The organism is Streptomyces cyaneofuscatus, assembly GCF_000718135.1.
GTDB classification, from domain to species: domain Bacteria; phylum Actinomycetota; class Actinomycetes; order Streptomycetales; family Streptomycetaceae; genus Streptomyces; species Streptomyces cyaneofuscatus.
The window spans coordinates 164,538-362,823 of sequence record NZ_JOEM01000009.1 but is presented as its reverse complement, the minus strand read 5'-3'; the positions used below and the strand labels follow the sequence as shown (position 1 = coordinate 362,823).

197 protein-coding genes and 4 pseudogenes are annotated in these 198,286 nt (G+C 72.0%); 94 read left to right on the top strand and 107 right to left on the bottom strand.

Annotation, left to right across the window (positions count from 1 at the left end):
* Positions 1–585: 585 nt before the first annotated feature.
* The gene (locus tag IF17_RS0118205) at positions 586–909 is read left to right on the top strand and encodes a hypothetical protein (protein WP_030567206.1); all 324 of its coding nucleotides are present in this window, start codon (positions 586–588) and stop codon (positions 907–909) included.
* Here the strand turns inward: IF17_RS0118205 and IF17_RS0118200 are convergent.
* Entirely contained in the window at positions 904–1,380 is a 477-nt protein-coding gene (locus tag IF17_RS0118200; RefSeq protein ID WP_030567203.1) for an NUDIX hydrolase, read from the bottom strand. The genes IF17_RS0118205 and IF17_RS0118200 overlap by 6 nt on opposite strands.
* A gap of 260 nt (positions 1,381–1,640) precedes the next feature.
* Positions 1,641–2,021, bottom strand: a complete 381-nt coding sequence (locus IF17_RS0118195; protein ID WP_030567201.1) for a hypothetical protein — start codon at positions 2,019–2,021, stop codon at positions 1,641–1,643.
* A gap of 687 nt (positions 2,022–2,708) precedes the next feature.
* On the opposite strand from IF17_RS0118195, the gene IF17_RS1000000138975 reads away from it, so the two are divergent.
* Positions 2,709–3,074, top strand: coding sequence for a hypothetical protein (locus tag IF17_RS1000000138975; protein WP_157851155.1), 366 nt, complete (start codon positions 2,709–2,711; stop codon positions 3,072–3,074).
* A 16-nt stretch (positions 3,075–3,090) separates the two neighbouring features.
* Here IF17_RS1000000138975 and IF17_RS0118185 read toward each other — a convergent pair whose 3' ends face one another.
* The 10 genes from IF17_RS0118185 to IF17_RS0118140 all read right to left on the bottom strand — a co-directional run bounded on the left by IF17_RS0118185 (position 3,091) and on the right by IF17_RS0118140 (position 19,526).
* Positions 3,091–8,136 (bottom strand): hypothetical protein, encoded by a 5,046-nt coding sequence (locus IF17_RS0118185; protein WP_244890511.1) that lies wholly within the window; start codon positions 8,134–8,136, stop codon positions 3,091–3,093.
* 215 nt (positions 8,137–8,351) lie between these two features.
* Complete coding sequence (locus IF17_RS0118180; protein WP_030567196.1) at positions 8,352–8,933, bottom strand: TetR/AcrR family transcriptional regulator; 582 nt, start codon at positions 8,931–8,933, stop codon at positions 8,352–8,354.
* 22 nt (positions 8,934–8,955) lie between these two features.
* Positions 8,956–9,690 (bottom strand): enoyl-CoA hydratase family protein, encoded by a 735-nt coding sequence (locus IF17_RS0118175; protein WP_030567194.1) that lies wholly within the window; start codon positions 9,688–9,690, stop codon positions 8,956–8,958.
* On the bottom strand, positions 9,687–11,279 hold the full coding sequence (locus IF17_RS0118170; RefSeq protein ID WP_030567192.1) for a 4-coumarate--CoA ligase family protein: 1,593 nt from the start codon (positions 11,277–11,279) through the stop codon (positions 9,687–9,689). The genes IF17_RS0118175 and IF17_RS0118170 overlap by 4 nt, the downstream gene beginning before the upstream one ends.
* 141 nt (positions 11,280–11,420) lie before the next feature.
* Positions 11,421–12,605 carry an acyl-CoA dehydrogenase family protein gene (locus IF17_RS0118165; RefSeq protein WP_030567190.1) on the bottom strand — a complete coding sequence of 395 codons (1,185 nt, stop codon included), beginning with the start codon at positions 12,603–12,605 and terminating at the stop codon, positions 11,421–11,423.
* Positions 12,602–14,614: an ATP-binding protein gene (locus tag IF17_RS0118160; protein WP_030567188.1), complete on the bottom strand. Its 2,013-nt coding sequence runs from the start codon at positions 14,612–14,614 to the stop codon at positions 12,602–12,604. Before IF17_RS0118160 ends, IF17_RS0118165 begins: the two co-directional genes overlap by 4 nt.
* Before the next feature lie 7 nt (positions 14,615–14,621).
* On the bottom strand, positions 14,622–16,220 hold the full coding sequence (locus tag IF17_RS0118155) for an acyl-CoA carboxylase subunit beta (protein WP_030567186.1): 1,599 nt from the start codon (positions 16,218–16,220) through the stop codon (positions 14,622–14,624).
* Positions 16,217–17,947 (bottom strand): acyclic terpene utilization AtuA family protein, encoded by a 1,731-nt coding sequence (locus tag IF17_RS0118150; RefSeq protein WP_030567185.1) that lies wholly within the window; start codon positions 17,945–17,947, stop codon positions 16,217–16,219. Before IF17_RS0118150 ends, IF17_RS0118155 begins: the two co-directional genes overlap by 4 nt.
* Positions 17,944–18,750, bottom strand: coding sequence for a TIGR03084 family metal-binding protein (locus IF17_RS0118145; protein WP_030567183.1), 807 nt, complete (start codon positions 18,748–18,750; stop codon positions 17,944–17,946). The genes IF17_RS0118150 and IF17_RS0118145 overlap by 4 nt, the downstream gene beginning before the upstream one ends.
* Before the next feature lie 143 nt (positions 18,751–18,893).
* Positions 18,894–19,526 carry a TetR/AcrR family transcriptional regulator gene (locus tag IF17_RS0118140; RefSeq protein WP_030567181.1) on the bottom strand — a complete coding sequence of 211 codons (633 nt, stop codon included), beginning with the start codon at positions 19,524–19,526 and terminating at the stop codon, positions 18,894–18,896.
* 137 nt (positions 19,527–19,663) lie between these two features.
* Here IF17_RS0118140 and IF17_RS0118135 point away from each other — a divergent pair, with 137 nt between their 5' ends.
* The gene (locus tag IF17_RS0118135) at positions 19,664–20,494 is read left to right on the top strand and encodes an alpha/beta fold hydrolase (protein WP_030567179.1); all 831 of its coding nucleotides are present in this window, start codon (positions 19,664–19,666) and stop codon (positions 20,492–20,494) included.
* Between the two features lie 57 nt (positions 20,495–20,551).
* On the opposite strand, the gene IF17_RS0118130 is transcribed toward IF17_RS0118135, so the two are convergent.
* Positions 20,552–21,223 carry an acyl-CoA-like ligand-binding transcription factor gene (locus IF17_RS0118130; protein WP_030567174.1) on the bottom strand — a complete coding sequence of 224 codons (672 nt, stop codon included), beginning with the start codon at positions 21,221–21,223 and terminating at the stop codon, positions 20,552–20,554.
* Positions 21,224–21,313: 90 nt separating this feature from the next.
* Between IF17_RS0118130 and IF17_RS0118125 the strand changes: the two genes are divergently transcribed.
* The 3 genes from IF17_RS0118125 to IF17_RS1000000138575 all read left to right on the top strand — a co-directional run bounded on the left by IF17_RS0118125 (position 21,314) and on the right by IF17_RS1000000138575 (position 23,317).
* Positions 21,314–22,261, top strand: coding sequence for an oxidoreductase (locus tag IF17_RS0118125; RefSeq protein ID WP_030567167.1), 948 nt, complete (start codon positions 21,314–21,316; stop codon positions 22,259–22,261).
* A gap of 107 nt (positions 22,262–22,368) precedes the next feature.
* Entirely contained in the window at positions 22,369–23,091 is a 723-nt protein-coding gene (locus IF17_RS0118120) for an NUDIX domain-containing protein (protein WP_030567165.1), read from the top strand.
* 55 nt (positions 23,092–23,146) lie between these two features.
* Positions 23,147–23,317, top strand: coding sequence for a CopG family transcriptional regulator (locus IF17_RS1000000138575; protein ID WP_106980204.1), 171 nt, complete (start codon positions 23,147–23,149; stop codon positions 23,315–23,317).
* A gap of 32 nt (positions 23,318–23,349) precedes the next feature.
* On the opposite strand, the gene IF17_RS0118115 is transcribed toward IF17_RS1000000138575, so the two are convergent.
* Entirely contained in the window at positions 23,350–24,330 is a 981-nt protein-coding gene (locus tag IF17_RS0118115; protein ID WP_030567164.1) for an EamA family transporter, read from the bottom strand.
* Positions 24,331–24,446: 116 nt separating this feature from the next.
* Here IF17_RS0118115 and IF17_RS0118110 point away from each other — a divergent pair, with 116 nt between their 5' ends.
* Positions 24,447–25,433, top strand: a complete 987-nt coding sequence (locus tag IF17_RS0118110) for a LysR family transcriptional regulator (RefSeq protein WP_030567163.1) — start codon at positions 24,447–24,449, stop codon at positions 25,431–25,433.
* Positions 25,434–25,541: 108 nt separating this feature from the next.
* Here the strand turns inward: IF17_RS0118110 and IF17_RS0118105 are convergent, their stop codons facing one another.
* The 3 genes from IF17_RS0118105 to IF17_RS0118095 form a co-directional block, all read right to left on the bottom strand.
* On the bottom strand, positions 25,542–26,306 hold the full coding sequence (locus IF17_RS0118105) for a TIGR03943 family putative permease subunit (RefSeq protein WP_030567162.1): 765 nt from the start codon (positions 26,304–26,306) through the stop codon (positions 25,542–25,544).
* Entirely contained in the window at positions 26,303–27,352 is a 1,050-nt protein-coding gene (locus IF17_RS0118100) for a permease (protein ID WP_030567161.1), read from the bottom strand. The genes IF17_RS0118105 and IF17_RS0118100 overlap by 4 nt, the downstream gene beginning before the upstream one ends.
* 105 nt (positions 27,353–27,457) lie before the next feature.
* Positions 27,458–30,307 (bottom strand): FAD-binding and (Fe-S)-binding domain-containing protein, encoded by a 2,850-nt coding sequence (locus IF17_RS0118095; RefSeq protein ID WP_030567160.1) that lies wholly within the window; start codon positions 30,305–30,307, stop codon positions 27,458–27,460.
* Positions 30,308–30,549: 242 nt separating this feature from the next.
* Between IF17_RS0118095 and IF17_RS0118090 the strand changes: the two genes are divergently transcribed.
* The 9 genes from IF17_RS0118090 (at position 30,550) to IF17_RS0118050 (ending at position 38,673) form a co-directional block, all read left to right on the top strand.
* On the top strand, positions 30,550–32,148 hold the full coding sequence (locus IF17_RS0118090; RefSeq protein ID WP_030567159.1) for a sensor histidine kinase: 1,599 nt from the start codon (positions 30,550–30,552) through the stop codon (positions 32,146–32,148).
* Positions 32,145–32,585 (top strand): roadblock/LC7 domain-containing protein, encoded by a 441-nt coding sequence (locus IF17_RS0118085; protein ID WP_030567158.1) that lies wholly within the window; start codon positions 32,145–32,147, stop codon positions 32,583–32,585. The genes IF17_RS0118090 and IF17_RS0118085 overlap by 4 nt, the downstream gene beginning before the upstream one ends.
* Positions 32,582–32,953, top strand: coding sequence for a DUF742 domain-containing protein (locus tag IF17_RS0118080; RefSeq protein ID WP_007449967.1), 372 nt, complete (start codon positions 32,582–32,584; stop codon positions 32,951–32,953). Before IF17_RS0118085 ends, IF17_RS0118080 begins: the two co-directional genes overlap by 4 nt.
* Positions 32,934–33,593 carry a GTP-binding protein gene (locus IF17_RS0118075; RefSeq protein ID WP_030567157.1) on the top strand — a complete coding sequence of 220 codons (660 nt, stop codon included), beginning with the start codon at positions 32,934–32,936 and terminating at the stop codon, positions 33,591–33,593. Before IF17_RS0118080 ends, IF17_RS0118075 begins: the two co-directional genes overlap by 20 nt.
* A complete protein-coding gene (locus IF17_RS0118070) occupies positions 33,590–34,873 on the top strand; it encodes a cytochrome P450 (RefSeq protein WP_030567156.1) in 1,284 nt (427 codons plus the stop codon). Before IF17_RS0118075 ends, IF17_RS0118070 begins: the two co-directional genes overlap by 4 nt.
* Positions 34,870–36,099 (top strand): cytochrome P450 family protein, encoded by a 1,230-nt coding sequence (locus tag IF17_RS0118065; RefSeq protein WP_030567155.1) that lies wholly within the window; start codon positions 34,870–34,872, stop codon positions 36,097–36,099. Before IF17_RS0118070 ends, IF17_RS0118065 begins: the two co-directional genes overlap by 4 nt.
* A 93-nt stretch (positions 36,100–36,192) precedes the next feature.
* On the top strand, positions 36,193–37,311 hold the full coding sequence (gene serC / locus IF17_RS0118060; RefSeq protein WP_030567154.1) for a phosphoserine transaminase: 1,119 nt from the start codon (positions 36,193–36,195) through the stop codon (positions 37,309–37,311).
* Positions 37,312–37,483: 172 nt separating this feature from the next.
* The gene (locus IF17_RS0118055; protein WP_030567153.1) at positions 37,484–38,095 is read left to right on the top strand and encodes a Uma2 family endonuclease; all 612 of its coding nucleotides are present in this window, start codon (positions 37,484–37,486) and stop codon (positions 38,093–38,095) included.
* Between the two features lie 50 nt (positions 38,096–38,145).
* Positions 38,146–38,673, top strand: coding sequence for a DinB family protein (locus IF17_RS0118050; protein WP_051884046.1), 528 nt, complete (start codon positions 38,146–38,148; stop codon positions 38,671–38,673).
* 32 nt (positions 38,674–38,705) lie between these two features.
* On the opposite strand, the gene IF17_RS0118045 is transcribed toward IF17_RS0118050, so the two are convergent.
* The 17 genes from IF17_RS0118045 to IF17_RS0117965 form a co-directional block, all read right to left on the bottom strand.
* Positions 38,706–39,119, bottom strand: a complete 414-nt coding sequence (locus IF17_RS0118045; RefSeq protein ID WP_030567150.1) for a DUF4259 domain-containing protein — start codon at positions 39,117–39,119, stop codon at positions 38,706–38,708.
* Between the two features lie 114 nt (positions 39,120–39,233).
* The gene (locus tag IF17_RS0118040) at positions 39,234–39,710 is read right to left on the bottom strand and encodes an Asp23/Gls24 family envelope stress response protein (RefSeq protein WP_030567148.1); all 477 of its coding nucleotides are present in this window, start codon (positions 39,708–39,710) and stop codon (positions 39,234–39,236) included.
* Between the two features lie 111 nt (positions 39,711–39,821).
* The gene (locus IF17_RS0118035; RefSeq protein WP_280518071.1) at positions 39,822–40,133 is read right to left on the bottom strand and encodes a gas vesicle protein K; all 312 of its coding nucleotides are present in this window, start codon (positions 40,131–40,133) and stop codon (positions 39,822–39,824) included.
* Complete coding sequence (locus tag IF17_RS0118030; protein ID WP_030567144.1) at positions 40,130–40,363, bottom strand: gas vesicle protein; 234 nt, start codon at positions 40,361–40,363, stop codon at positions 40,130–40,132. The genes IF17_RS0118035 and IF17_RS0118030 overlap by 4 nt, the downstream gene beginning before the upstream one ends.
* Before the next feature lie 3 nt (positions 40,364–40,366).
* Positions 40,367–41,197 (bottom strand): GvpL/GvpF family gas vesicle protein, encoded by an 831-nt coding sequence (locus IF17_RS0118025; protein ID WP_030567142.1) that lies wholly within the window; start codon positions 41,195–41,197, stop codon positions 40,367–40,369.
* Entirely contained in the window at positions 41,194–41,571 is a 378-nt protein-coding gene (locus IF17_RS0118020) for a gas vesicle protein (protein ID WP_030567140.1), read from the bottom strand. The genes IF17_RS0118025 and IF17_RS0118020 overlap by 4 nt, the downstream gene beginning before the upstream one ends.
* Entirely contained in the window at positions 41,568–42,758 is a 1,191-nt protein-coding gene (locus IF17_RS0118015) for an SRPBCC family protein (protein ID WP_030567139.1), read from the bottom strand. The genes IF17_RS0118020 and IF17_RS0118015 overlap by 4 nt, the downstream gene beginning before the upstream one ends.
* Before the next feature lie 6 nt (positions 42,759–42,764).
* Positions 42,765–43,700 carry a hypothetical protein gene (locus tag IF17_RS0118010; RefSeq protein ID WP_030567137.1) on the bottom strand — a complete coding sequence of 312 codons (936 nt, stop codon included), beginning with the start codon at positions 43,698–43,700 and terminating at the stop codon, positions 42,765–42,767.
* Complete coding sequence (locus tag IF17_RS0118005) at positions 43,693–43,959, bottom strand: gas vesicle protein GvpG (protein ID WP_030567135.1); 267 nt, start codon at positions 43,957–43,959, stop codon at positions 43,693–43,695. The genes IF17_RS0118010 and IF17_RS0118005 overlap by 8 nt, the downstream gene beginning before the upstream one ends.
* Before the next feature lie 2 nt (positions 43,960–43,961).
* On the bottom strand, positions 43,962–44,771 hold the full coding sequence (locus IF17_RS0118000; protein WP_030567133.1) for a GvpL/GvpF family gas vesicle protein: 810 nt from the start codon (positions 44,769–44,771) through the stop codon (positions 43,962–43,964).
* 1 nt (position 44,772) lies between these two features.
* Positions 44,773–45,270 (bottom strand): gas vesicle protein GvpJ, encoded by a 498-nt coding sequence (gene gvpJ / locus IF17_RS0117995; RefSeq protein ID WP_030567131.1) that lies wholly within the window; start codon positions 45,268–45,270, stop codon positions 44,773–44,775.
* A gap of 38 nt (positions 45,271–45,308) precedes the next feature.
* A complete protein-coding gene (locus IF17_RS0117990; protein WP_030567129.1) occupies positions 45,309–45,629 on the bottom strand; it encodes a gas vesicle protein GvpO in 321 nt (106 codons plus the stop codon).
* 176 nt (positions 45,630–45,805) lie between these two features.
* On the bottom strand, positions 45,806–46,492 hold the full coding sequence (locus tag IF17_RS0117985; RefSeq protein WP_030567127.1) for a class I SAM-dependent methyltransferase: 687 nt from the start codon (positions 46,490–46,492) through the stop codon (positions 45,806–45,808).
* Positions 46,493–46,566: 74 nt separating this feature from the next.
* Positions 46,567–46,962 (bottom strand): nuclear transport factor 2 family protein, encoded by a 396-nt coding sequence (locus tag IF17_RS0117980; protein WP_030567125.1) that lies wholly within the window; start codon positions 46,960–46,962, stop codon positions 46,567–46,569.
* Positions 46,963–47,021: 59 nt separating this feature from the next.
* Positions 47,022–47,276: a (4Fe-4S)-binding protein gene (locus IF17_RS0117975; protein ID WP_030567123.1), complete on the bottom strand. Its 255-nt coding sequence runs from the start codon at positions 47,274–47,276 to the stop codon at positions 47,022–47,024.
* A gap of 13 nt (positions 47,277–47,289) precedes the next feature.
* Positions 47,290–47,598 (bottom strand): GNAT family N-acetyltransferase, encoded by a 309-nt coding sequence (locus IF17_RS0117970; RefSeq protein WP_030567121.1) that lies wholly within the window; start codon positions 47,596–47,598, stop codon positions 47,290–47,292.
* A 74-nt stretch (positions 47,599–47,672) separates the two neighbouring features.
* Complete coding sequence (locus IF17_RS0117965) at positions 47,673–48,350, bottom strand: hydrolase (RefSeq protein ID WP_030567119.1); 678 nt, start codon at positions 48,348–48,350, stop codon at positions 47,673–47,675.
* Between the two features lie 109 nt (positions 48,351–48,459).
* On the opposite strand from IF17_RS0117965, the gene IF17_RS0117960 reads away from it, so the two are divergent.
* Positions 48,460–48,924, top strand: a complete 465-nt coding sequence (locus IF17_RS0117960) for a MarR family winged helix-turn-helix transcriptional regulator (protein ID WP_030567117.1) — start codon at positions 48,460–48,462, stop codon at positions 48,922–48,924.
* A gap of 79 nt (positions 48,925–49,003) precedes the next feature.
* Here the strand turns inward: IF17_RS0117960 and IF17_RS0117955 are convergent, their stop codons facing one another.
* Both IF17_RS0117955 and IF17_RS0117950 read right to left on the bottom strand, forming a co-directional pair.
* Positions 49,004–49,843 (bottom strand): ABC transporter permease, encoded by an 840-nt coding sequence (locus IF17_RS0117955; RefSeq protein WP_030567115.1) that lies wholly within the window; start codon positions 49,841–49,843, stop codon positions 49,004–49,006.
* The gene (locus IF17_RS0117950; protein WP_167344521.1) at positions 49,840–50,904 is read right to left on the bottom strand and encodes an ATP-binding cassette domain-containing protein; all 1,065 of its coding nucleotides are present in this window, start codon (positions 50,902–50,904) and stop codon (positions 49,840–49,842) included. The genes IF17_RS0117955 and IF17_RS0117950 overlap by 4 nt, the downstream gene beginning before the upstream one ends.
* A 147-nt stretch (positions 50,905–51,051) precedes the next feature.
* Between IF17_RS0117950 and IF17_RS0117945 the strand changes: the two genes are divergently transcribed.
* Positions 51,052–51,885, top strand: a complete 834-nt coding sequence (locus IF17_RS0117945) for a TetR/AcrR family transcriptional regulator (protein WP_030567110.1) — start codon at positions 51,052–51,054, stop codon at positions 51,883–51,885.
* Positions 51,886–51,916: 31 nt separating this feature from the next.
* Complete coding sequence (locus IF17_RS0117940) at positions 51,917–52,318, top strand: PPOX class F420-dependent oxidoreductase (RefSeq protein ID WP_018510858.1); 402 nt, start codon at positions 51,917–51,919, stop codon at positions 52,316–52,318.
* A 49-nt stretch (positions 52,319–52,367) separates the two neighbouring features.
* Here IF17_RS0117940 and IF17_RS0117935 read toward each other — a convergent pair whose 3' ends face one another.
* On the bottom strand, positions 52,368–53,399 hold the full coding sequence (locus tag IF17_RS0117935; RefSeq protein WP_030567107.1) for an esterase-like activity of phytase family protein: 1,032 nt from the start codon (positions 53,397–53,399) through the stop codon (positions 52,368–52,370).
* Positions 53,400–53,547: 148 nt separating this feature from the next.
* On the opposite strand from IF17_RS0117935, the gene IF17_RS0117930 reads away from it, so the two are divergent.
* Positions 53,548–54,270, top strand: coding sequence for a GDSL-type esterase/lipase family protein (locus tag IF17_RS0117930; protein WP_030567105.1), 723 nt, complete (start codon positions 53,548–53,550; stop codon positions 54,268–54,270).
* 44 nt (positions 54,271–54,314) lie between these two features.
* Complete coding sequence (locus tag IF17_RS0117925; protein ID WP_030567102.1) at positions 54,315–54,587, top strand: hypothetical protein; 273 nt, start codon at positions 54,315–54,317, stop codon at positions 54,585–54,587.
* On the opposite strand, the gene IF17_RS0117920 is transcribed toward IF17_RS0117925, so the two are convergent.
* A complete protein-coding gene (locus tag IF17_RS0117920; protein ID WP_030567100.1) occupies positions 54,565–55,221 on the bottom strand; it encodes a TetR/AcrR family transcriptional regulator in 657 nt (218 codons plus the stop codon). The genes IF17_RS0117925 and IF17_RS0117920 overlap by 23 nt on opposite strands.
* Positions 55,222–55,433: 212 nt before the next feature.
* A complete protein-coding gene (locus tag IF17_RS0117915; protein WP_030567098.1) occupies positions 55,434–56,219 on the bottom strand; it encodes a hypothetical protein in 786 nt (261 codons plus the stop codon).
* Between the two features lie 189 nt (positions 56,220–56,408).
* On the opposite strand from IF17_RS0117915, the gene IF17_RS0117910 reads away from it, so the two are divergent.
* Entirely contained in the window at positions 56,409–57,461 is a 1,053-nt protein-coding gene (locus IF17_RS0117910; RefSeq protein WP_030567096.1) for an MDR family NADP-dependent oxidoreductase, read from the top strand.
* A gap of 34 nt (positions 57,462–57,495) precedes the next feature.
* A complete protein-coding gene (locus IF17_RS0117905) occupies positions 57,496–57,870 on the top strand; it encodes a MerR family transcriptional regulator (protein ID WP_030567094.1) in 375 nt (124 codons plus the stop codon).
* On the opposite strand, the gene IF17_RS0117900 is transcribed toward IF17_RS0117905, so the two are convergent.
* Positions 57,821–58,357, bottom strand: coding sequence for a MarR family winged helix-turn-helix transcriptional regulator (locus IF17_RS0117900; protein ID WP_209437771.1), 537 nt, complete (start codon positions 58,355–58,357; stop codon positions 57,821–57,823). The two genes, IF17_RS0117905 and IF17_RS0117900, sit on opposite strands and share 50 nt — an antisense overlap.
* Positions 58,358–58,448: 91 nt before the next feature.
* Between IF17_RS0117900 and IF17_RS0117895 the strand changes: the two genes are divergently transcribed.
* Entirely contained in the window at positions 58,449–59,399 is a 951-nt protein-coding gene (locus IF17_RS0117895; protein WP_030567090.1) for a DMT family transporter, read from the top strand.
* Positions 59,400–59,411: 12 nt separating this feature from the next.
* Here IF17_RS0117895 and IF17_RS0117890 read toward each other — a convergent pair whose 3' ends face one another.
* Positions 59,412–61,694: an exo-beta-d-1,3/1,6-glucosidase gene (locus tag IF17_RS0117890; protein ID WP_030567088.1), complete on the bottom strand. Its 2,283-nt coding sequence runs from the start codon at positions 61,692–61,694 to the stop codon at positions 59,412–59,414.
* Between the two features lie 137 nt (positions 61,695–61,831).
* On the opposite strand from IF17_RS0117890, the gene IF17_RS0117885 reads away from it, so the two are divergent.
* Positions 61,832–62,431: a TetR/AcrR family transcriptional regulator gene (locus IF17_RS0117885; RefSeq protein ID WP_030567086.1), complete on the top strand. Its 600-nt coding sequence runs from the start codon at positions 61,832–61,834 to the stop codon at positions 62,429–62,431.
* A gap of 24 nt (positions 62,432–62,455) precedes the next feature.
* On the opposite strand, the gene IF17_RS0117880 is transcribed toward IF17_RS0117885, so the two are convergent.
* The 10 genes from IF17_RS0117880 to IF17_RS0117835 form a co-directional block, all read right to left on the bottom strand.
* Positions 62,456–62,917, bottom strand: coding sequence for a hypothetical protein (locus tag IF17_RS0117880; RefSeq protein ID WP_030567084.1), 462 nt, complete (start codon positions 62,915–62,917; stop codon positions 62,456–62,458).
* A gap of 140 nt (positions 62,918–63,057) precedes the next feature.
* Positions 63,058–63,960 carry a CPBP family intramembrane glutamic endopeptidase gene (locus tag IF17_RS0117875; RefSeq protein ID WP_030567082.1) on the bottom strand — a complete coding sequence of 301 codons (903 nt, stop codon included), beginning with the start codon at positions 63,958–63,960 and terminating at the stop codon, positions 63,058–63,060.
* Positions 63,961–64,399: 439 nt separating this feature from the next.
* The gene (locus IF17_RS0117870) at positions 64,400–65,089 is read right to left on the bottom strand and encodes a contact-dependent growth inhibition system immunity protein (protein ID WP_030567080.1); all 690 of its coding nucleotides are present in this window, start codon (positions 65,087–65,089) and stop codon (positions 64,400–64,402) included.
* 12 nt (positions 65,090–65,101) lie between these two features.
* Entirely contained in the window at positions 65,102–65,407 is a 306-nt protein-coding gene (locus IF17_RS0117865) for an RNase A-like domain-containing protein (protein ID WP_030567078.1), read from the bottom strand.
* 11 nt (positions 65,408–65,418) lie between these two features.
* The gene (locus tag IF17_RS0117860; RefSeq protein WP_030567076.1) at positions 65,419–66,030 is read right to left on the bottom strand and encodes a hypothetical protein; all 612 of its coding nucleotides are present in this window, start codon (positions 66,028–66,030) and stop codon (positions 65,419–65,421) included.
* A gap of 11 nt (positions 66,031–66,041) precedes the next feature.
* Complete coding sequence (locus IF17_RS1000000137155; protein WP_030567074.1) at positions 66,042–67,790, bottom strand: RNase A-like domain-containing protein; 1,749 nt, start codon at positions 67,788–67,790, stop codon at positions 66,042–66,044.
* On the bottom strand, positions 67,790–68,092 hold the full coding sequence (locus tag IF17_RS0117850; RefSeq protein WP_030567072.1) for a WXG100 family type VII secretion target: 303 nt from the start codon (positions 68,090–68,092) through the stop codon (positions 67,790–67,792). The genes IF17_RS1000000137155 and IF17_RS0117850 overlap by 1 nt, the downstream gene beginning before the upstream one ends.
* Positions 68,093–68,132: 40 nt before the next feature.
* Positions 68,133–68,537 carry a WXG100 family type VII secretion target gene (locus IF17_RS0117845; RefSeq protein WP_030567070.1) on the bottom strand — a complete coding sequence of 135 codons (405 nt, stop codon included), beginning with the start codon at positions 68,535–68,537 and terminating at the stop codon, positions 68,133–68,135.
* A gap of 478 nt (positions 68,538–69,015) precedes the next feature.
* A complete protein-coding gene (locus tag IF17_RS0117840) occupies positions 69,016–69,660 on the bottom strand; it encodes a dihydrofolate reductase family protein (protein ID WP_030567068.1) in 645 nt (214 codons plus the stop codon).
* A gap of 198 nt (positions 69,661–69,858) precedes the next feature.
* Positions 69,859–70,296 carry a MerR family transcriptional regulator gene (locus IF17_RS0117835; protein WP_051884044.1) on the bottom strand — a complete coding sequence of 146 codons (438 nt, stop codon included), beginning with the start codon at positions 70,294–70,296 and terminating at the stop codon, positions 69,859–69,861.
* Between the two features lie 409 nt (positions 70,297–70,705).
* Between IF17_RS0117835 and IF17_RS0117830 the strand changes: the two genes are divergently transcribed.
* Positions 70,706–72,208 (top strand): SulP family inorganic anion transporter, encoded by a 1,503-nt coding sequence (locus IF17_RS0117830; RefSeq protein WP_030567064.1) that lies wholly within the window; start codon positions 70,706–70,708, stop codon positions 72,206–72,208.
* Positions 72,209–72,415: 207 nt separating this feature from the next.
* Here the strand turns inward: IF17_RS0117830 and IF17_RS0117825 are convergent, their stop codons facing one another.
* Positions 72,416–72,964, bottom strand: a complete 549-nt coding sequence (locus tag IF17_RS0117825; protein ID WP_078615932.1) for a hypothetical protein — start codon at positions 72,962–72,964, stop codon at positions 72,416–72,418.
* Positions 72,965–73,107: 143 nt separating this feature from the next.
* Here IF17_RS0117825 and IF17_RS0117820 point away from each other — a divergent pair, with 143 nt between their 5' ends.
* Positions 73,108–73,728 (top strand): DUF1707 SHOCT-like domain-containing protein, encoded by a 621-nt coding sequence (locus tag IF17_RS0117820; RefSeq protein WP_030567061.1) that lies wholly within the window; start codon positions 73,108–73,110, stop codon positions 73,726–73,728.
* Positions 73,729–73,876: 148 nt separating this feature from the next.
* Positions 73,877–74,038, top strand: a pseudogene (locus IF17_RS1000000139815) (IS5 family transposase); the annotation flags it as partial.
* A 30-nt stretch (positions 74,039–74,068) separates the two neighbouring features.
* On the opposite strand, the gene IF17_RS0117815 reads toward IF17_RS1000000139815, so the two are convergent.
* The 4 genes from IF17_RS0117815 to IF17_RS0117800 all read right to left on the bottom strand — a co-directional run bounded on the left by IF17_RS0117815 (position 74,069) and on the right by IF17_RS0117800 (position 77,068).
* Positions 74,069–74,512: a hypothetical protein gene (locus IF17_RS0117815; protein ID WP_030567059.1), complete on the bottom strand. Its 444-nt coding sequence runs from the start codon at positions 74,510–74,512 to the stop codon at positions 74,069–74,071.
* Entirely contained in the window at positions 74,509–75,018 is a 510-nt protein-coding gene (locus IF17_RS0117810) for an NUDIX hydrolase (RefSeq protein WP_030567057.1), read from the bottom strand. The genes IF17_RS0117815 and IF17_RS0117810 overlap by 4 nt, the downstream gene beginning before the upstream one ends.
* 79 nt (positions 75,019–75,097) lie before the next feature.
* Positions 75,098–76,216, bottom strand: a complete 1,119-nt coding sequence (locus IF17_RS0117805) for a hypothetical protein (protein WP_030567055.1) — start codon at positions 76,214–76,216, stop codon at positions 75,098–75,100.
* A 426-nt stretch (positions 76,217–76,642) separates the two neighbouring features.
* Complete coding sequence (locus tag IF17_RS0117800) at positions 76,643–77,068, bottom strand: hypothetical protein (protein WP_030567053.1); 426 nt, start codon at positions 77,066–77,068, stop codon at positions 76,643–76,645.
* A gap of 81 nt (positions 77,069–77,149) precedes the next feature.
* On the opposite strand from IF17_RS0117800, the gene IF17_RS0117795 reads away from it, so the two are divergent.
* Positions 77,150–77,977 carry a helix-turn-helix domain-containing protein gene (locus IF17_RS0117795; RefSeq protein ID WP_078615930.1) on the top strand — a complete coding sequence of 276 codons (828 nt, stop codon included), beginning with the start codon at positions 77,150–77,152 and terminating at the stop codon, positions 77,975–77,977.
* A complete protein-coding gene (locus IF17_RS0117790) occupies positions 77,974–78,213 on the top strand; it encodes a DUF397 domain-containing protein (RefSeq protein WP_030567049.1) in 240 nt (79 codons plus the stop codon). The genes IF17_RS0117795 and IF17_RS0117790 overlap by 4 nt, the downstream gene beginning before the upstream one ends.
* A gap of 13 nt (positions 78,214–78,226) precedes the next feature.
* Here IF17_RS0117790 and IF17_RS0117785 read toward each other — a convergent pair whose 3' ends face one another.
* Entirely contained in the window at positions 78,227–78,751 is a 525-nt protein-coding gene (locus IF17_RS0117785) for a P-loop nucleotide/nucleoside kinase family protein (protein WP_030567047.1), read from the bottom strand.
* Positions 78,752–78,916: 165 nt separating this feature from the next.
* Between IF17_RS0117785 and IF17_RS0117780 the strand changes: the two genes are divergently transcribed.
* Positions 78,917–79,399: a GNAT family N-acetyltransferase gene (locus IF17_RS0117780; protein WP_030567045.1), complete on the top strand. Its 483-nt coding sequence runs from the start codon at positions 78,917–78,919 to the stop codon at positions 79,397–79,399.
* Positions 79,400–79,584: 185 nt separating this feature from the next.
* On the opposite strand, the gene IF17_RS0117775 is transcribed toward IF17_RS0117780, so the two are convergent.
* Both IF17_RS0117775 and IF17_RS0117770 read right to left on the bottom strand, forming a co-directional pair.
* On the bottom strand, positions 79,585–80,340 hold the full coding sequence (locus IF17_RS0117775) for a dienelactone hydrolase family protein (protein ID WP_244890509.1): 756 nt from the start codon (positions 80,338–80,340) through the stop codon (positions 79,585–79,587).
* Between the two features lie 177 nt (positions 80,341–80,517).
* Positions 80,518–80,988 carry an ATP-binding protein gene (locus IF17_RS0117770; protein ID WP_237667158.1) on the bottom strand — a complete coding sequence of 157 codons (471 nt, stop codon included), beginning with the start codon at positions 80,986–80,988 and terminating at the stop codon, positions 80,518–80,520.
* Between the two features lie 428 nt (positions 80,989–81,416).
* On the opposite strand from IF17_RS0117770, the gene IF17_RS0117765 reads away from it, so the two are divergent.
* Together IF17_RS0117765 and IF17_RS0117760 are read left to right on the top strand one after the other, a co-directional pair.
* Positions 81,417–81,752, top strand: coding sequence for an STAS domain-containing protein (locus IF17_RS0117765; protein ID WP_051884043.1), 336 nt, complete (start codon positions 81,417–81,419; stop codon positions 81,750–81,752).
* A gap of 111 nt (positions 81,753–81,863) precedes the next feature.
* Entirely contained in the window at positions 81,864–82,244 is a 381-nt protein-coding gene (locus IF17_RS0117760) for an STAS domain-containing protein (RefSeq protein ID WP_030567038.1), read from the top strand.
* 196 nt (positions 82,245–82,440) lie between these two features.
* Here IF17_RS0117760 and IF17_RS0117755 read toward each other — a convergent pair whose 3' ends face one another.
* Positions 82,441–83,301: a DUF5707 domain-containing protein gene (locus IF17_RS0117755; RefSeq protein WP_030567036.1), complete on the bottom strand. Its 861-nt coding sequence runs from the start codon at positions 83,299–83,301 to the stop codon at positions 82,441–82,443.
* 268 nt (positions 83,302–83,569) lie between these two features.
* On the bottom strand, positions 83,570–84,046 hold the full coding sequence (locus IF17_RS0117750) for an NUDIX hydrolase (protein WP_030567034.1): 477 nt from the start codon (positions 84,044–84,046) through the stop codon (positions 83,570–83,572).
* Positions 84,047–84,252: 206 nt separating this feature from the next.
* Between IF17_RS0117750 and IF17_RS0117745 the strand changes: the two genes are divergently transcribed.
* Both IF17_RS0117745 and IF17_RS0117740 read left to right on the top strand, forming a co-directional pair.
* A complete protein-coding gene (locus IF17_RS0117745; RefSeq protein ID WP_030567032.1) occupies positions 84,253–85,047 on the top strand; it encodes an alpha/beta fold hydrolase in 795 nt (264 codons plus the stop codon).
* Between the two features lie 119 nt (positions 85,048–85,166).
* Complete coding sequence (locus tag IF17_RS0117740) at positions 85,167–85,700, top strand: GNAT family N-acetyltransferase (RefSeq protein WP_030567030.1); 534 nt, start codon at positions 85,167–85,169, stop codon at positions 85,698–85,700.
* Here the strand turns inward: IF17_RS0117740 and IF17_RS0117735 are convergent.
* Complete coding sequence (locus tag IF17_RS0117735) at positions 85,679–86,113, bottom strand: hypothetical protein (protein WP_030567027.1); 435 nt, start codon at positions 86,111–86,113, stop codon at positions 85,679–85,681. The genes IF17_RS0117740 and IF17_RS0117735 overlap by 22 nt on opposite strands.
* A 116-nt stretch (positions 86,114–86,229) precedes the next feature.
* Here IF17_RS0117735 and sigJ point away from each other — a divergent pair, with 116 nt between their 5' ends.
* Entirely contained in the window at positions 86,230–87,141 is a 912-nt protein-coding gene (sigJ, locus tag IF17_RS0117730; protein WP_030567025.1) for an RNA polymerase sigma factor SigJ, read from the top strand.
* Positions 87,142–87,163: 22 nt separating this feature from the next.
* Here sigJ and IF17_RS0117725 read toward each other — a convergent pair whose 3' ends face one another.
* Together IF17_RS0117725 and IF17_RS1000000140250 are read right to left on the bottom strand one after the other, a co-directional pair.
* Entirely contained in the window at positions 87,164–87,490 is a 327-nt protein-coding gene (locus tag IF17_RS0117725) for a nuclear transport factor 2-like protein (protein WP_030567023.1), read from the bottom strand.
* 405 nt (positions 87,491–87,895) lie between these two features.
* Positions 87,896–88,381 (bottom strand): annotated as a pseudogene (locus IF17_RS1000000140250) (alpha/beta fold hydrolase); the annotation flags it as partial.
* A 62-nt stretch (positions 88,382–88,443) separates the two neighbouring features.
* Here IF17_RS1000000140250 and IF17_RS1000000140130 point away from each other — a divergent pair.
* Both IF17_RS1000000140130 and IF17_RS0117715 read left to right on the top strand, forming a co-directional pair.
* Positions 88,444–88,548: pseudogene (locus tag IF17_RS1000000140130) on the top strand (TetR/AcrR family transcriptional regulator); the annotation flags it as partial.
* A gap of 12 nt (positions 88,549–88,560) precedes the next feature.
* A complete protein-coding gene (locus tag IF17_RS0117715) occupies positions 88,561–89,043 on the top strand; it encodes a TetR/AcrR family transcriptional regulator (RefSeq protein WP_237667156.1) in 483 nt (160 codons plus the stop codon).
* Here IF17_RS0117715 and IF17_RS0117710 read toward each other — a convergent pair.
* Together IF17_RS0117710 and IF17_RS0117705 are read right to left on the bottom strand one after the other, a co-directional pair.
* On the bottom strand, positions 89,012–89,899 hold the full coding sequence (locus IF17_RS0117710) for a LysR family transcriptional regulator (protein ID WP_030567019.1): 888 nt from the start codon (positions 89,897–89,899) through the stop codon (positions 89,012–89,014). The genes IF17_RS0117715 and IF17_RS0117710 overlap by 32 nt on opposite strands.
* A 55-nt stretch (positions 89,900–89,954) precedes the next feature.
* Complete coding sequence (locus IF17_RS0117705) at positions 89,955–90,713, bottom strand: SDR family oxidoreductase (protein ID WP_030567016.1); 759 nt, start codon at positions 90,711–90,713, stop codon at positions 89,955–89,957.
* A 229-nt stretch (positions 90,714–90,942) separates the two neighbouring features.
* Between IF17_RS0117705 and IF17_RS0117700 the strand changes: the two genes are divergently transcribed.
* The gene (locus IF17_RS0117700; RefSeq protein ID WP_030567014.1) at positions 90,943–91,779 is read left to right on the top strand and encodes an SDR family oxidoreductase; all 837 of its coding nucleotides are present in this window, start codon (positions 90,943–90,945) and stop codon (positions 91,777–91,779) included.
* A 101-nt stretch (positions 91,780–91,880) separates the two neighbouring features.
* Positions 91,881–93,866: a serine/threonine-protein kinase gene (locus tag IF17_RS0117695; protein ID WP_030567012.1), complete on the top strand. Its 1,986-nt coding sequence runs from the start codon at positions 91,881–91,883 to the stop codon at positions 93,864–93,866.
* A 21-nt stretch (positions 93,867–93,887) separates the two neighbouring features.
* Here the strand turns inward: IF17_RS0117695 and IF17_RS0117690 are convergent, their stop codons facing one another.
* Positions 93,888–94,379, bottom strand: coding sequence for a hypothetical protein (locus IF17_RS0117690; RefSeq protein WP_030567010.1), 492 nt, complete (start codon positions 94,377–94,379; stop codon positions 93,888–93,890).
* Between the two features lie 58 nt (positions 94,380–94,437).
* Between IF17_RS0117690 and pip the strand changes: the two genes are divergently transcribed.
* Positions 94,438–95,406, top strand: a complete 969-nt coding sequence (gene pip / locus IF17_RS0117685) for a prolyl aminopeptidase (RefSeq protein WP_030567008.1) — start codon at positions 94,438–94,440, stop codon at positions 95,404–95,406.
* 81 nt (positions 95,407–95,487) lie between these two features.
* Here pip and IF17_RS0117680 read toward each other — a convergent pair whose 3' ends face one another.
* Together IF17_RS0117680 and IF17_RS0117675 are read right to left on the bottom strand one after the other, a co-directional pair.
* The gene (locus tag IF17_RS0117680) at positions 95,488–96,477 is read right to left on the bottom strand and encodes an aldo/keto reductase (protein ID WP_030567006.1); all 990 of its coding nucleotides are present in this window, start codon (positions 96,475–96,477) and stop codon (positions 95,488–95,490) included.
* Positions 96,478–96,562: 85 nt separating this feature from the next.
* Positions 96,563–97,051, bottom strand: a complete 489-nt coding sequence (locus IF17_RS0117675) for a MarR family winged helix-turn-helix transcriptional regulator (protein WP_030567004.1) — start codon at positions 97,049–97,051, stop codon at positions 96,563–96,565.
* 162 nt (positions 97,052–97,213) lie between these two features.
* Between IF17_RS0117675 and IF17_RS0117670 the strand changes: the two genes are divergently transcribed.
* Together IF17_RS0117670 and IF17_RS0117665 are read left to right on the top strand one after the other, a co-directional pair.
* Positions 97,214–98,248, top strand: a complete 1,035-nt coding sequence (locus tag IF17_RS0117670; RefSeq protein WP_030567002.1) for an EamA family transporter — start codon at positions 97,214–97,216, stop codon at positions 98,246–98,248.
* Positions 98,249–98,337: 89 nt separating this feature from the next.
* Positions 98,338–98,919 carry a Uma2 family endonuclease gene (locus tag IF17_RS0117665; RefSeq protein WP_030567000.1) on the top strand — a complete coding sequence of 194 codons (582 nt, stop codon included), beginning with the start codon at positions 98,338–98,340 and terminating at the stop codon, positions 98,917–98,919.
* A 63-nt stretch (positions 98,920–98,982) separates the two neighbouring features.
* Here the strand turns inward: IF17_RS0117665 and IF17_RS0117660 are convergent, their stop codons facing one another.
* Both IF17_RS0117660 and IF17_RS0117655 read right to left on the bottom strand, forming a co-directional pair.
* Positions 98,983–100,317 (bottom strand): MFS transporter, encoded by a 1,335-nt coding sequence (locus IF17_RS0117660; RefSeq protein WP_030566998.1) that lies wholly within the window; start codon positions 100,315–100,317, stop codon positions 98,983–98,985.
* 176 nt (positions 100,318–100,493) lie between these two features.
* A complete protein-coding gene (locus tag IF17_RS0117655; protein ID WP_030566996.1) occupies positions 100,494–100,934 on the bottom strand; it encodes a MarR family winged helix-turn-helix transcriptional regulator in 441 nt (146 codons plus the stop codon).
* A 134-nt stretch (positions 100,935–101,068) separates the two neighbouring features.
* Between IF17_RS0117655 and IF17_RS0117650 the strand changes: the two genes are divergently transcribed.
* Complete coding sequence (locus IF17_RS0117650) at positions 101,069–101,281, top strand: ribbon-helix-helix protein, CopG family (protein WP_076965498.1); 213 nt, start codon at positions 101,069–101,071, stop codon at positions 101,279–101,281.
* Here the strand turns inward: IF17_RS0117650 and IF17_RS0117645 are convergent.
* On the bottom strand, positions 101,274–102,728 hold the full coding sequence (locus IF17_RS0117645; protein ID WP_018510925.1) for an NCS2 family permease: 1,455 nt from the start codon (positions 102,726–102,728) through the stop codon (positions 101,274–101,276). The genes IF17_RS0117650 and IF17_RS0117645 overlap by 8 nt on opposite strands.
* Positions 102,729–102,937: 209 nt before the next feature.
* On the opposite strand from IF17_RS0117645, the gene IF17_RS0117640 reads away from it, so the two are divergent.
* Together IF17_RS0117640 and IF17_RS0117635 are read left to right on the top strand one after the other, a co-directional pair.
* Positions 102,938–103,264, top strand: coding sequence for a hypothetical protein (locus IF17_RS0117640; protein ID WP_030566992.1), 327 nt, complete (start codon positions 102,938–102,940; stop codon positions 103,262–103,264).
* 143 nt (positions 103,265–103,407) lie between these two features.
* Entirely contained in the window at positions 103,408–105,885 is a 2,478-nt protein-coding gene (locus IF17_RS0117635; protein ID WP_030566990.1) for an HAD-IC family P-type ATPase, read from the top strand.
* A gap of 75 nt (positions 105,886–105,960) precedes the next feature.
* Here IF17_RS0117635 and IF17_RS0117630 read toward each other — a convergent pair whose 3' ends face one another.
* From IF17_RS0117630 to IF17_RS0117620, 3 genes are all read right to left on the bottom strand, one after another.
* Positions 105,961–106,710 carry a hypothetical protein gene (locus IF17_RS0117630; RefSeq protein ID WP_030566988.1) on the bottom strand — a complete coding sequence of 250 codons (750 nt, stop codon included), beginning with the start codon at positions 106,708–106,710 and terminating at the stop codon, positions 105,961–105,963.
* Between the two features lie 167 nt (positions 106,711–106,877).
* Positions 106,878–110,084, bottom strand: a complete 3,207-nt coding sequence (locus tag IF17_RS0117625; protein WP_030566986.1) for a sacsin N-terminal ATP-binding-like domain-containing protein — start codon at positions 110,082–110,084, stop codon at positions 106,878–106,880.
* 313 nt (positions 110,085–110,397) lie between these two features.
* Complete coding sequence (locus IF17_RS0117620) at positions 110,398–111,333, bottom strand: DUF3027 domain-containing protein (protein WP_030566984.1); 936 nt, start codon at positions 111,331–111,333, stop codon at positions 110,398–110,400.
* 429 nt (positions 111,334–111,762) lie between these two features.
* On the opposite strand from IF17_RS0117620, the gene IF17_RS0117615 reads away from it, so the two are divergent.
* The 4 genes from IF17_RS0117615 to IF17_RS0117600 are packed head-to-tail and all read left to right on the top strand — an operon-like array spanning position 111,763 to position 115,348.
* The gene (locus IF17_RS0117615; RefSeq protein ID WP_030566982.1) at positions 111,763–113,217 is read left to right on the top strand and encodes an MFS transporter; all 1,455 of its coding nucleotides are present in this window, start codon (positions 111,763–111,765) and stop codon (positions 113,215–113,217) included.
* Positions 113,218–113,244: 27 nt separating this feature from the next.
* Positions 113,245–113,724 (top strand): hypothetical protein, encoded by a 480-nt coding sequence (locus tag IF17_RS0117610; RefSeq protein WP_030566981.1) that lies wholly within the window; start codon positions 113,245–113,247, stop codon positions 113,722–113,724.
* Positions 113,725–113,784: 60 nt separating this feature from the next.
* The gene (locus IF17_RS0117605; RefSeq protein ID WP_030566979.1) at positions 113,785–114,489 is read left to right on the top strand and encodes a futalosine hydrolase; all 705 of its coding nucleotides are present in this window, start codon (positions 113,785–113,787) and stop codon (positions 114,487–114,489) included.
* Positions 114,479–115,348, top strand: coding sequence for a 1,4-dihydroxy-6-naphtoate synthase (locus tag IF17_RS0117600; RefSeq protein WP_030566977.1), 870 nt, complete (start codon positions 114,479–114,481; stop codon positions 115,346–115,348). Before IF17_RS0117605 ends, IF17_RS0117600 begins: the two co-directional genes overlap by 11 nt.
* Before the next feature lie 38 nt (positions 115,349–115,386).
* Here IF17_RS0117600 and IF17_RS1000000140125 read toward each other — a convergent pair whose 3' ends face one another.
* The gene (locus tag IF17_RS1000000140125) at positions 115,387–115,770 is read right to left on the bottom strand and encodes a cold-shock protein (protein WP_006126557.1); all 384 of its coding nucleotides are present in this window, start codon (positions 115,768–115,770) and stop codon (positions 115,387–115,389) included.
* Positions 115,771–115,949: 179 nt separating this feature from the next.
* Here IF17_RS1000000140125 and IF17_RS0117590 point away from each other — a divergent pair, with 179 nt between their 5' ends.
* Together IF17_RS0117590 and IF17_RS0117580 are read left to right on the top strand one after the other, a co-directional pair.
* Positions 115,950–116,189 carry a hypothetical protein gene (locus IF17_RS0117590; protein ID WP_018510935.1) on the top strand — a complete coding sequence of 80 codons (240 nt, stop codon included), beginning with the start codon at positions 115,950–115,952 and terminating at the stop codon, positions 116,187–116,189.
* Positions 116,190–116,339: 150 nt separating this feature from the next.
* Positions 116,340–116,645 (top strand): hypothetical protein, encoded by a 306-nt coding sequence (locus IF17_RS0117580; protein WP_030566973.1) that lies wholly within the window; start codon positions 116,340–116,342, stop codon positions 116,643–116,645.
* A 52-nt stretch (positions 116,646–116,697) separates the two neighbouring features.
* Here the strand turns inward: IF17_RS0117580 and IF17_RS0117575 are convergent, their stop codons facing one another.
* Entirely contained in the window at positions 116,698–117,360 is a 663-nt protein-coding gene (locus tag IF17_RS0117575) for an HAD family hydrolase (protein ID WP_030566971.1), read from the bottom strand.
* Between the two features lie 179 nt (positions 117,361–117,539).
* Between IF17_RS0117575 and IF17_RS0117570 the strand changes: the two genes are divergently transcribed.
* The 4 genes from IF17_RS0117570 to IF17_RS0117555 are packed head-to-tail and all read left to right on the top strand — an operon-like array spanning position 117,540 to position 121,584.
* The gene (locus tag IF17_RS0117570; RefSeq protein ID WP_051884041.1) at positions 117,540–118,592 is read left to right on the top strand and encodes a FecCD family ABC transporter permease; all 1,053 of its coding nucleotides are present in this window, start codon (positions 117,540–117,542) and stop codon (positions 118,590–118,592) included.
* Positions 118,589–119,659, top strand: coding sequence for a FecCD family ABC transporter permease (locus IF17_RS0117565; protein ID WP_030566968.1), 1,071 nt, complete (start codon positions 118,589–118,591; stop codon positions 119,657–119,659). The genes IF17_RS0117570 and IF17_RS0117565 overlap by 4 nt, the downstream gene beginning before the upstream one ends.
* On the top strand, positions 119,656–120,540 hold the full coding sequence (locus tag IF17_RS0117560; protein WP_030566966.1) for an ABC transporter ATP-binding protein: 885 nt from the start codon (positions 119,656–119,658) through the stop codon (positions 120,538–120,540). The genes IF17_RS0117565 and IF17_RS0117560 overlap by 4 nt, the downstream gene beginning before the upstream one ends.
* A gap of 3 nt (positions 120,541–120,543) precedes the next feature.
* The gene (locus tag IF17_RS0117555; RefSeq protein ID WP_030566964.1) at positions 120,544–121,584 is read left to right on the top strand and encodes an ABC transporter substrate-binding protein; all 1,041 of its coding nucleotides are present in this window, start codon (positions 120,544–120,546) and stop codon (positions 121,582–121,584) included.
* A 4-nt stretch (positions 121,585–121,588) separates the two neighbouring features.
* Here IF17_RS0117555 and IF17_RS0117550 read toward each other — a convergent pair whose 3' ends face one another.
* Positions 121,589–122,770 (bottom strand): hypothetical protein, encoded by a 1,182-nt coding sequence (locus IF17_RS0117550; protein WP_030566962.1) that lies wholly within the window; start codon positions 122,768–122,770, stop codon positions 121,589–121,591.
* Positions 122,771–122,824: 54 nt separating this feature from the next.
* On the opposite strand from IF17_RS0117550, the gene IF17_RS0117545 reads away from it, so the two are divergent.
* The 4 genes from IF17_RS0117545 (at position 122,825) to IF17_RS0117530 (ending at position 127,132) form a co-directional block, all read left to right on the top strand.
* Positions 122,825–125,287 (top strand): helicase C-terminal domain-containing protein, encoded by a 2,463-nt coding sequence (locus IF17_RS0117545; protein WP_030566960.1) that lies wholly within the window; start codon positions 122,825–122,827, stop codon positions 125,285–125,287.
* A 168-nt stretch (positions 125,288–125,455) separates the two neighbouring features.
* Positions 125,456–125,581 carry a hypothetical protein gene (locus IF17_RS1000000140120; RefSeq protein ID WP_272932856.1) on the top strand — a complete coding sequence of 42 codons (126 nt, stop codon included), beginning with the start codon at positions 125,456–125,458 and terminating at the stop codon, positions 125,579–125,581.
* Positions 125,582–125,683: 102 nt separating this feature from the next.
* Positions 125,684–126,400: a YqjF family protein gene (locus tag IF17_RS0117535; RefSeq protein WP_244890513.1), complete on the top strand. Its 717-nt coding sequence runs from the start codon at positions 125,684–125,686 to the stop codon at positions 126,398–126,400.
* A gap of 36 nt (positions 126,401–126,436) precedes the next feature.
* Positions 126,437–127,132: a TetR/AcrR family transcriptional regulator gene (locus IF17_RS0117530; protein WP_063830233.1), complete on the top strand. Its 696-nt coding sequence runs from the start codon at positions 126,437–126,439 to the stop codon at positions 127,130–127,132.
* Between the two features lie 12 nt (positions 127,133–127,144).
* Here IF17_RS0117530 and IF17_RS0117525 read toward each other — a convergent pair whose 3' ends face one another.
* Positions 127,145–128,017: an NAD(P)-dependent oxidoreductase gene (locus tag IF17_RS0117525; protein WP_051884039.1), complete on the bottom strand. Its 873-nt coding sequence runs from the start codon at positions 128,015–128,017 to the stop codon at positions 127,145–127,147.
* 182 nt (positions 128,018–128,199) lie between these two features.
* Between IF17_RS0117525 and IF17_RS0117520 the strand changes: the two genes are divergently transcribed.
* The 6 genes from IF17_RS0117520 to IF17_RS0117495 all read left to right on the top strand — a co-directional run bounded on the left by IF17_RS0117520 (position 128,200) and on the right by IF17_RS0117495 (position 136,164).
* Positions 128,200–129,843: a DNA repair helicase XPB gene (locus tag IF17_RS0117520; protein WP_030566956.1), complete on the top strand. Its 1,644-nt coding sequence runs from the start codon at positions 128,200–128,202 to the stop codon at positions 129,841–129,843.
* A gap of 70 nt (positions 129,844–129,913) precedes the next feature.
* Complete coding sequence (locus tag IF17_RS0117515; RefSeq protein WP_051884038.1) at positions 129,914–130,786, top strand: helix-turn-helix domain-containing protein; 873 nt, start codon at positions 129,914–129,916, stop codon at positions 130,784–130,786.
* A gap of 218 nt (positions 130,787–131,004) precedes the next feature.
* On the top strand, positions 131,005–131,910 hold the full coding sequence (locus IF17_RS0117510) for an ABC transporter ATP-binding protein (protein ID WP_051884052.1): 906 nt from the start codon (positions 131,005–131,007) through the stop codon (positions 131,908–131,910).
* Complete coding sequence (locus IF17_RS0117505) at positions 131,907–132,971, top strand: ABC transporter substrate-binding protein (RefSeq protein WP_030566953.1); 1,065 nt, start codon at positions 131,907–131,909, stop codon at positions 132,969–132,971. The genes IF17_RS0117510 and IF17_RS0117505 overlap by 4 nt, the downstream gene beginning before the upstream one ends.
* Positions 132,972–133,006: 35 nt before the next feature.
* Positions 133,007–135,061 (top strand): iron ABC transporter permease, encoded by a 2,055-nt coding sequence (locus IF17_RS0117500; RefSeq protein ID WP_030566951.1) that lies wholly within the window; start codon positions 133,007–133,009, stop codon positions 135,059–135,061.
* The gene (locus tag IF17_RS0117495; protein ID WP_030566949.1) at positions 135,058–136,164 is read left to right on the top strand and encodes a peptidase C39 family protein; all 1,107 of its coding nucleotides are present in this window, start codon (positions 135,058–135,060) and stop codon (positions 136,162–136,164) included. The genes IF17_RS0117500 and IF17_RS0117495 overlap by 4 nt, the downstream gene beginning before the upstream one ends.
* A gap of 11 nt (positions 136,165–136,175) precedes the next feature.
* On the opposite strand, the gene IF17_RS0117490 is transcribed toward IF17_RS0117495, so the two are convergent.
* Positions 136,176–136,364 (bottom strand): hypothetical protein, encoded by a 189-nt coding sequence (locus IF17_RS0117490; RefSeq protein WP_030566947.1) that lies wholly within the window; start codon positions 136,362–136,364, stop codon positions 136,176–136,178.
* Positions 136,365–136,772: 408 nt separating this feature from the next.
* Between IF17_RS0117490 and IF17_RS0117485 the strand changes: the two genes are divergently transcribed.
* Positions 136,773–138,854 carry a HelD family protein gene (locus tag IF17_RS0117485; RefSeq protein WP_030566946.1) on the top strand — a complete coding sequence of 694 codons (2,082 nt, stop codon included), beginning with the start codon at positions 136,773–136,775 and terminating at the stop codon, positions 138,852–138,854.
* 103 nt (positions 138,855–138,957) lie between these two features.
* On the opposite strand, the gene IF17_RS0117480 is transcribed toward IF17_RS0117485, so the two are convergent.
* The gene (locus tag IF17_RS0117480; protein ID WP_030566944.1) at positions 138,958–139,647 is read right to left on the bottom strand and encodes a copper homeostasis protein CutC; all 690 of its coding nucleotides are present in this window, start codon (positions 139,645–139,647) and stop codon (positions 138,958–138,960) included.
* A gap of 290 nt (positions 139,648–139,937) precedes the next feature.
* Between IF17_RS0117480 and IF17_RS0117475 the strand changes: the two genes are divergently transcribed.
* The gene (locus tag IF17_RS0117475; RefSeq protein ID WP_030566942.1) at positions 139,938–141,830 is read left to right on the top strand and encodes a heavy metal translocating P-type ATPase; all 1,893 of its coding nucleotides are present in this window, start codon (positions 139,938–139,940) and stop codon (positions 141,828–141,830) included.
* Between the two features lie 4 nt (positions 141,831–141,834).
* Here IF17_RS0117475 and IF17_RS0117470 read toward each other — a convergent pair whose 3' ends face one another.
* The 4 genes from IF17_RS0117470 to IF17_RS0117455 form a co-directional block, all read right to left on the bottom strand.
* The gene (locus IF17_RS0117470; RefSeq protein WP_030566941.1) at positions 141,835–142,704 is read right to left on the bottom strand and encodes a 5-oxoprolinase subunit C family protein; all 870 of its coding nucleotides are present in this window, start codon (positions 142,702–142,704) and stop codon (positions 141,835–141,837) included.
* The gene (locus tag IF17_RS0117465; protein ID WP_051884037.1) at positions 142,701–143,447 is read right to left on the bottom strand and encodes a 5-oxoprolinase subunit B family protein; all 747 of its coding nucleotides are present in this window, start codon (positions 143,445–143,447) and stop codon (positions 142,701–142,703) included. Before IF17_RS0117465 ends, IF17_RS0117470 begins: the two co-directional genes overlap by 4 nt.
* Complete coding sequence (locus tag IF17_RS0117460) at positions 143,444–144,193, bottom strand: LamB/YcsF family protein (RefSeq protein WP_030566937.1); 750 nt, start codon at positions 144,191–144,193, stop codon at positions 143,444–143,446. Before IF17_RS0117460 ends, IF17_RS0117465 begins: the two co-directional genes overlap by 4 nt.
* 108 nt (positions 144,194–144,301) lie before the next feature.
* On the bottom strand, positions 144,302–144,766 hold the full coding sequence (locus IF17_RS0117455) for a hypothetical protein (RefSeq protein WP_063830232.1): 465 nt from the start codon (positions 144,764–144,766) through the stop codon (positions 144,302–144,304).
* 119 nt (positions 144,767–144,885) lie between these two features.
* Between IF17_RS0117455 and IF17_RS0117450 the strand changes: the two genes are divergently transcribed.
* On the top strand, positions 144,886–148,740 hold the full coding sequence (locus IF17_RS0117450) for a HEAT repeat domain-containing protein (RefSeq protein WP_030566933.1): 3,855 nt from the start codon (positions 144,886–144,888) through the stop codon (positions 148,738–148,740).
* A gap of 50 nt (positions 148,741–148,790) precedes the next feature.
* On the opposite strand, the gene IF17_RS0117445 is transcribed toward IF17_RS0117450, so the two are convergent.
* The gene (locus IF17_RS0117445) at positions 148,791–149,495 is read right to left on the bottom strand and encodes a maleylpyruvate isomerase family mycothiol-dependent enzyme (protein WP_030566932.1); all 705 of its coding nucleotides are present in this window, start codon (positions 149,493–149,495) and stop codon (positions 148,791–148,793) included.
* Positions 149,496–149,652: 157 nt separating this feature from the next.
* On the opposite strand from IF17_RS0117445, the gene IF17_RS0117440 reads away from it, so the two are divergent.
* From IF17_RS0117440 to IF17_RS0117430, 3 genes are all read left to right on the top strand, one after another.
* A complete protein-coding gene (locus tag IF17_RS0117440; protein WP_030566930.1) occupies positions 149,653–150,333 on the top strand; it encodes an HD domain-containing protein in 681 nt (226 codons plus the stop codon).
* 196 nt (positions 150,334–150,529) lie between these two features.
* Positions 150,530–151,780: a PQQ-binding-like beta-propeller repeat protein gene (locus IF17_RS0117435; protein ID WP_030566928.1), complete on the top strand. Its 1,251-nt coding sequence runs from the start codon at positions 150,530–150,532 to the stop codon at positions 151,778–151,780.
* 111 nt (positions 151,781–151,891) lie between these two features.
* A complete protein-coding gene (locus IF17_RS0117430) occupies positions 151,892–153,169 on the top strand; it encodes a Cmx/CmrA family chloramphenicol efflux MFS transporter (protein ID WP_167344524.1) in 1,278 nt (425 codons plus the stop codon).
* A gap of 35 nt (positions 153,170–153,204) precedes the next feature.
* Here IF17_RS0117430 and IF17_RS0117425 read toward each other — a convergent pair whose 3' ends face one another.
* Together IF17_RS0117425 and IF17_RS0117420 are read right to left on the bottom strand one after the other, a co-directional pair.
* Positions 153,205–153,474: a DUF4031 domain-containing protein gene (locus tag IF17_RS0117425; RefSeq protein ID WP_030566925.1), complete on the bottom strand. Its 270-nt coding sequence runs from the start codon at positions 153,472–153,474 to the stop codon at positions 153,205–153,207.
* On the bottom strand, positions 153,471–153,839 hold the full coding sequence (locus IF17_RS0117420; RefSeq protein WP_018510974.1) for a hypothetical protein: 369 nt from the start codon (positions 153,837–153,839) through the stop codon (positions 153,471–153,473). The genes IF17_RS0117425 and IF17_RS0117420 overlap by 4 nt, the downstream gene beginning before the upstream one ends.
* A 105-nt stretch (positions 153,840–153,944) precedes the next feature.
* On the opposite strand from IF17_RS0117420, the gene IF17_RS0117415 reads away from it, so the two are divergent.
* The 5 genes from IF17_RS0117415 (at position 153,945) to IF17_RS0117395 (ending at position 158,714) form a co-directional block, all read left to right on the top strand.
* A complete protein-coding gene (locus IF17_RS0117415) occupies positions 153,945–154,865 on the top strand; it encodes a MurR/RpiR family transcriptional regulator (protein WP_030566924.1) in 921 nt (306 codons plus the stop codon).
* Positions 154,866–154,939: 74 nt separating this feature from the next.
* Positions 154,940–155,923: an N-acetylmuramic acid 6-phosphate etherase gene (gene murQ, locus IF17_RS0117410; RefSeq protein ID WP_051884051.1), complete on the top strand. Its 984-nt coding sequence runs from the start codon at positions 154,940–154,942 to the stop codon at positions 155,921–155,923.
* A 48-nt stretch (positions 155,924–155,971) separates the two neighbouring features.
* Entirely contained in the window at positions 155,972–157,534 is a 1,563-nt protein-coding gene (locus IF17_RS0117405; protein WP_030566919.1) for a PTS transporter subunit EIIC, read from the top strand.
* Positions 157,535–157,613: 79 nt separating this feature from the next.
* Positions 157,614–157,982: a helix-turn-helix domain-containing protein gene (locus tag IF17_RS0117400; RefSeq protein WP_051848766.1), complete on the top strand. Its 369-nt coding sequence runs from the start codon at positions 157,614–157,616 to the stop codon at positions 157,980–157,982.
* 99 nt (positions 157,983–158,081) lie between these two features.
* The gene (locus tag IF17_RS0117395) at positions 158,082–158,714 is read left to right on the top strand and encodes an NADPH-dependent F420 reductase (protein WP_030566915.1); all 633 of its coding nucleotides are present in this window, start codon (positions 158,082–158,084) and stop codon (positions 158,712–158,714) included.
* A gap of 26 nt (positions 158,715–158,740) precedes the next feature.
* On the opposite strand, the gene IF17_RS0117390 is transcribed toward IF17_RS0117395, so the two are convergent.
* Positions 158,741–160,381, bottom strand: a complete 1,641-nt coding sequence (locus IF17_RS0117390) for a DHA2 family efflux MFS transporter permease subunit (protein ID WP_032772122.1) — start codon at positions 160,379–160,381, stop codon at positions 158,741–158,743.
* Between the two features lie 123 nt (positions 160,382–160,504).
* Here IF17_RS0117390 and IF17_RS0117385 point away from each other — a divergent pair, with 123 nt between their 5' ends.
* A complete protein-coding gene (locus IF17_RS0117385; protein ID WP_051884035.1) occupies positions 160,505–161,026 on the top strand; it encodes a MarR family winged helix-turn-helix transcriptional regulator in 522 nt (173 codons plus the stop codon).
* 46 nt (positions 161,027–161,072) lie between these two features.
* Here the strand turns inward: IF17_RS0117385 and IF17_RS0117380 are convergent, their stop codons facing one another.
* Positions 161,073–161,690, bottom strand: a complete 618-nt coding sequence (locus IF17_RS0117380) for a Uma2 family endonuclease (protein ID WP_030566909.1) — start codon at positions 161,688–161,690, stop codon at positions 161,073–161,075.
* 210 nt (positions 161,691–161,900) lie between these two features.
* Here IF17_RS0117380 and IF17_RS0117375 point away from each other — a divergent pair, with 210 nt between their 5' ends.
* A complete protein-coding gene (locus IF17_RS0117375) occupies positions 161,901–163,766 on the top strand; it encodes a PP2C family protein-serine/threonine phosphatase (protein ID WP_030566908.1) in 1,866 nt (621 codons plus the stop codon).
* 34 nt (positions 163,767–163,800) lie between these two features.
* Positions 163,801–164,208 carry a response regulator gene (locus IF17_RS0117370; RefSeq protein WP_030566906.1) on the top strand — a complete coding sequence of 136 codons (408 nt, stop codon included), beginning with the start codon at positions 163,801–163,803 and terminating at the stop codon, positions 164,206–164,208.
* Between the two features lie 34 nt (positions 164,209–164,242).
* Here the strand turns inward: IF17_RS0117370 and IF17_RS0117365 are convergent, their stop codons facing one another.
* Positions 164,243–166,630 (bottom strand): ATP-binding protein, encoded by a 2,388-nt coding sequence (locus IF17_RS0117365; RefSeq protein ID WP_051884050.1) that lies wholly within the window; start codon positions 166,628–166,630, stop codon positions 164,243–164,245.
* Between the two features lie 89 nt (positions 166,631–166,719).
* Positions 166,720–167,172, bottom strand: a complete 453-nt coding sequence (locus IF17_RS0117360) for an SRPBCC family protein (protein ID WP_030566902.1) — start codon at positions 167,170–167,172, stop codon at positions 166,720–166,722.
* A 243-nt stretch (positions 167,173–167,415) separates the two neighbouring features.
* On the opposite strand from IF17_RS0117360, the gene IF17_RS0117355 reads away from it, so the two are divergent.
* Positions 167,416–167,769, top strand: coding sequence for a PRC-barrel domain-containing protein (locus IF17_RS0117355; RefSeq protein WP_030566900.1), 354 nt, complete (start codon positions 167,416–167,418; stop codon positions 167,767–167,769).
* 110 nt (positions 167,770–167,879) lie between these two features.
* Here the strand turns inward: IF17_RS0117355 and IF17_RS0117350 are convergent, their stop codons facing one another.
* Together IF17_RS0117350 and IF17_RS0117345 are read right to left on the bottom strand one after the other, a co-directional pair.
* The gene (locus IF17_RS0117350; protein WP_030566898.1) at positions 167,880–168,116 is read right to left on the bottom strand and encodes a hypothetical protein; all 237 of its coding nucleotides are present in this window, start codon (positions 168,114–168,116) and stop codon (positions 167,880–167,882) included.
* 94 nt (positions 168,117–168,210) lie between these two features.
* Positions 168,211–168,453, bottom strand: a complete 243-nt coding sequence (locus IF17_RS0117345) for a hypothetical protein (protein WP_030566896.1) — start codon at positions 168,451–168,453, stop codon at positions 168,211–168,213.
* A gap of 247 nt (positions 168,454–168,700) precedes the next feature.
* On the opposite strand from IF17_RS0117345, the gene IF17_RS0117340 reads away from it, so the two are divergent.
* On the top strand, positions 168,701–169,744 hold the full coding sequence (locus IF17_RS0117340) for a LacI family DNA-binding transcriptional regulator (RefSeq protein WP_018510991.1): 1,044 nt from the start codon (positions 168,701–168,703) through the stop codon (positions 169,742–169,744).
* Between the two features lie 134 nt (positions 169,745–169,878).
* On the opposite strand, the gene IF17_RS0117335 is transcribed toward IF17_RS0117340, so the two are convergent.
* Positions 169,879–172,707, bottom strand: a complete 2,829-nt coding sequence (locus IF17_RS0117335; protein ID WP_030566894.1) for a glycosyl hydrolase — start codon at positions 172,705–172,707, stop codon at positions 169,879–169,881.
* A 243-nt stretch (positions 172,708–172,950) separates the two neighbouring features.
* On the opposite strand from IF17_RS0117335, the gene IF17_RS0117330 reads away from it, so the two are divergent.
* The 5 genes from IF17_RS0117330 (at position 172,951) to IF17_RS0117310 (ending at position 178,968) form a co-directional block, all read left to right on the top strand.
* Positions 172,951–174,261, top strand: coding sequence for an ABC transporter substrate-binding protein (locus IF17_RS0117330; protein ID WP_030566893.1), 1,311 nt, complete (start codon positions 172,951–172,953; stop codon positions 174,259–174,261).
* 142 nt (positions 174,262–174,403) lie between these two features.
* Positions 174,404–175,384 carry a carbohydrate ABC transporter permease gene (locus IF17_RS0117325; protein ID WP_030566890.1) on the top strand — a complete coding sequence of 327 codons (981 nt, stop codon included), beginning with the start codon at positions 174,404–174,406 and terminating at the stop codon, positions 175,382–175,384.
* The gene (locus IF17_RS0117320; protein WP_030566888.1) at positions 175,381–176,292 is read left to right on the top strand and encodes a carbohydrate ABC transporter permease; all 912 of its coding nucleotides are present in this window, start codon (positions 175,381–175,383) and stop codon (positions 176,290–176,292) included. Before IF17_RS0117325 ends, IF17_RS0117320 begins: the two co-directional genes overlap by 4 nt.
* 61 nt (positions 176,293–176,353) lie before the next feature.
* A complete protein-coding gene (locus IF17_RS0117315) occupies positions 176,354–177,802 on the top strand; it encodes a GH1 family beta-glucosidase (RefSeq protein WP_030566886.1) in 1,449 nt (482 codons plus the stop codon).
* Between the two features lie 575 nt (positions 177,803–178,377).
* Positions 178,378–178,968 (top strand): DoxX family protein, encoded by a 591-nt coding sequence (locus IF17_RS0117310; protein WP_030566884.1) that lies wholly within the window; start codon positions 178,378–178,380, stop codon positions 178,966–178,968.
* Positions 178,969–178,980: 12 nt separating this feature from the next.
* Here the strand turns inward: IF17_RS0117310 and IF17_RS0117305 are convergent, their stop codons facing one another.
* Entirely contained in the window at positions 178,981–180,444 is a 1,464-nt protein-coding gene (locus IF17_RS0117305; protein WP_237667153.1) for an MFS transporter, read from the bottom strand.
* Between the two features lie 217 nt (positions 180,445–180,661).
* A complete protein-coding gene (locus IF17_RS1000000139475) occupies positions 180,662–182,650 on the bottom strand; it encodes an eCIS core domain-containing protein (protein ID WP_063830231.1) in 1,989 nt (662 codons plus the stop codon).
* Positions 182,651–183,302: 652 nt separating this feature from the next.
* Between IF17_RS1000000139475 and IF17_RS0117295 the strand changes: the two genes are divergently transcribed.
* Together IF17_RS0117295 and IF17_RS0117290 are read left to right on the top strand one after the other, a co-directional pair.
* Entirely contained in the window at positions 183,303–185,333 is a 2,031-nt protein-coding gene (locus tag IF17_RS0117295) for an ABC transporter ATP-binding protein (RefSeq protein ID WP_051884034.1), read from the top strand.
* Between the two features lie 154 nt (positions 185,334–185,487).
* Complete coding sequence (locus IF17_RS0117290; RefSeq protein WP_030566877.1) at positions 185,488–185,958, top strand: hypothetical protein; 471 nt, start codon at positions 185,488–185,490, stop codon at positions 185,956–185,958.
* Between the two features lie 9 nt (positions 185,959–185,967).
* Here IF17_RS0117290 and IF17_RS0117285 read toward each other — a convergent pair whose 3' ends face one another.
* The gene (locus IF17_RS0117285) at positions 185,968–186,933 is read right to left on the bottom strand and encodes an NAD(P)-dependent alcohol dehydrogenase (RefSeq protein ID WP_030566875.1); all 966 of its coding nucleotides are present in this window, start codon (positions 186,931–186,933) and stop codon (positions 185,968–185,970) included.
* A gap of 100 nt (positions 186,934–187,033) precedes the next feature.
* Here IF17_RS0117285 and IF17_RS0117280 point away from each other — a divergent pair, with 100 nt between their 5' ends.
* On the top strand, positions 187,034–187,693 hold the full coding sequence (locus IF17_RS0117280) for a TetR/AcrR family transcriptional regulator (RefSeq protein WP_030566873.1): 660 nt from the start codon (positions 187,034–187,036) through the stop codon (positions 187,691–187,693).
* A 146-nt stretch (positions 187,694–187,839) separates the two neighbouring features.
* Entirely contained in the window at positions 187,840–188,022 is a 183-nt protein-coding gene (locus IF17_RS1000000139800; protein ID WP_076965944.1) for a DUF397 domain-containing protein, read from the top strand.
* An 11-nt stretch (positions 188,023–188,033) separates the two neighbouring features.
* Here IF17_RS1000000139800 and IF17_RS0117270 read toward each other — a convergent pair whose 3' ends face one another.
* The 4 genes and pseudogenes from IF17_RS0117270 to IF17_RS01000000136510 form a co-directional block, all read right to left on the bottom strand.
* Entirely contained in the window at positions 188,034–189,326 is a 1,293-nt protein-coding gene (locus tag IF17_RS0117270) for a mannosyltransferase family protein (RefSeq protein ID WP_209437768.1), read from the bottom strand.
* A gap of 119 nt (positions 189,327–189,445) precedes the next feature.
* Complete coding sequence (locus IF17_RS1000000138970) at positions 189,446–189,919, bottom strand: hypothetical protein (protein WP_030566869.1); 474 nt, start codon at positions 189,917–189,919, stop codon at positions 189,446–189,448.
* On the bottom strand, positions 189,912–190,412 hold the full coding sequence (locus tag IF17_RS0117260; RefSeq protein WP_030566867.1) for a SigE family RNA polymerase sigma factor: 501 nt from the start codon (positions 190,410–190,412) through the stop codon (positions 189,912–189,914). The genes IF17_RS1000000138970 and IF17_RS0117260 overlap by 8 nt, the downstream gene beginning before the upstream one ends.
* A 146-nt stretch (positions 190,413–190,558) precedes the next feature.
* Positions 190,559–191,298, bottom strand: a pseudogene (locus IF17_RS01000000136510) (sigma factor-like helix-turn-helix DNA-binding protein).
* 86 nt (positions 191,299–191,384) lie between these two features.
* Here IF17_RS01000000136510 and IF17_RS0117250 point away from each other — a divergent pair.
* The gene (locus tag IF17_RS0117250) at positions 191,385–191,843 is read left to right on the top strand and encodes a carboxymuconolactone decarboxylase family protein (RefSeq protein ID WP_032772090.1); all 459 of its coding nucleotides are present in this window, start codon (positions 191,385–191,387) and stop codon (positions 191,841–191,843) included.
* 15 nt (positions 191,844–191,858) lie between these two features.
* Here the strand turns inward: IF17_RS0117250 and IF17_RS0117245 are convergent, their stop codons facing one another.
* A complete protein-coding gene (locus IF17_RS0117245; RefSeq protein ID WP_030566863.1) occupies positions 191,859–192,410 on the bottom strand; it encodes a GNAT family N-acetyltransferase in 552 nt (183 codons plus the stop codon).
* Positions 192,411–192,757: 347 nt separating this feature from the next.
* On the opposite strand from IF17_RS0117245, the gene IF17_RS0117240 reads away from it, so the two are divergent.
* Together IF17_RS0117240 and IF17_RS0117235 are read left to right on the top strand one after the other, a co-directional pair.
* Positions 192,758–193,576 (top strand): hypothetical protein, encoded by an 819-nt coding sequence (locus tag IF17_RS0117240; RefSeq protein ID WP_030566861.1) that lies wholly within the window; start codon positions 192,758–192,760, stop codon positions 193,574–193,576.
* A complete protein-coding gene (locus IF17_RS0117235; protein WP_030566858.1) occupies positions 193,573–193,806 on the top strand; it encodes a hypothetical protein in 234 nt (77 codons plus the stop codon). The genes IF17_RS0117240 and IF17_RS0117235 overlap by 4 nt, the downstream gene beginning before the upstream one ends.
* 4 nt (positions 193,807–193,810) lie before the next feature.
* Here the strand turns inward: IF17_RS0117235 and IF17_RS0117230 are convergent, their stop codons facing one another.
* The 4 genes from IF17_RS0117230 to IF17_RS0117215 are packed head-to-tail and all read right to left on the bottom strand — an operon-like array spanning position 193,811 to position 198,258.
* Complete coding sequence (locus IF17_RS0117230; RefSeq protein ID WP_030566856.1) at positions 193,811–195,664, bottom strand: ABC transporter ATP-binding protein; 1,854 nt, start codon at positions 195,662–195,664, stop codon at positions 193,811–193,813.
* Complete coding sequence (locus tag IF17_RS0117225; RefSeq protein ID WP_030566854.1) at positions 195,618–196,088, bottom strand: lasso peptide biosynthesis B2 protein; 471 nt, start codon at positions 196,086–196,088, stop codon at positions 195,618–195,620. The genes IF17_RS0117230 and IF17_RS0117225 overlap by 47 nt, the downstream gene beginning before the upstream one ends.
* Positions 196,085–196,336 carry a lasso peptide biosynthesis PqqD family chaperone gene (locus IF17_RS0117220; RefSeq protein WP_030566852.1) on the bottom strand — a complete coding sequence of 84 codons (252 nt, stop codon included), beginning with the start codon at positions 196,334–196,336 and terminating at the stop codon, positions 196,085–196,087. Before IF17_RS0117220 ends, IF17_RS0117225 begins: the two co-directional genes overlap by 4 nt.
* The gene (locus tag IF17_RS0117215; protein ID WP_032772086.1) at positions 196,333–198,258 is read right to left on the bottom strand and encodes an asparagine synthase-related protein; all 1,926 of its coding nucleotides are present in this window, start codon (positions 198,256–198,258) and stop codon (positions 196,333–196,335) included. Before IF17_RS0117215 ends, IF17_RS0117220 begins: the two co-directional genes overlap by 4 nt.
* Between the last annotated feature and the right edge of the window lie 28 nt (positions 198,259–198,286).

Genomic DNA, 198,286 nt, shown 5'->3' with positions numbered 1-198,286 from the left:
CCCCTGCCGCACCACCCGCCAACCCGACACCGACCAAGCCCCCATCGACCCCACCGAGGCCGCCGACATCGAGGCCCGCATGGCCAACCTCCGAGACCTTCTCAAAACCGTGTGAGGTCGGCAGTGACAGATCAGCTCACGCCTCTCCACCAGCCGACAGAGCCGCTAGGCGTAGTCCCTGTCGGCCTACCTGCTCCAGCTTCTGGTTGGCGAAGCGGCCTTGCTGCCCCGGAGGAAGCGGCCGAGTACGCACGGGGAATCGCCGCAGGCGGGCAGGTCACCGCCGACGACGTGTGCCGCGTCCTGGCCGAAATGCGTGAGGTGCGTTCGTGAAGGTGCGGGTTCTCGACGCCTCCGCGCTCGTGGCGTTCCTCGTAGGCCGTGCTGCTCAAGGAGGCTGGTGAGCCGGGTGCGTCCCGGACTTCGGCGTCAAGCAGCGTCGTTCCCCGTACGGGCCTCACCTCCCGCCTGCGACAGTGCAGCCGCGTGGTGTCCAGCTCGCTGCGTGGCCCGGTGGCGCGTATGCCAGTCTGTGATCGTTACGCGCACACTGACGGATTACCGTTCGCCCCGGAGGACTGAGCCGTGCCCGACCGGCCTGAGATCGTCTGCATCTGCGGCTCCACCCGGTTCGTGGACGAGATGAGCGCGGCCAATCGTGATCTGACCTTCGGGGGAGTCATCGTCCTCGCGCCAGGTGTCTTCCTGCGTGCCGAGGATCCCGAAGCAGGGGGGTCGATCACCGCCGAGCAGAAGAACGCGCTCGACGCCCTCCACCTGCGCAAGATCGACCTGGCCGACCGGGTTCTGGTCGTCAATCCGGGCGGGTATATCGGCGAGTCCACGAGCAGGGAGATCGCGTACGCCCGCGCCACCGGCACGCCGGTCTCGTTCACCGATCCCTCATGACCGATTCCGCTCACCCCACGGGCCCTCCGGCAGCAGGGCGTCGAGCACGGCCAGCAGCTGGGGAGGCTCAACCGGGTCCGGCAGCGAGGTCAGGTCCGACCACTCGATCCAGGCGTACGTGTCCAGGTTGACCTGTTCATCGGAAAGCAGGCCGGTCCGCACCAGCGATGGTTGCTCGTCGGTGAACCGCGCAACGAAGAGGTGCTCCGTCCCGATGTACCGCTTGCCGTTCCACTGAACATCACGGTCGACCGGCACAGACCGATCAAGCACCGCAGCCGGATCGAGTCCGGTTTCCTCGGCCAGCTCTCGTCGTGCCGTCGCCAGCGGCGTCTCGCCGGGCTCGATACCGCCACCGGGCGGCTCCCAGAGCCGCGTCCCGTCGAACGGGTCACGCCAGCGCAGAAGAAGCAGGCGATGAGCAGCGTCCAGACAGATGACCCGGGCGGCGGGCCGGTGCGTTGTATCCACCGGTCTGACGCTATGCGGTGGCCGAGAAGTCGATCAGGACTGGGGGTGCGTTGACCTACCGCTCAATATGCCTTGACTGACCGTTTCGCAATGAGGCGTCGTAGCCAGACGTTGTCTGCAGGCTCGGACGAGGTCTGCGCCGCTTTCGGTGGAAACGTGTCCGAGCCTGCCGTCTTTGAAGAGTCGGCCAGGAGCGCGTCGTGGAGGTGATGGCCAGAGTACCGCCGCGGTCCAACCCGCGCACCGTCCTGCTGATGAGCTCACATGCCGATCGCCAACGCGGCCCCAACCAGGACGATTCCCAGCCCTCCGTACAAAAGGGCTGCCACCTTGTGTGCGAACAGTGGCATGGTGCCTGGCAGATACATGCGGGCCGGCTCTCGCGGGTCGAGCTCCACCTTCACGGCCTGGCCGACTGAGATCCGCAACTTCTTCCCGTACAGCGAGCCCTTTATCACGTGCCCTTCGTGCACCACCGGCCCCAAGTGGTAACGCGTCTCATCCGAGGAGAACCGGCCCTGCCCATACCCGGAACACGGGACCTCCAGAGAGATCCGCCGCTGCCGACTCCGCACGTCAGACACCAGCAGCGCTACCGCCCACACGACAGCCCCGGCTGCCAGAACAAGAACCACGAGCACGTTCGCCCACCCCAGTCTCAGAAACGAGCAAGTAGCAAGAAGCCGGGCTTCGGATCACAGGGCGCTGCAGAATCCCTGCCGTCCGTTCACACTCATCAAACGAGTTCGCTGTGACAGACACGCCGGTCAAACTTCTTCCGCCACGATCACGACGTGAACAGAGATCTCGTGCCCGACGACCTGTGGGCCCGCATCGCTACAATTCTGCCACCCCCTCCACAGCGGCGGAATCGGCATCCGGGACGACGCCGGACAGACGACCGCACCGCCCTGGCAGGCTGTGGTCCCCGCGCTCGCGGGGTTGCTCCTCCGGCTGCGGAGCCCTCGCCGCAGTCAAGTACAACTAGGGCACGGTCTTCGCCACGAAGCAGGTCCCGGCGACGATCGAAGGTACGCGCGTCAGGGCCCGTGACTCGGGTGGGCCCGTCCGCGCACTTGGGGGGAAGGGCAGGGCGTATGCGGAACGCGGCGTCGATGGCGGTGGGGGAGGCGGAGGAGGGCGCAGGAGCAGAGGGCTCCTTGGGTCCTCGTGCCGCCTCGGGATCAGCGATATCGGGCTTGACCGGTCCGGACTCGCGGGCTCCCTGGCGACGGGTCGGCGTGGGCAAGGTGGTTCTTTGTCTGCTCGTCGTCGCCTCGTTGGGCGGGTGCTCGGGTCAGCAGGACCGCATGTGCACCCTCATCGGCATGGACTCAGGCGTCTCCGTCGTCTGGCGGCCGGCCGACTTCAAGGGGTCCGGCGGAGCGACCATCCGGGTCTGTGTGGACGGATCCTGCGAAGAGCGCGCGTCCGGCGACCCTAGCGATCCGATCGGGATGGCGTCGGTGCGGCTTCCGCAGGACATCGGGGGCAGGAAGCTGCCGGTCGAGCTGACCGTGACCCCGGTGAAGGGCGACAGCGTGGTCACGGACACCGCGCAGGCCCAGTTGACCGAGAAACGGCCCAACGGGCCGAACTGCGAACCCGTGGCCTGGGTGGCCCGCTTCCGTGCCGACCCGGTCAAGGGGCTCGTCTCGGCGGAGGGTTTCTCCCTCCAGGGGGATCAGCCGTAGTCGCACCGCAGCGTGCTCACGGACCCGGCGGTACCGCACCCGTCCGCAGGCCCAGGCGGTCGTGCGGGTCCGCGATCTCCGTCGGGTGGGCGGCCAGCAGGCGGCCCGCCACCGGGAGGGGCATGCGGATCACCACCGGGGTCGGGAGGGTCAGGTCGCGTTCCGCCACCTGGGTGTTGGACGTGCGTACGCGGTCCGTCACGCGGGCCACCACCCGTATGTCCAGGGTGAATTGAATCAGGACCGAGGAGAATTTCGGCTTGTGCAGCGGCATCGAGCCCGCCGCGTTCGTCGCCGCGCCGGTGGCCGAGCCCGAACCGCCCGTGTTGCCCATCAGCTGGTTGAGGCGGAATTCGTCGGCGTTGAGGACTCCGGCGCCCAGGAGGCCTCGGGCCTGTCTGCTCTGTTCGGCCGCGCTCTGGCCGTCCGTCTGGGTGGGGCGAGGGGCGCCCAGGTGGCTCTGGGCCGCCGTCTCGAACGTCATCTTGTCTCCGGTGCCCAGGACCCGGCCCGCTCGTAGCCGCGCGTGCACCGAGGCGTTCAGGTCCTGGCCCTTCGCACCGCTCGCGTGCACCGGGGGCAGCTCCGCGCCGGCGTTGGTGAGCAGGGGCAGGGCCGCGATCAGCCACTCGGTGGAGACCGCCTCGCCCAGCGTGTACGCGGCAGCCTGGCCCTTCTCGCGGAAGCGGTCGTCGCCGCCTGCCGCCCGTACCGTCGCGTTCACCAACTCCCTTACGCGTGGCGCCCCCTGGAAGCCGTTCGCCTGGGCCTCCATCGGGAGCGGGACCCCTGCCGCACGCCAAGTACCCAGCCCCGCCTGGCCGCCGGTCGGGGCGCCCGGGGCGGGGCGTGGGGCGCGGCGTGGGGTGGTCACCCGGCGCAGGGCTGTCAGGTCGCTCTCCAGGATGCGGTGGACGAGTGACGTGCGGCCTGAGCCCGCCATCGCCAAACGGCCCTCCCCCTGGTGGAGTTCGAGGCTCGCCACGATCGGCACCCGCACCTTCGCCGACTTCGCCGTCTTCGCCTCCGCCACCGTCTTCATGCCCAGCTGGCCGCGTGCCGCCCCGCCCCTGCGGCGTCCGGAGCCCGACCCGAGGCCGAGGCCGGCCACCCCGCCGACACTCTTCAACTGGCCCACCCCGCCGTCCGGTTTGCCGGAGCCCGCGAGGACGCCCTCCACTCCGGTGCTCTCGCCCTCGTCGTGCGAGGTGGCCTGCTGGGCGGCCGCCGAGGTGATGTACTCCATGTCCCGGCCGTCGTCCGCCTCGCCCTCCCTCACCCCGTCGCCGCTGCGGACCACCTTGAACACCGCCCAGTACGGCGTCCTCCGGCCGTCCAGCAGCTCCACCGTGACCCCGCCGTCCATGGCGCTCGCCAGCAGGCCGGCCGAGCCGTCCCGGTCCAGGACCCGCAGCAGGCGCTGCACATTGTCGTTACGGTCCCGGAGCTGCTGACGGGGCAGGAGATCGTCGGCCAGGTCCTGGCGGCCGGTGGTCGCGAGATTGCCGCGCAGGCCGTCCAGCAAGGGAACGAAGTCCGGCAGGTCCTCGATCATGCCGAAGCCCAGCGGGAGGTCGCGGGAGAGTCCCGGGCCCGGGCGGGAAGGCCCACCACCGGTAGCGCCTACACCCTCCCTCGCCGGGGTCTGCGTGCCGCCTCCCGAGCCCTCCGCCCGGCTGGTCGTGGGCCTGTTCTCCGGCCGCGGCCTCTCCAGCTTCAGCGCCTTCCGCGCCGACTCCGGCAGGTCCGCCCCCGCCGCCCGCAACTGCTCCGCCGTCAGCCACACCGCCGCCGCGCCCGGCAGGGTCCGGGCCGAGCCCGCCACGTACGGGCCGCCGCCCGTCACCTTGACCTCCGCCACCATCGTGACGAGCAGATCGCACCGGACCAGGTAGAGCGGGGCCTTCTTCGGTGTGTGGGCGTTGCGCTCCACCGATCCCGAGACCGTGGCCGCCTCCGTGTCGCCCGTACTCGTCGACCAGGACGCCGACAGGCCTTCGCCGACCCGCCATTCCGGGCCGTTCTGTACGAGGGTGGCTCCGGCCTGCACTGTGGTGGAGGTGCTCTCCCCCTGCTGTCCGCCCGCCTGGTGGCCGCCCAGGATGAACGTCTCCGTGCCTGGGCCCGCCGCCTCGTGCACCAACTGGGGTGAGGAGAGAGCCAGTCGCGTGCCTACCGCGCCGTTCAGCGCCGCCATACGGCGTGGGTAGCGCAGGTTCCTCACCACCCAGCCCGACGATGCCGCCTGCCGCAGCGACGCCGTGATCGCCCGCGGGCTGAACCGCTCCTCCACCGCCAGCCGGGGCGCCAGACCTTCCGTCCCCAGCGCCTCGTCCCGGCGGCCCGCCTCGCCCCGCGCGGCGGCCCGGGACAGCAGCGCCAGGGCGAGGTCGCGCACCGGCTGCCCGTCGCCGATCGTCTCCACCAGCTGCCAGTCCCGTACCAGCTGCCCGGCCGTCGGCGTCGGGGCCAGGCCCGCCAGGTCGCCGATGCCCGCCGCGCCCGTCACCGGACGCTCCGCGCCGGGGGCCTGGCCAGCGCCCGCGTCCAGCCGCGCCTTCTCGTCCGGGCCGACGGTGAACTCGGACGGTGTCAGCAGCCGTACGTCCTGCTCCTCCATGTGCAGCCCGGACAGCAGCTTGGCCTCCGGCACATCCCGGCCCGGGCCCCCCGGGGTGACCGCACGGGCCAGCTTGCGCTGCCGCGAGGTCATGGTGACGTCCACGTTCAGCCGCAGCGCCGCCCCGAACGCGCTCGCCTTCTCCGAGCCGTTGGTGAGGACGTCGGTACGGGTCGTGGGGCCGGCCTGGTTACGGCGCGTGCCGGAGCTCTGCCGCTCGTAGCGGGCCGAGCCGGTCAGGACTCCGGGGATCAGCCGTGCCTGGGCCAGCACCATGCCGCCGATCGAGCGCGAACTGCTGCGGCCGGTCTGTGCGTTGGCCGCCACCCCCGCGTGAGCGCGTACCAACCAGTCGTCGATCTCGCCGAGGTGGTGCGCCTCGCCCATCGTTCCGTGCACCCGCAGCTGAACGTCGTGCGCGTGCATCGCGGTCTTGCGGCGCAGCCGGACCCGGATGCCCGTGGACAACAACTGGTCTTTGTTCACCCGTAGGTTGGCCTCGGAGAGGGCGGCCATCAGCTCGCGGTCGTTGGCTCGCTGCGCCTCTTCCTCCTCCCGGCTGAGGTCGGCGGGAGGAGGCGTGGCGCCGAAGGCCGGCAGGTAGCCGGTCAGTCGTGGATCCGTGGCAAACAGCTCCCGTACGGCCTTCATCATGGGAGCCGTGTCGAGGCGGCCCAGCGTCACGCTCGAACCCGTCGCGCCGAAGGGCAGGTGGCGTTCCTCCGCCCCGGCCTCGGGCTGCTTGATGAACTCGCCCGCCTCCACGCCCTGCGGCAACGGCAGCCCCAACTCCCTCGCCTCGTCCGCCCGCAGGCTGATCCAGACCCGCAGCGCGTGCGTGGCCACCCGTGCCTCCGGGCGCAGGATCGCCCGGACCGACCGGGGCCCTGTGCCCTCCACGGTGAACTGCACCGTCCCCCGGTACAGCACCTTCTCGCCCCGCACCTCCGCCCCCTGCCGGCTGGAGACGGTCTGCTCGTTCACGCTGAACCGGGCCTTGCGGGCCGCGGCGACCGGCATCGCGGTGGCCCGTACCACTGCCGCGTTGGCGGCGGCCCCGACCCCGATCGCCGGGCCGATCCCGCCCGCGACGGAGCGTCCCTTGCCCGCCGACTCGGTGGCCGTGTGCTGCGCCTGCTGGTGGGTACGCAACTGGGTCTTCCCGGTGCCCCACGCGGGGGTCAGTCCGGTGACCACGGCCCGCATGCGGTAACTGCCCGCGCTGCTGCCGTCCTTGGAGTACAGGTCGTCCCCGGTGACTCCGTCGCCGCCCAGTAGCCGGGGCAGGTCCTCCAGCACGGTCGGGGTGGCCGTCGCCTCGTACAGCCGGGAGCGGCCGGGGGCGCCGGGCGCGGTCACCGAAGGGTGCAGGACGGAGGCGACCGCGTCGAACAGTCCGCCGCCGCCCTGGTGCGGCCCTGCGCTGTCGGAGACGCCGAGCGGGGCCAGCGAGTCCGCCAGTGCGACCCGCCGCGCCAGGTCGGCGTCCACCGGTCTCTCCTGCCCCCCGGCACCGGAGGAGGGCAGGGGTTCGGTGCCCGCCGGGATCAGGTGCTCGGTGGGCACTCGCTGGGTGAGCCCTCCCGTCCCCCGGAAGACCTGCTCGTCCCCGCCCTCCTGGCGCCGTACCCGTACGACGTACACCACCCGGCGCGCCACCTCCACCGAGCCCGAGTCGCTGCGCAGCACCCGCGGTTCGGCCACCCCGCGCTGGGAGCGGGAGTCCCGCGAGGACTGCCAGGGCTGCACGCTCCCCGTCGCCGCGGCGCCCAGCCACAGCCCCGGGGCGACCGGGGCCAGCCCGAACGCCGTGCCGCCCGCGCCCGTGCTGGAGGAGTTGCCGACCGTACTGCTCGCGGTGGTCCCGCTGTTGTGCTGGACGTCGACCTTGGTGTCCTTGCCCTCGGCGTCGTCCACCGCGGCGAGCGGCGCGCCGCCCGGGTCCGGCGGGGCGCTCGCGAGGGTGGCGGCCGGGTGGAAGGTGGGCGGCAGGTCGTCGGGCGCGGGCTCGATGCTCACCGTGACGTCGAACCCGTTGCCGCCCTGCCCGTTCCGTCCGCCCTGCCCTCCCTCCGCGCCCTCCACCGCGAACGCGCGCCCCCGGCCGAAGAACGACTCGGGGCGCCCGGCCAGTTCGGCGGAGATGGCCGCCACCGTGCCGCCGCCGTGCCCCACGACGGCCGCGACCGCGCTGCCCACGAACTCCTGCCCGGTCAGCCCGTACGCCGTGGAGAGCCCGCCCGCCTCCAGCTCCATCAGGTACGGGGGCAGGACGAGCCCCTGTTCGGCGCGCTCGTCGATGGCGGGAGGCCGGTTCGCGGGGCGCTTCCCACGGCGCACCGCCCGCGCCGTGGCCTCGTTGCCCAGCGTCTGCTGCATGGCCCGCAAGCCGCCGGGGCCGTCGCTGAGGACGCCGGGACCGGCCGGGCGGAGTACCGACAAGCGGGCCGCCTCCCCGGCTTCCCGGGACGCCCCCCGCGCACTCGCGCTCGCGCTGTCGCTCCCCGACCCCTGCTGCTGCCTGCGCACAGCGTCAACGTAGCCAGCGGCGGAGCAGCCCACGCCCGATCCGCGAGCCTCACGGCCATTCGCCGCCGACTCCACATCCGTACGTCAACTGCCGTACATCCGAACGTCCGTGCCCAGGCCGGTCGGCCTCACCCCAGCCCCTCCTCCACCAGCGCCGCCCACTGCGCCACCACCCGCGCGCGCCGGGCGGTGTCGTCGGTGAGGAGGTTGGCGAGGCCCAGGCCGCGGGCCATGTCCAGCAGTCCCTGGACCGTCTCGCGGGCGCCGGGGCGGGACTCGTCGGCGCCCAGGAGTCCGACCGCGATGCGGTGGGTCTCGCGGCCCACCCGCGCCTCCAGCTCCGTCACGCGCGGGCGCAGCTGGTCCTCGTTCGACGCGGCGACCCACAGCTGGAGCGCGGCCCGGAACAGCGGCCCCGTGTACAGGTCCACCAGCGCCGCGACCACCTCCGCGCGCCCCTGCACGGGGAGCGCGCGCAGAGCGGCCGAGCGCTCCTCGGCCACGTACTCCACCGCCCCCGTGAACAGGTCCTCGCGGGTCGGGAAGTGGTGCTGGGCCGCGCCCCGCGAGACCCCGGCCCGCTCGGCGACGACCGAGACGGTGGACCCCGCCCAGCCGTGTTCGGCCAGGCAGGCCACCGCCGCCTCCAGGAGCCGCTGCCGGGTCGCCCGGCTGCGGTCCTGCTTGGGGGCGTGAACCGATTTCGCCACGCTGGAAGACGTCACCGCACTGTCACCGCACCCATGCCGGGTCCCGTCGTTCAAGGAAGGCCGTCATCCCCTCCCTGGCCTCCTCGGAGGCGAACAGTTCCGCTGAGCGGGCGATGAGGTCTTCGGCGTACTGGTCGAAGCTCCTCAGCACCGTAGCCGTGACCAGTTCCTTCGATGCGGCCAGCCCCTGCGGTGACGCCCGCCGGAGTCCGTCCAGGACCGGGACGAGGGCCTTGTCCACATCCTCGGCGGCCAGCGTCACCAGGCCGATCCGCGCCGCCTCCGCCCCGTCGAACCGCTCCCCCGTGAGGTAGTAGCGGTTCGCCGCCGTAAGGTCCACGCGCGGCAGCAGCGTCAGGGAGATGACCGCCGGGGCCAGGCCCAGCCGCGATTCCGTGAGCGCGAAGGACGACGCCTCGCCCGCCACCGCGATGTCGCACGCGGCCAGCAGGCCGAGGCCTCCGGCCCGGACATGCCCGTCGACCCGGGCCACCACCGGCTTCGGCAGCGCCACGATGTCCCGCATCAGGCCCACGAACGCCTCCGGGTCCGGCGGCGCCTTCAGGTCCGCCCCCGCGCAGAACGTCGACCCGGTGTGGGCCAGCACCACCGCCCGTACGGTGTCGTCGGCGGCGCAGGCCGTCAAGGCATCCCGCAACTCCGCCACCAGCTGCGCCGAGAGCGCGTTGCGGTTGGCCGGGGAGTCCAGCGTCAGGGTCGCGATGCCCCGCTCCCGGGATGTGGCGATCAGCGTCACTGTTCCTCCGTCTTCTCCCGGTCGCGCAGCTCGCGCCGGAGGATCTTGCCGGACGCCGCCCGGGGGACGGCTCCGATGAACTCGGCCTGCCGCACCTTCTTGTACGGGGAGACCCGCTCGGCGACGTACGTCATGACGTCGTCCTCCGTCAGCCCGTCCGCCCCCGGTCCCCGGACCAGGAACGCCTTCGGGACCTCGTTGCCCTCGGCGTCGTACACCCCGATCACCGCCGCGTCCGCCACCTGCTCATGGGTCAGCAGCAGGGCCTCCAGCTCGGCCGGGGCGACCTGGTACCCCTTGTACTTGATCAGCTCCTTCACCCGGTCGACGACGTACAGCCAGCCGTCCTCGTCGGCCCGGCCGACGTCCCCCGTGTGCACCCAGCCGTCCGCGTCGATCATGTCGGCAGTGGCGTCCGGACGGCCCAGGTACCCCTTCATCACCTGCGGCCCGCGGATCAGGATCTCGCCGTCCGCCCCCGGCTCCGCGTCCCGCGACGGGTCCTCCAGCGACACGATCCGCATCTCGGTGTTCGGCAGCAGCTTGCCCACCGTGCCCGCCGGCGGCTCCGCCACGGAGAGCGGCACCACATGCGTCCCCGGCGACAGCTCCGTCATCCCGTACGCCTGCCGGACCGGCGGGAGCCCCAGCCGGGTCGAACACGCCTCCGCCAGCTCGGCGTCGAGCGGGGCGGCGGCGCTGACGATGTACCGGAGCGAGGTCAGGTCGTACTCCCCCACCAGCGGGTGCTTGGCCAGCGCCAGCACGATCGGCGGGGCCACGTACAGGCCGGTGATGCGGTGGGTCTGGATGGCCTCCAGGAACTGCGCCAGGTCGAAGCGGGGGAGGACGACGACGGTGGAGCCGCAGCGGAGGGGGGCGTTCATGAGGGCGGTGAGCCCGTAGATGTGGAAGAAGGGCAGGACCGCCAGGATCCGGTCGCCCTCCCCCATCGGGATGAACGGTCTCAGCTGCTCCAGGTTCGTCCCGATCGACCGGTGCGTCAGCATCACGCCCTTGGGCGTGCCCGTCGTGCCGGAGCTGTACGGGAGCGCCGCCACGTCCTCGCCGGGGTCGATGGCGACGGACGGTTCGGGGGCGGTGGAGGAGAGCATGTCCAGGATGGAGGTGTGGCCCTCCGAGGCCGGCGCCTGGTCGCAGACGTAGATCTCCTGGACGCCGCCGGTCAGTTCGGCCGCCCGGCGGGCCGTCTCCAGGAGCGGGGAGACGGTCACGATCCACTTCGCCCCGCTGTCGGCCAGCTGCTTGGCGAACTCCTCGGCCGTCGCCAGCGGGTGGACCGTCGTGACGGAGGCGCCGGCGCGCGTCGCGCCGTAGAAGACCGCCGGGTACGCGATGGTGTTCGGGCTGTGCAGGGCGAGCACATCGCCCTTCCTGAGCCCGGCCTCGGCGAGTGCGGCGGCGATCCGCCGGTGGAATCCGTCGAGTTGGGCGTACGTGAGGGACATGCCGTTCGTCCCGTCGATCAGGGCGACCGTGTCACCGAACCCGGCCGCCTCGCCGAGGACCGCTTCGTGGATGGGCACATCGAGGGCCGGAACGTCTGCGTACTCGCTGCGGAACACCATGGCAGTCAACCCCTGTCGTCGCGGTGGCCCGCGCCGCCCGCCAGGGGCGGGCGCGGGACGCCGTGCGGGTGTGGAGAGTCAGAATCGCCCCTGCGGGTGGGAAAGGGGGAGAGGTCGGACGGGCTTCATTCCCAACGGGCTCTAGTACGACTTCGGCAGACCGAGCGACTGGTGCGAGACGTAGTTCAGGATCATCTCCCGGCTGACCGGCGCGATCCGGGCCACCCGGGATGCGGTGATCAGGGAGGCGAGCCCGTATTCGCGTGTCAGGCCGTTGCCGCCGAGCGTGTGCACCGCCTGGTCGACGGCCTTCACGCAGGCCTCGCCGGCCGCGTACTTCGCCATGTTCGCCGCCTCGCCCGCCCCGATGTCGTCGCCGTCGTCGTAGAGCCGGGCGGCCTTCTGCATCATCAGGCGCGACAGCTCCAGGTCGATGTGCGCGGTGGCGAGCGGGTGCGCGATGGCCTGGTGGGCGCCGATCGGGGCCTTCCAGACCTGACGCGTACGGGCGTACTCGACGGCCTTGCCCAGCGCGAACCGGCCCATCCCGATCCCGAACGCGGCCGTCATGATCCGCTCGGGGTTCAGCCCCGCGAAGAGCTGGAGCAGACCTGCGTCCTCGTCGCCGACCAGGGCGTCGGCGGGCAGCCGTACGTCGTCCAGGACCAGCTCGAACTGCTTCTCGGGGGCGTGGAGTTCCATGTCGATCTGGTTCCGGCCGAAGCCCTCCGCGTCGCGCGGCACGATGAAGAGGCAGGGCTTGAGCTTGCCGGACCGGGCGTCCTCGGTGCGACCCACGATCAGGGTCGCGTCGGCTATGTCCACACCCGACACGAAGACCTTGCGGCCGGTGAGGACCCAGTCGGCGTCCGGTCCCGTGCCGTCGCGGCGGGCGGTGGTGGTGATGCGGTGGGAGTTGGACCCGGCGTCCGGTTCGGTGATCCCGAAAGCCATGGTGAGGGTGCCGTCGGCGAGGCCCGGCAGCCACTTCCGCTTCTGTTCGTCGGTGCCGAAACGAGCGATGACTGTGCCGCAGATCGCGGGTGACACGATCATCATGAGGAGCGGCGAACCGGCCGCCCCCAACTCCTCCAGGACGATGGAGAGTTCGGCCATGCCGCCGCCCCCGCCTCCGTACTCCTCGGGAAGGTTCACGCCGAGGTAGCCGAGCTTCGCCGCCTCCGCCCACAGCTCGTGGGTGTGGGAGCCCTCGCGGATGACAGTGGTCATGTAGTCGCGCCCGTAGCGCTTTCCGAGGGCGGCGACGGCGGCGCGGAGCGCCTGGTGCTCTTCGGTTTCGAGGACGGCGGTACGGACGGTGCTCATGCGGTCTCCTCCGGTACGGATGCGGGTACGGGGGTGGCGTCCAGGTCCTCCTGGACCACGGCGAGCAGGGCGCCCACCTCGACCTGGTCGCCGGGGGCGGCGTGCAGGGCGGTGAGGGTGCCGGAGGCGGGGGCGAGGATGCGGTGCTCCATCTTCATCGCCTCCAGCCAGATCAGCGGCTGCCCCGCCTCGACCGCAGCCCCGGCCGCCAGGCCCTCCGCCAGGCGGACGACGGTGCCGGGCATGGGGGCGAGGAGGGAGCCGGGGTCGGTCTGGGTGGCGGGGTCGGTGAAGCGGGGCAGGGCGGTGAAGGTGTACGAGGCTCCGGCGGTGTCCACGTACACCCGGTCGCGGTCCCGCATCAGGCTGAAGTGCCGCGTCACGCCATCGAGTTCGAGCGTGACCCGGTCCGGGGTGGCGGTCAGGACCCGGACGCCGGGGGCGTCGTACGGTTCCGGGGTGCCGGTGCGCGGGGTGCGGTAGGCGATCTCGTGCTCGGTGCCGTCCGGTTCGCTGCGGTAGCGCTTGAGCTGGGGCTGCGAGGGGACGTTGCGCCAGGCGCCGAAGCGGGTGGGAGTGGGGGCGGGGCCTGGGGTGGTCGTGGCGCGTACGGCTTCCGCGAGGGCGGCGGCGAGGGCGGCGGTGGCGGGGTCACCGGCTCCCGGGGCGGTGGCACTGGCTCCGGGGGTGGTCAGGTCGGCCAGGTGCCGGTCGTAGAAGCCGGTGTCGAGCCGGGCCGCCACGAAGTCCGGGTGGCGCAACGACCGTACGAGCAGGGCGCGGTTGGTGACCGGGCCGTGGATACGGGCCCGCTCCAGGGCGCCGGCCAGCAGCCGTACCGCCTCGGTGCGGGTCGGGGCGTGGGCGATGACCTTGGCGAGCATCGGGTCGTAGTGGACGCCGATGGTGTCACCCCCGACGTATCCCGTGTCCAGGCGCAGGCCGGGCCCGTCCGGCACCTCCAGCGTGAGCAGTGCTCCGGTCTGCGGCTGCCAGTCGCGCGCGGGGTCCTCGGCGTAGAGCCGGGCCTCGACGGCATGGCCCGACGCCGACGGAGGCGCCGGGGCGGGCAGCGGCTCCCCCTCCGCCACCCGCAGTTGCAGCGCGACCAGGTCCACCCCGAACACGGCTTCCGTCACCGGGTGTTCGACCTGGAGGCGGGTGTTCATCTCCAGGAAGTACGGCCGGCCCTCCGCCGAGACCAGGAACTCCACGGTCCCCGCGCCCCGATAACCCACCGCCCGCGCCGCCGCCACCGCCGCGTCGTGCAGCCGGGTGCGCAGGCCCTCCTCCAGGCCGGGCGCCGGGGCCTCCTCGATGACCTTCTGGTGGCGGCGCTGGAGCGAGCAGTCCCGGGTCCCGAGCGCCCACACGGTGTCGTACGCGTCCGCCATGACCTGGACCTCGACGTGCCGGCCCCGCTCCACGTACGGCTCGGCGAACACCTCGCCGTCCCCGAAGGCGGACGCGGCTTCGGCGGCGGCCGCCAGCAACTCGCCCGGCAGGGCCGCAAGTTCGCGGACGATGCGCATACCGCGACCGCCCCCGCCCGACGCGGCCTTCAGCAGCAACGGCAGGTCGTCGGCGCCCGCCGTGGCCGGGTCCACCGGGGCCAGCAGCGGCACCCCGGCCCCCGCCATCAGCTCCTTGGCCCGGGTCTTGGACGCCATCAGCTCGATGGCCTTGACCGGCGGACCCACCCACGTCAGCCCCGCGTCCTGCACGGCGGCAGCGAACGCGGCGTTCTCGGAGAGGAAGCCGTAGCCGGGGTGCACGGCGTCCGCCCCGGCGGCCAGCGCGGCGGCCACGACGAGGTCGCCGCGCAGATAGGTGTCGGCGGGGGCGGAGCCCGGCAGGCGCACGGCGAGGTCGGCCTCCCGTACGTGAAGGGCGTCGGCGTCCGCGTCGGAGTACACGGCGACCGTGGTGATGCCCAGGTCACGGCAGGTGCGGAAGATCCGGCAGGCGATCTCGCCCCGGTTGGCGACGAGCAGAGTGGCAATGGTCATCTGGGCCTCACATCCGGAAGACGCCGAAGCCGCCGCGGGCGCCCTCGACCGGTGCGGTGTGGATCGCGGACAGGCACATCCCGAGCACGGTCCGGGTGTCGCGCGGGTCGATCACCCCGTCGTCGTACAGCCGCCCGGACAGGAACATCGGCAGCGACTCCGCCTCGATCTGCTGCTCCACCATGGCGCGCAGCCCGGCGTCCGCCTCGTCGTCGTACGGCATCCCCTTCGCGGCGGCCGACGCGCGGGCCACGATCGACAGCACACCCGCGAGCTGCTGCGGCCCCATCACGGCGGACTTGCTGCTCGGCCAGGCGAAGAGGAAGCGCGGGTCGTAGGCGCGCCCGCACATCCCGTAGTGCCCCGCCCCGTACGAGGCGCCCATGAGGACCGACAGATGCGGGACCTTGGAGTTGGCGACAGCGTTGATCATCATCGCGCCGTGCTTGATGATGCCGCCCTGCTCGTACTCCTTGCCGACCATGTAGCCGGTGGTGTTGTGGAGGAAGAGCAGCGGAATGTCGCGCTGATTGGCGAGCTGGATGAACTGGGCGGCCTTCTGCGACTCCTCGCTGAACAGCACCCCCTGCGCGTTGGCGAGGATCCCCACCGGATACCCGTGCAGCCGCGCCCACCCCGTGACCAGGCTCGTCCCGTACAGCGGCTTGAACGCGTCGAAGTCCGAGCCGTCGACCAGCCGGGCGATCACCTCTCGCGGGTCGAAGGGCACCTTCAGGTCGCCCGGCACGATCCCGAGCAGCTCGTCCTCGTCGTACTTCGGCGGCTCGGCGGGCCCCGGATCGGCGTGCGCCTTGCGCCAGTTGAAGCGGGACACGATGCGCCGGGCCTGCCGGATCGCGTCCTGCTCGTCGACGGCGAAGTGGTCGGCGAGCCCCGACGTACGGGCGTGCATCTCGGCCCCGCCGAGGGACTCGTCGTCGCTTTCCTCGCCGGTCGCCATCTTCACCAGCGGTGGTCCGCCGAGGAAGACCTTGGACCGTTCCCGGATCATCACGGCGTGGTCGGACATGCCGGGGACGTACGCGCCTCCGGCGGTCGAGTTGCCGAACACCACGGCCACGGTGGGGATTCCGGCCGCCGAGAGCCGGGTGATGTCCCGGAACAGCGCCCCGCCCGGGATGAATATCTCCTTCTGGGAGGGCAGATCGGCGCCGCCCGACTCGACCAGGCTGATGCAAGGGAGCCGGTTGGCGAAGGCGATCTCGTTGGCGCGCAGGGCCTTCTTCAGGGTCCACGGGTTCGAGGCCCCGCCGCGTACGGTCGGGTCGTTGGCGGTGATCAGGCACTCCACGCCCTCCACCACCCCGATACCCGTGATCAGCGAGGCGCCGACCGCGTAATCGCTCCCCCAGGCGGCCAGCGGCGACAGCTCCAGGAACGGGGTGTCGGGATCGACCAGCAGCTCGATCCGCTCGCGCGCCGGGAGTTTGCCGCGCTTGCGGTGGCGGGTCACATACTTCTCACCGCCGCCCGCGAGCGCCTTGGCGTGCTCGGCCTCCAGCTCGGTGAGCTTGGCCAGCATGGTGGCCCGATGTGCTTGGTATTCAGGGCTGTTGGTGTCGAGCCCGGTGGGCAGGACGGTCATGCGGACACCTCCGGTCCATCGATACCTTCGAGCAGTCCGGCGGGGATGGGCAGCCACCGCGACCGCAGCCACTCCCCCACCGCCTTGGCCTGCGGGTCGAACCGGGCCTGCGCGGCGACGCCCTCCCCGAGGAGGCCGTGGACGGTGAAGTTCAGGGCGCGCAGGTTGGGCAGGACATGGCGTACGACGGTCAGTTCGGCTGTCTCCGGGAGGAGTTGGCGGAACCGCTCGACGGTCAGCTCATGGGCCAGCCACCGCCAGGCGTCGTCGTCGCGCACCCAGACACCCACGTTGGCGTCGCCGCCCTTGTCGCCGCTGCGGGCACCCGCGATGAGGCCGAGGGGGGCGCGGCGGGTGGGGCCCACGGGATACGGAGCGGGGAGCGGCGGTTCGTCGACGTCGGCCAACTCCCGTGTTTCGCAAGGTGGTTCTACGATCTCCGGACCCCCGTCCGGCAGTACGGCGGTGTGCTCGACCTCTCCCGCCGGTACGTAGACCGCCTCGAACACCCCGTAGGGCGCGCCCTTTCCGGGCGGGGCGGTGACGTGGAAGCCCGGGTAGCTGCCGAGGGCCAGTTCGACGGCGGCCCCGGAGACGGCTCGGCCCACCGCGTCGGCGTCCTGGTCGCGGACGACGAGCCGGAGCAGGGCGCTGGCCCGCTCCTCGGTGTCGGCGTCGGGGTGGTCGGTGCGGGCCAGCTCCCAGCGGACGTCTGCGGGCGGGCGGGCGCCGCCCCGTTCCAGGGCGTCGGCGAACTGGCCCTTCACCAGGCGGGCCTTGGCCTCGATGTCCAGGCCCGTGAGGACGAAGACCACCTCGTTGCGCCAGCCGCCGAGCCGGGTGAGCCCGGCCTTGAGGGTGGGCGGCGGGGCCTCGCCGCGTACCCCGTCGATACGGACCCGGTCCGGGCCGTCGGGCGTGAGCCGTACGGTGTCGAGGCGGGCGGTGACGTCGGGGCCGGCGTACCGGGCTCCCCCGGTCTCGTAGAGGAGTTGGGCGGTGACCGTGCCGACGTCGACGACGCCCCCCGTTCCGTCGTGCTTGGTGATCACGGACGAGCCGTCGGCGTGAATCTCGGCGAGGGGGAATCCGGGGCGGCGCACGTCGTGGTCCCCGAAGAAGGCGTAGTTCCCGCCGGTCGCCTGCGTACCGCACTCCAGCACATGCCCGGCGACCACGGCTCCCGCGAGCGCGTCCAGGTCGTCCGGCCCCCAGCCGAAGTGGGCGGCGGCCGGGCCGGTGACGAGGGCCGCGTCGGTGACCCGGCCGGTGACCACGATGTCGGCCCCGGCCCGCAGGCAGGCGGCGATCCCGGCGCCGCCGAGGTAGGCGTTGGCGGTGAGGAAGCCGTCGGGCACGGGCAGGCTGTCGCCCTCGACGTGGGCGACGGTGACCGGGACCCCGACCTTGGCCGCCAACTTCCTTACCGCGTCGGCAAGTCCGGCGGGGTTGAGGCCGCCGGCGTTGGTGACGATCTTCACCCCGCGCTCGTGGGCGAGGCCGAGCCCTTCTTCGAGCTGGCGCAGGAAGGTGGCGGCGTACCCCTTCTCGGGGTCCTTGAGGCGGCTGCGGCCGAGGATGAGCATGGTCAGCTCGGCGAGGTAGTCGCCGGTGAGGACGTCGAGGGGGCCGCCGGTGAGCATCTCGCGGACGGCGTCGAAGCGGTCGCCGTAGAAGCCGGAGGCGTTGCCGATGCGGAGGGGCGCGGGGGCGGGGGCGTCGTTCATCGGAGCCCGTCCCGCTCCGCGCGCGGCAGTCGGCCCGGTCCGGGGGGTCCGGCGAAGGCCTGGGCGATGGAGAGCCACTGGTCCGCGTCGCGCCCCTCGGCGGTGACGGCGAGGTCGGTGCGGTGGGCGCGCTGGGTGACCAGGAGGCAGAAGTCGAGCAGCGGGCCGGTGACGCGCTGGGCGGCGCCCTCGGGGCCGTACGCGATCAACTCCCCCTCCGGCGTGTGCAGTTCGACGCGGAACTCGGTCTCGGGCGCCGCGATGCCCCGTACCGCGTAGGCGTAGTTCCGGGCCCGTACGCCGATCCGCGCGACGTGCCGCAGCCGGGCGGTGGGGGTCCGGGTGGCGCCGAGGGCGTCGGCGATGTCCTGGCCGTGGGCCCAGGTCTCCATGAGCCGGGCGGTCGCCATGGACGCGACGCTCATCGGCGGCCCGTACCAGGGGATCCGGGTCCCGGCGGGGGCGTCCCTCAGCACCATGTCGAGCCGCTGCCGCCCGTCCCGCCACCGGGCGAGCAGGGCGTCCGGGGCGTGGGCGGCGACCAGGGCCTCGGCGGCCTCGTCGACGAAGGCCTCGGGGGCGGCGAGCGCCTTGGTCACCTCGTCGCCGAACCGGTCCGGCTCGGTGGCCGCCAGCAGCGCGACCTCGTCGGTCCAGGCGAGGTGGGCGATCTGATGGGCGACGGTCCAGCCCTCGGCGGGGGTCGGGCCACGCCATCGGTCCAGCTCCAACGCACTTACCAGTACGTCGAGTTCGTCGCTCTCCTCGCGCAGATCGTCGACCACCGCTGCGACATCGGACACGTGCGCTCCCCTCGGGACCGGGTGTGGTGCCCAGGAGCATGGCAGCGGACCAGGAAACAATCAAGCACGCTTGCATGATTTTCTGCCTGACAGCCGCCACCGCGGGCAGCCCGGGGGGGCCTTCCGGGGGACTTCCGGATGTGTCAGCGTCCCGCCGGCTCCGGGAAGGCCGCCATCGCCACGTCGACCATCCGCTCCAGCGCCTCCCGCCCCACTCCGTCGCAGGCCTGCTGATTCATGCCCTGGACGACGGCCGCATAGAAGACGGCCAGGCCCTCGGCGTCGGTGTCGTCGGGCAGCAGGCCCTCGTCGATGTCGGCCTGGACGCGGGCGGCGAAGAGAGCCTTGGTCGCTTCCCGCATCGCCCGCAGTTCGCTCTTCACGTCTTCGGAACCAGGACCCCCGTTGGTCGCGGCGGTGATGACGAGGCAGCCCGGCGGGTGGCTCGGGTCGGTGTAGTCGGCGGCGATGTGCTTGAGCACGCGGGCGAGGGCGGTCCGGGCGTCCGGACCCTCCAGCGACACGGAGCCATAGGTGCGGGAGTACAACTCCACTGCCTCGGAGAACAGTTGGCGCTTGTCCCCGAACGCGGCGTAGAGGCTGGGCGGGTTGATCCCCATCGCCTTGGTGAGCGAGGAGACCGACGTGGACTCGTACCCGTACGTCCAGAACTCGCGCAGCGCGACAGCGAGGGCGGCGTCCCGGTCGAAGGCGCGGCGGGGGCGGCGGGCCCGGGGCGGGGGCTCGGGTCGGGCGGGGCTCGGTTCGCTGCTCACCCCACCACTCTACGCCAGCTGTAGCGATCGCTAAGGAAGCAGTGCTACGGTCCGGGGCGTGGCCAGCTTTAGCGATCGCTAAAGCAGCCGCACTCACCGGCCATGCCACCCGACCCCCACCCACCAGGGACCCCACCATGACGAGCACCCACGAAACCGCCCCGCCCTCCACCACACCCCTCACCGCACCCCTCGCCCGCACCGTGCGCGGCTCCGGCCCCGGGCTCCTGCTCGCGCACGGCGCCGGAGGGGGGATCGAGGCGAACTACGGCCCGATCCTGGACGGGCTCGCCGCCCGGCACACCGTCGTCGGGGTCGACTATCCGGGGGCCGGCGCCTCGCCCCGCTCCCTCGCCCCGCTGGACGTCGACACCCTGGCGGACGAGCTGGTGGCGGCGGCCGATGCGGAGGGGGTCGAGCGGTTCGCGGTGAGCGGGTACTCCCTGGGCGGCCCGGTCGCGATCCGGGTCGCCGCCCGCCATCCGGAGCGGGTCGACGCGCTGGTACTGAGCGCGACGTTCGCGTACGCCGACACGCGGACGGACCTGGTCGCCTCGGTCTGGCGGCAGCTCCTGGCGGTGGACGACCCGCGCCTGCTCGGCGAGTTCGTCCAGCTGATGGCGCTGGGCGAAGGGGCCCTCAACACCCTCACGCCCGACGAGATACGGGCCGGCGCCGAGCTGATTACGGCGACCGTGCCGCCGGGGACCGGCGATCAGGTGGATCTGGTCCGGCGGATCGACGTACGGGAGGATCTGGCGGGGATCACCGTGCCTGCCCTGGTGATCGTCACGGCGGACGACCCGCTCGTCTCCCCCACCCTGCAACGCGCCCTGGCGGCCGGGCTGCCCGGATCCGAGACGGCCGAACTCCCGACCGGCCACCTGCCGTTCGCCGAACGCCCGCAGGAGTGGCTGGCGCTCATCACCGGCTTTCTGGCACGCCACCGGGAGGCCGGGAGGGCTTAACCCCCGACGACCCCTCCGGCGGACCCCGCGGCTTCTCCGACGGACCGGCGGGAGGGCTCAGTCCCCCGACGTACCCCCTGACGGACCCTCCGACGGACCCCTCACCCCGGCCTCGTCCAGCGCCGGGGCGAGGACCGCGAAGGCCCTGTCCGTCAGCGCGGCGGGGTCCTCGGCGCCGCCGCTGTCGCTCCAGCGCCGCAGCACGGTGTCGAAGGCGGCGAGGGCGGCACCGGCGGCGAGACGGGGGTAGAGGTCGACCTCCGGGTCGAGCCCCTGGCGGCGGGCGGCCTCGACCGCGAGGTCGTCGCGCCACTGCCCCTGGTGCTCCAGGAAGCGGGCGCGCAGGGCGGGGGTGCGCAGGATCAGCTGGACGACGCGCAGGGCCCGGCCGGAGTGGTCGACGCCGTCGGCGCAGGCCGCCATGGCGACCCAGACGGCGTGCCGGAGCGCCACGGAGGGGGGCTCGTCGGCGGGGCGGGCGGCGAGCTCGGCGCACATGCCGGTGCCCATGTCGGCCAGGAACTGGACGACCACGTCCTCCTTGGACGCGAAGTAGCGGAAGAACGTCCGTTTGGAGACTCCGGCGGTGGCCACGATCTCGTCGACGGTGACCGCGTCGAACCCCTCCACCGCCATCAACTGGAGTGCGGCTTCGGTCAGTTCGGTCGAGACGAGCTGACGTTTGCGCTGGGCCATGGTCACTTCGGGGCGGGGGCTCACGCCGGCCATCGTAGCGCCATGCCATCGTCGACACCTAGTGCCACTCTGACACCTAGTAACTCCTTGACACTTAATGCCACCCAAGACAACGTATGCCACATGACTGAGAACCCCACACCGAAGCAGCCCTGGACCGTCGAACGGATCCCCGACCAGAGCGGCCGCGTCGCGGTCGTCACCGGGGCCAACAGCGGCCTCGGCCTGGCGACCGCGCGTGCTCTCGCCCGCCGGGGCGGGCGCGTGATCCTCGCCGTGCGCGACGAGGAGAGGGGCCGCCGGGCCGTCGCGGACATCACCGCCGGGCAGCCGGGCGCCGAGCTGGAGGTGCGCCGGCTGGACCTGGCCGATCTCGACTCCGTACGAGCGTTCTCCGACGCCCTGCACGCCGACCGCCCCCGGCTGGACCTGCTGGTCAACAACGCCGGGGTGATGGCGCCGCCGCGCTCGTCCGGCGCGCAGGGGCACGAGCTGCAGTTCGCCGCCAACCACCTCGGCCACTTCGCGCTCACCGGGTTGCTGCTGGACCTGCTGGAGCGGGGGCAGGACCCCCGCGTCACCACGGTGACCTCGGTCAACCACCGCAAGGCGCGCCTCGACTTCGGCAACCTGAACGGCGAACGCGGCTACAAGCCGATGGTCTTCTACGACCGTTCCAAGCTCGCGAACGCCGTGTTCGGGCACGAGTTGCACCGACGGCTGGCGGCGTCCGGCAGCCCGGTCCGCAGCGTGCTCGCGCACCCCGGCTACACCGCCACCAACCTGCAGACGAGCGCGCCGACGGGCCTGGTGAAGCTGCTGTTCGGCCGCGTCCTGCTCCCCCTCGCCCAGCGCCCCGACACCGGCGCGCTCCCGCAGCTGTACGCGGCGACCGCCCCGGGCGTACGCGGCGGCGAGCTCATCGGCCCGGACGGCCGCGGAGAGCTGCGCGGCGGCCCGACCCGGGTGCCGCTCGCCCCGGTGGCCACCGACGCGGAGACCGGGCGGCGGCTGTGGGAGGCGTCGGAGGAGCTGACCGATGTCCGCTTCCCGTTCCCGGCGCCGGCCTGAGGCCTGAGGCCCGGGGCCGGGGCCAGGGGCCGGGGGCCAGGGGGGACGTGTCCGATTCCCGTTCCCGCCGCCCGCCCGACACCGGCCGCCGCTGCTAACCTCCGCCGATGACTGCCGAACCGCACCTGGTGAACCCGCACTTCGACGGCGACCGGCTCGTCCTGGAGGAGCGCCACGACGGCGGATCCCTCCGCTACGCCTTCCCCGGTACGACGACACCGCCCCCGGGCCCGCTGCACGCGCTCTCGCTGGACGAGGCCCTGCACGCGCGCCTCTGGCCGGCCGGTACGGCGGAGGCCGTCCTGCGGGCGTGGGCGGAAGGGTCCGGCCCGTGCGGGACGGTGGAGGTCCCGGTGCACGATCCGGCCGCCGTCCCTCCCGTACGGGTCCGGGCCGGGGCGATCGTGATCCGCGACGGGCACATGCTGCTCATCCACTTCCGGGAACCGGACGAGGGCGGCCCGCACTTCGAGATCCCGGGCGGTGGGGTGGAGCCGGGCGAGACGCCCGAGGAGGCCGCCGTACGGGAGCTCCGCGAGGAGACCGGTCTCCACGGGAGCGTCGGGCGCGAGGTGGCGCGGGTCTGGAAGGAGGGCCGGCACGAGCACTATTTCCTCATGGCGGCCGAGGGACACCTCGGGGCCCCCGAGACGCTGGACACCTACGGCGGCGACCCCGTCTGGATCCCCGTGGCGGAGCTGCCCACCACCCCGCTGTGGCCGCGCCGGCTGTCCTGGCGGATCGAGCACTGGCTTCGGATGGGGTGGCCCGCACACCCGGCCGAACTCGCCGACTCCATCACCGACCTTCAGGCGCACTGCACCTGGTGACAGCACGCTGGAATCTCCCGCCCCCTCCGTCGGACGGGCGGTATTTTGCAGCACCATGAGAGAGACCACAGTCGCCCTTCCGGAAGAACCGGAAGGGCGACCGGACGCGGAGCCGCCGAAGCGCAGCCGGGAGCTGCCGGTCTTCGACAGCGGGCGTCCCCTCGCACCCCATGAGATGGACGCGTCGGTGTACGAACACAACAAGAAACGGGCCGCACGCCGTTGATCACCGCCGCCGACAGCTGAGGCCTCCGCCCCTCACCCCTTCTGCCGCTTCTTCCGCGCCCCCGTCTGACTGCGTACCGCGCCCATGCTCGCCCCGATGACCAGCGCGATGGCGAGGGCGTCCGTCGTGGACAGGGCCTGGTTGAGGATGAGGAAGCCCGCCGTGGCCGCGATCGCCGGTTCCAGGCTCATCATCACCGCGAAGGTGGAGGCGGGCAGGCGGCGCAGGGCCATGAGTTCCAGGGTGTACGGGAGCACCGAGCTCAGGACCGCCACCGCCGCGCCGAGCGCCAGCGTGGACGGGACCGTGAGCTTCGCGCCGGACTCCCAGATGCCGAGCGGCAGCGAGAGGACCGCCGCCACCACCATCGCCAGGGCCAGCCCGTCCGCCTGCGGGAAGCGGCGGCCGGTGCGGGCGCTGAACACGATGTACGCCGCCCACATCGCCCCGGCCCCCAGCGCGTACGCCGCTCCCACCGGGTCCAGGCGGTCGAAGCCCCCGCCGCCCAGCAGGACCACGCCGACCAGGGCGAGCCCGGCCCACACCACGTTGATCAGGCGGCGCGAGGCGAAGACGGAGAGCGCGAGCGGGCCGAGCACCTCCAGGGTGACGGCGATTCCGAGCGGGATGCGGTCCAGCGCCTGGTAGAAGAGCGTGTTCATGCCGCCCATCGCGACGCCGAAGGCGACCACCGTGCCCCAGTCCGCGCGCGAGTGGCCGCGCAGCTTCGGCCGGCACACCACCAGCAGGATCAGCGCGGCCGCCGCCAGCCGGAGCGTGACGACGCCCAGCGCCCCCGCCTTCGGCATCAGCAGCGCCGCGACGGCCGAACCGAACTGGACGGACAGGCCACCCGCCACCACCAGCACGATCGGCACCAGCCCCGTCCCACGCCCCGGGCCGGTCCCGGGACCGGGGTCCTTCGGGCCGGCCGTGTCCAGGGCGGGTACCGCCTCGGGTACGGCGACGGCGGCGGCAGCGGCCGGCTCCGAAGCGCTGGGCTGGACGTTCACGGGCGGCCTTCCGGAGGTACGAGGAGTGGGCGGGCTCATATCCCACGCCCACCCACGGTAGAGATCCGCGCGCCTCCCGTGAAATGAGTTCTGGGCTCCCGTTATGCTCCGGACGCATGAGCAACCCGGAAGGCGCGGACCCCGCAGGCGAACCAGGGTCCCCCGGCCGCCCCGCACGCGACTCCGCCGCCCCCGCACCCCCCACCCGCGCCGTCGAACTCCGTCACCTCCGGGCCTTCCTCGCCGTCGCCGACGAGGGCAACGTCACCCGGGCAGCCGCACACCTCGGCCTCACCCAGCCCGCCGTCTCCCGCACCCTCGCCGCCCTGGAGCGCCACCTGGGCATCCGGCTCGTCGACCGCTCCACCCACCACCTCGCCCTCACCCCCGAGGGCGTCGCCTTCCGGGACAAGGCCGCCGCCGCGGTCGCCGCCTTCGACGAGGCGCTCGACAGCGGGCGGCTGCGCCACTGGCCCCTGCGGCTCGGGCACGCCTGGTCGGCCTTCGGCCCGTACACCACACCGCTCCTGCGGGGCTGGCAGGAGCGGTATCCGGCCACCCCGCTGGAGCTGCTCCGGATCGACGACCGCACCGCCGGGCTCACCCGGGGCGAGGTCGACGCGGCGCTGCTGCGCGGGCCGGTGGAGGCGCCGGGGCTCGTCACCGAGGTGCTGTTCACCGAGGCCCGGGTGGCGGCGGTGACGGCGGACGGCCCGCTCGCCTCCCGTACGTCGCTGCGCCTCGCCGACCTCGCGGGCGGCCCCGTCGTCCTCAACACCGTCTCCGGCACCACGACCCCCGCGCTGTGGCCGCCGGAGGCCCGGCCCGCCGCCACGCTCACCGTCGCCAACACCGACGACTGGCTCACCGCCATCGCCGCCGGGCGCGGCCACGGCGTCTCGGCCGCCTCCACGGCCGCCATGCACCCGCACCCGGGCGTCGCCTACGTCCCGCTGGAGGACGCCCCGGGCATCCCGGTCCTCCTCGCCCGCCGCGACGGCCCGGGCCACCCGGCCCTGCCGAAGCTGGCCGCGCTGGCCCGGGAGATCGTCGCGCGGCACTCCGCGCACCAGGCCCCGGCACGACGGCCGCACCAGGCCTGACGGTGAGGCCACGCGGCCTCGTGGGCGCTGACGATGTGGCGCCGCGGACGCTGATGACCTTGCGCTGCGGGCGCTGACGGCCTGGCCCTGCGGGCGCTGACTCCGCCGTCAGCGGGGCAGGGGCTGCACCAGGGCGTCGCGGTACCAGTCCGCCGGACGATCGACCTTGCGGACGGTACGGGCATCGAGCGCGACGGCGGCGGAACTCGTCCCCAGCGTTCCGTCCGAGTGCCAGGTGCCGACGACGGTCACCCAGGTGTCGGCGGGCGGGATCTCGCCACCGTGGATCCGTACTTTGACCGCCTGGGCGTCCGCCGAACAGCAATTGATCAGAAGCCGGGTCAGGTCCCAGCCCTCATCCCGTTCGACGGGCGTGACGAAACCGGTCATCTCGATGGTGCGTCCCTTGACGGCCTGTTCGGGGTCCTGCCGGACGCGCGTGGTGAAGTCGCCGAGGGTCAGCGGAAGGGGCGAGATCGCGGGGAGCGGTTCGAAGTCGTCCTGCTGTACGGCTACCGGCTTGGAGGTCTGCCGGGAGGCGGTGTAGGCGCCGAGGGCCGGCGGGGCGTAGAGGAGCATGCTCAGCGCGGGCAGGAGGAGCAGCCAGGCCGCCCGGGGCACACCGGAGTGGTCGTGAGGGTGGCCGTCGTGGTCCTCGTGCGTTCCCCGTTCACCCCTGTCCCGAGGTGCGCCCGGCCTGCGCTGCGACCAGGCGTCGGCCACGCCGAGCACGAGCAGCAGCACCCCCGACGCGATCAGCATCGGGCGCATCCACTCCTTGACGTAGCGCAGGTAGAGGTCGGTGAGGAGGGAGATGTGCAGCAGACCGGTGCCGCTGAGGACGAGCAGGATCGCCTGCGGGAAGCGCTTCACAGCAGTATTCCTCCGACGAGCGTGCCGCACAGGATGGCGACGACGGTCGTCGCGGCGGAGAAGCGGATTGCGAAGGCCCGGCCGAACGTGCCCGCCTGGAGCGCGATCAGCTTGAGGTCGACCATCGGCCCGACCACCATGAACACCAGCCGCGCGACGGGCGAGAAGCCGGTGAGCGAGGCCGCGAGGAAGGCGTCGGCCTCCGAGCACACCGACAGCAGGATGGCGAGCCCGGCGAGGAACAGCACGGACAGCCAGGGCGAGTCGGAGAACGTGTCGAGTACGGATTGGGGGACGGCGACGTTGAAGGTGGCCGCGGCCATGGCCCCGACGACGACGAAACCGGCCGCGTGCAGGAAGTCGTGCTGGAAGCCGAGCCGGAACTCCGTCCAGCGGCTGTGCCCCGGCTGGTGTCCGGTGTGGCGCACGGTCGGCCGCAGCCACTTCTCCCGGCCCAGCGCGAGCCACAGCCAGCCCATCACGACGGCCGTGGCGAGCGAGGCGAGCAGCCGGGCCACGACCATGGACGGGTCGCCGGGGAAGGCGATGGCCGTCGTGGTCAGGACGACCGGGTTGACCGCCGGAGCCGACAGCAGGAAGGCGAAGGCCGCGGCCGGCGTGACACCCCGGCCGATCAGGCTGCTGGCGACGGGGATCGACGCGCATTCGCAGCCGGGCAGGACGACCCCGGCCGCCCCGGCCACCGGGACGGCGAGCGCGGGCCTGCGGGGCAGCGCACGGTCGAACACCCTCGCCGGTACGAACGCGTTGATGGCGCCGGACAAGGCCGTTCCCAGCAGCAGGAACGGCAACGCCTGAACGGAGATGGACAGGCAGACGTTCCGCCATGCCTGCACAGCCGGTGCGTCGCCCCACAGGCCGATGACGACGACCAGGGTCCCGGGAAGCACCGCCGCGCCCAGCAGAAGCAGGGGTGTGAAGAGGGGCGAGCGGCGGAGCTGGGGCTCGTCCTCGGCGGCCACGGGAGCGACTTCGTCCTCCGCGGCCCCGTACGGAACCCCTGACCGTTGACCTGCGCTGCGCATGCCGCTCCGATTGTCCGATGCTCGGACCGAAAGATACCTCCGCCGCCCCGGCCCCCAGCGCGCCGGTGGTGGCATCGGAGGGCCCGCAGCCCCGGCAGCCGTGTTTCAGGGGCGACCGTCCTCCAGCCCCTCCGCGATCACCTCCGCCAGATGCCGTGCCCGCCGCCCGGCCAGCTGGTCCAGCTGCGTACGGCAGGAGAAACCGTCCGCCAGCACCTCCGCCCCCGGCTCCGCTCCCCGCACCGCAGGCAGCAGTTGCTCCTCCGCGCACGCAACGGACACCCCCCAGTGTCCCTTCTCGAAGCCGAAGTTCCCGGCCAGCCCGCAGCACCCGCCGCTCAGCTCACCGGTCAGCCCCATCCGCTCCCGCAGCCGCCGCTCCGCCGCGTCCCCGAGGACCGCGTGCTGGTGGCAGTGGGTCTGGCCGACGGCCGGGCGGTCCAGGCGGGGCGGGGTCCAGTCGGGGGCGTACTCCTCCAGGTACTGCGCCAAGGTCCGTACGGAGAAGGCGAGTTCGTGGGCCCGAGGGTCATCGGGGAGGAGTTCGGGCAGGTCCGTACGGAGGGTGGCGGCGCAGCTCGGTTCGAGGACGACGAGCGGGTGGCCGGGGAGCAGGCCGATCCGGTCCAGGGTGCGGCGCATCACCGCGCGGGCCGCGTCGAGCTGACCCGTCGATACGTACGTGAGGCCGCAGCACACCCCGCTCGGCGGCGGCAGCACCGTACGCCCCGTCGCCTCCTCCAGCACCCGGACCGCCGCCCGGCCCACCTGCGGGGACAGGTGCTCGGTGAAGGTGTCCGCCCAGACCTGCACCACCCGGCTGGACGAGACGATGTGCCTCCCTTTGCCATGGCGTCCGCGCAGCCAGCGGCTGTACGTCTCCGTCGCCAGCTCCGGGATCGTCCGCTCGGGCGTGATCCCCGCCAGCCGCTTCGCGAGAGCCGCCAGGGGGCGGATCCGGGCCAGCGCGTTGAGCGGGCGGGCGAAGGGCGCCGCCAGGCGCAGCCACCGCGGGAGGCGGCCCAGCGCGTAGTGGGCCGCGGGGCGGAGGCGACCCCGGTAGTGGTGGTGCAGGAACTCCGCCTTGTACGTGGCCATGTCGACGCCCACCGGGCAGTCGCTGCGGCACCCCTTGCAGGAGAGGCAGAGGTCGAGCGCGTCCCGGACCTCCGTGCTCCGCCAGCCGTCCGTGATCACCTCGCCCGCGAGCATCTCGTGCAGCAGCCGCGCCCTCCCCCGCGTCGAGTGCGCCTCTTCTCCGGTCACCCGGTAGGACGGGCACATCACGCCCGCGCCGGGAGCCGTCTCCGTACGGCACTTGGCGACGCCGACGCACCGCCGTACCGCCCCCGCGAAGTCGCCGCCGTCCTGCGGGTAGCCGAACTCCACGTCCACCGGGCGCCCCGGCCCCGGCAGGACGTCGAAGCGGAGGTTGGTGTCGAGGGGCACCGGGCGGGCGAGCATCCCGGGGTTCAGGCCGCCGTCCGGGTCCCACAGGTCCTTGAACCGGCCGAAGATGCCCACGAGTTCGTCCCCGTACATCCGGGGCAGCAGCTCCGCTCGCGCCTGCCCGTCGCCGTGCTCGCCGCTGAGGGAGCCGCCGTGCGCGACGACGAGATCCGCCAGCTCCTCGGAGAAGCGGCGGAACCTCGACACACCTGCCGGTGTCAGGAGGTCGAAGTCGATGCGTACGTGGATGCAGCCGTCGCCGAAGTGGCCGTACGGCGTTCCGCGCAGGCCGTGTTGAGTGAGCAGGGCCCGGAAGTCGCGGAGGTAGGGGCCGAGCCGGGCGGGCGGCACCGCGCAGTCCTCCCAGCCGGGCCAGGCCTCGGTGCCGTCGGGCATCCGGGTCGCGGTGCCGGAGGCGTCCTCGCGGATCCGCCACAGGGCCCGCTGCACGGCCGGGTCGGTGACGACGGTCCCGTCCACCGCGTCGGCCGCCCGCAGGATGCGCTCGGCGTGCGCACGCGCCTCGGCCGGGGTGGCGCCGCCCGTCTCCACGAAGAGCCAGGCGGCCCCGCGCGGCAGCCCGGCGGGTTCGCGTACGAGGTCGGCGGCCATGCCCTCGACGGTGAGCGGGCGGTACGGGAGGAGGCCCGGGGCCGCCTCGGCCGCCGCCGACTCGTCGGCGTACCCGAGGACGGCCAGGGCCCGGGCGCGCGGGGCCTCGACCAGGCGGACGGTCGCCTCGGTGACCACGGCGAGGGTGCCTTCGCTGCCGCAGAACGCCCGTACGGGGTCGGGGCCGCCGGGGTGTTCGGGGAGCAGGGCGTCGAGCGCGTAGCCGGAGATGCGGCGCGGGAGGTCGGGGTAGCCGGTGCGGAGCAGGGCGAGGTGGGCGCCGATCAGTTCGCGTACGCCGTGGGGGCCCACGGCCCTCCCCTGCTCCAGCCGCAGCGCCTCACCCCCGTACCGGACCACCTCCAGCGCCCGCACGTTGTCCGCCGTGGTGCCCCAGGCCACCGAGTGCGCGCCGCAGGAGTTGTTGCCGATCATGCCGCCGAGGGTGCAGCGGCTGTGCGTGGACGGGTCCGGGCCGAAGGTCAGGCCGTGCGGGGCGGCGGCGGCCCGCAGGTCGTCCAGGATGACGCCGGGCTGGACGGTGGCGGTGCGGGCGGCCGGGTCCAGGGCGAGGATCGAGCGGAGGTGGCGGGTGAGGTCCAGGACGAGGCCGGTGCCGGTGGCCTGGCCCGCGATGGACGTGCCGCCGCCGCGCGGGACGACGGGGACCCCGTACTCCTGGCAGACCGTCAGCGCGGCCGCGATGTCGTCGGCGTCGCGCGGGGCGAGGACTCCGAGGGGTACGCGGCGGTAGTTGGAGGCGTCCATCGTCGTCAGGGCCCGGGCGGTGGGGCCGAAGTCGGCCTCGCCGCGCACGGCGGAGCGGAGCGCGGCGGCGAACCCGTCAGGGGCCTCGGCGGTCGGGCGACGGTGCTGGCGATGCTGTTCGGCCATGGCTTCAGCATGCCGTCGGTACAGATGAACTCTTGGGATGTGGGCGGATAAAGACCCGCAAGCCGCACAAAAAAGCCCACAAGATCTTCCCAAACAGACCGTCAAGTCTCCTATAGTGACCAAGACTTGAGCAGGAACTATCAGCTCCAGTTGTGCATGATCGCCCGCTCCCGTGGTGAACTGTCCGGATTTAACCGGTGCAGTTTCGCCCGTTCCGCACCGTCCGCCACCGAGGACTCCGATTGCGCCCCTCATTCAGGCCCACCGCACTCGCCCTGCTGATCTCGGCAGCCGTCACCGGCACGCTGACTCTGTGGGCCGTGGCCGCGGCCCCCGATTCGGTACGGACCCCGCTGGCCTGGGGCGCGGGCGCGGCCGCCGTGCTGCTGAGCGTCTGCGTGGCCGTCACCGTCCACACCCTGGGGACCGCGCGCACGCTGGGCTCCCTGCGGGCCGCCGACTCCCAGCGCTTCACCTCCGAGACCTCGCGCCTGGTCTCCGCCTCCGCGGCCGAGGCCCAGCGCTTCACCGCGGAGACCGCCAGGATCAAGGCCGCCGCCTCCGCCGAGACCGCCCGGGTCGCCACCGAGGCCCGCGCCGAGGTCGAGCGGATCAGCGCGGAGGCCGCCGCCGAGCGCTCCCGCCTCTCCGTGACCGTCGACCGGCTCACCGCCCGCGCCACCCGCGCCGAGACCGAGCGGTCCGCCGCCGTCGCGGCCTGCGCCAACGCGGCCGGGCGGATGCAGGCCCTGGCCACCAGCATGCTGGCCGACCTGCGGGAGATGGAGCACCGGCACACGGACGAGTCCGTGCTCGGGGACCTGCTGTACCTGGACCACCGCACCGCCCAGGCGGGCCGGCTCGCGGACTCCATCGCCGTACTGACCGGGGCGCGTTCCGGGCGGCGCTGGGCCAAGCCGATCGTCATGGAGTCGATCCTGCGCGGCGCGATGGGCCGGATCGGCAGCTACCAGCGCGTCCGCCTCCACTCCACCAGCGATGTCGCGATCGCCGGGCACGCGGCCGAGGGCGTCATGCACGCACTCGCCGAACTCCTCGACAACGCGGCCAACTTCTCGCCGCCCACCGCCGAGGTCCACGTCTACGTGGAGGAGGTCCCGGCGGGCATCGTCATCACCGTCGAGGACAGCGGCCTGGTCATGAGCGAGGTGCAGCTGCGCCGGGCGGAGAAGGCCGTCTCCGCCGACCACCAGGACCTCACCAACCTCTCCGGCACCCGGCTCGGCCTCGCCGTCGTCGGCCGGCTGGCCCGTAAGCACGGCCTGACCGTCTCCTTCCGGCCCTCCGCCCGGGGCGGCACCGGCGCGCTGATGATGCTCCCGCAGGACCTCATCTCCCGCGCCACCGCACCGGCCCCGGGCCCGGCGTCCGCGCTCCCGGCCCCGGCCACCGCTTCCGCTGCGGCTCCCGTCGAGCCGGAGCCGTCGCACGCCTCGGCCGCCGGCGCGGACACCGCCGGGACCACGCACACGGCCCGGCCCCTCACCGCCATCGACTCCTCCGAGCCCCTGACCCCGGCGGCGGAGTCGCAGCGCGCGAAGTCCGAGCGCACGGATTCGGAGCGCACGGAGTCGGAGCCCACCGATTCCGAGTCCGAGTCCACCGGCACCGTCCCCGCGTTCGGCGAGAGCGGCCTGCCCAAGCGCCGCCGCGGCCGCACGCTGGCCGCCGCCGAAGCCCGTACCGGCAACGCCACCCCCGGCGGAGCCGACAACCCCCGGGCCCGTACCACCGACCCGAAGGTCCAGGCCGCGCGCTTCAGCACCTTCAGCCGCGCGGTACGTGCCAACTCCCCGCACCCGGAAGGCAACACCCGATGACCGCGACCACCGACGAGAAGCTCAACTGGCTGCTGGAGGGGCTGCTCGACCGCACCCCCGGCACCCGCCACGCCCTCGTCCTGTCCCGCGACGGCCTCAAGCTGTGCCGCACCCCCGAGCTCTCGGTCGACCAGGCCGACCAGCTGGCCGCGATCTCCGCCGGGATCCAGAGCCTGTCGCACGGCGCGTCCATCGAGTTCGGTGACGGCACCGGCGGCGTACGCTCCGCGATGGCCGAGTTCTACGGCGGTGTGCTGTTCATCGTCGAGGCGGGCGCGGGCGCCCACCTGGCCGTCGTCGCCGACGAGGACTCCGACGTGGGCCTGGTGGGCCACAACATGAGCGAGCTCGTCGAGCAGCTCGGCGAACACCTCGTCGCCCCGCCCCGCTCCCCCGCCGCCGATATCCCGTCGGCGGCCGAGAGCTCGGCCGTATGACGACGGCGCCCCGCCCCCGCCCGGGCCGCGACGACGATCCGGACCGGCTGTACACCCTCACCGGGGGACGCAGCCGCTCCGACTCGGCCGCCTTCGACCTGGTGACCCTCGTCGTCGCCGAGTGCGACCCGGCCCCCGGCATGCAGTCGGAGCACGTCGCGATCCTGCGGATGTGCCAGGGCCCCACCGCCGTCGTCGAGATCGCCGCGAGCCTGAACCTGCCGGTCAGCATCGTCCGCATCATGCTGTGCGACCTGCTGGACACCGGCCGGATCAGCGCCCGCCACCCCCGTACCGCCCGTGTCGCGGACCGGCTCCCCGACCCCGACATCCTGGAACAGGTGCTCGTTGGACTCCGCAACCTCTGACCGCGCCGCCCTGAGCGACACCGCCGACAACGGCCTCAAGATCGTTGTCGTGGGCGGCTTCGGGGTCGGCAAGACCACCATGGTCCGATCCGTGAGCGAGATCCGTCCGCTCAACACGGAGGAGACGATGACCCGCGCGGGCGAGGCCGTCGACCACCTCGACGGCGTACAGGCCAAGACGTCCACCACCGTGGCGTTCGACTTCGGTCGCATCACGCTCGACGCCCGCTCGGTGCTGTACCTCTTCGGCGCGCCCGGACAGGAGCGGTTCTGGTTCCTGTGGGACCGGCTGTTCTCCGGCACGCTCGGCGCGGTCGTCCTGGTGGACACCCGCCGGCTCGCCGACTCCTGGTACGCCATCGACCGCCTGGAGCACCACGGCACGCCGTTCATCGTGGCGTGCAACGACTTCGGCGGCCCGCTCCACAGCGAGCAGCAGATCCGCGAGGCCCTGGACCTCGCGGACGACGTGCCGCTGGTGGAGTGCGACGCCCGGGACCGGTCCTCCAGCAAGTACGTACTCATCACGCTCGTCGAGCACCTCGCCGCGCTCTCCGCCGCCCGCCTGAGCGCCGCCGAGGCGGCCGTGTCCGAAGCGGCGCTGGCGGCGGCCGCCCCGACCCCGGAGCCCGCCCCGTGACCACGACCTCCGGCACGCCCGGCACCGCCTCCGGCTGCCCCGTCACCCACGGGTCCGTCCCCCTGTCCGGGCCCCGCTTCCAGAGCGACCCCGTCCAGCTCTACCGGGACATGCGGCGCGACCACGGCGCCGTCGCCCCGGTCGTGCTCGACGGCGACGTGCCCGCCTGGCTCGTCCTCGGCTACCGCGAGCTGCACCAGGTCACCGGCGACCCGGCCCTCTTCAGCCGGGACTCCGACCTGTGGAACCAGTGGGACCGCATCCCGGACGACTGGCCGCTGCTGCCGATGATCGGGCGGAAGCAGCCCTCGATCCTCTACACGGTCGGCGAGCGCCACAGCGTCCGCGCGATGATGATCAGCAACGCGCTGGAGGGCGTCGACCCGTTCTCCCTGAAGCGGTACGCGGAGGAGTTCGCGGACGAGCTGATCGACCGGTTCTGCACCAAGGGCGCGGTCGACATCATCGCGGAGTACGCCAAGCTGCTCCCCGCCCTGGTCCTGGCCAGGATCTACGGCTTCTCCGACGAGGAGGCGTACCCCCTGGTCGGCGCGATCAACGACATGATCGACGGCCGGGAGCGGGCGCTCGCCGGACAGCAGCACCTGGCGACCTCGATGTTCCAGCTGCTGGCCGACAAGCACGCCGAGCCCGGTGACGACGTCGCCAGCCGGATGATCGCGGACGTCGGCGGGTTCACCGACGAGGAGGTCGCCCAGGACCTCATGGTGATGATGGCGGCCGGGCACCAGCCGACCGCCGACTGGATGGGCAACTCGCTGCGCCTGATGCTCACCGACGACCGGTTCGCCGCTTCGCTCTCGGGCGGCCGCCACAGCGTCGCGGAAGCGATGAACGAGGTCCTCTGGGAGGACACCCCCACGCAGAACGTGGCGGGCCGCTGGGCCGCCCGCGACACCCACCTGGGCGGGCGCCACATCCGCGCCGGGGACCTGCTGCTGCTGGGGATCGCCGCCGCCAACGGCGACCCGCAGGTGCGGACCCACGCCTCGGCGCTGACCGGCGGCAACAACGCCTTCCTCTCCTTCGGCCACGGCGAGCACCGCTGCCCGTTCCCGGCCCAGGAGACCGCCGAGGTCATCGCCCGTACCGGCATCGAGGTCCTGCTCGACCGGCTGCCGGACGTGGACCTCGCCGTCCCCGCCGAGCAGCTCACCCGCCGCCCGTCGCCGTGGCTGCGCGGGCTGACGGACCTGCCGGTGCTCTTCACGCCCACGCCCGCCCTCGGCAGACCAGGAAGCCTCGGAGGCCCCGCATGACCCGCATCGCGCTCGACCCCTTCGTCAGAGACCTCGACGGCGAGAGCGCCGCGCTGCGGGCCGCCGGTCCGCTGGCCGAGGTGGAGCTGCCGGGCGGTGTACACGTGTACGCGGTCACCCGCCACGCGGAGGCCCGCGCGCTGCTCACCGACAGCCGGGTGGTCAAGGACATCAACGTGTGGGGCGCCTGGCAGCGCGGCGAGATACCGATGGACTGGCCGCTGATCGGCCTGGCCAACCCGGGCCGCTCGATGCTGACGGTCGACGGGGCCGACCACCGCCGTCTCCGTACGCTGGTGGCGCAGGCGCTCACGGTGAAGCGGGTGGAGCGGCTGCGGGCGGGCATCGAGGCCCTCACGAACGCGAGCCTGGAGAAGCTGGCGGCCCTCCCGGCCGGGCAGCCGGTGGACCTGAAGGCGGAGTTCGCCTACCCCCTCCCCATGAACGTGATCAGCGAGCTGATGGGCGTGGACGCGGCGGACCACCCGCGGCTGAAGGAGCTGTTCGAGAAGTTCTTCTCGACGCAGACGCCGCCGGAGGAGGTCCCGCAGATGATGGCGGACCTCGGGACCCTCTTCACGAAGATCGTCGACGACAAGCGGGCGAACCCCGGCGACGACCTGACCAGCGCCCTGATCGCGGCCTCCGAGGACGGTGACCACCTCACCGACGAGGAGATCGTCAACACGCTGCAACTGATCATCGCCGCCGGACATGAGACCACGATCAGCCTGATCGTCAACGTGGTCGAGGCGCTCCAGACCCACCCGGAGCAGCGCAAGAAGGTCCTGAACGGCGAGATCGGCTGGGACGGTGTGATCGAGGAGACGCTGCGCTGGAACACCCCGACCTCGCACGTCCTGATCCGCTTCGCGACGGAGGACATCGAGGTCGGCGACAAGATCCTGCCGAAGGGCGAGGGCCTGATCATCTCGTTCGGCGCGCTGGGCCGGGACGAGGAGCAGTACGGCCCGACGGCCGGCGAGTTCGACGCCACCCGCACCCCGAACCGCCACATCGCCTTCGGCCACGGCCCGCACGTCTGCCCGGGCGCGGCGCTCTCCCGCCTGGAGGCGGGCATCGCGCTCCCGGCCCTCTACGAGCGGTTCCCGGAGCTGGAGCTGGCGGTCCCGGCCACCGAGCTGCGCAACAAGCCGATCGTGACGCAGAACGACCTGTACGAGCTGCCGGTGGAGCTGGGCTGCCCGTTCGGCCACGCGTCGTAACCGTCCTCGGGCGGGGTCCACGGGTCGGAGCGCACGTCTCATCGGACGGACACGGTTACGGAGCCGTGCCACCGAGGGACTACGCTCCGACGCGTGGCCGACATCCAGATTCCCGCTGACATCAAGCCCGCCGACGGACGCTTCGGCGCCGGTCCTTCCAAGGTGCGGACGGAGGCGCTCGACGCGCTGGCCGCCACCGGCACCTCTCTCCTCGGTACGTCCCACCGCCAGGCCCCGGTCAAGAACCTGGTCGGCGAAGTACGCGACGGCGTGCGCGCGCTCTTCTCCCTCCCCGAGGGTTACGAGGTCATCCTCGGCAACGGCGGCTCCACCGCCTTCTGGGACATCGCGACGCACGGTCTGATCGAGGCGAAGTCCCAGCACCTGAACTTCGGTGAGTTCTCCTCCAAGTTCGCCAAGGCCGCGAAGCTCGCGCCCTGGCTGTCCGACCCCACCGTCATCGCCTCCGACCCGGGCACCCACCCGGACCCGCAGGCCGAGGCGGGCGTCGACGTCTACGCCTTCACGCACAACGAGACCTCGACGGGTGTCGCGGCCCCGGTCAAGCGCGTCGCGGGCGCCGACGAGGGCTCCCTCGTCCTGGTGGACGCCACCTCCGGTGCGGGCGGCCTCCCGGTCGACATCACCGAGTCCGACGTCTACTACTTCGCCCCGCAGAAGTCCTTCGCCTCCGACGGCGGCCTCTGGATCGGCGTGTTCTCCCCGGCAGCCCTGGAGCGCGCCGCCCGGATCCACGCCTCGGGCCGGCACATCCCGGAGTTCTTCTCGCTCCCGACGGCGATCGACAACTCCCTCAAGAACCAGACGTACAACACCCCTGCGCTGTCCACCCTCTTCCTGCTGAACGAGCAGCTGAAGTGGATGAACACCCAGGGCGGCCTGGACTTCACGACGGGCCGCACGGCCGCGTCCTCGGGCCACCTCTACGGCTGGGCGGACGAGTCCAAGTACGCGACCCCGTTCGTCACGGACCCGGCGAAGCGCTCGCAGGTCATCGGCACGATCGACTTCTCGGACGAGATCGACGCGGCGGCCGTCGCCAAGGTGCTGCGCGCCAACGGCATCGTGGACACCGAGCCGTACCGCAAGCTGGGCCGCAACCAGCTGCGCGTGGCGATGTTCCCGGCGATCGACCCGGCGGACGTGCAGGCGCTGACGGCGTGCATCGACTACGTGATCGAGAAGCTGTAGTTCTTCGCTTTTTCTACGGCTGTACGGCTGTAGGGAGACGGCCCGGCACCCGCGTGGGGTGCCGGGCCGTTTCTGCATCACTCGACCGGGTGGCATATGCCAGAAGCGCGGTTCTCGGCCGTCCCGCTCTACGATGATGCTCTCGACACCAGCCCATTCCAGGAGGCCCGCAATGTCTGCAGCAGCAGTCGAGCACCCCTGTGACGATGAGCCGGAAACGCTGCTGGAAACGGCCAACCGTCTCACCGAGCAGCTTCCGGGGCATCGCGTCGAGATCATCGGAGGCGTCATCACCGTGGCACCACCGGCGGACGGCTTGCACGCACGCGCGCTCACCAAGCTCATGCGTCCCTTCATCTCCGCAGGCCTCGATGACGGGGAGACGGAGGTCCTCCAGGGCGTCGGCCTCTGGCTCCCTGGCGGACCCCAGGACTTCGCGATCCCCGACCTGGCGATCGTCGACGCCGACTTCGACGAGCACCTGGAAAAGAACAACAGCTACGACCCCGCCTGCTTCCGCCTGGTCCTGGAAGTCACCTCCGGGAACTACCAGAACGACCTCCGCAACAAGGTCACCGCCTACGCCCAGGCCAAGATCCCGGTCTACGTGATCGTCGACCGCAAGCACGGCCGGGTCCACGTCCTGACCGAACCGCTGCCCGGCGGCTACGACCGCCACGAGGTGTACGCCCCCGGCCAGGAGGCACCGCTGCCCGCCTCCATCGGCGCCGAACTCTCCCTGGACGTCGACGAGATCGTGCGGGCGGGCCGCCCGAAACGCTGAGCCCGAAACGCTGAGGACGGGACCGGGCGCGCGCCGCTAGGGTGCGGGCCATGAGTTCACCCGAGCCTCCCGTCGTGCCCCGCGCCCCCCACGTCCCGTACACCGGAGGCGAGAAGGAGAGCCTCCACACCAGCCTGGACCTGCACCGCGATGCGGTCCTGTGGAAGCTGGCGGGCCTGGACGACGAGCAGGTGCGCCGTCCGATGACCCCGACCGGGACCAATCTGCTCGGCCTGGTCAAGCATCTCGCCGCCGTCGAATACGGCTGGTTCTGCTCGACGTTCGGCCGGGAGACCGAGCCGTTCTGGTTCGACCCGGCGACCGAGGACATGGCGGCCGGTCCCGACGAGACCACCGCCGACATCCTCGCCTTCTACGCCCGCGCCCGCGCTGCCGCCGACGCATCGATCCGGGAGACGGACCTGGAGACGACGGGCACCGCGTGGGACGGGCGGGTCGTGTCGATGCGGTGGGTGCTCATCCACATGCTGGAGGACACGGTCCGGCACGCCGGGCACATGGACATCGTGCGCGAACTGATCGACGGCGCGGTGGGCCGCTACCCGGGCGTGGAGTGACCGAGCCCCGTCCCTCACCCCCCGACCTGTCCTCACTCCCCCGGTGCCGCCGCCAGCACCGCGCGCAGGGCGGCTATCCCCGCCAGCCACTCCTTCTCCGCCCCGGCATCGGCCCACAGGTCCAGCGGCTCCGCGTTCGGGCCGGTGAGGCGGTCCAGGGCGCGGACCGCCAACGTGCGCAGGTCGGCCGGGAGCGGGGGCAGGGGGTCCTTCGGACCGTACGCGGTGGTGATGGGCTCGCCGCCGGGGCACTGGGCGGCGACCAGGGCGGCTGCCGCCACCGCCTCCTCGCCGCTGTCGAGATAGTCCTGCGGCGCGGTCCCGGCGGCGGCGGTCAGGACGGCCCGGAGCACGTCCGCCTTCTTCTCCGGCTCGGCGTCGTCCACCCTCCCGCCGAAGTCCGCCGCGGTGTCGTTGTCGAAGTGGCCGATGTCCCAGGCGCCCATGGGGTCCCCCTCCAGTGCTCCGCAGTGATCCGCAGTGATCCGCAGTGTTCTGCGTGTTCTGCGTCGATGTCCCCATCCTCACAGCCACCACTGACAATCGGCCGGGGCCCGGGCTCACCTCACCCGAGAGCCCCCACCTCGGGAACCTCCCCCGTCCGAACCGTCCTCGTCCTCATCATCGCCGTCGTCCGGAATGTGCACGTCGAAGACGTTGATGTTGATCTCGACGACCTTCAGTCCGGTCATCGTCTCCACGGCGTCGATGACGTGCGTACGGATCCGGTCGGCCAGCTCATGGATCGGAACGCCGTACTCCACCTCGACGTCGACGTCGATCGCCGTCTCCTTCTCGCCCACCTCGACCTTCACGGTCCGTCCGCTGCTCGACGATCCGGAGACCCGGCCCGTCACGGCGCCCAGTGCCTTCGAAGCGCCCTTGCCCACGGAATGGACGCCGTCGGTCTCACGGATCGCGATGCCCGCGATGGTGGCCACGACGCCGTCGGCGATCGTGGTCCTGCCGCGTACGCCTTTTCCTTCGCTTCCGCCGCTCGTCGCCGCGTTTCCGCTCCCAGGTTCGATGTCGACCATGTCGCTCCGCCTCACAGAGAGTGGTTGCCACGGGTGCTCCTCCCACCCGCGCGGGCCCCCTCATCCACTCTCCGCCCGCCTGCGGCCATCCGCCATTCGGGGTACCGGACCTCAGTCGCGGGGCAGCAGCGTCCCGAGCGGGCCGAGATCCAGATTGAGGTCCTCCGGCCGCACCCCGTGCTGGTCGCAGAGCTCCTTCATCCGCTGGTCGAGCAGCATGAGCGTGGTCCCGATCTCCTCGACCTGCTCATCGCTGAGGTCGCCCTGTTCGACGCGGCGGATCGCCTGCCGCTCCATCAGCTGCCGCAGCAGCTCCACCACGGTCAGGACCAGGGCCGCCAGGTCCCGCCCCATCTGCTCGGAGTCCAGATCGACCCGCGAACCCGCGCCCCGGACCGAGGAGTCGCTGCCCGGGCCCGTCACAGCGGGCCGCCGTCGGCCCAGGGCGCCGGAACCCGCTCGCTGACCGACGACAGCAGGGCGTGCAGCGACACCCGCACGAGAGGTACGTCGGCGATGGCGATCACCAGGTCCCCGCTGACGACGACCCCGGTCGCCAGCACCCGGTCCAGCAGGTCCACCAGCGGCACCCCGATGGGCCCGCTCAGGGGCTCCGGGCTGTCCCAGGGCACCACCGCGCGCTCCGCGTCCACCGGCTACACCTCCCCGACGAAGGAGTACGGCACCCACGGCCCGGTCAGCTCGATCCGCGTCCCGGTCCGCTCACCCAGAGCCCGTACCAGCGCGGCCAGCTCCTCCGCGCGCTGGTCGGCCACGAGGTACGTCGCGTTGAGCACGTGCACCCGGCCGTCGCCCCCCGGTACGGCCGCGTGCGTACGGAGTCGGCGCGACGCAGCCGCCAGCGCCCGGAGTTGGGCGTCCACCGACTCCGCGACGGACAGCGCCTGCTCCCGGCGCCGCTCCCGCCGCTCCTGGACCCCGCGCTTCCGGTTCAGATAGGCGAGCCCCGCGCCGGGAGCAGGGGCCTCGCGCCCACCGTCTCCCACGGGGGCGGGCTCCCGCTCCTCCTGGGCGGCCGGGGGCTCGGGCTCGTACACCTTCACGCCCCACTCCGCGTGGTGCGCGATCCGCTTGAGCACGCCGTGGAAGCGGTGCGCCTCGCCGTCGAGGGCGCGGCGGGCCCGGTCGTCGTCGTGGTAGAGCGTGGCGAGGGGCAGCGGTACGGCGGGCCCGTGGACGGCTGCGGCGGACACGACCTCGTGGTGGGCCCGCGCGTACCGCTCGATCTCCTGCGGGTCCGAGAGCCGCGCCTGCCAGACCTCGTCCGTGAAGTCGTCGGCCGGGACGGTCTGGACCACGGCGGTCAGCGGCCCGGAGGGCAGCAGCCGGACCGCCGCGCCGCCGGGCATCCCGGCCAGGCCGGTGACGTCCGCCGTGTTCACGGCACGAGTGCCCCGGCAGACGGCGAACACATAGGTGACACCAGCGGCGTCCGGAGCCCGGTCCCGGGGTGCGGGGTGCGTCATCTCTGCCCGGCCTCCTTGCTGTTGTCCCTGTCGTCGACGTTCCGGTCGGTCTCGTCCGTGCCGGCCGGCTCGAGGGCCTGGAGGCGCTCCCGCAACCGGCGGTTCTCGTCCTCCAAGGCGTCGCGTTTCGCCCGGGAGCTGAGGGCCGGATCGGTCTCCCACCAGTCGATGCCCGCCTTCTTCGCGGTGTCGACGGAGGCCACGAAGAGGCGGAGCCGGATGGTGAGGAGTTCGATGTCAAGGAGGTCGATCTTGATGTCCCCGGCGATGACGATGCCCTTGTCCAGGACGCGTTCGAGGATGTCGGCGAGGTTGGTGGTGCTCTGGGGGCCGTTGGCCGGCGGGCTCCCCTGGCGGAAGTCGAGGTCGGTCACCGCGCGGCCTCCGACCGGCGCCTGCGGCTCGCGCGCTTCGGAGCGGGCGGCTCCTCCGGCTCCTCTTCCTCTTCTTCCTCTTCTTCCTCTTCCTCTTCGGGCTCCTCGTCCTCGTCTTCGTCTTCTACGTCTTCCTCTTCTTCCTCAGGCTCCTCGTCCTCCTCTTCGTATGTGTCCTCCGGGTCCTCGTCCTCCTCTTCGTCCTCGTCCTCCTCTTCGTCCTCGCCGTCCTCGTAGTCCTCTTCCTCTTCGGGCTCCCCGTCCTCGGCTTCCTCCTCGCCGTACTCCTCGTCCTCGCCCTCCCCGTCCTCGGCCTCCTCCGCCTCGGCCTCCTCGCGTTCGACGGCCTCCTCGTGGGTGACCACGACCTCGCCGTCACGGATCTCGCCGCGCCACCCCTCGGGCTCCTCCTCGGTGAGGGTCACGTACCGGTTGAAGTGCTTGAAGTCCAGCCGTACGCGGCGGCCCTGGGCGCGCCAGAGGTTGCCCGTCTTCTCGAAGAACCCGGACGGGTAGTACTCCACGACCAGCACGATCCGCGTCAGGTTCGGGGCCAGCTCGTGGAAGCTGATGGCGCCGCGCGTGCTGCCCTTGGCGCCCTCGGACGTCCAGACGATCCGGTCGTCCGGCACCTGTTCCTGCACCGTGGCCTTGAAGCTGCGGGAGGAGGGGCCGACCTTGACCTTCCAGTCGGTCTCCGCGTCCTCGCCCTTCGAGACGCTCTGGACGCCCTTCATGAAGCCGCTGAACTCGTCATACTGCGTCCATGCGTCGTAAGCGGTGCGCAGCGGTACGCCGACGTCCATCACCTCGATGATGTTCATGAACTTTCCGCCGCCGGCCTTGCGGTTGCCCTTCCCGCCGCCGCCTCCGTCGCCGTCACCACCGCCACCGCCGAAGAGGCCTTTCGCCTTGTCCATCACCGCGTCCTTGGCGCCCTTGGCCTTCTCCGACATGAAGGCCTTGGCCGGGGATTCACCCTGGAGTACGCGCGAGGCGATGGCGGGCAGCGAGCCGCCGTTCTCGGCACTGTCGGTCAACTGGCCGGTCAGATCCTTGAGTTTGTCGCCCGCCTTCCCGGCGAGCTGCTGGACCTGGGCACTGGCGAACTTCGACAGTTCCTCTTTGATGCGGTCGACGCCCGACTCAGCCGGAGCCTCGGATGCGTCCTTGTCCGTCGTTGCCATGGCTGACTACCTCCGGCGGTCGGCGCGCTTGGATGCGGACCGCTTCGATGCCGCTGCCTTCTTCGGGGCAGACTTCTTCGCTGCCGTCTTCTTCGCGGGAGCGGACTTCTTCGCGGTGGATTTCTTGGCGGCGGGCTTCTTGGCCGCCGATGTGCCGGATGCCGACTTCTTGGCTGCCGACTTCTTGGCCGGGGCGGTTTTCTTGGCCGGGGCGGACTTCTTCGCTGCCGTCTTCTTCGCGGGAGCGGACTTCTTGGCTGCGGTCTTCTTCGCCGGGGCCTGCTTGGCCGGGGCCTTCTTTGCGGGGGCGGACTTCTTCGCGGCGGGCTTCTTGGCCGGGGCCGCCTTCCTGGCGGGTGACTTCTTCGCCCTGGACGGCGGCGGGGCCGCCTCTTCTTCCTCTTCTTCGTCTTCTTCCTCTTCGGGCTCCTCTTCCTCCTCGTCCTCCTCGTCCTCCGCAGGCTCCTCGTCCTCTTCTTCGGGCTCCTCTTCCTCGTCCTCCTCCGGCTCCTCCTCGTCCTCCTCCTCGGGCTCCTCTTCTTCCTCTTCCTCCTCGTCCTCGTCCGCGCCTTCCGGCTCCTCGTCGTACTGGTCGTCCGCCTCGTCGTCCGGCGCCTCGTCCTCCGGCGCCGTGGTGAGGCGGGCCGTCCGGTCGCCGATGGCGTCCGCCAGGTTGGCCATGGAGCGGTTGGCGGCGGCTGTCACCGCCTGGCGGCCCGCTTCGAGGACCTCGCCCCGCAACTGCTCCTGCAATTCGGCCACTTGCGGGACCTCGCCGAGCCGGCGCATCCCCTCGGCTGCGAGCTGGCGGGGTTCGAGTCCGAACCGGCGCCCGGCCAGATAGGTCGCGACGCTCAGGGCCAGCCGGCCCTTCTTCGTCCGGCCCAGCACGTATCCGCCCACCACGGCGGCTGCGAGCGCCACCTTCGCCTGGTCATCCATGCCTGTCACCTTCTGTCGTCGGTGTCCGGCCGGTCTGCGCGGCGTACAGCCGGTCGAGCAGCCTCTCTTCTTCCGCTTCGAATTCCTCCAGCCCGATGTGTCCCTCGTCGAGCTCGTGGTTGAGTGCCGCGAGCTGCGCGCGGATCACGCCGGGGTCGTAGAGCTCGCGTTCGGCGGCGTCCTGCAACCTCTCCGCGACCCACACCACGCCCCGGGCGGGCGCGAGGGGGAGCAGCAGGAGTCCCGAGATCAGGCCCATCGTCAGCCTCCACCGACGGGTGCGGGCGCGCTCCGGCCCCCGGGTCCGGCCCCAGTCCCAGTCCCGGTCCCGGTCCCGACGAAGCTGTAGCAGGGCAGCGGCCCCGCGATGCGGAGGTCGACGTGGTCGCGGTGGGCCGCGGCGAAACGCTCGGCGGTCGCGCGGAACCGGTCGCTGTCGGCCTGCGCCACGAGGAAGGACACGTTGAGCGCGCAGCCGGGTACCTCCGAGCCCCCGGCCGTCGCGCGGGCCATCGGCGCCAGATCGCGCAGCGCTCGCCGTCCCGCCTCGCCCGCCCGGCGCGCCAGGGCGGAGGCGACGGCTTCGCCCAGGCGCACATCGGCCTCGTAGCCGGGGCGCCTGCGGGCTGCCTCGCGCAGCCGCCGTACGGTCGCCTCCCCGGCCACCAGCGCGGCGAGGGAGTCGTGGGCGGGCAACGCCTTGACGTTCATCTCCACGTGCCCGGCGACCCGGTCCAGGGCGGCGAGGTGGCCCGCCTCCGCCGCGGCCAGCTGGGCGCGGAGCGCGTCCTCGTCCGGCGCGACCATGCCGAAGCGCATCGGCAGCACGGGCCCGCTCACCGCCAGCTGCGTCAGGAGATCCTGGTGGGCCAGCAGGTCGCGGCGCCGGGGCCGCAACGGTACGGGGGCGGCGCTGGCCACCGCGGCCACCGGGCCCGCGCCGACGGTCCGCAGCGGGGCGGGCGGGCTGCCCACGCCCCCGGACTTCCGGGGCAGCGGCGTTCCGGCCCGGACGACCGCGTACACGTACAGCCCCGGCCCTTCGGCGGTTCCCGGTCCCTCGGCGCGCACGTCAGGCCTCCGCCCGGCGGCGACGGCTCGCGGAGCCGCCACTGCTGCTGCTGACGGGGGCCCGCCGCCTCTTCGGACGCGCGGGCCTCTCCTCGGCCTCCGCCTCGTCGTACTCGTCGTCGTATTCGTCGTCCTCGTCGGAGCCGCCGGCCCCGACCGCCTTGCGTACGGTGTCGCCGACCGACTCCGCGGCCTTGCGCACCTTCCGCTTGCCGATGGAGCGCGCGGCGGAGCCGCCGAACAGCTCGGGGACGGTGGAGCTGCTGGGGTCGCGTTCGAGGTCGAGGCGGTTGCAGGCTTCCGCGAAGCGGAGGTAGGTGTCCACGCTGGCCACGACTATGCGTGCATCGATCTTCAGGATCTCGATACCGACCAGGGAGACCCGTACGAATACGTCGATCACCATGCCCCGGTCGAGGATGAGCTCCAGCACGTCGTAGAGGGTGCCGGAGCGGGGCGGGCACGGAGCGACACCGTCGACGTACGTCGTGGTCGTCATGGGGGGGTCCTTCCAGCTGTCGGACGGAGTGGGGCGGGTCACTCGTCGGCGGCACCGCGCCGGTAGCGGCGGACCCGGGTGTACTCCAGGAGTTCGCAGGCCTGGTCGAGCTGCACCTCGTACGAGGCGAGGAGACTGGTCGTGTCCGGGATGCGGGGCACTTCGAGAACGTCCACGACGACGGCCCAGCCGTCGTCGGAGCGCCGGATCGCGGAGACGCCCTCGGCCGGGTGGCTGATCAGCTCTTCCAGGCTCCGGCAGGCGGCGCGGGCGGCGTGCTCGGGCCCCTTCCTGGCCGGGGGCTTCTTCTTCGTCCCCGTGGAGGAGCGCCCGGCGCGCGCTGAACGTTGTTCTGCCATGGTGACCAGTCTGGTCACTGCGGGCCACTCCGCATCTCGGGAGAGCCAGTGGTGCGACGGCCTCCGCCGGAGGCGCGGGGGTGTGCGGGGCCGGACCTCCGGCGGAAGCGGAGGGACTCCGGGGGCAGAGGGATGCCGGAAGCAGAGGGATGCCGGAGGCGGAGGGATGTGCGGGGTCAGACCTCCTGCGGCCGCCGCGCCAGCACGAATCCCTGCGGCGCCCGCTCCGGGAACGGCCCCTCCGTCTCCCGCTCCTTCCGCACCACGGCCCGCACCTCCAGCCCCGCCGCCCGCAGCAGCGCGGCCACCCGCTCGGGCTGCCGCCGGTGGAAGACGAGCGAGACCTCCTCGCCCAGCGCCTCCGTCATCCGCAGCGGCTCGTCCCCCACCTGGAAGCCGAGCTGCACAGGCGCACCCGGGGCCAGCACGCGGTGGAACTCCGCGAAGACGCCCGGCAGTTCCTCATCCGGGACGTGGATCGTGGAGTACCAGGCGAGGAGGCCGCCCAGCGAGGCGTCCGGCAGGCCGAGCGCGAGCATGGAACCCTCCTCGAACCGCAGCCCGGGGTGCTCCTGCCGGGCGACCGCGAGCATCTGCGGCGAGAGGTCGATCCCGAACACATCGAGCCCCAGGCCCAGTTCGCTCAGGTGCGCGGTGACCCGGCCCGTACCGCAGCCGACGTCGGCCACGGGCAGGCCGCCACCGCCCGCCGCCGCGAGTTCCGCGAAGACGGCCAGCACCCCGCGTTCCAGCGGCTTGGCCGCCAGCTCGCCGCGCGAGAACTCGGCGTAGGCGGGGGCGATGGCGTCGTACGAGTCCCGGGTGGTGCGCTGGAAGTCGGCCGGCGGGCCGGAGGCGGTCATGGCCGCCACTCTAGGCGGCGCCTCCCCGGCAACGGCCCCGATCCCGGCCCCCCGGCCCCGGCCCGACCTCGGTGTCAGACCATCGGTTCGCCGCTGACCGTCTCCTCGGGCGGGACGAGGTCCTGGACGACGTCCCAGTGCTCGACGATACGGCCGTCCTCCAGCCGGAAGATGTCGACGATGGCGGCGGGGCCCGGCGCCCAGCCGTGCACGACGCTGTGGGTGAAGACGAGGTCGCCCTGTGACGCGATCCGCTGCGGCTCCCACCGGAAGCCCCGCAGATCCGGGACCGCGGCGCGCAGCGCGTCCAGCCCGCCGGGCATCCCGGGACTGTGCTGGACGTAGGGCTCGGCCCAGTACCGGTCGAGCGCCGTGAGGTCCTTCTCGCCGAAGAGCTCCCGCATGGCGGTGAGCACGATCCCGGTGTTGTGCCGGGCCCGGTCCGCCTCGGGGTGTCGGGTCACAGTCATCTCTCCTCTCTGCTCTCTCCTCGATGTTTCTGACGGGCCGGGGTCCTTCCCCGCCGCCCTCATACGGAAGAGGGCCGGGCTCCCACCCCGCCGTCCGTACGCTCGTACCGCAGCGCGCCCGAGGGGCAGCGCCGCACCACCTCCACCACGCGATCGGCGTCGGCACCGTCGGGCCGGATCCACGGGCGCCGGCCGGTGTCGAACACCTCCGGCAGACCGCGGACGCACTCGGCGGCGTGCCGGCAGCGACCGGCCTCGAAGGTCACGGTGACCGACCGTCCCTCGTACGACCGCCCGCCTGTCCGCTCGCTCATTCCGGGCCTCCCTTCAGTCACTGACCCTGCTGCGGGACTGGTAGAGCAGGTCCTGGTACTCGGGGTGCCGGGCGATCCACCCCGCGAAGAACGGGCAGGTGGGCAACACCCTCAGCTTCGCCGCGCGCGCCTCGTCGAGGGCGGTGCGGGCCAGGGCCGACCCGACCCCCTTGCCCTCGTACCGGGGCGAGACCTCGGTGTGGAGGAACGCGATGAGTTCCGTCGTACGGAGGTAGTCCGCGAAGCCCGCGACCTCGGACTCCCCCTCGATCCGCGCCTCGTACCGCTTGGCCTCGGGAACGTCCTTCACTGCGACTGCCATGTGTCCTGTCCTTCTCTCCGTTCGTGCGCACCGGCCCGGTCCGGGTAGTGCGTCCTCGTCGTACCCGCCCGAGGTCAGGCGGCGCTTTTGGACCGCCCGGCGGCGAGGAGCTGCATCTCCCAGGCGAAGGCCACCCCGGAGGCGCCGCCGTGCTGGGCCTGGACCTCGGCGGCCGCCGGTACGGTCTCCTCGCGGGCCCAGTCGCGCTGCCACTCGCCCAGCACGGCCATCCAGGTGATCGGGACGACGCCCGCCTGGACCATGCGCCGTACCGCCATGTCATGGGCCTCGGCCGACACACCCCCCGACGCGTCGGTGACGGCGTAGACGTCGAAGCCCTCGCCGGCCGCCTGGATGGCGGGCATGGCCAGGCAGATCTCCGTCCAGAGCCCGGCGAGGATCAGCTTCTTCCGCCCGGTCGCCTTGACGGCCTCGACGACGCGCTGGTCCTGCCAGGTGTTGATGAAGGTCCGGTCGATCGGCTTCTGCTCCGGGAACACGTCCTGGATGCCCTGGATGAGCAGGCCACCGCGCTCCTCCAGGACGGTCGTCAGGATGGTCGGGACGCCGAAGGCCTTGGCAGCCTTGGCGAGTCCGACCACGTTGTTGACGACCATCGTCGGCTCATGGCTGTTCAGGTTGGCGAACTGGAACGGCTGGTGGTCGATCAGTACCAGGACGCTCTCCTCGGGCGTCAGCAGCGCGTCGAGTCCGGCCTTGTTCGGGGTGCTGACGGTGCTCGCGGTGCTCATGGGGGGTGTCCCTTCTGGAGCCGTACGCCAAGTGGTTGACGTGTCACCCACACTAGGCAGGAGGTGGTTGACGCGTCAACTAGTCCTGATGGCAACTACGCTTCGCTCCATGGACGCACCGCCTCGCTGGCTGACCCCGGAACAGCAGGCCGCCTGGGACAGCTTCATCCGCATGCAGGAGAAGCTCATCGGTCGGCTCTCCCGCCAGGTCCAGGCAGACTCCCGCATGTCCCCCGCCGACTACATCGTGCTGGCCAAGCTCACCGAGGCCGGCGGACGGATGCGCCTCACGGACCTGGCCAAGCTGGTGGAGTGGGAGAAGAGCCGCATGTCCCACCAGGTGGGGCGGATGGCGAAGCGCGGACTTGTGGCCAAGGAGGACTGCCCCGACGACGGCCGCGGGGCGTTCATCGTCGCCACCCCGGCGGGCCGCGAGGCCATCGAGGAGGCCGCGCCCGTCCACGTCGAACACGTCCGGCGGCTGTTCGTCGACGCCCTCACCCCGGAGGAGCTGGACACCCTCGCCCGCATCTCCGACCGCGTCCTCGCCCACATGGAGAAGCAGCACTACTGAGACCGGCCGACCGACCGGCCGTCCGACCTGCCGACCGACCGGCCGCGGCGACCACCGCCGCGGCCGGTCACGCCCGCTGTCAGCGACTCAGCAGCCGGAACCTGCGTACCGCCAGCGGCAGGAAGACCAGCGTGATCACCACCGGCCACACCACGGCCATCAGCAGGGCGTGCTCCTCCACCCAGGTACCGCCGCCGGCCACCGGGTTGCCGAACAGCTCGCGGGTGGCCGTCGCGGTCGAGGAGAGCGGGTTCCAGGCGGCGACCGTGCCCAGCCAGCCCGGCATCAGGGACGGGGCGACGAAGGTGCTGGAGATCATCGTGAGCGGGAAGGCGACCGCGTACAGCCCGCCCGCCGCCTCGGGGGTCGGCACCAGCAGGCCCAGCCAGACGCCCACCCAGATCAGGCTGAACCGCAGCAGCAGGAGCAGCCCGAACGCCCCGAGGGCGGGCATCACCCCGCCGCCCGCACGCCAGCCGATCAGCAGCGCGGTGACGGCCAGGATGGTCAGCTCGGCGGCCGCCACCACCAGGTCGGCCACCCCGCGCCCGGAGGCGAAGGCGGAGGGGGCCATGGGCATGGACCGGAAGCGGTCGACGACCCCCTGTCCGGCGTCGGTGACCACGGCCACGGCGGTGTTCATGAACCCCATGGCCATGGTCATCGCGAACATGCCGGGCATCAGGAACTCCCGGTAGTCGCCGCCGCCCGGCACCTTCATAGCGCTGCCGAAGATGTACCCGTACAGCAGGACGGACAGGATCGGGAAGCCGAGCTGCCAGACGATGGCGGAGGGGTGGCGCTGGTAGTGGGTGAGGGTGCGGCGGGTGATGTTCCAGCAGTCGGAGACCGCCCAGTAGGCGAGGCCGTGGTCGCGGCCCCCGCCGGTCACCGCGGGGTTCTTTTCGAGCGTGGTCATGCCGCCGCCCCCTCTCGTACAACCTGCGTGTCGCCGGCAGGCGTGCCGTCGGTAGGCGTGCCGTCGGCAGGCGTTCGGTCGGCACCCGCGCCGTGGCCCGTCAGGCGCAGGAACACGTCGTCCAGGCTCGGCCGGCGCAGCCCGATGTCCTCCACCGCGATCCTGTCGTCCTGGAGGCTGCGGGCCACCTCGGTCAGGGCGGCCACCCGGTCGGCGACCTGGGCGTGCACCCGGCGGGTGGTGTCGTCGGTGAGGACGAGCCCGCCCCCGGCGACCCGTTCGACGGCCCGCGCCACCGCGGCCAGGTCGCCCGGGTCGGCCGCGACGACCTCGATCCGGTCGCCGCCGACGCGGTTCTTCAGCGCGTCGGGGGTGTCGTCGGCGATGGCCCGCCCCCGGTCGATGACGGTGATGTGAGAGGCGAGCTTGTCGGCCTCGTCCAGGTACTGCGTGGTGAGCAGTACGGTCGTGCCGCCCGCCACCAGGGCCCGGATCGCGTCCCAGACCTCGCCCCGGCCGCGCGGGTCGAGCCCCGTCGTGGGCTCGTCCAGGAAGAGCACGTCGGGCGAGAGGATCATCGAGGAGGCGAGGTCGAGCCGGCGCCGCATGCCGCCGCTGTACTCCTTGGCGCTCCGGTCGGCGGCCTCCACCAGGCCGAACCGTTCCAGCAGCTCCCCGGCGCGCTGCCGGGCCCCGCGGTTGCCCAGGTGGAAGAGGCGCCCGAACATCTCCAGGTTCTGCCGCCCGGTGAGGCCCTCGTCGACGGCGGCGTACTGACCGGCGAGCCCGATCCTGCTCCGTACGCGGCGGGGCTCGCGCCCCACGTCGATCCCGGCCACCTCGGCCCGGCCCCCGTCGTACCGCAGGAGGGTCGCGAGAACCCGTACGGCGGTGGTCTTCCCGGCTCCGTTGGGGCCGAGCAGGCCGTGGACGGTGCCGGGGCGGACGGCGAGGTCGAACCCGTCGAGCGCCCGCTTCTCCACCCCGCCCCTCCCCCGCGCCCGGTAGCGCTTGACGAGCCCTTCGGCGAGCACCGCGTACCTCGGCCTGGTTTCAGACATGGACATAGGCGTGGACATGGCAAATCCCCCTTGCTTCTCCGACCAACCCGGAAGCGAACTGAGTACACCGTACCCCAAACCGAGTACGGCGTACGTTGATACGAGTACGGCGTACCCAAATCGCCTCCGGCGCATTACGCTGCCCCCATGGCGAAAGACGGATCGACAGGATCGACAGCGGCGGCGACGACGGACGGCACCACCCCCGGGGGCGGCGACATCGCGCGCAGCCTGGAGCTCCTGTGGGGCACCGGGGACCGCCCCAGCCGCGGCCCCAAACCGGGCCTCACGCTGGACCGGATCGTCACGGCCGCCATCGCCGTCGCGGACGCGGAAGGGCTGGCCGCCGTCTCCATGCGCCGGCTCTCCACCGAGCTCGGCACGGGCACGATGTCGCTCTACCGGTACGTCCCCGGCAAGGCCGAACTCCTGGACCTGATGCTCGACCGGGTGCTGGGCGAACCCCTGCCCGACGAGCCCGGCCGCCCCGCCGCAGCCCCTCCCGCCCCCGACGACTGGCGGGTGGCGATCAACCGCATGGCCACGACCTACCTGGACAACCTGCGCCGCCACCCCTGGCTGCTGAAGATCAACCAGGCCCGTACGGTGCTCGGCCCCAGCGCCCTGCGCGGCCTGGAGCTCTCGCTCGCCGCGCTGCGCTCCATGGGGCTGCGCGACCCCGAGCTGATCGGCGTGATCATCACGGTCAACAGCTTCGTGGAGGGCCTCGCCCGCACCCAGGGGGACGCGGAGGAGGCGGTGGCGCAGACCGGGCTGAGCGACGAGGAGTTCTGGGACAGCCAGCGTCCCTACCTGGAGCGGGCCATGCTCAGTGGCGCGTACCCGATGATGGCGAGCATGTCGGAGGACACCTTCAGCGCCGACTTCGACCACTTCGCGTTCGGGCTGGAACGGCTGATCGCCGGTTTCGAGGTCCTGGTCGCGGAGCGGACGGCAGACGCGGCGGCGGACCGGACATGACAACGCGCCCGGCCCGTGCCCCAATGGAGATATGGACGCCAGCCGGGAGCTAGCCCCGTTCGTGAAGCAGTACGCCGTCCTGCTGAGCACACACCGCCAGGACGGCACGTCGGTCGGCACGCCCGTGAACATCGCCGTCGAGGGCGATCACGCCTTCATCCGGACGTTCTCCTCGGCCTGGAAGGTCGAGCGGATGCGCAACCACCCGAAGGTGGAGCTCGCCCCGTGCACGGTCCGGGGCAGACCCACGGGACCGGAGATCAGCGCCCACGCACGGCTGCTGCGGCCGGGCACGAAGGAGAACACGCACGCGGCGCGGATGCTGTCCCGGAAGTACCCGATCGTGCAGGGCGTGCTGGTCCCGCTGGCGCACCGGCTGAAGCGGGACAGGACGCTGCACTACGAGGTGTGGCCGGTGGTGAACGGCGACTGAGGGTTCCAGGGGCGCCACGGGCCTCACCCCTCACTCTCACCCTCACCCCTCACCCCTGCCCCCGCTTCCGCCGGAGCGCGAACCACAGGGCCCCCACCCCCACGATGATCACCGCACCGAGCCCCACGTTGCCCTTGCCGTCACCGTCCTGACCGTCGCCCGCCCCGGAGGAGGGAGTTCCACTCCCGGAGGGCTTCCCCTTCTCCTCGCCGCCCCCCGACGGCTTGGCGCCCCCTTCGACCTCGACACGCACGACCTCACTACCCGCCCCCTCGGAGCCGAACATCAGGGCCGTTCCGTCCGCCGTGTACGTCACCGACTCCGCCTGCCGCTGGAACGGCGCGGCGACCGACCGGCTCTCCCCGAGGCGGCCGTCCGCGAAGTCGTACACGCGGGCACTGAAGTACGAGCGCAGCACCAGCGAGCCCCCGTCGGGCGAGAAGGCCCCGTCCGTCACCCACGGGACCTCGCCGACCCGCCGGAAGGTGTTCGGGGCGCCGGTGGTGAGCCGGGCGGGCCCTTCGTAGAGCCCGCCGCCGTCCTCGTTCTTGGAGGCGATGTAGACGCGCCCGGTCTTCGGGTGGACCATCAGCGCCTCGGCGTTGCGGGCCCCGTCGGCGTACTTCACGTCGTACTGGGTGGCGGTGACGGTGGCGTCGCGAAGGACCTTGGGCTCGGGAAAGCGATAGATCCAGACGTGGGACCAGGAGCCGTCCAGGTTGTCCCCGATGTCACCGACGTAGATGTCCCCGTCAGGGCCGATCGAAATGCCTTCCACATCCCGCGGCTCTCCCACGCCCCGCATGGTGATGGTCGCGACGGTCTTCCCGGTGCGGGAGTCGACGGCGAAGACGTAGGGGCCGTCGTCGCTGTCGTTGTGCGTCCAGTAGACGCCGGGGTGCAGACGGCTGGCGGCGAGGCCGCTGGACTCGGTGATACGGGAGTCCTCGATCGTGAAGTCACGGTCGGGGTCCCCGTCGGCGGCGACGGCGGGGCAGGCGGCCCCCAGGAGCAGCAGGAGGGCTGCGGCGGGAACGGCGGAAACGGCGAGACGTGCCGGGCGGCTCGGATACGGACGCATGGCCCAAGTGTCCACGGTCGCGGCCCTGTCCAAGGCCCGGCCCCGCCCACACCCCCGGCCCCCTCCGCCGCAGGGTCCGCCCCCACCCGGCCCCACCGTGTCCATCGTCACGTCGCAGGCCACAGCCGTGATCGGCCATGATGACGCCATGCGTTTTCTCCCGGTCGGCGACTCCATGACCATCGGCGCCACCGGCGACTTCACCTGGCGCTACCGCCTGTGGCAGCACCTTGAGGCGGTCTGCCCGGTCCCGTACGAGATCGTCGGGCCGCGCACGACGCTGTACGACCCCGAGGCGAACGCCCCGCTCTCCGACGCGTACGCCGACCCGTCCTTCCCACCCGACGCGCGCAGGCACCTGGCGGGCTGGGGCGAGGGCTGGCTGCACATGGCGCCGGCGATCGCGGACGCGGTGCGCGCGGCGGAGGCGGACGTGCTGCTGGTCTCGCTGGGCCTGATAGACCTCGGGTTCTACACGGACGCCGAGCAGACGGCGGCCAACGCCCGCGCGTTCATCGAGGCGGCCCGCACGGCCAACCCGCACATCCGGATGGTGCTGCTCCCGGTGATACCGAACGTCCGGGCCGAGTCGGACGCCCCCTTCGCCGCCTCCTGCGCCCGCTTCAACGAACTCCTCGTCAAGGCCGTGGCCGACCTGGACACCCCGTCCTCCCCGCTCCTGCTGGCCTCGCGCCCGCCGGGGTACGACATCCACACGGACACGTACGACGGCACCCACCCCGGCCCGACCGGCGAACACCTCCTCGCCGCCGCCTTCGCCGACGCGATGCACCAGGCGTGGGGGCTGGGCGGCCCGTACGCACGGCTGGACGCGGCGCCGCAAGCGCAACCGCAACCGCAACCGGCCTGAGCGGCGACCCGTAGGTGAACGGCCCCCGCCCACGCGCCGCGCGCATGCAGATCTACGCGGCCGAGACGGCCACCGACCGGGACCGCGCCTTCATCGTGCGCTGCGTCGGAGGCATCGTGCGCGTCGGCCGGACGTTCGTCCCTGACCGGGGCGACGAAACCCTCCCCCCAGGCCTGCGGGTCACCCTGACCGGCATCGAGCGGTACGGGCGGAGCGTCGGGTCCTTCGATCCGCCCCACACCGCCCGGGTCACCCTCACCGGCCCGTCGGCCGACGCGCTGGTCCGCGGATCGGTCATCGTGGAGGCGTCGGACTGACCGGCTGCGACCCCAGCATCGTCAGCGCCAGTTGGGTCAGTTCGCCGGAGACCTCCTCCGGGCGGGCCCGGCGGCAGCGGCGGGTGTGGTGGGCCATCAGTTCGTGGACCGTGCCGACCATCACCATGACGTCGACCCGGTGGTCCCGGTCCTCCGCCTCCCCCCGCTCCACCGCCCGCTCGGCCTCCCCCGTGAGGAACTCCGTCCACAGCGCGCGCCAGAGCTTGCAGTGCTCGTCCACCACCGCGCTCACGCCCAGCACCTCGACGAAGGTCACGCGTGCCTCGCGGGGATCCCGGGTGACGGACTCCACGTACGCGTCGAAGAGGCGCCTGACCCGCTCCGCGATCGAGCACTCGTCCATCCCCTCGGAGAGCAGGGCGGCCTCCATGGCCCGCAGGCCGGTGGTGGTGACCCGGTTGTGCAGAGCGATGAGGAGCCCCTCCCGGGTCCCGTACTCCTGCCGGAGCACCTCGGGCGTCACCCCGGCCGCCTCGCACAGGTCCGCCTCCGAGGTCTCCCGGTAGCCGACGACCCCGTACAGCTCCCGTGCGGCGTCCAGCAGTTGTTCCCTCGCCTGGGTACGGGCCTGGTCACCGGGCCCCGTCCGCTGAACCGCCCAGCCATCAGCCACCGGTCCTCCTTCAGCGCAAGGTGCGGGAGAGGGCCTCGGCACCTCTGCACGAACCGCCGCCCCATTGTGCGCGCCCGGAGCGCCGCCAGGGTGCCACGCCACACCCGTACGGGCGAATGACCGCGCGCGGAAACGCTTCTTCTCGGCGCGTCGATCGGTGCGTCGATCGGTGCCTCGATCGACGCGCCGGGAAGTGGGAGTGCGCCGGGCCCTCAGCCCTGCTCCTCCGCGTACGCGTACGCCTCACGGTGCTCGTCGACGCTGTCGACGCCGTCGCGCGCCCGCAAGGTCAGGTCACGGGCGAGGCGCCGGGCCAGCTCGCGCAGGACGTTGTCCGGCGTGGCCCCCTCGGTGTACTCCAGCAGGCCTGCCAACGCCTCCAGTTCGCCGGTGTGGAGCGCCACGTCGACGATCTCCTGGTCCTCCGCCGTGAGCGCCTCCACGGCGCGACGCCGACAGGCCGTACTCCGCAGGCCGGCCACGACGTCGTCGGACCCGGCCCCCAACTCCGTGCCGAAGGCTTCGAGCCGCCGGAGCAGTACGTCCGGGTCGCTGTGCGGCGCGCGGTAGAAAGGCCGCTCACCGCTGCCCGCCTCGCGCGGGTCCAGCCGCACCTCGGAGAGGAACGCGGCGACCCGTACCGGCTCGGGCGTCAGCCCGCTCCCCATCCAGCGGGCGGAGTCCAGCAGCGAGCGGCCGGAACCCTCGGGGATGTGGAAGAAGCACCAGCCGGAGACGCCGCACCAGAGCAGCCCCGTCTCGCCGCCGTCACCGAGGAGCCTGTGGCCGAACGCGGGCGTGAACTCCACGCTCCCTTCCACGTCCCCCGCGAAGTCGTCCTGGCTCGGGTCGTGAACATCCCCGTACGCCGAGACGCCGGCCACCGGGACCTCCTCGGTCAGCAGCACCTCCGCCACGGCCGCCATGTAACCGCCTATCACCGATTCGAGCGCGCCCCGCAGCTGAGGCGAGCAGTCTTCGGCATCGGTGTACGTCACGGCGGTTCTCCCACGTCGGTCGCGGGCGGCGGGTCCGCCTCCCTTTCCGCCGTTGCCCGCATAACGCCTGTTCACACGGGTCGGGCTTGACCCTGACGTACGGGGCAGGGGTTAGCGTCCCCGCACCCGCCGCGCGAGAGCCGGTGGGCCGGAGAGCCGACAGGCCCGAGCCCAGGAGTGTGCGCCCGCATGTCCGTCACCCCGTCCCTCCCCCGTACCGCCCGCGAAGTCCGTCTCGCCTCCGTACCCTCAGGGCTGCCCGCCCCCGAGAACTTCGCCGTCGTCGAAGCACCCCTCACCGCGCCCGGAGCCGGCCAAGTCCTCGTCCGGAACCGCCACTTCCTGGTCTTCCCCGGTCTGCGTACCCTCATCGGCGGCGAGGTCGACGGGGTGCCGCTCCCCGCGCTGAGCAGCGGCGACACGTTGTTCGGGCCCGCTGTCGGGGAGGTCGTCGCGGCGGGGCACGGCAGTCCGCTGCGGATCGGCGACACCGTCACCCACCTTCAGGGGTGGCGGGACCACGCCGTGGTGGACGCCGCCCACTGCACGCCCGTCGGGGACACGCTGCCCGACCCGGTCGCGCACCTCTCCCAGGGGTCCTCCGCGTACGGGTCCTTCACCCGGCTCGCCCCCGTCCGTACCGGCGACACCGTCCTGGTCACCGGCGCCGCCGGAGCCGTGGGCACCCTCGCCGGTCCGGTCGCCCGGCTGCTGGGCGCCGGGCGGGTGATCGGCACCACCCGGTCACCGGAGAAGGCCGAGCGGCTCATGGCCGAACTCGGTTATGACGCCGTACTCCTGGGAGGCGAGGGGGATCTGGGCGACTCCCGGGCCTCCTTCGCCGCTCAGCTCGCCGAGGCCGCGCCCGACGGCATCGACGTCCTGCTCGACACCGTCGGCGGCGAACAGCTCGCGGCGGCCGTCGGCGCGGCCCGGCACGGGGCCCGTTTCGCCCTGGTCGGGGCGTTGGACGGGCAGTTGTCGGCGCGGCGGGCTGGCGGCAGCGCGCCCGTGGAGATCGACTCGTTCCGGATCGTCGTCAAGGGCCTCTCGCTGCGCGGCTACAGCGGTACGGACCACCCCGACGTCGAGGAGGAATGGAACGGGCGGTTCGGGGCGTGGCTGCGGTCCGGCGAGATCAGCTTCCCGCACGTGCGGATCCCGGGCATCGATCGGGCGCCGCAGGCGTTGCAGGAGTTGTTCGAAGGGCGGCACTTCGGGGCCGTCGTCGTCGAGTTGTAGCGGCCGGCGGGTCGGAGGGGTGGGGCGGGCTTCGATGCGGATCGGTGAGGCGGCAGCGGCGGCGGGGTGCACCCCCAGGGCACTGCGGCTGTACGAACAGCGCGGGCTCCTCCCGCCGCCCGCCCGCACCGCCTCGGGCCAGCGCGACTACCGGCCCGCCGAGGTGGCCCGGCTCCGTGTCATCCGCGAGCTGCTCGGCTCCGGGTTCACCATCGAGGACCTGCGGTCCCTGGCGGACCGCCTCCACCTCCTCACCGAGGGCCCGCCGCCCCGGTGCGGGTCCCCCGACGCCCCGGCGGGCTCCGGTGCGGGGGTCGTCGGCCGGCGGCTCGCCCTCCTCGACGCCGAGATCGCCCGCCTCACCCGCCTCCGCGAGGAGCTGGCCCGCCGGGTGTTCGGGGAGCCGTAGCGGGCCCGCCCACCGGCTCCACCCGCGCCAGCCACCCCGTCAGCAGCCGCTCCAGCTCCTCCGCCTCCCGCGGGCCCAGCGCGTCCAGCAGGTTCCGCTCGTTGCGCATGTGCTCGGTGAACGCCCGGTCGATCAGGGACCGGCCGGCCGGGGTCAGCGCCACCACCCGGCCCCGGCCGTCCGCCGCCGAGCGGCGCCGGGTCACCAGGCCGGCGCGCTGGAGGCGGTCGATCCGCTTGGTCATCGCCCCCGTGGTGACCATCGTGTGCACGGCCAGCTCGCCCGGCGCCCGCTCGAAGGGCTCCCCGGCCCGGCGCAACGCGGCCAGGACGTCGAACTCGCCCTCCGACAGGCCATGGGTCCGGTAGACGACGTCGAGGCGGGCGGTCAGGAGGTGGCCCAGGCGGTGCAGCCGGCCGATGACCGCCTGCGGGGACACGTCCACGTCCGGGCGCTCCCGCGCCCATTCGGCCTGGATGCGGGCCACATGGTCGGGACCCGTGCGCCCCGCCCCCTCGTCCGCGCCCTCCGGAGCCGCATCCCGAAAATTACCTTCCATGGAAGGCATAATAGCTTCCATGGAAGGTAACCTGAAATGGTCGCTGGTCACGGCGGTGGCCCCCGTGGCCTGGGGCACCACCTACTTCGTCACGCGCGAGTATCTGCCCGAGAGCCACCCGCTGTACGGCGCCGCCTTCCGGGCCGTGCCCGCCGGGCTGCTCCTCCTGGCCGTCTGCCGGAAGCTGCCGCACGGGAGCTGGTGGTGGAAGTCCCTGGTGCTCGGCGCGCTCAACATGAGCGGCTTCTTCGCGCTCGTCTACGTGGCGGCGCAGCGCCTCCCCACCAGCCTGGCGTCGATCATCATGGCCCTCGCGCCGCTGTTCATGATGATGCTGGCCTGGCCGCTGGTCGGTGAGCGGCCAGGCTGGAAGCACCTCGCCGGGGCCATGACCGGCGTCGGCGGTGTCTGCCTGATGGTGTTCACGGCCGCCGGTTCGGTGGACGCGATCGGCGTGCTCGCCTCCGTCGGGGCCATGGCGATGTCCTCGTACGGGTACGTCCTGGCCAAGCGGTGGAGCGGCGGCGTTGACGTACTCGCCGCCACCAGCTGGCAGTTGCTCGGCGGCGGGCTGCTGCTGGTGCCGTGTGCGGCCCTCGTGGAGGGCGCGCCGCCCGTGCTGGACGGCCCCGCGCTCCTCGGGTTCACCTACCTCGCCGTGGTGGCCACGGGCATCGCGTTCGCCGCCTGGTTCCTGGGGCTGAAGCACCTGCCGGCGGGGACGGTCGGCCTGCTGGGGCTGCTCAACCCGGTGACGGGCGTGCTGCTGGGGCTCCTGCTCGCCGGCGAGAGCCTCTCGGGCCGGCAGGTCCTCGGCCTCGTACTCACGCTGTGCGGAGTCGTGCTCGGCCAGCGCGCCGCCCGGACCCCCGCACCGCCGCCCGAAGCCCCCGAGCCCGCCGAGACCCCGGACCCCCCGGAGCCCCCCACTTCCGCCGAGCGCCCCTCCCGCATCACCCCGTCACCGTGAAGACCGCCCGGATCACCCCTTCACCGTGAACTCCGCCCGCAGCAGCGCCTCGTCCCGCGACGACGGCCCCACCAGCAGCTCGAAGCGCCCCGGCTCCACCACGCGCCGCCCCTGCGCGTCCACCAACGTGCACGCGGCCACGGGCAGTTCGACCGCGACCTGCCGCGACTCCCCCGGGGCCAGCGCGACCTGCTCGTACGCCTTCAGCTCCTTCTCCGCCCAGGTCACCGACGTCACCGTATCGCTCACGTACACCTGAAGGGTCTCCAGCGCGGGCCGGGCACCGGTGTTGGTGAGCGTCACCCGGGCCCGTACCGTCTCCGTCGGTTCGACGACGGCCGTCAGCAGCTCCAGGCCGGTGTAGGTGACCGTCGTGTAGCTCAGGCCCTCCCCGAACGCGAACGCCGGGCTCTGCGTGAGGTCCGCGTACCGCGTGCCGTGCTGGCCGCGCACCTGGTTGTAGTACGTCGGCTGCTGCCCCGCGTGCCGGGCGAAGGAGAGCGGGAGCCGGCCGGTCGGCTCGATCAGGCCGAGGAGCAGCTCCGCCACCGCCGTACCGCCGAGCATTCCCGGGTTGGCCGCGTACACGATCGCCGCCGCACCGAGCGCGGACGGCGGCAGCACCAGCGGCTTGGAGCTGATGACCACGACGACCAGCGGCTTGCCCGTCGCCGCCAGTGCGTCGAGCAACGCGACCTGGTCGCCGACGAGTTCGAGGGTGGCGGTCGACTTGCCCTCGCCGATCAGCTCGATCCGGTCACCGACGACGGCGACCACGTGATCGGCGGCCTCGGCGGCGGCGACGGCCTCGCCGATGAGGGCGGGGTCGGGCTCGGCCGGGACGACGACCTCGGGGCGCGGCTGCCCGTCGGGGAAGAACTCGCCCTCCGGGTCGGGCCCGACGTCCAGGATGCGGGCGCCAGGCGCGTACGTCACGGTCCAGTCGGCGGGCACCCGGTCCCGGAAGCCGTCGAGGACGGTACGGATCATGGCGCGCGGCTGCCCGTCGGGGAGCCAGTCCGCCTGCCCGGAGGAGCCCGCCCAGTCACCCAACTGGGTCTGTGCGTCATCTGCGTTGGGGCCGACGACCACGACAGTACGGGGGCCGGGCCCCGCGGCCCGCCCTTCCCCGGACGCCTCCAGGCCGCCCGCGAGCGGCAGCGTGCCGTCGTTGGTCAGCAGCACCAGCGAGCGGCGGGCGGCCTCCAGGTTGAGGGCCGCGTGCTCGGCGCTGCCGATGAACTCGGCCTGCCGGGCGGCATCGGGGTGGCGGGGGTTCTCGAAGAGTCCGAGTTCGAACTTGAGCGCCAGGATGCGGCGTACGGCGGCGTCGATCTCCGCCTCGGTGAGCGTGCCTTCCGCCACCGCCTCCTGGGCGCCGTCGAAGAACTTCGAGGTTGTCATCACCATGTCGTTGCCCGCACGGACCGCTGCCGCCGACGCCTGCGCGTAATCGGCGTAGATCTGCTGCTCCCACACCATGCGGCCGACGTTGTCCCAGTCGGTGACCAGCGTGCCGGTGTAGCCCCATTCGCCGCGCAGCACCTCGCCGAGCAGCCAGTCGTTGACGGTGATCGGCACGCCGTCCATGGACTGGTAGCCGAGCATGAACGTCCGGCAGCCCTCCTTGGCGACCCGCTCGAACGGCGGCAGGAACCACGAGCGCAGCTTGCGCCGGGAGATGTCCGCCTCGCTGGCGTCGCGGCCGCCCTGGGTCTCGGAGTACCCGGCGAAGTGCTTGGCGCAGGCCAGGATCGCGGTCGGGTCGGTGAGCCCCTCACCCTGGTAGCCGCGCACCATCGCGGAGCCCAACTCGCCGATGAGGAAGGGGTCTTCGCCGAAGGTCTCGCTCACCCGGCCCCACCGCAGGTCGCGGGTGATGCAGAGGACCGGCGAGAACGTCCAGTGCACCCCGGTCGCCGCGACCTCCACCGCCGTCGCCCGCGCGATCCGCTCCACCAGGTCCGTGTCCCACGTGGCCGCCATGCCGAGCTGCGTCGGGTAGATCGTCGCGCCCTCCCAGAAGGAGTGGCCGTGGATGCAGTCCTCGGCCACGAGCAGCGGGATGCGCAGCCGGGTCTTCTCGGTGAGGGCGGCCGCCTCCAGCACCCGCTCGGGCGAGGCGTGCAGGATCGACCCGGCGTGCAGCTCCTCCACGAGGTGCCGCACGCCCTCCTTGGCGTTGAGCTGGAGCATCTGGCCGACCTTCTCGGGCAGCGTCATGCGGCCCAGGAGATCGGAGACCCGGTCCGCGACGGGGAGCGCGGGGTCGAGGTACGGCGGCAGGAGGCCCACAGGAGTTCCTTTCACGACGGCACTCCGCAGTACCGTACGCTCAATACCGACCGCTTGGTAAGTATTCACCCCTGTGAGAATCTGGGGCGGAACTCGGGGGAACGAGAGAGGCGTCCGATGACAGCGGGTGAATGCGCGTGACCCCGGGACCCCGGCGCGGCTACGCCAAGGGCCGGGCCAAGCGGATCGAGATCCTCGACCAGGCGATGACCCTGTTCGGCGAGGCCGGCTACCGGGGTGCCTCGCTGCGCGTCATCGCCACCCGCTGCGGCATCTCCCACCCGGGCCTCCTGCACCACTTCCCGACGAAGGAGGCGCTGCTCCTCGCGGTGCTCCAGCGCCGCGACGACGTGGACGACGAGTGGCTGGCCCTGGGCGTCACCAGGGGCGTCGATCATCTGCGCCGGCTGGTGGACCTGGCCGAGCTGAACGCCAAGCGGCGCGGGATCGTCGAGCTGTTCTCGGTGGTCGCGGCGGAGGCCACCGCCCCCGACCACCCCGCGCACGCGTACTTCGAGGCCCGCTACCGTACGTCGGTCGCCAACACCGAACGCGCCTACGTCCAGGCCCGGGAGGCGGGCGAACTGCGCGACGACGTCGAACCGGCTGCCGCCGCCCAGCAGTTGATCGCCCTCATGGACGGCCTGCAGATCCAGTGGCTGATCAGCGACTGCACGACGGACATGGCGGGCGTCCTGCGGGCCCACATCCGGGCCCAGTTGACCGTGGGGTTCTGAGGGCCGTTTTTCACGGCGGTACGGCTACCAGTCGTCGCCCACGTCGAAGTTCGCGGTGACCAGGTCGCCGTGCTTCGTCTCGGCGAGGATGAAGTACGTGCCCAGGGAGCACAGATCCCGGTAGAGGCCGGCCGCGAGTTCCCACGTGGCCACCTCCTCGGACCGCGACCGGATGATCAGCAAGGCGGGGACCTTGTCGAAGGGGAAGGGGTCGCCCTCCTCCGGATCGCTCACCTGGAGAGAGACGCTGCGCTCGTCGCTCTCGTACCAGTAGGTGTAGCCCCCGGTCGGGTCCACGATGCCCCGGCTCACGTCGAAGGTGAGCGAGAGCAGCGCTTCCACATCCCTCCGCAGCTGCTCGGCGAAGGCAGCGCTGTCCCAGGGCGCGGGCTGACCGTCGGTGTCGGCCGGGCCGACGTCGAGGTAGAAGTCCTTGCTGGAGTGCTCATGCTGCTCGAAGGCTTCCAGGAGGGCCGAGTCACTCACCAGAGGTTTCCTGGTTCTCGTTCACACCGTTCACGCCGGATGTCCATCACCGCGCCCCGGCGCCCGGACAACGGTCTCCCCGACCGACGCTACGGGGGCACGGCACAGCAGCGTTCGACACGACGTCAGCGACCGAGACGTCAGGGACTCACCCGCTCGACCCCGCGCCGCTTCGCGAGCCACGCCACCCCCAGGCAGTACAGCGGCGCGAAGACGAACTCGACGACCATCGCCTGCCAGGGGGCGTCGGCGGCCGTCTCGGTGGAGGCGAGTTCGCCGAAGCCGGCGGCGAGGCCGAAGGCGAGCAGGTTGTTGGCGGCGTGGAGGGTGATCACCGCCTCCAGGCCCCCGGTGCGGATGACCAGCCAGCCCCACCACAGCGCCGAGTAGAGGAGCAGAATGAACCCGGTGAGTTCGCCGAACCCGTGGGCCAGGGCGAACAGGAGCGACGCGAGTACGACGGCGGGCCAGGGCGAGTGCACGGCGCGCCCGATCACCTGGACCAGCCAGCCCCGGAAGACGTACTCCTCGGCCGCCGCCTGGAACGGCACCAGCGCCGCCAGCACGGCCAGGCTCACGAGAAAGGCGGTCCAGCCGGGAAAGCCGTCCCCGGTCGGCTCGGCGGACTCGTCCCCCCAGGTCCACGCGAACAGCACGCCGAACTGGACGATGATCAGCGGAACGGCGACGGCGGCGCACAGCCCGAGCCACTTCCACCGCAGCCGGCCCAGGACCGAGGAGACGGTACCGGCCGGGCGCCTGCCCAGATAGCGCGCGCCCCACAGGACGATCGGTATCCCGATCGCGATGCCGACGAGCTGGAGTGCCATGTCGGCGACCGGGTCCTCGAAGAACACCTCGCTGTCCGCCGCCTTGGGCCCCGCGTCCAGCACCGCCGCCAGGACGAGCCCGATCGCGGAGACGACCAGGATCCCCACGACGACCAGGAGCAGGACGAGCGACAGCTCCCCGAGCCACGCGAACCTGCCGCCCTGCCCGTTGCGCCCTTGCTGGTCGTACGGCGCCCCGGCCTCGGCCCGCACGGGACCGGCCGGCGGGACGGGCCCGTGCGGCGGCGGCATCTGCCACCCCGGCCCGGCACCCTGCGGCGGCCACCCAGGTCCGGACGCCTGCGGCCACCCGGCTCCGGGCCCCTGCGGCCAGACGGGCCCACCGGCCGGAGGCGTGGTCGAGGGCGCGGGCGGGTCCCAGGGCGAAGGCGGTATATCAGGATTCACACAAGGATCTTGCTGGCGCCCGGCACCCAAGGTCAATGCGCCGCCCGCCTCGCGTTCCCGACACCGCACACCCGCCGACGCGCCCGCCACTCAACGCCCTTCCACCTCCGGCCAGTTGCGCAACGCGAGTAGCCGGACGGGCCGTGACACACGGCTCCACCACCCCTCGCGGAGAGCCGGGCCTCAGCCGCGCAGCAAGCAAGCTGGCGGGGTGAGGGCGGAATGAGCGCGGACGGGCACACGATCAGCCCGCGGTCGGCCCCGGCCCGTAGTCCGCCCTGAACCCGCCCAGAATGTCCGCGAGGTGGGCCAACCAGCCGCTCGGGGAGTACGGATGGGGCGGGTCGACCTCCATGCCCAGCTCCGCCATCGCGAGGGCGTATTCGGGCTCTTCGAGGCCGAGAGCGAGCAGCTCGTGGAGCTCGCCCGTGAGGCGGGCGACAAGCTGCGGGTCCGTGGTGGCGGTGTAGTCGTGTACGGGCGCGTCGAGGTCCGGGAACTCATCCGGCATGTCCTGGGAGAACCAGCCGCCGAGGAACTGGCCGGTCTCGGGGAAGCGGGCGTGCCATTCCCAGTGGGTGCGGGGGATTGACGTGGGTGGGATCTCGCCCTCTTCAACGGAACGCTTCAGGTGGTCTGCGATCACGAACAGCCAGTCCTGGATGGCGGATTCGGGCAGCCCGACGTCCGGCACCGGGTAGAACTCGCCCAGGCTGAGGCGCAGCCGGCCGGGAGGGTTGCGTGCGTACGTGCGAATCTGCTGCTCGGCGGCGGCCAGGGCCCAAGGGCGGTGGTGCCAGGTGTGACGGAGGTAGGCCAAGAGGGCTGCGCTCGGTTTGTCCGGCTCGTCATCGGCCGGCATGCCGGCGTACGCACTGATCACCTGGTCCAACTCACCGTAGCGGCGGTCGAACTCGAGTGGCTTCATGGACACGGCAATGGGCCTCTACAGGTAGATCGGGACGGTGGTCAGGACGACGAAGCCGTGCGGACTGTTCGGCTCGCGTTTGAGGATCACACGCGCGGCACGGACGTCGACGGGGTCGCGGCCGGCGAGCATCATCGCCTGGAGCAGCACACGACCGACGGGGGCCTCACGCGAGGGCCAGGCAGCCTCGATGGTGAGGCGGGAGCGGGTGCCCTGGGCGAGCCAACGATGGATCTTCTGCTCGTTGCAGGTCACCACCTGTTGCGTGGCCCACTGAGCGGTCTCTCGGTCGGGATAGGTTGCCGAGCGAGTTCGTACGGTCATGTCTGTCCACTTCAGCTTGCATCGAACGACCAGATGAGGCCGACTTCCTCACGGGACACCGCGACGAGGCCGAAATCCCAGGCGTATTGCGTCATCGGCCAGCAACCGGTGACCCGTTCGTAGAAGTCGGGGTGATCGCCGCCGCCGTGGCCGGTGTTCGTGAAGAACTGCGAGCCCTCCGGGAAGCGCGACAGGATCACCTCCGCGCGCTCCTCCATGCGCGTCCTGCGATCGGTGAAGCCGTACTGCCGCGACACGTCCATGGCGTCCGTCGCCAGCATGACGAGCAGCCGTACAACGGCGGAACGCGGAATCTCGAACAGCCGGTTCCGCCATTGTGCGGCCCCTGTCTCGTCCGTCGGCGGCACCCGGAACGGAAAAGCGGGGTCCTCCTCCAATTCCTCGTCCCCTTGCTCGGGATCCCTGCCGCGCCAGCCGCGGGGATCAGCTACCTCCCGGTGCATCACCGCGACCACGTCGGGCAGCCAGTCCTCCTGAGCGCGCGGACCTACCGCGATGAAGGAATACCGATTGCGGTACATATCCACAGCTGTCGCCCATGTATCGGCATCAAGGCCCGTCGGCGGACCGTTCTGCCGTGGGGGCTCAATTCTGCTGTTCATCCGAGGTCCTCTCACTTGGGCATCGAGGTGAAGACGACGTAGGGCGGGTTCAGACCCGGCTCATACATGAGGCGTAGCGAGACCCCCTTCATGTCCCGCACCTCTGTGACCTTTCCGTCGACCAGTGTGGTGCCTCGCCCGGTGATCGCCTCGCCGACCAGGGGGCCTTGCTGAGGAACGGACGCAGTATCGAATTCCGCTATCGGCCGCGGCGGATTCTCATTCAGCCACCTGGTAATTTCCTCCGTGTTGTCCCGCAGAGCATACTGGGTAAGCCTCTGAGCGGATTCCATGTCGGCATACGTCGATGCACCCGGAATCTTGGGTGTCCCGTCAGCCTTGCTCTCGTCTCTCATTCTCTGCAGCAACTGCGCGTCAGTCTTCCCCACATGCTTGTCAAGGGTATGACCATTCCCCACCCCCTCCGCCGCGGCCAGGTCCACCGAGTACCTGTACGGGAACTGACTTTCCGGCAGTTGCCAGCTGTGCTCCTTCTTGAACTCATTCAAGGAGCGCGCACCGAACCCCTGCGCCCGAGCCCGTTCCGCCTGGAACGTGGGCACGCTGAGGAGAGCCTCGTCGAGTTCGAATTCGAGCATGGCCAGCTTGCCAGCGGCATCGCTGAACGCCTCGTGATAGGCCTCGACCGCCGCATCCATGGCCGCCTTGTCCATATGGGACCGGAAGGTCAGGACGACCTCCGCGAACATGAGCCCGGCCGCGAGCCTGGTGAGCTTGGAGAGGTCGAGATCCGAGGTGAGACTTTTTACCGTCTTGTCCGCGGCCTCCTTGGCCAGCCGCGTAGTGGTTTCGGTAGTCTTCTGACCCATGTCGGCCAGGTCATCGAAAAGCCCCTGCATGACGTTCGCGCTCTTGTCGAGTATCTCGATGATGGGCCGTCTGGTGGCGGGGTCCATCTTCCCGTGGGTCTTCCAGTTCCGGGTCCCCTTCTTGGCCGTCACCTCGGCCCGCCCGTCGCGAGCCTTCCCCCATGCCGTGGTTCCCCAGATCGTCTGGCAGAAAGCCCTCATCGCGGCCTGCCATTCGCCGTTGCCCGTGGGGTCGGTGATGTAGGAGATCGCGTCCGTGAAGTCGTCAGCCGCCTTCTTCGCGTCCTTGGAGGCTTCCCGCCACGCCCTGGCGATGTCGCGGAACTCTTCTTCCTCGACCCCTGGCGTCTTCTCGTGGATGCGGCCGAGTCTCAACCCTTCGTCGACCACGGGCTTCATGATGAACATGAGGAAGTCCGGGATCTCTCCGAGGATTCCGGAAGCCGCCCACGAGTGGTGGTACTCACCCTCCCCCCGCCACGTGAGGTCGTTCGGCGGACCGTACTTGGGTACGGTGGCGATCACCGCTGGGGGCTGCTTCTCCTCCGGCGGCTCTCCCTTGCCCTTCCTCGCTGCCCAGTCAGCCTGCGCGTAGTTGTTCGCGGTCTGCGTGAAGCCCACCGCCACACCGCCCACCGACACCACGCTCTTTGCCCAGAGCTCCAGGAACTTCCCGGCGACGATGCCGTACCGGTCGGCGAAAGAGTCCGCTCCCCAGCCTGTTCCCGCGGACTGGCTGTACTTGTCCAGGGTGTCTGTCAATCTCTTCGCCTTCTCGTCATAGGCGAACTGGGCGTCGCGTACGACGAGCGAAGTGAAATAGAGATGCTTGGGCTGCACGTCGAAGCTGCCCACCCCCTGGTTGGGTGGCGCGGTCCTGGCCTGGTCCCGCTCGCGCTGCCGCTGCTTGCCGGAAGGCAGGTCAGTCATCAGGCCGCACCCCAGCCCCGCAGCACCGCCCTATGTGCAGCCGCATAGTTGACCTCCCCGTTTACCACCACGTCGTGCAGCCATGCCTGGGCAGCCTGGAGGTCCGCCGCGGACCTGTCCCACTCGTCCAGCTTGTCGATGAACACCTCTCGGGCTTCGCCCTCCCAGGTCAGGACCACCTTCTCGGCGCGCCGGTGGAGCAGGTCCAACTGCTCGTTGAGGCGCTTCAGGATGTCCTCGAGATCCCCGGAGAGATCCTGCAGTGTCGCGAAGTCAACGGTTATGTGGTCGTCGTCCGCCATTCTTCCCCCGTTCGGAAGTTGCCAGTTGGCCTATGAGATCTCAGAGGTCGGAGAGCCTGCTGCGCGGTGCGGCGGGTGCCTCGGTGTTCGGCGTCGACAGCCCGTCCACTTGGCGCTTCACATCCGTCTCGACGTGGATCTTCTCGAGCTGGGCCATGACCTCCAGCTCCCGCTCCGAGAACCCGTCCCGGCTGAACCGCACGGCCTGTTCGAGAGCTTGGATGACCATGCGGATACGTACGGCGTCCTCTGCCGCACCGCGGTGGAGGTCCCGGTAGGCACGTGCGGCTGGCCCCCGCCATCCCGCCTCGATCCGGTCGACGATCGCATCCATGCGCCTGACCTGCTGATCCAGATAGTTCTGCATACCGTCGAGGTCATCGGCAAGGTCCGTCAGCCGGTCTGCCTTTGCTCGGAGTCGTGGCTGTTCGCCTGCGCCGCTCATCGCATCCCCCGGTCTGCGTTCTTGACGTCGCTCTACCGCAGCCTACTTGGCCATCTTGAGCCCCTGACTATTTTCAGCTCAGGCAGCCACGGCGACAGCACGGTCCGCGATGAAAACGTTCGCCGCCGGCCCCGGGCTGAACGCACTGAGCACCATCGGCGCTCAGTGCCCCTCTCCACGCAGCATCGGGGACGCCCGTCGGAGGGAATCCAGGTGCCACGCGCAAGAACGGGAGAGGGGCTCGCCTCACTCGGGGAGGGGCTGACTTGCCTGGCGATTCTCGACGTAGGAACCCTGCCAACAACAGACATCACTGGTCTCAGCGACCAGGACACCCCTCCCCTTGCCTCGCGATGTCGTCGGACGCGGATGGTCCGTAACTAACCCCGGCAGCAGCATGTTGACCGACCTCCGCCCGGAGCGGGAGCGGACCGTACGTCACGGTCGCGCCGGGTGCCGTAAACAGCCCGGGTCCCTCTCACTTCCGCCAGAACAAGTGGTGCGTCACCCCGCTCGCGCTGGGCACGGCCTCCAGGTGGAACCGGTCGAGCAGTTCGTCGGGCGAGTCCCACAGCCGTAGCCCGGTCCCGAGCTTCACCGGGGAGACCACCACGTGCAGGGCGTCGACGAGATCGGCGTCGAGGAACTCCCGGATGGTGGTGACCCCGCCGCCGAGCCGTACATCCTTGCCCTGGGCCGCCTCCCGCGCCTGCGCGAGGACGTCGGTCAGTTCGCCGCCGACGAAGTGGAACGTGGTGTCGGAGAGCGTGAACGACGGGCGCTCGTGGTGGGTCATGACGAACACCGGCGTACGGAACGGAGGCTCATCGCCCCACCAGCCGCGCCAGGCGTGATCGGGCCAGGGCCCGCGCTGGGGGCCGAACTTGTTCCGGCCCATGATCTCGGCGCCGATGTTGCGGTCGAAGTCCCGCGTGAAGTAGTCGTCCAGCCCCCGGCTCCCGCCGGGGTCCGTACGCATCGGCCAACTCGCCGTCGCGCCGGCCCAGGAGAACAGCCGCTCCGGCTCGACATGGCCGAAGGGCCTCTCCAGGGTCTGGTCCTCACCGGCCGCGATGCCGTCACTGGAGACGGTGAAATTCTGGACTCTGAGCAGCTGAGCCATGGGTTCCTCCTGCGTTGTCGACGACGACACCCGTAGTGAACGCCGCATCGGGGGCAGGCCGGCGGTGACACGCACACGAGCGAGTTCTCCCGGCGCGGTCCGATCGGCCGCCGAAGCGTTCACGGCATCGATGCTGCCAGCCGCCACTGACAACGGGCTCGCTCCCGTGCGACTCCGCGCCCAGAAGCAGGCTCCAGGTCAGCCGGGAAGCGCGGCGGTTCGGGGATCGGTGTCTTCGCCGGGAACGCTCCCAAGCCGGGCGCGGAGGGTGGCGGCGAAGTCTTCCGCGCGGCTCAGCTGGGTGCGCAACTCCTCGATCTTCCGGGCCGCGGTCCGCTCGTAGACCGCCATGCGCTCCAGTAGCTCGGCGCGTTCGGTCCTGTCGGCCGATCGGGAGGCGTCGAGGCGGTCGGTGACGTCGAGCAGATCGCGCATCTCGTCCAAGGTGAAACCGAGGGGCTTCATCCGGCGGATGACCATGAGCCGCTGCACGTCGGTCTCGGTGTAGAGACGGAAGCCGCCCTGGGAGCGGGCGGAGGGGATGACGAGCCCGACTTCCTCGTAGTGGCGGATGGTGCGCAGGGACAGTTCGGTCCGTGCGGCGACTTCGCCGATCTGCATGTGGTCATCGTCCACGCCTGCGGCCCTGGCCCTTCTCGTCGTGGCGGCCGCGTCGCGCACGACTCACCGATCTCTACTCTAACGTTAAGGTAGAGTTACCGGTGCGGGAGCGGCCGGCCCGCCCCGTTGCGCCGGTTCCGGGGCGGATGACGCCCCCGGCGGACATCCCGATTCTTGCAGGAGAGAGCGTGCGCGAGCCCATGACGCCGATCGCTGCCACCTGCCCGTGATCCTTCGCAACCCGCCTTGATCCTTCGCATCCCGATGTGAGCCGTCAGCCGCCCCACCCGGGCCGGGCTCCGTCCTCTCCGCCTCCGGCCCCCTGCGGGCCGTCCGCAGGTGTGCGCTCCAGCCCCTGCGCGTCCTTCCCGCACGCCCGGCAATGCCGACGGGCCGTGCCCGAGCACGACAGGTGCCTGCTCCCTTGCCCACTTCCGCATGGACTCCCACCGCACGCCTGCGCGGCCTCAAGCCCGTATGGCTGAACAACCCGAAGGTCTGGCGTACCGAGATCCTGGCCGGCCTGGTGGTCGCGCTGGCCCTGATCCCCGAGGCGATCTCGTTCTCGATCATCGCCGGTGTCGATCCGGCGGTCGGGCTGTTCGCCTCGTTCACCATGGCCGTGGTCATCTCGGTCGTCGGTGGCCGCCGCGCGATGATCTCCGCCGCCACCGGCGCCGTCGCCCTCGTCATCGCCCCGCTGAATCGCGACCACGGCCTCGGCTACTTGATCGCCGCCGTCATCCTCGCCGGAATCATCCAGATCGCCCTCGGCTTCCTGGGCGTGGCGAAACTGATGCGGTTCGTCCCGCGTTCGGTGATGGTCGGCTTCGTCAACGCCCTCGCCATCCTGATCTTCACGACCCAGGTCCCCGAATTGCGGGATGTCCCCTGGGCGGTGTACCCGCTGCTCGTCGGCGGCCTGGCGCTCATGGTGTTCTTCCCCAGGATCACCAAGGCCGTCCCGGCTCCGCTGGTCTCCATCGTCATCCTCACCGCCATCACGGTCGCGGCTGGGATCGCCGTACCGACCGTCGGCGACAAGGGCGAGCTCCCTTCGTCGCTGCCGGTGCCGGGCCTGCCGGACGTCCCCTTCACCATGGACACCCTGACCATCATCGCTCCTTACGCGTTCGCGATGGCCCTGGTCGGGCTCATGGAGTCGCTGATGACCGCGAAACTGGTCGACGACATCACCGACACCCACTCCTCCAAGACCCGCGAGTCCATCGGCCAGGGCATCGCCAACATCGTCACCGGCTTCTTCGGCGGCATGGGCGGCTGCGCCATGATCGGCCAGACGATGATCAACGTGAAGGTCTCCGGCGCCCGCACCCGCCTCTCCACGTTCCTGGCGGGCGCGTTCCTGATGGTGCTGTGCATCGTGTTCGGACCGGTCGTCTCCGACATCCCCATGGCCGCGCTGGTGGCTGTCATGGTCATGGTGTCGTTCGCGACCTTCGACTGGCACTCCATCGCCCCGAAGACCCTGAAGCGCATGCCTGCCGGGGAGATCACCGTCATGGTCATCACGGTGGTCGCGGTGGTCGCCACCGACAACCTCGCCATCGGCGTAGTCGTCGGCTCCGTCACCGCGATGATCATCTTCGCCAAGCGCGTCGCCCACCTCGCCCACGTCTCCGCCGTCCCCGATCCCGACGGCACCACCGTGGTGTACTCCGTGACCGGCGAGCTGTTCTTCGCCTCCTCCAACGACCTCGTCGGACAGTTCGACTACGCCGACGACCCCGACCGGATCGTCATCGACCTGTCCGCCGCCCACATCTGGGACGCCTCCTCGGTCGCAGCCCTCGATGCCATCGAGACCAAGTACGTGCAGCGCGGCAAGACGGTGGAGATCATCGGCCTGAACGACCCGAGCGCCGACCTCCACGGCAAGCTCTCCGGTGAACTCACCAGCCACTGACTCCCGCCCGCCGCCTCGCGTCCGGGGCTCCGTGCCGCTCCCGGTCCACGCCAGGATCAGCCCCCGCAGCTCATTCCGCTTCCGCCCGGCCGAGCGAGCCGGGGGCAATGACGGGCGGCGCCGGGAGAGCGCGAGCGCGAGTCATGGGGCCATGGTCGGCGGAGGACGGTCCCAGCCGTCAAGGTAACGGCCTCAACTCACCCGTCCTCAGGGCCGCCAGCGGGGTGCCTCGTCGTCCGGAGTCTCCGGACTGGCGAAGTGGAACGGGACCGACAGACGCGCGGCCAGAGCTCGGCCGCTTCTGTCGGCGGCCGCCGCCGACGGGTGGAGCGATCCCGGAGCTCTCTCCTCACCGAGATACCGCACAGCCGTGTCCCAGTAGATGGTGGCCAGACACCGCTCGCCAACGGGGTCGTCGGTGATCGCCATCAGCTGCACGAACCAGTCGTGAACGGTGTCGCCGTCCCACACCGCCTCGATCGCCACGACGCGGCCGGGGCAGCCTGCGGCGCGGGCGGCCAGGGACTCCACATCGAGAGGGCTGTCAGGGGTACGGGCGACCCGGTCGCCGTGGTGGAGGTAGCGGTCGTGGACGATGAGCTGGGCCTCATGGAGCCCCAGACCGCGCGCCCGGCCGACTTCGAAGACGGTACGGATCGCCTGCATACGGGAGTCCTGGAGCACGTACCCGTCGACCTGCCGGCGGATGCCGGCCGGCAGCAGCTCCCACCACTGGTACGTATCGACGCCTGCCACCCGAAATCCGCCCCCTCGCCCAACCAGCTCCGCACATCGCCACTCTACGCAGGCAGTTGCCGCAGGCAGTCGACGTACGCAGCCTCAGTCCACCCCCTCCGCCCCCTCCACTCGGCCCCACCTGGCTGCCTATCCTGGCGGGCATGACTGCCGAGCACCCCGAGCCTTCCCCACACCCCGCCCCCCTGCCTGGAGACCTCCGGGCCTCCCACGACGACCGGGAGGCGGTGGTGGAGCAGCTGCGCGACGCGGCGGCCGAGGGGCGTATCGATCTCGATGAGCTGGACGCGCGGCTGGAGCAGGCCCTGACGTCCAAGACCTACAACGAGCTGGCCGTCCTGACCGCCGACCTGCCGAAGCCGCCTTCCCCCGCGAGCCAGTCGCCGCTGGTGGTCACGGGTGGCACGTTCGGCGCTTCTCGGGGCCCGGAGCGCTGGGAGGTTCCCGGGCATGTGATCGCTCGCGGAGGCGTGGGGGGCGTGAAGCTCGACTTCACCCGGGTCGAGTGCCGGCTCACGGAGGTCGCGATGGAGGCGTACGGGGAGGTATCCGGTGTCACGATCGTCATCCCCGACGCCTGGGCTGCGGACACCCACGGCATGGACCCCGGCTTCGGCGGCCTCACGGACAAGACCACGCCCGACCGGCTCCCGGGAACTCCGGTGATCCGGCTCACCGGGTCCGGCGGCGCGGGAGGCGTGGTCATCCGCCACCCCAACCGCCGGGAACGACGCAAGCTGGACAGCAACTCGCTGGAGGCCTGAAGAGCGTTTCGTCCCGACCGGGGTGCTTCATTGAGTTCAGGTGACAGGCCGCTTTCGGGCATGTCGAGGCGGTAGGCACTTCCTGCGGCAGATGGGGCGGGTGACGGCCTTCGAGCGCGACGAAGATCGCGGGCCGCCGACTCCACTTCGGCGATGGGTCGTCGAACGGACCGGCTGGCTCTTGCACCATCACCGCCCCGCCCGCGACTACGAAACCCGCCCCCACCGCTCCGAAGCCATGATTCATCTCGCGATGATCGACCTCATGAGCCGCAGACCCACCCGCGAATCAGCCCACAACCGGCGCGACATCTGGGACAGAACGCGACTGCGTGGCCCGTTACTTCTGGGCGTCGGCGCACTCGTAGGCAGCGGACTCGTCAGTTGTGCGCGGCACGACCACGATCTGTACGTCGTCCTCGTAAATGATCCGCCCCGGGTCCGCGCAACGCAGGACCTGGCAGTCGACGCCATGCGCGGACAGAATCTCCAAATATCCGGGGACACGACCGAGGAGATGAGTGGCTGACGGCTTGAACCATGCCGCCGCGCCGGGGTTGATCTCGTTGTCGTAGACCTCGGGGTCAACGGTCGACGGGTCGGTGTACGCGGCGTTGTACCAACTGTTGTTGCGGCGGCGAAAGGACTCCTGCCCGTCCGAGAGCCTTCCTTCCCTCGCCAGACCGTTGACGAGCCCGAAAACGCCGGTGAAGTGGCCATGGGCATTCCGGAACGGCGATTGAAACCGCACGTACTGGACGGTCTCCCTATCGATCACGCTCATCGGTACAACTTCTCACCGCACGCCTCATGGTTCGGTGACTCCACGACCGCCCCCACATGAGGATGGCGGAAGCTGTCGCTCCTTGACTGAAGCGTGCGAAGGGCGTCGGCAGCCGCCGGTGACAGCATCGAATCGTGCAGATCCGCCAGAGGGGTCCAGACCGCCGCGTCGGTGGAACCGTCGGTCTCGCGCACCACCGGTGCCCCGGCCTTGAGGTCGACGGCGTAGAACAGCCCGGTGAGGTGCCAGTCGACCCCGTGCCGCTGAACTGCGTAGGTACGGGCGTCGAGCAAGCGCGCGGCGACGAGTTCGAGGCCCGTCTCCTCCCGCAGCTCACGCGCCAGGGCCTCCACAGGCTGCTCGCCCGGGTCGATCCCGCCGCCCGGCAGATGCCACAGCCCGGGCGTGAAGACCGGTGAGGCGTCCGACAGGCGGGCCAGGAGCAGCCGTCCGTCCTCCACCGCGACGGCGTAGGCCGAAACGCGGGTCCGCACAGGCAAGTCCACGGTTCTGCCCCTCCCACCTCGAAGCCGACAAGCGAGCACTCTAGCTCCACCGAGATCTACACAGCCTCGGTCTCAGGCCTCACCCCCGGAACGGAGGTGCCCCCTCCCCATCCGCACCCGATACGGCTCCGCCCCCCGCAACGGCCGCGAACCGCTCCCGCCACGGCGGAGGTTCGGGAGCCGCGTCGGCCCGAGCCTGCGCATCGGCCCAGAAGGCGCGTTGCTCCTCCCGGTGACAGGGCCCACACGTCGTGGCCCACGGAACGTGAGGCCGGAACATGTGCTCCTCGCCCGGCCCGGCGCAGGTGATCAGGGCAGGGGGCGGCAGGGGCGGCTGCGGAGCGGGCACGGCCTCGGGGGCGGCGGGCAGCTTCTCCCGGAGCCGGTGCGCCAGGAACCCCACCGCCGTCCGCACCCCCTCCGCCGGCAGCCCACCACACAAGGCCCGCCGCAGATCGGCAGCGGTGACCCCGCGCCGCAACCACTCGGCGGCGAGTCCGGCGAGGGTACGGGCCTCGCGTACGCCGAGATGCAGTTGGCGCTGCTCGTGGCGGAGGGAGAGCAACACGCTTTCGGCGAGAGCCACTTCAGGCCCATCGGAGGGCTCCACAGCGGGCTCCACAGCGGGCTCCTCGGCGGACTCCCCAGTGGGCTCCTCGGTGGGCTCCCCGGAAGATCCCCCCGAAGCCTCCTCCAGGTCCTCCGGCTCGTCTCCGCCCGCTTCGGTGGGTGGGTGGGATGCGTTCTTCCCCAGTTCTTCGTCTGCGGGTAAAAGACCACCGACCGCCGGACCACTCGGAGCACCGACGGTCGGAAAGCGCGCAGTCGGAACGGGGCCCGTGCTCACCCGCTCGTACCCATCGGCCGGGACCCCGGCCCGCAGCCGCGCGGCCTGGTCGTCCGTCAGCGGGAAGTTGGAGAACACCTGCACGGTCCGCCACCGCCCACCGGCAACGGTCTCCCGCTTCTCATGGAGGTACCCGCTCGCCACCAACTCGGTCTTGGCCTTCTGGTACCGCCGCCCGGTGAAGTGAAGGTCTCGGGCGTGCTCACTGAGGGCCTTGTCCCGATCGCCTTCGGGCAGCCCTTGCACATACATGACCAGGATCTTCGCGTCACTGCCCAGACGCGACTGACGCACAAGGGCGTTGGAGACCTTCGTATAGCCCCGAGGGGGCGGGATAACATGCGACAGCATCGCGGGTGGACCTCTGATTCCACTAGTGGTGAAGGTCCCCGGGTCGGTGCTCTAACACCGCCGGGGGCCGCTCCATATGCGCACGCGTCACCCACATGCGCACACAGAACGTGATGTCATGATTACGGTACCGCAACCTGAGGGCTCAGGTCCGCGTCGGTCGCCAAACCACCCATCTCGTGCGCCAGTGGCACCACCCGTCCGACAATTCATGCCATGACTGAGCCTGTGATCGAGCCGGCGACCGAGGTCCGCAAGCACCTCCCGCCCGAAGGCACCAAAGGACCGTTGCCCATGGGGGAGTTGGCCGCACTCCTCCGGTCGGCCAACTAACCCGGAGGTCGGCCGGCTCATCGTCTGGGTGCTGGCGGTCGGCCGTCGGCGCGAGATCTATCGCCACCTCTGAACCACACCGACACACGCCGGTCACTCCTTCGCCGCGCACCCCGCCCGCAGCCAGGCCATCTCGTGCAGCAACGCCGCATCCACGAACGGCTCCTCCGCCGTCGGACGCGACCGCCAGTCCAGCGGCCAGGTCGCGCCGTCCAGCGCGGGCACCCCCACGAAGGCGTCGCCCCGCGCGCTACGGCTCATCGCCTCCACCCCCGGCGGCCACCGATGCCCGGCCGCCGTACCGGGCGCGAGCAGGAAGTACATGCTGCGCTCCCCGACGCCCGAGCGGACGATCGGCCCGGCGCGGAAGTCGGTGAACTGCATGACCTCGTACGCGATTTCCTCGCCCAGCATGCCGATGGCCCGTACGGCGTCGAAGTGGATGCCCACGTGGCGGAGGGCGTGGCCGGAGGCAGGGATCCAGGACGGCACCGGATCCAGTGAATTCCCAAGTTCCATGCGCTCAGCTTTGCGGCGGACACGTACCGTGACCAGGGTCACAAGCAGGTTGTGAACAGTGGTGTACAGACGAGGTGACCCGTGCACTCCAGTGATCAGGCCGAGACCGCCGCCGAGATGTTCGGCCTGCTGCTCAGGCACTTCCGCGAGCGGGCCGGCCTGTCGCAGGAACAGTTGGGCAAGCGCATCGGCTACTCCAAGTCCCAAGTGGCGATGGTGGAACGGGGCGCGCGACCGCCGAAGGGTGTCTTCGTGCAGCGGGCGGATGAGGTGCTGGGTGCACAAGGTGCACTGATCGTCGCGGCGCCGAAGCCGCCGAAGCAGACGAAGCAGCGCAGTCCGCTGCCGGACTGGTTCACGCCGTTCGCGGACGAGGAGGAGAAGGCATGGGCCCTGCACACGTACGAGAACCAGGTCATGCCCGGCCTGCTCCAGACGGAGGCGTACGCGCGTGCGGTCTTCACTAGCCGGTACCCGAACTATGACGACGACGAGATCGACGAGAAGGTCGCCGCGCGGCTCGAACGGCAGAAGCTGCTGACCCGCAGGCCGCTGCCCGACATCAGCTTCGTCCTGGAGATGGTCGTACTGACGCGGCCGATCGGCGGCCGTCGGGTGATGAAGGCGCAGCTCCACCACCTCGCCGACGTGGCGCGGCTCCGGCACGTACGGATTCAGCTGATGGACCCGTACCGCGAGGATCACGCGGCGCTGGACGGCCCGTTCGTCCTGCTGGAGACGGACAAGCGACAGCAGCTCGCCTATATCGAGGGGCAGGGCGGCAGCTTCTTCGTCACCGAACATCCGCAGTTGGGCAACCTGTTCGGCAAGTATGGCGTCACGCGGGCCCAGGCATACACTCCGGAGAGGACGCTGGAGAAGATCGAGAAGATGGCAGAGGAACTATGAGCACCGACCTCCACTGGTTCAAGTCCAGCTACAGCGGCAGTGAGGGCGGCAACTGCGTAGAGGTCGCGCTCACCTGGTCGAAATCCACCTACAGCGGCAGCCAGGGTGGCGACTGCGTAGAGGTGGCCACCTGCCCCCACACCATCCACATCCGCGACTCCAAGGACCTCACCGTCCCCGCGCTCGCCGTCTCCCCCGCCACCTGGACGTCCTTCGTGGAGTTCGCCGCGTCCTGAGTGAAGCGCGCGGTCACGCGAACGACGGCCACCGGGCGGCGGCCCATTCCCGCCACCCCGCCCACCCCGGCGGTGGGCCGGAGATCGCACCGCCGTCCAGTTCCCCCGCGTCCGGCTCCTCGAACTGCGCCCACCCGTGCAGGATGTCGGCCTCGGTCATCGGGAAGGTCTCCCCGGCGGCGGTCGCCCAGCGGTGGGCGATCCGGGCGCGCTGGGTCTCGGCGTCGACCGGCAGGTACACCAGGCGGAAGCGCGCGCCCGCCGCCTCCGCCAGCCACCGGATCGCGGATCGTTCGTCCCGGGACCAACACCCGTAGTCCACCACCACGTTGGTCCCCACCTTGACCGCCTCCAGGGCGAGCCAGAGCATGCGCCCCTCCAGCACGTCCCGCTTCCCGTCCGGCTCGGCCTCGCCGAAGAGGGGCAGCATCCATTCGTCGGGCGTCAGGCGCAGCGCGCCGTGCTCCTCGGCGAGCTGCCGGGCTCTCGTGGTCTTTCCGGCCCCTGGCAGGCCGACCATCAGGAACAACGTGGTCACGCCCAGATCGTGTCAGGAGGTCCGGACAGACCACCACCGCCTTTCCGGGCTGATCACGGCTTGAGGCCCGGCCGCGCGCGGTGCCGGTCCGAAATTCTCTGCGCGGATCCGGATGCCTTCCGATCATGCCGCCACGGAATCACCACCGTGGCAGGGAGCGAAGAGATGCAGGTACAGGTCCGTCCGTACGAGGCACGGGATCTCGACCCGATAGTCGATCTCTCACTCCGCGCCTGGGTGCCCGTCTACGAGAGCTTCGCCAAGGTGTTGGGGCCGGAGGTGTTCCAGCGGCAGTATCCGGATTGGCGTACGTCCCAGGCGAAGGAAGTCGAAGCGGCCTGCACAGCGGGCAAGGCTCACGTCTGGGTCGCCGTAGCCGGAGCGAAGGTCGTCGGGTTCGTCGCCGTGGTGCTGGAACCGGAGGGTGGCGCGGGAGCCGTCGAGTTGCTGGCGGTCGACCCCGACTGCCAGGGCCAGGAGGTCGGTACGACGCTGACGGAGTTCGCGACCGCCTGGATGAGCAAGGCCGGGGTGACCCTGGCCTCCATCTGGACCGGCGGCGACCCGGGCCACGCACCCGCCCGGAGAACGTACGAGAAGGCCGGGTACACGGCGTTGCCCCTGGTCCGCTACTACAAGGCCCTGTAGGCGAGAGGCCGCCGACAGCGTGCAGGGGCTACCGGCTCGCCAACGCCTCTCGCACCGCGTTGACGAGCCGGGAAGCCCTGCCCCCCGGTGCTCCCTCGCCGGAAGCCCTCTCTCCGGCGCCCGGCGCGATCATCACCGACGAGGGCGGCCAAGGAGGGGGGCGTGACCGGGATACGCGCGCGCCGTCAGTCCCCCGTCAACGGCAGGCACTCGGCGAGCAGGTCGACGACATCGCGCCAGGCTCGTTGCGCGTGCCGGGGGTGGTGGCCGACGCCGGGGACCGTGGGGTGGTCGACCGGCGGGTGGTGGAAGGCGTGCAAGGCGCCGCCGTAGACCGTGAGGCGCCAGTCGACGCCCGCGGCCTGCATCTCGGCGGTGAACGCGTCCCGTTGCGCGGGCGGCATGATCGGGTCCTCCGAACCGACCCCGGCCCACACCGGGCAGCGGATGCGCGCCGCCTCGCCCGGTCGGCCCGTGGTCGTCGCGTTGACCGTTCCGATCGCGCGCAGACCGACGCCGGCGCGCCCGAGTTCCAGCGCGACCGCGCCCCCGGTGCCGTAGCCGAAGGCGGCAATCCGGTCGGGGTCGGTACGCGGCTCGGCGCGCAGCACGTCGAGTGCCGCACGGCCGATCCCCCGCAGCCGGTCGGGGTCGGCGAGCAGCGGCAGGCAACGGGCCAGCATCTCCTCGGGGTCGGCCAGGTAGCGCCCGCCGTGCAGGTCGAAGGCCAGCGCCACGTAACCCAGTTCGGCGAGAGCGTCGGCCCGGCGGCGCTCGACGTCGCTGAGCCCCATGCCCTCCGGCCCGAGCAGCACCGCAGGGCGGCGGCCGCGACCGGCCGGGAGCGCGAGGTGCCCGATCATCGTCAGACCGTCGGCCGGGTACGCCACCGTACGCGTCGAGATCGTCGTAGGCGTCATCGTCGTCGTGGTCGTCGTCATGAGGCTGGACTGTAGGGGTCGTCCACCCCGGTCCGGCTCGTGTTCTGCCACCGGCAGAGCGAAGGCCGATCCGGTGCCGTCACAGCCGCATGCTCCGCCGGGCCATGCCCGGGTGGCGTGATCAGGGGCACCCATGTCCCTCTGGCTGACGCCCCTGCGATGCCACCGACGCGCCTGTCAGGCCGGTGGTGTGAGGCTGATGAGGACGGTGATCTGCTTTCCGTCCGGAAGAGCGGTGACCGCGACATGCCGCGCGAGGCGGCAGACCAGCGGCCAGCCGAACCCGCCGACCTGGCCTTTCAGCCGGTTTCTGGGATCGGTGGTCACCGGCGGGCACGTACTGGCGTCCGCGACATTCAGGATCAGTCCGTCGTCGGTGATCCACAGGTCGAAGGCGGTGAGTCCGTCGCCGTGCCGGATCGCGTTGGTGACGAGCTCCGAGGTCACCAACAGCGCGTCCGCCAGCATCCGCGCACCGGCTTCCTCCTGCGGATCCGGAGCGCCGAGAGCCATCTGTTCACGTACGAGGGAACGCGCGTCGGCCGCCGTCGCGGGCAGGCCGACGCCCGGCCCCGGCAGAGGGGCCGCCTGGGCCTGATGCGGGTCACCCCCCGCACGGGCATCGGTTCCGGCACAGTCATCGCTCATCGCACATCACCTGCCCTGACCTCCTGACGGCACACCCCGCTCGCCCCGCGCCGGGACATACGGCGCTCCGGCGGCAGGGCCGTTGGAAGGCACCGGACGGAACCCCCCGGCCCCGAGCGCCATGGGAGGAGGGGCGAGCCTGCCCGCGGGCGATCATACGGACAGGAACCACGCGGGGCACGGCCCGTTCCCACTCGACAATCAGATGACGTTTCCCCCGGCCGTGAGGCCGGCCTGGCTTGTGGCGGTTGATGTGTGGGACGGTGGAGAGACAAGAGACCGAGTCGGTGCGACCCTGTGCCGACTCTTCGGGAGCCGGACGTTGCCCCCACCACGGGCATCCGGCCCCGCCGTAGCCGTACAGAGCCCCGCACGCGGGGCGCTCCTCGTCTTCGGGCTCGGCAACCCCCAGAAGGGGGGCGCACACCATGTACGTCACAACTGAACTGCACGGCCGCGGCGCCACACTCACCCCGCGCGGCGACATCGACTTCGGGACCCTGGATCACCTCCGGGCCTGCCTCACCGGCCTCCCCGACACCGTTGCCGAGGTCACCTGGGACCTGCACGCCGTCACCTTCATGGACATCGCCGGACTCCACCTCATCAGTACACCGACCGCCCCCGCGCAGGTCACCCTGACCAACCTGACACCGCCGGTCACCCACCTGCTGGAAGTGGCCACGGCCACCTTCCCGGACCGGGGATGGGACCGGCTCCTGCCTGCCCCGGTGGGCCGAGGGACCGTGCGTACAACGGTCTGAGCCGGACGGGTGCCGACCGGCAGGCGTGACGGGACGCACCATGCGCTGCTGACATGGAATCAACATTCCGGGGCATTGGTCTGGACCACCGCTAAGTGAGGAGGTCCCCCCATGCCCTGGAGATCCCAGGCCCGTGTCCACGTGCGCCGAGAACAGGGCGCGCTGGTGGTCACCGCTTGTGGTGACTTCGACGCCGATGAGCAGGACCTGCTGCCCGCCGCCTGGAACGAGGCCGACGAACAGGCCCTGCCCGTCACCGTCCTGGACCTGTCCGGCGTCACCTTCGGGGACAGCTCCTTCCTCGACACCCTGCTCCGCGCTCGTCTGGCGCACCACGCCGCCGCCCGCCGTCTGGTCCTCGTGGGCCCCCTCCAGCCGAGCGTCATCACCCTGCTGACCGTCACCCGGGTACTGGAGCACTTCGACATCGCCGACAGCCTGGACCAAGCCCTCGGCGGCGAACCCCTCCCCGACGGGAACGCGACGGTGTAAGCACCGGCAACGGCTCCTCCGGCGTGACGAAGCCCACCGGAGGAGCCGAGCCCCGGGGCGCCGGCCACGATGGCGCCACCGCTGCGGTCCCATTCGCCGACGGGCACCTCAACCGCCGCCCCCGTTCCACCCCCACGGCGCAGTACAGCAGGAGGCCCCGGCAGGACAGCGTCCTGCCGGGGCCTCGCTGGTAGCTCTACTTCACGTCGACGTAGTCGCCCGTGGCCGAGACGGCAGGGGTGCTCGGCGTGCCGGCGAAGCTGTAGCGCCAGGTGCCGTCGGCCGAGGCCTTGACGGTGGTCTTCAGGGTGCCGGTCGAGCTGGTCTTGACCGTCTTGACGGTCGTGTAGCTCTTGGCGCCCTTCTTCGCGAACTGGAGCTTCACAGGCTGCTGGGTGTAGCCCTTGTACGTACCGGTGTCCCAGTTCGCGCGAGTCAGCTTGCCGGTGACCGTGATGGTCTTGCCCTTCTTCACCGGCTCCGGGGACGCGTTGACCGTCAGCTTCGAGAAGCGCTGGACGCGGACCTTGGAGACCGACTCGCTGTCGAACTCCTCGCCCTCCTCGGTCACGGCCGCAGCGCCGACGCGCCACGAGGTGGCGTCGGAGTTGATCATCGCGCTCGGGTCGAGGGTGATGGTGCCCTTGCAGGTCGTGGTGGTCGCGCTGACGACCTTGCAGGAAAGCGACTTCCCGTTCGCGCCGAAGCCCAAGCTGTCCTTGTCGTCGATGGACTTGCCGGTCCAGATGAACACGGCCACGCCGCCGACGCCGACGCCGGCGGTGGCCGTGGCGGAGAAGGAGACCGTCTTCTTGGCCGTGGTGCCGACCGCGATCGGCTTCCCGGCGTTGACGACCGCCGAGGTGATCTTCGGGGCGGCGGCCTTGGCGGTCGCGCCGAACGCCTGCCTCCCCTTGTCCCCGGAATTGGGCTGAACGGCCGTGAAGCCGGGCTCCAGAGTCCAGGAACGCCCCTCATCGGCCTGCGCGGCCGGCACAGCGAGGGCGGAAAGGACGATGGCACCGGAAACGGCGGCCACGGTGGCACGAATACGCACGAGTCCCCAACGGGAGGGGGCCCCGGGGCAGAGTCCCGCAGGACCCGAGTGATCCAGGAGCCGATTGGCTCACCAGAACAGACACGCGAATGTGGTCAGTGGTTGTACGCGCGCCATACTGAACTGAGAGTGCTCCGGCAAGCAGGCCCAGGCTCCGTCCGGCGGCCGCAGACCGCGAGGCCGAGTTGCGTGCGTCGATGCGGATCGCGGCCCGAGCCGACGAGCTCCAGGCTCTGTGGCGTGGTGGGGTGGTGGCGTCGCTGCCGGGTCACCGGGTGAGCGCGGCGAGGTAGGCGTCCAGGGGCTGAACATCCCCCGGAAGGTGTTCGAGGAGGTTCCACCAGCGGATTGCCGCGATCTCCTCGGTGGGCTCGAAGGTCCGGGTCTCCGCGCAGGATCCCGCGTACAGGGCGAGATACTCGGTTCGGCGGTCGGGCGCCAGCACGAACCGCGCGTAGCCGATGAACCGCATCCGTTCGTCAGACTGGTGCCCGGTCTCCTCCAGCAGCTCGCGCGCGGCTGCCTGTCGGAGGGTTTCGCCCTCTTCGATGCTCCCCCCTGGAAGCTCCCAGGACTGACGGTGCCGATCGAGGACCATGAGGACCCGGCCGGCTCTCCACAAGGCCACCAGGGCCGCCGACAGCGGGGCGTCCCGCGGCGGCTCTGCCTCGCCGCCCCGTGCGAAAGACATCAAGGAGTTGCCACGGCCATCGTCTGCAAGCGGTTCATCGGCAGTGTAGGCCACGCTCGGACTCTTCCCCGAGCGCCCGCGCCAGAAGCCCTCCGGACGAGTGCGGGCGGGTGGAGATGCGGGCTGCCCCCTCCGGGGCGAAGATCGGGAGTACGGGCAGCAGCCCCGCGGCCCCGTTCCCGCTCGGTTCGATACCGCTGGGCCGGAAGTGGGCGGTGCAGGTGACGGGTAAGCGACAACGGCTGGAAGAGCCCGGGCTCATGGGCGACTACACGGACCTCCCCGGCGTCAGGACCTGGTACGAGGCTGAAGGGGCCGGCGACCCGCTGGTACTCCTGCACGGTGGCTTCTGCACCGCCGCCACCTGGGGCGCGCAGCGTGCGGATCTTGCTGCCGCCTACCGCGTCCTACTCCCGGAGCGGCGTGCGCACGGGCACACTCCGGACGTGGAGGGCCCTCTGACCTATCAGGACATGGCCGACGACATGGCGGCCTTCGTGGAGAAGATCGCCGGCGGGCCGGCTCACCTGGTCGGGTGGAGTGATGGTGGCGTAGTCGCCCTGCTCCTTTCGCTCACCCGGCCCGAACTGGTCCGCAAGGTCGTGGTCATCGGCGCCAACTTTCTCCCCGGCCCGGAGTGTTTCGTCAAGCCGGAGATGCTGGACACGATGACGGCCGACGGGGACGACCTGGACTTCTTTCGTCAGATGTACGAGGCCGTGACGCCCGACGGCTCAGGTCATTGGCCGGTGGTGGCTCGGAAGATCATCGAGATGTGGCGCACCCAGCCGACGATTTCCACCGCCGACCTCGCGCGGATCTCAGCGCCGACCCTCGTCATGGTCGGGGACGACGACATGATGACGCTGGAGCACACGAACGCCCTGTACTCCGGGCTGCCTCAAGGCAGCCTGGCCGTCGTCCCCGGCGCCTCTCACCTGGTCCCGTTGGAAAAGCCCGGGCTGGTCAACCGGCTGATCCTGGACCACCTCGCTCAGGACTCCGTGGAGACGATGATGCCCGTCAGGCGCGGGCCCTCCCAGCAGAGCCTCTGACGACGGCTGGTGGCTCCACTCGTGCCCCAGTCTTTAGGCTGGATGCTGGATGGCGGTGGGGGCGCCCGGCTTCCGCGCCCCAGCCCCCCCCTGCCGCCGCGTCACGCTGGAGGTTCCCGATGATCACCTGGCGTCGGCTCACCGAGGACGACTTCCTGCTGCTGATCTCCTGGTTGGGACAGCCGCACGTGGCCCGGTGGTGGAACCATGAGACCTCGGTCGAGGCCGTACGACGGGACTTCGGGCCCGCCGTCAGGGGGGAGGAGCCCTCGGAGGAGCTGCTCGCCCACCTTGACGGCACTCCGGTGGGGCTGCTCCAGCGGTGCCGGCTGGCCGACTATCCCGAGTATCTGGTGGAGGTCTCCACCCTCGTCGAGGTCCCTTCCGGGGCCATGACCATGGACTATCTGATCGGCGAGCCGCAGCTCGTCGGCCGGGGGATCGGACCGCGGATGATCCGGTCGGCTCTCCAGGCGATCTGGGACGAGCATTCCGACGCCCCGTGCGTTCTCGTGCCCGTATCGGTGGCCAACCGGGCGTCCTGGCGGGCCTTGGAGAAGGCCGGGATGCGGCGGGTCGCCGAGGGCGAGCTGGAGCCGGACAACCCCGTCGACGGGCGGGCCCACTACCTCTACCGGGTCGATCGGCCCTGACCCCGAGGCCCCGACCGGGCCTGATGTCCCGGCCGGGCCTGCCGTGCCAGCGCCAGCACGCTCAGGCCGAACATCAGGACGCCCAGCGGGACATGGACCGACGAGATGTGCGCGATGCCGACCGCCACCTGAGCCGAGGCGAGGGCCAGGAAGCCGGTCGCGTACCAGATCTGCCGGGGCGAGCCGCCGCCCGGCTTCCAGGCCAGCACCGCCGCGAGGACGTACAGCATCGACGCCCCGTACAGCACCCGCGCTCCGACGTCGTGCAGCACTTCCCCGTACGCCGTGGTGAACAGGAGCCCGGCGGAGACCGCCTGGGTGAAGATGGTCAGGGTCTGCAGAGCGGTCGTGATCTGCAGGAATGAGTAGCGGTGCGGTGCCGCCACGTTCGTCGTCGTCGCCTGGGTGGCCATGCCACGGTCCCCTTTCCGCTTTGCCGCCCCCGCCCGGGGAGCAGTGGATCGATAAGGTCTCACCAGCCCGACGACATGGGCGTACGAAAGGTAAGGCGGGGGGGGGATGATCGGGCATGGGGGAAGCTGGGGCGGGTGCCGGGGCGATAGCCGGTGAGCGGCGGCAACTCATCAATGTTGCCTACCGGTTGCTCGGGTCACTGGCCGAGGCCGAGGACGCCGTACAGGAGGCCTACGCGCGCTGGTATGCGTTGCCGCGCGGCCGGCGGGACGACGTCCGCTCTCCCGGTGCCTGGCTGACCACGGTGACCGGCCGCATCTGTCTCGACGTACTCGGCTCGGCGCGGGCCCGGCGGGAGCGGTATGTCGGCGCATGGCTGCCCGAGCCGGTGCCCGACCGCGCCGAGTGGGGGTCCACACGGGAAGCGGGCGCCACGGATCCCGCCCACCAGGTGGTGCTGGACGAGTCGGTGACCATGGCCTTCCTCGTCGTACTGGAGTCGATGACGCCCGCCGAGCGGGTGGCGTTCGTCCTGCACGACGTCTTCCGCTACCCCTTCGCCGAGATCGCCGATGTTCTCGGCCGGACCCCCGCGGCCTGCAAGCAGCTCGCGGCCTCCGCCCGGCGGCGGGCGCGTGGTTCGCAGGCTCCGGCAGCGGGATCCGGGCAGGCCGAAGCCGTGCGGCGGGTCAAGGAGGCGTGGGAGAGCAAGGACATCGCCGCCCTCGTCGACCTCCTCGACACGGCCGCCGTGATGACCGCCGACGGCGGAGGCCTGGTCGGTACGGTCCTGCGGCCGGTCGAGGGCGGCGTGCGCATCGCCCAGTACATGGTCGCCATCGCCGACAAGGCCCCGGGGCTGGAGCTCCTGGAGCGGTCGGTCAACGGGGCGCCGGGGCTGGTGGCCCGGCGGGACGGCACGGTGATGACCGTGGCCTCGTTCGAGCTCGCCGACGACGGCCGGGTCGCCCGGATCTGGGCGGTCCGCAACCCGGAGAAGCTGGGGCCGTGGCTGCGGGGAGGGTGAGGAAGAGGGAGGTACTGCGCGGTCAGGCCGGTGCCTGGCCCGTCTCGAAGCGGCTGATGCGGTCGCCGGTGACCGTGAAGGACCAGCGCGTCCGCATCGTGCCCCACGTGTCGTTCGTGTAGTCGACGACGAGGGTGCGGCCGTCGTCCGAGGCCTGCACGACGTCCATCCGGCCGTTCGCCTTCGGGGAGAAGATCTCCTTCTCCGTCCAGGCGGCCAGATCCCGTTCGCTGCCGTCGTCGGACATCGTGGCGTCCTCGGTGAGGACGGCGGTGAAAGCGGTCTCGTCCCCCGCGTTGACGGCGGCGACGAACCTCTCCACCACCGGGTCGCTGATCGATGTGGTCATGGTGTTCCTCCTCGGTACGGGTAGGTCCGGGAACCGGGCCCGAGCCCGGACCCGGACCCGGTGATCCGTACCGAGTCTCTGCCGGTCGGCCCGCCACCGCATGTCGGGGCGGCGGGCCGACCGAGCGGAGAAGGCAGCTGAGACCGCATCAAGCGGCCGGAAGGTTGTCCGGAGCCCGTCGGACAGCGGCCGGAGGGTCGGCTCGGACGGCGGCCAAGCCGTCGAGCGACCGGGCGAGCTCCCCCGGCGCCTGGAGATGGGCCACATGCCCCTGACCAGGGAGTACGTGGACCTCGGCGCGCGCCACCCGCCGGGCGACCTCCTCGAAGGCCGTCCGTACGGGGCTCGCCCGCGATTCAGCTCGCCGACGATCAGGTCCACCCGGTCCGCCCGGCCGGCGAGCGCTTCGGGCACGGCGTCCCCGTTCAGCGCGGCGAGCTCGGCACAGGCGGGCCCGGCCAGGCGGCGCAGGGCCTCCCACCCCTCCCGGTCCGCGCGCAGGGCCTCCACCACCGCCGCGTCGAGTCCCGCGATCCGCCGGTGCACGATCCCCACGACCGCGTCCAGGTCCCCCGCCTCCTCGGCTGCCCTGAGGTCCGGGAGCACGTCGAGGCCGAACGGCCGTATCACCGGCTCGTACGCGATCACGTGAGGCAGAGGCCGCTCACCTGCGGCCAGCAGGGCGATCAGGCCCCCGTAGCTCCACCCGAACAGCGCCTCCGTACCCGGGAACGCGTCCAGCACCACGCCCAGGTCCTCCACCTCGGCCCGCAGCGAGTAGGTGCTGGTCAGCGGGCCCGAAGGCGTACGGCCGCGGCGGTTGACGACCGCCACCGACGGCCACGCGCCGATCGCCGCCGCGACGCCCTCCCACCCCCGCGCGTCGCTCATCGCCCCGGGGACGACCACGAGCCTTCGACCGCGACCGCGCCCTCCTCGACGCCGCCCGGCTCTTCTGGCGCCGCGGCTACTCCGGCACGTCGACCCGCGACCTGACGGCGACCCTCGGGCTCTCCACCTCCAGCCTCTACGCGGCCTTCGGCAGCAAGGCCGAGCTTTTCGAGGAGGCGGTGCGGACGTATGCGGAGCGGTACCGGGAGATCTATCAACAGGCTTCCGAGGCGGAGGACTTGGCGACGGTCATCGAACGCATCCTCATCGACTCGGTCCACGAGTTCACCCTGCCGGACGACACCCACCCCGGCTGCCTGCTCAGCAGCGCCGCGATGGCCGACAGCACGAGCACCCTCGACACCAGCGCCTACTTCACCGAACTCCAGGGATCGAACGAGCGGACCCTCCTGGCGCGTATCGAACGTGCGGTACGGGAGGGCGAGTTGAGCACCGATGCCGATCCGGCGGCCTTGATGGGGGTCGTCCAGTCCGTCTGGCACGGACTGTCGGCGCGCGCCAATCTGGGTTCGGGGCGCGGGGAGTTGCTCGCCACGGCCCGCCTCGCCCATCGGCTGATCTGCCGGGATCTCACCTCAACAGCAGTAGACCGAACACACCCCACCCGGCTCACGCGCGGGGAAGATCCCCCCACCGGCTGAGGAAGACGTCCCGGTCCCGGCACGTCGTGTGCGCGGGCCACAGCGCGTGGACCGGTACGTGGACCGGCGGGTCCAGGTCGACGACGTACGCCGCACCGCCCGCCGCCGGTCCCGGGGGCGTGGTGACGAAGGCGAGGCGGCCCGTCGCGGTGACGGCGGTGATGGGCGGCGTGCCCTGCACCGGGTTGCGCTGGGTGTCGGGTTCCACGCCCGCCTGGCGGCACAGGCCGATCAGGAGGTCGGTGTACGCGGACGAGCCGGACTCGCCCCACACCGTGAGCGGCTCCCCGCGCAGGTCGGCCAGGGCCACCGTGGGGCGGGCGGCGAGCGGGTGGCCGGCGGGGACGGCGACCCGGAGGCGGTGTTCGGCGATCCGGGCGCGGGTGAGGCCGGTGTCGGCGGGCATGGACCGGCTGAGCCCCAGGTCGCAGGCACCCGTGAGGAGTTGGTCGCGCAGCTCGTCCGGGAAGAGCTGGCGTACGTGGGCCTGGATGCCCTGCTCCTCCGTACGGGCCCGGGTCAGCAGGTCCACCACCTCCTCCGCCGTGACCGCCGGGGTGTGGCCGATGCGCAGGTGCCCGGCCTGGCCCCGGCCGATGCGCCGGGCGCGCTCCAGGGCGGCGTGGGCCTGGGCCCGGAGCGCGCGGGCGTCGTCGATGAGGGCCTGCCCGGCGGGGGTGGGGGTGACGTGCTGGTGGCCCCGGTCCAGGAGCTGGACGCCGACGTACCGCTCCAGGGTGCGGATCGAGGTGCTCAGCGCCTGCTGGCTGAGGTGCAGCCGCTCGGCCGCCCGGGTGAACCCGCCCTCCTCGGCGACGGCGACGAGGTGTTCCAGCTTGTGCAGGTCCAAAGTCACGCGGTCCGTTCCCTCCCGTACGCCTGAAGACGGCCTCCCGTACGTCCGAAGACGGTCAGCGGACCGTGTAGCCGCCGTTGGCGAAGATCGTCTGGCCGGTGATCCAGCCGCCCTCGGTGACCAGGAACTTCACCAGCGGCGCGATGTCCTCGATCTCCGTCAGCCGGCCGCCCATCGCCTGCGACTTGTGGAACTCCACGCGCTCCGGCGTCTCCTGCGGGTAGAAGAACGGCGTGTCCATCGGCCCCGGGGCCACATTGTTCACGGCGATCCCGCGCGGGGCGAACTCCTTGGCCGCCGCCCGGGTGAAGTGCTCCAGCGGGGCCTTGGCGCCCGCGTAGGTGGCGTACCCGTCGGTGAAGGCGGCGAGCAGGGAGGTCACCAGGCTGACGATGCGCCCGCCGTCGTTGAGCCGGGCGCCGGCCTCCTGGAGGAAGAAGTACGCCGCCTTGGAGTTGATCGCGAACATGCGGTCGTACTCCTCCTCGGTCGTCTCCCCGATCGGCTTACGGAGGACCATGCCGGTGGTGTTCACGGCCACGTCCACCCCGCCGAAAGCGTCGAGCGCCTGGTCGAAGAGGCTGCGGACGCCCTCGACGCGGGTCAGGTCCTCCCTTACGACGACGGCCTGGGCGCCCGTGCCGCGTACCGCCTCCGCCGTCTTCTCGGCATCGGCGGCCGTGTTCTCGCCGTGGTAGTGCACGACCACGTTGGCCCCGGCCTCGGCCAGGGTCCGGCTGATGAGGCCGCCGAGGTTCTTGGCCCCTCCGGCGACGACCGCGGTCTTCCCGTTCAGCAGTTGCTGCTCGCTCATGGTGACGGCTCCTCTCTCCGGCCGCATCTGTCGCTATGCGGCGTTGGTCTGCTTTCGTCGCAGTTTCCGTCGTCCACGCTAGGAGCGCCCCCGGGGCCGGGGGAAACACAAAGATCGCGTCGGCCCACCAGGAAGATGGGTCACCGCAGGTCAGCGGTGGCGCGAAGGGGCCGGAGCGGCGGCCGGGAAAGTCGTTGACGTACGCGTACGGGTCACGAAGGATCGGCCCGTGACGATCAACGAACAGCCCTCGGACCCGGCCGCACCGGCCCGCCCGGTCGCCCTCATCACCGGGGTCGGGCGCTCCATCGGGATCGGCGCCGGCATCGCCCGGCAGCTCGCGGCCTCCGGCTGGGACATCGCCTTCACCTACTGGACGCCGTACGACCGGCGCATGGAGTGGGGCGCCGAGGACGGGGCCGCCGCGTCCATCGCCCGGGAGCTGGAGGAGGCCGGAGCCCGTACGGCGGCGATCGAGGCGGACCTGACCGGCCCCGACGCCCCCATCCGCATCTTCGACGAGGCGGAGCAGCGCCTCGGCCCGGTCACCGCGCTCGTCCTCTCGCACGCGGAGTCGGTGGACTCGGGGCTCCTGGACACCACCGTGGAGGCGTTCGACCGGCACTTCGCCGTGAACACGCGGGCCAGCTGGCTGCTGATCCGCGAGTACGGGCTCCGCTTCCGCGGCCAGCCCGGGAGCAAGCCCGGCGAGCCGGGCACGGGCGTGGGCGCGGGCGCGGGCGCGGGCCGCATCGTCGCGCTCACCAGCGACCACACCGTGGGCAACCTGCCCTACGGCGCGAGCAAGGGCGCCCTGGACCGCATCACCCTGGCCGCCGCCCACGAACTGGCCCACCTCGGGGTGACCGCCAACGTCGTCAACCCCGGCCCGGTGGACACCGGTTGGATGAACGACGAACTGCGCGACGCCATCGCGCAGGGCACCCCGCTCGGCCGCCTCGGCACTCCGCAGGACACCGCGCACCTGGTGGACTTCCTGTGCTCGCCACAAGGGCAGTGGGTCAACGGGCAGTTGCTCAAGAGCAACGGCGGCGCCGCCTCCTGAGGCCGCCGCGAAATCCCCTCCCGTCCTGCCCCGTCCTGCCCTGTGGCAAGCTGACGGAACGTCTACTGTTTGCCTGGTCCATGTAGTGCACAGGGGGTCGCATGCAAGGCGAAGACAGAGGCGGAGCCGAGGCCTGGGGCGGGTCTGGAGCCGGGGGCGGCCGCCGCCCGCAGGTGGTGATCGAAGGCCGCTACGAACTGCTGGAGCCGATCGGCAGCGGCGGCATGGGCGAGGTGTGGAGGGCCCACGACCGGCGGCTGCGCCGGTTCGTCGCCGTGAAGGGTCTGCTCGACCGGAACGCGATGACCGCCGGAACCCAGGCCGCCGCGATGCAGCGGGCCCGCCGGGAGGCGGAGGCGATCGCCAAGATCGAGCACCCGAACGTGGTGACCGTCCACGACCAGGTCGAGACCGACAACCAGGTCTGGATCGTGATGAAGCTCCTCGAAGCCAGGTCCCTGGCCGACCTGCTGCGGTCCGACCGGGTGCTTGCCATCCCCAGGGCCGCGGACATCGGCCTCCAGATCCTCCAAGGCCTGCGGGCGGTGCACGCGGCGTCGGTCGTCCACCGCGATGTGAAGCCGGCCAACGTGCTGGTGCGGGAGGACGGGACGGCGATCCTGGTCGACTTCGGGATCGCCACGTTCGAGGGCGCCGCCCAGGTGACCCGGTCCGGCAGCGTGATCGGCACGCCCCCGTACCTGGCGCCCGAACTCTTCACGCCCGGCTCCCCCGGACCCGCCCCCGGCTCCGACCTGTGGGCGCTCGGCATCACGCTGTACGAGATGGTCGAGGGCAAGGTCCCCTTCGCCGGCGGCGAGGTGTGGGAGGTCCAGGAGAACATCCGGCAGTCCCCCGACCCGGTCCTCCGGTACGCCGGACCGCTCGCCCCGGTGATCCAGGGCCTCCTCTTCCCGGACCCGCACGAGCGCCTGGACGCGGCGACGGCGGAGGCGATGCTGCGGGAGGTGCTGGGTGCCCCGCTCGCCCGGAGCACCACCGTGCCCGGCGCGGCGACGCCCCCGCCGACGCCCCCGCCGACGGCGGTGACCGAACCGGCGCCCGACCGCGAGCCCCTCGGCCCGTCCGCCGCGGCGCCCCGGGCGGCCGACGGCCACCGAGCGCGGCGCCGCCCCTGGCTGAAGGCGGCGACGGGGATCCTGTGCGTGGCCCTGCTGGCCACGGCGGGCTGGCTGGTCGCGCAGGGCGTCGGCGACGACAGGACGGGCACGAACGGCAGCACCACGGCCGGCTCGGGCGGTTCGGGCGGCCGGGGCGGCGGCAGCACCGGGACGGAGAAGTGGAAGGCCGCGAACCCCCTCCTCAAGATCGGCGTCAAGGACGACCAGCCGGGCCTGAGCAAGTACGACAGGAAGACGAAGACGTACGCCGGTTACGACATCGACCTGGCCTACGCGATCGCGGGGCACCTGGGGTACGACCGCGACGAGGTCGCCTTCACCACGGTCCCGACCGACTACCGCAGCACCGCCCTCCGGACGAAGGGCGTGGACCTCGTCATCGCCTCGTACAGCATCACGCCCGAACGGAAGAGCGCGTCACCCGGCGGGGACAGCGTCGACTTCGCGGGCCCGTACTACGAGGCGAGCCGCAGCTTCCTGGTCCGCCAGAAGTCCAGCAAGTACACGATCAACGACTCCAGCGACCTGCGCCGGCTGCGCGTCGAGGTGTGCACGGCGAGGGATTCGACGTACGAGACGGAGCTGCCGAAACGGGGCTTCACGATGACGGAGTCCCAGCCCAACACGTACCAGGACTGCCTGGACCAGCTGCTGGACGTGACGTCGGACGTCTACGCCGTGGCCTCGGACGACATCATCCTCGCGGGCTACGAGAAGGCGAACCCGGGCAAGGTGCGGCGCCTGGAGAACATCCAGGGCGCGGAGGGCTACGGCGTGGCGATGCGCCCCGGCTCCCCGGGCCTGAAGACCGAGGTGTGCTCGGCGCTGCGGAAGATCCTTGCCGGGAAGGTGTGGGAGGACCTGTACGAGAAGAACCTGTCGGCCCTGATGGACAGCAGGACCCCACCGGGCCGGCCGGACCTGACGGAGTGCGAGGGGTTCTGAGGTCTTTGGGCGTACGGGGCCTCACCGCTCCGGAAACCGCTCCCCGCACCGGCTGCAGAAGACCGGCGCGGGGTCCTCGGAGAGCCGCCCGCAATCCGGACAGACCCGGTCCAGCATGCAGGGCCCTTCGCCACCCTCGTACGCGGACTCCGCGCTCGGCGCCTTGATGGCGAGCCCGGGCCGTCGGCGGTGGACGGTGAGATACGTGAGCCCGTCCGCCCCCGCGACCAGGGCACGGCGGGAAGTCCGGGGCAGCCAGAGGACGGTGCGCGGACGCAGGTCCAGCTCCCCGCCCGCCGTCCGCACGAGCCCCCCGCCCTCCAGCACGACCAGGAGCACATCGAGCACGTCCTCCTGATGCTCCCCGACCTCAGCACCACCCGGCAGCCGCACGAGATTGGCGTCCAGCTCCCGCCCCGGCTCGGCGAGATGCCACAACGCCCCGCGCCCGTCGGGGGCGGCGGAGGCGAGGATGTCGTCCAGTACGGCGAGGACCCGGGGAGTCGCGTTCACGGCGGCAAGGGTACGCCGCTGCCGTAGGGTGGCCCGCTCACCAGAAGGAGGCACGGGCATGCACCGCGAACCCGACGACCTGTACCCGCCGATCGAGCCGTACGACAGCGGCATGCTGGACGTCGGTGACGGCAACCTCGTGTACTGGGAGGTGTGCGGGAACCCGGACGGCAAGCCGGCCCTCGTGGTCCACGGCGGGCCCGGGTCCGGGTGTACGCCGCGAGCCCGCCGGTACTTCGACCCGGAGCGCTACCGCGTCGTCCTCTTCGACCAGCGGGGCTGCGGCCGCTCGACCCCGCACGCGAGCGACCCGGCGACCGACCTGCGGCACAACACCACGCACCACCTCATCGCCGACATGGAACGCCTGCGGGAGCACCTCTCCATCGACAACTGGCTTCTGTACGGGGGTTCCTGGGGCTCCACGCTGATCCTGGCGTACGCGCAGGCGCACCCGGAGCGGGTCACGGAGGCCGTCATCGCCGCGGTCACCACGACCCGGCGCAGCGAGATCGACTGGCTCTACCGGGGCGCGGGCCAGATCTTCCCCGAGGCCTGGCACACCTTCCGCGAGGCGGTCCCCGAAGCCACGGACGCCGGCGAGGTGATCGCCGCCTATGCCCGCCGGATGGAGAGCCCCGACCCGGACGTGCGGGAGCGGGCCACCGCCGCCTGGTGCGCGTGGGAGGACGCGGTCCTCTCCCTGGAGGCGAACCCGGGCCCGGCCCCGTACAGCAGCCGCCCGGGCCCTGCCCAGCAGGCCCTCGTCCGGATCTGCTCCCACTACTTCTCCCACGGCGCCTGGCTGCGGGAGAACCAGCTCATCGACGAGGCCCACCGCCTGGCCGGCATCCCCGCCGTCCTCGTCCACGGCCGCTTCGACCTCGGCGGGCCCCTGATCACCGCCTGGGAGCTCGACCGGGCCTGGCCGGAGGCCGAGTTGACCGTCATCGACGATGCGGGACACCTGGGCGGGCCCGCGACCCGGCGGGCGGTGCTGGCGGCGCTGGACCGGTTCGCGCAGTAGCCGGGACCGAGCGATCGGCCGCCGCCCCACAGCGGGGCGGCGGCCGATCGGCTCACGTCACGAGGCGCAACACCGGGCGCATCACCAGGCGAAGGCCTCCGGCGACGGGCCCGGGCCCGGGAAGATCTCGTCCAGGCCGGTGAGTACGGCCTCCGGGAGTTCCAGCTCCACGGCGCGCAGGGCGCCCTCCAGCTGCTCGGCGGTGCGCGGGCCGACGATCGGGCCCGTGATGCCGGGGCGGGTCAGCAGCCAGGCCAGGGCCGCTTCACCGGGCTCCAGGCCGTGCTTCTCCAGCAGGTCCTCGTACGCCTCGATCTGGGCGCGGACCGTGCTGTTGGCCAGCGCGTCGGCCGAGCGGCCCGAGGCGCGGCGGCCTTCCTTGGCCTCCTTCTTGATGACGCCGCCCAGCAGACCGCCCTGCAACGGCGACCAGGGGATGACCCCGACGCCGTACTCCTGCGCGGCCGGGATGACCTCCATCTCGGCGCGGCGCTCGACGAGGTTGTAGAGGCACTGCTCGCTGACCAGGCCGAGCGAACCGCGCCGGGCCGCCTGCTCGTTGGCCTGGGCGATCTTGTAGCCGGGGAAGTTCGAGGAGCCCGCGTACAGGATCTTGCCCTGCTGGACCAGGACGTCGATGGCCTGCCAGATCTCCTCGAACGGGGTGTCCCGGTCGACGTGGTGGAACTGGTAGACGTCGATGTGGTCCGTCTGGAGCCGCTTGAGCGAGGCGTCGACCGCCCGCCGGATGTTCACGGCGGAGAGCTTGTCGTGGTTGGGCCAGGCGTCGCCCTCGGGGGCCATGTTCCCGTACATCTTGGTGGCCAGGACCACCTTGTCGCGCCGGCCGCCGCCCTGGGCGAACCAGGTGCCGAGGATCTCCTCGGTGCGCCCCTTGTTCTCACCCCAGCCGTAGACGTTGGCGGTGTCGAAGAAGTTCAGGCCCGCGCCGAGCGCGGCGTCCATGATCGCGTGGCTGTCCGACTCGTTGGTCTGCGGGCCGAAGTTCATCGTCCCGAGGACGAGTCGGCTGACCTTGAGTCCGGTGCGTCCGAGCTGTGTGTACTTCATGACGCCCCAGCCAACTCCTTCGAGTCCACTCCAGGCAAGCAACCGTCCCGGACGACACGTGGGCAGGGGTGACAGGGGGCCCTCCTCAGCGGCCGCCCTCCAGCGTGTTCACCAGCGTGCGCAGCAGCCGGTTGAGCTCCTCGCAGTCCTCCGCGTCCAGCTCGGCGAGCATCCTGCGCTCGTTGCGCACATGGCCCTCCACGGTGCTGTCGACGAGCCTCCGCCCGGCGTCGGTGAGCGTGACGTGCAGGCTGCGCCGGTCGCCGGGCACGGCTTCCCGGGCCACCAGGCTGCGGGCGGCCAGCCGGTCGATCCGGTTGGTCAGCGCGGCGGAGCTGACCATGACGTTCGCGGCGAGCTCCTTGGGGGTGAGCGGGCGGTCGCTGCGGCGGAGTGTGGCGAGGACGTCGAACTCCCAGCGCTCCATGCCGTGTTCGGCGAAGTAGCGGCCGACCTCCTTGTCCACGAGCCGGGTCAGCCGCAGGAGCCTGCCCACCGCACCCATGGCCTCCAGATCCAGATCGGACCGCAGGGCGGCCCACTGGTCCAGGAAATCGTCGACCGAGTCACGCATGCGGGCCCCACCTCGTTCATCTCCCGGCCTCATCCGCACCGGACGCTCTGGATGCTGTGGACGCTCTGGATACTTCCACGTCGAACTGTTTGACGTCAGCCTACTCGCTGCCCTACTTTTCCCTTCCATGAGAGATAGTTCGACGTCGAATGATTCGCTGAGATGACCGACCGACGCCTGGTCAGGATCTCCCTGCTCACCGCCCTCGCCCCCGCCGTCTGGGGCTCCACCTACCTGGTCACCACGGAGTTCCTGCCGCCCGACCGGCCCCTGCTCGCCTCCACCCTGCGCGCCCTGCCCGCCGGGCTGATCCTGCTCCTGCTGACCCGCGTCCTGCCCCGGGGCATCTGGTGGGTGCGGGCGGCCGTGCTCGGCGTCCTCAACATCGGCGCCTTCTTCTACTTCCTCTTCCTCGCCGCCTACCACCTGCCGGGCGGGGTGGCGGCCCTCGTGATGACCGTCCAGCCGATGATCGTGCTGCTCCTCGGGGCCGTCCTGCTCGGCGCCCGCATACGCCTCCTGCACATCGGCGCCTGCGCACTCGCCGCCGCGGGGGTCGCGCTGCTGGTCCTCCAGCCGCAGGCCGGCCTGGACGGCGTCGGCGTGCTGGCGGGGCTCCTGGGGGCCGCGTGCATGGCGTCGGGCATCGTGCTGACCAAGCGCTGGGGACGCCCCGAAGGGGTCTCGCTGCTGGCCTTCACCGGCTGGCAGCTCACCGTCGGCGGCCTGGTCCTGCTCCCCGTCACCCTGCTCGGCGAACCGCTCCCGGAACGCCTGACCTGGACCAACGTCGGCGGCTTCGCCTACCTGGGCATCATCGGGGCGCTGCTCGCGTACGTCGTGTGGTTCAACGGCATAGCGCGGCTGCCAGCCCTCGCCGCCTCGTTCCTGTCGTTCGCCTCGCCCCTGTGCGCCACGGTCCTGGGCTACCTCTTCATGGGGCAGACCCTGGGGCCGCTCCAGCTCCTGGGCGCGGCGGGGGTCGTCGGCGCGGTGGTGCTGGCTCAGCGCGGCGCGGGGGAACCGCCCGCCTCAGCCGCCGAAGGCGGCCGCCACGGCGACGACGAGGAACATGAGCACGAGCACGGCCGCCATGATGCGGTTTCTGGTCTTGGGGTCCACCCTTCGAGCCTAACCGCACCCCCCACCGCCCCCGCGCCCAGGCCCGTACCACCTCCCGGGCCCGGGGCGGCGTAAGCAAGTCCGGGCGTGTCCGAACACCCGGGCCTATCGTTGTCCTACGCGGCTGCCCGTACGCCCGTGCGGCAGCGGGGAGGAGCGGCACGATGACCGTCGTAGACCCCGACAGGATCGACATGGCCGACATCAGCGACGAGCTGACTCTGGACGAGATGTTCGAGTGGCTTGAGCCCACCCCCGAGGGATTCAAGGTCGAGATCGTCGAGGGGACCGTCCACATGTCGCCACAGCGGGACACACACTGGCGCATCATTCTGGCCATTCTCAAGCAGCTGCTGCCCCAGTTCGCTGAGGACCGGTTGCTCTCGGACGTACGCATCGACTTCGGCGAGGGCAACGGCTTCGCCCCCGACCTCGTGAAGCTCCTCGACAAGGCGGCCAAGAACAGCCACGGCCGCTGGCTCCCCGAGCACGTCGAGTTCGTGGCCGAGGTCATCTCCAAGGGCACGGCCGCGGCCGACTACGGGCCCAAGAAGGCCGCCTACGCGGCCGCCGGCGTCCCCGTGTTCCTCATCGTCGACCCGTACGTGGGGCGCTGCCTCCTCCACTCGGAGCCGAAGGACGGCGACTACCACAAGAAGCTCGTCGTCGACTTCGGCCTCGACGTCGATCTCACCGGCACCTCCATGGACCTGGTCCTGAAGACCGACGCCTTCCCCCGCGACTGACCCGGACACGCGAAAGGCGCCCTCCCCCGATCGCTCCGGGGGGAGGGCGCCTTTCGCGTGCCTCTACGCGGCCTTCGCCAGCTGCTCGCGCGGTACGAAGCGGACGTGCGGCCGGCCCGGACGGAGGTCGACCTTCAGGCGGAGGCCGCCGACGCGGGCGAGGGCGAAGCCGACGGCCAGGGCGGCGATCACCGAGATCGCGCCGCCGGACGCGAAGCCGATGCGCGCGCCGTACGTGTCGCTGATCCAGCCGACGATCGGGGCGCCCACCGGCGTACCCCCGGCGAAGACCATCATGTACAGGCTCATCACCCGGCCCCGCATCTCGGGGTCGGCGGCCATCTGGACGCTCGTGTTCGCGGTGATGTTCGTCGTCAGGCCGAGCATGCCGATCGGGACCAGCAGGATCGAGAAGAGCCAGACGTTCGGGGAGAGCGAGGCGGCGATCTCCAGCAGCCCGAACGCCGTGCCCGCCGCCACCAGCATCCGCAGCCGCGTGGAGCGGCGGCGGGCCGAGAGCAGCGCGCCGACCAGCGAACCGGCGGCCATCAGGATGTTGAAGAAGGAGTACATGCCCGCGCCGCCGTCGAAGACCTCGTCGGCGTAGGCGGTCAGCCAGATCGGGAAGTTGAAGCCGAACGTGCCGACGAAGCCGACCAGGACGATCGGCCAGATCAGCTCGGGGCGGCCACGGACGTAACGCAGTCCTTCCCGCAGCTGGCCCTTGGCGCGGCGGACCCGTACCGAGGCGTGGAGTTCGCTCGTCCGCATCATCAGCAGGCCGATGAGCGGGGCCAGGAAGGAGAGGCCGTTGAGCAGGAACGCCCAGCCGCTGCCGACCGTGGTGATCAGGACACCCGCGACGGCGGGGCCGATGAGCCGGGCGGACTGGAAGTTCGCCGAGTTCAGGCTGACCGCGTTGCGGAGCTGCGCGGGGCCGACCATCTCGGAGACGAACGACTGGCGGGCCGGGTTGTCGACGACGGTCACCATGCCGAGGAGGAAGGCGACCAGATAGACGTGCCAGACCTCGACGACGCCGGAGAGGGTCAGGACGGCCAGCGCGATACCGCACAGGCCGAGCATGGCCTGGCTGACGAGCAGGATCTGCCGCTTCGGGAGGCGGTCGGCGATGACGCCGCCGTACAGGCCGAAGAGCAGCATGGGAAGGAACTGGAGGGCCGTGGTGATGCCTACGGCCGTCGCGGAACCCGTCAGGCTCAACACGAGCCAGTCCTGCGTGATGCGGGACATCCAGGTACCGGTGTTGGAGATCACGGCGCCCGTGGCGAACAGGCGGTAGTTACGGATCTTCAGCGACGAGAAGGTCCCGCCGGTCGTGCTCTCGTGGGTGGAAGTCGGTGCGGGGGCGGAGTCTGCTCCGGATCCCGTACTCAAAAGGGTTCATCTCCTCAGGCGTCTACGGCGTGCGGTCCGACGAGGACGTGACGACGGGCGCTCCGGCGGTGATCGTCCGGGGCCGGCGGTGTGCCGGTCCCGGCTGCGATCGCCTTCCCCGGACCGGCTGTCTCATCCGGTCCGGGGACGGTGTCACCGCCTTCGCGCCCGCGGGGTCACAGGTGGGCGAGCTTCTCCAGCACGGGCGCGGCGGCCCGCAGCGTCTCCCACTCGTCCTCGTCCAGGCCCTCGGCGAGCTGGGCCAGCCAGGCGTTCCGCTTGGTGCGGCTCTCCGCGAGCATGGCCTCGGCCTGCTCGGTCTGGCTGACCATCTTCTGCCGACGGTCATCGGGGTGCGGTTCCAGCCTGACGAGTCCCTTCGCTTCCAGCAGCGCGACGATGCGGGTCATCGACGGAGGCTGCACGTGCTCCTTGCGGGCCAGCTCGCCAGGGGTGGCCGAGCCGCAGCGGGCAAGGGTGCCGAGCACCGACATCTCGGTCGGGCTCAGCGATTCGTCGACGCGCTGGTGCTTCAGGCGCCGGCCCAGCAGCATCACGGCGGAGCGGAGGGAGCTCACGGCGGCGGCACTGTCGCCGTCGTGGATCAGGTCAGGCATGTTTGTTAGCGTAACTCATTACCCAAACTAAATACCACTCGATGGTACGCGCGCGAGAAACCGATCACCCGAACGAGTGAGACGGAAGCGGAAAGTGACGCGAAAAGCGCCCCCGGGCGGCGACCCTGCTCGGTATGGGATCGACAGTGCTCAGCCTGCGGATAGACGGTGAGCTGCTCGACCGGCTCCGGCAGCATGCCGCCAAACGCGGAATGAGCGTCCAGGACTATGTGGTCCGGACGCTCATTCGCGACGACTTCGACGAACGCTTCAAGGCGGCCGTCGACGAGACGGAGAAGTTCTACGGGCCGACGGGCCCCAAGGTGACCGGAGACCCGATCACGTGAGGCCGAGCGCCGGCATCGCGTAGTAGAAGACGAAGACCGCCGACACCACGTACATCGCGATCGGGACCTCACGGCCCCGGCCCGCCGCCAGCCGCAGCACGGAGAAGGCGATGAAGCCGATGCCGATGCCGTTGGTGATCGAGTACGTGAACGGCATCATCACCATCGCCAGGAACGCCGGGACCGCGAGCGTGTAGTCGCTCCAGTCGATGTCCCGTACGGACCCCGCGATGATCAGGAAGCCGACCGCCAGCAGGGCGGGAGTGGCCGCCTGCGACGGGACCATGGTCGCCAGCGGTGTGAGGAACAGCGCCACCGAGAAGAGCAGACCGGTCACCACGCTCGCCAGTCCGGTGCGGGCGCCCTCGCCGACGCCTGCGGTGGACTCCACGAAGCAGGTGGTGGCGGAGGCGGAGGTCGCCCCGCCCGAGGCGACCGCGATGCCGTCCACCAGCAGCACCTTGTTGATGCCGGGGAAGTTGCCGTTCTCGTCCATCAGCTTCGCCTCGTCGCCGACGCCCAGGATGGTGCCCATCGCGTCGAAGAAGCAGGACAGCAGCACCGTGAAGACGAAGAGGATGCCGGTCAGCAGACCGACCTTCCCGAAGCCGCCGAAGAGGCTGACCTCGCCGAGCAGACCGAAGTCCGGCGCGGAGACCGGGTTGCCCGGCCACGCGGGCGTCGTCAGGCCCCAGGCGCCCTCGGGCAGGCCCGCCACCGCGTCGATGACCAGGGCGACCACCGTCATGGCGATGATCGAGATCAGGATCGCGCCGGGCACCTTGCGCACGATCAGCGCCAGCGTGAGCAGCGCGCCGAGCACGAAGACCAGGATCGGCCAGCCGGTGAGGTGGCCGTCGCCGCCGAGCTGGAGCGGCACGGTGGTCATGGCGGCGTCCGGGATGCGCGAGACGAAGCCGGAGTCGACCAGGCCGATCAGCAGGATGAAGAGGCCGATGCCGATCGCGATGCCCTTGCGGAGCGAGCGCGGTACGGCGTTCATCACGCGTTCCCGCAGCCCGGTCGCGACCAGCAGCATGACCACGATGCCCGCGAGGACGACCATGCCCATCGCGTCCGGCCAGCTCATCCGGGGGGCGAGCTGGAGGGCGACGACGGTGTTGACGCCCAGCCCGGCGGCAAGCGCGATCGGCACGTTGCCGATGACGCCCATCAGGAGCGTGGAGAAGGCGGCGGAGAGCACGGTGGCGGTGACCAGCTGACCGTTGTCGAGCTGGTTGCCGTACATGTCCTTCGCGCTGCCCAGGATGATCGGGTTGAGCACGATGATGTACGCCATCGCGAAGAACGTGGCGAACCCGCCGCGGAGTTCGCGCCCGACGGTCGACCCCCGCTCGGAGATCTTGAAGAACCGGTCCACGCCGCCCGTGGGCTGCGGTGCCGAGGGCTGCGGGGAGTCGACCGGAGCGGTGGCCGAGGGGGGCATGGGTGACCTCAGTCGTACGTAGGGAGGTGAAGGAAAAGGGCGAAAGGTGATCGAAATTGGATGTTCAGACGAACAAATCGAGCCAGCCCAAAGCAGATTCAGTATGAATACATAAGGCGAAGATCGCTATCTCCGCGCGTAGACCCGCGTGGCGCCTCGGGTCCACCGGCCCGCGCACCCCCGATCGGGTGGGCCCATACACTGAACGCATGGAGAAGTGGACACCGAAGCACGAGGCGCCCGAGCCCCTGGAGGGCCCCGTCGTCTCCACCGTCGTCGGCGGCACGATCCTCTGGTTCGTCCTCTTCCTCGCCCAGCTCCCCTTCTACGGCTGGTTCGCCGACCGCGGGCACACCTGGTGGGTGTGGACCCCGCTGGCCGGAGCCGCACTCGGGCTGATCGGCATCTGGTACGTCCGCGGGCGCGACGCCGCCCTCAAGCGGCACGCGGCCCAGGCGGAGGCCAAGGCCGCCGCGGGGGCCGAGGCGGCGGACGGCGCGCTGGGCACGAGCACCCGGGCCGACCGGACCGCCTGAGGCGGCAGGCGAGTCTTCGGTAGCCCTCCCGTACGGGCGCCTCGCCGCCCCCGTACGACCACGGGACCGACTTGCTCCTCCCCTGGTCGGATCTTCGGCCCCCCGGCGGGTGATCCGCACCTGACGCCCGTACCGTCTAACCCATGACGCAGCGGGCACTCGATTCCTCCGGGGAGCAGACCCCCGGACCCTCCCGGCCGGCCATGATCGACGCGGGGGCGGAGCTCGACCCCGTGCACCCCATGGACCTGCCACCTTCGGCTCACGACGCCACCGGCCTCACCACCGCCGAGGTCGCCGAGCGGGTGGCGCGGGGCGAGGTCAACGACGTGCCCGTGCGGTCCTCGCGCTCGGTCACCGAGATCGTCCGGGCCAACGTCTTCACCCGGTTCAACCTGATCATCGGCGTGCTCTGGGTGATCATGCTGTTCGTGGCGCCGATCCAGGACAGCCTCTTCGGCTTCGTGATCGTCGCCAACACCGGCATCGGCATCATCCAGGAGTGGCGGGCCAAGAAGACCCTGGACAGCCTCGCGGTGATCGGCGAGGCGAAGCCGACCGTCCGCCGCGACGGGAAGGCCGCCGAGATCTCCACCCACGAGATCGTCCTCGGGGACGTGGTGGAGCTGGGCCCCGGAGACAAGGTCGTCGTGGACGGCACGGTCGCCGAGGCCGACAGCCTGGAGGTCGACGAATCGCTGCTGACCGGTGAGGCCGACCCGGTCCTCAAGCGGCCCGGCGACCCGGTGATGTCCGGCAGCTTCGTCGTCGCGGGCGGCGGGGCGTTCACCGCGACCAAGGTGGGGCGCGAGGCGTACGCCGCCCAGCTCGCCGAGGAGGCGTCGCGCTTCACGCTCGTCCACTCCGAGCTGCGCAGCGGCATCAGCACCATCCTGAAGTACGTCACCTGGATGATGGTCCCGACGGCGATCGGGCTGATCATCAGCCAGCTCGTCGTGAAGGACAACAACTTCAAGGACTCCGTCGCCCGCACCGTCGGCGGCATCGTCCCCATGATCCCCGAAGGCCTGGTCCTGCTGACCTCCGTCGCCTTCGCCATCGGCGTCGTACGCCTGGGCCGCAAGCAGTGCCTGGTCCAGGAGCTGCCCGCCATCGAGGGGCTCGCCCGGGTCGACGTGGTCTGCCTGGACAAGACCGGCACGCTCACCGAGGGCGGCATGGACATCACGGAGGTCCGGCCGCTCAACGGGAGCGACGAGGCGTACGTCCACCAGGTGCTGCGCTCCCTCGGCTCCTCCGACCCCCGCCCCAACGCCAGCCTCCAGGCCATCATCGACGCGTACCCGGCGGGCGAGGGGACGGCCGCGAGCTGGACCGTCACCGACGCCCTGCCCTTCTCCTCCGCCCGCAAGTACAGCGGCGCGGCCTTCACCGAGACCGACGGCAGCTCCTCCGCCTGGCTCCTCGGCGCCCCGGACGTGCTGCTCCCCGAGGGCGACCCCACCCTCGACGAGATCGAGCACCTCAACCAGCAGGGCCTGCGCGTGCTGCTCCTGGCCCGGGTGCCGAGCGGCGAGCTGGACGCCCCGGACGCGGCGGAGGGCGACGTGCCCACCGCCCTGGTCGTCCTGGAGCAGCGGCTCCGGCCGGACGCGGCGGAGACCCTCAAGTACTTCGCCCAGCAGAACGTGGCCACCAAGGTCATCTCCGGCGACAACGCGGTCTCCGTCGGCGCGGTCGCCGGGAAGCTGGGCCTCGCGGGCGCCGAGAACACCCTCGACGCCCGCAAGATGCCCACCGACCCGGACGACATGGCCACGGCCATGGAACAGAACGCGGTCTTCGGCCGGGTCACCCCGCAGCAGAAGCGGGACATGGTGGCGGCCCTCCAGTCGCGCGGCCACACGGTCGCGATGACGGGCGACGGCGTCAACGACGTCCTGGCCCTCAAGGACGCCGACATCGGGGTCTCCATGGGCTCCGGCTCCGAGGCGACGCGGGCCGTGGCGCAGATCGTGCTCCTGAACAACAGCTTCGCGACGCTGCCGTCCGTCGTCGCCGAGGGCCGCCGGGTGATCGGCAACATCACCCGCGTCGCGACCCTCTTCCTCACCAAGACGGTCTACTCGGTGCTGCTGGCGATCCTGGTGGTCTGCACCCAGGTGGAGTACCCGTTCCTGCCGAGGCACCTGACGCTGCTGTCCACGCTGACCATCGGCGTCCCCGCGTTCTTCCTGGCCCTCGCGCCGAACAAGGAGCGCGCCCAGCCCCACTTCGTACGCCGGGTCATGCGGTACGCGATCCCCTCGGGCGTCATCGCGGCGACGGCCACCTTCACCACGTACCTGGTGGCCCGCCACCACTACGCCGGGCCGGGCGCTCTGGAGGCGGAGACGAGCGCGGCGACGCTGACGCTGTTCCTGACCTCGATGTGGGTCCTGGCGATCATCGCCCGCCCGTACACCTGGTGGCGGATCGCCCTGGTGGCGGCGATGGGGCTCGGCTTCCTCATCGTGCTCGTGGTGCCGTGGCTCCAGGACTTCTTCGCCCTGAAGCTGGTCGGGACGACGATGCCGTGGACGGCGGTCGGCATCGCGGTGGCGGCGGCCGCGCTGCTGGAGTTCAGCTGGCGTCTGGTGGGCCGGCGCTTCGGCGCATAAGGGCAGCACGCAGGAAGCAGGAAGCCCCCGGGAGGCCGATGACCTCCCGGGGGCTTCTCCGTGTCTCCTCGCCTACTACTTCACGTCGACGAAGTCACCGGTGGACGAGACCGCCGGGGTGCTCGCCGTACCGGCGAAGCTGTAGCGCCAGTAACCGTCGGCCGAGGCCTTGACGGTGGTCTTCAGGGTGCCGGTGGAGCTGCCCTTGACGGTCTTGACCGTCGACCAGCTCTTGGCGCCCTTCTTCAAGAACTGGAGCTTCACGGACTGGCTGCCGTAGCCGTGGTACTTGAACGTCTCCCAGTTGGCCCGCTCCAGCTTGCCGGTGACCGTGAGGGTCTTGCCCTTCTTCACGGGCTCGGGAGCCGCGTTGACCGAGAGGCGGGAGGCGCGCTGGAGCTTGAAGGCCTTGGCCTTCTCCGTCCAGACGAAGTCGCCGTCGTTGGCGTCCACCCACGCGTCGACGTACCAGTTCCCGGCGACATCGTTCGAGTAGGCGAGGTCGACCTTCGGGTCGACGGTGAACTTCGCCGTGCAGGTGTTGCCCGAGCACTTGATGTCGCTCGTGTCCAGGATGCCGAACGCGGGGCCCTTGAGCGCGATGTCGGCGCTCTCGATGCCCGAGTTGTCCTTGGCCTGGACGGTGACGGAGAACTTCTTCACCGCGGAGGTGCCGATGACGACGTTCTTGCCGCCGTTGACCGTCACCTTGGTGATGGCGATGTCCCCGTGGCGGCCGTCCGCCTGCGCGGAGGGGGCGGCCAGGACGGACAGGGCCAGGGCGCCGACAACGGTGGCCGTCGCGGCGGTGGTGCGTATGCGCATGTGTTCCCCGAGAAGTACGGGACCGGCCCGCGGCACTCAACGAGCCCGACCGGTCTGTCAGTTGTTCACTCGACAGAACAGACCCGCATCTCACGTGAAGGGTTGTACACAATCATGAAGATTCCACGAAGGCGCGTTCTCCGTCGACGCCCCTCGGTCGACGCCCCTCAATCGAACCAGCGGTCCCGCGCCAGCTCCTCCGTACGCGACGGATCCTCCAGCAGGGCCGCGACCTCGAAGCGGCGGGGCCACTGGCCCGCCGCCCAGGCCAGCCCGGCCGCCACGCCCTCCAGGGTGGACGCGTGGACGACCCCGTCCCGGGTGCGACGCCAGTCCAGCTCGACGCCGCCCGCGCGGAGTTCGGAGTGCTCGATGTACGTGGCCGGGGTGGCGGGGCCGAGCAGGACGCGGACGGACTCCGGTACGCGGTGCTCCTCGCCCTCGCTCGTCACGCCCGCCTCGACGCTCTCGCCGAGCCGCCGCACCTGGAGCAGCTCGGCCAGCTCGGCGGCCCGGGCCGGGGCCACGGGGAGCAGCGGCAACCCCTCCGTCAGCGGCAGCACGTCCGGGGCGTCCGCGATCACGGCGTCCGCCGCGTCGACCACGGTCACGTCCCCGTCGACCACCGCCCGCAGCTCGTCGGGCAACGTGACCTGTTCCGGGTCGAGCTCGGCGAGCGCCGTGTAGAGCGCGTGCAGCTGTACGGGGGTGACGGGCCGGTCCTCGTCGGCGAGCCGCCCCAGCAGCTCGGCCGCACCGCCCGGCTCGTCCAGGAGCGCGGCGACCGAGGTACGCACCCCGAGCGCCCGCAACACCTGGACGTCGTCGAAGCCGGTGGCGTCCACCGCGTCGTACAGCCCGGCCAGGACCGGGTCACCCCCGGCCGAGCGCAGCCCGGCGGGGCGGCGGCCGTCCAGTACGGGGTGGTCGCGCAGCCACCACGCGGTGTACGGGCGCACGGACTGCGTCGTCCCGTCCGGCAGCAGCACCCGCACCGGCTGCGTCAGCGCGTCCCGCAGCGGCGGCTGCGCCAGCATCGCGAGCGCCTGCGGCCAGGCGTCGTCGTCCACCAGGTCCAGATCCCGTACGGCGACGATCTCGGTGGCGACCGGCGGCACGGGCGTCTCGGGCAGCTGGTCGAGGAGGTCCTCGCACCACACGTCGACGGCGTCCAGCAGCCCGGCGTCGTCGGGTTCGGCGAAGTCGCTGTCGCGGGGCTCCAGTTCGTCCGGGTCGAGGACGACGTCGGCGGCCCGGACGAGGGCGAAGGTGGCGAGCACCCCGCAGGCGGTGAGGGGCGCTTCACCCCAGCGCTCGGCCAGTTCCTCGTCCACGAGAGCCAGCTCCCCCTCCCGCATGATCTGCGCGAACGGGCTGCCGGGGAGGACGAGTTCACCGGCGGGGGCGGGCTCACCCTCCTCGTCGGGGAGGGCGAGCGCGCCGAGCCAGGGCTCGTCGCCGGGGGCGAGTTCGGCGTCGCGTACGAGGGTGAGGACCGTCTCCGCCAGCTCGTCGCCGTCGAGTGCGTCCTCGTCCCAGATCTCCCCCGCGTCCAGCGATCCGGCGACCGCCGCCCGCACTTGGGGGGTCGTCAGCACGGCGCGGGGCGTGGCGGGCAGGGCGCCGAGCTTCTCCAGGAGCGGGTGGGCGGCGTCCGGGTGGGCGACCTTGAGGCCGAGCCGGGAGAGGCGGGCGAGAACAGGGCCGGTGAGGGCGTCCGGGAGGGGCAGCAGCACTTGGCGGGGGCCGATGGTGGTGCGCGGCGGGCGGCCCGCCTGCTCGTCCTCCGGGTCACCGGCGAGCGGGACGGGGAGGCCGGTGAGGCGGTCGGGGTCGATGCCCGCGAGGCTGTCGTAGAGGCGGTGCCACCAGGCGGGGTCGCGCTCCAGACCGGCGAGGCGGTCGATGGCCTCGGTCAGCGGGACGCGGGCGACGCCGAGGGTGCGGAGCTCGGGGCGGCGCTCCAGGCCTGCGGGCAGCAGACAGGGCAGCACCTCGGCGAGGACCCGTACGGTCTCGGCCCCGACGCCTTCGACGACCTCGGCCTCGACGGGGCGGAGGGCGGTGGTGGCGGTGCTCCCGTCCGTACGGTCCCGGTCCCAGTCGTCCGCCCAGCGCGGCTCGGCCTCGGGGTCCCGGGGTGCGGCGGGCTCCAGGAACGCGACCCGGGGCAGCCGGGCCAGGATCGCGCCGCGCAGGGCCCCGTCGAGGCCGCCCTTGCCGAGCGGGCCGGGGACCAGGTCGATGGTGCCGGTCGACACGGGCTGCCAGGTGCCCAGCAGCTCGGCGTACGCATCGGCCGCCCGCTCCACCAGGAAGTCCGTGAGCGGCCCGGGCGCGGGGTGCCTGCGGGCGGTGTCCAGGGGGAGGGAGGCGATGAGGAGGGCGGGGATGCCGAGGGGCTCGTCGGTGGGGGTGGGGGCGTGGACGACCGGGGCCGTACGGGGCTGGAGCGGGGCCCCGGACTCGTCCACCGGGACCGCCCAGGTGACCGACCAGTGGGGGCGCAGGCGCTCCTCGACCGGGCGGTCGGCGAGGAGCGCGGGCTCGACCGGGCCGTGGTGGAAGACGGTGCGCCAGCGGTTCAGGCCGTGCGCGGAGTCGTCGATGTGCGTGTACGGGCCGTGGGCCGAGCGGCTCAGGGTCCGTACCCCGTCCGGGGTCTCGATGACGACCTCGGACAGCCCGGGCAGGGTGAGGAGCAGCGCGTCGTCCACCGCGGCCAGCAGCCGGGCGGCCAGATCCTCGGCGGTGCCGTCGCGCAGCGGCAGCACCACGACGGTGTCGTACCCGTCGGGGGCCGTTCCCTCGGCGGGCAGCGGGAGGCGCAGGAGCGGTACGTGGCCGTCGCGGCGGCGCAGCTCGTCGCCGAGGCCGGGGGAGCCGACGGCCGCGTTCCGGGCCAGCTCCCGGGCCTCGGCCAGGGACCAGCGGACGCCTCCGTGGCGGCCGAGCACGGCGGGCTCGTCGCTGACCGCGAGGACGGCGGCGAACCCGACGCCGAACCGGCCCACGGCGGACTCGTGGCCCTCGCGCTTGGCGGAGGCGCGGAGGGTGGAGAGGGACTCGACGCCGGTGGCGTCCAGGGGGGCGCCGGTGTTGGCGGCGGCCAGGACGCAGCGTCCGTCGGGGTCGCCGGGGGCGGCGGGGTGCAGGGTGAGGCGGAGCCTGCCGGGGACGTCGGCGCGGGCGGCGGCGTCGGCGGCGTTCTGGGCCAGCTCGACGACGAGGCGGTCGCGGTAGCCGCCGAGGGCGAGGTCCTCCTCGGCGTTGGCGTCCTCCCGGAAGCGGGCGGGGCCGGCGCCCCAGGCGTCGAGCACGCCGCGCCGCAGCCGTGCCGTCCCGAACGGATCGGCCCCCTCGGTCGCATTCATGCTCACGCTGTCGACTCCGTCCGCCGTGGGTGGTGGCTGGGCCTGTCCCTGCCGCCCAGTGTGCGCCCGAAGGTACCGTGCACCCGGCCCGGGCCCCCAACCCGTGCGGGGCCCACCCAAGCCCGTCCGGCGTTCGAGGACGGAACCCGAGCCCACCCCTGCCCACCCAAGCCCGTCCGGCGTTTGAGGACGGAACCCTTGGCTGGGTGGGCGTCACGCGATCAAGGGCCCTGGGGCCCAGCACCCCCGCAGAGGCATCCGACACCCATCGACGGTTCCGTCCTCAAACGCCGGACGGGCTGAACGGGGCGCCCTACGAGTGGCCCAGGTCCTCCGACGCGCCGTCGGCCTCGGACGGGACCGAGCCGCCGTCGCGCGCGGGGCGGAGCGCGTACTCGTCCACCCGCATCGTGTCCAGCGCATGCGCCGCCGGCCGCACGGGCGCCGGCATCACGGCCGCCTCCGAGTGCCCCCCGCACCCGTACGCCAGCGACACCACATGCCCGTCCGCCGGGCTGATCTCGTTCGCGCACACCCCGAACGCCTGCTTCAGCGACCCCGCCATCGGGATCAGGAACGCACAGCTCACACACGTCGCCGGCGCCGCCTGCGCCATCGGGGTCTTCGGGCCGAACGCCTCGTCCCAGCGGTCGGCCGCCTCGTACAGCCCGTACCGCGACAGCACCCGCGCCCGCCGCGTACCCAGCTCGTCGGCGACCGCGGCGATGGAGCCGCGGCTGATCGCCACCGGCCGGTCCGTCAGCTCCGCGTCCTCCGCGTCGACGAGCTCGGCCAGCTCATCGGAGACGATCGAGTTCGGCGGCGGCTCGTCCTCGCCCGTCCAGCCGGGCTCCAGCCGCGGGTCCTCCGCCTCCGTGGGCAGCAGGTCGCCGGGGCCCAGGTCCCCCGGGCGGAGCCGCTCGCTCCACGGCACCCACTCCGGCGCCAGGAGCGCGTCGGCCCCCGGCAGCAGCACCGTTTCGTCCAGGGTGACGTTCTTCGCGCGGGAGGCCCGCGCCACGGTCACCGCCCAGCGCCAGCCCCGGTAGCCGGGCTCCTTGGCCTCGAAGTAATGCGTGACGACGCGGTCCCCCTCGGAGACCACGCCGACATGCTCGCCGACCACGCCGGGCGCGGCGGCTTCCTCCGCCGCCGCGCGCGCGAGGTCGACCGCCTCGGCGCACAGGCGGTCGGGAACGGGGGTACGGGCGGTACGGGCCGTACGGCTTCGCGTCGTCGCAGCACTCACAGGTCTTCGCTTCTCTCCATACGCCAGTCTCACGAGCGCGCCAGCTGCTGCACGATTGCCGTTTTCGGCCAGACAGCTGCGGGCGGAGCGGACCTGGGGGCCGCGTCGACGTCCACACCCGTTGTGCCTGCCTCGGGCGCGCCTTCTGCCACCCATTCTGCGGGATCGCGGAGAGGCGCGCGGCCAAGAACAACCGCCGGTGGCGCGTTACGCACGCTACCCTCTCCGCCGCTCCGCGCCCACCTGCCCGTCCCAAACGTGCCGTATCCGTCTCTCCGATATCCGGCCACACCCGCCCCGAAGGGCTTGCGCGACCCCGCCCGGCCCCGCACGCGCGCCAGCCCTCCCCCGCTGGTCCGACAGGGCGTCACGCGCGCGTCCGCAGCCGATCACCGTTCATACCGGCCAGGGTTGGGGCACTATGACGGGGTGACTGCCGCCAGGTCGCACGACGGTCCCGGCCCGCTCCGCAGGGCGGGACGGGCGACGGGTCGTGCCCTGCGCTCCCCGTTCACCGGTGCGGCGCGCGGAATCCGCAAGGCGACGCACGCCCACGGAGCCGGGGAATCCGGCCTCGGCAAACTCATCGAGCTGCACGCGGTGAACGGCGCGGGTGACGTCATGATCACCGTCGCCCTCGCCTCCACGGTCTTCTTCTCCGTCCCGACGGACGAGGCGCGCGGGCGGGTCGCGCTCTACCTCGCGATCACCATGGCCCCCTTCACCCTCCTAGCCCCGGTGATCGGCCCGCTGCTGGACCGGCTGCCGCACGGCCGCCGGGCCGCGATGGCGGGCGCGATGCTGGCCCGCGCGCTGCTGGCCATCACCATGTCGGGCGCGGTCGCCACGGGCGGGCTGGAGCTGTACCCGGCGGCGCTGGGGGTGCTGGTCTCATCGAAGGCGTACGGGGTGGTGCGCAGCGCGGTCGTGCCACGGCTGCTGCCACCGAAGTTCTCCCTGGTCAAAGCCAACTCCCGGGTCACCCTGGCAGGGCTCCTCGCCACGGGGGTGGCGGCCCCGATCGGGGCCGGCCTCCAGACCGTCGGCTCCGCCTGGCCGCTCTACGGCGCCTGCGCGATCTTCATCGTGGGCACCTTCCTCGCCTTCACGATGCCGCCGAAGGTCGACTCCGCCAAGGGCGAGCGCCGGGCCCGCCTGATCGACCCGCAGGACCACCCCCACCTCCCGCACCTCCCGGAGCCCGTACGCCGCCCGGCCGCCCCGAAGCCGAAGCGCGGCCGGAACGGCGGCAGGAGCAACAGGGAGAAACCGCCCAAGGAGCGCCCGCCCGGCCTGCGGTCCGTCGGCGGGTCGGTGCTCCACGGCCTCCAGGCGAACGCCGCCCACCGGGCCCTCTCCGGCTTCCTGATCTTCTTCCTGGCGTTCCTGCTGCGCGAGCACCCGATGGGCGGCCAGAGCGCGGCGGTCTCGCTCGCCATCGTCGGCGTGTCGGCCGGGGTCGGGAACGCCTGCGGTACGGCGGTGGGCGCGTGGCTCCGGGCGCGCGGGCCCGAGGTGATCATCGCGACGGTGCTGGGGCTCGCCCTGGGCACGGCGGTCCTCGCCGCGGTCTTCTTCTCCACGGCGGCGGTCGCCGCGCTCGGCGCGGTCGCCGGGTTCACCCAGGCCCTGTCCAAGCTGTCGCTGGACGCGATGATCCAGCGGGACGTCCCCGAGGAGGTCCGCACCTCCGCCTTCGCCCGGTCCGAGACGTTGCTCCAGATGGCGTGGGTGGTCGGCGGCGGCATCGGGATCGCGCTGCCGCTCAACGCGGTGCTCGGCATGTCGGTCGCCGCGGGCATCCTCGCCCTCGGCGCGGCCACGTCCGTACGGGGTCTCCTGGGCGCCGCACGGCGCGGCACGCCGCACCCCCGCGTGGCGTGAGCGGAGGCGACCGATAGCCTTCGGCCCATGACCGTTGCGTTCTTCTCCGGTAAGGGCCGTCGAATCGGCGTCGCTCTTGGTGCCGTGTCCGCGGGACTCCTTGTCCTGTCCGCCTGCGACAAGCCGACGCCGCTCGCCACCGTGACGGTCGGCACGACCTCGGTGAACTCCGAGGCGGCCTGCTACAACGACGGTGAGGCGATCAAGGAGTCGCTGATCCAGGGCTGCCTCAACAAGAAGCCCGAGAAGACCCTTGAGGTCGCGATGGACGACAAGGTCCGCTTCGGCGTCGACCCCGAGATCGCCGAGAAGGGCTGGACGCTCTTCATCAACGGCCAGCAGGCCGAGCAGGAGCCGTTCAAGAAGACGTACCGGACGATCCCCGGCAGCGCCTTCTTCGCCAGCCAGACGGGCGAGCCCGCCACCAAGACGAACGTCTCCATCGTGGAGACCAACGGCAAGAAGCTCACCGGCATCTGGCAGTTCGAGCTCAAGAAGACGTCCTGACCGCCGACGTCCTGACCGACGTCCCCTTTCCGTCCCTCCTGAGGCCCTGAGGCTCTCCCTGTGCGTGTGCTCGTCGTGACCGCTGTCCCGGTGGAACGGGACGCGGTCACGCGTGCGTTCGGGGGTACGCCGGAGGTCCTCGCCGTGCCCGGGGCGGAGCTGCACCGCTGCGGGGCGTTCGACGTCCTGGCGGGCGGCGCGGGCCCGGCGGCCGCTGCCGCGGCGGCAGCGTTCGCCCTGGCGTCCTCGGCCTCGGCTCCACACCCGTACGGACTCGTCATCTCCGCCGGGATCGGCGGCGGGTTCGCCCCCGCCGCCCCCCTCGGCTCCCTCGTCGTGGCGAGCGACATCGTCGCGGCCGATCTGGGCGCCGAGACCCCGGACGGCTTCCTGCCCGTCACCGCGCTCGGCTTCGGCCGGGACCGCTTCGTCCCCCCGCCCGCGCTCGTACGGGAGGTGGCGGCGGCCACCGGCGCCGCCCCCGGCCCCGTCCTCACCGTCTCCACCGTCACCGGCACCGCCGCCCGCACCGCCGCCCTGCTCGCCGCGCACCCGGGTGCGCTGGCCGAGGCGATGGAGGGGTTCGGGGTGGCGGAGGCGGCCGAGCGGGCCGGCGTGCCCGTCCTGGAGCTGCGCGCCGTCTCGAACACCGTCGGCCCCCGCGACCGGGACGCCTGGCGCATCGGCGACGCGCTGGCCGCGCTCACGGAGGCGTTCGGGAAGAGCGCACCCGTACTGGAAGGTTGGAACCGGCATGACCACTGACGCACACCCGGGCCCGATCGAGATCGCCTTCTCGCCCTGCCCCAACGACACGTTCGTCTTCGACGCCTGGGCCCACGGCCGGGTGCCCGGCGCGCCCGCGCCGGCCGTGACCTTCGCGGACATCGACATCACCAACGGCATGGCCGAGCGCGGCGAGCTGGACGTCCTGAAGGTGTCGTACGCGGTCCTGCCCTGGGTCCTGGACGAGTACGCGCTCCTGCCGTGCGGCGGGGCGCTGGGCCGGGGCTGCGGTCCGCTCGTCCTCACCAAGGAGCTGGGCCTCGACCTGACCGGCCGGACGGTCGCGGTGCCGAGCGAGCGCTCGACGGCGTACCTGCTGTTCCGGCTCTGGGCGGCGGAGATGGTCCCGGGCGGGGTCGGCGAGGTCGTCGTCATGCCGTTCGACGAGATCATGCCGGCGGTCCGCGACGGCAAGGTGGACGCGGGCCTCGTCATTCACGAAGCCCGCTTCACGTACCACACCTTCGGGCTCCACAACCTGGCCGACATGGGACGCCACTGGGAGGACACCACCGGCCTCCCGATCCCCCTCGGCGCGATCATCGCCAAGCGCTCCCTCGGCGAGGAGACCCTGCGCCGCCTGGCCGACACCATCCGCAGCTCGGTCCGGCTGGCCTGGGACCACCCCGAGGTCTCGCGGCCGTACGTCCAGGAGCACGCCCAGGAGATGGACCCGGCGGTCGCGGACCAGCACATCGGCCTGTACGTGAACGAGTTCACCGCCGACCTGGGCGAGGACGGCTACGCGGCCATCCGCGGCCTGCTCACCCGCGCCGCGGCCGAGGGACTCGTACCGCCCCTCGGCCCGGACGCGCTGGCGTTCCCGGCCGCGCCGTAAGGAGTCCGCCGGCCACACGCCCCCTGAGAGTCCGCCGGCTACACGTCCAGCTGGTCCGCGACGGCGCGCAGCAGGCCCGCGATCTTGGCGCCGGCGGCCTTGTCCGGGTAGCGGCCGCGTTCCAGCTGGGGCGTGATGTTCTCCAGGACCGTCGTCAGGTCCTGCACGATCGACGCCAGCTCGTCCGGCTTGCGGCGCTGGGCGGCCGCGACGGACGGGGTGGGGTCGAGGACCACCACGGACAGGGCCTGGTCACCGCGCTGGCCCGCGACCACGCCGAACTCCACACGCTGGCCGGGCTTGAGGGCGTCGACCCCGGCAGGGAGTACCGACGAGTGCACGAAGACGTCGCCGCCGTCGTCGCGGGAGAGAAAGCCGAAGCCCTTCTCGCTGTTGAACCACTTCACCTTGCCGGTGGGCACGTCTGTCCCCGTCCTCGTACGTGTCGATGTGCGGAAAGAGCCGTGCTCGACCTCGGGCACGGCTCCGGATAGCAGGAGAGCGGGTCACCGTGACCCGCCTGGTCCCAGGCTAATGGCCCTGCGTCCGGTGACAAGACGTCGCCGGAGTGTTCCTCCGGGCAGGGAACTACCCTGGTGGGGTGACCACTACTCCTTCAGGCGCCGGCGACCGGCTCGTATCGGTCGGCGCGATCGTGTTCTTCATCGGCGCACTGGCCACTCTGGTGACGGTCGCCCCGCTCTTCCTCGGCACGGAGCCGTTCCCTCCGATCGCGTACGGGGTCAGCATGTTCATGGGCCTCGGCTTCCTGATCGCCGGGGCGGGCGTCGTGCGCTCGGTCTGGCTCAGCTCGCCCAAGCGGGCCGCGAGCCGCACCTGAGGTCCCTTGGATCTTTCGTCCGGATCACGTCGGTCGTCCGGATCACGTCGGTCGTCCGGATCACGTCGGTCGTCCGGATCACGTCGGTCGTCCGGATCACGTCGGTCGTCCGGCTCACACCGGTCCGGCGAAGTGGCTAGGCTCCCTCGTGTGAAGCACGCAGGGCATGCCCTCTCGCCGCCTCCCCCAGCCTGTAGCGTTCCGGGCCGGGCGACGGCGCACGTCGACGACCTCCTCGTACAGATCGCCCACGGCAGCCGGGAGGCGCTCGGTGAGTTGTACGACCTGCTCGCCCCGCTCCTGCTGGAGCTGCTGCGCTCCCGGCTGCCGGAGGGCGCGGACGCCCGGTCCGCCCTCGTCGACGGGTTCAGCGAGGTCTGGCGGCAGGCGCCCTCGTACGCGCCGGGGCCGCACGGGCTGGACTGGGTGATCGACCGGGTGACCGACGCGGGGTAGGGCTCAGGGCCTGGGGGTTCTCAGGCCGACGCTCGGTGGGGCCAAGGGGGTCTCAGGCCGCCGTGCGGTTCGCCTCGAACGTCCGCAGCCAGGCCGGGAACTCCGTCAGGTCCGCCAGCACCACGTCCGCGCCCGCCGCCCGCAGCTCCCGCTCGTCGCACGGGCCCGTCGTCACGGCGACCGACAGCGCCCCGGCGACGCGCGCCCCGCGGACGTCCCCCACGTGGTCGCCCACGTACACCTGCGCCCCGTGCTCCCGCAGCGCCTCGCCCTTGGCCTCCGCCCAGAGCCAGCCGATCACCGAGTCCGGCTCGATCCCGAGGTGGGCCAGGTGCAGCTTGGCGTTCGGCTCGTACTTCGCCGTCACCACGATCGCCCGGCCGCCGAGCGCCCGTACCTCGGCGATCGACTCCCGCGCCCCGGCGAGGGCCGTGCTCGGCGCTATCGCGTGGTCGGGGTAGAGCTCCCGGTAGCGGTCACCGGCGGCGGCCACCTGGCCGGCCGGGAACCAGTGCGCCAGCTCCTCCTCCAGCGGCGGGCCGATCCGGCTGACGACCAGTTCCTCGTCGATGGGCACCCCGGTCTCGGTGGACAGCGCCCGGTAGGTGGCGGCGATACCGGCCCGGGAGTCGACGAGGGTCATGTCGAGGTCGAAGCCGACCGTGAGGGGGGCTGTGTGCGGGGCGGGGAGGGGGCTCGAAGCCGTGGAAGCCATGGGGACCATTGTGCCGACCCGCCCGGCGGGTCCCTCGGGCCCGCCCACCGGCGTCCTCGGCGAAACCCCCGCCACCTAGACTGAGCCCGCACTTAGCCAAGCCTTAGTAGTCCTCGCGAGGACTACGCGAAGTCCTTCCCCGAGTCCCTGAGTCCCCGAGTCCCTGCCGATTGGTTCAGATGTCAGCGCCCGCGCCAGCACCGGCACCGGCCGTCGCACCCCCGATACCCCGCGCACCCCGTCTCTCCCGACGCGCGGCCGCCACCGCCACCGCCGTCGTCGCGCTGCTGCTGGCCGTCCTGCTGAGCCTCGCGGTCGGGGCGCGGTCCATCCCGCCGGGCGAGGTGTTCGACGCCCTGCTGCACGGCGGAACGTCGGATGCCGCCGAGGTGATCCGGACCATGCGGGTGCCGCGCACGCTCATCGGGCTCATGGTCGGCGCGGCGCTGGCCCTCGCGGGCACGGTGCTCCAGGGGATCACCCGTAACCCCATCGCCGACCCCGGCATCCTCGGCATCAGCCAGGGGGCGTCGGTGGCGGTGGTGATGGCCATCGCGTTCGCCGGGGTCCACACGCTGACGGGATACGTCTGGTTCGCCTTCGCGGGGGCCGCCGTCGCCTCGGTCGCGGTGTACGCCATCGCGTCGAGGGGGCGCGGCGGGGCGACGCCCGTGAAGCTCGCGCTCGGCGGGGCCGCGATCAACGCGCTGCTGGTGTCGGTGACGATGGGGGTCCTCACGACGAAGGCGTCCGCGCTGGACGAGTTCCGCTTCTGGCAGGTCGGGTCGATCGCGGGGCGGGAGGCGGACGTCGTCCAGCAGGTGTGGCCGTTCCTCCTCGTCGGCGTTGTCCTCGTGCTCTCCGTCGCCCGCGGCCTGGACGCGCTCGCGCTCGGCGAGGACGGGGCGAAGGGGCTCGGGCAGAACGTGGCGGCGGTCCGGATCGTCGGCGGGATCGGGGCGACCGTGCTGACCGGGGTCGGGGTGGCCGCCGCCGGGCCGATCGCGTTCATCGGGCTCGCCGTCCCGCACATCGCCCGCGCGGTCGTCGGCAACGACCACCGCTGGGTACTGCCGATGGCCGCGCTGATCGGGCCGGTGATGCTGCTCGTCTCAGACGTCGTCGGCCGGATCGTGTTCCCGCCGAGCGAGATCCCGGCGGGTGTGATGACGGCGCTGATCGGGGTGCCGTTCCTGGTCGCCCTCGTACGCCGGAAGGCGGTGCCGGCATGAGCAGCACCCCTGTACGGGTCCGGCCCTCGGGGTACTCCGTCGTGAAGGCCGGGCCACGTGGCCGGTTCCTGCTGCACCGGCGGTCGTCCGTCGTCGCGGCGGGTCTTCTCGTGCTGCTGGCCACCGTCTGTGTCGCGTACCTCTGTGTCGGCGAGAGCTTCGTCGCGCCCGGTGAGGTCGTGAAGGTGCTCCTCGGGCAGCCGTCCTCCGCCGAGCTGGTCGTGGGCACGCTGCGGCTGCCGCGCATGGCCGTCGGGCTGCTGGTGGGCGCGGCCTTCGGGATCGCGGGGGCGCTGATCCAGACCGTCGCCCGCAACCCGCTCGCCAGCCCCGACATCATCGGCATCAGCCAGGGCGCGAGCGCGCTCACGGTCGGGGCGATGACCTTCGGGATCACCTCGTACGCGTTCCTGCCCTACCTCTCCGTCATCGGCGGCATCGCGGCCGCCGCCCTCGTGTACGTCTTCGCCTGGCGCGGCGGGCTGCACGCCACCCGGTTCGTCCTCATCGGCATCGGCTTCGCCGTCGCGCTGCGGTCGGTGACCACGCTGTTCCTGACCAAGGGCGACTACCTGGTCGCGCAGCAGGCGCAGATCTGGATGACCGGTTCGCTGAACGGGCGCGGCTGGCCGGAGGCCGCCCCGCTCGCCTGGACGCTGCTGCTCCTGCTGCCCGCCGTCGCGTGGGCGGCCCGCGCGCAGCGCACCGTCGCGATGGACGACGACACCGCCACCGCGCTGGGCGTGCGCCTGGGGCGCGTACGGCTCGGACTCGTCGCGCTCGGTGTGGTCCTGGCCTCCGTGGCGACGGGCACGGCGGGCCCGGTGGACTTCGTGGCGCTGCTCGCCCCGCAGATCGCCCGCCGGATGACCCGTACGGCACAGATCCCGCTGGTCTCCTCGGCGCTGCTGGGCGCGGTGATCGTGGTCCTCGGCGACCTGCTCGCCCGCAGGCTGTTCTCGCCCACCGAACTGCCGGTGGGCGTCCTCACGGCGGCGGTCGGCGCCCCGTACCTGATCTGGCTGATCATCCGCGGTCACCGCGGCCGCAGTGGAGGCACCGCATGAGCCCGAGCCCGACGACCGACGCAGCGCAGACGGACTCCCGCCTGGCCGCCCGCGCCCTGACCCTCGCGTACGAGGACCGCCCCGTCGTCCACGAGCTGGACCTCGCCGTGCCCGACGGGCAGGTCACCGTCATCGTCGGCCCGAACGCCTGCGGCAAGTCCACCACCCTGCGCGCGCTCGGCCGGCTGCTGAAGCCGCGCGGCGGGGCGGTCCTGCTGGACGGTACGGAGCTGGCGCGGATACCGACCAGGCGCATCGCCCAGTCCATCGGGCTGCTCCCGCAGACCCCGGTGGCCCCCGAGGCGATCACCGTCTCCGACCTCGTCGCCCGGGGCCGCCAGCCGCACCAGAGCTGGTGGCAGCAGTGGTCGGACGCGGACGAGCGGGCGGTGACCGACGCCATGGCCCGTACGGATGTGACGGCGCTGGCCGACCGGTCGGTGGACGAGCTGTCGGGCGGGCAGCGCCAGCGGGTGTGGATCGCGATGGCGCTCGCGCAGGAGACGGACCTGCTGCTGCTCGACGAGCCGACGACCTATCTGGACATCGCGCACCAGGTGGAAGTCCTGGACCTGGTACGCCAGTTGGCGTCCCCTGCCGCCGACGGCACCCGGGGCCGTACCGTCGTCACCGTGCTGCACGACCTCAACCAGGCGGCGCGGTACGCCGATCACCTGGTCGCCATGAAGGAGGGCCGGATCGTCGCCGAGGGCCGGCCGGGGGATGTCGTCACGGCCGGGCTCGTCCGCGAGGTCTTCGGCCTGGAGGCGGTGATCGTCCCGGACCCGGTGACGGGTTCGCCGCTCGTCGTCCCGGGCGCCCCCTGGACCCCGGCCCCCGCTTCTTCCGCCTCCGTCCCGACTCCCGGAAAGGCCCTCTGAGCCATGACAGCCAAGACTCTCCAGCACCGCTCCCGCCTGCTCGCCGCCGCGTCCCTGACCGTGGCGGCCGCCCTGACCCTGTCCGCCTGCGGCTTCTCTACGGAGTCGGGTTCCGCGTCCGGTTCCGACTCCGGCTCCAACTCCAACTCCGGCTCCGGCTCCGGCTCCGGCTCCGGCTCCGACGGGTCCGGCGAGGCGCCTCGTACGGTGAAGACCGCGATGGGCGACGTGAAGGTCCCGGCCGCCCCGCAGCGGGTCGTCGTCCTGGACACCGCCGAACTCGACTCGGTCCTCACCCTCGGCGTGAAGCCGGTCGGCGCGACCCACGCGGACGTGGACTCCGGCTTCCTGAACTACCTGCCGAAGGACCAGGTCGCGGGCATCACGGACGTGGGCCAGATGATGACCCCGAACCTGGAGGCCATCGCCGGTCTCGAGCCCGACCTCATCCTCACCAGCAAGATCCGGCACGGCGACAAGTACGCCGAGCTGTCGAAGATCGCGCCGACCGTGATGACGGAGAACACCGGCTACCCCTGGAAGGAGAACTTCCAGGTCCACGCGGAGGCCCTCAACAAGAAGGCCGAGGCGAAGATGGTCACCGACGACTACGCCCGGCACGTGGCCGACGTGACGAAGGCGCTCGGCGGCAAGGAGAAGGCCGGGGCGACCGAGGTCAACATGGTCCGGTTCGTCGAGGGCGCCGACATCCGCATCTACGGCAAGAAGAACTACATCGCCACGATCCTCGCCGACGTCGGCCTCGGCCGCCCGGCCATCACGGACAAGGCGAAGGACGGCTTCAGCTACGACGTCAGCCCCGAGAAGATCGACCTCGCGGACGCGGACGCGGTCTTCCACTCGACGTACGGCGACCCGAAGAAGTCCAAGGAGATCCAGACCACCGGCAGCGGCCTGTGGAAGAACATGGACGCCGTGAAGAACGGCAAGGTCTTCGCGGTCGACGACCAGCTGTGGATCCAGGGCATCGGCTACACGGCGGCCGACAAGATCCTGAGCGAGCTGCAGACCAGCCTGAAGTAGCCCGTCACCCCCGCCTCCGCGCCCGCCACACCAGGTAGAGCGCGGAGGCGACGGCCGCAATGCGGACGACCACGGGCCAGGCGCCCATCAGCACCTCGCGGAGCGCCCCGTCCTCGATGGGCTCGCCCCAGCGCCCGTCCACCCGCCCCCACACCCAGACGAGCGCCCCGGCGACGACGACGCCCGGCAGCCCCAGGGCCGCCCACTTCGCCTCCGTACGGGAGAGGGTCCGGGAGCCGTAGGCGATGAGCCAGCCGCCCGCGAGCGGGATCCAGGACCCGGTGACCACCCCGGCGATCAGCAGCACGGCGGCCAGGAGCAGCAGGGGGTGGGCGAAGCCGCCACGGGGGGCGGGGGCCGCGGCGACCACGGGTTCGGCGACGGCGACGACCGGCTTGCGGCGCCGGGGCCTCGGGATGCGGAGGGCGCGGCGGCGGGGTGCCGTTTCGGCGCCGTCCTCGCCGTCTTCCGGGCCCTCTTCCGCCGCCGCCTCCTCCTTGTCCGCGGCCTCGGGCTTCACCGGCCGCCTGCCGAGGAGCTCCGGGGCCTCGATGCCGCCGAAGAACCCGGGGATGGCGGTCCCCGCGTCGAAGGGCCCGGGCTCCAGACGCCACCAGTCCTCCCCGCCGCTGCTCTGCTGGTCGGGGCCGAGGACGTGGGGGGCGGAGGGGTGGGGCCAGGGGGTGGTGTCGGCGGGGGTGGTGGGCTTGGTGAGGTTCAGGTTCGTACGGGGATGGTTTCCGGGGCCGGATCCGGTACGGGGGGCGGGACCGGAGGCAGGATCGGTGGCTGCCCCCGGCTCGTCCGGCTCATACGGCTCGCCCGGCCCCTTCGACCCCTCCGGCCCCTCCGGCTCCTTCGGGCCCTTGCGGAGGAAGCCGGTCCGGGGCTTGGGGACCGCCGCGCCGCCCCCCGTACGCGCCGACGACAGCGGCACCGTCCCGTCGCCCGACTCCGCCGCCGCGCTGACCAGTTCGGCCGGGCTCCCGAGCCTGCCGATGATCCGCCGCACGGCCGCCGGGGAGTCCGCGCCCTCGCTCGCGCGGCGGCGGTCGATCTCGCCCCGCAGCGTCGAGACGAGCCGCATCCGGGCGCCCGACGACAGCTGTTGCTGCTGGGCCAGGTCACCGACCCGGCTCAGGTAGTCGTAGACGAGCTGGTCGCTCTCGATCCCCACGCCGTGCATCCCCTCTTGCCGCCCTGCCCCGACGGTAGCGTTTCAGGGGCTAACGTGGGACGGATGGGGACGACCACACCACCGCGCACGCTCGCCGAAGCCCTGCGCGCCCGGGGCGACGAATCGCTGGCCGGGCTGCTGCGTGCCCGCCCCGACCTCCTCAACCCGGTGCCGAACGACATCACGCAGCTCGCCACCAGGGCCGGGACCCGGGCCTCGGTGGTGCGCGCGCTGGAGCACCTGGACCGGTTCGCACTCCAGACCGCCGAAGCGCTGGCGGTGGCCCCGGACCCGGCCCCGTACGCAACACTGCTCTCCCTCCTCACCGGCGACGGGCTCGACGACGGCGAGCAGCGCGACGACGCGGGGGCGGCGGTCACCGCCGCGCTGCCGGGCGCGCTGACCACGCTGCGCGAACAGGCCCTGGTCTGGGGCGAGGACGAACGGCTGCGGCTGGTGCGTACGGCCCGCGAGCTGCTCGCCCCGTCCCCGCAGCACCCCTCCCCCACGGGCCTGGGGCCCACGGTCGCGGAGGCGACGGCCGGGATGTCGCCGGGCCGGCTCCAGGAGATCCTGGTGGCGTCCGGGCTCCCCGCCACGCACGACCCGGTCTCGGCGGTGGCGGCACTGTCCTCCCTCTTCACCGACCGGACGCGGATGGCGGAGCTGCTGGACACGGCCCCGGTGGAGGCGCTTTCGGTCCTGGACCGGCTGGTGTGGGGCCCGCCGTACGGGGAGGTCACCCCGAACCCCACTCCCCCCGTGAAGTGGCTGCGCGACCGGGGCCTGCTCCTCCCGGTGTCGACGCGCACGGTGGTCCTGCCGCGCGAGGCGGCCCTGCATCTGCGCGCCGGGCGCGCGCACCGCGTACCGGAACCGGTCCCGCCGGTCGTCGCGGCGGCCGCCGAACGCGATCCACAGGCTGTGGACAGAGCGGCGGCCGGTCAGGCGTTCACAGCGCTGTCCACGGTCGAGGAGCTGCTGAAGCTCTGGAACGGCGGCGGCCCGGCGATCCTGCGCGCGGGCGGCCTGAGCGTGCGGGAGCTGAAACGGGTGGCGGCCGCGCTGGAGGTGACCGAGCCGATCGCCGCGTTCTGGGTCGAACTCGCCTACGCGGCCGGGCTGCTGGCCACCGACGGCGAGAGCGACGAGCGGTACGCGCCGACGCCCGCGTACGACGAGTGGCTCGACCTCCCCGCCCAGGACCGCTGGACCCACCTCGCCACCGCCTGGCTCCCGGCCACCCGGGTCCCCGGCCTGGTCGGCGGCCAGGACGCGAAGGGCCGGGCACTGTCCGCCCTCGGCCCCGAGCTGGACCGCTCGGCCGCCCCCGACGTACGCCGCCGGGTGCTGGCCCTCTTCGCCGAACTGGAGCCGGGCACCGCGCCGGACCCGGAGACGCTGCTGCGACGGCTGCGCTGGGAGCGCCCGTTGCGAGGCTCCGCGCCTTCCGGAGAGGGCACGGACCTGCGCTCGCGCCTCGCCCTGTGGACGCTGAACGAGGCGGAGCTGCTAGGGATCACGGGCCGGGGCGCGCTCTCCTCCCAGGCCCGCGCCCTGCTGGAGGAAGGCGAGGAGTCGGCGGGGGCCCTTCTGGCACCCCTCCTCCCCGAACCCCTGGACCACGTCCTGCTCCAGGCGGACCTGACGGCGGTGGCCCCGGGCCCCCTGGAACGCCCGCTGGCGGAAACCCTCTCCGTCCTGGCCGACGTCGAGTCGAAGGGCGGGGCCACGGTCTACCGCTTCACGCCCGGCTCCGTCCGCCGCGCGCTGGACGCCGGGCAGGCGGCGGCCGACCTGCACGCGTTCCTGGCCGCGCACAGCCGTACGCCGGTGCCGCAGCCGCTGAGCTACCTGATCGACGACGTGGCCCGCCGCCACGGCCACCTGCGGATCGGGGCCGCCTCCGCGTACGTGCGCTGCGACGACGAGGCGGTCCTCAACGAGATCCTGGCCGACCGCCGCTCCACGGGCCTGCGCCTCCGCCGCCTGGCCCCCACGGTCCTGGCCTCCCAGGCCGACCCCGGCTCGCTCCTCGAAGCGCTCCGCGAGATGGGCTACGCCCCCGCCGCCGAATCCGCCGAGGGCGACGTCCTGATCACCCGAGCCGGCGCCCGCCGCACCCCGCCCCGCACCCCTCCGGTCCCGGTCCCCGAAGGCCCCCCGACCCCGGACGAAACCCTCCTGGGCGCGGCGGTCCGGGCCATCCGCGCGGGCGACACGGCCGCCACGGTGGTCCGCAAGGACCCGGCCGAGGCCGCTACGGGGACACAGGCCTCCGGCTCCCTCCCCCGCACCACCTCGGCGGAGACCCTGGCCACGGTCCAGGCGGCCGCGATGACGGGCACCGCGGTCTGGATCGGCTACGTCAACGCGGAGGGCGCGGCCAGCCAGCGCGTGATCGCCCCGGTCCGCGTGGAGGGCGGCTTCGTCACGGCGTACGACCACACGGCCGACGAGGTCCGCACGTTCGCCCTGCACCGGATCACGGGGGTGGCGGAACTGGCGGAGGACGGGCCGGGGTAGGGCCAGGGGCAGGGGTCCCTGCCCGGCTCGCCCCCGCGCTCGCTTCCGGTGTGCTCAAGGGAAGCTCAGAGGATGAAGTTCCTGGTTGTCGCGGGTCGTCCGGCATGACATGTTCGCCGTACGCGTCCAGTCGATGCACCGATCCACCGATCCACCGAGGAGATGACGATGATCGGAACTCTGACCGTCGGCGAGCAGATCATGATGGCGATCGTCGTGGTGGCCGTCCTCGGTCTCGCCGTATTCGGCGTCAGGCGGAGCAAGCGCTCCGGGCAGTCCGGCGAGGCCGAGTAGCAGCCGCGTACGGAGATGGCCTCCGCCGACCGGGTCCCCGAACCGGTGCCGCCTGAACCGGTGCTGCCTGAACCGGTGTCACCCGCACCACCCGCCGCGCCGATGCCGCCGCTGCTCACGCAGTCCTGGCTGGATCTGGCGTTCCTGCACTGGGCGGCCGATCCGGCGGATGTGGCGCCGCTGTTGCCGGCGGGGACCGTGCCGGACACCTTCGACGGGGTGACCTACGTGGGGCTCGTCGCGTTCCGGATGCACCGGGTGGGGTGGCTCGGGCTGCCGGGCATCCCCTACCTGGGGACCTTTCCCGAGACCAATGTGCGGCTGTACTCGGTCGATGAGCGCGGGCGGCGCGGTGTCGTCTTCCGGTCCCTCGACGCCTCGCGGCTGATCCCCGTTCTCGTGGCGCGGGCCGCGGTACGACTGCCGTACGTGTGGGCCCGGATGGGCATCGAGCGCTCCGGCGACACCCTCACGTACACGAGCACCCGGCGGTGGCCCGGGCCGCGAGGTGCGCGGAGCAGGATCGTGCTGCGGGTGGGAGAGGCGATCGGCGAACCCACGCCCCTGGAGCACTTCCTGACCGCCCGTTGGGCCCTGCACAGCTCGTTCTTCGGGCGGACCGCGTATCTGCCCAACGTCCATCCGCAGTGGCCGCTGCACCGGGCGGAGCTGCTGGAGCGCGACGAGGACCTGGTGGCGGCCGGGGGGCTGCCCGCGCCGGTCGGGGAGCCGGTGAGCGTGCTGTACTCCCCCGGCGTTCCCGTGCGCTTCGGGCCGCAGCGGCGCGGGGCCGGTCCTGGGCGCATGGCCCAGGAGTAGAAAGAACGCTCTAGCGGGGGGAGTATTCTCTCCCTCATGGAAGAGTTGCCGGTCGGCACCGCGCAGGAGCAGGAATCCCCCTCCGAGCTCCTCGTCGGCACGCGCGAACGGATCGTCCGGGCCGCCTCGCAGCTGATGCAGCGACACGGCTACGACGGCACGGGGATCAAGCAGATCTCCGTCACGGCGAACGCCACAGCCGGCTCGGTCTACCACTTCTTCCCCGGTGGGAAGCAGGAGTTGGCCGTCGCGGTGATCCGCAGCGGCGAGCAGGAGTTCATCGACGAGCTGGACGCCGTCATGCGGGCCGAGAGCGATCCGGCCGAAGCCCTCAGAATCTTCACCGCACTGCTGGCCGACGGGCTGCACGCCTCGGGATGGCACAGCGGCTGCCCCGTGGCCGCGACCGCCCTCGGTGCCAGCAGCCGCCTCCCGGACATCCAGGTGGCGGCCGCCGAAGCACTGGCGCACTGGCACGAGGTGGTCTTCGAGCGGCTCAAGGAAGCCGGCATCGACGAGGAAGAGGCGCGAGGGCTCGCCCACACCGTGATCAGCACCCTGGAGGGCGCCGAACTCGCCGCCCAGCTCTCCCAGAGCAGGGAGCCGCTGGACCTGGCGGGAAAGCACCTGGCGAGGCTGGTCGACGGGGCACTACGAGTCGCCCCGGCGCCCGTCGGCGGTGGGGAGGGAGATGGCGGTGCGCGGGGAGCCGCACACCGCCACCGCCCCTGATCCGCCTCCTGATCAGGAGGCGGACTTGCGGAACATCTCGATCAGGCTCGTGAAGCTGTCCTCGGCGTGCCCGGCCGCCATGCCCTGCTCGAAGACCGCGAGGACCGCCTCGACCAGTGAGGGATCGACCCCCGCGTCCCTGGACGTCTGCACCACGTGGTCGACGCTGGCGACGCCCATGGAGAGCCGGTCGACATCGCCCGGGTGCTCCCCCGCGTCGATGCGCGGGCTGTAGAAGCCGAAGAAGTCGGGCATGGTGGCCATCGTGTCCGAGAGGTGGGGCACCAGCTCCGCGGCCTTGATCCCGTGCGCGTCGGCCACCGCGAGGGCGTGCAGGAACGCCAGCGAGGTCGTCCAGAAGACGCCCAGCTGGAGCTGGTAGTAGAGCGCCGCCAGCCCCGGGTCCTCCCCCCGGTAGTCGGTCCTGGTGAGGACTTCCAGCACCTCCCGGCTGCTCTCGAAGACACTTCTCGGGCCGCTGTAGAAGGTGAAGGACTCCTCCTTCCCGATACCGTCGGGCGGAGCCTGCACACCGCCCGTGAGGTACTGCGCGCCGTGACCGGCGGCCCAGGTGGCCGCCTCGCGCGCCTTGTCCGGCGTGTCCGAGCTGAGGTTGACGAGCGTCTTTCCGGCCAGCGCGCCCGTGGCCGGCCCGAGGATGGCGTACATCGCGTCGTAGTCGGTCAGGCTCAAAACGACGATCTCGCCGGCCGCCAGGGCCCCGGCCGGATCATCGGCCAGGACGGCCCCCTTCGCCACCAGGTCGTCCGCCCGGCTCCTGGTCCGGTTCCACACGGTCACGGGGTGACCGTTGTCGAGGAACGTCGTGACCATCGCGCGCCCCATCGGGCCCAGCCCGATGACGGTGACTGACTTCTTCTGCATCACCACTCCGTGAGACTAAATCGATCGTTCTATTTGGCGTTCAGGCTAGCACCGTACTAGAAAGAACGCTCTATTCAGACGAAGTTCCTCCTCTGCTCCGCCCCACCCGTCCCGCCCCGCGATGCGGCACACTGGACGTTTGGCCGCATCAGCGGCCGCACCCGCAGAAAGGGCCGAAGCGCGTGACCGGACCCCTCATCGTCCAGAGCGACAAGACGCTGCTCCTCGAGGTCGACCACGAGCTGGCGGACGCCTGCCGCCGGGTCATCGCACCCTTCGCGGAGCTGGAGCGTGCGCCCGAGCACATCCACACGTACCGGGTCACCCCGCTCGGGCTGTGGAACGCCCGCGCCGCCGGGCACGACGCCGAGCAGGTCGTCGACGCCCTGGTGGAGTACTCCCGCTACCCCGTGCCGCACGCGCTCCTGGTCGACATCGCCGAGACGATGGCGCGGTACGGGCGGCTCACCCTCTCCAAGCACCCGGTGCACGGGCTCGTGCTCACCAGCACCGACCGGCCCGTGCTGGAGGAGATCCTGCGGTCGAAGAAGGTGCAGCCGCTCGTCGGCGCCCGGGTCGACCCGGACACCGTGGCCGTCCACCCCTCCGAGCGCGGGCAGATCAAGCAGACCCTGCTGAAGCTCGGGTGGCCCGCCGAGGATCTTGCCGGGTACGTGGACGGCGAGGCCCATCCGATCGAGCTGGCCGAGGACGGCTGGGCCCTGCGGCCGTATCAGCGGCAGGCCGTCGAGGGGTTCTGGCACGGTGGATCGGGTGTCGTCGTGCTGCCCTGCGGGGCCGGGAAGACCCTCGTCGGCGCCGGTGCCATGGCCGAGGCCAAGGCGACCACGCTGATCCTCGTCACCAACACCGTCTCCGCCCGGCAGTGGAAGCACGAGCTGGTGAAGCGGACGTCGCTCACCGAGGACGAGATCGGCGAGTACAGCGGGACGAAGAAGGAGATCCGGCCGGTCACCATCGCCACCTACCAGGTGCTGACCACCCGCAGGAAGGGTATTTACCCGCACCTCGAACTCTTCGACTCCCGGGACTGGGGGCTCGTCGTCTACGACGAGGTGCATCTCCTGCCCGCGCCCGTCTTCAAGTTCACCGCCGACCTCCAGGCCCGGCGCCGGCTGGGGCTGACCGCCACCCTCGTACGCGAGGACGGGCGCGAGTCCGACGTCTTCTCGCTCATCGGGCCCAAGCGGTTCGACGCCCCGTGGAAGGAGATCGAGGCGCAGGGCTACATCGCGCCCGCCGACTGCGTGGAGGTACGGGTCAACCTCACCGACTCCGAGCGGCTCGCGTACGCGACGGCCGAGGCGGAGGAGAAGTACCGGTTCTGCGCCACCACCGCCACCAAGCGGAAGGTGACCGAGGCGCTCGTACGCAAGCACCAGGGCGAGCAGACCCTCGTCATCGGGCAGTACATCGACCAGCTCGATGAGCTGGGAGAACATCTGGACGCCCCCGTCATCAAGGGCGAGACCAGCAACGCCCAGCGCGAGAAGCTCTTCGGCGCGTTCCGGAACGGGGAGATCAGCGTCCTCGTCGTCTCCAAGGTCGCCAACTTCTCCATCGACCTGCCGGAGGCCACCGTCGCCATCCAGGTCTCCGGGACCTTCGGGTCGCGCCAGGAGGAGGCGCAGCGGCTCGGGCGCGTCCTGCGGCCGAAGGCCGACGGGCACGAGGCGCGGTTCTACTCGGTCGTCGCGCGCGACACCATCGACCAGGACTTCGCGGCGCACCGCCAGCGGTTCCTGGCCGAGCAGGGGTACGCGTACCGGATCGTCGACGCGGACGAGCTGCTGGCAGGTAACTGAGGAGGGCTTACGCGAGGGGGCGCGGGGACACACCGGATCCGCGCCGGACACACCGGATACAGTCGGGCCCATGTCCCCTCGCCCTCCTGACCTCGCGGGATTCGGGGCGTGGCCGCGCGAGCCCGGCACCGTGATGCGCCGGGCCTCGGCGGTTCCGGCAGGGGCCGCGGCACCGTTCGTGATCATCTCCGAGTCCCACGTTCCCGGCGTCCCGACCGAGTGGGAGCCGCACACCCACCCCTTGCACGAACTGGTCTGGGTGCGCGGCGGCACCCTGATGTCCCGGGTGGCGGACCAGGTGTTCACCGTCTCCGAGGGGCAAGGCCTGTGGATGCCCGCCGGGGTGGTGCACGGGGGGCGGCTGACGGCCGGGGTCGAGTTCTACGACGCGTTCTTCGCGCCCGAGCGGACCCCCGTCGCCTTCGACGGGCCGACCGCCGTCGAGATGACCCCGCTGCTGGAGTCGTTGCTGACCCATCTGGCCCGTACGGACCTCGACGCCGGGGCCCGGGCGCGGGCGGAGTCCGTCGTGTTCGACGTACTGCTGCCATCGGAGCGCCCGTTCGCGCTCCGGCTGCCCGGCGACGCCCGGATCGACACCATCGCCGAGGCCCTGCTGGAGGACCCCGCCGACTCCCGGTCGCTGGAGGAGTGGGCCCGGGCGCTGGGCACCAGCGATCGCACGGTCACACGGGCGTTCCGCCACTCCACGGGGCTGTCCTTCACCCAGTGGCGGCAGACGCTCCGGGTCCACCGGGCGTTGACGCTGCTCTCCGAGGGGTGGGAGGTGCAGAGCGTCGGCGAGGAGCTCGGCTATGCGCAGCCCAGCACCTTCATCGCCGCGTTCCGGCGGGTCGTGGGGACGACGCCGGGGGCGTTCTTCAGTACGGCGACGGGGGCCGCCCTCCGTACGGCCGTCGATCGCGGCTCCCGGGGCGGCTAGGACGGCCCGTCCGGTGTCCGGAACGCCGTATCCGGTGTCTCCACCTCCTGATTGCCGACACGGCAGGCGGAATATAGCCTTCCAGGAGTTAGGTAACCCTTAGTTGTTGCCCGCCACGTGTGGTCGTCGTCGGGCTCCAGGAGCGCGTGGCCCGGTCGGCGGCGCGCGGCGCCCGGGGTGCCGTGCGCCCCCGCCCCTCCGACCCGACCGGACGCCCCATGCTCCCCAGCCATCCCCCGCCCTCGGCCGCCCTCAACGGGCGCCGGCTGGTGCTGCGGTACGGAAAGACGCCGGTCGTGCACGGTGTCTCGCTGTCCCTGGAGCCCGGCCGCGCGACCGCCCTGGTCGGCCCGAACGGCAGCGGCAAGTCCACGCTGCTGCGCTCGCTCGCCCGGCTCCACCAGGTGGACGACGGCACGGTGACGCTCGGCGGCGGCCCCGGCAGCCCCGACGGCCCCGGCGGCGCTCCCGAACGCGTCGTCTCCCTGCTCAGCGCACGGGAGTTCGCCCGGGAGGTCACGCTCTTCTCCCAGTCGCGGCCCGCGCCGCAAGGGCTGACGGTGGCGGAGGTCGTGGCCTTCGGCCGCCACCCCTACCGGCGCGGCTTCTCCGGGCTTTCCGCCGAGGACCGGGCCGCGATCGCGTACGCCATGGACGCCACCGGCGTACGGGGCATGGCCGACCGGGCCGCCGGGGAGCTCTCCGGCGGCGAGATGCAGCGCGTCTGGCTCGCGGCCTGCCTGGCCCAGAACACCGGCGTCGTGCTGCTGGACGAGCCGACCAACCACCTGGACCTGCGCTACCAGATCGAGACGCTCGACCTGGTGCGCGACCTCGTCCAGGACCACGGCATCGCCGTCGGCATCGTGCTGCACGACCTCGACCACGCCGCCCGCGTCGCCGACACCCTCGTCCTCATGCGCTCCGGCCGCGTCCACGCCGCCGGGCCGCCCGCCGACGTCCTGACCGCGAAGAACATCGGCGAGGTCTACGACATCCGCGTCGAGGCGTACGTCGACCCGCGTACGGGCCGGGTCCGTATCGACCCCGTAGGGCGCCATCCCGCCCCGACCACTTCCGCAGGCAACAGCCACAGCAGTGACAGAGAAGAGGACCCCTCATGATCCGCGCCCGCCGTCTCATGGCGTCAGCCGCCACCGGGCTCGCCGTCGCCCTCGCCACCACGGCCTGCGGCACGACCGACGTCACGACGCCCGAGGCAGGCGCCGCCGCCGCGTCTCCGGCCTCCAAGGACTGCGCCGGGGACACCACCGCGACCTCGACGAAGCCGGTGACCCTCACCGACAGCCTCGGCCGGAAGGTGGAGCTGGACAAGCCCGCTCAGCGCATCGCCGTCCTGGAGTGGCAGCAGGTCGAGGACGCCCTCACGCTCTGCGTCACGCCCGTCGCGGTCTCCGACGCGAAGGGGTACCGGACCTGGGTCAGCGCGGAGAAGCTCCCCCAGGGCGTGACGGACATCGGGACCCGCGAGGAGCCCGACCTCGACACCCTGGCCGCCGCCAAGCCGGACCTCGTCGTCGTGGAGGCGTTCGACGCCAAGGACGAGACCCTCGTCGCGCTGGAGAAGCGCGGCATACCGGTCATGGCCACCCGGGGCGCCAATCCCAAGGACCCCATCGGCAACGTGCGGGACGTGTTCAACCTGATCGGCGAGGCGACCGGGCGCACCGAGCGGGCGAAGCAGGTGATCGGCGAGTTCGACGGCCGCCTCGCGGAGGCCAAGAAGCAGGTGGCGGACGCCGATCTGCCGACGAAGGACTTCCTGTTCTTCGACGGCTGGCTCCAGGGCGGCAACCTCACGGTCCGCCCGTACGGCGAGGCCGCCCTGTTCACCGCGATCGGCGAGGAGCTGGGCATGAAGGCCGCCTGGACCGACGACATCAACAAGGCGTACGGGGACGGCGGCGTCGACCCCTCGTACGGCCTGGCGCAGACCGACGCCGAAGGGCTGACCGCCGTCGGCAAGGCCAACCTCTTCTACGCCAACGACGAAGGCGCCGGAGGCTACGTCAAGGCCCTCCAGAAGAACCCGGTCTGGAAGTCGCTCCCCGCCGTGAAGGAAGGCCGCGCGCACAGCTTCCCCGCGCGCGTCTGGGGCGCCGGCGGGCCGCGCTCGTGCGAGCAGGCGATCGACGCGTACGTCGATGTCCTGACCAAGAAGTGAGCGCTCCGGCCCTTGCCGCAGAGGAACAGGCGCCGGTGTCCGGCACCGGCCGCCTGGCCGGGGCCGCCGTCCTCGTCCTCCTCGCCGTCTGCATCGTGCTGGTGGGCCTGTGGCATCTGACCCAGGGGACCTCCGGCGCGGGCATGTGGGACCTGATCCGGTACGCCGCCGGGGCGCGGGAGGACGTCGGCGGGGTGCCGGTGGGGGACATCGTGGCCGGTTCGCGGCTGCCTCGGCTGCTCGCGGGGGTGGCCGTCGGCTTCGCCCTCGGGGCGGCCGGGGCGCTGCTCCAGTCCGTCACCCGCAACGCCCTCGCATCCCCCGACACCCTCGCGGTCACCGCCGGGGCGTACTTCACGCTCTCGGCCGTCGCCGCCTTCGGGCTCACCGTGCCGCTCTGGGCCTCCGGTGCCGTCGCCTTCGCGGGCGGCCTGCTCGCGGCGGTCCTCGTGCTCGCCCTCACGGGCCGTACGGCGGGGACCTCCGGCACCCGTCTCGTCCTCGCCGGATCGGCGACGGCGATGGCGCTGGACGCGGCGACCGCGATGCTGCTGCTCCTCTTCGACCGGAACACCACCGGCCTCTTCGCCTGGGGCAGCGGCTCCCTCGCGCAGCTCAACATCGACGCGTCGATGCGCGCGATCCCGCTGGTGGCCGTGGTGCTGTGCGTCGCCCTCGCGCTCTCCCGGAAGCTGGACGTGCTGGGCCTGGGCGAGGACACGGCGTCCTCGCTCGGCGTGCCGATCCGGGCGACCCGGACAGTTGCGGTGCTCTGCGCCGTCCTCCTGACCAGCACGGCCGTGACCCTCGCGGGCCCGATCGCGTTCGTCGGGCTCGGCGCCCCGGTCCTGGCCCGGCTGGTCGCCGGACGCGTCCGGGCCCTGCACCGGCACGCGCTCCTCATTCCCGGAGCCGGGCTGCTCGGCGCACTCCTCGTCCTGCTCGCGGACGCCTCGCTGCGCGCGGTGATGGGCGCCGAAGGGGCCGCCTCCGTCCCCACGGGCATCCCGACCGCGCTGCTCGGCGCCGTCGTCATCGTGGTCCTCGCGCTCCGCCTCCGGGACGCCGGGCCGGTCCGGCAGCCCCCGCAGGCGCGCGCCGCCACCCGGTCGCGCCGGTCGTTCCTCCTCGTGGTGACCGGCGCGGTGGTGCTGCTGGCCGGAGCCGTGCTCGTCGGGATCCTGGCGGGAAGCCTCTGGCTGCGTACGGGGGACCTCGTCCTCTGGGTGCAGGGCACCGCGCCCGACCTGATCGGGCGGGCACTCGACGACCGGATGCCCCGGGTGGCGGCCGCCGTGCTCGCTGGCGCGGCGCTCGGTCTTGCCGGGTGCGCCGTGCAGAGCGCGGTACGCAACCCGCTCGCCGAGCCGGGCGTGCTCGGCATCACGGCGGGGGCCGGGCTCGGCGCGGTGGCCGTCGTGACGTCGGACCTGCCCGGCGGCCGGCCGCTGCTCATCGCCGCCGCCGTCGTCACCGGGCTCGCCACGTTCGCGCTGATCGCGCTGCTGGCCTGGCGCGGCGGCTTCCTGCCCGACCGGTTCGTGCTGATCGGCATCGGCTGCGGGTACGGGCTCAGCGCCGTCTCCACCTTTCTCCTGCTGCGCGCCGACCCGTGGAACACGCCCCGGATCCTCACCTGGCTCTCCGGTACGACGTACGGGCGCACGCTCCCCGACGTCGTACCGGTCGCGGTGGCCCTGCTGGTCGCGCTGCCGCTGCTGCTCGCGATGCGGCGCGAACTGGACCTGCTCGCCGTGGACGAGGACACCCCGCGCATCCTCGGCGTCAGCCCGGCCCGCACCCGCTTCGCCTCGCTCACCATCGCCGCCGTCCTCGCGGCGCTCGGCGTGATCGCGATCGGTGTCGTCGGCTTCGTCGGGCTCGTCGCCCCGCACCTCGCCCGGTCCCTGGTCGGCGCCCGGCACGGCCGCGCGGTCCCGGTCGCGATGCTCATCGGCGGGGTGCTGGTCTGTGTGGCCGACACCCTGGGCCGCACGCTCATCGCGCCCGCCCAGATCCCCGCCGGGCTCATGGTCGCCCTGGTCGGCGCCCCGTACTTCGTCTGGCTGCTCCGGAGGTCCCGCGCATGACGTCGACGTACACCGTCGTTCCGTACGAGCCGGGCGCGTGGCCGGACGCGCTGCGGCGGACCGCCCGGCCCGAGGTGCTGGAGCGCTGGGGCGCGGTCGACCGCTCCCCGCACGCTCCCCGCCTGGTGGTCGCGCCCGGCGGTGACGGCGCCGCACTGCTGACGGCACGCCCCGGGACCGCCTACGTGAAGATCGTGGACGCGGTCGGGGACGTACCGGCGGCGGTCGGAGCGGTTCTCTCGTACGCGTACGAGCAGGGCCTCGCGCAGGTCAAGTGGGAGGGGTGGACGGCGGGCCCCGAGGACGCGGCGGCGGCCGGCTTCGCTCCGCTGCGGCTGCCGCTCACGCACGGGCAGGGGGCGGAGGGGCCCGGGGCCGGATATGTGCGCTGGTTGTACGAGGGTGGGGACGGGGTCGCCGAGCCGCCGCCGTACTACCGGCAGAGCACCCACTTCACCTGCGGCGCCGTCACCGCGCTGGCCGCGCAGGCGCATGCGGGCGTGGAGGCGTGGGAGTCGCTCGACCGGGAGGCGGAGCTGAAGCTGTGGCGGGACGCGACCAACTTCCCCGCGTGCGAGCCGGTAGGACTGGGCGTCGCGGTCCGCCGCCGGTGGCCGTCGTCGCCGGTGGAGGTGCTCCTCGACACGGACGGGCCCGTCCTCCTCGACCACCTCTCCGGGGACGAGCGGGAGTGGCGGGCCGTGCTCCAGCGCGCGTCACGGGCGGATGCCGGGCGGCTCGGTGTCCCGGTCGAGGCGCGGCGGCTGTCGGTGGCCGGGATTCGGGACGCGGTGGGGCGACGGGAGCATGTGCTGCTGCTCGTGTCGCTGGCCACGATGCAGGGGTTCGACGTACCGCACTGGGTGCTGTGCCACGGGGCCGTGCCGGGTGCGGTGGTGGTGGACGATCCGTGGTTCACCACGGCTGCGGGAGAGACCTGGGTGGACGCCCATCTGCTGCCCGTTCCCGACGGGTCGCTCGACGCGATGGCGCTGGTCGGTCAGGACGGGGTCCGGGGCGCGGTGCGCATCGGAGGCCGGGGAGGGGTTCGCGGAGAGGGACGGGGAGGGGGAGGGGGAGGGGGAGGGGGAGGGGTGCGCTGAGGGGGGACGGCTCAGTGGCCGCGTCGTACGCCCGCGCCCTCCGCGTACTCCCCCAGGACGACCACGCTGAACGCCGCCGTCACGAACACCTTCACGGCGCGCACCGCGTCGCCGACGCGATGGGGTCGATGGTGACCGGTGACCGCGGTCGCGCCGTGCGCGGGGCCGGTCCTGCGGGGGTTCAGGGTGGTTGTGCTCATGTATCCATGGTGCTCCCGTCACCCGTTTGGGCGCGTCGGCCCGCAGAGGGAACCTGCGCGCCGGGCTCGTAGCTCTCCGGTACCGCTCGGGCCGCACACATCCCCTACGGGTACCCCTGGCCCCTCCACCCCCGGGAGGGCCGTAATCCGTTTCGCCGCCGCCCCGCCCTGTGGCTACAATCGCCGGTCTGCCCGCCTCCCACGCCGTATCGACGGCCCCGGGAGCGCCGCCGACCGGACGGAAACCGGCCGACACACGCGAACGAACCTTCCGAGCGGACCGTCCTGCTCCGGCTCCCGCCGGAACCCGGTGGGCGGTCCGCCGTCCTGCGTCGAAGAGCCGTCGAAAGCCGTCGAGAGGTCGTCGACGAGCCGTTGAAGAGCCGTTGAAGAGCCGGAGGCAACACCGTGCCCGCGCACGTAGCAGAGAGCGATTCCACCACCGACCCCGCCGACCCCCTGGCGCACGAACGCGCCCATCTCGCCGCGTCCCGCGCCGCCCTGCGCGCGATGCGCGAGGACGTCCAGGCCCTCGACATCCGTGATGTCACGGCGAACTGGGTCAACGCCGCCGTGCTCCAGTCCCAGATGGACGACCGCATCAAGGCGCTCGCCGACCTCTCCCACACCCCCCTGTTCTTCGGCCGCCTCGACTACCTCCACGCCGTCGGCGGCGAGTTCGCCGAAGGTTCGGAGGGCGAGCGGTTCTACATCGGGCGCCGCCACGTCCATGACGCCGCCGGGGACCCGATGGTCATCGACTGGCGGGCCCCGGTCTCCCAGCCGTACTACCAGGCCTCCCCCAAGAACCCCCAGGACGTCGGGCTCCGCCGCCGCTTCGGGTACACGGCCGGCGAGCTGACCGCGTACGAGGACGAGCACCTCACCGACCCCGCCGAGGTCGCGCACACCAGCCGCCTCCTCCAGGCCGAGATCGAGCGGCCCCGCGTCGGCCCGATGCGCGACATCGTGGCCACCATCCAGCCCGAGCAGGACGAGATCGTACGAAGCGGCCTCGGCGGCACCGTCTGCGTGCAAGGGGGTCCCGGCACCGGGAAGACCGCCGTCGGCCTCCACCGGGTGGCGTTCCTGCTGTACGCGCACCGCGAGCGGCTGGCCCGTACCGGCACCCTCGTCATCGGGCCGAACCGGTCCTTCCTCCACTACATCGAGCAGGTCCTGCCCGCCCTCGGTGAGCTGGAGGTCAAACAGGCCACGGTCGACGACCTGGTGACGGCGGGGGTGGAGGTGCGCGGCACGGACGACGCGGCCACCGCCGTCATCAAGGGCGATGCCCGGATGGCCGAGGTGCTGCGCCGGGCCATCCGCTCGCATGTGACCCGTCCGACCGAGCCCGTCGTGGTCGTGCGCGGATCACGGCGCTGGCGGGTGCCCGCGTACGAGATCGAGGAGATGGTCGACGAGCTGCTCGCCCGGGACATGCGGTACGGCTCCGCCCACGAGGCCCTGCCGCAGCGGATCGCGCACGCCGTCCTCGTTCGGATGGAGGAGGCGGGCGAGGCCCCGGACGACCGGGTGCAGAACACCGTGGCCCGCAACCCGGCGGTCAAGGCGGCCGTGAAGGCGATCTGGCCCGCCGTCGACCCGGAGAAGCTGGTGCTGCGGCTGCTGGCCGACCCGGAGTTCCTGGCCGTCCACGCCGAGGGGCTGCTCAGCGAGGACGAGCAGAAGCTGATCCTCTGGGCGAAGCCCGCCCGGAGCGTGAAGTCGGCCAGGTGGTCGGCGGCGGACGCGGTCCTCATCGACGAGGCCCGTGACCTGGTGGCCCGTACGCACTCGCTCGGCCATGTGGTGCTCGACGAGGCGCAGGACCTCTCGCCCATGCAGTACCGGGCGGTGGGGCGGCGGTGTTCGACCGGTTCCGCGACCGTGCTGGGAGACCTCGCGCAGGGGACGACGCCGTGGTCCACGGAGAGCTGGGACGAGGCGCTGTTCCACCTCGGGAAGGGGGACGCGGTGGTGGAGGAGCTGACCGCGGGCTTCCGCGTGCCGCGCGAGGTGATCGCGTACGCCTCCCGGCTGCTGCCCGCGATCTCGCCGGGGCTCGCGGCGGTGGAGTCGGTGCGGGAGTCACCGGGTTCGCTGGTGGTACGGGAGGTGGCGGGCGCGGATGCCTTGGACGCTGCCGTGGTCGCCGCCTGCGAGGAGTCGCTGCTGCAGGAGGGGTCCATCGGGCTGATCGCCGCCGACGCCCGGATTCCGGCGCTGGGCGCGGCGCTGGAGGCGGCGGGCCACGCGTACCTGTCCCCCGGTGAGGAGACCACCGCCGAGTCGCGGCTGACGCTGGTGCCCGCGTCGCTGGCGAAGGGGCTGGAGTACGACTACGTGGTGCTGGACGAGCCGGCGGCCGTGGTGGACGGCGAGCCGGACGAGCGGACCGGGCTGCGGCGGCTGTACGTCGCGCTGACCCGTGCGGTGTCGGGGCTGACGGTGGTGCACGCGGCTGCGTTGCCGGAGGCGCTGGGGTAGTCCCCCCGAGGGGAGGGGGGAGGGTCGGGGCCTGTTGCGGCCGGGGAGGGGCGGGGCCTGTCGCGGCGCCCGCCCCATGCCTCCTGGATCAGGGCCTCCTGGATCAGGCGTCGAGCGCCTCGCGCCACTCCCGTACCGCCGCCGCGTCCACCGGTGCCGACCAGCCGGCCGGACGGGCCGCGCCGCCGATGTGGAAGGCGTCGATGCCCGCCGCCCGCAGCTGCGGCAGGTGGTGGAGCTGGAGGCCGCCGCCCACCAGGATCTGCGGCTCGTACCCCGGCTGCCCGGTGCGGGCGGCCTCGGTGAGGAGCGTCGGGATGCCGTCGTCGACCCCGGCCGGCGAACCCGCCGTGAGGTACGTGTCCAGGCCGGGCAGGTCCGCGAGCTGCTTGCGCAGGGCGTCGCGGTCGGCGGCCCGGTCGATCGCGCGGTGGTACGTCCACCGGGCGCCGTCCAGCTCGGCGACGATCCGCTCGACGGCCACGAGGTCGGCGTGGCCGTCCTCGTCGAGGAAGCCGAGGACATACTCGTCGGCGCCCGCCCTCCGCATCTCGCGGGCCTTGCCGACCAGCACATCGATGTCACCCGCGGCGAAGCCGTCCGCCACCCTGAGCATCACGCGCAGCGGGATGTCCACGGCCGACCGGATCGCCGCGAAGGTCTCCCGTGACGGGGTCAGGCCGTCCGCGGCCATGTCGGTGACCAGTTCGAGGCGGTCTGCACCACCTGCCTGGGCGGCGACCGCGTCCTCCGCGTCGAGAGCGATCACCTCCAGGACTGCACGGTTGCTCATGGGTCCCCATTCCTCCGATACGCAGCTGAACGCAGCTATAGGTCTAGTCCAATGGCCAGCCTACGGGGCGGCCGAGTGGCCGCGCAGCCCTCCGTCTGAACGCATGATCGCGGAGGTGCGCGACCCCGCCCGGCAGATGCCCCCCGGCGCGCCTTGCGCTTCATAGGGGTGGGGGGTATACATGGGGAGAGGAAGTGATACCCCCCAGGGGTATCTGAGACCGCCGCCAGGAGGACCCCGTGCCCACTCACTCCGCCACCCCCGTCACACCCGTCACACCCGTCACCGGCATGGACACCGCTTCCGCAACCGCTCCGGCCACCGGCACCGTCGAGCTCTCCATCGGCGGGATGACCTGCGCCTCCTGCGCGGCCCGCATCGAGAAGAAGCTCAACCGGATGGACGGCGTGGAGGCGACCGTCAACTACGCCACCGAGAAGGCGAAAGTCACCTACCGGGGCGAGGACGTCTCCGTACAGGACCTGATTTCCACCGTCGAGGCCACCGGCTACACCGCTCAGGAACCACCGCCGCCGGATACGGAGAGGAGCGAGGCCGCGGAGCCCGAACCCGACGACGGGCTCACCGCACTCCGCCAGCGCCTGATCACCTCGCTCGTCCTCGCCGTCCCGGTGATCGCGATGGCGATGATCCCGGCCCTCCAGTTCGACAACTGGCAGTGGCTCTCCCTGACCCTCGCCGCCCCCGTCGTCACCTACGCCGGCTGGCCCTTCCACCGCGCCGCCTGGACCAACCTCCGGCACGGCGCGGCGACGATGGACACACTGATCTCGGTCGGCACGTCGGCGGCGTTCCTGTGGTCGGTCTGGGCGCTGTTCTTCGGTACGGCGGGCATGACCGGCATGACCCACCCGTTCGAGCTGACCATCGCGCGCAGCGACGGCGCCGGGAACATCTACCTCGAAGCCGCCGCCGGAGTGACCGCCTTCATCCTCGCCGGGCGCTGGTTCGAGGCCCGCTCCAAGCGGAAGGCCGGGGCCGCGCTCCGGGCGCTCATGGAGCTGGGCACCCAACTCGCCCGCATGGCCCGCCTCGTCGAAGACGCCCAGAACGGCAAAGCAGCAGCCCAACGCCTCGCCGACCGCATCTCCGCCGTCTTCGTCCCCGGCCTCGCCACCCCCACCGCCCTCATGGTCGGCACCGGACGCGGCGCCCAGCTCGGCATCCTCATCAAGGGCCCCGAAGTCCTCGAAACCACCCGCCGCGTCGACACCATCGTCCTCGACAAGACGGGGACAGTGACGACCGGCAAGATGACCCTCCTCGCCGTCCACACCGCCGACGGCACGGACGAGAACGACGTCCTGCGCCTGGCCGGCGCCCTGGAACACTCCTCCGAACACCCCATCGCCCAGGCAGTGGCGGCCGGCGCCGTCGAACGCCTCGGCGACGGATCCCCCCTCCCCACCCCCGAGGACTTCACCAACATCCCCGGACTCGGCGTCCAGGGCGTGGTGGACGGACACGCCGTCCTCGTCGGCCGGGAGAAGCTGCTGGCCGAGTGGGAGATCCGGCTGCCGGACGGTCTGGCCCGGGCCAAGGCCGAGGCCGAGCGCGCCGGGCGCACGGCGATCGCGGTCGCGTGGGACGGGGAGGCACGGGCGGTCCTGGAGGTGGCGGACGCGGTGAAGGACACCAGCGCCGAGGCCATCGAGCGGCTGCGTGCCCTGGGGCTCACCCCGATCCTCCTCACCGGCGACAACCGGGCCGTCGCGGAGGCGGTGGCGGCCGAGGTCGGCATCGACGCCGAGCAGGTGTACGCGGAGGTCATGCCCGAGGACAAGGTCGACGTCGTCCAGCGCCTCCAGGCGGAGGGCCGGAGCGTCGCGATGGTCGGCGACGGGGTCAACGACGCCGCCGCCCTCGCCCAGGCCGACCTGGGTCTGGCCATGGGTACCGGGACGGATGCCGCGATCGAGGCCGGTGACCTCACCCTCGTACGGGGAGACCTGCGGGTCGCCGCGGACGCCATCCGGCTCTCGCGCCGCACGCTCTCCACGATCCGGACGAACCTTTTCTGGGCCTTCGCCTACAACGTCGGCGCACTGCCGCTGGCCGCGGCGGGGCTGCTCAGCCCGATGATCGCCGGGGCCGCGATGGCGTTCTCGTCGGTGTTCGTGGTCGGCAACTCGCTGCGGCTGCGGGGCTTCAAGGGGGCCTGAGAGCTCACGCTCGTACGGAGAACCGCACCCGCGTTCCCGGAACCGCCTGCGCCGCCCCGGCGAGGGCGGTTTCCGGTACGACGCCGACGACCGGGTAGCCGCCCGTCGTCGGGTGGTCGTTGAGGAAGACGACGGGCCGGCCGTCCGGGGGCACCTGGACCGCCCCCAGGACCATGCCCTCGCTGGGCAGTTCGCCGTCGCGGGCCCGCTCCAGGGCGGGGCCTTCGGTGCGGAGGCCGATGCGGTTGCTGTGCGGGGAGACCCGGTACGCGGCGGTGGTGAGCGTGCGCAGGGCGGCGGCCGTGAACCACGCGTGGCGCGGGCCGAGGTGGAGGGGCAGCACCAGCTCGGCGGGGGCTCCGGGCCAGGGAGTGGGGCCTTGCGGTGGCCCGTCGGCCGGTTCGCCCAGGGGCAGCGTGTCACCGTCGCTCAGGGGGGCCGGGCCCAGCCCGGAGAGGAGGTCGGCGGAGCGGCTGCCCAGCACCGGTTCCGGCTCCAGGCCGCCCGCGAACGCCAGATAGCCGCGTACGCCGTCGAGCGCGGGGCCCACGTCCAGCACCGCGCCCGCCGGAACCCGTACGGGCGCGCCCCACGCCACGGGCCGCCCGTCGACGGTCACCCGGCACCCCGCACCGCCGACGACGGCCACCACGGTCCGGTCGGGGCGGACGGCGCACCCGGTGACGGTGGTCTCCAGGAGGGCGGCGCCCGGCGGGTTGCCCAGGAGCCGGTTGGCCAGCCGGGCGGCGGGCGCGTCGAGGGCCCCGGCCCGCCCGACGCCGAGATGCGCCCAGCCGGGCCGGCCGGCGTCCTGGACGGTGGTGAGGGCGCCGGCGCGGACGATGCGGAGGAGCCCGCCCCGTACGGGGGTCATGAACGGGTCTCCGTACGAGGTACGGGCACGGAGGCCCGGGATGCCACGAACCGTACCCGGGTCCCGGGCCCCAGCAGCGCCGCCGGCTCCCTGCCCGGGTCCCACAGGGCCGCCGCCGGGTCCACCATCCGCCCGATGAGCTGCCAGCCGCCGGGCGAAGGGCGCGGGTAGACCCCGGTGTACGGCCCGGCGAGGGCCAGCGCCCCGGCCGGAACCCTCGTACGCGGGGTCGTGCGCCGGGGCACATGCAGCCGCTCGGGCAGCCCGGTGAGGTACCCGAACCCGGGCGCGAACCCGCAGAAGGCCACCCGGAACGCGGTACGGGAGTGGAGTGCGGGCACCTCGTCGGCGCCGACGCCCCAGAGCGCGGCGACTTCCGCCAGGTCGGGACCGTCGTACACGACGGGGATCTCGACCGCGTCGCGCACCTCACGGCGCGGGGGCGGCAGGGTCCAGGAGACGAGTTCGCGCGCGAGCCGGTCGCGGGCGGCGGTGGTGCGCCCGCCCCGGTCCTCGATGCCGTCGATGCCGTCGATGCCGTCGAGCAGGACGGTCCGGGCGCCGGGGACGATGTCGCGCACACCGGGCAGTGCGCCCCGCTCGCGCCGGCGGAGGAGCTCGGCGTGGAAGGCCTCGGCGTGGTCGCCGTCGGCCAGTTCGACGAGGAGGGCGTGCGCCCCGGCAGGCAGCACACGCACCTCGCGGGCCTGCGTACCGCCCTGACCGTCGTCCTCCAGCCTCATGTGAACGCCTCCACCAGCACGCCCGCGTCCTCCAGCGCCGCCCGCACCCGGCGCGCGAGGGCGGCAGCGCCCGGGGTGTCGCCGTGGACGCAGAGCGAGCGCGCCTCGACGGGTATCCGGCTGCCGTCCACCGCCGTGACCGCCCGGTCCAGCGCCATGCCGACCCCGCGGCGTACGACGTCGTCGGCGTCGTGCACCACCGCGCCCGCCTCGCCGCGCGGGACCAGCGTGCCCCGCGCGGTGTACGCCCGGTCGGCGAAGGCCTCCTCCACGGCGGGCAGCCCGGCGGCGGAGGCGTGGGCGAGCAGATGGGAGCCGGGCAGCCCGAGGACGGCGAGGCCCCCGCCCGCGAGCCGGACGCCCGCGACGACGGCGGCGGCCTGCTCCTCGTCGTGGACGGTCCGGTTGTAGAGGGCGCCGTGCGGTTTGACGTACGAGACGGTGGAGCCGGCCGCTTCGGCGAACACCCGCAGGGCACCGATCTGGTAGGCGACCTCGGCGGCCAGCTCGTCGGCCGGCACCTCCATCGCCCGCCGCCCGAACCCGGCCAGATCCCGGTAGGAGACCTGCGCCCCGATCCGTACGCCACCTGCGGCCGCCGCATCGCAGACCCGCCGCATGACGGAGGCGTCGCCCGCGTGGAACCCGCACGCCACGTTGGCGCTGGTGACACAGGCGAGGAGCGCTTCGTCGTCGGTCAGGGTCCAGCGGCCGAAGCCCTCGCCGAGATCCGCGTTCAGGTCCATCTTCACGAGAGCGCACGCTATTGACTGCGCCCGGGGGCGACAAGGGCCGGTCCGAGGGGCGGAAGGCCGACGTGGTCGGACACCGCCGGGCCGCGGCGCCGGAGTGGGTCAGGCCCGGGGCCCGTCGCCGGTGACGGCCTCACCGATGTCACCGCCGGCCGCGACACTCCGCTCGCCCGTGGCCCGGGCCGAGCCTGCCGCCCCGCCGCCGCCGCCGCTGCCGCTGCTCGGAGGCAGCACGGGAGCGGGGCCCGTGAGCGAGACGCCGTCACCCGTGACGGCCCGCCCGATGCTCCCACCGGCGGCCACCGACCGGACGCCTTCCGCGACAGTGGCACTTCCCGTCCCCGCGGCCGGGCCGGGAGCCGGGGGAACCGGCCCCGGGGCAGGGCTGCGGTGCAACGCGTAGAGGGAGACGACCAGCCCGGCCAGGCCGATGACCGCCCCCACGATGCTCGCCACCTTGTCCGCCCGGTCCAGGCCTCCCGCGACCGCCAGGGCGCCGAGCCCTGCGGCCACCAGCACGCACAGGACGGAGGCGCCCCACACGATGATCCTTGCCCGTCGAGTCATGAGCACCATCCTGGCACCGTCACACGGCACCCAACAGGCTTTGCCCGAAGGGGAATCGGATGCCGGAATCCGCCGATAACCTTGTCCGGCCGCTGCGCCCCGCATCACTTGGAGGACCGTTGATCGGAGGACCGTCGCCCGGTGCGGAAAAGCGGGGCAAGACGCACGCGGGCGCCGAACGGGCCGTCGCCGTCGGCGGGGACGCGGAGATCGTGGTCACCGGGGACGGCGCCACGATCATCAAGAGCCTGACGCTGGCCACGGCTCCGGGGCCGGCCACCCCCGACCGGGCCTCCGATCAGGAGGTCGCGGATGCCGTCGCGCGGTACGCGTCGCGTGCCGAGCAGGTGTACGGCCGCCTGGACCTGGGAGTTCTCACCCCGCCGGGAGAGAACGCCCCGGTGATCCGGCTGACGGACGTCTTCGTCGTCCCCGCCGTGCGGGCCGATCCACCACCCGTACAACTGCCCCGGGAGCTGGAGAGACGCCTGCTGGAGGAGGGCTTCGGGGACGACGGGTTCCTGCCACCGGGCACGGACCGGGAGTCGTTCGAGCACCTGCGGAACTCCTACCTGGAACGGCCGGAGCAGGGGGTGCTGGAAGCGCTGGCCGGACCCTCCGGCGAGCGTACGGTCCTCCTCGGTGATCCCGGCGGGGGCAAGTCCGCGCTCATGCGCTACCTGACGCTGCTGCTCACCCGCGGCGAGCCGGAGGAGGCCCCGCGCCCGCTGCGGGGCCTGGTCCCCCTGATGGTGGAGCTGCGGCAGTACGCCGACGACCGCTGGCGGCACAGCGGCTTCGAGGAGTTCCTCGACCACCGGCACAGCGATTTCGGGCTCGGTGTCCCTCCCTCCGTACGGGAGTGCCTGCTGGCCGAGGGGCGGGCCTGGGTGGTCTTCGAAGGCCTTGACGAGATCTTCGACCCCCAGGTGCGGGCGGAGGCCACCGACCGCATGGCCGCCTTCGCCGACCGCTGGCCCGCGGCCCGGATCACCGTGACGTCCCGTGTCATCGGCTACCAGCGCGCGGTCCTGGACGGAGCGGGCTTCGCCCACTTCAAGGTCCAGGACCTGGACGAGGAACGGATCTCCGCCTTCCTGGACCGCTGGTACCGCAGCGCCTTCGCCGACGATCCCGCGCGGGCGAAGGAGCTGGCGCAGCGGATGACGTCGGCGACGGAGAACTCACGGCCCCTGGAGGAGATGGCGGGCAACCCCCTCCTCCTCACCATCCTGGCCATCATCGGCAGCCGCCGTGCCCTCCCGAACAACCGGCGCGAAGCGTACGAGCAGGCGGTCGCGGTTCTCGTCGAGCACTGGGACCGGACCGCCAAGCTGCTCACCGTCCCCTCGGCCCCGGCCGCCGCGGCGGTGCTGGACGCCCTGGGGCCGCCCGAGCGCCTGGAACTCCTGCGCCTGCTGGCCTCCCGCATGCAGGAGGGCCACAGCGGTATCGCCGGCAACCACCTGCACGTGAGAGACCTGGAAGGCGCTTTCGGCGACTACCTGGGACAGCGCGGAGTGCCCCGGGTCCAGGCCGTGCCCGCCGCGCGGGCCATGGTCACGCAGCTGCACGAACGCAACTTCATCCTGGCCCACTACGGGGGTCAGATCTACGGTTTCGTCCACCGCGCGTTCCTCGAATACCTGGCGGCGGCCGACATCGCGTACCGCTACCAGGAGGAAGGCCGCTGGACTCCCGACGAGCTCATCGAGGAGGTCGTGGCCGCGCGAGCCGCCGACCCCGCCTGGCACGAGGCACTGCTGCTGCTCATCGGGCAACTGGACAGCGCCGACGCGACGGCCGCCGTCGACCGTCTCCTGGAGCTCCACGCCCGGCGCCGGGATCCGGTCGATGCCTCCTGCGCGGTGCTGGCCCTGCGTGCGCTGGCGGAGGTGGCGAAGCCGGGAGCGCTGGCGGCCCGGAGCGTCGCCGTCGTCGGTGCTCTGACAGCTGTCCTGAACACGCGTGGTTCCAAAGGGCCCTGGCTCCTGGGCGAGGCCTGGTCCGCCCTGTCGTCCTTCAGCCGGTACTGGGCCGGGCGCGCCCCCTACCTGAGGTGGTACCGGCTCAGCGGCCAGTTCTCCTTCAGCGAGGAGCCGGCCGCGGTCCTGGCCTTCGCCCTGGAACAGGACGAGGAGGAGCTGGCCGCACTCGCCCGGGGGAGCTGGCACGGCTTCGACCGTCTGATGTTCCTCTCGGAGCTGGCGCTGCGGAGACCGGACGACGACGTACTCCGCGGGCTCGTCCTGCGCGAGGCGACGGCCCCCTCCGGTCGCAGAGTCCGCTCCATGGCGCTGGAGGTGCTCGGTGAGGTGTGGCACGCCAGGGAGGACGTCCGGGCGTTCCTCATCTCCCGGGTGACCGAGGACCCCGCCGAGGGTACGCGCGGCGCGGCGCTCCACGTCCTCTGCGCCTGGTGGTCCGACGACGAGTCCATCCGTGATCTGGCCATGCGGACCGCGATCGAGGGCGGCCATCCGTTCATGCGCAGCGACGCACTGCGGGCCCTCGGCCAACGGTGGCACGGCGACGAGCGGGTCCGGTCGCTGCTCATCCGGCGGGCCCAGGACGACGAGCAGGCGAACACGCGCAGCGTCGCGGTCGAGGCGCTCGAACGCTACTGCACCGGCTACCCGGACGCTCTCGCGTTCCTTATGCGGCTGGCCGCCGACGACACCGGCCAGGAGCTGCCCCGGCATGCGATCCGTGCACTCGGCGAACACGCCCCCCGGAGCGACGCGATCCGTGACCTCCTCATCAGCCGTTCCTCCGCCGCGGGCCACGAGGCCACCCGCACCACGGCCTTGGGGATACTGGCGAGGAAGTGGCCGTCGTACGTCGGCGTCCGCGAGGCACTCGTCCGTGCCGCCACGGCGGACCAGAGCCCCGACGTCCAGGTAGCCGCCCTCAAACACCTGGGCGAGCGGTGGTCCCGCGATCCGCACGTCCGGTCCCTGATCCTCCTCAGCACCCACGAGGACAGGCCCGAGCAGGTCCGCGGCGCCGCTGTGGAGGTGATCGGCGTCCGTTACGCCGACGACGACCAGGACGCCCCCAGTGTCGTCGTCCGGGTGGCCACCGACGATCGGAGCCCCGAGGTTCGCAGAACAGCGCTGTGGACGCTGGCCGACCACTGGGCCGATCGGGACGAGGTTCGCGACCTGCTGATTCGCGCCTGCGGCGACGACGAGTGGGACGGACTCACCCGCGCCACCGTGCTGCTAGGTCTGGCGAAGCACTGGTCCTCCCATCAGGAAGCGCGCGCGCTGGTCCTCGCCGCTGCCGACCACCCCTACCACTTCACCAGCGCCAACGCACTCGACGCGCTGGCGGACGACTGGCCCGACGACGACGAAGCCCTGGCCGTGCTGATGCGGATCGTGGCCGAGCACGAGGACCGCCTGGTCGGCAGTACCGCCATGAAGCTGCTGGCCACACGGTGGACGGACCGTGCCGATGTCGGTGCCTTGGTGACGAACGCCGCGGCAGATCCCGGGCACCGCTGTCGGAACACGGCGCTGCACGCCCTGTGTGAGCACTGGGCCCATCTCCCGGGCGTCCGGGACGTTCTGGTGCGCGCCGTCACCGAGGGCACCGACGACACCGACCAGCGCACCCGCGTGGGTGCGCTCAACGCGCTGGGCCTCCGCTGGGGCGGCCTTCAGGACACCCAGGAGGCCTTCCGCCGGTGCGCCGTCACCGACCCCGACCACTACGTGCGGTTCACCGCGCTCCGCTGGTGGGTGACCGGGGCCGGCGGCGAGGAGGGGGAGGCTCTGGTCGGCTCCCGGGCGGCCGGGGACGCCCACCCGGAGGTACGGCGGAAGGTCCTCCACATGCTGGCACTGGGCTGGCCGTCGAGCCCCCGCACGGGTGCCGTCCTGCGCGAGGTGGCCCTGAACGACGAGGACGAGGCGACGAGGACGGCGGCGAGGGAACTCCTGTCCCGCACGGCACTTTCCGGCGGCTGACGAAACGCGGTCACCCGAAACGCGGTCAGGAGACCGGTCGCCACCCGCCCTCAGCCGTCCAGCTTCGGCGGCCGGTCGAAGAGGTGCAGGTCACCTTCGCGTACGCCGTGGAGCTCGTACCGTGTGCCTACCAGCGGCCGGTTGGCGTACAGGCGGATCAGGGTGGGCCCGTCGCCGTGGTACCGGCCCGCCGGCCGGCCTTCGGGCGAGGGGACACCGAGCGGGCGCGGCGCTCCCCAGCCCTCCAGGTCCACGTCAAGGTCCACGTCCGCGACGATCTGCGGCATCTCCTTCCGGTACGCCACGCCCTCCAGCAGGCCCAGGGCGTACGCCAGTCCGCGCCCGGCGTACGCCCCGTCGAGGCCCCACGCCTCGCGCACGTCCCCCGCGTGCACCCACTCACCGAGCGCGACCCCGTCCAGCTTCCCGCCTGCGGCGGCGATCACCGGACCGGCCTCGGTCATTCCGCGCTCCAGCTCGTCGAGGAGGGCGGGCAGGGGCAGCCCGGCCCGCTCCTCGATGTCCCGTTCGTTGGACTCGGGCGAGAACACCCCTTTCTCCAGCCGGTCTGCGACCACCCGGGTCAGGGCGGCGGCGCAGTGCGCGAGGACATCGCGGACGGTCCAGCCGGGGCACGCGGTGCGCAGGGCGTACGCGGGCTCGGGGGTGGCGCGCAGCAGCGGGAGGAAGACATCGCGCTCGGTGCGCAGGAGGAGGCCGGGTAGTTCGGGGTCGCGTACGGGAGCAGAAGTCATGACCCTCAGCCAACCGCAGGGAGGTCGCCGGTCGCGGCGGGATGCCGGAATCCGTACGGGGCGCCTCGCATCCGTACAGGGGGGCGGCGCCTCGCATCCGTACAGGGGGGCGGCGCCTCGCATCCGTACGGGACGACCCAGCCTCTAGGGTCGTCCCATGACGGACAGCCCGCGCCCCCGCGACCCCCGTACCGCCCTGGTCGACCGCTGGCGGGACACGCTCCTCGCCACCCGTTCGGGAGCGCCCGGCCCCGACCCGCTGCCGTACGCCGAGAATCTCCTGGCCCGCTGGGACGAGCCGCAGCGGCACTACCACACCACCGCCCACCTCACGGCGGTCCTGGACCGGATCGACACCCTGGCCCCGTACGCCGCCGATGTGCACGCGGTGCGGCTGGCCGCCTGGTTCCACGACGCGGTGTACCGGCCCGACCGTACGGAGAACGAGGAGCGCAGCGCCGCCCTCGCCGAGCGGGCGCTGCCCGAGGCGGGGGTGGGGGAGGCGGTGACGGCGGAGGTCGCGCGGCTGGTCCGGCTCACCGTGACGCACGACCCGGCCGAGGGGGACGGCAACGGCGAGGTGCTGTGCGATGCGGACCTGGCGGTGCTGGCGGGGAGCCCGCAGGAGTACGCGGCCTATGCGGCGCAGGTGCGGGAGGAGTACGGGTTCTTGCCCGACGAGGCGTTCCTGGCGGGGCGGGCGGCGATGCTGCGGCAACTCCTCGCGCTGCCCAGGCTGTTCCGTACGCCGCACGGGGCCGCCGAGTGGGAGGCGCGGGCCCGGCACAACCTGGCGACCGAGCTGGAGTTGCTGGGGTCGTCGTCCGATCTGCGCTGATCGTCCGGTCCAGGTCCGGAGTGGTCGTCCGGTCCGGGTCCGGAGTGGTCGTCCGGTCCGCTGTGATCGGCAAATGTTCCGGTTCCTTCACGGAGTTGTTCCGGTCACGCCCTGGCCCGGCCCTGGGCACCTGACGGCAGCTAACGTCTGGCATCGCAGTTGCACACACTCTGACGACTCCACGGGGGGCGGCACCATGTCCAAGGGATCCACGGGATACGGCACGACGGCCGGCAGATCTTCACGGCGGCGAATACTGCGACTGGCCGGGGCCGGGCTCACGATGGCGACGCTCGGGGCCGGGCTGACCGGCTGTGAGGACACGTCCGAGACCGGCGGCGAGGGCAGCATCCCGCCGCCGCGCACCGCCTCTCCGGAAGACGGCGGCAAGGCCCCCGAGGACGGGCAGACCCCCGCCCCCCTGTGGACGAAGTCCACCTCCGCCGCGACCTACGGCGACAATGACGAGCTCGTGGCCGTGGACGGCGTCGTGATCGCGAGCGGCGACCCGCTGGCCGCCCTCGACGGGGCGACCGGCGCCGAGCGGTGGTCGCTGCCGGGCGGCGCGATCCCCGGCGCCCCGCTGCTCCTCGGCGACGGCACCCTGTACCTGGCCAGCGGCAAGTACGACGGCAGCGTCATCGGATACGCCCCGGCCTCCGGCAAGGAGACCTGGCGCAGCCACCTGGGCAAGGAGTACCGGCAGCCGAGGCCGGTCGCGGTGGACGGCACGCAGGTGTACGTCATCGCCGAGATCCTGGAGGCCGACGGCTCGTCCCGTACCAATGTGATCGCCGCCCTGAACAGCGGCACGGGCAAGCTGGTCTGGAAGGAGCAGCGCGACCTCGGCACCCAGCAGAACGGTGTCCACGCCGCCGTCCAGGGCCGCCACCTCGTCTACACCGACTTCAAGAAGAACCTCACGGTGCGCGACACCGCCACCGGCCGGCAGGTGTGGACGCAGAAGACGACGAAGACGAGTTACGGCCCCTTCGCCGTCCACCAGGACCTGGTGATCGTCCCGCAGGGGCAGAAGCTCCAGGCCTTCGCCCTGTCCGACGGGTCCGAGAAGTGGTCCGTGGAGGCCGAGCAGTTCACCACCTTCCGGGAGCCGACGGTCCTGGACGACGTGCTGTACATCGCGGACAGCGGCCGGACGCTGTGGGCCCTGGACCCGCGGACCGGAAAGAAGGTCTGGCAGTCCACGGCGCTCAAGGACTCGGGCGCGCAGGTGCCCCGGCAGTTCGTCCGGGTCGGCTCCACCCTCTACGGGGCCACCGACCTCGACAAGCAGGGCGGCATCCACGCCTTCGACGCGGAGAACGGCGCCCTGCGCTGGACGTTCAACGACAAGTCCGACGACTACCACGCCTGGCTGGTGGCGACCGACGGCAAGCGCGTGTTCGCCCTGCACGGCAAGAAGCTCCACGCCCTGCCTGGCGCGTAACGACTGTCGGTGTCGTAACGACTGTCCACATACCGAGAGCCGGGAATGCGGATAGGTTCTCCGGTGTTCGAACGAGTCATGCCCGACTCCACCTCCCGCCGCCGCACTCCTATGCCGCTGGCCGTATACATCCTCGGCCTCTCGGTCTTCGCCCTCGGCACCAGCGAGTTCATGCTGTCGGGTCTGCTGCCGCCGATCGCCGACGACATGAACGTGTCGATCCCGCAGGCCGGGCTCCTCATATCCGCCTTCGCGATCGGCATGGTGGTCGGCGCCCCGCTGCTCGCCGTGGCCACGCTGCGGCTGCCGCGCAGGACGACCCTGATCGCGCTGATCTCGGTCTTCGGCCTCGGGCAGGTGGCGGGCGCGCTGGCGCCGACGTACGAGGTGCTCTTCGCCTCCCGGGTGGTGAGCGCGCTCGCCTGCGCGGGGTTCTGGGCGGTCGGGGCGGCGGTGGCCATCGCGATGGTCCCGGTGAACCAGCGGGCCCGGGCGATGGCCGTGATGATCGGCGGGCTGTCCATCGCCAACGTGCTGGGCGTGCCGATGGGGGCCTTCCTCGGCGAGCACCTCGGCTGGCGGTCGGCGTTCTGGGCGGTGGGGGTGGCGTCGGCGGTGGCGCTGGTGGGGGTCGTCACCCGCATCCCGTACATCCCGCTGCCGGAGAAGAAGCCGCAGCTGCGGCAGGAGCTGGCGATCTACCGGGACCGGCAGGTCTGGCTGGCGATCGTGATCACCGCCCTCGCGGCGGGCGGGGTGTTCTGCGCGTTCAGCTACCTGGCGCCGCTGCTGACGGATGTGGCGGGCCTGGACTCGGGCTGGGTGCCGTGGATCCTCGGTCTGTTCGGGGTCGGCGCGCTGATCGGTACGACGATCGGCGGCCGGGTCGCGGACGCGCACCTCTTCGGGGTGCTGCTCAGCGGGATCACGGCGTCCACGGTGTTCCTGGCGGCGCTGGCCCTGTTCGCCTCCAGCCAGGTCGCGGTGGTCGCGCTGGCGTTCCTGCTGGGCCTGTCGGCGTTCTTCACGGCCCCGGCCCTGAACGCCCGGATGTTCAACGTGGCGGGGGCGGCCCCGACGCTGGCCGGTGCCACGACGACGGCCGCGTTCAACCTGGGCAACACGAGCGGCCCGTGGCTGGGCGGCACGGTGATCGACGCGGACTTCGGCTTCGCCTCCACGGCGTGGGCGGGCGCGGCGATGACGGTCCTGGCCCTGGCGGCAGTGGCGGTGTCGCTGCGGCTCCAGCGCGGCGGGGACGGGGGCGGCCTGGTCCGGTCGCGGCTGATCGCGAAGGGCGGAGCGGCGCGTGGGGAGCGTACGGCACCTGTCGCCGGGACGGCCGAGTGCGCGGCGGGGGCACAGGGCCCCTCCCCCACCCAGCCCTGAGCACCTCAGACGGCCCTTTAGCCGTCGCGCCACCCTTAAGCCGTCGCGCGCCCCTTCGGCCGCCGGAGCCCGGCGGCGGTGAGGCGGCGCACCAGCTCCTTCGAGCCGATCTCCCGCGCCCCGGCGCGTACCGCGTCCGCGTAATACGCCTCCGGTACGTCGTAGTGGTCGCGCTCGAAGGCGCGCGGCGGGCAGCCGATCGCGGCGGCGAACGTGTGCAGCTCGTCGAACGACTCGTCGCTGACCAGGTGCGACCAGAGGCGGCCGTGTCCGGGCCAGGTGGGCGGGTCGATGTAGAGGGTCACCGCCGCAGTACCTCGCCCAGCGCCCCCACCGGCGCGACGGCCACGGCCGCCTTCGTGCACACCCAGTGCGGGTCGGGCCCCAGCTCCGGTTCGACGTCCAGCGCGTGCGGCTCGTCCTCGGTGCAGGCGGGACACAGCGGCCACCGCCCGTACTTCTCCAGCAGGGCGTCCTGCACGTCCTGGGCGACCAGCCCGGCGACGAACTCCGCACCCTCGGGCCACTGCTCGACCCACCACCGGCGGTGTGTCACGGCGTCCTCGACGAGCGATACGACATCGGCCTCGGCGACATCGCCCGCGACGAGATCGGCCATGACCAGCGCGCGGGCGGTGTGCAGCGCCTGCTCCAGGGGGTTCAGCTCCATGCCCCCATTGTGCGCCCGCGTGCGGGCGGGGCGGCGCCAGAGGCAGAGACCACAGGACCACCGGGAGGGGTTGACGGGCCCCCGGGTTGAAAATATCTTTCACTTGTGACCCACGACGTGAAGGAAATTTTCAGCGGCGACTCCCCGCCCGCCCCCGCGGCCCTCGCCGCCAAGGTGCGGACGCTCGCGCCCTCCATGACCCGCTCCATGCAGCTGGTCGCCGAAGCCGTCGCGGGCGACCCGGCCGGATGTGCCGCCCTCACCGTCACCGGTCTCGCCGAACTCACCGGCACCAGCGAGGCGACCGTCGTCCGCACCGCCCGCCTCCTCGGCTACCCCGGCTACCGGGACCTGCGCCTCGCGCTGGCCGGGCTGGCCGCGCACCAGGAGTCGGGGCGGTCGCCCGCCGTCACGGCGGACATCGCGGTGGACGACCCCATCGCCGAGGTGGTCGCCAAGCTCGCCTTCGACGAGCAGCAGACCCTCGCGGACACCGCCGCCGGGCTGGACACCGTACAGCTGGGCGCCGCCGTGGCCGCCGCGTCGACCGCCCGCCGCATCGACATCTACGGCGTGGGCGCCTCCTCCCTCGTCGGCCAGGACCTGGCGCAGAAGCTGCTCCGGATCGGGCTGATAGCCCACGCGCACACCGACCCGCACCTCGCGGTGACCAACGCCGTGCAGCTGCGCGCCGGCGATGTTGCGATAGCGATCACGCACTCGGGCTCGACCGGTGACGTCATCGAGCCGCTGCGGGTCGCGTTCGACCGGGGGGCGACGACCGTCGCGATCACCGGGCGGCCCGACGGACCCGTATCGCAGTACGCGGACCACGTGCTGACCACGTCCACCGCGCGCGAGAGCGAGCTGCGGCCCGCCGCCATGTCGAGCCGGACGAGCCAGCTGCTCGTCGTGGACTGCCTGTTCATAGGCGTGGCCCAGCGGACGTACGAGACGGCCGCGCCCGCCCTCGCCGCTTCCTATGAGGCGCTGGCGCACCGCCACAGCCCGCGCTCCACCCGTTGACCCCGCACGCCTCGTACGCGTACGAGCACGAGAACACGCACAAGCACGAGCACGAGAAAGCAGAGCCGCCCTCCATGACCTCCACCACCGACGCTTCCGGCACCACCGGCACCACCAGCGCCTCCGGCACCGACAGCTACGGCGAGCTCCGCGCCCAGCTGGCCACGCTCACCACCGAGGCGTTCCGCCCCGAGCTCGCCGAGATCGACCGGCTGCCCACGGCCGAGATCGCGCGGATCATGAACGGCGAGGACGCCACCGTCCCCACCGCCGTCGCCGAGCGGCTGCCGCAGATCGCCGCCGCGATCGACGCCGCCGCCGAGCGCATGGCCCGCGGCGGCCGGCTGATCTACGCGGGCGCGGGCACGGCGGGCCGGCTCGGGGTGCTGGACGCCAGCGAGTGCCCGCCCACCTTCAACACCGACCCGGCCGAGGTCGTCGGCCTGATCGCGGGCGGCCCGTCCGCGATGGTGAAGGCGGTGGAAGGGGCCGAGGACAGCAAGGAGCTGGCCGCGTCCGACCTGGACGCGCTGAAGCTGACGGCGGACGACACGGTGGTCGGCATCTCCGCCTCCGGCCGTACGCCGTACGCGATCGGCGCGGTCGAGCACGCCCGGGACCAGGGCGCCCTCACCATCGGCCTCTCCTGCAACGCGGGGTCGGCGCTCGCCGCAGCGGCCGAGCACGGCCTGGAGATCGTCACCGGCCCCGAGCTGCTCACCGGCTCGACCCGGCTGAAGGCGGGCACGGCACAGAAGCTCGTCCTCAACATGATCTCGACGATCACCATGATCCGGCTCGGCAAGACGTACGGGAATCTCATGGTCGACGTCCGCGCCTCCAACGAGAAGCTCCGGGCCCGCTCCCGGCACATCGTCTCCCTCGCCACCGGCGCGTCCGACGCCGAGATCGAGGCCGCGCTCGCCGCCACCGACGGCGAGGTCAAGAACGCGATCCTGGTCGCCCTCGGCCAGGTCGACGGCCCCACCGCCGCCCGGCTCCTGACCGAGTCGGACGGCCACCTCCGCGCCGCCCTCGCGGCCGTGCGCACCACCTGACCCACCCCTGGGCGCCCCCACGCCCCGCACAGCAAGGCACCTCGCACCATGGCCACAGAAGACAAGAACCGCGCCACCGCCGCCGCGATCCTCCCGCTCGTGGGCGGCGCCGCGAACGTCAGCTCCATCGCCCACTGCATGACCCGGCTCCGCCTCGGTCTGCACGACCGGTCCCTCGTCGACGACGAGGCGCTGAAGGCCCTGCCCGCCGTGATGGGCGTGGTCGAGGACGACACGTACCAGATCGTGCTGGGTCCGGGCACGGTCGCGCGGGTCACGCCGGAGTTCGAGCAGCTGGTGGAGGAGGGCCGCGAGACAGCGCCCCCGCAGGCTGCCGTCTCGTCGGACGATCTGGCGGCGCAGGGCGCGGCGATCAAGGCCCAGCAGAAGGCGAAGAACGCCACCCCCTTCAAGCTGTTCCTGCGCAAGATCGCCAACATCTTCGTCCCGCTGATCCCGGCCCTCATCGGCTGCGGCATCATCGCGGGCCTCAACGGGCTGCTGGTGAACCTGGGCTGGCTGCCCGCCGTGACGCCCGCGCTGGCGGCGATGGCGTCCGGTTTCATGGCGCTGATCGCGGTGTTCGTGGGCTACAACACGGCGAAGGAGTTCGGCGGTACGCCGATCCTGGGCGGTGCGGTCGCGGCGATCATCGTCTTCCCGGGCGTCGCGAACATCGACGCCTTCGGCCAGACCCTCTCACCCGGCCAGGGCGGTGTGCTCGGCGCGCTGGGGGCGGCGGTCCTCGCCGTGTACGTGGAGAAGTGGTGCCGCCGCTGGGTGCCGGAGGCGCTGGACGTGCTGGTCACGCCGACGCTGACGGTGCTGATCTCCGGCCTGGCGACGATCTTCGGCCTGATGTACGTGGCCGGGGAGATCTCCTCCGCGATCGGTACGTTCGCCGACTGGCTGCTCTCCAACGGCGGCGCGGGCGCGGGCTTCGTCCTCGGCGGCCTGTTCCTGCCCCTGGTGATGCTCGGCCTGCACCAGGCGCTGATCCCGATCCACACCACCCTCATCGAGCAGCAGGGCTACACGGTCCTGCTCCCGATCCTGGCGATGGCGGGCGCGGGCCAGGTCGGCGCGGCGATGGCGGTCTACTTCCGCCTCCCCCGCAACGAGTCGATCCGCCGCACCATCAAGTCGGCGCTCCCGGCGGGCCTGCTGGGCGTCGGCGAACCCCTGATCTACGGCGTCTCGCTGCCCCTGGGCCGCCCCTTCATCACGGCGTGCGTGGGCGGGGCGTTCGGCGGCGGGTTCGTCGGCCTGTTCAACCAGCTCGGCGACACGGTCGGCTCGACGGCCATCGGCCCCTCCGGCTGGGCCCTGTTCCCGCTCCTGGACGGCAACCACGGCCTGGGCTCGACGATCGCGATCTACGGGGCGGGCCTGCTGGTCGGCTACGTGGCGGGCTTCCTGGCCACGTACTTCTTCGGCTTCAGCAAGGACCTGCTGACCGAGTTCAACGTCTCCCAGGACCCGGCCCCGTCGACGGTCGCGGCGACGGGCGGCCCGCACCCGACCTCGGACACGGACACGGACCCGGGCCGGGCGAACGGCCCCGGCTCCGCGGGCCCCGACTTTCCGGAGAAGGCACCGGCCCGGGTCTGACAGCCCGGGGGCGGAGGCAACGTCAAGCTGGAAGGCCCAGCTCACTCCAACAGGTAGAACGCACCCCACACGCCCGATAATGTCGTTCACGACATATTACGGTGCTGGGCGTGACATACATGCACGTCAAAAGCTGGAGCGCGAGCAGGAACTCGGCGCCGACCACAGCGAGACCGAGGAGATCCGCGCCGAGCGCGCGGAGATCCGACTCGCCATGGCCTTCGCCAAGGCGGTGTACGACCGCCGCAAGGAGCTCGGCCTTTCCCAGAGCGACGTCGCCCAACGGGCGGGGCTGACCCAGGCGAAGGTCTCCCGTATCGAGGGCGCCGATGCGGTGCCGACCCTCCCCCTGCTCCGGCGACTGGCTCGCGCCCTGGACGCCTCCCTCAGCATCGCCATGGACGAGGAGCAGGAGGAAGTCGTCTTCGTAGCCCGCACAGCGGCCTGACCGGTCCGAGGCGCGGCCTGAGAACTACGCCTCAGGTCCCGCCCCACCCCCGCCTCCTGCCCGATACGCCCCGCGGCCCCCGCTGGCTAGCGTCGTCCTATGCGTATAGGACTGCTCGGCACCGGAAATGTCGCCCGCGCCCTGGCCCACGGCTGGCGCGCCGCAGGACACGACGTCCTCCTCGGCTCACGCCACCCGAAGGAGCGCACCGACCTCGGCCCTCTTCCCGTCGCCACCCTCGACGAGACGGCCGCACACGCGGAGGTGCTCGTCAACGCGACGCCGGGGGGTGTCTCCGTGGAGCTGCTGCACTCCATCGGGGCCCCGGCGCTGGCCGGGATTCCGCTGATCGACGTCGGGGTCGGCCTCTCCGACGACTTCACCCGGCTCACCCACCCCAACAGCAGCCTGGGCGAGCTGATCCAGGAGGCCTTCCCCCTGACCCCCGTCGTCAAGACGCTCTGCACGATGGACTCCACCACGATGACCGCCCCGGGCGATCTGACCGAGCCCGGCACGGTCTTCCTCTCCGGCGACGACGCCGAGGCCAAGCGGATCACCGGGCTGCTGCTCACCGACCTCGGCTGGCCGGCCTCCTCGCAGCTGGACATCGGCTCCATCACCACCGCACGCGGCCAGGAGCACTTCGCGTTCCTGTTCATGGGGATCGCGGGCGGAGTCGGGTCGCACACCTTCAACATCAAGGTGGTGACGCGCCCGGCCGCCCGTTAAGGGAGGAGGCGGCCGGGGTTCCGTCGTCAGTGCAACGCCGGTTCCGCTTCCCGCGCAGGGCCCGAAGCGTCCCCGTCCGCCGCCGGAGCGGACGGGATGAGGAACGACGCGATCAGCCCCAACAGGACGAACCCGGCGGCCACGTATCCGCCGAGGACGACGCCGTCCGTCATCGCCGCCCGGGCCGCGTCCGCGACGGAGGCCGTCTGCGGGTTCGCGGCCAGGGGGCCGATCGCGGCCCCCGCGCTGTCGGTGACGGCCCCGGTGAGCCGGTCCGCCTCGCCCGCGGGCAGGCCGCCGCCGGTGAGGCGGTCGTTCAGCCGGGTGCTGAGCGTCGTGAAGAACACCGTGGTCAGAGCGGCGATCCCGAGCGCGGAGCCGAGCTGGCGGAAGGCGCTCTGCACCCCGGACGCCTGCCCGGAGCTGGCCTCAGGAACGTCGTTGAGGACGACGTTGGTGACCTGCGCGGTCGCGAAGCCGACGCCGATCCCGTACAGGAAGAGCACCAGGGAGACGGACCACCAGGAGCTGTCCGGGGCGGCGATCAGCCCGATCCCGGCGAGCCCCACGACCTCCAGCGCGAGTCCGACGCGCAGCTGGCCGAGCGGGGCCACCTTGGCGGCCATGCCGAAGCTGGCGCCGCTGGCGACGAAGGAGCCGATGGCCACGGGGACCAGGGCCAGTCCGGCCTGGAGGGCGCTGTAGCCGAGGGTGAACTGGAGCCAGAGCGGCAGGATCGCGACGACGCCGAACTCGCCGATGCCGATGATCAGCGTGGCAATGTTGCCGCTCCGGAACGAGGCGATGGAGAACAGGCTCACGTCCATCAGCACCCGGTCCGGGTCACCGGCCCGGCCGAGGACGATCTGCCGCCGTACGAACGCGAAGAGGCTGACCGCCGAGAGGACGAGCGCCACCAGGACGGGCGAGGGGCCACCGGACCAGGTGAGGCCGAGGACCTCCAGCGGGTGCACGGTGGTGATCCAGCCGTACGTACGCCCCTCGACCAGCCCGAAGGCGAGCAGCCCGAGAGCCGCGACGGAGAGCAGCGCTCCGGGCACGTCGATACGGCCCCGGGCCCGGGGCGAGGGCGCCATGTACAGCAGCACCCCGGCCCCGACCAGCACGGACAGCGGCACGTTGATGCCGAAGGCCCAGCGCCACGAGACGTGCTCGGCGAGCCAGCCGCCCAGCAGCGGGCCGAGCGCGGCGGCGGCGCCGATGGTCGACCCCCACACCGCGAACGCCTGGCCGCGCGCCTTGCCGGTGAAGGTCGCCTTCAGCAGCGAGAGCGAGGTCGGCAGCAGCATCGCCGCTCCGGCGCCCTGGAGGAAGCGGGCCAGGATCAGCAGCCCACTGTCGGGCGCGAGACCGGCCAGCACGCTGGTCGCCCCGAAGACGACGACACCGCTCAGGAAGATCCGGCGGGCCCCGAAGATGTCGGCCAGCCGGCCGGTGAGCAGGAGCAGCGCCGCGAAGACGATCGCGTACGACTCCTGGATCCACTGCGCCTGGACGGAGGTGGCGTCCAGGTCCTCGATGACCGAGGGGACGATCACGTTCACGATCGTGGTGTCCACCACGATCAGTGCCACCCCCAACGCGATCGCGATCAGGCCGAGCCACCGGCGGGTGGCGGACGGTTCACGCACAACAATTCCTTCCATCATGGAATAGTTCCATGAAGAAAGTAAGCTGGGGGCGATAGGTTGTCAAAGGCCGTGGGTGTGGTGCGGACCGTGGCAGTCACGGGGGTCGATCCCGGAGGAAGGGTGGCGTTGGCGTTGGCCGTGGAGGAATCGGCACACAGCGGTGTGGCGGCGCAGCGGGAGCGGCTGATCGAAGGGCTCCGGGCCTACGGCGGCCAGTTCACCGAGCTGAGCCGCCTCTTCGCCGACTGGCTGGGCCTGCACTCCACCGACGCGGCCGCCCTGCTGGAGGTCGCGGCGGCGGAGGAACGGGGCACCCCACTCTCCCCGGCCCGCCTCAGCGAGCGGATCCTGCTCTCCCCGAGCGCGACGACCGCCTTGCTGAACCGCCTCGAACAGGCGGGTCACATCATCCGCAGCCGGGAACACACCGACCGGCGGGTCATCACGCTGCGCAGCAGCGCGTACGTCCAGGAGCGCGCGGACGAGTTCTTCCGCCCCCTGGGCGTCCGCCTGGACGCCGTCATGGCCGGGCACCCGCCCGAGGTCCTGGCCGGCTTCGAGGCCCTGCTCGGCGACCTGAGCCGGAGCATGGACGGCTACATCGCCGAGCGGAGCGAGGGTGGCCGGGAGGGCGACCCCGGGGGCCCGTCGGCGGGTTGACCTGCGGGAGCCTGCGGGAGAAGGGCGGGGGGCGGGCCCCGTACGCCTACGGGGCGACAGCTCCCGGGAACTCCCCCGTCGGGAGCGACACGTCGAAGGGTGCCGGGAGGGCCAGCGGCTTGCCGAACGGCGCCGCGTCCGTGTGCTTGAACGTGCCGTCGTCGTTCGGCTCCGTGAACAGCGTGGACATCGGGCCGCGGGTGTCGAAGCGGTCGATCAGCAGGTACATCGGAACGCCCGCGCGGGCGTAGGCGCGGTACTTCTTGGTCCGGTCCTCGCGCGCGTTGCCCCTCGACGTGATCTCGACGACGAGCAGCGCCTCGGCGGCGTCGAGGGGGTCGCTGGTCTCCGGGTCGGCGGCGTCGATCAGCTCGGTCGGCATGACCACGAGGTCGGGGACGTACAGCTTGCCGAGCGGTGCGACGTGGATGCCGAGCGTCTGGTAGACCTCCAGATCGTCGGGCAATGTCGCGTAGAGACTGCGCTGCACCTTCGCAGCGATGCCGTTGTGATGCGCGTGCGGCGGCGGTACCAAGACGATCTGCCCCTCGTCGATCTCGGCGCGCCACCCCTCGGGCACGTCCAGTTCTCGCCATGTCTGGAGCAGGTAGTCCCACGCGCGCGCACCCGGTGCGTGACTGTTCTCGACGAACGCTGCGGTCATCGCGGGTCCCTTCTTCAGTGGCCTCGCCGAGAAAGCTAGATCGGAGGCTTGGCGGCCGTACGCCGCTTCTCCCAGCGTCCCACGAACGAGTGGCCGCGCGCAGGACAGCTCGCCCGCCCGTGACCTCTCCCACGGCATGAATTCCGGCCCGCCGGTCATACTGGCCGAGGACCGGGGACGAGGCCTCGGACGGAACCGGAGGGCGGGGACATGGTCGACGACACCTGGTCCAGTGCGCTGCACCGGCTCTGGCAGGCCGCCTCGCGGGCCGAGGAGGTCGCGGCGCTCGCGGACGACGTCTACGCGCCGCTCCTCGCCACCCCGGGGGTCCACCTCGTGGTGGGCACGCGGTGGGACGGGAAGCACGTCCTGCGGTACATGCGTGCGCTGAGCGCCGGGAGCGACACCCCGGTGATCGTCGCCACCACGCGGTCGATGCCCGGAGCGGCCGTACGGGAGCCGGGCGGCGAACCCGTGGTGACCCGGTCCGCCGTGGACGGGATGGACGACTCGATGTGGCCGGAGGCGGAGTTCCTGCGGCAGGCGCCGGGGGCCTCCGTCGTGGCCTGCACCTTCCGGCTGGACCAGCGCGGCTGGGCGGCACTGGCCCTCGCCGTGGACGGAACGGCGGACCTGAGCGTCGTCGAGAGCCGGCTGACGCAGGCCGTCGACGTCATCGTCGCCTGCCACACCGGCATCCTCCAGCGCGGCCGCGAGGCCCGCCGGGCCTCCGACGACGCGCTGCTCGCCGAAGCCTCGCTCCAGATGGACTCGTCCCTGGACGTGGAGGACACCCTGCGCCGGGTGGCCCGGATCGCCGTACCGGCCGTCGCCGACGGCGCCCTCGTCCACCTGCTGCGCAGCGAGGGGCCGGAGTTCGTCGCCGCCACGCATGTCGCCGTCCAGCAGCAGCGCGCGCTGGAGGAGGCCGGCCGCCACGACCCGTGGCTGGCCGCGCTGCTCGCGCGCCGGGGCGAGGACGAGGACACGGTGTTCCTGAGCGGCGCCGCGCTGGAGGGCTCGCCCTTCGCCGAAGCCGGCGGCACGGACGGTGGCGCGAACGGTAGTGCGAACGGTGGCGCGAATACCACCGCCGCCGGCGCGAGACCGGCCGGGGACGGCCCCCACCCCACCGTCGTCAGCATCAGCACCCTCCGCGCCCGGGGCCGCGTCGTCGGCAGCATCACCTTCGTCTATCAGCGGCCCGAGGCCCGGCTGCCGGACAGCGCCTTCCTCCGCAGCCTCGCCACCCGCGCCGCGCTCGCCATCGACAACGCCCTGCTCTACGAGCTCCGCCGCACCGCCGTCCTCTCGCTCCAGGAGCACCTGCTCCCCTCGCAGCTCCCCGAGAGCGTCCAGTGGGACCTCTCGGCGAGTTACGCGGTCGGCGACCCCATGCTCGACGTGGGCGGCGACTTCTACGACGCCGTACCCCGGCCCGACGGATCCATCGCCCTGCTGATCGGCGACGTCTGCGGACGCGGCGCCGAGGCGGCGGCCCTCACCGGCCTGGCCCGCCACACCCTGCGCACCCTGCTGGAGGAGGGCAACGACCCGGGCACCGCCCTCAGCCGGCTCAACCGGGCCCTGCGCCAGGAACGGGCGAGCCGCTTCCTCACCGCCGTCGTCGCCACACTGACGCCCCGGCCCGACGGCACGGCCCTGCTCAGCACGTGCAGCGCGGGACACCCCCCGCCCCTGGTGCTCCGCAGCGACGGCACGGTCTCCGAAGTGCTCTCCGGCGGCCTGCTCCTCGGTGTCCTGGACGACGTCTCGTACGAGAGCCACGAGGAACTGATCGCCCCGGACGACACCCTGGTGCTGTTCACCGACGGGCTCACCGAGTCCCGTGAGGCCGGCGGTGCGTTCTTCGAGAGCGTCCTGCCCGCGCGGCTCTCCGCCCTGCGCGGTTCCGGCGCCGCACACATCGCGGAGAGCCTGGCGCAGCAGGCCGAGACGTTCCGCGACTCCGGGCAGGACGACATCGCCCTGCTCGTGGCCCGCTGGACCGGTGTTCCGCCGGACGCGGACCTGCTCCCCCGTGCCCCCCGGATCGAACAGGCGGCCCTTCGATGATGACCATCCGAACCGGCGGACAGACGGGGCCCCGATGAACCGCGACGGACTGATCCTCGTCGTGGAGGACTCGGAGGAGGACACCGAGGCCATCCAGCGCGCCCTGTCCCGCTCCCACCCCTCCCTGCACGTGGAGTTCGCCCCGCGCAGCGACGCCGTGGTGCCGCGCCTCCTCGACCCGGCCGCCCCCACGCCGGACCTGGTGCTGCTCGACCTCAACATGCCGGGCATGAACGGTCTGGCGCTCCTGTCGAACCTGCGCGCGCAGCCCGCGTGCGCCTCGCTGACCGTGGTGGTCTTCACCTCGTCCACCTCCTCGGCGGAGGAGGACGCGTGCTACGCGGCGGGCGCCGACAGCTACATCTACAAGCCCGTCAACTTCGAGCTGTTCCAGACGGTTCTGCGGGGCGCGGTCGACTTCTGGATGGCGCAGAAGGCGTAGCCGGACATCCCCTAGGCTCCCGGGCCCCGGGTGCCTAGGGGATGTCCGTGGCGCCCAGCGTGAACCACACCGCCGTCCCCGGCCCACCACCCGGCGCCGCCACCGGGCTCTCCAGCCACAGCCGCCCCCCGTGACGCTCCACGATCCGCTTGACCACGGCGAGGCCCACGCCCGAGCCGCCGCCCCGCTCCTCGCGGCGGTGCAGCCGGCGGAACAGCTGGAGGACGTCCTCGTGCTGGCCCGGCGGGATGCCGATGCCGTTGTCCCGTACGACGACGGCGACCGCCTCACCTCCGCCCGGCTCCGCCACCGGCACCGCCTCCACCCAGACCCGCCGCTCCCCCGTCCCCTCGTCCGCCGCGTACTTGGCCGCGTTGACGAACAGGTTCTCCAGCACCTCGCGCAGCCGCTCTCGGTCCGCCCGCACCCGGGGCAGCGGGGCCGGGCGCACCACCGTCACCCCCTGCTCCGCCAGCCGGCCCCCGGCCACGAGCAGCGCGTCGTCCACCACCTCGTCCAACGACAACTCCTCCCGCTCCAGCCCCACTTGGCCCAGGCGCGAGAAGTGCAGCAGGGAATCCAGCAGCCCGTCCATGCGCTCCGCGAGCCGGCGTACGGTGGTCAGACGGCGCAGTGAGGTGGCGTCCAGTACGGCACCGGCGTCCTCGACGATGAAGGCGGCCGCGTTCGAGATCCCCCGCAACGGCTCCTTCAGGTCGTGGGCCGCCGCGTGGGCGAAGGAGTCCAGGTCCTCGTTGGTCCGGGCGAGCTCGGTGTTCCGCGCCTCCAGCTCCGCCATCTGACGGCTGAGCAGGCCCGACATCTCCCGCCACAGCTCCCCGGCCACGACGCGCTGCGCGGGACTCCACGGCATGCTCCGTCCGCGTACGGTCGCCCGGTGGACGGCGGCGGAACCGCGCGGGGTCAGCCGCTCACCGCCCGGCCCCGTCCGCACCGGGCGCGCCGGATCGGCCGCCCACTCCCGGGGCGCGGGCTGCTCACGGCGCCACCACGCCAGCAGGTCGCCGTCCCGGTTGAAGGGGAGGAAGAGCAGGCCCGCCGGCACCCCCTGCGCCTCCGCCTCCGCAGCGTCGAGCCCCAGCACCTCCGGCACCCGGTCGCTGCTCCACACCTCGCCCACCGGACCCATGCCCGACAGCCGCTCCAGCAGCCCGGGGAGCGCGGCGGGGACCGGGTCACCCGTCGCCGCCACCTCCGCACCCCGTACGAGCAACGCACCGTCCGCGCGCAGGAGTTCGGCCATTCCGGAGCCAGGTCGCAGCAACGCGTCCGGCTCCTGCGAGCTGAGCCGGGCCAGCAGCGCGGCGAGCGCCCGCCGACGCCCGGACAGCTCGTCCGCCTGCTCGCGCTCGGCGACGGCCGCCAGTTGCAGGGACAGCGCGATCCCGAAGAACTCGCAGGCCGCCCGCACTTCGGGGGTCAGCCGGCGCGGCTCATCGCCGTGGCAGGCGATCAGCCCCCACAACTCGCCGTCATGCAGCAGCGATACGGACATGGACGAGGCCACACCGATGTTGCGCAGGTACTCCAGGTGGTAGCCGGAGACGGTACGGAGTATCGAGCCCGACAGGTCCAGCGGCTCCCCGGTCCCCTCCCGCAGCTCCGGCAGCAGCCCCACCGTCGCGTCGTCCACGTCCCCGATGACCCGGATCCAGTTGCGGGCGTAGAGGCGGCGGGCCTGCGGCGGGATGTCGCTGGCCGGGAACCACAGCCCCAGCCACGGCTCCCGCCCCTCGTTACGCACCTCCGCGATGACCTGGCCGGGTCCTTCGGCGCCGTCGAACCGGTACGCCACCACCCGGTCGTACCCGGTGAGCGCCTGGACCTCCCGTACGGCGGCCGCACAGCACTCGGTGACGTTGGTGGCGCCCTGAAGCCGGTGCAGGGCGCGCCGCACCCGGGGATAGAAGTTCCGGAACACGAACGGCCCGTCCGCGGCCCGTGGTTCGAACTCCAGCACCAGCAGCTCGGCGACCCGGTGGACGGTCACGTCGAAGAGCCGCATCCGCCCGTCGTCCGACTCCAGCGAGAGGGACAGCACACCGGAGGCGGCGGGCCCGTCCGGCGTCCCCTCTCCGGCGCCCACCACCTCCGCGCTCTCCCGCGCCAGCGCCCACTGCTCGTCCCCGACGAGCTCCGTGACCGGTCGCCCCACCAGCTCCCCGGCCGCCCGGCCCAGTACGTCGCCCGCGTTCCGGCTCACCGTGTCCACAACGGCGTCGTGCAGCCGGGCGGCGACCAGGGCCCCGTACGACTGGACGCCGCCGAGCAGGTGGATCGGCTCCCGCACGCACTGGGAGAGGTCGAACTCCTGGCTCACACCGGCCTCGGCCGCCACCGCTTTCGGGGAGAGCCACCCCCGTACGTCGTCGGACCCTCGTACGTCACCGGATCTGCCCACCTCGTCGGATCCCCGTACCTCGTCGGACACTGCCTTCTCTCCGTCCCGCCGCCCGTCGCCCCGCTCGCGTCTTCCTACCACCCGGCGCCTCAGGCCCCGCAGTGGGCGAGCACCGCGCGCGGCATGGTCCGGGTGATCTCGTCGCCGAGCCGCTCGAACTCCCGCCGCAGGAACGGGTCGGCGAGCCGGGCGACGCCCTTGAAGCGGATGTGCGCGTGGTACGTGATCCGGGTCGCGCCCTCACCCTCGGCGCGGAACGTGAGGTCGTCGGTGGAGTCCGCCGTCTTGTTGGTGCCGACGAAGACCAGCCGGTCCGGCTCCTTCACCTCCAGCCGGTACGTCAGCTCCGTACGACGCCCCCGGAACTCGGAGACGTTGTGCCAGGTGGCTCCCTGAACGACGGGGGCACCGGCCGGGCCGTCGGTCCGGTCGCACTCCTGCGTCCCCGGGTCCCACTCCTTCGCCCGGGAGAAATCGGCGAGATACGCGACGACCCGGTCCAGCGGGCACGCGACGGTGAACGAACGCCTGACGTCGACCACGATGACTCCTCGACTCCTCGTACGGATCCCACGGATCACACAGATCACGCGGTCACTGCGCCTGCCCGCTCCCATCCTCGCGCACACCCCCTCACCAGGCACTTTCTGCATGTGAAGAAAAACTAAGATTTATGGGTGCCGGTGGCGCGTAAGAAAAGCGATGCCGGGAACGCGAATAACCGGCGGACCTATCAATGAATTCATCGAGGATGAGCTGAATTGACCTTCGCGAAAGGGGCCACAATGAGCGAATCCCTGTGGGGCTACCAGCCGGCGAGCGGTCACACCGCGGGCATCGACCTCTCCGGATACACGGTGGAGGCGACCGACGGCAGCATCGGAAAGGTCGACAAGCACTCCGACGAGGCCGGCTCCGCCTATCTGCTCGTCGACACCGGGGTCTGGATCTTCGGCAAGGACGTCCTGCTCCCTGCGGGTACGGTCCGGCGCATCGACACCGAGGACCGCAAGGTCTACGTGGACCTCACCAAGGAGCAGGTCAAGGACTCGCCGGAGTTCGACCGCCACCGACAGGCCGAGGACCCGGGCTACCACGCACAGATCTCCGCGTACTACATGGCTTTCCGCATCATGTGATCCGCATCCGCGTACGCCGCCCCCGTCGGCGTGGCGTACGCCCCTGAACGGCGGCGGGCCCGACCCCGAGGAGGGGTCGGCCCCGCCGCCTCCAGGTGCGGCCACTCCCCTCAACGCGGCAGCTGCCCCTCCCGGTTGATCTCCGTCACCCGGGCCCGCAGCGCCACACCCGGCGGGGCCGGCCGCAGGACGTCCGGCGGACAGGACCACTCCGGCCCGCCGCCCGGCGGCCGCAACCGCACATCATCCCCGGCCCGGCCCATCACCCGGCCGACGCGCCCGTCCCGGCCGTCCACCGCGAACGACCCCGGCTCGGGCGTCCACCGCTCACGCGCATCACCCGTCAGCCCGTCACTCGTCAGCCCCTCACCGGCCCGCCCCGCGCCCGTCAGCCCGTCACCGGTCCGCCCCTCCCCCGTCAGCCCCTCGCTCCTCAGCCCCTCACCCGTCATGACCGCTCTCCTTCTCCGCCAGCACCTCGCACAGCCGCAACGCGGTGTCGATGTTGCAGCGGCCCAGGTCGACCAGTGGCGTCGGTTCGTTGCCCGCGCACGAGACGGGGTCGACCCGCAGCGAAGGCAGCGTCACGCCCAGACCGGCGAGCCCCGCCTTCAGCTGTTCCACCGTGTCCTCCGCCGCCCGCACCTTCTCCGCCGCCGCCCTGCGCCGCTCCGTCGCTTCCATGCTGCACACCTTTCACTCCGGGTAAGCGCAATGCCTACCCAGCGTGTCCAACGCGCGGCGGGCCCCTAGGAGGCGCCCACGAGTGAACCGGAGTCCATCCCACCGCCTCCGCACCGAATGGAAGCGCTCTCAACCCTGTGTCCAGCCCGGCGCTAGGCTGTAGACGATCCGGCGACGGCACAGGCCTCAGGCCCCAGGCCAGCACCACCCCGCGTGCCGCCGCCCCCGTCGACGAGGAGCGACCGCCTTGCCCGAGCAGTCCCCCGGGTCCCGGCCCACCCTGGAAGCCGTCGCGGCGCGTGCGGGGGTCTCCCGGGCCACCGCCTCGCGGGTCGTCAACGGCGGTGACGGAGTCCGCAAACCGCTGGTCGACAAGGTGCTCCAGGCGGTCGACGAGCTCGGCTACATCCCCAACCACGCGGCCCGGACCCTGGTCACCCGGCGGACCGGCGCGGTGGCCGTCGTCATCGCCGAGCCGGAGATACGGATCTTCTCGGACCCCTTCTTCTCCCAGCAGATCCGGGGCATCAGCAAGGAGCTGACCGCCCACGACACCCAGCTCGTCCTGCTGCTGGTGGAGGGGCCCGGCGACTTCGACCGGATCGCGCGCTATCTCTCCGGCGGCCACGTGGACGGCGCGCTCGCCTTCTCCCTCCACACCGACGACCCGCTGCCCGCGATCACCCGGCGGGCGGGGATCCCGACGGTGTACGGGGGCCGGCCCAGCTGGACCGCCGACCCCGGTGACCAGGCCGTTCCGTACGTGGACGCCGACAACCGGGGCGGCGCGCGGGTCGCCGTGCAGTATCTGCGGGACCTCGGGCGGGAGCGGATCGCGCACATCGGCGGGCCGCCAGACCAGACCTCCGCGATGGACCGCCTCGACGGCTACCGGGACGTCCTCATCGACGTGGACCCGACGCTCGTCGCCGAGGGCGGGTTCACCGTGGAGAGCGGGGCGCGGGCGATGGCCGAGCTGCTGGAGCGGCGGCCCGACCTGGACGCGGTCTTCGTCGCCAACGACCTGATGGCCTCGGGTGCGCTGCGGGTCCTGCGGGAGCGCGGCATCGCGGTGCCGGAGCAGGTGGCGATCGTCGGGTTCGACGACATGGACGGGGTGGCCGAGGAGACCGACCCGCCGCTGACCACGGTGAACCAGGACATCGAGGGCCAGGGCCGGCTGATGGCCCGGCTGCTGCTGCGCGGCCTGGACCGGGACCGTACGGGGAACGGCTCGGCGCCCGACTCGGTGATCACCCCGACGACGCTGGTCCGCCGCGCCTCGGCGTGACACCCGGCGCCCGATCACGGCAGCACCGGGTGCATGAGTACGGCGGGCCTCCGCCCTGAGGAGCCGGAGACCCGCCGCACCGATCGTGCCCGTACATCAGCGTCCTACGCGTACGGGATGCTCACCAGCACGCCTTACGCGTACGGGATCCGCAGCACCGCCGCGTCCGTGCCCGTCTGGACCTGGGACGTGCCGTTGCCCAGCGCGTTCCAGATCTCCAGGCGGACCGTGCCGTTCTTCAGTTCGCCCAGGCTGCCGGTGGTCGCCTGTGCGCCGACCGCCTGCGTGTACTCCTCCCACCCGCCCACCGGATCGGTGGCGAAGTAGCGGAAGGTCTCGGTGCGGTCGAAGGTGCCGTCGCCGGTCAGGTCGTAGCTGACCCGGACCTGCGGGGCGAGCCCGACCTTGGTGCCCGCGTCGACCCGGAGGCGGAACGCGGTGGCGGCCCCGGCGGAGACCTTGCCGTTGACGCGCTTCACCTCGTAGACGGTCGGGCGGTACGGGGTGCCGTCCCGGTTCACGCCGTCGGCGGAGGCGATGGTGTCGGCGCCCGCCGGGTCGGTGGTGGCGGTGGTGAGGACGCCGCCGGTCTTGAGGCGGAAGGTGTTGCCGGTGGAGGGGTTGCCCGGGTCGGGATCCGGGTCCGGGTCGCTGCCGCCGGGTCCCGTGCTGACGGCCTGCGAACGGGCCGGTACGGAGAGGGTCTTGCCGTCGGAGAAGGTCACCGTACGGGTGGCGGAGCTGTGGTTGTGGGCGGTGTAGGTGCGGGTGCCGTTCTTGGAGAAGACGGCGGAGGTCGGCAGGTCGCCGGTGACGGTCATGTCCGGGGCGCCGACCGTGTTGAGGGTGTTGATCCAGTGGTAGGTGTGTGCTTTGGACTCACCCTGCTCCGGCTCGTAATTCCCGTTGACACCATCGAACTTGGCTTTCGCCGACGTCGGGTCGGAGAGGGCCTCGAACTCCCAGAGCAGGTCGCGCCACTCCTGGGCAGGCCCGCCGTTCTCGCGCTCCATCTCGGCGATGTTCCGCTTGATGGCCGCCTTCTCACGGGCCAGGTGGAGTGAACCACCGGTCACGGGAAGGACGTTGATGCCGTGGATCTCCTCCGGGTTCGCCGTCCACCAGGTGGAGTAGGAGGCGCCGCTGCCCCAGACCATGCCGACCGTGCCGTACTTGTACGAGGCGGGGAAGACGGTGTCGTTGGCGTCGAACCAGTACTGGGTGATCGCCTCGGACTCGGTCGTCAGCAGGTAACTGCCGAGGTCACGCAGGGAGTTGTCACCCATGGCCGAACCCCACAGCACCAGCCCGGCGCTGAGGTTGATGGACTCGGACGAGGACTCCTGGTTGTTGCCCGCCGCGAAGCCCTGGTGGCCGGAGGCCCAGCTGTGGCCCGCGTAGACGTCGAAGCCGCGCAGGAAGGGGTAGGCCGAGTCGGTGCGGCTCGGGTTGGCGGTGTCGCGGATGAGGTGCTTGATCATCGTGCCCCAGGCCGAGCCGGCCGCCCAGGCCTGGTCGTACTGGGCGATGATCGCCGCCGCGTACACGTAGTAGCTGTAGTGGAAGTGGTGGTCGTTGAGCTCGGTGTCGCTGCCGTACGAGGCCGGGTACCCGGTGAGGGTCTTCCAGTCCTTGTCGTAGCTGAACTCACTGGCGCCGCCCGCCGTGAACCACTCCTGCAACCGGCCCTTCATCAGGCCGAGGAGCTTGTCGCGCGTGGCGGTCTGGCCGATCTGGTCGGCGACGGGCACCAGCTGGGCGAGCTTGCCGAGCGCCTTGCCGGTCCAGTAGGTGTCCCGGGCCCCGGAGAACGGGTCGGAGGCGTTGGCGACCTCGTTGAGGTAGCCGGTCAGCCGGGCCCGGTCGACGCCGTTGGAGACGGGCAGCGCGGGCACCACGCCCTGGTTCTTCTGGCTGGTGGTGAAGGTGGCGGACTCGCGCACCTTCATCGTGCCGCGCGGTGAGACGTACGTGTACGGGGTCAGCGCGTCGGTCGTATGCAGCCACTGGTGGCGGTAGAGCGCCTGGAGCGTGCCGCGCTCGGTGCCCTCGCGGGCCTCCGTGGTCAGGGAGTAGGTCGCCCGGACGTTGCCGCCCGTGCTCTGCCAGGCGACCTGGGAGCCGGTGACGAAGCTGAAGGCGTACTTGCGGTAGGTCGCGAGCGCGTCCGTGGAGGGCAGCACGGCGAGCGAGAAGTAGTCCTTGGAGCCGAGCCCGGCGGTGATCGTGGTGCCGGAGATGTTCCAGTCGGCGCCGGTCGGGGCGAAGAGGGCGTAGTGGTGCCCGGCGACCGTGATGCCGACGACGTTGCCCTGGTCGGAGAAGACGGTGGGCGTGGAGGCGGTCGTGACGCGGGCGTCGCCGCCGGACCCCTTGGCGTACACGAACGGCAGTCCGTGGCCGATGGTGGCCCGGAAGGTGCGGGAGCCGTCCGCCCAGTACGGGGTGACCGTCCAGTCGGACCAGGCGTCGGCCTTGGTGTCGGGCGAGTTCAGGCCGGTGAGGCCGACGGTGAGGTCGGCCTTGTGGGCGTACTCGTACTGCCGGCCGTCGCCGACGATCGCGGGCGTGGTCGGGTAGCCGACCTCCAGGCCGGAGGCCTTGGCCTGGTAGGTGAGCGGGTGCCCGTACATGGGGGTGGAGTACGGGTTGTCGCCGTAGCGCTGGAAGGCGAGCGAGGACCACCAGTCGTTGGTCGGGACCGGCTTGTCCCGGGCGGCGGTGGTGAGCTTGGGCGTGACGGGGGCGCCGGTGTTGGTGGTCGGGCCCTGGGTGCCGGCGGGGCGGGAGTCGGTGTAGCTGCCGGCGCCGGCGGGGATGGTGGCGGCGGCCGCGGGGGAGGCGGCGGGGCCCAGGGTGACGGCGGCCAGGGCGACGGCGAGGAGCGTGGCCGCGGCGGGTCTTGCCCCGGCACGGGAGGCGAGTCTGGAGAGGGAGGCTTGCACGAGCAGCACCTCGATCATGGTCATCATGGGGGGAGAGAGCGCCTTCGAGAGCGCTCTCAAGTGCCAAGGAACGTAAAACTCCTGAAACCTCAGTGTCAAGAGAACGCACACAGAAGGCAGTTGGGCGACCGCCGCACGTAACGCCAAGCTGTTATGCGTTCGAGTCTTGACGGGGCGGAGGTGGTGGGAGACGCTCCAGACGCAGGTTTTGAGAGCGCTCTCAAAGCGCTCGGTTCATCCCGAAGCCAAGGGAGGCTTCCCATGCCCATCGCCCGAGCCGCCAAGAGAGCCACCGTCCGCCTCGGCGCGGTCGTCCTCGCCGGGGCGCTCCTCGCCGCCTGTGGATCCGGATCCGGCGACTCGTCGGACACCTCCGACAGCGCGGGCGGGAAGGTCACGCTCACGGTCGACCTGTTCGGATCGTTCGGCTTCAAGGAGGCCGGACTCTACGACGAGTACCAGAAGCTCCACCCGAACGTGACGATCAAGCAGAGCGACACCCAGGACGAGGCGGACTACTGGAAGTCGCTCCAGACCCGCCTCGCGGGCGGCGGTGGTCTCGCGGACGTGCAAGGCGTGGAGGTCGGCCGCATCGCGTCGGTCACCCAGCAGCAGTCCGACAAGTTCCAGGACCTGAAGGAGTTCGGCGCCGACAAGCTCAAGGGCGAGTTCGCCGAGGCCAAGTGGTCGGCGGCGACCACGAAGGACGGCAAGGTCCTCGGCCTCGGCACGGACGTCGGCCCCGAGGCGATGTGCTACCGCACCGACCTCTTCAAGAAGGCCGGCCTCCCCACCGACCGCGAGGAGCTCGCGAAGAAGTGGTCCACGTGGGACGGCTACCTGGAGCTCGGCAAGGAGTACAAGAAGAAGGCCCCCGCCAAGAGCGCCTGGCTGGACAGCATCGGCTCGCTCTACGGGATCATGATCGGCCAGGAGGAGGAGCGGTACTACGACGCCTCCGGTGAGCTGATCTACGAGAAGAACCCGGCGGTGAAGACCGCCTGGGACACCTCCGTGAAGGCCGCCGAGGCGGACCTGAGCGCCAAGCTCGACCAGTGGTCCCCGCAGTGGAACCAGGCGTTCGCGGCCGGTTCGTTCGCCACGATCCCCTGCCCGGCCTGGATGCTCGGCTACATCAAGGGCCAGGCCGGTGACGGCGGCCAGGGCAAGTGGGACATCGCCAAGCTCCCCGGCGGGGCCGGCAACTGGGGCGGCTCGTACCTCTCCATCCCGCGTGCGGCCAAGCACAAGAAGGAGGCCTACGAGCTGATCGAGTGGCTGACCGCCCCCGAGCAGCAGGCGAAGGTCTTCCAGAAGCAGGGCAACTTCCCCTCCTCGACGGGCGCCATCGAGAAGATCGCGGACGCCGAGGACGACTACTTCTCCGGCGCCCCGATCGGCCAGATCTTCGGTGACGCGGCCAAGGAGTCCCCGGTGCAGGTGCTGGGTGTGCACGACCAGAACGTGATGCAGCAGCTGACGAACGCGCTGAGCGAGGTCGAGCGCAAGGGCGTCTCGTCGGACAAGGCGTGGGAGACGGCGAAGAAGGGCGTGGCGAACGTGATCGGCTGACGCCGGCGCGCTGCCTCTCCGCTCTTCCCTCTCCTCCCCTTCCTGCCTGGGGCCGGTCCACCCGTACGCACCACGGTGGCCCGGCCCCACCCCCGTACCCCTGCTCCCTGTTTCTCCGCTCCCGACCCCGAAGGGCCGCACCGTGTCCCTCACCGCCACCGCGAAGGCCGGGCCCCGCGGCCCCGCCTCCACCGGACCCGGGCCCGACGACGGCCGGGCAGCCACGCTCCGGCGTACCTGGCGCAAGGCGTCCCCGTACGCCTACATCGCCCCCTTCTTCACCCTCTTCCTCGCCTTCGGCCTCTTCCCGCTCCTCTACACGGCGTTCGTCTCCCTCTACCGGGTCGAACTCCAGACGAGCGGCGAGATGGAGTGGCGGGGCATCGCCAACTACACGGCGCTCTTCACCGACGAGTACTTCTGGATCTCGCTGCGCAACACGTTCACGATCGGCGTGCTGTCCACGGTCCCGCAGCTGGCGATGGCGCTCGGCCTCGCCCACCTGCTCAACTACAAGCTCCGCGGCCGGACGTTCATCCGGACCGCGATCCTTCTCCCCTACGCGACGTCCGTCGCCGCCGCCACGCTCGTCTTCGCTCAGCTCTTCGGCCGCGACTTCGGGCTGATCAACTACGTGATCGGCCTGGTCGGTTTCGACCCGGTGGACTGGCAGACGGGCACGGTCGCCTCGCAGATCGCGGTGTCGACGATCGTGATCTGGCGGTGGACGGGGTACAACGCGCTGATCTACCTGGCGGGCATGCAGTCGATCCCGCACGAGCTGTACGAGGCGGCGGAGATGGACGGGGCGTCGCGCTGGCGGCAGTTCGTCCACGTCACGCTCCCCGGCCTGCGCCCCACGATCATCTTCACGGTCATCATCTCGACCATCGGGGCGACCCAGCTCTTCGGTGAGCCGCTGCTGTTCGAGGGTTCGATCTCGGGTGGCATCTCGCACCAGTACCAGACCCTCGGCCTGTACATGTACGAGCAGGGCTGGGGCTTCTTCCACCTGGGCCGGGCCGCGGCCATCGCCTGGGTGATGTTCGTCCTGATCGTGGTGCTCGTCGGGGTCAACGCCCTGATCGCGCGCCGCCGCGCACGCAAGGAGGCCGGCCGATGACCGCGCTCGCCGCACCGCCGACGGCCCCGGAGACGGGCCGCCCGCCGCAGGACCCGCCGGGAAAGCGGGTACGGAAGGGGGGCGCGGGCCGGACGATGAAGGGCGGCTGGCTCTCGTACGTCATCCTCGGCTTCGCCCTGCTCATCTCGGCGTTCCCCTTCTACTGGACGATCGTCGCGGCCAGCCGCTCCAACGCGGACCTGGCGCAGGTGCCGCCGAGCCTGCTGCCGGGCCCGAACCTGATCAAGAACTTCGAACAGGTCCTCGAAGAGGCGGACATCGGCAAGGCGCTGCTGAACTCGCTGATCGTGTCGTCGTCGATCACGCTCGGCACGGTGCTGTGCTGCACGCTCGCCGGATTCGCCTTCGCCAAGCTGAAGTTCAGGGGCCGGGGCGCGCTGCTGACGCTGACGATCGGGACGATGATGATCCCGCCGCAGCTCGGCGTGATCCCGCTCTTCATGCTGATCGCCGAACTCCAGTGGGTGAACCAGCTCCAGGCGGTGATCCTGCCCGGTCTGGTGTCGGCCTTCGGTGTGTTCTTCATGCGCCAGTACCTGGTGCAGTCGCTGCCGGACGAGCTGATCGAGGCGGCCCGCGTCGACGGGGCGTCGACGGCCCGGATCTTCTGGTCGATCGTGATCCCGATCGCGCGGCCGGGGATGGCGGTGCTGGGGATGCTGACGTTCATGACGGCGTGGAACGACTTCTTCTGGCCGATCATCGCGCTGTCCTCGCAGGAGCCGACCGTGCAGGTCGCGCTGCGGCAGCTCGGCGGCGGTTACGTCAACGACCAGTCGGTGATCATGGCCGGCACGCTGCTCGGCACGCTGCCGGTGCTGCTGGTGTTCGGCCTGCTGGGCCGGCAGATCGTCGGCGGCATCATGCAGGGCGCGGTGAAGGGCTGACGCGCGCGCCCGCACCTCCCCTCTCCCTCCCTCCTCCCCTCACTTCTGGAGTGTCCGTCTCATGACAGCTCTCGATGCCCGCCCGGCGACCTCCACAGGCGCCCGCCCGGGAACCTCCCCCGGCGACCGCCCCGAGACGAGTACGGGGCTCCGCTTCCCTGCCGGATTCCGGTGGGGCACGGCCACCGCCGCGTACCAGATCGAGGGCGGGGCCACCGAGGACGGCCGTACGCCGTCCATCTGGGACACGTTCAGCCGCACCCCCGGCAAGGTCCGCAACGGCGACACCGGTGACATCGCCGCCGACCACCTGCACCGGATGCCGGACGACGTGAAGCTGATGCAGGAACTCGGCGTCACCGACTACCGGTTCTCCGTCTCCTGGCCCCGGGTCCAGCCGACGGGCCGGGGCCCGGCGGTGGAGCGCGGCCTGGACTTCTACCGCCGCCTGGTGGACGAGCTGCTGGGCGCCGGCATCAGACCGGTCGCGACGCTCTACCACTGGGACCTGCCGCAGGAGTTGGAGGACGCGGGCGGCTGGCCGGAGCGGGACACGGCGCACCGGTTCGCGGAGTACGCGGGCCTGGTGGCGGGGGCGCTGGGCGACCGGGTGTCGACGTGGACAACGCTCAACGAGCCCTGGTGCGGGGCGTTCCTCGGGTACGGGAACGGGGTCCATGCCCCCGGCCGCACCAGCGACCTCGCCGCACTGCGCGCCGCGCACCACTTCAACCTGGCGCACGGCGGCGCGACCCGGGTCCTGCGCGACCGCCTCCCGTCCACGGCCGAGGTCTCCCTCACCCTGAACCTCCACGCCCTGCGCCCCCTGACGGACACCGACGCGGACCGGGACGCGGTGCGCCGGATCGACGCGGTGGCGAACCGGATCTTCCTGGACCCGGTCTTCCACGGGCGGCTGCCCAAGGACCTGGTGGCGGACACGGCGGCGGTGACGGACTGGTCGTTCGTGAAGGACGGCGACCTGGAGGTCACCTCGACCCCGATCGACTCGCTGGGCATCAACTACTACTCCCCGAGCGTGGTTTCGGCCGGCTCGTCCGAGTCCCCCTCCCCCTGGGCGGGCGCCGAGCAGCACGTGGCGTTCACCCCGGCGGAGGGCCCGCGCACGGCGATGGACTGGCCGGTGGACGCGAACGGCCTGTACGAACTGCTGACCCGCCTGCGCGACGAACTCCCGGGCCTCCCGCTGCTGGTGACCGAGAACGGGGCGGCGTACGACGACTACGCGGACCCGGAGGGCCAGGTGCACGACCCGGAGCGGGTGGCGTACCTGGACGCGCACCTGGCGGCCGTACACCGGGCGATCGAGGAGGGGGTGGACGTCCGCGGGTACTTCCTGTGGTCGCTGCTGGACAACTTCGAGTGGGCGTACGGCTACAGCAAGCGGTTCGGCATCGTGCACGTGGACTTCGCGTCGCAGCGGCGGACGGTGAAGGACAGTGCGCGGTGGTACGCGGGGGTGATCGCGCGGGGCGGGCTGGAGCGGTGACGCCGGCCTCCGGCTGACGTCCGCTGCACACCGTTTCACGGGTTTCACGGGCTTCAGGGGCTTCAGGGGCTCGGGGCACACGCTCCGGGCCCCTCGGCATGCCTCGGGTCGGGGGCGGGCGCGAGGGCGGGCGCGGCGACGAAGACACCAGCGGCCGATGTCCGATGCATCCCGGAATGGACCGGAGCACTTTCGGCCGTCTGAACCACCGGGGTCGCCCACCGGACCGGCGTGCCGGAGAACGGGCCCCGCACCTTCCCCGTACGAAGCCCCTGCCCACCGTACGATCCGCAGGCCCCGTACCTCCGCCCGCGGCCCCGATGCAACATGGCGCGAATGTGCCGGCTCCCGTGGGCGCCGAGGGACAAGACCCTTGACGACCTCCCGACCCTCGTCCGTATGGTCTAGACCAAGCAGCGAGGGCAGGCGGCCGGCCACGTCCATCACGTACCGGACCCGCCCCCACCCCCAGGGCCTCCCCCTTCCCTCCGCGAGATGGCCGAGGTTGCCCGCCGAGCCGCGCGGGCCGTCCGTGCACGTTTTCCCACCCCCACAGACACATCGGGAGATCGCACATGAGCAGCAGCACCGTAGAGCCGACCCTGCCCCCGCCCGACCGCACCACCCCCGAACCCCCGCCGCGCGAGGCCGACTTGGCCCGCCCCCATCACCACCCCCACCCCGCAGCCGGCCGAAGGCCCCTGCGCCGGCTGTCCGAACTCGCCGGCCTGGTCGACGTGCACGCCCTGGCCCTGCTGAGGGCGACGGTCGGCATCGTCTTCGTCGGTTTCGGCGTACTGAAGCTGTTCCCCTCGGCCAGCCCGGCGGAGCAGCTGGCGGTGGACGCGGCGACGAAGATGACGCTGGGCCTGGTGCCGGAGACGGTGCTGTTGTTGTCCCTCGCGGCACTGGAGACGGCCATCGGGATCGGCCTGATCGTCGGCCGCCGCCTGCTGCGCCCCGCCCTCGTCGCGTTCTTCCTCCACATGGGCGGCGTGTTCTCGACCCTCGTCCTGCTCCCCGACGCGATGTGGCAGCCCCACTCCCCCGCCCCGACCATGGAGGGGCAGTACGTCGTCAAGAACGTGGTCCTGGTGGCGGTGTGCCTGGTGGTGGCCGCGAACGAATGGGGACGGCACCCCCGGCCACGACGTACGGCAGGGTGAGCGGCACGGGCGTCAGCCGATGTGGGCCGGCACCTCGGCGAGCTGGTCCGGGGCGGCGGCGGGACGGGGGCCACGGAGCATGGTCGCGGCGATGACCGCGGCGACCACCAGGGTGACGGCGGTGGCGAGGAAGACCGCGGAGTGGCCCTCGGTGAGGGCGGCGACGCGGCCCTCCCCGCCGGCGGCGGAGCGTTCGACGGCCCCGAGGTAGACCGTGGTGAACACCGACAGACCGACGCAACCGCCGATCTGCATCGCGGAGTTGACGAGGGCCGAGGCCGCACCGGCGTCGTGGTGGTCGACGCCGACGAGAGCGACGTTCTGTACGGGGATGATGACGAAGGCGATCCCGATGCCGACGACGACCAGACCGCCGAAGACCTCGGTCCAGTAGCTCCCGTCGGCGGTGATGAAGGTCAGCCACAGCATCCCGGCCGCGGCGATCAACGGCCCCCCGGTCATCAGGACACGCGGGCCCCGGGTGGGCAGCAGCCGGGCGGCCACGGGTGCGGTGATCATGGTGGCGAAGGTCATCGCGAGGCTCGCGAGCCCGGCCAGGAGCGGGGAGAGGCCGAGCACGATCTGCAGGTGGAACATCAGGTAGAGGGTCATCCCGATGTAGACCGCACCGATGGCCGCCTGGATCAGGAACGCCCCGGCGCGGGCGCGGTCCCGCACGACCCGCAACGGCAGCAGCGGCTGCGCGGCCCGGGCCTCGATCCACACGAAGACCGCGAGCAGCACCAGGCCGGCGGCGAGGAAGCCGAGAGTGTCCGGCTCGGTCCACCCGGTCTCGGCGAGGGTGAACCCGTAGACCAGGGCGGCCAGACCGAGGGTGACGGCCAGGGTGCCCCAGACGTCGTACCCGTTGCCGCCCTCGACCCGGCTCTCGGAGACGAACAGCAGCGCGCCGACCAGGCCGACGACGGCGAAGACGATGTTGACCAGGAGGCACCACCGCCAGTCGGCGAACTCGGTCAGGACGCCGCCCAGGGCCAGGCCCACCGCGGCACCGGTGCCGGCGACCGTACCGAAGACCGCGAACGCCGTTCCGCGCTCGCGCCCGGCCGGGAAGGTGACCGTCAGCAGGGCGAGCGCCGCGGGCGCCAGCAGCGCCGCGAACACGCCCTGCAGACCGCGCGCCGCGATCAGCTCGGTGCCGCTCTGGGCGAGGCCGCCCCACACGGAGGCGAGGCCGAACCCGAGCATCCCGACCATGTAACTGCGCTTGCGCCCCCAGTAGTCGGCGATGCGCCCGCCGAGCAGCAGCAGCGCGCCGAACGCCAGGACGTACGCGGTGATGACCCACTGCCGCTCGGTGTCGCTCAGCTCCAGTTCGCGCTGGGCCTGGGGCAGGGCCACGTTGACGATGGTCGCGTCGAGCACGACCACCAGCTGCGTCAGGGCGATCACGGCCAGCGCCCACCAGCGACGGGGGTCGGGTGCTGTGGGCTGGGCAGGCAGGAGGACAGACACGAAAGAAACCTCCGGGGTTCTGTGTCACGAGCGCCGGAGGTTTCCAGCCTCGGACCAGACACCGGATGCCGGGCCTGACCACCTCGGCCAAGGGGCCGAGCAGATCCACCCATCGTAACCACCGGTCTCGACCTGGTCCGCGCCACGGGGAGGGGTGATCCGCCTCACAACGGAACCTCCCCGGGGGCGGCAGGCCTGAACTGCCGCCCCTCACTGCCTAGTTGTTGCGCGCCTGGAGAGCCTGGATGGCGGCGAGGAGGGCGCGGACCAGGATGTCCCTGCTGGCCTTGGCGGTCTCCACGACCCCGGTGTCCACCCCCTTGAGCGGGTCCTTCCGGGCCGCGCTGTCGATGGCCTTGGCGCCGATGGGGTTCGCGGGGAGGGGCAGGGGCACCTTGGACAGGTTCTCCATGGTGAGTCCGGCGAAGACGAGTCCCTCCAGGGTCCTGGAGACGGCGGCATCCGTGATGCCGTACGCCCTCTCGACGCGCTTCGTCCACTCCTGGGGCCTGGCGTGGGTCTGGGCGAGCGCGAAGAGCTGCTGGATGGTGTCGTTGGTGACCGGCGCACCCGTGGGATGCGACCCGACGTTCTGGCCGACGCGGCTCATGTCGGTGGAGATGGCGAACCGCGGGTCGAAGTCGCCCTTCACGCCGCCGTACCGGTTCTTGTACAGCGAGTCCACGAGGTGCTGGCCCTCCTCCGCCCCGCTGCCGAAGGTGACGCCGGGTTCCAGGTCGTCGTAGTCCTCGTGCACCTTCACGAAGGTGCTGGGTTCGGGGTAGTAGACCAGGTTGGGTTCCACCTGGGCCATGGCCTTGCGGACGGCGAGGTCCACCTGGCTCGCGTGCCAGATCAGGATGTCGTTGTCGCCGGTCCTGCTGCCGGGGGGCGAGGTGTAGCCGCCGCTGAAGACGTCCAGTTCGCCTGATTCCAGGTGCTCGGCGGCGGCCGAGAACAGGGGCCCCGCTTCCGTGTCGAAGGAGGCGGTGTCGGAGTCGCTGGTGTGCAGATAGACGTGCTGCCTGCCGGCCCCGCGCAGCCCGGCGATCATGGCGGTGGTCTCCGGGGAGCGCATGATCCGGTCCCTGATCTCGCCGTACGGGATGGTCCGCTGGTTCGTCTCCTGGGCGTCGGTGGCGTGGTTGGCCCAGGTGAACCCGATGACCGCGACCCGGAACCGGTTCGCGCCCCAGGCGCCGAGGAAGGCGGCGGTCTTCTGGCTCAGCAGGGTCTGCGCGGCGTTCGCCTCCGCCTGGTTCCGGATCCGGATGTTGACGCCGATGACCAGCGCGAAGCGCTCGGCCGGTGCCGTACCTCCGGCGAAGCCCTCCTCGTACTTCTGCGCGACGTCCATGAGGTTCAAGCTCTGGCTGAGGACGACGGGGACGATGGCGACGGTGCCCACGCCCTCGGGCTCGGCACCGGCCACGGCCTGCCCGAAGGTGCCGGTGGTGCCGCCGCCGTTCAGACCGTTGAGCTCGGCGGCCCGCTGCACGGCCGCGACGCCCGGAGCCGGTGCGGACGCCCGCGCCCGCTGAACCGGTGCGGACGGCCGCGCCCGCTGAACCGGTGCGGGCGCCTCGGGCGCGGCGCTCCTCATGACCCGGGTCGCGTTGGCCTCGGCCTCGCGCTCGAAGCGGTCGGAGGGGTCGGACACCTGGAGACCGGCCGAGTTGACGGTCCCGGCGACAGGCCCGGAACGCTGCTGGATGACATGGGTCAGCTCATGGGCCAGGGTGTGCCGGTCCCCTCCCCCGTCACCGATGACGACGTGGCTGCCGCTGGTGTAGGCGCGGGCACCGACCTCGGCGGCGGAGGCCCGGGCCGCGCTGTCGTTGTGGATGCGCACATCGGAGAAGTCGGCCCCGAGCCGGGCCTCCATGTCACCACGGGTGGCGTCGTCGAGAGGCCGCCCAGACGTACGCAGCACGTCATGCACGGCGGACCGCTGCACGACACCACCCCCGCCCCCGCTCCTGCCCGCGCCCCCGTGCCCGCACCCCGTGCCGTGCCGATCCCCCTCCTGATCCACGGCGCCCTCGGACTCGCGCAGCATCTGGAGGACGGCCGCATTGCCGACGGTGGCCTGCAGCCCCATGAGGCCGTACGGCGCCGGCGCCCCGCCCTCCACCCCAGGAGCGCGGGAGGGGGTACGGGGGGCGGACTCGGCCCGTACGGTTCGGTCGTTCTCCTGGGCGTGCACAGCGGGCCTTCCCTGCGTAGAGGTAGCAATCCTTCCTGGATACGCGGTGATCGCCCGCGGAGCCAGGAACCTGAGGGCAGACAGAGGTGCCCGGACGGGCAGTACGGGGACGGCCCCGCGAGCGGGCCGACGGGCCGGCCTCCACCTCACCGCGCGGCGGCCCCTGCGTACGAGCTGAAGCAGTAGGGGCGCGGGACGGGGCACCGGGCCCGGCAGCAACCCCGGATATGAACCGGCGGCCCCCGCACCTGCGGGCGCAGGGCCACGAGCGGGAGCCGACGGGCACGCGGCCCGAGCACCCCGCCCTGCCGTCCTCTGCTCCCCTGCTCCCCTGCCCTCCTCGTCCCGCAATCCCCCACACGAAGTACCCAGACCCACAGGAGTGATCGAACGCAGCATCACGGCGCGGGTCACCCAGCCACACCAAGGGAACGACCCGGACATGCGAAATCCTGTTCCAGATATCGCCCGCCACCACCCGTGACGGCGACAGGAACACCCCCGTTACCCGATCACCTGTCCGCATCTGGCCACGAGGGGCACTCATGCACCGCTTACGCCGTCATGCGCTCGTTCACCCTGCGTTCGAAAAGGCCGCCGACCACTCCGGAGGCCCCGCCTCCGGAGCCCGACCGGAGACGAGGCACTCGGCATGACCGAATCCGCCCGCCCCGACGAACCGACCACGGCACCGAAGGACACCATTCCGGGGCCGCGCACCGAGCCCCTGCCGCCCCCGCCCGCCACCGTCGCGGCCGGCCCCCAGGACGACAACCTGACCGACGAACTGGAGGAGGCGTACTGGTCGGTCCACGACGGCGCGGCCGCCGACGCCACCGTGGCCCAGGTCCTCACCCGCCTCCCCCGGATCACCGCCCTGATCGGCCGCCTCGCCTGGCAGGCCGACCGGCGCGCCACGCTGTGCGTCGTCGTGTGCCAGCTGGCCTCCGCGGCGATGAGCGCGCTCGGCCTGATCGCCGGAATCGCGGTGCTCCAGCACCTGTTCGCCGAGGGCCCCACCCCCGACCGCGTACGCGCGTCCGTCCCCCAACTCCTCCTGGTCATCGCCCTCCTGGGCGCCCGAGCGGGCCTCGAATCCGGGGTCGCGGTCGCCCAGGCCCGCGTCACCCCGAAGATCCGCACGGCCCTGGAGTGCGACTTCCTGCATCTCACCGCGCACGTACGGCTGGAGGCGGTCGAGGACGCCGGCTGGCACGACGAGGTCCACCGCGCCAACGACCGCGGGCTCTTCTACGCACGCCAGATCGTCGGCCAGGTGGTCTCCCTCGCCTCCGCCGCCCTGGCCCTCGTCGGAACGGCCGGGGTGCTCGGCATCCTGCACCCCGCGCTCCTGCCCCTCCTCCTGCTGTCCGTACTGCCGGTCGGCTTCGCGGCCGTACGCAGCGCCCGCGCCCGGTTCGCGTCGTTCAAGCGGTGGAACGCGCTGCAACGCCGCGTACGGGTCTTCTCCTGGCTCCTTCTCGACGTCGACGCGGCGGCCGAACTCCGCTCGGACACCGCGCAAGGCGCCCTGCTGGAGGAACACCGCCGCCTGACCCTCAAGATCGCGGCCGAGGACACCCGGCTGGGCGTGCACGCGGCCCTGCTCAACCTGGCCGGCCGAGCGGTCGGGGGCCTCGGCACCGGCATCACGTACGCCGCGCTGGCCGCCATGCTGATCGCCGGATGGCTCCCGCTCGCCGCCGGAGCGGGCGCGGTGCTCGCGATCCAGTCGGGCCAGGTAGCGCTCACCCGTCTCGTAGAGGTCGCCCATCTCGTCTACGAGCACGCGCTATGGGTCTCCGACCTCCTCACCGTCCAGGAGCGCAGCCGCCAACTCCTGCCGACCCAGGCAGCCTTGCAGGCCCCCTCCACCGTCGGCCGGATCACGCTGGACGACGTCCACTTCACGTACCCCGGCAAGGAGACGGCGGCCCTCAACGGGATCAGCATGACCCTGACCGCCGGCCAGAAGATCGCCTTCGTCGGCCTGAACGGCTCGGGCAAGTCGACCTGCGCCAAGCTGCTGGCCGGCCTGTACGAGCCGGAGTGCGGCAGCGTCCGCTGGGACGGCACCGACGTACGGGAGATGGACGCCCAGTCCCTGCACCGGCAGGTAGCCTGCGTCCTCCAGGAACCGGTTCGCTTCCCCTTCAGCGCCCTGTCCAACATCACCGCCGCCACCGGCACCCTCACCCAGGCCGACCCCGCCCGTACCCTGGCCGCGGCCCGGGCCTCCGGCGCCGACGCGGTGATCGCCTCACTCCCCGATACCTGGGAAACACTCCTCTCGAAGCGCTTCAAGGGCGGCCAGCAGCTGTCGGGCGGCCAGTGGGCGAAGATCGCGGTGGCCCGGGGCCTGTACAAGAACGCCCCACTGCTCCTCCTCGACGAGCCGACGGCGAGCATGGACCCGCCCTCCGAACACGCCGTCTATGAGGCGGTGTTGCGCGGCCGGCTGCGCGAGGACCAGATCACGGTCCTGATCTCCCACCGCCTGGCCAGCGTGGTCGACTGCGACACGATCTACGCCTTCGACGAGGGCCGCATCACGGAGTCGGGCTCTCATGAAGAGCTGATGGCGCTGGAGGGCGGCGCGTACGCGGCGATGTTCACACTGCAGGCGGGCGGCTACCGGGCACGGTCGTCCCCACCCCTGGACAAGCCGTTGACACCTTCCTAGCCGGCGTGCGGGGACCTTCGCGTGATGGCGTGGCCCCTCCCCCACGCCATTGCGAAGGGGTCTCCGCACGAGCCCGGCCTCAGGAGCGGGGTCACGGCCCCATGACACCGGAACCCCGTTGCGACGGCCTCGCGCCCGACTCGACACTCGCCGCATGCGATTCCCCTCCGAAGCCCGCCGCGACGTCCACGTCCGCTACACCCGGCCGAGCTGCATGGGCGGCTTCGCCTGGTTCACCGTCGACTTCGAACCGCTGCCGGACGATCGCCTCGGTTTCGAGTTCGTCAATCCCCTCGGCCTCGCCGACATCGATCCGGAGTGGGCACAGGCGGTCAGCGAGGGGATTCTCCTCTGGCTGACCGGAGCAGCGCGCGACGAGATCGTCTTCGACCGCCCGCCCCTCCCCACCCCGGAAGAGCTCGAAGCCGGGGTTCCCGTCCGCTCGGATGCCGGCCCCGGGTTCATCGCACTCAGAGCGGTCCTTCGGCACTCGCGCCTGCATGAGGTCGACTCCATACCCTGGGCCCATGTGCGCGCGGGGTGGCGGGCGGCTGACAAGGCCATGCTCGGCGCCGAGGCGGCCGACGACCCGATGGACCGCGCTCCCCAGCACCACGCGCGCTGACGCCCGGCTTCACACCACCCGGATCACATGCTTGCCGCGCACCCCGCCCGCCTCCAGCGCGCGGTGGGCGGCAGCGATGTCCGCGAGCGAATGAACCGTGTCGACGACCGGACGCAGGTCCCCGCGTTCCACGTACGCGGTCAGCTCGGCGAACAGGTCGTGCTTCGGGTTGCCGCTGAAGAAGCGCACCCGCCGGCTCCCATGGACGGCTGAGCCCAGGATGTAGCCGAGCCCTCTGACCGGGTGGTGGATGTCGAACGCGATGGAGACCAGGCGGCCACCCGGCGCCAACAGACGCCTCAGAGTGCGGTGTTCGCTGCCGACGGTGTCCATGATGACGTCGTACGGACCCAGCTCCGACAGCTCCACCGCGCGATGATCCAACACCTCATCCGCCCCCAGCTCCCGGACGAAGTCGAGGTTCTTCGCCCCCGCGAGACCGGTGACATGGCCCCCCAGTGCCTTCCCGACCTGAACCGCGACGCTGCCGACACCACCGGAGGCCCCCCGGACGAGGAGCCGCTCACCCGCCCGGAGCCGGGCCTTGTCGCGCAGGGCGGTGAGGGAGGTGGTGCCCCCGGCAGGGAGCGAGGCGGCCTCGGCCAGGGTGACGTTCTCGGGGGCGTACGCGATCTGGCGCGGGCGGACGGACACGTACTCGGCCGCACTGCCGAAGCCGCCCCGCCCGCGCGGCAGGATGCCCCACACCCGGTCGCCCACGCTCAGGCCGGTGACCGAGGGGTCCACCTCGGCGACCTCGCCCGCGAAGTCGATCCCGGTCCGCTGGGGAAACCGACGCCCGGTGACGAGCCGGACCTTCCCGGCGCGGCCGTACAGCTCACCACCGTTGACGCTGGCCGCATGGACCCGCACGAGCACCTCGCCCGGTCCGCGTACGGGCACCGGGACCCGCCCCTCGTAGAGAACCTCGGGCGGTCCGTAGCTGTCGTAGAGCGCCGCGCGCATGTCGTTCATCGTGGGCCGTCCTGTGCCTGTTCCATCGGGTGCTCCTGCTCCCGACCCAGGCTAGACAGCTAAACGGAGAAACCCCTCCACTTACCCTAAAGTGAGAGACATGCCTGCTCAGCCCTCTCACAACCCACCCCAGCCCGGCTCGGCCGCCCTGCGCGCAGACGCCCGGGAGAACCGCGACCGCATCCTGCGCGCGGCCCGCGAGGCGTACGCGCTCCACGGGATCGACGTACCGATCAGCGCGATCGCCCGGCGGGCGGGGGTCGGGGTGGCAACGCTCTACAGGCGCTTCCCCACCCGCGCCTCCCTGATCACGGAGGCATTCGCCGAGCAGCTCGCCGAGTGCGCGGGCGTGCTCGACGAGGCGTTGGAAGACCCGGACCCGTGGCGCGCGTTCTGCTCGGTGTTCACGAAGGTCTCCGCGATGCAGGCCGCCGACCGGGGCTTCACCCACGCGTTCCTGGCCCGCTTCCCGGACGACGCGAGTTACGCCGGGGAGCGCGACCGGGCGGAGGAAGGCCTGGCCCTGCTGGTACGGCGGGCCAAGGAGGCGGGCGCCCTGCGCCCGGACTTCGACGTCTCGGACGTGGTGCTGGCCCTGCTGGCCAACAACGGCGTGGCGAACGGCGCGCAAGCGGAATCCGCGGCCGCGTCCCGCCGACTGGTGGGCTACCTGCTGGAATCGTTCCGAGCCAGGCCCGACGTCAAACAGCTCCCGCCGCCTGCGAGGCTGGAGCTGGACCGGCTGGGCGGGGCGGGATGAGGGGCGGCAGAAGGACTCAGGCCGCGTCGAGGAGCTGCGGTTGTCCTACGATTTGCAGCGAGACAAGGCGCTCTCTCCGGAGCAGACAACCGAGTTCATCCAGCAGTTGGTCAAGGAGATCCGATCATGCCATCCGCCGAGCCAACCTGACTTCCGCGACGTGGCGAAAGTCCTCGTACAGCAACTCCGACGGCGGTAACTGCGTCGAAGTGGCCGACGGCCTTCCGGGCCTCGTCCCCGTCCGTGACTCCAAGCGGCCGGAGAGGCCGGCCGTGATCTTCGGTGCCTCCGCCTGGTCCCCGCGTGAGCGGGGCTCCCAGACCTCTTGACGCCCAACGGATTACCCCGCCCACCGCCCCGTAAGAAACGCCAGGGCCACCAGAGCACTCACCGGCACCGTCACGCACAAGTACACCGTCCGGAACCACGGGCGCCGCAGGCTCACCGCCGCCAGGCCGATCCACAGCGGCCACCACAGCAACGTGGCGCGCGGGATGGACACGTACCAGTACGACGTTCCCAGCGCCCACAGGCTCAGCGCGACGTACACCGCCTCCGGCCAGCGGCGGTGGCGCGCCAGCAGTGCGACCAGCGCAAGGCCCACCACCATCGACGCCAACTCCGCCTGGAACATGGCCGCGTAGCCGGTCGTGTGTACTCCGTCGAACGCCGCGTTCCACGTGTTCGCCCACGCCTCCCACGGGGTGTGGAGGTCCCGGTACCAGCCGCGCTCCTGGGCGCTCTTCCACGCCATCCAGTCGCCCGTGTGCGCGTGCAGATACCAGCTGTACGCCAGCGGCGGCAGGGCGGGCAGTGCCAGCCAGGCCGCCCCGCGCCAGTCGCGCCGGGTCCTCACCGAGAGCACGAACAGCACCGCGATCGCGGCCGCCAGGAACAGGCCGCTGACCCGGACCGTCGTCGCCAGCGCGGTCAGCGTGCACGCCGGCGCCCAGCGGTGGCGCTGGGCGGCCAGCCAGGCCGGGAGCGCGAACGCCAGGAACAGTGCCTCCGTGTAGCCGACCGCCAGGAAGACCGCGCACGGGGAGAGCAGGAAGAACAGGGCCGTACGCCGGCCGTCGGCGTCCTCAGGGACGTACGCGCGGGCTATTCGGGACAGTGCCAGTACGGCCACGGCTCCCGCGACCAGCGAGATCAGCAGGCCCGCCGCCGTCCAGCTCGGGACGACGACGTGCACGGCCCTCAGGAGCAGCGGGAATCCGGGGAAGAACGCCTCCCTGTTGTCCCAATCATCCATCCATGGGCCTGCGCCGGCCGGGAAGTAGCCGTCGCGCGCTATGTGGAGGTAGTGGTTCGCGTCCCACTGCTGGAACGGTGCGAGGACCGCCCCCGCCTCCCGCACATCGGAGCCCCGGGGGAAGAGCCACCGGGCGCCGTGGGCCGTGACCCACAGGGATATGCGGGTGAGGAGGTAGAGCCAGAGCACCCGGCGGTCGGCGGGACTCAGCCAGGCGACCGCCCGGTCGAACCCTGCCGCCAGAAGCGCGCGTGACGCAGGCCGTGGCGGGTGCAGGACGGGCGCCTCGGACGACCGGAACTCATGCGCTACGGGACGGAGTTCGGGGCTCCTCGGCCTTGGCGGGGCAGGCCTGACCCCAGGGGGCAACGTAGACACTCGAGCACCTTTCGGACGCATCCGGGCGTGTGGGATCGCCCGGTGTCGACGCCGGGGCATGGGAGGAGAAGGGAAGGGAAGACAGGGCCGGGGCGAAGCGCGGGGTCGGCCGCCCGCCATCAGGGCATCGACGTCGCCCCGACCGTCGACGTAGACGTTGATGTCGACGAGGCACTCGTCGGCGCCTCCGTCGTCGGCGGGCCCCCCGGAGCGGTCGTCCCCGTGACGGCACCCTCCGGTCCCGGCACCGTATTGCTGGGCGTGGGCGGCTCCGTCGGCGTCCCCGCAGGAGGCGGCGGCGCCGGGGACGGGTAGCTGGGGGACGGGCTCGTCGCCGGAGGGGCGGGCTTCGGTGTGACCGGGAGCAGGCCGACCGCCGCCGCGCCGCCCCCGCCGATGACCAGGCACACCCCCACCGCGACCGCGGCCATCCGGCGCCGCTGGGCCCGCATGCCGCGTTCGGTGATGTACGTGGCCGGCTCCGGGACCACGCGGCCCTGGCCGAAGTCTCCAGCCTGCCGGAACAGGGACCGCAAGGGGTCCTGCGCGCCCCGGGACGCCTCCGGGCCCGACCGGTCCCGTGGTTCAGACATCAGGAGCCTCCTCCATGCGGGGGTCCTGCAGACGGTGGGCGAGCGCCGCCCGGCCGCGGACCAGATGCGTCTTGATCGTGCTGGCGGAAAGCCCGGTCTCCCCGGCGATCTGCTCCACCGTGAGGTCGCACAGGTAGTGCAGGGTCAACGTCCGCCGCTGCTGAGCGGGCAGCTCCCGGAGCGCGTCGACCAGCACCACGTGGTCCGGATCCGGCGGCGCGACGTGATCCGCCACCCCGCTCCCCCGGCCCCAGGCGTCCGCCGACCGCCGCCGGAAGCGCCAGCGGCTCACCGCCAGCCGCCACGCGACCGTACGGATCCACGCCTCGGGCTGCCCGTCCCGCTCCAGCCGGCCGCGCCGGACCCACGCCTTCACGAAGGCCTCCTGCACGACGTCCTGCGCCTCCTGGAGGTCCCCCGTCATCACGTACAGCTGGCCTGTGAGACGCGCGACCGCCTGGGCGTAGAACTCTTCGAACTCCTCGACGGTCAAAAGTTGCTCCCGGATCTTTCGCTTCACCGGGTATACGCCCGCCGCCGGGCGTCCGGTCTACAGCTCCGGCGCTCCATCGGAGTGATCGTCGTCACGTTGCCCCGCGCGGACCGCGGCGAGGGCCGGCCGCCATCGTCGTCAGCCGGTCACACCGGGTGCGGCAGGTCCATGAGCGCGAGCCGGGCGGGGTCGACCAGTGCGGTGATCTCGGTGATACGGCCGTCGGCGACGGTGAAGGCGAGGAGGGAGAGCGGGGCGCCGTCCTCGCTCCAGGAGATGACGCCGGGCCGTCCGTTCACGGTCACCGTGTGTCCCCGTGCCGCGCTGCCGGCCACCCGCGCGCGGGTGGCGACTTCGGTGGCCCCGAGCGTCACGAACCGGCCGTTCGGGGAGTGGACGGTGAACTTCACCTCCGGGTGGAGAACCCGCAACAGCTGCTCGAACCGGCCGTCCCGCGCGGCGGCCAAGAAGGCTTGCACGACCTCGCGTTGCCGCCGCCGGGCGCTCACGTGGTGCTGGGCCGCCCGGACCTTCCTACGGGCGCGGCTGGTGAGCATCTTCGTCGCGTCGGCGGACTTGCCGAGAATCGCGGCTACCTCCCCGTGGGGTACGGCGAACACATCGTGCAGGACGAATGCCAGCCGTTCATCCGGGCGCAGCGAGTCGAGGACCGTGAGGAGCGCGAGACCGACCGAGTCCCCGAGCGCCACGAGGTCTTCCGGAGCCGGGTTCTCGTCGATCGTCACAGTCAGATCGGTCGGACCAGCTGGACCGCGTCGTCCGCGTCGGCGTGCGAGCCGAGCACGCGGTAGGCGACCGCCGCCAGGTGGGCGCGGTGCTCCTCGAACGCCTCGGCGAGCGGATCCGAAGGATGGGCGCCGGACATGGTGTTACCTCCCTGGAAGCTGCTCCGTCATAGGGGTGACGGGCACCAGCCCCGCAACGTAACCCCGGCCGAAGGAGAGCACCCCCGTGCAGAACCGACTGAAGAACAAGAACACCGGCAACCCCGACGTGTGGAAGGGGATCGGGCACCTCCAGAAGGCGATCGCCGCCGGAGACGTCGACCCCCGGCTGCTCGCGTTGGTCCACCTGCGCGCCAGCCAGATCAACGGCTGCTCGCCGTGCGTCTACGCCAGTGTCGCCGGAGGGAAGAAGGCCGGTGAAACCGACGAGCGGCTGCACAACGTGGCGGCGTGGCGCGAGGCGCCCTTCTACACCGATGCGGAGCGTGCGGCCCTGGCGCTGACCGAGGCCGCCACCCGGCTGCAGGACGGTGCGGAGGGGGTCACCGACGCGATCTGGGAGGAGGCCAACGCCCATTTCACCGAGGAGCAGATCGGCGCGATCAACCTGGAGATCGCGCTGACCAACTTCTTCAACCGGATCAACCGCACCATCAAGGAACCGGCCGGACAGACCTGGGGCTGAAGCCCGGCCCGGGGTTCAGGCCACCCGCACCCGCTTCTCCAGCAACGTCACCCCGTACGTCCGCCCGCCGTCCCCGTTCTTCCCCGCCTGCTCGCCGACCACCGTGTACCCCGCCTCCTCGTAGTAGCGGCGGAGCCGGTCGTTCGAGGTCAGGCAGTCGAGCCGGCACAGCTCCCTCCCGTACGCGGCGATCCGGCGCTCGGCCTCTGCCAGCAGTACGCGGCCGGCGCCGGGCGGGGCCGTCCGGCGGTCGGTCATCAGGCGGTGGACGTAGCCCGCGACCGGCGGCTGGGCGCCCCAGGCCGGCTCGTCGTCCCACCACAGCTCCCACGCCCCGGCGCTCGGCCCGTCGGGGCCGAGCGTGGCGAGCCAGACCTCGCCCTCGCGCAGCCGCCGCCGGAAGTGGCCTTCGTCCAGCTCCCCGGGCTGCCACTGCTCGATGCCGCGCTCGATCTGCCAGCGCGCGGCAGCGTCCCGGAGGCGTACGAGCTCGGTCAGGTCGTCATCGGACGCCGCCCGCCGGAACGACAGCGGCGCCGAAGGCGCGTAGGAACTGGTGTTCTTCATGCCGCGATCCTGCCGCACACCTGTTCCCACCTGCGCCGACCCCGGCTCCTCCCGGAGCTCAAGCCGCGAGATCCGAGCGTTCTTTACGGTGATGGGGTGGATGGGTCACTTTTCCCACCCACCCACCCTGCGACTGAAGTTGACCGTTTGCGACCGACTTGCCACGCACAGTCGCCGCGCTTTAGCGTGCGGACCACGAGACCAGAAAAAGCGACCCCTGCTGGTGATGGAACACCGAACAGGGGTCTGACCAACGAAGATCGGACACAACGATCCCCATGGCTGACAGCTACCCTAATGCTGCCTCGCGCTCCCAGCACGAGGCCCCGCCCGCGACCCCGCACCCGATGGCCAAACCCGGCTACGGCAAGCGCTCCGCCCCCGGCGAACGACCGCGCACCGACAGCGACTTCGCCCACCTCCTCCCCCGTGACGCCGCCGTCGCCGCGTACATCGACCGGCTGCCCGACGGCTCCGACATCTCCGTGAAGACGCTGGCCAAGCACCTCCCGTACGGGCAGTGCGCGCTGGGCACCACCCTCAACCGGCTCCAGGACGCCGGGCACCTGCGGCGCGGCAGCGAGTGCGTGATCACCGACGAGGTGATGTTCTGGGTGACCCGGACCTTCTTCTCGCGCACCGCACGCGAGCACGAGTGGTGGAACGCTTACATCCGGGGCGACGCACCGCCGGACCAGCCCCAACGCCCCACCCGATCCCGGGCGTTCATCCTGCTCGCCGCCCTCGGCCGTACGGCTCCGGCGCTGTCCCTCTCCGCCGCCGACTGCGTACGGCTGGAACCGCAGGTCAGCGAGTGGTTCGCGCGGGGTGCGACGGAGGCCGAACTGCTGCACGCCCTCACCGCGGGCCTCCCGTCCCCCGTCCACTGCGCCGCCCGCCTCGTCGAGCGCCGCCTGACCGACAAGCTGCCGCCGGAGCGGGTCCTGCCAGGGCCCCGGACCGTTCTGCGCACCCTGGAGTGCGGCGAGTGCGGAGTCCCGGGCAGCCCGGAAGCGCTCCTCGGCGGGCTGTGCCGGAAGTGCCGTGGGCCGGTGCCCGAACCGCCGGTGGGGCCGCCGGGGGCCGTGCAGCCGCCCGGGGTGCGCGAGCGGATGGAGGCGGTGCGGGCGGGGCTGATTCCTCGGTCCGAGAGGACACACCGATGATGCCCGTCGAGGACTTCGAGGCGCTGGGCCCTCGCCTGCCCCGAGACCGTGACGTTGAAGCTGAGCAACGGCAGCGGCCGGAGCTGCGGCTGTACCGCGCACGCGGGCTGCGGGTCGGCGGAGCTCGCAACGACCGCGCCCGGCCGGACGGCACCCTGGCCCGAGTGGGCCGCTTCGCCGGGGACGGTGAGTGGTCGAGCCCGGAGCACATCCTCATGACGAGGAGCTGAAGAACTACACCGGCTGATCCGTTGCGGCTGCCAACTGCGTCGTCGCAAGCTCCCGGTACAGGTCGTCCGAGGCGATCAGCTCCTCGTGCGTGCCCGCCGTGCGGACGCGGCCCTCTTCCAGGACCACGATGCGGTCGGCGTGGCGGACGGTGGAGAGGCGGTGGGCGATGACCAACACCGTTGTCTGTGTCGCCAGTTCGAGGATGACGTCCCGTAGCGCCTGTTCGTTGACCGCGTCCAGCTGTGACGTCACCTCGTCCAGCAGAAGAAGGCGCGGGCGGCGCAGCAGGGCGCGGGCGATGGCGATGCGCTGGCGTTCGCCGCCGGAGAGAGTGACGCCCCGGTGGCCCACCGCCGTGTCCAGGCCGTCGGGCAGGCGGGCGACCAGGGCGTCCAGGCGGGTCCGGGCCACCGCCTCCGTCAGCCGGTCCTCCGGGGCATCCGGGGCCGCGAAGAGCAGGTTCTCCCTCAGCGTCCCGGCCAGGACCGGGGCGTCCTGCTCCACGTACGCGAGCGAGGCCCGCAGCTCCGCCAGCGGCCAGTCCCGGATGTCCCGGCCGTCCACGGTGATCGTGCCGCCGTCGTGGTCGTAGAACCGCTCCAGCAGGCTGAACACCGTCGACTTCCCCGCCCCCGAAGGGCCCACCAGCGCCACCATCCCGCCGGCCGGGACCTCGAACGTGACGCCCTTGTGGGCGGGGGCGCGCTCGTCCCCGTACCCGAAGGTCACGTCCTGGAAGGTGACCCGCAGCGGAGTCCCCTCGCCCGGTACGGCGCCGGGCCGGCCGACAGGTTCGCCCGGCAGTGACTCCACCTCGTCGATCCTGCGTACGGCGGCGAGGCCGCTCTGCAGGCCCGTCCAGCCCTCGACCAGGCCGCCGATCGGGCCCATCAGGTAGAAGAGGTAGAGCAGGAACGCGATCAGGGAGGAGATGTCGAGCGAGCCTGACGCCACCCTCGCGCCGCCCACGCCCAGCACGGCCAGGAAGGCCAGTTGGATCGACATCATCATCGTGACGTCGGAGACCGAGGACCACTTCGCCACCGAGACGCCCCGGTCGTGCGCATGCCGTGCCGCCTCGGCCACGGCCGCCGTTTCCCGCTCCTCGGCGCCGCTCGCCTTGACCGTACGGAACGCCTGGAGCACCCGGTCCAGCGCCGCGCCCATCGCGCCGACCGACTCCTGTGCGCGGAGCTGCGCGCGCTGAATGCGGGGCATGAGCAAGGCAGTTACGGCTCCGATACCGACGATCACCACGAGCGTCACGCCCAGCAGCGTCAGGTCCATGTACGCCATGAACGCGATCGTCCCCAGCAGCATCAGCACGCTGTTGAACGACTCGACCAGGCCGCTGGAGAGGACCGTTCGCAGGAGGGTGGTGTCGCTGGTGACGCGGGACTGGAGGTCGCCGGGGGTCAGACGGTCCACCGCCGGGACCTTCAACCGCATGATGCGGCCCACGAGTTGGTCGCGCGCCCGGAGGACGACGCCTTCTCCCGTACGGGCCATGAGGTAGCGGCCGTACGCGGAGAGGCAGGCGCCCGCGAGGACCAGTGCGGTGAGTGCGATGAGCGGGGTCACCGGCGAGCGGTCCGCGGCGAACGCGTCCACCGCGTACTTCGCCATCAGCGGCATCGCCAGGCCGGCCGTGGAACCGGTGAGGGAGAGGAGGCCCGCGCGGATGAGTACGCCGCGGTGGGGGCGGACCCGGGTCAGGAGGAGGCGGAGGGGTGACGCGCCGGGCGTGGTCGCTTCGGAGGGTGGTCCGCTCCCCGCAGGCACCCCAGGTGTCCCGGACACCCCAGGCCCCTCAGGGCGCCTGTCCGCCCCCGTCGTCGTTCCCGCCACCGCGCTCACCCGGAACCCCCTCGCGTACCGTCACCACCATCAAAGGACGCAGATCGGCCGACGCCGCCTGCTCGCCGACCGTGCGGCCCTCCGCCTCCACCCAAGCATGCGGCGAGAACGGCGGTGCCGTCCGGACCCCCGCGCACCAGTCCGGCCAGCTACCCGACATCCGGCACACCAGCGCGATGGCCACCGAACGGGGCAGGCAGCCGTAACGGCCCGCGCAGCGGCGGCTGGTGGCGGTGACCGCCTCGTACGCCTCCAGCGTCTCCTCGTACGTCGCCGGGCGCGCGCCCTTGGCGCAGCGGGTCAGCACCCGGCGCAGGCGGCCCGGTTTGAAGCGGGCCAGGACGAACGCGGCGGCGATCGCGGCGCGCAGCCGTACGCCTCCCGGCCCGGCTCCCCGCCGCGGCATCGTCATCTCGGTGGTCATGGGCGCAGGATCTTCGCCTCGACGAGCTGACGGGTCAGCTGGGCGACGTCCGACTCCGCCTCCGCGCGCTCGACGTCGAACTCGGCGACGATGCGTTCGACGGCCGCCTCGGGGACCTGCCCGGCGGCCAGCGTCTCCACGACGATGATGCTCGTGTCGTTCAACTGCCAGTAGCTACCGTCCTTTTCGTCGAGCAGCACGCCTCCGTACTCGGTCGTCGTGACGGCTATGCCTTTTCTGAGCTTCATCGCGATGCCTCGCTGGTCGTGGGGGTCCGATCGGGTGTGGGCCAGGCGTTCTCGGCCGTGCGCAGCCAGGTCTCCCCGGCCACCGTGGAGCTGATGGAGTGCTCGACCAGGACCGGCGAGAAGGGTTCGGCAGCCAGTCGGAGCAGGTTGCGGGCGTCCACCAGGCCGTGTTCGGCCAGGCGCGAGCCCGTCCACAAGTCGGCCAGGTCCGGCGCGTGTTCGCGGAGGCCCTGGTGTTCGTCGGAGGACATGTGGTCCTTCGTCGTACGGGCCAGCAGCGCATCCGGCACCACCCCGCGCATCGCCTCGACGAGCAGCGGCTTGTAGCGCCAGGGGCTGATGCGCTCCTCCAGGCGTACGGCGAGGGTCGCCTCCAGGACCCGGTCGTCGTAGAAGGGCGCGGCGACCGGCAGCCCGATCGTCATGCCGATGTCCTCCATCGCCTGGAAGTGCCGCGCCCCCATCCGTACCGCGTCGATGTCCACATGCCGCCCCCGCCACCGGTCGACCGGCTCGGCCTGCCCGGCGGCGGCCGCCCGGAACTCCTCGGTGATCAGGGCGTTCGCGTGGTCCGTGAACCACGGGCGCAAGGACTGGCGCACGCCCCAGGAGAGGAGCGGGGTGCGGGTGACCGGCTGGGGTTCGGTGGTGACCGCGCCCGCGAGCCAGTGGGGGAACGTGGAGCGGTTCAGCAAGGCCTTCAAGGTGGGGAGCAGCGGCCAGCCGAGCTGGTGGCGCAGGCCGCTGAGGTGGTTCCAGGCGGTGAGCGGGTTGCCGTGGAAGAGGTCCTGGTAGGCGTGGGGCAGGCCGAGGAAGAGTTCGTCGCCGCCGTAGCCGGTGAGGTGGTAGCGGGAGCCGGTGGCGTGGGCGCGGCTGAGGAGCAGGTGCGCGCGGGCCCGGCCGGGGGCCACGGGGAGCGGTTCGTCGTTGAGCTCGGCGGCGGTTGCCGTCAAGTCCGCGTAGAAGTACGGGGCTTGGTCGGCGGGGATGATGTGGTGGGCCAAGGCGGGGGTGTCCGTCTGCCCGCCCTGTGCTGCCTCCACCGCCCGCCGCGCCCACGTCTCGTCCTCGCTGTAGCGGTCCCGGGCCGCCACGGTGAGCAGCGACAGCTCCGCCGGGGCGGTCGCGCGGGCGGCGAAGGTGAGGGTGGTGGAGTCCAGGCCGCCGGAGAGCTCGCAGCTGATCCGGTCCAGGCCGCCGATATGCGCTCGTACGGAGGCGGCGACGGCGTCCCCGAGTCTTCGGGCGCCCTCCGTCAGGGAGAGTTCCGGCGGCGGGGGCTCCCACCAGCGGTACTCGCGAGGGCCGGGGGCAGCGGCCGTGCCCGGTGCTGCGACGGGCAGGGCCAGTCCGTACCCGGCCCCGGTCTCGTGCACGCCCCGCCACAGGACGCGCCGGCTCAGGGGGTGCGGCAGGAAGTCGAGCATGCGCAGGGCGAGCGCGCCGTCGTCCAGGGGTGCGCCGGTCAGGTGCGCGAGGACGGCCGGGCGGTCGGAGGCGATGCTTCCGGCCTCGGCGTGCCGGACGTGGTAGATCCGGCGCAGGCCGGAGGCGGTGCCCCGGATCCAGGTCTCGCCGGAGAGGTGCGCGATGACGTGGTGGAGGCCGGGGAGCCGGGCGAGGCGCCGTTCCAGCCCGGCCCGGTCGCGGGCGCCCTCCAGAAGGCCGGCGAGCACGGCCTCGGGGACGCGGTCGGGGCCGATGAGCACGAGGGCGTCGTCGCCCCGGCGGAGGTGGCTGACCTTGCGGACCAGGGGGCGGGCGACGACCCAGGGGCGGCCGGAGGGGTGGGCGACGGTGACGGTGCCGCCCGCCCCTCCTGCGCTCCGGGTGGTGTCCGGTACGGGAAGCTGCCCGGCCACCGCGTGGCCCGCCACGCTGTCCGGCAGGACGACGAAGTAGTCACGCAGCAGGCCGGGCATCTTCACCTTTCGGAAGTTCTCACACCGT

Bases quoted from the DNA above. Each gene is read 5' to 3' on its own strand.
- IF17_RS1000000138975 (WP_157851155.1), top strand. From the start codon at position 2,709: ATGGACTCAGGCGTCTCCGTCGTCTGGCGGCCGGCCGACTTCAAGGGG.
- IF17_RS0118170 (WP_030567192.1), bottom strand. From the start codon at position 11,279: ATGGTGTTCCGCAGCGAGTACGCAGACGTTCCGGCCCTCGATGTGCCC.
- IF17_RS0118165 (WP_030567190.1), bottom strand. From the start codon at position 12,605: ATGAGCACCGTCCGTACCGCCGTCCTCGAAACCGAAGAGCACCAGGCG.
- IF17_RS0118160 (WP_030567188.1), bottom strand. From the start codon at position 14,614: ATGACCATTGCCACTCTGCTCGTCGCCAACCGGGGCGAGATCGCCTGC.
- IF17_RS0118155 (WP_030567186.1), bottom strand. From the start codon at position 16,220: ATGACCGTCCTGCCCACCGGGCTCGACACCAACAGCCCTGAATACCAA.
- IF17_RS0118150 (WP_030567185.1), bottom strand. From the start codon at position 17,947: ATGAACGACGCCCCCGCCCCCGCGCCCCTCCGCATCGGCAACGCCTCC.
- IF17_RS0118135 (WP_030567179.1), top strand. From the start codon at position 19,664: ATGACGAGCACCCACGAAACCGCCCCGCCCTCCACCACACCCCTCACC.
- IF17_RS0118130 (WP_030567174.1), bottom strand. From the start codon at position 21,223: ATGGCCGGCGTGAGCCCCCGCCCCGAAGTGACCATGGCCCAGCGCAAA.
- IF17_RS0118125 (WP_030567167.1), top strand. From the start codon at position 21,314: ATGACTGAGAACCCCACACCGAAGCAGCCCTGGACCGTCGAACGGATC.
- IF17_RS0118120 (WP_030567165.1), top strand. From the start codon at position 22,369: ATGACTGCCGAACCGCACCTGGTGAACCCGCACTTCGACGGCGACCGG.
- IF17_RS1000000138575 (WP_106980204.1), top strand. From the start codon at position 23,147: ATGAGAGAGACCACAGTCGCCCTTCCGGAAGAACCGGAAGGGCGACCG.
- IF17_RS0118110 (WP_030567163.1), top strand. From the start codon at position 24,447: ATGAGCAACCCGGAAGGCGCGGACCCCGCAGGCGAACCAGGGTCCCCC.
- IF17_RS0118100 (WP_030567161.1), bottom strand. From the start codon at position 27,352: ATGCGCAGCGCAGGTCAACGGTCAGGGGTTCCGTACGGGGCCGCGGAG.
- IF17_RS0118095 (WP_030567160.1), bottom strand. From the start codon at position 30,307: ATGGCCGAACAGCATCGCCAGCACCGTCGCCCGACCGCCGAGGCCCCT.
- IF17_RS0118085 (WP_030567158.1), top strand. From the start codon at position 32,145: ATGACCGCGACCACCGACGAGAAGCTCAACTGGCTGCTGGAGGGGCTG.
- IF17_RS0118080 (WP_007449967.1), top strand. From the start codon at position 32,582: ATGACGACGGCGCCCCGCCCCCGCCCGGGCCGCGACGACGATCCGGAC.
- IF17_RS0118065 (WP_030567155.1), top strand. From the start codon at position 34,870: ATGACCCGCATCGCGCTCGACCCCTTCGTCAGAGACCTCGACGGCGAG.
- IF17_RS0118055 (WP_030567153.1), top strand. From the start codon at position 37,484: ATGTCTGCAGCAGCAGTCGAGCACCCCTGTGACGATGAGCCGGAAACG.
- IF17_RS0118050 (WP_051884046.1), top strand. From the start codon at position 38,146: ATGAGTTCACCCGAGCCTCCCGTCGTGCCCCGCGCCCCCCACGTCCCG.
- IF17_RS0118045 (WP_030567150.1), bottom strand. From the start codon at position 39,119: ATGGGCGCCTGGGACATCGGCCACTTCGACAACGACACCGCGGCGGAC.
- IF17_RS0118040 (WP_030567148.1), bottom strand. From the start codon at position 39,710: ATGGTCGACATCGAACCTGGGAGCGGAAACGCGGCGACGAGCGGCGGA.
- IF17_RS0118025 (WP_030567142.1), bottom strand. From the start codon at position 41,197: ATGACGCACCCCGCACCCCGGGACCGGGCTCCGGACGCCGCTGGTGTC.
- IF17_RS0118015 (WP_030567139.1), bottom strand. From the start codon at position 42,758: ATGGCAACGACGGACAAGGACGCATCCGAGGCTCCGGCTGAGTCGGGC.
- IF17_RS0118010 (WP_030567137.1), bottom strand. From the start codon at position 43,700: ATGGATGACCAGGCGAAGGTGGCGCTCGCAGCCGCCGTGGTGGGCGGA.
- IF17_RS0118005 (WP_030567135.1), bottom strand. From the start codon at position 43,959: ATGGGCCTGATCTCGGGACTCCTGCTGCTCCCCCTCGCGCCCGCCCGG.
- gvpJ (WP_030567131.1), bottom strand. From the start codon at position 45,270: ATGACGACCACGACGTACGTCGACGGTGTCGCTCCGTGCCCGCCCCGC.
- IF17_RS0117990 (WP_030567129.1), bottom strand. From the start codon at position 45,629: ATGGCAGAACAACGTTCAGCGCGCGCCGGGCGCTCCTCCACGGGGACG.
- IF17_RS0117985 (WP_030567127.1), bottom strand. From the start codon at position 46,492: ATGACCGCCTCCGGCCCGCCGGCCGACTTCCAGCGCACCACCCGGGAC.
- IF17_RS0117980 (WP_030567125.1), bottom strand. From the start codon at position 46,962: ATGACTGTGACCCGACACCCCGAGGCGGACCGGGCCCGGCACAACACC.
- IF17_RS0117975 (WP_030567123.1), bottom strand. From the start codon at position 47,276: ATGAGCGAGCGGACAGGCGGGCGGTCGTACGAGGGACGGTCGGTCACC.
- IF17_RS0117970 (WP_030567121.1), bottom strand. From the start codon at position 47,598: ATGGCAGTCGCAGTGAAGGACGTTCCCGAGGCCAAGCGGTACGAGGCG.
- IF17_RS0117965 (WP_030567119.1), bottom strand. From the start codon at position 48,350: ATGAGCACCGCGAGCACCGTCAGCACCCCGAACAAGGCCGGACTCGAC.
- IF17_RS0117960 (WP_030567117.1), top strand. From the start codon at position 48,460: ATGGACGCACCGCCTCGCTGGCTGACCCCGGAACAGCAGGCCGCCTGG.
- IF17_RS0117955 (WP_030567115.1), bottom strand. From the start codon at position 49,843: ATGACCACGCTCGAAAAGAACCCCGCGGTGACCGGCGGGGGCCGCGAC.
- IF17_RS0117950 (WP_167344521.1), bottom strand. From the start codon at position 50,904: ATGTCTGAAACCAGGCCGAGGTACGCGGTGCTCGCCGAAGGGCTCGTC.
- IF17_RS0117945 (WP_030567110.1), top strand. From the start codon at position 51,052: ATGGCGAAAGACGGATCGACAGGATCGACAGCGGCGGCGACGACGGAC.
- IF17_RS0117940 (WP_018510858.1), top strand. From the start codon at position 51,917: ATGGACGCCAGCCGGGAGCTAGCCCCGTTCGTGAAGCAGTACGCCGTC.
- IF17_RS0117935 (WP_030567107.1), bottom strand. From the start codon at position 53,399: ATGCGTCCGTATCCGAGCCGCCCGGCACGTCTCGCCGTTTCCGCCGTT.
- IF17_RS0117930 (WP_030567105.1), top strand. From the start codon at position 53,548: ATGCGTTTTCTCCCGGTCGGCGACTCCATGACCATCGGCGCCACCGGC.
- IF17_RS0117925 (WP_030567102.1), top strand. From the start codon at position 54,315: ATGCAGATCTACGCGGCCGAGACGGCCACCGACCGGGACCGCGCCTTC.
- IF17_RS0117910 (WP_030567096.1), top strand. From the start codon at position 56,409: ATGTCCGTCACCCCGTCCCTCCCCCGTACCGCCCGCGAAGTCCGTCTC.
- IF17_RS0117905 (WP_030567094.1), top strand. From the start codon at position 57,496: ATGCGGATCGGTGAGGCGGCAGCGGCGGCGGGGTGCACCCCCAGGGCA.
- IF17_RS0117895 (WP_030567090.1), top strand. From the start codon at position 58,449: ATGGAAGGTAACCTGAAATGGTCGCTGGTCACGGCGGTGGCCCCCGTG.
- IF17_RS0117865 (WP_030567078.1), bottom strand. From the start codon at position 65,407: ATGACCGTACGAACTCGCTCGGCAACCTATCCCGACCGAGAGACCGCT.
- IF17_RS0117860 (WP_030567076.1), bottom strand. From the start codon at position 66,030: ATGAACAGCAGAATTGAGCCCCCACGGCAGAACGGTCCGCCGACGGGC.
- IF17_RS1000000137155 (WP_030567074.1), bottom strand. From the start codon at position 67,790: ATGACTGACCTGCCTTCCGGCAAGCAGCGGCAGCGCGAGCGGGACCAG.
- IF17_RS0117850 (WP_030567072.1), bottom strand. From the start codon at position 68,092: ATGGCGGACGACGACCACATAACCGTTGACTTCGCGACACTGCAGGAT.
- IF17_RS0117845 (WP_030567070.1), bottom strand. From the start codon at position 68,537: ATGAGCGGCGCAGGCGAACAGCCACGACTCCGAGCAAAGGCAGACCGG.
- IF17_RS0117840 (WP_030567068.1), bottom strand. From the start codon at position 69,660: ATGGCTCAGCTGCTCAGAGTCCAGAATTTCACCGTCTCCAGTGACGGC.
- IF17_RS0117820 (WP_030567061.1), top strand. From the start codon at position 73,108: ATGACTGCCGAGCACCCCGAGCCTTCCCCACACCCCGCCCCCCTGCCT.
- IF17_RS0117815 (WP_030567059.1), bottom strand. From the start codon at position 74,512: ATGAGCGTGATCGATAGGGAGACCGTCCAGTACGTGCGGTTTCAATCG.
- IF17_RS0117805 (WP_030567055.1), bottom strand. From the start codon at position 76,216: ATGCTGTCGCATGTTATCCCGCCCCCTCGGGGCTATACGAAGGTCTCC.
- IF17_RS0117800 (WP_030567053.1), bottom strand. From the start codon at position 77,068: ATGGAACTTGGGAATTCACTGGATCCGGTGCCGTCCTGGATCCCTGCC.
- IF17_RS0117790 (WP_030567049.1), top strand. From the start codon at position 77,974: ATGAGCACCGACCTCCACTGGTTCAAGTCCAGCTACAGCGGCAGTGAG.
- IF17_RS0117780 (WP_030567045.1), top strand. From the start codon at position 78,917: ATGCAGGTACAGGTCCGTCCGTACGAGGCACGGGATCTCGACCCGATA.
- IF17_RS0117775 (WP_244890509.1), bottom strand. From the start codon at position 80,340: ATGACGACGACCACGACGACGATGACGCCTACGACGATCTCGACGCGT.
- IF17_RS0117770 (WP_237667158.1), bottom strand. From the start codon at position 80,988: ATGAGCGATGACTGTGCCGGAACCGATGCCCGTGCGGGGGGTGACCCG.
- IF17_RS0117765 (WP_051884043.1), top strand. From the start codon at position 81,417: ATGTACGTCACAACTGAACTGCACGGCCGCGGCGCCACACTCACCCCG.
- IF17_RS0117760 (WP_030567038.1), top strand. From the start codon at position 81,864: ATGCCCTGGAGATCCCAGGCCCGTGTCCACGTGCGCCGAGAACAGGGC.
- IF17_RS0117745 (WP_030567032.1), top strand. From the start codon at position 84,253: ATGGGCGACTACACGGACCTCCCCGGCGTCAGGACCTGGTACGAGGCT.
- IF17_RS0117740 (WP_030567030.1), top strand. From the start codon at position 85,167: ATGATCACCTGGCGTCGGCTCACCGAGGACGACTTCCTGCTGCTGATC.
- IF17_RS0117735 (WP_030567027.1), bottom strand. From the start codon at position 86,113: ATGGCCACCCAGGCGACGACGACGAACGTGGCGGCACCGCACCGCTAC.
- sigJ (WP_030567025.1), top strand. From the start codon at position 86,230: ATGGGGGAAGCTGGGGCGGGTGCCGGGGCGATAGCCGGTGAGCGGCGG.
- IF17_RS0117725 (WP_030567023.1), bottom strand. From the start codon at position 87,490: ATGACCACATCGATCAGCGACCCGGTGGTGGAGAGGTTCGTCGCCGCC.
- IF17_RS0117705 (WP_030567016.1), bottom strand. From the start codon at position 90,713: ATGAGCGAGCAGCAACTGCTGAACGGGAAGACCGCGGTCGTCGCCGGA.
- IF17_RS0117695 (WP_030567012.1), top strand. From the start codon at position 91,881: ATGCAAGGCGAAGACAGAGGCGGAGCCGAGGCCTGGGGCGGGTCTGGA.
- pip (WP_030567008.1), top strand. From the start codon at position 94,438: ATGCACCGCGAACCCGACGACCTGTACCCGCCGATCGAGCCGTACGAC.
- IF17_RS0117680 (WP_030567006.1), bottom strand. From the start codon at position 96,477: ATGAAGTACACACAGCTCGGACGCACCGGACTCAAGGTCAGCCGACTC.
- IF17_RS0117675 (WP_030567004.1), bottom strand. From the start codon at position 97,051: ATGCGTGACTCGGTCGACGATTTCCTGGACCAGTGGGCCGCCCTGCGG.
- IF17_RS0117670 (WP_030567002.1), top strand. From the start codon at position 97,214: ATGACCGACCGACGCCTGGTCAGGATCTCCCTGCTCACCGCCCTCGCC.
- IF17_RS0117665 (WP_030567000.1), top strand. From the start codon at position 98,338: ATGACCGTCGTAGACCCCGACAGGATCGACATGGCCGACATCAGCGAC.
- IF17_RS0117655 (WP_030566996.1), bottom strand. From the start codon at position 100,934: ATGCCTGACCTGATCCACGACGGCGACAGTGCCGCCGCCGTGAGCTCC.
- IF17_RS0117650 (WP_076965498.1), top strand. From the start codon at position 101,069: ATGGGATCGACAGTGCTCAGCCTGCGGATAGACGGTGAGCTGCTCGAC.
- IF17_RS0117645 (WP_018510925.1), bottom strand. From the start codon at position 102,728: ATGCCCCCCTCGGCCACCGCTCCGGTCGACTCCCCGCAGCCCTCGGCA.
- IF17_RS0117640 (WP_030566992.1), top strand. From the start codon at position 102,938: ATGGAGAAGTGGACACCGAAGCACGAGGCGCCCGAGCCCCTGGAGGGC.
- IF17_RS0117635 (WP_030566990.1), top strand. From the start codon at position 103,408: ATGACGCAGCGGGCACTCGATTCCTCCGGGGAGCAGACCCCCGGACCC.
- IF17_RS0117630 (WP_030566988.1), bottom strand. From the start codon at position 106,710: ATGCGCATACGCACCACCGCCGCGACGGCCACCGTTGTCGGCGCCCTG.
- IF17_RS0117625 (WP_030566986.1), bottom strand. From the start codon at position 110,084: ATGAATGCGACCGAGGGGGCCGATCCGTTCGGGACGGCACGGCTGCGG.
- IF17_RS0117610 (WP_030566981.1), top strand. From the start codon at position 113,245: ATGACCGTTGCGTTCTTCTCCGGTAAGGGCCGTCGAATCGGCGTCGCT.
- IF17_RS0117600 (WP_030566977.1), top strand. From the start codon at position 114,479: ATGACCACTGACGCACACCCGGGCCCGATCGAGATCGCCTTCTCGCCC.
- IF17_RS0117575 (WP_030566971.1), bottom strand. From the start codon at position 117,360: ATGGCTTCCACGGCTTCGAGCCCCCTCCCCGCCCCGCACACAGCCCCC.
- IF17_RS0117570 (WP_051884041.1), top strand. From the start codon at position 117,540: ATGTCAGCGCCCGCGCCAGCACCGGCACCGGCCGTCGCACCCCCGATA.
- IF17_RS0117565 (WP_030566968.1), top strand. From the start codon at position 118,589: ATGAGCAGCACCCCTGTACGGGTCCGGCCCTCGGGGTACTCCGTCGTG.
- IF17_RS0117560 (WP_030566966.1), top strand. From the start codon at position 119,656: ATGAGCCCGAGCCCGACGACCGACGCAGCGCAGACGGACTCCCGCCTG.
- IF17_RS0117555 (WP_030566964.1), top strand. From the start codon at position 120,544: ATGACAGCCAAGACTCTCCAGCACCGCTCCCGCCTGCTCGCCGCCGCG.
- IF17_RS0117550 (WP_030566962.1), bottom strand. From the start codon at position 122,770: ATGCACGGCGTGGGGATCGAGAGCGACCAGCTCGTCTACGACTACCTG.
- IF17_RS0117545 (WP_030566960.1), top strand. From the start codon at position 122,825: ATGGGGACGACCACACCACCGCGCACGCTCGCCGAAGCCCTGCGCGCC.
- IF17_RS1000000140120 (WP_272932856.1), top strand. From the start codon at position 125,456: ATGATCGGAACTCTGACCGTCGGCGAGCAGATCATGATGGCGATCGTC.
- IF17_RS0117535 (WP_244890513.1), top strand. From the start codon at position 125,684: ATGCCGCCGCTGCTCACGCAGTCCTGGCTGGATCTGGCGTTCCTGCAC.
- IF17_RS0117530 (WP_063830233.1), top strand. From the start codon at position 126,437: ATGGAAGAGTTGCCGGTCGGCACCGCGCAGGAGCAGGAATCCCCCTCC.
- IF17_RS0117525 (WP_051884039.1), bottom strand. From the start codon at position 128,017: ATGCAGAAGAAGTCAGTCACCGTCATCGGGCTGGGCCCGATGGGGCGC.
- IF17_RS0117515 (WP_051884038.1), top strand. From the start codon at position 129,914: ATGTCCCCTCGCCCTCCTGACCTCGCGGGATTCGGGGCGTGGCCGCGC.
- IF17_RS0117510 (WP_051884052.1), top strand. From the start codon at position 131,005: ATGCTCCCCAGCCATCCCCCGCCCTCGGCCGCCCTCAACGGGCGCCGG.
- IF17_RS0117505 (WP_030566953.1), top strand. From the start codon at position 131,907: ATGATCCGCGCCCGCCGTCTCATGGCGTCAGCCGCCACCGGGCTCGCC.
- IF17_RS0117495 (WP_030566949.1), top strand. From the start codon at position 135,058: ATGACGTCGACGTACACCGTCGTTCCGTACGAGCCGGGCGCGTGGCCG.
- IF17_RS0117490 (WP_030566947.1), bottom strand. From the start codon at position 136,364: ATGAGCACAACCACCCTGAACCCCCGCAGGACCGGCCCCGCGCACGGC.
- IF17_RS0117480 (WP_030566944.1), bottom strand. From the start codon at position 139,647: ATGAGCAACCGTGCAGTCCTGGAGGTGATCGCTCTCGACGCGGAGGAC.
- IF17_RS0117475 (WP_030566942.1), top strand. From the start codon at position 139,938: ATGGACACCGCTTCCGCAACCGCTCCGGCCACCGGCACCGTCGAGCTC.
- IF17_RS0117470 (WP_030566941.1), bottom strand. From the start codon at position 142,704: ATGACCCCCGTACGGGGCGGGCTCCTCCGCATCGTCCGCGCCGGCGCC.
- IF17_RS0117465 (WP_051884037.1), bottom strand. From the start codon at position 143,447: ATGAGGCTGGAGGACGACGGTCAGGGCGGTACGCAGGCCCGCGAGGTG.
- IF17_RS0117460 (WP_030566937.1), bottom strand. From the start codon at position 144,193: ATGGACCTGAACGCGGATCTCGGCGAGGGCTTCGGCCGCTGGACCCTG.
- IF17_RS0117455 (WP_063830232.1), bottom strand. From the start codon at position 144,766: ATGACTCGACGGGCAAGGATCATCGTGTGGGGCGCCTCCGTCCTGTGC.
- IF17_RS0117445 (WP_030566932.1), bottom strand. From the start codon at position 149,495: ATGACTTCTGCTCCCGTACGCGACCCCGAACTACCCGGCCTCCTCCTG.
- IF17_RS0117440 (WP_030566930.1), top strand. From the start codon at position 149,653: ATGACGGACAGCCCGCGCCCCCGCGACCCCCGTACCGCCCTGGTCGAC.
- IF17_RS0117435 (WP_030566928.1), top strand. From the start codon at position 150,530: ATGTCCAAGGGATCCACGGGATACGGCACGACGGCCGGCAGATCTTCA.
- IF17_RS0117430 (WP_167344524.1), top strand. From the start codon at position 151,892: ATGCCGCTGGCCGTATACATCCTCGGCCTCTCGGTCTTCGCCCTCGGC.
- IF17_RS0117420 (WP_018510974.1), bottom strand. From the start codon at position 153,839: ATGGAGCTGAACCCCCTGGAGCAGGCGCTGCACACCGCCCGCGCGCTG.
- murQ (WP_051884051.1), top strand. From the start codon at position 154,940: ATGACCTCCACCACCGACGCTTCCGGCACCACCGGCACCACCAGCGCC.
- IF17_RS0117405 (WP_030566919.1), top strand. From the start codon at position 155,972: ATGGCCACAGAAGACAAGAACCGCGCCACCGCCGCCGCGATCCTCCCG.
- IF17_RS0117400 (WP_051848766.1), top strand. From the start codon at position 157,614: ATGTCGTTCACGACATATTACGGTGCTGGGCGTGACATACATGCACGT.
- IF17_RS0117395 (WP_030566915.1), top strand. From the start codon at position 158,082: ATGCGTATAGGACTGCTCGGCACCGGAAATGTCGCCCGCGCCCTGGCC.
- IF17_RS0117390 (WP_032772122.1), bottom strand. From the start codon at position 160,381: ATGGAAGGAATTGTTGTGCGTGAACCGTCCGCCACCCGCCGGTGGCTC.
- IF17_RS0117380 (WP_030566909.1), bottom strand. From the start codon at position 161,690: ATGACCGCAGCGTTCGTCGAGAACAGTCACGCACCGGGTGCGCGCGCG.
- IF17_RS0117375 (WP_030566908.1), top strand. From the start codon at position 161,901: ATGGTCGACGACACCTGGTCCAGTGCGCTGCACCGGCTCTGGCAGGCC.
- IF17_RS0117370 (WP_030566906.1), top strand. From the start codon at position 163,801: ATGAACCGCGACGGACTGATCCTCGTCGTGGAGGACTCGGAGGAGGAC.
- IF17_RS0117355 (WP_030566900.1), top strand. From the start codon at position 167,416: ATGAGCGAATCCCTGTGGGGCTACCAGCCGGCGAGCGGTCACACCGCG.
- IF17_RS0117345 (WP_030566896.1), bottom strand. From the start codon at position 168,453: ATGGAAGCGACGGAGCGGCGCAGGGCGGCGGCGGAGAAGGTGCGGGCG.
- IF17_RS0117335 (WP_030566894.1), bottom strand. From the start codon at position 172,707: ATGATCGAGGTGCTGCTCGTGCAAGCCTCCCTCTCCAGACTCGCCTCC.
- IF17_RS0117330 (WP_030566893.1), top strand. From the start codon at position 172,951: ATGCCCATCGCCCGAGCCGCCAAGAGAGCCACCGTCCGCCTCGGCGCG.
- IF17_RS0117320 (WP_030566888.1), top strand. From the start codon at position 175,381: ATGACCGCGCTCGCCGCACCGCCGACGGCCCCGGAGACGGGCCGCCCG.
- IF17_RS0117315 (WP_030566886.1), top strand. From the start codon at position 176,354: ATGACAGCTCTCGATGCCCGCCCGGCGACCTCCACAGGCGCCCGCCCG.
- IF17_RS0117310 (WP_030566884.1), top strand. From the start codon at position 178,378: ATGAGCAGCAGCACCGTAGAGCCGACCCTGCCCCCGCCCGACCGCACC.
- IF17_RS0117295 (WP_051884034.1), top strand. From the start codon at position 183,303: ATGACCGAATCCGCCCGCCCCGACGAACCGACCACGGCACCGAAGGAC.
- IF17_RS0117290 (WP_030566877.1), top strand. From the start codon at position 185,488: ATGCGATTCCCCTCCGAAGCCCGCCGCGACGTCCACGTCCGCTACACC.
- IF17_RS0117285 (WP_030566875.1), bottom strand. From the start codon at position 186,933: ATGAACGACATGCGCGCGGCGCTCTACGACAGCTACGGACCGCCCGAG.
- IF17_RS0117280 (WP_030566873.1), top strand. From the start codon at position 187,034: ATGCCTGCTCAGCCCTCTCACAACCCACCCCAGCCCGGCTCGGCCGCC.
- IF17_RS1000000138970 (WP_030566869.1), bottom strand. From the start codon at position 189,919: ATGTCTGAACCACGGGACCGGTCGGGCCCGGAGGCGTCCCGGGGCGCG.
- IF17_RS0117245 (WP_030566863.1), bottom strand. From the start codon at position 192,410: ATGAAGAACACCAGTTCCTACGCGCCTTCGGCGCCGCTGTCGTTCCGG.
- IF17_RS0117240 (WP_030566861.1), top strand. From the start codon at position 192,758: ATGGCCAAACCCGGCTACGGCAAGCGCTCCGCCCCCGGCGAACGACCG.
- IF17_RS0117235 (WP_030566858.1), top strand. From the start codon at position 193,573: ATGATGCCCGTCGAGGACTTCGAGGCGCTGGGCCCTCGCCTGCCCCGA.
- IF17_RS0117225 (WP_030566854.1), bottom strand. From the start codon at position 196,088: ATGACCACCGAGATGACGATGCCGCGGCGGGGAGCCGGGCCGGGAGGC.
- IF17_RS0117220 (WP_030566852.1), bottom strand. From the start codon at position 196,336: ATGAAGCTCAGAAAAGGCATAGCCGTCACGACGACCGAGTACGGAGGC.
- IF17_RS0117215 (WP_032772086.1), bottom strand. From the start codon at position 198,258: ATGCCCGGCCTGCTGCGTGACTACTTCGTCGTCCTGCCGGACAGCGTG.